The organism is Nocardioides flavescens (genome assembly GCF_009823805.1).
Classification (GTDB): Bacteria; Actinomycetota; Actinomycetes; order Propionibacteriales; family Nocardioidaceae; genus Nocardioides; species Nocardioides flavescens.
The window spans coordinates 57386-258486 of record NZ_WUEK01000007.1; the positions used below are offsets into that span (position 1 = coordinate 57386).

192 protein-coding genes and 1 riboswitch (1 of these 193 cut by a window edge) are annotated in these 201101 nt (G+C 72.8%); of the genes, 124 read left to right on the forward strand and 68 right to left on the reverse strand.

Features of this window, described 5'->3' with window-relative positions; translation table 11 throughout:
* A protein-coding gene (locus tag GRQ65_RS12460; protein WP_160878303.1) for a hypothetical protein crosses the window boundary here: on the reverse strand, window positions 1–282 show its 5' end (the start). Its footprint begins 336 nt before the window's first position; the window shows 282 of its 618 coding nt (coding positions 1–282); it begins with the start codon at window positions 280–282; its stop codon lies beyond the left edge, outside the window.
* Between the two features lie 152 nt (window positions 283–434).
* Window positions 435–1424 carry a Gfo/Idh/MocA family protein gene (locus GRQ65_RS12465; RefSeq protein WP_160878304.1) on the reverse strand — a complete coding sequence of 330 codons (990 nt, stop codon included), beginning with the start codon at window positions 1422–1424 and terminating at the stop codon, window positions 435–437.
* Window positions 1425–1501: 77 nt separating this feature from the next.
* Between GRQ65_RS12465 and napA the strand changes: the two genes are divergently transcribed.
* From napA to GRQ65_RS12490, 5 genes are all read left to right on the forward strand, one after another.
* Window positions 1502–1807, forward strand: coding sequence for a nucleoid-associated protein NapA (gene napA, locus GRQ65_RS12470; RefSeq protein WP_160878305.1), 306 nt, complete (start codon window positions 1502–1504; stop codon window positions 1805–1807).
* Between the two features lie 14 nt (window positions 1808–1821).
* On the forward strand, window positions 1822–2337 hold the full coding sequence (locus GRQ65_RS12475; RefSeq protein ID WP_160878306.1) for a LytR C-terminal domain-containing protein: 516 nt from the start codon (window positions 1822–1824) through the stop codon (window positions 2335–2337).
* A gap of 29 nt (window positions 2338–2366) precedes the next feature.
* Window positions 2367–3212, forward strand: a complete 846-nt coding sequence (otsB, locus tag GRQ65_RS12480) for a trehalose-phosphatase (RefSeq protein ID WP_160878307.1) — start codon at window positions 2367–2369, stop codon at window positions 3210–3212.
* A 203-nt stretch (window positions 3213–3415) separates the two neighbouring features.
* Window positions 3416–5725: an endopeptidase La gene (lon, locus tag GRQ65_RS12485; protein ID WP_439331863.1), complete on the forward strand. Its 2310-nt coding sequence runs from the start codon at window positions 3416–3418 to the stop codon at window positions 5723–5725.
* Window positions 5726–5765: 40 nt separating this feature from the next.
* Window positions 5766–6254, forward strand: a complete 489-nt coding sequence (locus GRQ65_RS12490; protein WP_160878309.1) for a hypothetical protein — start codon at window positions 5766–5768, stop codon at window positions 6252–6254.
* A 15-nt stretch (window positions 6255–6269) separates the two neighbouring features.
* Here GRQ65_RS12490 and GRQ65_RS12495 read toward each other — a convergent pair whose 3' ends face one another.
* On the reverse strand, window positions 6270–6854 hold the full coding sequence (locus tag GRQ65_RS12495) for a hypothetical protein (protein ID WP_160878310.1): 585 nt from the start codon (window positions 6852–6854) through the stop codon (window positions 6270–6272).
* On the reverse strand, window positions 6851–8677 hold the full coding sequence (locus tag GRQ65_RS12500; protein ID WP_160878311.1) for a PHP domain-containing protein: 1827 nt from the start codon (window positions 8675–8677) through the stop codon (window positions 6851–6853). Before GRQ65_RS12500 ends, GRQ65_RS12495 begins: the two co-directional genes overlap by 4 nt.
* A gap of 173 nt (window positions 8678–8850) precedes the next feature.
* Window positions 8851–8969, forward strand: a riboswitch (SAM riboswitch).
* Window positions 8970–8976: 7 nt separating this feature from the next.
* On the opposite strand from GRQ65_RS12500, the gene thrC reads away from it, so the two are divergent.
* From thrC to GRQ65_RS12575, 15 genes are all read left to right on the forward strand, one after another.
* Window positions 8977–10248 carry a threonine synthase gene (gene thrC, locus GRQ65_RS12505; RefSeq protein ID WP_160878312.1) on the forward strand — a complete coding sequence of 424 codons (1272 nt, stop codon included), beginning with the start codon at window positions 8977–8979 and terminating at the stop codon, window positions 10246–10248.
* Window positions 10245–10520, forward strand: coding sequence for a MoaD/ThiS family protein (locus tag GRQ65_RS12510; protein WP_160878313.1), 276 nt, complete (start codon window positions 10245–10247; stop codon window positions 10518–10520). The genes thrC and GRQ65_RS12510 overlap by 4 nt, the downstream gene beginning before the upstream one ends.
* A gap of 245 nt (window positions 10521–10765) precedes the next feature.
* Window positions 10766–11575 (forward strand): GDSL-type esterase/lipase family protein, encoded by an 810-nt coding sequence (locus GRQ65_RS12515; protein ID WP_160878314.1) that lies wholly within the window; start codon window positions 10766–10768, stop codon window positions 11573–11575.
* A 21-nt stretch (window positions 11576–11596) separates the two neighbouring features.
* Window positions 11597–12421 carry an ATP-grasp domain-containing protein gene (locus tag GRQ65_RS12520; RefSeq protein ID WP_160878315.1) on the forward strand — a complete coding sequence of 275 codons (825 nt, stop codon included), beginning with the start codon at window positions 11597–11599 and terminating at the stop codon, window positions 12419–12421.
* A 116-nt stretch (window positions 12422–12537) separates the two neighbouring features.
* Window positions 12538–20658, forward strand: coding sequence for a carboxypeptidase regulatory-like domain-containing protein (locus tag GRQ65_RS12525; protein WP_160878316.1), 8121 nt, complete (start codon window positions 12538–12540; stop codon window positions 20656–20658).
* 333 nt (window positions 20659–20991) lie between these two features.
* Entirely contained in the window at window positions 20992–22293 is a 1302-nt protein-coding gene (locus GRQ65_RS12530) for an ABC transporter substrate-binding protein (protein ID WP_160878317.1), read from the forward strand.
* Complete coding sequence (locus GRQ65_RS12535; RefSeq protein ID WP_160878318.1) at window positions 22290–23231, forward strand: ABC transporter permease subunit; 942 nt, start codon at window positions 22290–22292, stop codon at window positions 23229–23231. The genes GRQ65_RS12530 and GRQ65_RS12535 overlap by 4 nt, the downstream gene beginning before the upstream one ends.
* Window positions 23231–24127 carry a carbohydrate ABC transporter permease gene (locus GRQ65_RS12540; RefSeq protein ID WP_160878319.1) on the forward strand — a complete coding sequence of 299 codons (897 nt, stop codon included), beginning with the start codon at window positions 23231–23233 and terminating at the stop codon, window positions 24125–24127. The genes GRQ65_RS12535 and GRQ65_RS12540 overlap by 1 nt, the downstream gene beginning before the upstream one ends.
* Window positions 24124–25533 (forward strand): GH1 family beta-glucosidase, encoded by a 1410-nt coding sequence (locus tag GRQ65_RS12545; RefSeq protein ID WP_337191688.1) that lies wholly within the window; start codon window positions 24124–24126, stop codon window positions 25531–25533. The genes GRQ65_RS12540 and GRQ65_RS12545 overlap by 4 nt, the downstream gene beginning before the upstream one ends.
* Complete coding sequence (locus tag GRQ65_RS12550; protein ID WP_160878320.1) at window positions 25530–26552, forward strand: LacI family DNA-binding transcriptional regulator; 1023 nt, start codon at window positions 25530–25532, stop codon at window positions 26550–26552. The genes GRQ65_RS12545 and GRQ65_RS12550 overlap by 4 nt, the downstream gene beginning before the upstream one ends.
* Before the next feature lie 229 nt (window positions 26553–26781).
* Window positions 26782–27411, forward strand: coding sequence for a hypothetical protein (locus GRQ65_RS12555; RefSeq protein WP_160878321.1), 630 nt, complete (start codon window positions 26782–26784; stop codon window positions 27409–27411).
* 113 nt (window positions 27412–27524) lie between these two features.
* A complete protein-coding gene (gene groL / locus GRQ65_RS12560) occupies window positions 27525–29150 on the forward strand; it encodes a chaperonin GroEL (protein ID WP_160878322.1) in 1626 nt (541 codons plus the stop codon).
* Window positions 29151–29246: 96 nt separating this feature from the next.
* Complete coding sequence (locus GRQ65_RS12565) at window positions 29247–29786, forward strand: sigma-70 family RNA polymerase sigma factor (RefSeq protein ID WP_160878323.1); 540 nt, start codon at window positions 29247–29249, stop codon at window positions 29784–29786.
* Window positions 29783–30511, forward strand: coding sequence for a hypothetical protein (locus GRQ65_RS12570; RefSeq protein WP_160878324.1), 729 nt, complete (start codon window positions 29783–29785; stop codon window positions 30509–30511). The genes GRQ65_RS12565 and GRQ65_RS12570 overlap by 4 nt, the downstream gene beginning before the upstream one ends.
* Window positions 30511–31089: a nucleotidyltransferase family protein gene (locus GRQ65_RS12575; RefSeq protein WP_160878325.1), complete on the forward strand. Its 579-nt coding sequence runs from the start codon at window positions 30511–30513 to the stop codon at window positions 31087–31089. The genes GRQ65_RS12570 and GRQ65_RS12575 overlap by 1 nt, the downstream gene beginning before the upstream one ends.
* A 155-nt stretch (window positions 31090–31244) precedes the next feature.
* On the opposite strand, the gene GRQ65_RS12580 is transcribed toward GRQ65_RS12575, so the two are convergent.
* Window positions 31245–31490 (reverse strand): DUF3253 domain-containing protein, encoded by a 246-nt coding sequence (locus GRQ65_RS12580; protein WP_337191691.1) that lies wholly within the window; start codon window positions 31488–31490, stop codon window positions 31245–31247.
* 35 nt (window positions 31491–31525) lie between these two features.
* Here GRQ65_RS12580 and GRQ65_RS12585 point away from each other — a divergent pair, with 35 nt between their 5' ends.
* From GRQ65_RS12585 to GRQ65_RS12640, 12 genes are all read left to right on the forward strand, one after another.
* Window positions 31526–31915 (forward strand): VOC family protein, encoded by a 390-nt coding sequence (locus tag GRQ65_RS12585; protein WP_160878327.1) that lies wholly within the window; start codon window positions 31526–31528, stop codon window positions 31913–31915.
* Window positions 31916–31980: 65 nt separating this feature from the next.
* Window positions 31981–32862, forward strand: coding sequence for an AAA family ATPase (locus tag GRQ65_RS12590; RefSeq protein ID WP_160878328.1), 882 nt, complete (start codon window positions 31981–31983; stop codon window positions 32860–32862).
* Window positions 32859–33986, forward strand: a complete 1128-nt coding sequence (locus tag GRQ65_RS12595; protein ID WP_160878329.1) for a VWA domain-containing protein — start codon at window positions 32859–32861, stop codon at window positions 33984–33986. The genes GRQ65_RS12590 and GRQ65_RS12595 overlap by 4 nt, the downstream gene beginning before the upstream one ends.
* On the forward strand, window positions 33979–35115 hold the full coding sequence (locus tag GRQ65_RS12600) for an XdhC family protein (RefSeq protein WP_160878330.1): 1137 nt from the start codon (window positions 33979–33981) through the stop codon (window positions 35113–35115). Before GRQ65_RS12595 ends, GRQ65_RS12600 begins: the two co-directional genes overlap by 8 nt.
* Before the next feature lie 120 nt (window positions 35116–35235).
* A complete protein-coding gene (locus GRQ65_RS12605; RefSeq protein ID WP_160878331.1) occupies window positions 35236–36282 on the forward strand; it encodes an alpha/beta fold hydrolase in 1047 nt (348 codons plus the stop codon).
* A gap of 56 nt (window positions 36283–36338) precedes the next feature.
* On the forward strand, window positions 36339–37571 hold the full coding sequence (locus GRQ65_RS12610) for a sigma-54-dependent transcriptional regulator family protein (protein WP_160878480.1): 1233 nt from the start codon (window positions 36339–36341) through the stop codon (window positions 37569–37571).
* A 106-nt stretch (window positions 37572–37677) separates the two neighbouring features.
* Window positions 37678–39189: a hypothetical protein gene (locus GRQ65_RS12615; protein ID WP_160878332.1), complete on the forward strand. Its 1512-nt coding sequence runs from the start codon at window positions 37678–37680 to the stop codon at window positions 39187–39189.
* A 98-nt stretch (window positions 39190–39287) separates the two neighbouring features.
* Entirely contained in the window at window positions 39288–39731 is a 444-nt protein-coding gene (locus GRQ65_RS12620; protein ID WP_160878333.1) for an SDR family NAD(P)-dependent oxidoreductase, read from the forward strand.
* 59 nt (window positions 39732–39790) lie between these two features.
* Window positions 39791–40327 carry a (2Fe-2S)-binding protein gene (locus GRQ65_RS12625; protein ID WP_160878334.1) on the forward strand — a complete coding sequence of 179 codons (537 nt, stop codon included), beginning with the start codon at window positions 39791–39793 and terminating at the stop codon, window positions 40325–40327.
* A complete protein-coding gene (locus GRQ65_RS12630) occupies window positions 40324–42804 on the forward strand; it encodes a xanthine dehydrogenase family protein molybdopterin-binding subunit (RefSeq protein WP_160878335.1) in 2481 nt (826 codons plus the stop codon). Before GRQ65_RS12625 ends, GRQ65_RS12630 begins: the two co-directional genes overlap by 4 nt.
* The gene (locus GRQ65_RS23440; protein WP_160878336.1) at window positions 42801–43655 is read left to right on the forward strand and encodes an FAD binding domain-containing protein; all 855 of its coding nucleotides are present in this window, start codon (window positions 42801–42803) and stop codon (window positions 43653–43655) included. The genes GRQ65_RS12630 and GRQ65_RS23440 overlap by 4 nt, the downstream gene beginning before the upstream one ends.
* A gap of 19 nt (window positions 43656–43674) precedes the next feature.
* Window positions 43675–44496: an SRPBCC family protein gene (locus GRQ65_RS12640; protein ID WP_160878337.1), complete on the forward strand. Its 822-nt coding sequence runs from the start codon at window positions 43675–43677 to the stop codon at window positions 44494–44496.
* A 156-nt stretch (window positions 44497–44652) separates the two neighbouring features.
* Here the strand turns inward: GRQ65_RS12640 and GRQ65_RS12645 are convergent, their stop codons facing one another.
* Window positions 44653–45960, reverse strand: a complete 1308-nt coding sequence (locus GRQ65_RS12645; protein WP_202388026.1) for an MFS transporter — start codon at window positions 45958–45960, stop codon at window positions 44653–44655.
* Window positions 45961–46086: 126 nt separating this feature from the next.
* On the opposite strand from GRQ65_RS12645, the gene GRQ65_RS12650 reads away from it, so the two are divergent.
* Window positions 46087–47862, forward strand: a complete 1776-nt coding sequence (locus GRQ65_RS12650; protein WP_160878338.1) for a DUF2207 family protein — start codon at window positions 46087–46089, stop codon at window positions 47860–47862.
* Between the two features lie 72 nt (window positions 47863–47934).
* Window positions 47935–48495, forward strand: coding sequence for a LemA family protein (locus GRQ65_RS12655; protein ID WP_160878339.1), 561 nt, complete (start codon window positions 47935–47937; stop codon window positions 48493–48495).
* Between the two features lie 106 nt (window positions 48496–48601).
* Here GRQ65_RS12655 and GRQ65_RS12660 read toward each other — a convergent pair whose 3' ends face one another.
* From GRQ65_RS12660 to GRQ65_RS12680, 5 genes are all read right to left on the reverse strand, one after another.
* A complete protein-coding gene (locus GRQ65_RS12660; protein WP_202388027.1) occupies window positions 48602–51100 on the reverse strand; it encodes a metallophosphoesterase family protein in 2499 nt (832 codons plus the stop codon).
* A 239-nt stretch (window positions 51101–51339) separates the two neighbouring features.
* Complete coding sequence (locus GRQ65_RS12665) at window positions 51340–52185, reverse strand: aldo/keto reductase (protein ID WP_160878340.1); 846 nt, start codon at window positions 52183–52185, stop codon at window positions 51340–51342.
* Window positions 52182–53633: an NADP-dependent phosphogluconate dehydrogenase gene (gnd, locus tag GRQ65_RS12670; protein WP_160878341.1), complete on the reverse strand. Its 1452-nt coding sequence runs from the start codon at window positions 53631–53633 to the stop codon at window positions 52182–52184. The genes GRQ65_RS12665 and gnd overlap by 4 nt, the downstream gene beginning before the upstream one ends.
* Window positions 53634–53703: 70 nt before the next feature.
* Window positions 53704–54171, reverse strand: coding sequence for a VanZ family protein (locus tag GRQ65_RS12675; protein WP_160878342.1), 468 nt, complete (start codon window positions 54169–54171; stop codon window positions 53704–53706).
* A gap of 35 nt (window positions 54172–54206) precedes the next feature.
* Window positions 54207–54830 carry a TetR family transcriptional regulator gene (locus tag GRQ65_RS12680; RefSeq protein ID WP_160878343.1) on the reverse strand — a complete coding sequence of 208 codons (624 nt, stop codon included), beginning with the start codon at window positions 54828–54830 and terminating at the stop codon, window positions 54207–54209.
* Window positions 54831–54923: 93 nt separating this feature from the next.
* Between GRQ65_RS12680 and GRQ65_RS12685 the strand changes: the two genes are divergently transcribed.
* The gene (locus tag GRQ65_RS12685; protein ID WP_160878344.1) at window positions 54924–56393 is read left to right on the forward strand and encodes an MDR family MFS transporter; all 1470 of its coding nucleotides are present in this window, start codon (window positions 54924–54926) and stop codon (window positions 56391–56393) included.
* A 3-nt stretch (window positions 56394–56396) separates the two neighbouring features.
* Here GRQ65_RS12685 and GRQ65_RS12690 read toward each other — a convergent pair whose 3' ends face one another.
* The 5 genes from GRQ65_RS12690 to GRQ65_RS12710 form a co-directional block, all read right to left on the reverse strand.
* Entirely contained in the window at window positions 56397–56945 is a 549-nt protein-coding gene (locus GRQ65_RS12690; RefSeq protein WP_160878345.1) for a hypothetical protein, read from the reverse strand.
* Window positions 56942–57349 (reverse strand): hypothetical protein, encoded by a 408-nt coding sequence (locus tag GRQ65_RS12695; protein WP_160878346.1) that lies wholly within the window; start codon window positions 57347–57349, stop codon window positions 56942–56944. Before GRQ65_RS12695 ends, GRQ65_RS12690 begins: the two co-directional genes overlap by 4 nt.
* 179 nt (window positions 57350–57528) lie before the next feature.
* Complete coding sequence (locus GRQ65_RS12700) at window positions 57529–58131, reverse strand: hypothetical protein (protein WP_160878347.1); 603 nt, start codon at window positions 58129–58131, stop codon at window positions 57529–57531.
* 352 nt (window positions 58132–58483) lie between these two features.
* Entirely contained in the window at window positions 58484–59101 is a 618-nt protein-coding gene (locus GRQ65_RS12705; protein WP_160878348.1) for an alpha-ketoglutarate-dependent dioxygenase AlkB, read from the reverse strand.
* Between the two features lie 72 nt (window positions 59102–59173).
* Window positions 59174–59602, reverse strand: a complete 429-nt coding sequence (locus GRQ65_RS12710; protein ID WP_160878349.1) for an SRPBCC family protein — start codon at window positions 59600–59602, stop codon at window positions 59174–59176.
* A gap of 126 nt (window positions 59603–59728) precedes the next feature.
* Between GRQ65_RS12710 and GRQ65_RS12715 the strand changes: the two genes are divergently transcribed.
* A complete protein-coding gene (locus GRQ65_RS12715) occupies window positions 59729–60448 on the forward strand; it encodes a GntR family transcriptional regulator (protein WP_202388029.1) in 720 nt (239 codons plus the stop codon).
* A gap of 96 nt (window positions 60449–60544) precedes the next feature.
* Here the strand turns inward: GRQ65_RS12715 and GRQ65_RS12720 are convergent, their stop codons facing one another.
* Window positions 60545–60883 (reverse strand): DUF8819 family protein, encoded by a 339-nt coding sequence (locus GRQ65_RS12720; protein WP_160878350.1) that lies wholly within the window; start codon window positions 60881–60883, stop codon window positions 60545–60547.
* 210 nt (window positions 60884–61093) lie between these two features.
* On the opposite strand from GRQ65_RS12720, the gene GRQ65_RS12725 reads away from it, so the two are divergent.
* From GRQ65_RS12725 to GRQ65_RS12735, 3 genes are read left to right on the forward strand one after another with little or no spacing between them, the layout of a single operon-like run.
* Complete coding sequence (locus tag GRQ65_RS12725; protein WP_160878351.1) at window positions 61094–61726, forward strand: copper homeostasis protein CutC; 633 nt, start codon at window positions 61094–61096, stop codon at window positions 61724–61726.
* 5 nt (window positions 61727–61731) lie between these two features.
* Complete coding sequence (locus tag GRQ65_RS12730) at window positions 61732–61983, forward strand: DUF4031 domain-containing protein (protein ID WP_202388057.1); 252 nt, start codon at window positions 61732–61734, stop codon at window positions 61981–61983.
* Between the two features lie 42 nt (window positions 61984–62025).
* Window positions 62026–62631, forward strand: coding sequence for an HD domain-containing protein (locus GRQ65_RS12735; protein ID WP_337191693.1), 606 nt, complete (start codon window positions 62026–62028; stop codon window positions 62629–62631).
* A 4-nt stretch (window positions 62632–62635) separates the two neighbouring features.
* Here GRQ65_RS12735 and GRQ65_RS12740 read toward each other — a convergent pair whose 3' ends face one another.
* On the reverse strand, window positions 62636–63526 hold the full coding sequence (locus tag GRQ65_RS12740; RefSeq protein ID WP_160878354.1) for an oxygenase MpaB family protein: 891 nt from the start codon (window positions 63524–63526) through the stop codon (window positions 62636–62638).
* A 97-nt stretch (window positions 63527–63623) separates the two neighbouring features.
* Here GRQ65_RS12740 and GRQ65_RS12745 point away from each other — a divergent pair, with 97 nt between their 5' ends.
* On the forward strand, window positions 63624–65231 hold the full coding sequence (locus GRQ65_RS12745; protein WP_160878355.1) for an alpha/beta fold hydrolase: 1608 nt from the start codon (window positions 63624–63626) through the stop codon (window positions 65229–65231).
* Window positions 65232–65370: 139 nt separating this feature from the next.
* A complete protein-coding gene (locus tag GRQ65_RS12750; protein WP_160878356.1) occupies window positions 65371–67002 on the forward strand; it encodes an alpha/beta fold hydrolase in 1632 nt (543 codons plus the stop codon).
* A gap of 281 nt (window positions 67003–67283) precedes the next feature.
* Here the strand turns inward: GRQ65_RS12750 and serA are convergent, their stop codons facing one another.
* Both serA and GRQ65_RS12760 read right to left on the reverse strand, forming a co-directional pair.
* A complete protein-coding gene (gene serA, locus GRQ65_RS12755; RefSeq protein ID WP_160878357.1) occupies window positions 67284–68483 on the reverse strand; it encodes a phosphoglycerate dehydrogenase in 1200 nt (399 codons plus the stop codon).
* Between the two features lie 9 nt (window positions 68484–68492).
* A complete protein-coding gene (locus GRQ65_RS12760) occupies window positions 68493–68732 on the reverse strand; it encodes a hypothetical protein (protein WP_160878358.1) in 240 nt (79 codons plus the stop codon).
* A 199-nt stretch (window positions 68733–68931) separates the two neighbouring features.
* Between GRQ65_RS12760 and GRQ65_RS12765 the strand changes: the two genes are divergently transcribed.
* Together GRQ65_RS12765 and GRQ65_RS12770 are read left to right on the forward strand one after the other, a co-directional pair.
* Window positions 68932–70137 carry a glycine cleavage T C-terminal barrel domain-containing protein gene (locus tag GRQ65_RS12765; protein WP_160878359.1) on the forward strand — a complete coding sequence of 402 codons (1206 nt, stop codon included), beginning with the start codon at window positions 68932–68934 and terminating at the stop codon, window positions 70135–70137.
* Window positions 70134–71744, forward strand: coding sequence for an FAD-dependent oxidoreductase (locus GRQ65_RS12770; protein WP_160878360.1), 1611 nt, complete (start codon window positions 70134–70136; stop codon window positions 71742–71744). The genes GRQ65_RS12765 and GRQ65_RS12770 overlap by 4 nt, the downstream gene beginning before the upstream one ends.
* A gap of 3 nt (window positions 71745–71747) precedes the next feature.
* Here GRQ65_RS12770 and GRQ65_RS12775 read toward each other — a convergent pair whose 3' ends face one another.
* From GRQ65_RS12775 to GRQ65_RS12805, 7 genes are all read right to left on the reverse strand, one after another.
* On the reverse strand, window positions 71748–72425 hold the full coding sequence (locus tag GRQ65_RS12775; RefSeq protein ID WP_202388031.1) for an SIMPL domain-containing protein: 678 nt from the start codon (window positions 72423–72425) through the stop codon (window positions 71748–71750).
* A gap of 36 nt (window positions 72426–72461) precedes the next feature.
* Window positions 72462–73634 carry an RtcB family protein gene (locus tag GRQ65_RS12780; protein WP_160878362.1) on the reverse strand — a complete coding sequence of 391 codons (1173 nt, stop codon included), beginning with the start codon at window positions 73632–73634 and terminating at the stop codon, window positions 72462–72464.
* 96 nt (window positions 73635–73730) lie between these two features.
* Window positions 73731–74264, reverse strand: a complete 534-nt coding sequence (locus tag GRQ65_RS12785; RefSeq protein ID WP_160878363.1) for a Uma2 family endonuclease — start codon at window positions 74262–74264, stop codon at window positions 73731–73733.
* Between the two features lie 93 nt (window positions 74265–74357).
* Window positions 74358–75998 carry a DNA repair helicase XPB gene (locus tag GRQ65_RS12790; protein WP_160878364.1) on the reverse strand — a complete coding sequence of 547 codons (1641 nt, stop codon included), beginning with the start codon at window positions 75996–75998 and terminating at the stop codon, window positions 74358–74360.
* A 32-nt stretch (window positions 75999–76030) separates the two neighbouring features.
* Complete coding sequence (locus GRQ65_RS12795) at window positions 76031–76291, reverse strand: hypothetical protein (RefSeq protein ID WP_160878365.1); 261 nt, start codon at window positions 76289–76291, stop codon at window positions 76031–76033.
* The gene (locus GRQ65_RS12800) at window positions 76288–76812 is read right to left on the reverse strand and encodes a CGNR zinc finger domain-containing protein (RefSeq protein ID WP_160878366.1); all 525 of its coding nucleotides are present in this window, start codon (window positions 76810–76812) and stop codon (window positions 76288–76290) included. The genes GRQ65_RS12795 and GRQ65_RS12800 overlap by 4 nt, the downstream gene beginning before the upstream one ends.
* A 157-nt stretch (window positions 76813–76969) precedes the next feature.
* On the reverse strand, window positions 76970–79243 hold the full coding sequence (locus GRQ65_RS12805; protein WP_160878367.1) for a helicase-associated domain-containing protein: 2274 nt from the start codon (window positions 79241–79243) through the stop codon (window positions 76970–76972).
* 97 nt (window positions 79244–79340) lie between these two features.
* Here GRQ65_RS12805 and GRQ65_RS12810 point away from each other — a divergent pair, with 97 nt between their 5' ends.
* From GRQ65_RS12810 to GRQ65_RS23445, 3 genes are read left to right on the forward strand one after another with little or no spacing between them, the layout of a single operon-like run.
* Window positions 79341–80123 carry a PP2C family protein-serine/threonine phosphatase gene (locus GRQ65_RS12810; RefSeq protein ID WP_160878368.1) on the forward strand — a complete coding sequence of 261 codons (783 nt, stop codon included), beginning with the start codon at window positions 79341–79343 and terminating at the stop codon, window positions 80121–80123.
* Window positions 80120–81376, forward strand: coding sequence for an FHA domain-containing protein (locus GRQ65_RS22165; RefSeq protein WP_202388032.1), 1257 nt, complete (start codon window positions 80120–80122; stop codon window positions 81374–81376). The genes GRQ65_RS12810 and GRQ65_RS22165 overlap by 4 nt, the downstream gene beginning before the upstream one ends.
* 27 nt (window positions 81377–81403) lie before the next feature.
* Window positions 81404–82558: an RDD family protein gene (locus GRQ65_RS23445; RefSeq protein ID WP_160878369.1), complete on the forward strand. Its 1155-nt coding sequence runs from the start codon at window positions 81404–81406 to the stop codon at window positions 82556–82558.
* A gap of 114 nt (window positions 82559–82672) precedes the next feature.
* Here GRQ65_RS23445 and lepB read toward each other — a convergent pair whose 3' ends face one another.
* Window positions 82673–83431 (reverse strand): signal peptidase I, encoded by a 759-nt coding sequence (lepB, locus tag GRQ65_RS12820; RefSeq protein WP_160878370.1) that lies wholly within the window; start codon window positions 83429–83431, stop codon window positions 82673–82675.
* Between the two features lie 46 nt (window positions 83432–83477).
* Here lepB and GRQ65_RS12825 point away from each other — a divergent pair, with 46 nt between their 5' ends.
* The 5 genes from GRQ65_RS12825 (at window position 83478) to GRQ65_RS12845 (ending at window position 88516) form a co-directional block, all read left to right on the forward strand.
* Window positions 83478–85109, forward strand: coding sequence for an AMP-binding protein (locus GRQ65_RS12825; RefSeq protein ID WP_160878371.1), 1632 nt, complete (start codon window positions 83478–83480; stop codon window positions 85107–85109).
* A 33-nt stretch (window positions 85110–85142) separates the two neighbouring features.
* A complete protein-coding gene (gene larE, locus GRQ65_RS24045) occupies window positions 85143–86570 on the forward strand; it encodes an ATP-dependent sacrificial sulfur transferase LarE (RefSeq protein WP_337191694.1) in 1428 nt (475 codons plus the stop codon).
* A complete protein-coding gene (locus tag GRQ65_RS12835) occupies window positions 86567–87319 on the forward strand; it encodes a GNAT family N-acetyltransferase (protein WP_160878372.1) in 753 nt (250 codons plus the stop codon). The genes larE and GRQ65_RS12835 overlap by 4 nt, the downstream gene beginning before the upstream one ends.
* Entirely contained in the window at window positions 87319–88041 is a 723-nt protein-coding gene (locus GRQ65_RS12840) for a M50 family metallopeptidase (RefSeq protein ID WP_160878373.1), read from the forward strand. The genes GRQ65_RS12835 and GRQ65_RS12840 overlap by 1 nt, the downstream gene beginning before the upstream one ends.
* Window positions 88042–88120: 79 nt before the next feature.
* Window positions 88121–88516 carry a cold shock domain-containing protein gene (locus GRQ65_RS12845; RefSeq protein ID WP_160878374.1) on the forward strand — a complete coding sequence of 132 codons (396 nt, stop codon included), beginning with the start codon at window positions 88121–88123 and terminating at the stop codon, window positions 88514–88516.
* An 18-nt stretch (window positions 88517–88534) separates the two neighbouring features.
* Here the strand turns inward: GRQ65_RS12845 and GRQ65_RS22170 are convergent, their stop codons facing one another.
* Window positions 88535–89956, reverse strand: a complete 1422-nt coding sequence (locus tag GRQ65_RS22170; RefSeq protein WP_202388033.1) for a hypothetical protein — start codon at window positions 89954–89956, stop codon at window positions 88535–88537.
* Window positions 89957–90037: 81 nt separating this feature from the next.
* Window positions 90038–91576 (reverse strand): MFS transporter, encoded by a 1539-nt coding sequence (locus GRQ65_RS12855; RefSeq protein ID WP_337191695.1) that lies wholly within the window; start codon window positions 91574–91576, stop codon window positions 90038–90040.
* A gap of 91 nt (window positions 91577–91667) precedes the next feature.
* Here GRQ65_RS12855 and GRQ65_RS12860 point away from each other — a divergent pair, with 91 nt between their 5' ends.
* Window positions 91668–92462, forward strand: coding sequence for a DUF3027 domain-containing protein (locus tag GRQ65_RS12860; RefSeq protein ID WP_337191696.1), 795 nt, complete (start codon window positions 91668–91670; stop codon window positions 92460–92462).
* 129 nt (window positions 92463–92591) lie between these two features.
* On the opposite strand, the gene GRQ65_RS12865 is transcribed toward GRQ65_RS12860, so the two are convergent.
* Window positions 92592–92876, reverse strand: coding sequence for a DUF2530 domain-containing protein (locus tag GRQ65_RS12865; protein ID WP_337191697.1), 285 nt, complete (start codon window positions 92874–92876; stop codon window positions 92592–92594).
* A 92-nt stretch (window positions 92877–92968) separates the two neighbouring features.
* Between GRQ65_RS12865 and GRQ65_RS12870 the strand changes: the two genes are divergently transcribed.
* The 9 genes from GRQ65_RS12870 to ilvA all read left to right on the forward strand — a co-directional run bounded on the left by GRQ65_RS12870 (window position 92969) and on the right by ilvA (window position 102929).
* On the forward strand, window positions 92969–94429 hold the full coding sequence (locus GRQ65_RS12870) for a solute carrier family 23 protein (protein ID WP_160878377.1): 1461 nt from the start codon (window positions 92969–92971) through the stop codon (window positions 94427–94429).
* Between the two features lie 220 nt (window positions 94430–94649).
* Window positions 94650–95099, forward strand: coding sequence for a MarR family winged helix-turn-helix transcriptional regulator (locus tag GRQ65_RS12875; protein WP_160878378.1), 450 nt, complete (start codon window positions 94650–94652; stop codon window positions 95097–95099).
* 50 nt (window positions 95100–95149) lie between these two features.
* Window positions 95150–96400, forward strand: a complete 1251-nt coding sequence (locus tag GRQ65_RS12880) for an MFS transporter (protein WP_160878379.1) — start codon at window positions 95150–95152, stop codon at window positions 96398–96400.
* Window positions 96401–96631: 231 nt separating this feature from the next.
* Window positions 96632–97006, forward strand: a complete 375-nt coding sequence (gene rpsL, locus GRQ65_RS12885) for a 30S ribosomal protein S12 (RefSeq protein WP_028636428.1) — start codon at window positions 96632–96634, stop codon at window positions 97004–97006.
* A complete protein-coding gene (gene rpsG, locus GRQ65_RS12890; RefSeq protein ID WP_160878380.1) occupies window positions 97006–97476 on the forward strand; it encodes a 30S ribosomal protein S7 in 471 nt (156 codons plus the stop codon). Before rpsL ends, rpsG begins: the two co-directional genes overlap by 1 nt.
* Before the next feature lie 170 nt (window positions 97477–97646).
* Window positions 97647–99758, forward strand: coding sequence for an elongation factor G (gene fusA / locus GRQ65_RS12895; protein WP_160878381.1), 2112 nt, complete (start codon window positions 97647–97649; stop codon window positions 99756–99758).
* A gap of 66 nt (window positions 99759–99824) precedes the next feature.
* A complete protein-coding gene (gene tuf / locus GRQ65_RS12900) occupies window positions 99825–101018 on the forward strand; it encodes an elongation factor Tu (protein ID WP_160878382.1) in 1194 nt (397 codons plus the stop codon).
* 119 nt (window positions 101019–101137) lie between these two features.
* Window positions 101138–101395 (forward strand): hypothetical protein, encoded by a 258-nt coding sequence (locus GRQ65_RS12905; RefSeq protein WP_160878383.1) that lies wholly within the window; start codon window positions 101138–101140, stop codon window positions 101393–101395.
* Between the two features lie 262 nt (window positions 101396–101657).
* The gene (gene ilvA / locus GRQ65_RS12910) at window positions 101658–102929 is read left to right on the forward strand and encodes a threonine ammonia-lyase IlvA (RefSeq protein ID WP_160878384.1); all 1272 of its coding nucleotides are present in this window, start codon (window positions 101658–101660) and stop codon (window positions 102927–102929) included.
* 42 nt (window positions 102930–102971) lie between these two features.
* Here ilvA and GRQ65_RS12915 read toward each other — a convergent pair whose 3' ends face one another.
* Window positions 102972–104165 (reverse strand): ROK family protein, encoded by a 1194-nt coding sequence (locus tag GRQ65_RS12915; RefSeq protein WP_160878385.1) that lies wholly within the window; start codon window positions 104163–104165, stop codon window positions 102972–102974.
* Between the two features lie 135 nt (window positions 104166–104300).
* Between GRQ65_RS12915 and GRQ65_RS12920 the strand changes: the two genes are divergently transcribed.
* Window positions 104301–109412 carry a glycoside hydrolase family 3 N-terminal domain-containing protein gene (locus tag GRQ65_RS12920; RefSeq protein ID WP_160878386.1) on the forward strand — a complete coding sequence of 1704 codons (5112 nt, stop codon included), beginning with the start codon at window positions 104301–104303 and terminating at the stop codon, window positions 109410–109412.
* 85 nt (window positions 109413–109497) lie between these two features.
* Here the strand turns inward: GRQ65_RS12920 and GRQ65_RS12925 are convergent, their stop codons facing one another.
* On the reverse strand, window positions 109498–110841 hold the full coding sequence (locus GRQ65_RS12925; protein ID WP_160878387.1) for a transaminase: 1344 nt from the start codon (window positions 110839–110841) through the stop codon (window positions 109498–109500).
* Between the two features lie 52 nt (window positions 110842–110893).
* Here GRQ65_RS12925 and GRQ65_RS12930 point away from each other — a divergent pair, with 52 nt between their 5' ends.
* Window positions 110894–111292, forward strand: a complete 399-nt coding sequence (locus GRQ65_RS12930; protein WP_202388034.1) for a hypothetical protein — start codon at window positions 110894–110896, stop codon at window positions 111290–111292.
* On the opposite strand, the gene GRQ65_RS12935 is transcribed toward GRQ65_RS12930, so the two are convergent.
* The 3 genes from GRQ65_RS12935 to GRQ65_RS12945 are packed head-to-tail and all read right to left on the reverse strand — an operon-like array spanning window position 111252 to window position 114039.
* Window positions 111252–112046, reverse strand: coding sequence for a protein kinase domain-containing protein (locus GRQ65_RS12935; RefSeq protein ID WP_160878388.1), 795 nt, complete (start codon window positions 112044–112046; stop codon window positions 111252–111254). The genes GRQ65_RS12930 and GRQ65_RS12935 overlap by 41 nt on opposite strands.
* The gene (locus GRQ65_RS12940) at window positions 112043–113875 is read right to left on the reverse strand and encodes an ABC transporter transmembrane domain-containing protein (RefSeq protein WP_160878389.1); all 1833 of its coding nucleotides are present in this window, start codon (window positions 113873–113875) and stop codon (window positions 112043–112045) included. The genes GRQ65_RS12935 and GRQ65_RS12940 overlap by 4 nt, the downstream gene beginning before the upstream one ends.
* A gap of 2 nt (window positions 113876–113877) precedes the next feature.
* Entirely contained in the window at window positions 113878–114039 is a 162-nt protein-coding gene (locus GRQ65_RS12945) for a hypothetical protein (RefSeq protein ID WP_160878390.1), read from the reverse strand.
* Window positions 114040–114235: 196 nt separating this feature from the next.
* On the opposite strand from GRQ65_RS12945, the gene GRQ65_RS12950 reads away from it, so the two are divergent.
* The 3 genes from GRQ65_RS12950 to trmB are packed head-to-tail and all read left to right on the forward strand — an operon-like array spanning window position 114236 to window position 116406.
* Window positions 114236–115141, forward strand: coding sequence for a hypothetical protein (locus tag GRQ65_RS12950; RefSeq protein WP_160878391.1), 906 nt, complete (start codon window positions 114236–114238; stop codon window positions 115139–115141).
* The gene (locus tag GRQ65_RS12955) at window positions 115138–115671 is read left to right on the forward strand and encodes a SigE family RNA polymerase sigma factor (RefSeq protein WP_160878392.1); all 534 of its coding nucleotides are present in this window, start codon (window positions 115138–115140) and stop codon (window positions 115669–115671) included. Before GRQ65_RS12950 ends, GRQ65_RS12955 begins: the two co-directional genes overlap by 4 nt.
* 12 nt (window positions 115672–115683) lie before the next feature.
* A complete protein-coding gene (gene trmB / locus GRQ65_RS12960; RefSeq protein WP_160878393.1) occupies window positions 115684–116406 on the forward strand; it encodes a tRNA (guanosine(46)-N7)-methyltransferase TrmB in 723 nt (240 codons plus the stop codon).
* A 9-nt stretch (window positions 116407–116415) separates the two neighbouring features.
* On the opposite strand, the gene GRQ65_RS12965 is transcribed toward trmB, so the two are convergent.
* From GRQ65_RS12965 to GRQ65_RS12975, 3 genes are read right to left on the reverse strand one after another with little or no spacing between them, the layout of a single operon-like run.
* Entirely contained in the window at window positions 116416–116826 is a 411-nt protein-coding gene (locus tag GRQ65_RS12965; RefSeq protein ID WP_160878394.1) for a hypothetical protein, read from the reverse strand.
* A 23-nt stretch (window positions 116827–116849) separates the two neighbouring features.
* Window positions 116850–117578, reverse strand: a complete 729-nt coding sequence (locus tag GRQ65_RS12970) for a fused MFS/spermidine synthase (protein WP_160878395.1) — start codon at window positions 117576–117578, stop codon at window positions 116850–116852.
* Complete coding sequence (locus GRQ65_RS12975) at window positions 117575–118381, reverse strand: RDD family protein (RefSeq protein ID WP_160878486.1); 807 nt, start codon at window positions 118379–118381, stop codon at window positions 117575–117577. Before GRQ65_RS12975 ends, GRQ65_RS12970 begins: the two co-directional genes overlap by 4 nt.
* A gap of 26 nt (window positions 118382–118407) precedes the next feature.
* On the opposite strand from GRQ65_RS12975, the gene GRQ65_RS12980 reads away from it, so the two are divergent.
* The 3 genes from GRQ65_RS12980 to GRQ65_RS12990 all read left to right on the forward strand — a co-directional run bounded on the left by GRQ65_RS12980 (window position 118408) and on the right by GRQ65_RS12990 (window position 120833).
* Window positions 118408–119403, forward strand: a complete 996-nt coding sequence (locus GRQ65_RS12980; protein ID WP_160878396.1) for a stage II sporulation protein M — start codon at window positions 118408–118410, stop codon at window positions 119401–119403.
* Window positions 119404–119481: 78 nt separating this feature from the next.
* A complete protein-coding gene (locus GRQ65_RS12985) occupies window positions 119482–119811 on the forward strand; it encodes a PadR family transcriptional regulator (protein WP_337191699.1) in 330 nt (109 codons plus the stop codon).
* On the forward strand, window positions 119808–120833 hold the full coding sequence (locus tag GRQ65_RS12990) for a hypothetical protein (RefSeq protein ID WP_160878398.1): 1026 nt from the start codon (window positions 119808–119810) through the stop codon (window positions 120831–120833). The genes GRQ65_RS12985 and GRQ65_RS12990 overlap by 4 nt, the downstream gene beginning before the upstream one ends.
* A gap of 182 nt (window positions 120834–121015) precedes the next feature.
* Here GRQ65_RS12990 and GRQ65_RS12995 read toward each other — a convergent pair whose 3' ends face one another.
* The gene (locus tag GRQ65_RS12995; RefSeq protein WP_160878399.1) at window positions 121016–121894 is read right to left on the reverse strand and encodes a DICT sensory domain-containing protein; all 879 of its coding nucleotides are present in this window, start codon (window positions 121892–121894) and stop codon (window positions 121016–121018) included.
* A gap of 212 nt (window positions 121895–122106) precedes the next feature.
* Between GRQ65_RS12995 and GRQ65_RS13000 the strand changes: the two genes are divergently transcribed.
* Entirely contained in the window at window positions 122107–122718 is a 612-nt protein-coding gene (locus GRQ65_RS13000) for a hypothetical protein (RefSeq protein WP_160878400.1), read from the forward strand.
* 70 nt (window positions 122719–122788) lie between these two features.
* On the opposite strand, the gene GRQ65_RS13005 is transcribed toward GRQ65_RS13000, so the two are convergent.
* The 5 genes from GRQ65_RS13005 to GRQ65_RS13025 all read right to left on the reverse strand — a co-directional run bounded on the left by GRQ65_RS13005 (window position 122789) and on the right by GRQ65_RS13025 (window position 128099).
* Window positions 122789–124081, reverse strand: coding sequence for a DUF58 domain-containing protein (locus tag GRQ65_RS13005; protein WP_160878401.1), 1293 nt, complete (start codon window positions 124079–124081; stop codon window positions 122789–122791).
* 1 nt (window position 124082) lies between these two features.
* On the reverse strand, window positions 124083–125096 hold the full coding sequence (locus tag GRQ65_RS24050; protein WP_160878402.1) for an AAA family ATPase: 1014 nt from the start codon (window positions 125094–125096) through the stop codon (window positions 124083–124085).
* On the reverse strand, window positions 125093–126229 hold the full coding sequence (locus GRQ65_RS22820; RefSeq protein ID WP_160878403.1) for a DUF4350 domain-containing protein: 1137 nt from the start codon (window positions 126227–126229) through the stop codon (window positions 125093–125095). The genes GRQ65_RS24050 and GRQ65_RS22820 overlap by 4 nt, the downstream gene beginning before the upstream one ends.
* A 182-nt stretch (window positions 126230–126411) precedes the next feature.
* Complete coding sequence (locus GRQ65_RS13020; protein ID WP_237448247.1) at window positions 126412–127014, reverse strand: DUF4129 domain-containing protein; 603 nt, start codon at window positions 127012–127014, stop codon at window positions 126412–126414.
* The gene (locus GRQ65_RS13025; RefSeq protein WP_160878405.1) at window positions 127014–128099 is read right to left on the reverse strand and encodes a hypothetical protein; all 1086 of its coding nucleotides are present in this window, start codon (window positions 128097–128099) and stop codon (window positions 127014–127016) included. The genes GRQ65_RS13020 and GRQ65_RS13025 overlap by 1 nt, the downstream gene beginning before the upstream one ends.
* A 485-nt stretch (window positions 128100–128584) precedes the next feature.
* Here GRQ65_RS13025 and rpsJ point away from each other — a divergent pair, with 485 nt between their 5' ends.
* The 34 genes from rpsJ (at window position 128585) to GRQ65_RS13195 (ending at window position 148540) form a co-directional block, all read left to right on the forward strand.
* On the forward strand, window positions 128585–128893 hold the full coding sequence (gene rpsJ / locus GRQ65_RS13030; protein WP_028650479.1) for a 30S ribosomal protein S10: 309 nt from the start codon (window positions 128585–128587) through the stop codon (window positions 128891–128893).
* 10 nt (window positions 128894–128903) lie between these two features.
* On the forward strand, window positions 128904–129569 hold the full coding sequence (gene rplC, locus GRQ65_RS13035; RefSeq protein ID WP_160878406.1) for a 50S ribosomal protein L3: 666 nt from the start codon (window positions 128904–128906) through the stop codon (window positions 129567–129569).
* Between the two features lie 2 nt (window positions 129570–129571).
* Window positions 129572–130222, forward strand: a complete 651-nt coding sequence (rplD, locus tag GRQ65_RS13040; RefSeq protein ID WP_160878407.1) for a 50S ribosomal protein L4 — start codon at window positions 129572–129574, stop codon at window positions 130220–130222.
* A complete protein-coding gene (gene rplW, locus GRQ65_RS13045; RefSeq protein ID WP_160878408.1) occupies window positions 130219–130524 on the forward strand; it encodes a 50S ribosomal protein L23 in 306 nt (101 codons plus the stop codon). The genes rplD and rplW overlap by 4 nt, the downstream gene beginning before the upstream one ends.
* On the forward strand, window positions 130524–131360 hold the full coding sequence (rplB, locus tag GRQ65_RS13050; protein ID WP_160878409.1) for a 50S ribosomal protein L2: 837 nt from the start codon (window positions 130524–130526) through the stop codon (window positions 131358–131360). Before rplW ends, rplB begins: the two co-directional genes overlap by 1 nt.
* Window positions 131361–131365: 5 nt before the next feature.
* On the forward strand, window positions 131366–131647 hold the full coding sequence (gene rpsS / locus GRQ65_RS13055; protein ID WP_160878410.1) for a 30S ribosomal protein S19: 282 nt from the start codon (window positions 131366–131368) through the stop codon (window positions 131645–131647).
* Window positions 131644–132120, forward strand: a complete 477-nt coding sequence (gene rplV / locus GRQ65_RS13060; protein ID WP_160878411.1) for a 50S ribosomal protein L22 — start codon at window positions 131644–131646, stop codon at window positions 132118–132120. Before rpsS ends, rplV begins: the two co-directional genes overlap by 4 nt.
* Window positions 132120–132956: a 30S ribosomal protein S3 gene (gene rpsC / locus GRQ65_RS13065; protein WP_160878412.1), complete on the forward strand. Its 837-nt coding sequence runs from the start codon at window positions 132120–132122 to the stop codon at window positions 132954–132956. Before rplV ends, rpsC begins: the two co-directional genes overlap by 1 nt.
* A 3-nt stretch (window positions 132957–132959) precedes the next feature.
* Window positions 132960–133379 (forward strand): 50S ribosomal protein L16, encoded by a 420-nt coding sequence (gene rplP / locus GRQ65_RS13070; protein ID WP_160878413.1) that lies wholly within the window; start codon window positions 132960–132962, stop codon window positions 133377–133379.
* On the forward strand, window positions 133379–133633 hold the full coding sequence (rpmC, locus tag GRQ65_RS13075; protein ID WP_160878414.1) for a 50S ribosomal protein L29: 255 nt from the start codon (window positions 133379–133381) through the stop codon (window positions 133631–133633). Before rplP ends, rpmC begins: the two co-directional genes overlap by 1 nt.
* The gene (rpsQ, locus tag GRQ65_RS13080) at window positions 133630–133914 is read left to right on the forward strand and encodes a 30S ribosomal protein S17 (RefSeq protein WP_160878415.1); all 285 of its coding nucleotides are present in this window, start codon (window positions 133630–133632) and stop codon (window positions 133912–133914) included. The genes rpmC and rpsQ overlap by 4 nt, the downstream gene beginning before the upstream one ends.
* The gene (rplN, locus tag GRQ65_RS13085) at window positions 133911–134279 is read left to right on the forward strand and encodes a 50S ribosomal protein L14 (protein WP_160878416.1); all 369 of its coding nucleotides are present in this window, start codon (window positions 133911–133913) and stop codon (window positions 134277–134279) included. The genes rpsQ and rplN overlap by 4 nt, the downstream gene beginning before the upstream one ends.
* Entirely contained in the window at window positions 134279–134641 is a 363-nt protein-coding gene (gene rplX / locus GRQ65_RS13090; protein ID WP_202388035.1) for a 50S ribosomal protein L24, read from the forward strand. The genes rplN and rplX overlap by 1 nt, the downstream gene beginning before the upstream one ends.
* Entirely contained in the window at window positions 134641–135246 is a 606-nt protein-coding gene (gene rplE, locus GRQ65_RS13095; protein WP_160878417.1) for a 50S ribosomal protein L5, read from the forward strand. The genes rplX and rplE overlap by 1 nt, the downstream gene beginning before the upstream one ends.
* 5 nt (window positions 135247–135251) lie before the next feature.
* Entirely contained in the window at window positions 135252–135437 is a 186-nt protein-coding gene (locus tag GRQ65_RS13100) for a type Z 30S ribosomal protein S14 (protein WP_010831721.1), read from the forward strand.
* 67 nt (window positions 135438–135504) lie between these two features.
* Window positions 135505–135912 (forward strand): 30S ribosomal protein S8, encoded by a 408-nt coding sequence (rpsH, locus tag GRQ65_RS13105; RefSeq protein WP_160878418.1) that lies wholly within the window; start codon window positions 135505–135507, stop codon window positions 135910–135912.
* Between the two features lie 25 nt (window positions 135913–135937).
* The gene (gene rplF, locus GRQ65_RS13110; RefSeq protein ID WP_160878419.1) at window positions 135938–136483 is read left to right on the forward strand and encodes a 50S ribosomal protein L6; all 546 of its coding nucleotides are present in this window, start codon (window positions 135938–135940) and stop codon (window positions 136481–136483) included.
* A gap of 1 nt (window position 136484) precedes the next feature.
* The gene (rplR, locus tag GRQ65_RS13115; protein WP_160878420.1) at window positions 136485–136868 is read left to right on the forward strand and encodes a 50S ribosomal protein L18; all 384 of its coding nucleotides are present in this window, start codon (window positions 136485–136487) and stop codon (window positions 136866–136868) included.
* A 46-nt stretch (window positions 136869–136914) separates the two neighbouring features.
* A complete protein-coding gene (rpsE, locus tag GRQ65_RS13120; protein WP_160878421.1) occupies window positions 136915–137550 on the forward strand; it encodes a 30S ribosomal protein S5 in 636 nt (211 codons plus the stop codon).
* Complete coding sequence (gene rpmD, locus GRQ65_RS13125; RefSeq protein WP_028650496.1) at window positions 137550–137732, forward strand: 50S ribosomal protein L30; 183 nt, start codon at window positions 137550–137552, stop codon at window positions 137730–137732. The genes rpsE and rpmD overlap by 1 nt, the downstream gene beginning before the upstream one ends.
* A gap of 1 nt (window position 137733) precedes the next feature.
* Window positions 137734–138174 (forward strand): 50S ribosomal protein L15, encoded by a 441-nt coding sequence (gene rplO, locus GRQ65_RS13130; RefSeq protein WP_160878422.1) that lies wholly within the window; start codon window positions 137734–137736, stop codon window positions 138172–138174.
* A gap of 129 nt (window positions 138175–138303) precedes the next feature.
* A complete protein-coding gene (gene secY / locus GRQ65_RS13135) occupies window positions 138304–139596 on the forward strand; it encodes a preprotein translocase subunit SecY (protein WP_160878423.1) in 1293 nt (430 codons plus the stop codon).
* A gap of 1 nt (window position 139597) precedes the next feature.
* On the forward strand, window positions 139598–140173 hold the full coding sequence (locus tag GRQ65_RS13140) for an adenylate kinase (RefSeq protein ID WP_160878424.1): 576 nt from the start codon (window positions 139598–139600) through the stop codon (window positions 140171–140173).
* A gap of 16 nt (window positions 140174–140189) precedes the next feature.
* Entirely contained in the window at window positions 140190–141008 is an 819-nt protein-coding gene (map, locus tag GRQ65_RS13145) for a type I methionyl aminopeptidase (protein WP_160878425.1), read from the forward strand.
* A gap of 248 nt (window positions 141009–141256) precedes the next feature.
* On the forward strand, window positions 141257–142282 hold the full coding sequence (locus GRQ65_RS13150; protein ID WP_160878426.1) for a TerC/Alx family metal homeostasis membrane protein: 1026 nt from the start codon (window positions 141257–141259) through the stop codon (window positions 142280–142282).
* Window positions 142283–142310: 28 nt separating this feature from the next.
* Complete coding sequence (locus tag GRQ65_RS13155; protein ID WP_337191703.1) at window positions 142311–143360, forward strand: LLM class flavin-dependent oxidoreductase; 1050 nt, start codon at window positions 142311–142313, stop codon at window positions 143358–143360.
* A 266-nt stretch (window positions 143361–143626) separates the two neighbouring features.
* Window positions 143627–143848 (forward strand): translation initiation factor IF-1, encoded by a 222-nt coding sequence (gene infA / locus GRQ65_RS13160; RefSeq protein ID WP_011757309.1) that lies wholly within the window; start codon window positions 143627–143629, stop codon window positions 143846–143848.
* Between the two features lie 34 nt (window positions 143849–143882).
* The gene (gene rpmJ, locus GRQ65_RS13165; RefSeq protein WP_004008316.1) at window positions 143883–143996 is read left to right on the forward strand and encodes a 50S ribosomal protein L36; all 114 of its coding nucleotides are present in this window, start codon (window positions 143883–143885) and stop codon (window positions 143994–143996) included.
* A 153-nt stretch (window positions 143997–144149) separates the two neighbouring features.
* The gene (gene rpsM, locus GRQ65_RS13170; protein ID WP_160878427.1) at window positions 144150–144524 is read left to right on the forward strand and encodes a 30S ribosomal protein S13; all 375 of its coding nucleotides are present in this window, start codon (window positions 144150–144152) and stop codon (window positions 144522–144524) included.
* A 4-nt stretch (window positions 144525–144528) separates the two neighbouring features.
* On the forward strand, window positions 144529–144930 hold the full coding sequence (gene rpsK, locus GRQ65_RS13175; RefSeq protein WP_160878428.1) for a 30S ribosomal protein S11: 402 nt from the start codon (window positions 144529–144531) through the stop codon (window positions 144928–144930).
* A 28-nt stretch (window positions 144931–144958) separates the two neighbouring features.
* Window positions 144959–145567: a 30S ribosomal protein S4 gene (gene rpsD, locus GRQ65_RS13180; protein WP_160878429.1), complete on the forward strand. Its 609-nt coding sequence runs from the start codon at window positions 144959–144961 to the stop codon at window positions 145565–145567.
* A 123-nt stretch (window positions 145568–145690) separates the two neighbouring features.
* Window positions 145691–146707, forward strand: coding sequence for a DNA-directed RNA polymerase subunit alpha (locus GRQ65_RS13185; RefSeq protein ID WP_160878430.1), 1017 nt, complete (start codon window positions 145691–145693; stop codon window positions 146705–146707).
* A gap of 175 nt (window positions 146708–146882) precedes the next feature.
* Window positions 146883–147521 (forward strand): 50S ribosomal protein L17, encoded by a 639-nt coding sequence (gene rplQ, locus GRQ65_RS13190; protein WP_160878431.1) that lies wholly within the window; start codon window positions 146883–146885, stop codon window positions 147519–147521.
* A gap of 83 nt (window positions 147522–147604) precedes the next feature.
* On the forward strand, window positions 147605–148540 hold the full coding sequence (locus GRQ65_RS13195) for a carbohydrate kinase family protein (protein ID WP_337191704.1): 936 nt from the start codon (window positions 147605–147607) through the stop codon (window positions 148538–148540).
* 16 nt (window positions 148541–148556) lie between these two features.
* Here the strand turns inward: GRQ65_RS13195 and GRQ65_RS13200 are convergent, their stop codons facing one another.
* A complete protein-coding gene (locus GRQ65_RS13200) occupies window positions 148557–150224 on the reverse strand; it encodes an FAD-dependent oxidoreductase (RefSeq protein WP_160878432.1) in 1668 nt (555 codons plus the stop codon).
* A gap of 50 nt (window positions 150225–150274) precedes the next feature.
* Here GRQ65_RS13200 and truA point away from each other — a divergent pair, with 50 nt between their 5' ends.
* Window positions 150275–151069 (forward strand): tRNA pseudouridine(38-40) synthase TruA, encoded by a 795-nt coding sequence (truA, locus tag GRQ65_RS13205; protein WP_160878433.1) that lies wholly within the window; start codon window positions 150275–150277, stop codon window positions 151067–151069.
* Window positions 151062–151679 carry a methyltransferase gene (locus GRQ65_RS13210; RefSeq protein ID WP_160878434.1) on the forward strand — a complete coding sequence of 206 codons (618 nt, stop codon included), beginning with the start codon at window positions 151062–151064 and terminating at the stop codon, window positions 151677–151679. Before truA ends, GRQ65_RS13210 begins: the two co-directional genes overlap by 8 nt.
* 193 nt (window positions 151680–151872) lie before the next feature.
* Here the strand turns inward: GRQ65_RS13210 and GRQ65_RS13215 are convergent, their stop codons facing one another.
* Genes GRQ65_RS13215 through GRQ65_RS13260 form a run of 10 tightly spaced genes read right to left on the reverse strand, consistent with a single transcriptional unit; the run spans window position 151873 to window position 161754 of the window.
* Window positions 151873–152829 carry an NAD(P)/FAD-dependent oxidoreductase gene (locus GRQ65_RS13215; protein ID WP_337191705.1) on the reverse strand — a complete coding sequence of 319 codons (957 nt, stop codon included), beginning with the start codon at window positions 152827–152829 and terminating at the stop codon, window positions 151873–151875.
* A gap of 25 nt (window positions 152830–152854) precedes the next feature.
* Window positions 152855–153127 (reverse strand): DUF7218 family protein, encoded by a 273-nt coding sequence (locus GRQ65_RS13220; protein WP_160878436.1) that lies wholly within the window; start codon window positions 153125–153127, stop codon window positions 152855–152857.
* Between the two features lie 44 nt (window positions 153128–153171).
* Window positions 153172–154107 carry an alpha/beta hydrolase fold domain-containing protein gene (locus GRQ65_RS13225; protein ID WP_160878437.1) on the reverse strand — a complete coding sequence of 312 codons (936 nt, stop codon included), beginning with the start codon at window positions 154105–154107 and terminating at the stop codon, window positions 153172–153174.
* Window positions 154108–154151: 44 nt separating this feature from the next.
* On the reverse strand, window positions 154152–155318 hold the full coding sequence (locus GRQ65_RS23470) for an acyl-CoA dehydrogenase family protein (RefSeq protein ID WP_160878438.1): 1167 nt from the start codon (window positions 155316–155318) through the stop codon (window positions 154152–154154).
* Window positions 155311–156564, reverse strand: a complete 1254-nt coding sequence (locus GRQ65_RS13235; RefSeq protein WP_160878439.1) for an acyl-CoA dehydrogenase family protein — start codon at window positions 156562–156564, stop codon at window positions 155311–155313. Before GRQ65_RS13235 ends, GRQ65_RS23470 begins: the two co-directional genes overlap by 8 nt.
* Before the next feature lie 3 nt (window positions 156565–156567).
* Window positions 156568–157596 (reverse strand): phosphotransferase family protein, encoded by a 1029-nt coding sequence (locus GRQ65_RS13240; protein WP_160878440.1) that lies wholly within the window; start codon window positions 157594–157596, stop codon window positions 156568–156570.
* A complete protein-coding gene (locus GRQ65_RS13245; protein ID WP_337191706.1) occupies window positions 157593–158411 on the reverse strand; it encodes an SDR family NAD(P)-dependent oxidoreductase in 819 nt (272 codons plus the stop codon). Before GRQ65_RS13245 ends, GRQ65_RS13240 begins: the two co-directional genes overlap by 4 nt.
* Window positions 158408–159379 carry a phosphatase PAP2 family protein gene (locus GRQ65_RS13250; protein ID WP_160878441.1) on the reverse strand — a complete coding sequence of 324 codons (972 nt, stop codon included), beginning with the start codon at window positions 159377–159379 and terminating at the stop codon, window positions 158408–158410. The genes GRQ65_RS13245 and GRQ65_RS13250 overlap by 4 nt, the downstream gene beginning before the upstream one ends.
* 49 nt (window positions 159380–159428) lie before the next feature.
* Complete coding sequence (locus GRQ65_RS13255; RefSeq protein ID WP_160878442.1) at window positions 159429–160580, reverse strand: acyl-CoA dehydrogenase family protein; 1152 nt, start codon at window positions 160578–160580, stop codon at window positions 159429–159431.
* A 13-nt stretch (window positions 160581–160593) separates the two neighbouring features.
* A complete protein-coding gene (locus GRQ65_RS13260) occupies window positions 160594–161754 on the reverse strand; it encodes an acyl-CoA dehydrogenase family protein (RefSeq protein ID WP_160878443.1) in 1161 nt (386 codons plus the stop codon).
* Window positions 161755–162190: 436 nt separating this feature from the next.
* Between GRQ65_RS13260 and GRQ65_RS13265 the strand changes: the two genes are divergently transcribed.
* On the forward strand, window positions 162191–163891 hold the full coding sequence (locus GRQ65_RS13265; RefSeq protein WP_160878444.1) for an ATP-binding cassette domain-containing protein: 1701 nt from the start codon (window positions 162191–162193) through the stop codon (window positions 163889–163891).
* Window positions 163888–164931: a GNAT family N-acetyltransferase gene (locus GRQ65_RS13270; protein ID WP_160878445.1), complete on the forward strand. Its 1044-nt coding sequence runs from the start codon at window positions 163888–163890 to the stop codon at window positions 164929–164931. Before GRQ65_RS13265 ends, GRQ65_RS13270 begins: the two co-directional genes overlap by 4 nt.
* A 102-nt stretch (window positions 164932–165033) precedes the next feature.
* Here GRQ65_RS13270 and GRQ65_RS13275 read toward each other — a convergent pair whose 3' ends face one another.
* Window positions 165034–166314, reverse strand: coding sequence for a S1C family serine protease (locus GRQ65_RS13275; protein ID WP_337191708.1), 1281 nt, complete (start codon window positions 166312–166314; stop codon window positions 165034–165036).
* Between the two features lie 97 nt (window positions 166315–166411).
* On the opposite strand from GRQ65_RS13275, the gene GRQ65_RS13280 reads away from it, so the two are divergent.
* A complete protein-coding gene (locus GRQ65_RS13280; protein ID WP_160878447.1) occupies window positions 166412–167677 on the forward strand; it encodes an MFS transporter in 1266 nt (421 codons plus the stop codon).
* Entirely contained in the window at window positions 167664–169244 is a 1581-nt protein-coding gene (locus GRQ65_RS13285) for a long-chain-fatty-acid--CoA ligase (protein ID WP_160878448.1), read from the forward strand. Before GRQ65_RS13280 ends, GRQ65_RS13285 begins: the two co-directional genes overlap by 14 nt.
* Here the strand turns inward: GRQ65_RS13285 and GRQ65_RS13290 are convergent.
* Both GRQ65_RS13290 and GRQ65_RS13295 read right to left on the reverse strand, forming a co-directional pair.
* Complete coding sequence (locus GRQ65_RS13290) at window positions 169189–170010, reverse strand: ceramidase domain-containing protein (RefSeq protein ID WP_337191709.1); 822 nt, start codon at window positions 170008–170010, stop codon at window positions 169189–169191. The two genes, GRQ65_RS13285 and GRQ65_RS13290, sit on opposite strands and share 56 nt — an antisense overlap.
* 112 nt (window positions 170011–170122) lie before the next feature.
* Window positions 170123–170383, reverse strand: coding sequence for a helix-turn-helix domain-containing protein (locus GRQ65_RS13295; RefSeq protein ID WP_160878449.1), 261 nt, complete (start codon window positions 170381–170383; stop codon window positions 170123–170125).
* 100 nt (window positions 170384–170483) lie between these two features.
* Here GRQ65_RS13295 and GRQ65_RS13300 point away from each other — a divergent pair, with 100 nt between their 5' ends.
* Window positions 170484–171233 (forward strand): CpaB family protein, encoded by a 750-nt coding sequence (locus tag GRQ65_RS13300; RefSeq protein WP_160878450.1) that lies wholly within the window; start codon window positions 170484–170486, stop codon window positions 171231–171233.
* A complete protein-coding gene (locus GRQ65_RS13305) occupies window positions 171233–172507 on the forward strand; it encodes a CpaE/TadZ family protein (protein ID WP_160878451.1) in 1275 nt (424 codons plus the stop codon). Before GRQ65_RS13300 ends, GRQ65_RS13305 begins: the two co-directional genes overlap by 1 nt.
* On the opposite strand, the gene GRQ65_RS13310 is transcribed toward GRQ65_RS13305, so the two are convergent.
* Both GRQ65_RS13310 and GRQ65_RS13315 read right to left on the reverse strand, forming a co-directional pair.
* Window positions 172470–173843, reverse strand: a complete 1374-nt coding sequence (locus GRQ65_RS13310; RefSeq protein WP_337191710.1) for a hypothetical protein — start codon at window positions 173841–173843, stop codon at window positions 172470–172472. The genes GRQ65_RS13305 and GRQ65_RS13310 overlap by 38 nt on opposite strands.
* A 3-nt stretch (window positions 173844–173846) precedes the next feature.
* A complete protein-coding gene (locus tag GRQ65_RS13315) occupies window positions 173847–174209 on the reverse strand; it encodes a hypothetical protein (protein ID WP_160878452.1) in 363 nt (120 codons plus the stop codon).
* Between the two features lie 157 nt (window positions 174210–174366).
* Between GRQ65_RS13315 and GRQ65_RS13320 the strand changes: the two genes are divergently transcribed.
* From GRQ65_RS13320 to GRQ65_RS13335, 4 genes are all read left to right on the forward strand, one after another.
* On the forward strand, window positions 174367–175842 hold the full coding sequence (locus GRQ65_RS13320) for a WS/DGAT/MGAT family O-acyltransferase (protein WP_160878453.1): 1476 nt from the start codon (window positions 174367–174369) through the stop codon (window positions 175840–175842).
* A gap of 3 nt (window positions 175843–175845) precedes the next feature.
* Window positions 175846–176196 carry a DUF6912 family protein gene (locus GRQ65_RS13325; RefSeq protein WP_160878454.1) on the forward strand — a complete coding sequence of 117 codons (351 nt, stop codon included), beginning with the start codon at window positions 175846–175848 and terminating at the stop codon, window positions 176194–176196.
* Between the two features lie 165 nt (window positions 176197–176361).
* A complete protein-coding gene (gene pruA, locus GRQ65_RS13330; RefSeq protein ID WP_160878455.1) occupies window positions 176362–177990 on the forward strand; it encodes an L-glutamate gamma-semialdehyde dehydrogenase in 1629 nt (542 codons plus the stop codon).
* A 10-nt stretch (window positions 177991–178000) separates the two neighbouring features.
* On the forward strand, window positions 178001–178204 hold the full coding sequence (locus GRQ65_RS13335) for a hypothetical protein (protein ID WP_160878456.1): 204 nt from the start codon (window positions 178001–178003) through the stop codon (window positions 178202–178204).
* Here the strand turns inward: GRQ65_RS13335 and GRQ65_RS13340 are convergent.
* Both GRQ65_RS13340 and GRQ65_RS13345 read right to left on the reverse strand, forming a co-directional pair.
* On the reverse strand, window positions 178194–178676 hold the full coding sequence (locus tag GRQ65_RS13340) for a DUF2505 family protein (RefSeq protein WP_160878457.1): 483 nt from the start codon (window positions 178674–178676) through the stop codon (window positions 178194–178196). The two genes, GRQ65_RS13335 and GRQ65_RS13340, sit on opposite strands and share 11 nt — an antisense overlap.
* Before the next feature lie 100 nt (window positions 178677–178776).
* Complete coding sequence (locus GRQ65_RS13345) at window positions 178777–179580, reverse strand: tryptophan 2,3-dioxygenase family protein (RefSeq protein ID WP_160878458.1); 804 nt, start codon at window positions 179578–179580, stop codon at window positions 178777–178779.
* 266 nt (window positions 179581–179846) lie between these two features.
* On the opposite strand from GRQ65_RS13345, the gene GRQ65_RS13350 reads away from it, so the two are divergent.
* Entirely contained in the window at window positions 179847–184766 is a 4920-nt protein-coding gene (locus GRQ65_RS13350; RefSeq protein ID WP_337191711.1) for an NAD-glutamate dehydrogenase, read from the forward strand.
* On the forward strand, window positions 184763–185677 hold the full coding sequence (locus GRQ65_RS13355) for an alpha/beta fold hydrolase (protein ID WP_160878459.1): 915 nt from the start codon (window positions 184763–184765) through the stop codon (window positions 185675–185677). Before GRQ65_RS13350 ends, GRQ65_RS13355 begins: the two co-directional genes overlap by 4 nt.
* A gap of 77 nt (window positions 185678–185754) precedes the next feature.
* On the opposite strand, the gene GRQ65_RS13360 is transcribed toward GRQ65_RS13355, so the two are convergent.
* Window positions 185755–186093, reverse strand: coding sequence for a winged helix-turn-helix transcriptional regulator (locus GRQ65_RS13360; RefSeq protein ID WP_160878460.1), 339 nt, complete (start codon window positions 186091–186093; stop codon window positions 185755–185757).
* 125 nt (window positions 186094–186218) lie between these two features.
* Between GRQ65_RS13360 and GRQ65_RS13365 the strand changes: the two genes are divergently transcribed.
* On the forward strand, window positions 186219–187076 hold the full coding sequence (locus tag GRQ65_RS13365) for an NAD(P)H-binding protein (protein WP_160878461.1): 858 nt from the start codon (window positions 186219–186221) through the stop codon (window positions 187074–187076).
* A gap of 2 nt (window positions 187077–187078) precedes the next feature.
* On the opposite strand, the gene ku is transcribed toward GRQ65_RS13365, so the two are convergent.
* The 4 genes from ku to GRQ65_RS13385 all read right to left on the reverse strand — a co-directional run bounded on the left by ku (window position 187079) and on the right by GRQ65_RS13385 (window position 196129).
* Window positions 187079–188065: a non-homologous end joining protein Ku gene (gene ku / locus GRQ65_RS13370; RefSeq protein WP_160878462.1), complete on the reverse strand. Its 987-nt coding sequence runs from the start codon at window positions 188063–188065 to the stop codon at window positions 187079–187081.
* An 18-nt stretch (window positions 188066–188083) separates the two neighbouring features.
* Entirely contained in the window at window positions 188084–189130 is a 1047-nt protein-coding gene (locus GRQ65_RS23480; protein WP_160878463.1) for a TIGR03032 family protein, read from the reverse strand.
* Window positions 189127–192573, reverse strand: a complete 3447-nt coding sequence (locus GRQ65_RS13380) for an ELWxxDGT repeat protein (protein ID WP_160878464.1) — start codon at window positions 192571–192573, stop codon at window positions 189127–189129. Before GRQ65_RS13380 ends, GRQ65_RS23480 begins: the two co-directional genes overlap by 4 nt.
* A 109-nt stretch (window positions 192574–192682) precedes the next feature.
* Window positions 192683–196129 carry an ELWxxDGT repeat protein gene (locus GRQ65_RS13385; protein WP_160878465.1) on the reverse strand — a complete coding sequence of 1149 codons (3447 nt, stop codon included), beginning with the start codon at window positions 196127–196129 and terminating at the stop codon, window positions 192683–192685.
* A 115-nt stretch (window positions 196130–196244) separates the two neighbouring features.
* On the opposite strand from GRQ65_RS13385, the gene ligD (GRQ65_RS13390) reads away from it, so the two are divergent.
* From ligD (GRQ65_RS13390) to GRQ65_RS13410, 5 genes are all read left to right on the forward strand, one after another.
* Window positions 196245–197159: a non-homologous end-joining DNA ligase gene (gene ligD / locus GRQ65_RS13390; RefSeq protein WP_160878494.1), complete on the forward strand. Its 915-nt coding sequence runs from the start codon at window positions 196245–196247 to the stop codon at window positions 197157–197159.
* A complete protein-coding gene (ligD, locus tag GRQ65_RS13395; protein ID WP_160878466.1) occupies window positions 197159–198073 on the forward strand; it encodes a non-homologous end-joining DNA ligase in 915 nt (304 codons plus the stop codon). The genes ligD (GRQ65_RS13390) and ligD (GRQ65_RS13395) overlap by 1 nt, the downstream gene beginning before the upstream one ends.
* A 152-nt stretch (window positions 198074–198225) precedes the next feature.
* A complete protein-coding gene (locus tag GRQ65_RS13400; RefSeq protein WP_160878467.1) occupies window positions 198226–198765 on the forward strand; it encodes a hypothetical protein in 540 nt (179 codons plus the stop codon).
* An 84-nt stretch (window positions 198766–198849) separates the two neighbouring features.
* The gene (locus GRQ65_RS13405; RefSeq protein WP_160878468.1) at window positions 198850–199545 is read left to right on the forward strand and encodes a response regulator transcription factor; all 696 of its coding nucleotides are present in this window, start codon (window positions 198850–198852) and stop codon (window positions 199543–199545) included.
* A 6-nt stretch (window positions 199546–199551) separates the two neighbouring features.
* The gene (locus GRQ65_RS13410) at window positions 199552–200748 is read left to right on the forward strand and encodes a sensor histidine kinase (protein WP_160878469.1); all 1197 of its coding nucleotides are present in this window, start codon (window positions 199552–199554) and stop codon (window positions 200746–200748) included.
* Window positions 200749–201101 lie beyond the last annotated feature (353 nt).

Here is a 201101-nt window from a genome sequence, read left to right on the forward strand (position 1 = left end):
GACGTTGGAGACGCCGGCGATGTCGATGCTGTAGCTCTGGGTGAGGTACGCCGCGGGCGCGCGGCCCCCGAGCGCCGCGGCGTTGCCGACGGTGAGCTTCGGCGCCTGCTTCCTGACGACCTTCTTGGCGACCTTCTTCGACACCTTCTTGACCGTCTTGACCAGCGACCGCTTCGCCGCGTCCGGACGGGCGGTCGCGATCCCGGAGGTCCCGGCGACCAGGGCCAAGGCGGTGAGGACCGCGACGACGGGCAGCAGGACGGTGAGCACGCGACGGCGCATGGGGTTCTCCGGGTTCTTCGGGTTCGCAGCGGCGCCCGGAGCCTCCGGAGCGGCAGCAGGGTCGCACACGGTGTGCCCCGGGGCCAGAGAGTGGTTTCGAGACGGCGCTGGCGCGCCTCCTCAACCATCGTGCGCCGAACCAGCGGCGACCGTCAGTCCTCGCCGGGGTAGCGGACGCCGACCTGGGCGCGCAGGTCGTCCATGTGCCGCAGCAGGGTGAGGGTCTGGGCGTGGGGGACGAGCGGGCTCTCGAGCAGGCCCTCGTCGAGGCACCGCGCGAACTCCACCGCCTCGTGGGAGTAGCCCCGACCGATCACCGGCTCGGAGCCCTCCACGGTCACGGGGGAGCCGTCGTGCGGGGTCCAGGTGACCGAGGTCGGGTGGTGGAAGTCCTCGACCACCAACCGGCCGGTGTCGGTCGCGAGCTCGGCGCGGCGCGAGGACCACGACGTCATCGAGGCTCCCAGGGTCGCGACGGCACCGCCGGGGTAGCGCCCGGCGACCACCACGTCGAGGTCGATGCCGGAGTCGGCGAGCACGGCGGTGCCGCGCAGCTCCTCGGCCTCACCGAGCAGCAGGTGGGCGAAGGTGAGGGGGTAGATGCCCATGTCGAGCAGGGCGCCCGCGCCCAGCGCGGGGTCCAGCAGGCGGTCGCTGTCGTCGCTGGCGCGGGTCGCGACGACGAAGCCCAGCTCGGCGTGGAGCTGCCGCGGGGCGCCGTACTCCCCGGCGGCGACGGCGCGGGCGAGCTCGCGCACGACCGGGTGGCACGCCGTCCACATCGCCTCCATGAGCAGCACCCCGCGCTCGCGGGCCTCGGCGAAGAGCGCCTCGGCATCAGTGGCGCGCAGCGTCAGCGGCTTCTCGCACAGCACGGGGCGACCGGCCTCGAGGGCGAGGCGTACGTGCTCGACGTGCACCCCGTGCGGCGAGGCGACGTAGAGCGCGTCGACACGCTCGTCGGCGACCAGCTCCTCGTAGGAGCCGTACGCCGCCCCGCCGTGCTCGGCGGCGAACGCCTCGGCCCGCTCGAGGGAGCGCGAGCCGGTCGCGACCAGCTCGGCGTCGGGCAGCAGCGCCAGGTCGGCGGCGAAGGTGTGGGCGATGCGTCCGGGACCGAGGATCCCCCAGCGGGTCGTCATGGACCCGATCATGCCCGGCCGGCTGAACCGGGCGCGTCGAATCACATCGCTGTCATTCCTCACCTACGATGACCGCCATGGACGCTGCGAACGTGGGACGTCAGGACGCCGTCGCGGCCTCCTCCGAGCAGCCGGCCCTCAGTGAGCGCGACCGCGACATCCTCGAGTTCGAGCGGCACTGGTGGAAGTACGCCGGCGCCAAGGAGACCGCGGTGCGCGAGCAGTTCGACATGTCGTCGACGCGCTACTACCAGGTGCTCAACGCCCTGATCGACCGTCCCGAGGCCCTCGAGGCCGACCCGCTCCTCGTGCGCCGGCTCCGCCGTCTGCGCGCCGCCCGCCAGCGCCAGCGCTCCGCGCGCCGCCTGGGCTTCGACGTCTGAGTCTGGAGAACGCCATGAGCCGTGCCCGGCACAGCCGCGACGAGCGCGGCGTCGTCTTCCCCTCCCCGGTCGTGATCCTCTCGGTCATCGCGGTCGCGATGGCCGGTGTCGCCTTCGTCTTCACGCGCGACAGCGCCCCGACCGAGCGCGAGATCACCACGGTCGCCGTACCCGAGGCGAGCGAGTCCCCGGCCGCCGCACCCACGACGCCGAGCGAGACCCCGAAGCCCGAGAAGCCGAAGAAGCCGAAGGTCGACCGCTCGAAGGTCTACGTCGTCGTCTTCAACAACTCCGGCATCACCGGCCTCGCCGGCCAGGTCGCCGACCAGGCCACCCAGATCGGCTGGCAGGTCGTCGGCTCCGACAACTGGTACGGCACGATCCCGGCCTCCACGGTCTACTACCCCGCGCGGCTCCAGCGCGCCGCCAAGCTGCTCGCCCTCGACCTCGGCATCCAGCGGGTGCAGCCCGCGGTCGACCCGATGCGCGAGGACCGCGTCACCGTCATCCTCACCGGCCCGCTCGACTGAGCCGAGCCCGCCCGTGATGGGGTAAGGCCGTGGAGTTCACCTCGGCGGACGGCGAACGCCGCTACGCCGCGCTGGTCCGAACCGCCCCCGAGACCGTCGTCGGCCTCGACTTCGACGGCGTCCTCGCGCCGATCGTCGACGACCCGGCGAAGGCCTTCATCCACCCGGAAGCCGCCGAGGTGCTCCAGCACCTGTCCGCCCAGGTGCTCGCGATCGCCGTCGTGACCGGACGCCCCGCCCGCCAGGCCCTCGACCTCGGCGGCCTCGAGGAGGTCGGCCGCGTGGTCGACGAGGCCGGCAAGGAGCTCTACCTCTTCGGGCAGTACGGCAACGAGCGGTGGAGCTCGACGAGCCGTCGCGTCGTCAGCCCCCGCCCGCCGCGCGGGCTCGCGTCGTTCACCGCCGACCTGCCGCGGCTGCTGCGCCGCCACGGCGCCGGCGAGGCGCACATCGAGGAGAAGGGGCTCGCGGTCGCGGTGCACACCCGACGTCTCGCCGACGCGGGCGCGAGCTTCGACGAGCTGCTGCCGGTGCTGCGCGACGAGGCCGCGCGCTACGACCTCGCGGTGGAGCCGGGCAAGCAGGTCATCGAGGTCCGTTCGCCCGGCATGCACAAGGGCGTCGCGGTCCGCACCCTCGTCGAGGAGCTCGGGGCGGGGGGCTTCTTCTACGCCGGCGACGACCTGGGTGACGTCGAGGCGTTCGAGGCGCTGAAGCACCTCGAGGGCGAGGGACTGTCGACCCTGCGTGTCTGCTCGGCCTCGGATGAGGAGAACGCCCTCGTCGAGCTCGCCGATGTCGTCGTCCCCGGCCCTGACGGTGTCCTCGCCCTGCTCCGCCAGCTCACCGACGACGCGGCCGCGCTGCGCGCCTGACCTCCGGTGGTTGAGGAAGGCCGCTAGGCCTGTCTCGAAACCACGGTCGAGGTCGGGTGGTTTCGAGACGGTCGCCAGCGCGACCTCCTCAACCAGCGGTGCGCCAGTTGGTTCCCACCTCTGCTCACAGCGAACAACGGCGTACGCCGGAACACCGCTTCGATCCTCGAAGTTGAGTGAGCATGACTCAAGCATCACTCCCCGTGCTGTTCCTCTCCGACCTCGTGGTCCTGCCCGGCATGGTCGTGCCGGTGCCCCTCGACGAGGCGGCCCAGGCCGCCGTCGACGCCGCCCGCTCCAGCAGCGACGGCGAGCTCCTCCTCGCGCCCCGCCTCGAGGACCGCTACGCCTCCTACGGCGTGGTGGCCAGCGTCGAGCGGGTCGGACGCCTCGTCGGCGGCGGCCCGGGTGCGGTGCTGCGCGCCGGACGGCGCGCTCGGATCGGCAGCGGGGTGACCGGTCCCGGCGCGGCGCTGTGGGTGGAGGTCGAGCCGGTCGACGAGACCGTCACGGAGCACGCCCGCGAGCTCGCCGAGGACTACAAGCGCCTCGTCGTCGCCGTCCTGCAGCGCCGCGAGGCCTGGCAGGTCATCGACACCGTGCACCAGATGAGCGACCCGTCGGCGATCGCCGACGCGGCCGGCTACGCGCCGTACCTCTCCGACGCCCAGAAGCGCGAGCTCCTCGAGACCCCCGACGTCGAGCAGCGCCTGGAGACGGTCATCGCCTGGACCCGCGAGCACCTCGCCGAGGCCGAGATCGCGGACAAGATCGGCGAGGAGGTGCGCGAGGGGATGGAGAAGACCCAGCGCGAGTACCTCCTGCGCCAGCAGCTCGCCGCGATCCGCAAGGAGCTCGGCGAGGGCGAGCCCGAGGGGGCCGAGGACTACCGCGGCCGCGTCGAGTCCGCCGACGTGCCCGACGAGGTGCGCGCGGCGATGCTCAAGGAGGTCGACAAGCTCGAGCGCTCCAGCGAGCAGAACCCCGAGGCCGCCTGGATCCGCACCTGGCTCGACACGGTGCTCGAGCTGCCGTGGGGCGTCACCACCGACGACGTGAACGACGTCGCGGCCGCGCGCGCCCGGCTCGACGCCGACCACCACGGGCTCGACGAGGTCAAGGAGCGCATCGTCGAGCACCTCGCCGTCCGCGCCCGCCGCGCCGAGCGCGGCCTGCAGGTCGTCGGCGGCCGTGGCTCCGGTGCGGTCGTGCTGCTCGCCGGCCCTCCCGGAGTCGGCAAGACCTCGCTCGGCGAGTCCGTCGCCCGCGCGATGGGCAGGAAGTTCGTCCGCGTCGCCCTCGGCGGCGTCCGCGACGAGGCGGAGATCCGTGGCCACCGGCGCACGTACGTCGGCGCCCTGCCCGGCCGCATCGTCCGCGCCGTCAGGGAGGCCGGCTCGATGAACCCGGTCGTGCTGCTCGACGAGGTCGACAAGGTCGGCAGCGACTACCGCGGTGACCCCGCCGCGGCGCTGCTCGAGGTGCTCGACCCGGCGCAGAACCACACCTTCCGCGACCACTACCTCGAGCTCGACCTCGACCTGTCCGACGTGCTGTTCATCGCGACCGCCAACGTCGTCGAGCAGATCTCGAGCGCCCTGCTCGACCGCATGGAGCTGGTGACGATCGACGGTTACACCGAGGACGACAAGGTCGCGATCGCCCGCGACTTCCTGCTGCCCCGCCAGCTCGAGCGGGCCGCGATCGACGCCGACGAGGTGACGATCACCGACGCCGCGCTGCGCGAGCTCGCGTCGAACTACACCCGCGAGGCCGGCGTACGACAGGTCGAGCGGCTGCTGGCCAAGGCGCTGCGCAAGGCGGCGACCCGGCTGGCCACCGGGGCCGAGCACGTCGACGTCGACGTGGCGGACCTGAAGGAGCTGCTCGGGCGCCCGCGGTTCACCCCGGAGTCGGCGGAGCGCACCTCGGTGCCGGGCGTCGCGACGGGGCTCGCGGTGACCGGTCTCGGCGGCGACGTGCTGTTCATCGAGGCTGGCGCCCACGAGGGGGAGAAGGGGCTCACGCTCACGGGCCAGCTCGGCGACGTCATGAAGGAGTCGGCGCGCATCGCGCTGTCGTTCGTCCGCTCCCACGCGGCCGAGCTCGGCGTCGACCCGGCGTTCTTCGACCGCTCGGTGCACGTGCACGTGCCCGCCGGGGCCGTGCCCAAGGACGGCCCGTCGGCCGGCGTCACGATGGTCACCGCCCTGACCTCGCTGGCGACCGGGCGGCCCGTGCGCTCCGAGGTCGGCATGACCGGCGAGGTCACGCTCAACGGCCGGGTGCTCCCGATCGGTGGGGTGAAGCAGAAGCTCCTCGCCGCCCAGCGGGCCGGGCTGACCGAGGTGTTCATCCCGCTGCGCAACGAGCCCGACCTCGACGACGTCCCGGCCGAGGTGCGCGAGGCCCTCACCGTGCACGTGGTCGGCGACGTCCTCGACGTGGTGCGGGGCGCGCTCGAGCCGGTCGCCGTCGACGAGACGGAGGGTTCCGCCTCCCAGGCCGCCTGACGGGTTGAGTCACTGCGCGGGGCGCGGGTAGGAAGGGTCCGTGACCCGGACTGCCCGCGCCCTGCTCGCGTTCCCGACCGCCCTGGCCCTGACGCTCTCGCTGCACGCTCCCGCAGAGGCGGCGGGCAAGCCGAAGAGCCCCGACGGCAGCTACGAGGGCAACGTCGTCCCCACACCTGACAACGCCCTCGACCAGGTCTCGATCTCCTTCGACGTCGCGCGCAAGGGTCGCAAGATCAAGGACTTCGCCTTCACGATGAACGTGATCTGCGTGTCCTACCCCTACAACGACATCGAGCTCGTCACCCAGCCGATGAACGACATGAAGATCAACCCGCGCACCGGCCGGTTCCGCGACGTCGTCGCGGGCGCCACCGACGACGGCTCGGACTACCGCATCGAGGTCACCGGCAAGCTCAAGGGCCGCAAGGTCGTCCAGGGCACGCTGTCCTACGAGGTAGGTGTCTGCGTGCGCGGCAACACCCCGGGCGACCCGCTCGACTGGGAGGCGCAGCGCACCGGGCGCTGAGCCAGACCCGGTGCGTCAGTGGTGGCTGCAGCAGGCGAGCTGCTGGGCCACCTCGAACGGGATGAGTCCGCTCGCGCCCGTCTGCACGAGCAGCGTGCACCGGCCGTCGGCCCACGTCGGACGGGCGAAGCCGGTCAGGTCCACGACGCTCTCGGGCGTCACGACCGTGCCGGCCAGCCCGACGACGTCCTCGACGCAGCTGCTCGCGACGACCTCCGCGACGCTCAGCCGTCGCTCGATGCCGGGCCGACCCGGGAACTCCACCAGCCGTCCCGAGGCCCGGTCCGCGTGACGCGCCGCCGCCTCGAGGGCGCCGTCGAGCAGGTCCGACGGCCCGGCCTCCCGCCGGTGGCCGTCGACGTCGGCGACCACCCCGCTCCCGACGTACGCCGAGACGAGGGTCCCTCCGAGCGCCGCGGGGTCGGGTGAGGTCTCCGCGGTCCAGGAGAGCGCGACGGCGTGGTGGCCCGCGACGACGTGCGTGCTGGCGACGGTGTCCGGCAGGCGGCCCACGACTTCGAGCAGGCGGTGGACCACGTGGTCGACACCGGCGAGGTCACCCGCGCCGGTGTCGACCGCGATCAGGACGGGGTGGCTCACGCTGCGGGGACGACCCAGATCGGGTTGGTGTAGAACCACAGGTCCTCCCACGGGTCGGCCGAGCCGACCACGTCGATGGCCGGGCCGGCCGGGTCGACCGCCGCGCCGAGGTAGCCGGGCTGGCTGCGCTTGCCGTCCGTCCCGCGCAGGCGCACGTAGAAGGCCTGCTCGACCACGCCGAGGTCGTAGGTGATCTCGACGGTGCCGGTGCGACCCGAGACGTCCCACTGCTCGACGACCTTGGTGTCGGGGGCGCGGAAGGTGTCGCGGTCGGTGGCCGACAGCGGGTCGACCTTGCCCCGGATGAGGTCGACGCGCGCCAGCTGCGGCACGAACTGCGACCAGTTGGGCCGGTCCTGCACGTCGACGCGCACCGTGAGCTGCGCCCGGCTGCCCTTGCGGGTGACGATCGTGCCGCCGAGGGTCTCGGTGTCGGTCCGGCCGCGGCCGGTGGTGCGCACCCGCACGTCGACCGCCTTGACCAGCGCGCCGTGGTCGACCCAGAGCCGGCCGTCGCGCATGCCGCGCATCACCGCGGTGTAGCTGCGGTCGCTGGCCCCGACGTGGGTGCGGCTGTAGTAGCCGGGCCAGAAGTCGCCGGCGCCGAGGTTGATCGCGCCGGCGTAGACCGGGTCGCCGTAGCGCCCGTCGGCCGCGAACTGGGCCGACGACGAGCCGTCGGGGCGCCGCGAGGTGTCGGCCCAGATGGTGTGGGAGTCGGAGTTGGCCGTGATCGACCACGGCTTGCCCTCGGCGAGCAGCGAGTCCCACAGGCCGCCGACCGTCGAGGTCATCCAGTCGAAGCCGCCCCAGGTGCGGTAGCTCTCGGGCGGGTACGCCGCGAACGAGTTCGCGCCGGCCGCGTTGCCGTAGTAGCCGCGCGCCGAGCCGGGACCGTAGCCCGCGGGCAGGCCGGCGGCCTGGTGGCCGGGCGCGCCCTCGAAGCCGATCGCCACGGTGGGGTCGGCGTCGCGCCAGGCCCGGATCTCGTGGGGGCTGTCGATGCCGTTGCGGGCGGGGTGGTTGGCGAGGAAGAGCGCGTCGGTGACGGCGCGGCTGCGGACCTGGCCGCCGAGCCACTGGATGCCGGCGACCGCGAGCGCCTCGTTGGCCGGGGAGCTGCTCGAGGCGCCCTTGACCGAGCCGTCGTAGTCGTTCTCAAACTGCTTGAGCACGGCCACCTCGTTGCGGCCGGGGGCCACGAAGACGGTGCCGTGCTCGGCGGCCGGGATGTTCCACTCCAGGCCCTGGAAGATCAGGGTGTCGGGCAGGGTCGCGCGCGCCGCGACGATGTCGGGGTTGACCTTGTCGACGCCGATCCGGGCGTGGGTCGCCCCGCCGTGGTCGGTGATGACCAGCCAGTCGAGGCCGTATGCCGCGGCGTGCTGCGCCTGGTCGATGACGCGGTACTGCGCGTCGGAGCTGTACTGCGTGTGGATGTGGTGGTCGCCGGCCAGCCACGTGCGCACGGCGCCAGGACCTCCCGGGCCGCCGGGGCGCGGGCCGGGACCGGGACCGGGACCCTTGCCGGGGCGCTTGCCCTCGGCGGCCATGGCAGGGGTGACGCCGACCATCGCGGCCGCGCCGGCTCCGGCGGCGCCGGTGAGGCCGGCGGCGCGCAGCAGGCTGCGGCGCGAGAGCTCGGTGGGGGTCAGGCGGTGGTCGGGCACCGAGGCGTCGAGGGCCGCGGCGTTGAGCTCGGCGGCCTCGGGGGTCTGCCCGGCGTGCTCGTGGGCGTGGTCGTGCGGGTGCGCGTGGTCGTGCGCGTGGTCGTCCGCGTGGTCGTGCTCGTGGGGGTGCTCGTGGGTGTGGTCGTGGGTCACCCGACGAACCTCCGCCCCGCGGGCGACCGAGTGCCCCTCGCGCGGGCGGCCGGTGGCCGTCGTGTCGGCGTACGGCGGGTGAACGCGGCGCTGGCGTCTCGCCCACTGGGACGGTTGTCCACATTCCGGTCCCCGCGTTCAGCGCCCGGGACGCAGCGCCGTACAGTCGACATCGCTCATCCAGAGGGACTGAGGGAACGGCCCTGCGAAGTCCCGGCAACCGCCACGCCGACCACGGCGCGGAAAGGTGCCAATTCCGCCCGGACCGAGAGTCGGCCCGGGAAGATGAGGGAGGTCCCATGAGCGCCGTCGTCACCGAGAAGCCCCAGCTGCGCGAGGGCGCCTTCGGGCACGCCACCGCCCTGTCGTGCCGCGAGTGCGGCCACCAGATCGACCTGGGTCCGTTCTACGCCTGTCCGGAGTGCTTCGGTCCGCTCGAGATCGCCTACGACTTCCCGCAGGTGACCCGCGAGGAGATCGAGGCCGGCCCCCGCAACATCTGGCGCTACAAGGCGCTGCTGCCGGTGCCCTCCGACATCGAGCTCAGCCCCAACACCGAGCCCGGCTTCACCCGGCTGCTCGACGCGGGCAACCTCGCCCGCGAGCTCGGTCTGGCCAAGCTCTGGGTCAAGGACGACTCCACCAACCCCACCAACTCCTTCAAGGACCGCGTCGTCGCGTGCGCGCTGAGCGCCGCCCGCGAGCTCGGCGCCAAGGTGTTCGCCTGTCCGAGCACCGGCAACCTCGCCAACGCCGTCGCCGCAGCGGGCGCTCGCGCCGGCATCAAGACCGTGGTGTTCATCCCGAGCAACCTCGAGCAGCCCAAGCAGGTCAACTCCGCGATCTTCACCGAGCAGCTCGTCGCCGTCGACGGCAACTACGACGACGTCAACAAGCTCGCCCAGGAGATCGCGGGCGAGGAGGACGGCTGGGCGTTCGTCAACGTCAACGTCCGCCCCTACTACGCCGAGGGCTCCAAGACGCTGGGCTACGAGATCGCCGAGCAGCTCGGCTGGCGCCTGCCCGACCAGGTCGTCATCCCGGTCGCCTCCGGCTCTCAGCTGACCAAGGTGCACAAGGCGTTCCAGGAGCTCATCAAGCTCGGGCTCGTCGAGGGCAAGCCCTACCGCATCTTCGGTGCGCAGGCGACCGGCTGCTCGCCGGTCTCGGTCGCCTACAAGGCCGGCGTCGACGCGATCCGCCCGGTCAAGCCCGACACCATCGCCAAGAGCCTCGCCATCGGCAACCCCGCCGACGGCATCTACGTGCTCGACATCTGCCGCGAGACCGGCGGGGCCGTCGAGGACGTCACCGACGACGAGGTCCGCGACGCGATCGTGCTCCTGGCCCGCACCGAGGGCGTCTTCACCGAGACCGCCGGCGGCACCACCGTCGCGGTGCTCAAGAAGCTCGTCGAGTCCGGTCAGCTCGACCCCTCGGCCGAGACCGTCGTCATCAACACCGGCCACGGCCTCAAGACCCTCGACGCCGTGTCGGGCCGCGTCGGCCCCGCCGCGACCATCGCCCCGTCGTACGCCGCGTTCGCGGAGACGGGGCTGGCCGAGGCGTGAGCGTCTCGGTCCGCGTGCCGACGATCCTGCGCACCTACACCGGCGGGGAGTCGGTGGTGGACGCCGACGGCGCCACGCTGCTCGAGGTGCTCGACGACCTCGACGCGCGCTACCCCGGCATCAGGGGCCGCGTGCTCGACGACACCGGCGCGCTTCGCCGCTTCGTCAACGTCTACGTCGGCAACGACGACGTGCGCTTCCTCGACGACCTCGCCACCCCCACGCCCGACGGGAGCCAGGTCTCGGTGATCCCGGCGGTCGCCGGCGGCTGATGGCTGCGGTGGTCGACGAAGGCCGCTGGGCCTGGCCCCACGGTGGTTGAGGAAGGCCGCTAGGCCTTCTCGAAACCACCCAGCCGCACCGGAAGTGGTTTCGAGACGGTTGCTAGCGCAACCTCCTCAACCAGCGGGGCGACAGGGACTGGCAAGACGTCCCCGCCACCGGGCCGGGCTGATCGTCACCTCGGGGTCGCCGCGGGGCCGCGCACGGTTCAGGTCGGTGTGGTGAGCATGGGGTCGTGCGCACCCCGGCGATCGTCACCGCGACCACCCTGGCCGTGGGGGTCCTCGCGACGCGGGAGCTGCTGCGGCGCCAGGCCGCGCACGCGAGGCGGCTGATCGGCAAGCCGCTCGGCGAGGTGCCGCCGCAGGCCGACCGCACCTGGAAGCCGTCGTACGGCGACCGGCTCGAGCTCCTGATGCTGGGTGACTCGATCGCGGCCGGGCTCGGCGCCGAGCGACCCAAGGACACCCTCGGCGCGCGGCTCGCCCGCCGCCTCGCCCGCGAGACCCGGCGCTCGGTGCGCCTGCGCACGGCGGCCCGGGTCGGCTCCGAGACCTCGATGCTGGCGGCGCAGCTCGAGACCCTGCCCCCGGCGTACCGCCCCGACCTGGCGGTGATCGTCGTCGGCGGCAACGACGTGACCCACCGGGTGCCGCTCGCGGAGTCGGTGCGCCACCTCGAGGAGGCCGTGGCCGCGCTCCGCGCGCGAGGCGCGGAGGTCGTCGTCGGCACCTGCCCCGACCTCGGCGCGCTGCGACCGGTGCCGCAGCCGCTGCGCGCGCTCGGCTCCCGTGCCTCGCGCCAGCTCGCCGCCGCCCAGGCCCAGGCCGCCGTGTGCGGCGGCGCCCACGCTGTGTCGCTGGCCGACGTGGTGGGCCCGTTCTTCGTGGCCAACCCGGAGGAGATGTTCAGCCTCGACCGGTTCCACCCCAGTGCCGCGGGCTACAAGCGCACCGCCAAGGCACTGCTGCCCTCGCTGCTCGCCGCGCTGGGTCACGGCGACGACGGGGTCGTGCCGTTCGGGCACCTGCGACCGGTGGGCTGAGCGCCTGACAGGATCGGTCCGGTGCCCCGGGTCCTGCTCGCGACGTTCGCCCTGATGCCCGACGGCGAGGGCGGTCCGCTTCTCGTCGACACCCTCGCTCGCCACGGGGTCGAGGCCGCCTGGGCGGTCTGGGACGACCCGGCCGTCGACTGGGCCGGCGCCGACCTGGTCGCCGCCCGCTCGGTGTGGGACTACCACCGCCGGCTGCCGGAGTTCCTGGCCTGGGCGCGCCGCGTCGAGGAGACGTCGACGCTGCTCAACGGCGCGGCGACGTTCGAGACCAACGCCGACAAGGCCTACCTCCTCGACCTCGGCTCTGTCCCGGTCGTGCCCACCGAGCTGTTGCACCACGAGGGGCTGCGCACGGGGCTGGCGGCCGCCCTGCAACGCTGGGGCACGGTCGTGGTCAAGCCGCGCACCGGCGCGAGCGGCGTCGGCGTCGTCGTGGCCGACCACGTGGACGACCTGCGGCTGGCCGGCCTGACCGCCGGACCGTGGCTCGTGCAGCCGCTCGTCGAGTCGGTGCGCACGGCGGGGGAGACGTCGGTCTACGTCTTCGACGGCCGGGCGCTCACCCAGGCCGACAAGCGGCCAGAGGGTCAGGAGATCCGCGTCCAGGAGGAGTACGGCGGCACGACGGTCGCGGCACCGCTCGACCCCGAGCGGGGCGAGCTCGCGGAGCGCGCGGTCGCGGCGGCCGGGGGCGCGGCGTACGCCCGGGTGGACCTGATGCACCTCGACGGGTGGTGCGTCAGCGAGGTCGAGCTCATCGAGCCGGGCCTCTACCTCGAGGTGCTGCCGGAGAACGCCGACCACCTGGCCGACGTGGTCGTGCGCCACCTGTGAGCGACGTCTGACCCCACGTCCCGGCCGTCCGGGACGCGCGCCTCGGGCCCTCGGGACACGGCGCCGGTGACGCTCGCGCGGTCACCCGGCTCCACCGTGCTCGAAAGGCCGTCGCCATGGCTGTGCCGTCCCTCCCGTCCGACCCCACCCGTCTCGGCGGGCCCGTGCTCCCGTGGCTCGTGCGGCTGCTGAGCCTGGCGCTCGTGCTGACGGCGGGCCTGCCCGTCCTGGCCGGGGTCGCCCAGGCCGCCGACCCGAGCGTCCCGCTCAGCGGGCGCGTCACGGACAGGACCGGCAAGGCCGTCGCCGGCACCGCGGTCGCGGTCCACGACCTCGACCAGGGCGGAGCGGTCGTGGCGACGGCGACGCCGAACGGCGAGGGCCGCTACTCCGTCGCCGACCTCCCGGCCGGCGAGTACGACGTCGTCGCGACCCCGCCGGTCGACGCCCCCGGGGCGCTGGCGACCGTGACCAGCCACCTCTCCCTCGGCCACGGCGACGAGGTCGTCGACCTCGTCCTGCCGCCCGCCACCGTCACCGGACGGGTGACCCACAGCGACGGCAGCCCTGCGCCCGGCGCCCTGCTGGTGGTCGACGCCTCCCCGCGCCACCGCGCGACGGCGTACGCCGACGGCACCTTCCGGCTCGCCCTCGGCGACGGGGAGTGGGAGGTCGAGGCACGACCCGCCACCGGCGACGCGTCGCTCGACGTGAGCGCCGTCCGTTCGTTCACGGTCGCGGGCTCCGGTCCGGTCGACGCCTCCGTGGCCCTCGCCCGGCCGACCGTCCGTGGCACGGTGCTCGCTCCCGACGGCACCACCGCCGTCGCCGGCGCGACCGTCAGCCTGGTGGCGACCAGCGGCCGCAACCAGGAGACGACGAGCCGCAGCGACGGCTCCTTCGGCTTCGCCGCCCAGCCCGGCGAGCACCGCCTCGAGGTCGAGCCCCCGGTCGTCAACCCGTTCGGCTGGGTGCGGGACCAGGGCCCGACGTTCACGGTGACGCGCGACCACTCGCCGGCCGCTCCGCTCGTCGTCGACGCCCGCCTGAGCGGTCCGACCCTCACCGGCGTCGTGCGCTCGCCGAGCGGTGCCCCGGTGCCCCGCGCCTCGCTGCAGGCGAAATCGCCGGCGGGCTGGACCTACGCCCGCGCCGATGCCGCCGGCCAATACGGCCTCGACGTGCCGGCCGGGACGGTCGAGGTGACCGTCGCCCCGCCGCGCGACTCCGCCGAGATGCTCGCCCGCACCGTCTCGCTCGACCTCGGCACGCTGCCGGCGGTGCGCGACCTCGAGCTCGCGCGCCCCAACGTCGCCGGCCGCGCCCTCACCCCCGAGGGGCTCCCGGTCCGCAACGCCGAGGTGGAGGCCTACGGGCCCGGGCACGCCGGCGAGCACACGACGTGGGTGCCCACCGACCGCGACGGTCGCTTCGGGCTCCTGCTCCCCGCCGCCACCGACCAGCGGATCGTCGTCTCGCCGGTGGCCGGCGACACCGGCGTCGTGCGCACCGCGCGGGTGGCGAGCGTCCCCGCCACCGGACACCTCGACGGCTTCGACGTGACGCTCGCGGCCGCTCCCGCGGCGGCCTACGACGTCGCGGCGATGCCGGTCTCGATCGACGGCCAGGCCGCGCGGGCCACCGAGCAGCCGGTGATCAGCGCCGACGGCAACGTCGTCGCGGTCGTCGCCGCGACCCAGGTCACGTGCGACTGCGACACGCGGCAGGACGTGCCGAGCGCGACGTCGACCGACGGGCCCTCCGCGACGGGCGTCGTGCTGCACGACCGCACCACGGGCGAGGACGAGCCGCTGCGCGCCGCCGGTCGGCTCGTGATCCCGGACGGCCGGATCGCGCTCTCCGGTGACGGCCGCACCGTGGCCTTCGTGACGCGGCAGGAGGGCCTGATCGAGGACGACGAGGACGGCGACCTCGACGCCTTCGTCCTCGACCGCCGCACCGGCACACTCACCCGCATCGCGCCGGTGACCGGCGCCGACTGGTCCCAGCGCACGGCGGTGCTGTCCGGCGACGGCCGACGGCTGGTGCTCGTGGCGGAGACGGCCCCGACCGAGCAGACGCCGCAGACCGACCAGGTGGTCGTCGTCGAGCTCGGTGCCACCGGCGCCGAGACCGGCCGCCGCGTCGTCGGGGACACGGGCGCCGCGGGCGTGCTCGCGGACCTCAGCCGTGACGGCCGCGTGCTCGCCTGGACGTCGTACGCCGCCGACGCGTGGACGCTGCAGGTGCTCGACCTCGTCACGGGCGAGCGCGACCAGCCGCGCCCGTTCAGCGCCGGCTTCCAGGTCTGGAACGGCACCTTCGCCGCCCCGTCGCTGAGCGACGACGGCTCGGTGGTCGCGTACGGCACGCTGCGCGACAGCGTCGACCACGGCCCCTCCGGGGCGGTGCGCACCGCCCGCCGCACCGCGGCCACCGACCGCGTCGTGGGCCTCTTCGCCGCCGACGGCGGGCCGCGCGGCAGCGGGGTCAGTGACTTCGTGCTCGCCGGCGACGGGGCGAGCCTGCTGGTCGCCAGCCCCGGCGCGCACCCGGAGGAGTGGGCCACCCAGGCGTGGGTCGTCGACCTCGCCGACGACTCGGCCGAGCTCGTCTCACGCACGGCGGCCGGGCGCCCCGCGGCGCAGGGGGTCTACCGGATCGCCGCGCCCTCGTCGTTCTCCACCCTCGCGCTGCAGACCTCGTCGAAGGACCTCAGCGGCACGAGCAACGCCTTCGTCGTGCTCGCCACCGGCGAGGTCGTGCCGCCCACGTGGCCGGCCGGCGCGGCGCTGACCAGCGTCGCCTCCGGACTCGGCGCGACCACCGCGACCCTGGAGTGGACCGAGGCGACCGACAACGTCGCCGTCACCGGCTACCGCGTCCTGAGCGGCGACACCGTCGTCGGGGCGACCCCGGCCGCCACCCGGCGCCTGCGCCTGACCGGGCTGCAGCCCGGCACGAGCCACACCTTCCGGGTCGAGGCCGTCGACGGCCGCGGCTCGGTCTCCACCGGCGGTCCGACCGTGACGGTGCGCACCCTCGCCGACGACTCCACCGAGCTGCGTCCTCTCGAGGCCACCGGCTCCACCGGTGGCGTCGCGACGCTCGCCTGGGAGGCGCCCCCCGGCGCCGAGGCGATCGTGCTGCGCCGCCTCGTCGGCGAGACCGTCGTCGCCGAGCGGACGCTGCCGGCCGACGCCACCACGGCGACCGAGCGGGGCCTGGCTGCGGCGACGACCCACACCTTCCAGCTCTTCGCCCGCACCGGTGGCGTGCTGAAGCCCTGGACCCGCACCGCCACGGTCGCTGTCCCGGCCCTGAGCCTGGGTGACGTCTCCTGGTCGGTCGACACCGTCCGCCCCGACGTCGCCCGCTACGGCTCCACCGCGTCGCTCTCCGTCGCGGCCGAGTCCGGCCGCCTCGTGACCGCGGCCGTGACCCACCTGTCGTGGTACGACGAGGCACACCGGCTCCTCGACACCCCGCGCGAGGTGACCTCCGTCGTACCCCTCACCGAGGCGGTCGACGCCCCCGGCACCTACCGTGGCGGGTTCGTGCTCGCCGACGGCATCGCCGGCATCCGATCGGTCCGCGGCACCGTCTCCGACGGTCAGGGTGGCTCGCTGGAGAAGGCCGCCACGCGGGCGCCCGTCACCGTCAGCAGCCACCTCGCCGTCACGGTCGACGCGCCGGCCGGGGCGCTGGTCTGGTCGAGCGTCCAGGTGTCCAGCGAGACAGCGAACCAGAGCAGGGTAGGCCGGGCCGACGGCGGCACGAGCATGGTCTTCGACGATCTGTTGGCCGCCGACGACTACGTCGTCCGCTTCGTCGACGACCGCGGCACGACGCGGGCCCGGGCCACCGGCCTGATGGTGCGAGGCGGCCTCGCCGCCGCGGCCACGCTCGAGCCGCCGCTCGATGCGACGCTCGAGATCTCCTTCCGCGACGAGCGCGGTGATGCCGTCACGGGGACCGAGGTGCTCCTCCGCGACGCGGGGACGAAGGAGTTCCTCGCCCTGCGCGAGACGGACCGCACCGGCGGCGTCAGCTTCGACGGACTGCTCGAGGGGACCGAGGTGTCGGCCGAGGTGCGCTTCGACGCCGACCAGCTGTTCGTCGCCGAGCAGGCCCGCGTGATCACCCTGACCCGCGGCACCAACCACCTCGACGTCACGGTCCGCGACCTCCCCCGCTCGACGCTCACCGGGGTCGTCCGCGACGAGGCCGGACAGCCCGTCGCCGGGGCGAGCGTCGAGCTGCGCCAGCTGCACAACGGCCAGGTGCGCTCTGAGCGGACCACCAGCGCCGTGGACGGCACCTACGAGGTCACCGGCCTGCGCCGCTCGGCCAGCTTGACGGTGCGCAAGGACGCGCTGGCGGCCGAGGTCGAGCTCGACCTCGGCGCGGCGCGGGTCTCGCGCGACGTGTCGCTGTTCGGTCCGCGCCTCTACCGGGTCGACCTGCGCATCTTCACCAGGGCGCCTGGCGCCGAGGAGATCGGACCGGCCCGGCTCGACCCCGCCACCTTCCTGGGCCTGGGTCTCGCCATCAGCATCGACGGCGAGACCCGCTACGCCGACATCCAGCCGTCCACGACGAGCGGCACGACCGCGCAGCTGACCGCTCGGCCGGGTCAGGTCGTCCGCCTGTGCCGCTACGGCTCGGCCTGCGCCCAGGCCACGCTGGGGACGGGCACCGAGCCGACCTCGATCGAGCTGCACACCAGCGACCCGGTCCGCATCAACGCCGAGGTCCGCGACGTCGCCACCGATGCGCGGGTCGCGCCGGTGTTCGCGACCCTCCACCGCGTCGGCGACGCAGGCCGCGAGCTGGTCTCGAGGTCGACGATGTGGTCGTCCACGCTGCGCCTCGACGCACCCGGGGCCGGGCGCTACGCGCTCGTCGTCTCGTCGTCCAGCGGGACCTCGGTCGAGAGGGCGCTCAGCATCGACCCAGGGCAGCCCGGCGTCGACCTCGGCGTGCTGCGGCTGTCGCACCGGGCACACTTCCGCAACACCGAGGACCGCGTCGTCGCGACCCGGCCGGAGGTGCTGCCGGGCGGTGACGTCGACCTGCGCGCCACGTGGACCAACGCCGCCACCGGCCTGTCGGACGTCGTCGCCCGGGTGAGCGTGCCGCAAGGCTCCACCCTCGTGCCGGGCAGCCTCCTGCTCGACGGACGACCGGTGCAGGGCACCGCTGGAGACGGCTACGTCGACGTGGCGCTCGGGGACGTCCCCACCTCAGGGACGGGCACGCTGCGCTACCGACTCGAGGCGGCCCCGTCGCTGGCCGGCACGGACGGCGCCGGCCTGTCGGCGGGCGTCGAGCTCCGCTGGCCCGGGGGAGCCGAGACGCTGGCGCCCGCGGTCGTGGGGATTGCAGGCGTGACCATCGGCGGCCCCGCGGTCTCCACGACCCTCCGTGTCCCCGTCAGCGGGCGCGCGCCCGCCGGCAGTCTGGTCTCGATCTCGGACGCCGGGGTCGTGATCGGTGAGACGCTCACCGGGCCCGGTGGCTACTGGAGCACGGCGGTCACGGTGACCGAGCGTCGGACGCAGCCGCGTCACAGCCTGGTCGCCGCGACGGTCGTCGCCGGCCAGCGGCTCGACGCCGAGCACGTCGTCGACGTGGACCCGAACCGTCCGGTCGTCGCCCGCCTGTCACTCTTCCAGGGCAGCGAGGCCGCTCCCGTGCGCAGGGTCGACCTCGACCCTCGCGAGGGCGTCGCGCGGTTCCCGTTCGTCTTCTCGCCGTACCAGTCGACCGGGGTGGTCGTCGGCTTCGACGCACCCGAGCTGGTGACCCGTGCCGAGACCATCATCGGCGACGAGCGGATCCCGATGACGCGCCGCGACGACGGGACCTGGCTCGCTGCCACGTCGAGCAGCACCCTGCAGGGCCCGATCCGGGTCGACTTCGACGCGGACCCGCGGCCGATGTCGCTCGAGGGCGACGACTCCGGCGAGCAGGAGGTCCGCGACTCCCTCCCGTCGCCGCTGAGCGACTTCGTCGTCAGCGACGTCGTCCAGCCCGACACCTCGGGCACGGGACCGCGCACGGGCTCGTTCACGATGTCGCTCCCGTCGCAGCCGGGCGGCTACGCCCGGGTCACGATGACGACGACCCGCGAGACCTACACCCCCACCGCCGCCGACCTGGAGACGGCCCGCGGCACCGGTGCACCGGTCTACGCCGCGAGTGCGACACGCAGCGGCAACACCCTCACCTTGAGCATGGTGGTGCCGGACCCGGCGGCGGGTCGACGCTCGGGAGGTCCGGGACTCAGCGCGGTCCGGGAGTCGCTGCAGTGGGCCTTCTTCGGGGCGACGTCGCTCGACTCGTTCGTCTCGGCGGTCACCTCCGGGGGCAAGTACAAGGACCTGCGCAAGGCGCTCGACGTCGCGGACGGCTGCTCGCCGGCCAAGCGTGCGGAGTACACCGACCGGGCCTCCGACATCGCCCTGGCCGCCCTGCTGGGCGACATCGGGGGCGCGGCGTTCTCCATCGCCTCGACCGTCTTCGCCCCCGCGACCTTCGGGCTCGGCTCGCTCGCGCTGGGACTGCTCGGCGTGGCGCTGGACAAGGCCCTGTCCTACGGGATCGAGAAGCTGACCTCGGACCTCGTCGAGGAGATGAAGGGCGACAAGGACTGCACACCGCCGGACGACCCGAAGCGCCCGAAGGACCCGCCGCCGCCGGCCGCCACGCCGGTCTGGATCTACGACCCCAGCGGCTACGTCTACGAGGGTGCCCGCACCGAGCGGGTCGGCGGCGTCACGGCGACCCTGCTGACCGCCCCCACGGCCGACGGTCCCTGGGAGCCGTGGGACGCGGAGTGGTACGGCCAGACCAACCCGCAGCAGACCGGCACCGACGGCCGCTACGGGTGGGACGTCCCCGAGGGGTGGTGGAAGGTCCGCTGGACCAAGTCCGGCTACCGCCCCGAGGAGAGCCGCGTGCTGCGCGTGCTGCCACCGCACTTCGACGTCGACGTGTCGATGACCAAGGAGGGGTTGCCGACGGTGACCTCGGCCCGCGTCGCCGAGAAGGGCGTCGTCGACCTCGGCTTCGACCGGCTCGTGCGCACCGCCTCGACCCGGGGTGACGGCGTGCTGAGCGTCGTCGACGCCGACGGCCGACTCGTGACCGGCACGTGGACGACGACCGACCCGGCGACCGGTGACGACGACCGCCTGCTGCAGCGCGGGGCACGGTTCACGCCGGCCTCCGCTCCGGCGGTCGGCACGGTGCTGACCGTGACGGTCGACGGGGTCGCCGACCACAGCGGCAACCTGATGCGTGAGCCCTACTCCGTCGAGCTCACGGTGCCCGCGGGCACGGAGGGCGCGGCCGGGGTCCCGGAGGCGCCGGGTCCGGTCACGGCCACCGCGGGGGAGCGGCGGGCCACCGTGGCCTGGGCCGCCCCCGACGACCACGGCTCACCCCTCGTCGACTACGTCGTCACGGCTCAGCCGGGCGGTGCCCAGGTGACGGTCCCCTCCAGCCAGCGTCAGACCGAGGTCGCCGGGCTGAGCGCGGGCACGGCGTACACGTTCACGGTGACGGCGCGCAACGGCGTCGGCACCGGGGCAGCGAGCGCGCCGACGGCGCCGGTCGTGCCGACCGCGGTGGCACCGGAGACGACGCTGACCGGCGGTCCCGCGGAGGGCGCGGTCGTCGCGAGCCGGTCCGCATCCCTCGCCTGGGCGACCACCGGGTCGTCGTACGCCTGCACGCTCGACGGGGCGCCGTTCGGCTGCTCGGGCACGTCGGTCGCCCTGACGAAGCTGCGGAGCGGGACGCACACCTTCTCGGTGGCGGCTCGCGACGCCGAGGGCGACGTCGACGCGACGCCCGCGACCCGGACCTGGGTCGTGCCGCGCGACGACCGCACCCTGGACCGGGGCCGCGGCTGGCGCACCTGGACCGACACGAAGTCCTTCGAGGGGACCTACCTCGAGGCCAGGCGTCGCGGGACGAGCCTGACGACCCGGGTGCAGGACGCGACCGGCCTCGCGCTCGTCGTCGGCGGTGGTCGTCACCACGGCCGGGTGCGCGTGTGGATCGGGCGGCACAGGATCGGCACCGTGAGCCTGTCCACCCGCTCCTACCAGAACGCCCGGGTGGTCGACCTCGGGTCGTTCGCCAAGGCCCGGTCCGGCGTCGTGCGGATCGAGGTCGTCTCGCGGGGGAAGGTGGTGCGCGTCGACGGGCTGGCGGTCCGACAGTGACCTGACACTCGACGGGGAGTCGGTGTGGTTTCGAGACAGGACTTCGTCCTTCCCCAACCACCGGTGGCCGGCCGTTGCGTCGGTGGTTGAGGAGGCCGGCTACGGCCGTCTCGAAACCACGCACGTCGAGCTGGTGTCGAGACAGGACTTCGGCCTCCCTGGACCACCGAGGACCCCGCACCCCGCGGCCGCTCCAGTAGCCGCGGGGTGCGGTTCGTCCGGGACCGGGACCAACGTCGTGGGAGCGATCCCATGCAACCTCTTGACGTCAAGGTGTGACTGCCGTCACTGTTCCGTGGGAACGCTCCCAAACCCACGAGACGGGACCTCGCCATGACCCTGCACCGACCCCGCCGACCGGCCCGCACCGCCGCCGCGATCGGCCTCATCCTGACCTCCGCGGCGGCGTTCGCCGGCTGCGGGGGAGCCGAGGGCGCCGACGGCGGCGACACCACGCTGCGCGTCGCGATCTTCGGCGACTTCGGCTACGAGAAGCTCTACGACCAGTTCGAGGCCGAGCACCCCGGCGTGAAGATCGTCGAGACCAGCGAGGGCGACCTCGGCAAGTACAACACCGCGCTCACCCAGAAGATCGCGGCCGGCAGCGCCCCGGGCGACGTCGTCGCGATCGAGGAGGGGCAGGTGGTCAACTTCCTCGCCAGTGCCGACAAGTTCGTGAACTTCCAGGACCACGGGTCGAACGACCGCAAGGACCAGTGGCTGCCGTGGAAGTACGAGCAGGCCACGACGGCCGACGGCACCGACACGATCGGTCTGGGGACCGATGTCGGCGGCATGGCGATGTGCTACCGCCGCGACCTGTTCGAGAGGGCCGGCCTGCCGACCGACCGCACCGAGGTCGCCGCCCTCTGGCCGACCTGGGAGGAGTTCACGAAGGTCGGCGAGCAGTTCCAGGAGGGCATCGGCACCGACGACGTGCACTTCATCGACTCGGCGACCAACACCTACAACTCGATCCTCATGCAGAGCGCCGACGAGACCTACTTCGACCCCGACGGCGAGCTGGTCATCGAGTCGAACCCGGCGGTCAAGGAGGCCTGGGACACCGCGCTCGGGATGTCGGAGGCCGGCATCAGCGCCCGGCTCAAGTCGTTCTCGACCGAGTGGACCGCCGGCTTCAAGAGCGGCAGCTTCGCCACCGTCGCCTGCCCGGCCTGGATGACCAACAACATCAAGGAGAACACCGGCGCCGAGGGCGAGGGGCTGTGGGACATCACCACCGTCCCGGGCGGTGGCGGCAACTGGGGCGGCTCGTTCCTGGCCGTGCCGACCTCCAGCGACCACCAGGACCTCGCGGTCGAGCTCGTCGACTTCCTGACCAGCGCCGAGGGCCAGCTCGGTGCGTTCGAGGCGACCGGCAACCTGCCGTCCAACCCGACGCTCTACGACACCCCCGAGCTGCAGCAGGCGACCAACCCCTACTTCAACGACGCACCGACCGGGCAGCTGTTCGTGGCCGGCGCGCGCAACCTCCAGCCGGTCTACCTCGGCGCCAAGAACCAGCCGGTCCGCGACGCGGTCGAGAACGCCATGCGCAGCGTCGAGAACGGCGACACCTCGCCGGCCGACGGCTGGGACGCCGCGGTCGAGGACGCCGAGAAGGCCGCCGGGTGACCACCGCCACTGCGCCGCCTGCCCGTCGCGGGTCGCGGGCCGGCGCCCGCGGCACCCGCGGCGAGCAGGTCGCGGGCTACGCCTTCATCTCGCCGTTCTTCCTCGTCTTCGCGGTCTTCGGTCTCTTCCCGCTGCTGTTCACCTTCTGGGTCTCCCTGCACGACTGGGACCTGCTCGGCACCCGCAGCTGGGTCGGGCTCGGCAACTACACCGCGCTGCTCGAGGACGAGGACTTCTGGAACGCCCTGGTCAACACCCTCGGCATCTTCGTGCTCTCGACGGTCCCGCAGCTGCTCGTCGCGCTCGCGCTGGCGCAGCTGCTCAACCAGCGGCTGCGGGCGCGGACACTGTGGCGGATGGGGGTGCTGCTGCCCAACATCACCTCGATCGCCGCGGTCGGCATCATCTTCACGCTGCTGTTCGCCCGCGACTTCGGGCTCGTCAACTGGCTGCTCGGCCACGTCGGGGTCGACCCGATCACCTGGCAGGAGCACCGCTGGTCGTCGTGGCTCGCGATCTCGACGATGGTCGACTGGCGCTGGACCGGCTACAACGCGCTGATCTTCCTCGCGGCGCTGCAGGCGGTGCCGCGCGAGCTCTACGAGGCCGCGCAGATCGACGGCGCCTCGCCGGTCAGCCAGTTCCGCCACATCACGGTGCCGATGCTGCGGCCCACGATCGTCTTCGCGACGCTCGTGGCGACGATCGGCGGCATCCAGCTCTTCACCGAGCCGTTGCTCTTCAACTCCGGCGCCAACGCCATCACCGGCGGCACGACCCGGCAGTTCCAGACGCTCACGATGTACCTCTACGAGCAGGCCTTCACCGGTCAGGAGTTCGGCTACGCCTCGACGGTCGCCTGGATGATGTTCCTGGTCATCCTCGTCGTCGCCGTGGTCAACGCCCTGCTGCTGCGCCGGCTGCGGGGGGTGGCCTGATGACGGCCCAGCTCGAGCGTGTCGAGCCCGCCGTCGTACGCCGGCCCGAGGCTCCGGCACCGGCCCGGCCGCGGCGCCGGCTCGGGGTGAGTCCCACCGTGGTGGTGCTCGCGCTCGTGACCGTCGTGTCGGCGTTCCCGCTCTACTTCATGCTCGTCATGGCCTCGCGGCCCAACGGCGACATCACCTCGGTGCCGCCGCCGCTCACGCCGGGCGGCGAGCTGTGGACCAACCTCGAGCGGGTCCTGTCCAACGCCGACGTCGGCTTCGGCCGCGCGGTGCTCAACTCGCTGCTCGTCAGCGGCGTGGCCACGGTCTGCGTGGTGCTGTTCTCGTGCCTGGCCGGGTTCGCCTTCGCCAAGCTGCGCTTCGTCGGGCGCCAGCCGCTGCTGGGGTTCGTGCTGCTCACGATGATGGTGCCGGTGCAGCTGGGGCTGATCCCGCTCTACATGCTGATGACCAAGCTGCACCTCGTCGGCACGCTGCCGGCGGTCACGCTGCCGTTCGTCGTCTCCGGCTTCGGGGTCTTCCTGATGCGCCAGTTCGTCGTCCAGGCCGTGCCCGACGAGCTGCTCGAGGCCGCCCGCCTCGACGGCGCCTCGATCCTGCAGACGTTCTGGTACGTCGTGCTGCCGGTCCTGCGTCCCGCGGCGGCCGTGCTCGCGCTGCTGACGTTCATGGAGCGCTGGAACGACTTCCTGTGGCCCTACCTCGTGCTCGACCTCGACCACCCGACCGTCCAGACGGCGCTCTCGCGCCTCGCGGGCGGCTACTACACCGACCAGGCCCTCGTCATGGCCGGGACGCTGCTCGGCGTCCTGCCCCTGCTCGCGGTGTTCCTGCTCTTCGGCCGCCAGATCGTCGGCGGCATCATGGAAGGCGGCATCAAGTCGTGACCACCACCGAGCCCCGCCCCACGAGCACCTCGCTGCTCGACCCGTTCGCGACCTCCGGGGTCTCGCCGCGCGAGTTCCCGCCCGACTTCGTCTGGGGCGCCGCGACCGCGGCGTACCAGATCGAGGGTGCGGTCGCCGAGGACGGCCGCACGCCGTCGATCTGGGACACCTTCGCCGCCCGGCCGGGCGCCGTACGACGCGGCGAGACGGGCGAGGTCGCCTGCGACCACTACCACCGCAGCACCGAGGACGTCGCGCTGGTGCGCGACCTCGGCGTCGGCGCCTACCGGTTCTCGATCTCGTGGCCGCGCGTGCTGTCGGGACGCGACGGGGCGCTCAACGCGCGCGGGGCGGCGTTCTACGACCGGCTCGTCGACGACCTGCTCGCGGCCGACGTCGACCCCTGGGTGACGCTCTACCACTGGGACCTGCCCCAGCACCTCGAGAACGCCGGCGGCTGGCCGGCCCGCGACACCGCGGAGCGGTTCGCCGACCTCGCGGCCGCGGTGGGCGACCTGCTCGGCGACCGGGTGGGGCACTTCATCACGCTCAACGAGCCGTGGTGCTCGGCGTTCCTGGGCTACGGCAGCGGCATCCACGCGCCGGGTGTCCGCGACGGTGCGGCCGCCGTGGCGGCGAGCCACCACCTGCTGCTCGGCCACGGCCTGGCCGTCGACGCGCTGCGGGCCACGGCGCCGGGCGCCCGGGTCGGGATCACGCTCAACCTCTACCCCGTCACCGGCGTCGACGAGGCCTCGGCCGACCTGGCGCGGCGCATCGACGGCCTGCAGAACCGGTGGTTCCTCGACCCCGTCCTGCTCGGCACCCACCCCGCCGACGTGGTGGCCGACCTCGGCCCGCTGCTGCCCGACGGCCTGGTGCGCGACGGCGACCTGGACGTGACGAGCCGACCCCTCGACTTCCTGGGCGTCAACTACTACACGCGTCACGTGGTGCGCCCCTCGGCGTACCCGGGCACCAACGCGGTCGAGTTCGGCCACCGCGACCTGCCGTCGGCCGCCAACGGCTGGGAGGTCGACCCCGACGGGCTGACCGAGATCCTGGTCCGCGTCGCGCGGGACTACCCCTCTCTCCCGCTCGTCGTGACCGAGAACGGCTCCGCCTGGGCCGACCGGGTGGCGGCCGACGGCACGGTGGACGACCCCGACCGGCTCGCCTACCTCGCCACGCACCTCGCGGCCTGCGCGCGGGCCCGCGAGCAGGGCGCGGACGTCGCGGGCTACTTCGCCTGGTCGCTGCTCGACAACTTCGAGTGGGCCGAGGGCTACGACATGCGCTTCGGTCTGGTGCACGTCGACTTCGCGACCCAGCGGCGCACGGTCAAGACGAGTGGGGAGTGGTACGCCCGCTTCGTGGGTGCCGCCCGCGAGATACTCACCCCATGAGCCGTACGGCGCGCACGCGGCCGACCCTGGAGGAGGTGGCAGCCGCCGCCGGGGTCGGCCGCGGCACCGCGTCGCGGGTCATCAACGGCAGCGCCCAGGTGTCGGAGCGGGCGCGGCAGGCGGTCGAGGACGCCATCGCCGAGCTCGGCTACGTGCCCAACCCCGCCGCCCGCACGCTCAAGACCCAGCGCACCGACGCCGTCGCCCTGGTCATCGCGGAGTCGGAGGAGCGCGTCTTCGGCGAGCCGTTCTTCGCCGGCGTCATCCGCGGCATCGGCACCGCCCTGTCGCAGGCGCGGCTCCAGCTCGTGCTGCTGCTCGCCCACACCGCCCAGCGCGGAGGGCAGCTCGACGACTACCTCACCCGCCAGCACGTCGACGGCGTCCTGCTCCTCTCCCTCCACGACGACGACACGCTGCCCGAGCGCATCCGCGCCCGTGGTCTGCCGGTCGTCCTGGGCGGCCGGGCGACCGAGCACCAGCAGGGCGCCTTCGTCGACGCCGACAACGCCATGGGCGCGCGCCTCGCCGTCGACCACCTCGTCGCCCGGGGCCGCTCCCGCATCGCCACCATCGCCGGCCCCGCCGACATGGTCGTGGGGCGCACCCGGCACCAGGGCTACCTCGACGGCCTGCGCGCCGCCGGGCTCGCGGCCGACGCCTCGCTCGTCGAGCACGGCGACTTCAGCCTCGACAGCGGCGAGGCGGCGATGCACCAGCTCCTCGCCCGCCGCCCCGACCTCGACGCCGTCTTCGCCGCCAACGACCTGATGGCCGCCGGCGCCCTGCACGTCCTGCGCGAGGCCGGCCGCGCGGTGCCGGGCGACGTCTCGGTCGTCGGCTTCGACGACGCCCCGCTCGCCGCCTCCACGCACCCGCCGCTCACCACCGTCCACCAGTCGCCCGACCTGATGGGCCGCGAGATGGTCGCCCTCCTCCTCGACTCCATGGCCCACCCCGACGCGCCCGCCACCCCCCGCCTGCTCGAGACCCGGCTCGTCGTACGCGCGAGCAGCTGAGGCCGGCTCCGCGCCAGTTTCACCGGGTACCCGGTGGAACTGGTGCTTCCCGCACGAAACTTCGTACGACAAGCATGAGTTCTGCACGGTCAGTCCGCCCCGACTCGATCGTCCGCACGGAACCCACGCTTCCCGTGCGGATCTGGTCGAGGGAGCCCCAGCTTCACCGGGTGACTGACACCGGCGCCGGTTCGCCGCGACCAGCCGCAGCTCCCGCGATGATGGTGCGGTGACGGCGGAGCGGGGGAGGGTCGACCGGCTGCTGGCGCTCACGGCCCTGTCGTACGCCGCGTGCCACCACCTCGGCGCCCTGCCCGAGGGCCTGGGTCAGGCCGGGCGGGGCACGCACGTGACCGACTGGATCGACCTGCTGCTGCCCTTCCTCGTGCTCGGACCGGCCCTGGCGACGCTCGCCGCCGCTCGTGCGAGCCGCGCGACCTGGGCCGCCGCCGCTGTGGGGTCGATGCTCTACGCCAGCGGCCACGGGATCCACCTCGCCGCCAACTCGATCGGCAACGTCGCCCCCGGCGAGACCGCTCACCTGTGGGACGAGCAGGTCGGCCACTGGATCTGGTACGCCGGAGTCGCGGTCGTGGCAGGGGCCCTCGCCGCCGCCACCCGCGACCGGCCGCTGCCCGGGACCCGGCGCGGCCTCGTGGTGGCAGTGCTGCTCGCCGTGGCCGTCGGCTCGACGTGGGCCACCAACGCCACCGGCGGGGAGTTCAGCTGGCCCGGCCTCGGGCTCGCCGCGCTCGCCAGCACCTGGGGAGTGCGTCACCGGCACGGGCCGGGGCTGCTCCTGGCCGTCGCCGGAGCCGCGGCTCTGGTCGTCGTACCAGTCTCCCTGGCCGTGGTCTGAGCCGCCCGACGCCGCTTGCACTCACCAGGGTCGAGTGCTAAACATGAGGCTGGCACTCTCCTCATGAGAGTGACAACACCCTGAACTCTTGAGCGTGAGGAACCGCACCAGTCATGCCGAAGCTGATTGCATTCAACGAGGAGGCCCGCCGCGGTCTCGAGCGGGGTATGAACACCCTCGCCGACGCCGTGAAGGTCACCCTCGGCCCCAAGGGCCGCAACGTCGTCCTCGAGAAGAAGTGGGGCGCCCCCACGATCACCAACGACGGTGTGAGCATCGCCAAGGAGATCGAGCTCGAGGACCCCTACGAGAAGATCGGTGCCGAGCTCGTCAAGGAGGTCGCGAAGAAGACCGACGACGTCGCGGGTGACGGCACCACCACCGCGACCGTGCTCGCCCAGGCCATGGTCCGCGAGGGGCTGCGCAACGTCGCCGCCGGCGCGAACCCGATGGGTCTCAAGCGCGGCATCGAGAAGGCCGTCGAGGCCGTCAGCGAGCAGCTGCTCAGCATGGCGACCGAGATCGAGACCAAGGAGCAGATCGCCGCGACCGCGTCGATCTCCGCCGCCGACCCGACCGTGGGCGACATCATCGCCGAGGCGATGGACAAGGTCGGCAAGGAAGGCGTCATCACCGTCGAGGAGTCCAACACCTTCGGGCTGGACCTCGAGCTCACCGAGGGCATGCGCTTCGACAAGGGCTACATCTCGGCGTACTTCGTCACCGACCCCGAGCGCATGGAGACCGTGCTCGAGGACCCCTACGTCCTCATCGCCAACCAGAAGATCAGCTCGGTCAAGGACCTGCTGCCGCTGCTGGAGAAGGTCATGCAGTCCGGCAAGCCGCTGCTGATCCTGGCCGAGGACGTCGACGGCGAGGCGCTGTCGACGCTGGTCGTCAACAAGATCCGCGGCACCTTCAAGTCCGTCGCCGTCAAGGCCCCGGGCTTCGGTGACCGCCGCAAGGCCATGCTCCAGGACATCGCGATCCTCACCGGTGGCCAGGTCATCTCCGAGGAGGTCGGCCTCAAGCTCGAGTCGACCGGTGTCGAGCTGCTGGGCCAGGCCCGCAAGGTCGTCATCACCAAGGACGAGACCACCATCGTCGAGGGTGCGGGCGACGCCGGCCAGATCGAGGGCCGCGTCAACCAGATCCGCGCCGAGATCGAGAAGTCGGACTCCGACTACGACCGCGAGAAGCTCCAGGAGCGCCTCGCCAAGCTGGCCGGCGGCGTGGCCGTCATCAAGGTCGGCGCGGCCACCGAGGTCGAGCTCAAGGAGCGCAAGCACCGCATCGAGGACGCCGTCCGCAACGCGAAGGCGGCCGTCGAGGAGGGCATCGTCGCCGGCGGTGGCGTCGCCCTGGTGCAGGCGTCGGCCACGGCGTTCGACAAGCTGGACCTCTCCGGCGACGAGGCCGTCGGCGCCAACATCGTGCGCGTCGCGACCGAGGCCCCGCTCAAGCAGATCGCGGTCAACGCCGGTCTCGAGGGTGGCGTCGTCTCCGAGAAGGTCAAGGGCCTCACCCCCGGTCAGGGCCTCAACGCCGCGACCGGCGAGTACGTCGACATGCTCGCCGAGGGCATCATCGACCCCGCCAAGGTGACCCGCAGCGCCCTGCAGAACGCCGCCTCCATCGCGGCGCTCTTCCTCACCACCGAGGCCGTCGTCGCGGACAAGCCCGAGAAGGCTGCCCCGATGCCCGGTGGCGACGGTGGCATGGGCGGCATGGACTTCTGAGTCCAGCCCCACCCGCAGCACCCAGCAGCACCCCAGCACGGCCCCGGTCCTCGGACCGGGGCCGTGTGCCGTCCCCGGACCTGTCAGGCTGGCGCCGTGCCCGCGACCGATGCCGAACGCCGCGAGCGGTTCGAGGCGCTGGCTGCCGAGGTCGTCGAGCCGGTCCGGCGCTACCTCGTCCGGCGCACGGATCCCGACACCGCCGAGGACGTGCTCGCCGACACCCTGCTCGTGTGCTGGCGTCGCCTCGACGAGGTGCCCGAGCCGTCCCTGCCGTGGGTCTACGGCGTCGCGAAGAACTCCCTCGCCAACGCCCAGCGCGGAGAACGCCGCCAACGCCGCGTCACCGCCCGCATCGCGGTGGTCGACCCGCCGCCCGAGGCCACCCGTGAGGCCGACGAGCCCGACCCGCGCGTCAGCCTGGCCCTCGCCGCGCTGCGCAAGGAGGAGGCGGAGCTGCTGCGGCTGTGGGCCTTCGAGCAGCTCGGGCCCTCCGAGATCGCCCAGGCCCTCGAGATCACGCCCAACGCCGCCAGCATCCGGCTGCACCGGGCCCGTCAGAAATTCGTCGACGAGATGCGAAAGATCGACGCTGCAGGCGGACATGGACAGGTGGAAGGAGGGAGCGACCGATGACCGAGCACCACGACGACGACACTCACACCGACCGTCACGGGTTCGACACCGACGACGAGCTGCGCGCGCTGCTGCGCACCGCCGACCCGGCACGCACCCTCGCCCCGGCCGACCAGGCCGCCGTCTCCGAGCTGTTGGAGGACATCATGAGCACCGATCTCGACGCCCGTCCCGACACCGCCGAGGCCACTCCCCGCCGCGGCCGCACCACCTGGCTCGTCGCCGCTGCAGCCGCCACCGTGATCGCCGGCGCCGCCGGCCTCGCCCTCTCCGCTCTCGACTCCGGTTCCGACCCGGCGCCCAGCGCCGGGCCCTCCGTCGAGAGCAGCGCCACCGCCCCCAGTGCCGACGCCGGTGGGGCCACGAACGGCGCCACTGCCGGCACCACCGAGCTCACCGCCCCGACGACCACCCCGGGCCGCTGCGCCGCCCCGTCCGCGCCGTTCATCGCCGCCCAGCAGCAGGCCTTCGAGGGCACCGTCACCGCGATCGAGGGTGACCGCGTCACGCTGCAGACCAGCGAGGTCTTCACCGGCGAGGTCGGTCAGACCGTCGTGGTCGACGCCCCCGCCGCCGCGATGCAGTCGCTCATCCAGTCCACGCAGTTCGAGGTGGGCGGCACCTACCTCGTCTCCGCCACCGACGGCCAGGTCGCGGTCTGCGGCTTCTCCGGTCGCGCGGACGGCGAGCTGCAGGGCATCTACGACCAGGCGTTCCCCCGCTGATGGGCGCGCACGGGATGGTCCTCGCCGCCGGCGCCGGTTCCCGCATGGGCCGGCCCAAGGCCCTGGTGCACGACTCCGACGGGACGTCGTGGGTCCAGCACAGCGTGGACGTCCTGCGCGCCGGTGGGTGCGACGCGGTGACGGTGGTGCTCGGCGCCGGAGCCGACGAGGCGGTCAGCCTCCTCGACGGTCTCGGAGTCGACGTCGTGGTCGCCCACGACTGGTCCTCGGGCATGTCGGCCTCTCTGCGAGCCGGTCTCGCATCGCTGCGCAGCAGCGGTGCGGACCAGGCCGTGGTGAGCCTGGTCGACCTGCCCGACCTGAACGCGGCCGTGGTACGACGCGTGCTCATCGAGCACGAGCGCGAGGGAGACGAGGCCCTCGCCCGAGCGTCGTACCACGGCCGCCCCGGCCACCCCGTCGTGATCGGACGCGCCCACTGGGCCCCGATCGTCGACGAGGTCTCCGGGGACACGGGGGCGAAGAGCTATCTCGTCACCCACCGCGCCGCGCTCGTGGAGTGCGGTGACCTCGCCACCGGCGCCGACGTCGACAGTTTCGAGCCCGCCGCCAGCTGACCCTCGGTGTCGGTGGTTGAGGAGGCGCGCCAGCGCCGTCTCGAAACCACTGGCGGAGGCGGGAGTGGTTTCGAGACAGGACTTCGTCCTTCCTCAACCACCGGTGACGATGGTCGAGGAGGCGCGCCAGCGCCGTCTCGGAACCACTCCGGACCTCAGCGCCCGAGCGGGCGACGGATCCGGATCGGGCCCTTGACGGTCGCGAGGTCGACGACCTCGCCGCGCTGGGTGATCTCGACCTCGCCCGCCGCGACCAGCCGCCGGGCGGCGGCGCGGACGGGGTCCATCAGGTCTCGCCAGCCGTCGGCGGGACCGATCCGACGGGCGACGTCGGAGGGGCAGATCGTCTTGGGGGCGCGCTCGTCCAGCAGGTCGAGGATGGCCCGCTCCAGGTCCGCCACGAGGCCCAGCCTAGGCACGCCCTAGGCTGCCGGACGTGCGGTTGGACCTGGTGACGCTGCTGGTGCTCGACCAGGACGAGGCGATCTCGTTCTTCACCGGAGCCCTCGGCTTCGAGGTCGCGGAGGACCGCGCCGACGTCGGCGGCGACGGCCGCACGAAGCGGTGGGTGGAGGTACGCCCGCCCGGCGGCGGCACCGGGCTGCTGCTCGCCCTGCCGAACGGCGCCAAGCAGCTCTCGCAGGTCGGCCGGCAGGCCGACGGGCGTGTGGGGTTCTTCCTGCGGGTCGAGGAGTTCGCGCCGGTCCACGAGAGGATGGTGGAGGCCGGGGTGGAGTTCCTCGAGCAGCCTCGCCACGAGGAGTACGGCACGGTCGCGGTCTTCCGCGACTGCTCGGGCAACCGCTGGGACCTGCTCGGCAGCTGAGCGCCGCCGGCCGTCGTACGAGCACCCAACGCTCCACCAACGAGCGCGACCGTAGCCTGACTGGTGTGACCGACCTCGCTCCCGACTCCGCCGACGCGATCGCCGCGCGCCTGCGGGAGACCGGCTACCTGTGCGACGACGCGTTGGCGACGGTGACGTTCCTGTCGTTGCGGATGCAGCGCCCGCTCCTGCTCGAGGGTGAGCCCGGCACCGGCAAGACGGCACTGGCCGAGGCGATCGCCCAGACGCTGGGGCTGCCGCTGGTGCGGCTGCAGTGCTACGAGGGCATCGACGCCACGCAGGCGCTCTACGACTGGGACTTCCCGCGTCAGATCCTGCACCTGCGCGCGCTCGAGGCGGCGGGCCGCGAGACCGACGTCGAGGAGGCCGAGAAGAGCCTCTACGACGAGCGGTTCCTGCTCGCCCGCCCGGTGCTGGCCGCTCTGCAGCAGAGCCCGGCGGTGCTGCTCGTGGACGAGGTGGACCGCGCCGACGACGAGTTCGAGGCGTTCCTGCTGGAGGTGCTGTCGACCTACCAGGTGAGCATCCCCGAGCTCGGCACGGTCGCGGCCACCACTCCGCCGGTCGTGGTGCTGACCTCCAACCGCACCCGCGAGCTGCACGACGCGCTCAAGCGGCGCTGCCTCTACCACTGGATCGACCACCCGGGCCTCGAGCGCGAGGTCCAGATCGTGCGCTCGCGGGCCCCCGAGGTCTCCGAGGCGCTCACCCGCCAGGTCGTCGGGGTCGTGCAGCAGCTGCGCGGGCTGGACCTGCAGAAGCCCCCGGGCGTCGCCGAGACCCTCGACTGGGCCCGCGCGCTTGCGCACCTCGGCTCCACCACGCTCGACCTCGAGGCCAGCGCGCGCACGCTCGGCGCGCTGGTGAAGTACCGCGAGGACGCGCTCAAGGTGCAGCAGGCCCTCGACCAGCTCCTGCGCCCGTGACCTCGGCGCCGCTCCACCAGGCCGACGAGATCCTGCTCGGATTCACGCGGGCGCTGCGTGCCGCCGGGGTGCCGGTCACCTCCGACCGGGCCCAGACCTACCTCGCGGCGGCGGTGATCGTCGGCCTCGACGACGCGCGCGCGACGTACGACGCCGGTCGGGCGACGCTGTGCGCCTCGCCCGACGACCTGGTGCGCTACGACCAGGTGCACGAGGCCTACTTCAACTCCCGCGACGGGCTCCCGCGCCCGAGCGCGCCCGACGCCGCCGTGCCGACGTTCTCGGGGCTGCCGATGGGCGAGGACGACGGTGGCGCCGGCGACGACGCCGAACGCGAGACGATCCGGGCCGCCGCCAGCGACACCGAGGTGCTGCGCCACCGCGACGTGGCGTCGATGTCGGCCGCCGAGCGGCACCGGCTCGCCTCGATGCTGGCGACTCTGCGCCCGCGGCCCCCGCGCCGGCGCACCGCCCGGCATCGGCGCTGGCACCGCGGCCAGGTCGACGCCGCCCGCACCCTGCGGGCGTCGCTGCGCCAGATGGGCGAGCCCGCGACCGTCGCCTGGCGCCGCCGCGCGACCAAGCCACGCCGGGTCGTGCTGCTGCTCGACGTGTCCGGCTCGATGAGCGGCTACGCCGACGCGCTGCTGCGCCTCGCTCACCGCCTCACCCAGGGCCTCGCAGCCGAGGGCGGGACGGTCGAGACGTTCACCGTCGGCACCCGGCTCACCCACCTCACCCGCGCGATGCGCGGGCGCGACGCCGAGCGCGCGATGGTCGCCGCGGGTGAGACCGTGCCCGACTGGTCCGGCGGCACCCGCCTGGGCGAGACGCTGCGCATCTTCCTCGACCGGTGGGGCCAGCGCGGCACGGCCCGGGGCGCGGTCGTCGTGGTGTTCAGCGACGGTTGGGAGCGCGGCGACGCGGCCCTGCTCGGCGAGCAGATGGCGCGGCTCCACCGGGTCGCGCACCGCGTCGTGTGGGTCAACCCGCACCGCGGCAAGGTGGGCTACGAGCCCGTGCAGCAGGGCGTGCTCGCCGCGCTGCCGCACGTCGACGACTTCGTCGCGGGGCACTCGCTCGCGACCTACGCCGAGCTGGTGGAGGTGATCGCCCGTGCGTGACGTGCTGCCCGAGCTGATGAGGTGGTGGGAGGCCGGCGAGACCGTCGGCGTCGGCACCGTGGTGGCGACCTTCCAGTCCGCACCCCGCCCCGCCGGAGCTTCGATGCTGGTCGGACCCGACGAGACCGCCGTCGGCTCGGTGTCGGGCGGCTGCGTCGAGGGCGCGGTCTACACCCTCGCCCAGGAGGTCGTGGCATCCGGGGAGCCGGTCCTGCAGCGCTACGGCGTGTCCGACGACGACGCGTTCGCGGTCGGGCTGACCTGCGGCGGCATCCTCGACGTCTACGTCGAGAAGGTCTCGCGCGAGACCTTCCCCGAGCTCGGCGAGGTCGCCGCCGACGTCGAGGCCGGGCGCCCGGTCGCGCTCGCCACCGTCATCGAGCACCCCGACCCGGCGTGGCTGGGACGGCGGGTCGTCGTACGCCCCGACGACGAGGTCGCGGGCTCCATCGGCTCGCCGCGCGCCGACGACGCCGTCCGCGACGACGCGCTCGGGCTCCTCGCCGCCGGCCACAACGCGACGCTGACCTACGGCCCCGACGGCGAACGCCGCGGCGAAGGCATGCGGGTCTTCGTCTGGGCCTTCGCACCCAAGCCGCGGCTGCTGGTCTTCGGCGCGATCGACTTCGCGGCCGCGGTGGCCCGGGTCGGCGCCTTCCTGGGCTACCACGTCACGGTCTGTGACGCCCGCCCCGTCTTCGCCACCGCCAGCCGCTTCCCCGAGGCCGACGAGGTGGTCGTCGACTGGCCCCACCGCTACCTCACCGCCGAGGCCGAGGCCGGGCGCATCGACCCCCGCACGGTCGTCACCGTGCTGACGCACGACCCCAAGTTCGACGTACCCCTGCTCGAGGTCGCGCTGCGGATGCCCGAGATCGCGTACGTCGGGGCGATGGGCTCGCGGCGCACCCACGAGGACCGGCTCGAGCGGCTGCGCGAGGTGGGGCTCAGCGACGAGGAGATCGCCCGGCTCTCCAGCCCCATCGGCCTCGATCTCGGTGCTCGCACGCCCGAGGAGACCGCGATCTCCATCGCCGCCGAGATCATCGCCGGTCGCTGGGGCGGCTCCGGGCGACGGCTCGCCGCCACCGACGGGCGCATCCACGGCGAGACGAACCCGCTGGCGTAGTCCGGCCGGGAGTGGTTTCGAGACAGGACTTCGTCCTTCCTCAACCACCGCTGGTCGAGGAGGTCGTGCAACGACCGGCTGGAACCATCGGCCCTTGCACCGGTGGCGGAGACTGACGAGGTGAGAGAGGTCGGACGCCGCGCGCTGCTCGGGGCGGTGCCGGCGGTGGCGCTGGTCGGGTGCACCGGCGACGCGGACTCGCCGGACGCCGTACGCACGCCGAGCGGATCGCCCACGGCGACCTCGGCGGCGCCGTCGGCGACACCCGCGCCCACCCCGACCGAGACACCGCTGCCGGAGGTGCGCGACCCGCTGTCGCTCCCGGCGCTGATGCGTCAGCCCCCGGACGGAGGTCGGGTGCGGGTGCTGCGCACCGAGGTCGAGACCGACGACTACACGCGAGAGCAGGTGACCTACCGCAGCGACGACCTCACCGTGTCCGGGGTGCTGCTGCGCCCGCGGGGGAGGGGGCCGTTCCCGGCGGTGGTGCTCAACCACGGCTACATCGAGCCGTCGGTCTACGTCACCGGCCAAGGGCTGGCCCGCGAGCAGGACGCGCTGGCCCGCGCGGGGTTCGTCGTGCTGCACACCGACTACCGCGGCCACGCTGCCTCCGACCCGGTGCGCCCGCTCGAGCGCGAGACGCGGCTGGGCTACACGCGTGACGCGATCAACGCCGTGGCCGCGCTGCGGTCCCTGCCGTACGTCGACGGGTCCCGCGTCGCGATGCTCGGCCGCTCGATGGGTGGCGGGGTCACGATGAACGCCCTGGTCACCCAGCCCGGCCTGGTGCGGGCCGCGGTGATCTACGCGTCGGTGAGCTCGCGCTTCCTCGACAACGTCGAGCAGTTCACCCGTCCGGGACGGCCCGAGGCGGTGGACGCTCTCTACGACCGGTTCGGCACCCCGGCCCGCGCTCCGCAGGCCTACCGCGACCTGTCGGCCCGCGCGTACTTCGACCGCATCACCGAGCCGGTGCTCGCCCACCACGGCACCGTCGACGGCACCTGCCCGCCGGAGTGGGCGCGCACCACCCAGCGGCTGATGCGCCGCGCCGGGGTCGACGCCCGGCTGCGCTGGTGGCCGGGGGAGGACCACGCCTTCTACGCGCGCTGGCAGGATTCCATGGACCAGACGATCCGGTTCCTGCGCCGACGGATGGCCTGACCCCGCGGGTGTGACCCGGGTCACCTGGACCGGGTTAGGCTCGGGCCGTGGCCCGGATGCAGCTCAGCGCGAAGCGGCAGGACACCGTCAAGGCCTGGACCAGTTTCGTCGAGCACGGCGACGCCGTCGAGGACGTCGTGCGCCCGGAGATCCTGTCGAGCTGGACGCGCAGCGAGGCGGCGGTGACCGCCGACGTGAAGGAGGCGCCGCTCGTCGACGAGTCCGAGATCGCTTCCATCTGGCGCGACTCGCCCCTGCAGACCGCCGTCGAGCGGGTCGAGTCGGAGCTGCGCGAGACCGCCCTCGACGGCGACCTCGTCATCGCCGTCACCGACGCCGACACCCGGATCCTCTGGACCTACGGCGGACGAGTGATGCGGCGCAAGGCCGAGACGGTCAACTTCGTCGCGGGCGGCCGCTGGGACGACGAGTCGGTCGGCACCAACGCGCTCGACCTCGCCAACCGGCTCGAGCAGCCGGCGATGGTCTTCAGCGCCGAGCACTACGCCGCGATCGTGCACAACTGGGTCTGCTGGGCCGCACCCGTGCACGACCCCGTGACCGGCGCCAAGCTCGGCGTCATCGACCTCTCGACCACCTGGGACCGCACCCACCCCATCGGCCTCGCGACCGCCCGCGTCATGGCGCGCCTCATCGAGTCCGCGATGCCGCGCTCGGCCCACCACCCCTCGGCCCTCGTCGAGGAGACCCGCACCCCGGGGCTGGTCATGACCCTGCTCGGCACCGCCGAGACCTGGCTCGACGGGCAGCGGCTGCTGCTCAACCGCCGCCAGACCGAGGTGCTCGCCCTCCTCGCGCTGCACCCCGGCGGCCTCTCGCTGGAGCAGCTGCACGCGATGGTCTACGGCGACCAGGCGATCACGTTCTCCACGCTGAAGGCCGAGGTGTCCCACCTGCGCCACGCCCTCGGCGGCCAGCTCGGCTCGCGGCCCTACCGCCTCCTCATGCCGGTCGAGACCGACGTGGAGCACGTCCTCGCGCTGCTGCGTCGCGGTGAGGTGGGCGCGGCCGTCGACGCCTACGGCGGCGACCTGCTGCCGGGCACCAACTCGCCCGCGCTCAACGAGCTCGCGGAGTACGTCGCCGTCGCCCTGCGCGAGGCGCTGCTCGCCTCGCCCCAGCCCGACGCGGTGGTGCGCTACAGCGAGCTCGCGCCGTACGACTCCGAGGTGCTCGAGGTCTGCCTCGCCTCCCTGGAGCGGATCGGCGGCCGCCCGCACCCCGCGGTCCCGCTGCTCAAGGGACGCCTCGCGGTCGCGCAGCGCTGAAGGCGGGTCATCGCACCCGCAGGTCAGGACCGTCGTCCGTGGGGGACAGGACGGCGGGCTCCCTAGCGTCGCGGCGTCCACCTGACGCAGACCACGGGAGAACCCCATGTCCACCGCCCCTCGCCGCACCGTCGCGGCGCTCGCACCTCTGACCCTGGGGCTGACCGCGCTCGCCCTGCCGCTGACCGCAGCACCGGCCCACGCCGAGGTCGTCGACACCGCCCCGCCGGTCGTGACGGTCAAGGTGCCCGACGTCGACGGCAGCAACGGGTGGTACAGGACCCACCCCACCGTGAAGATCTCGTCGCGCGACCTGAGCGGCATCGACGCCGAGGCCTCCAGCATCACCGTGAGCGGCGCCGTCGAGCGCAGCCTCGGCGTCGACGGCATCGGTGCCGCGTCGGTCGTGCTCGACGCGGACGGTGCCAGCACGGTCTCCTGGGAGATCCACGACCGGGAGGGCAACGTCGCGCAGGGCTCTCGGGTGCTCTCCGTCGACACCACCGCGCCGATCCCGACCCTGAACGTCGTGGGAGGCACGACGGTGGCCCGCGTCGGCGACCAGGTCGCGTTCACCCTGCGGTGCGACGAGGCGACCTCCGGGGTGGCGGAGTGCGTCACCGGCGGAGACCTGCACGGCGGCAGCGCCGAAGGCGTCCTGATCGACACCCGCACCCCCGGTGACAAGACGGTCTACGTCAGGGCGACGGACAACGCCGGCAACACCGCAACGACCACCCGGACCGTCCACGTCGTGGCCACCGGGGACCGACCCGTCGTCACCTTCGACGCACTGGCGCCCAACGGCAGCAACGGGTGGTACCGCACGCCGGCGAGCGTCACCGCCCGCGCCACCCCCACCGACGCCAAGGCGACGATCGACACCACGTCGATCGGCTACGCCGGCGAGGGCGCCATGACCGCCAAGGGCAGCAGCGCCAACATCCTGGTCCGGCGCGAGGGCACCACGCCCGTGACCGGCTCGACCGTCGACGTCCTGGGCCAGACCGGCACCGCGACCGTCACCGTCAAGGTCGACACCGTCGCTCCGTCCATCACGGCGCCCGCCCTGCCCGCCTCCGTCGTCCAGGGCACCCGGGTCTCCGTCGCCCCGTCCTGCGCCGACGCGACCTCGGGTGTCGCCGAGTGCGTGCTCACGGACGGCGTGGCCAGCGGCCTGCTGGACACCGCGCAGGCAGGCACCCGGTCGGTCAAGGGCTACGCCCTCGACGCCGCCGGCAACCGCACCGCCTTCGAAGGGTCGTACGTCGTCACCCCGGCCAGCCAGAGCGGCACCGGCACCGGCACCGGCACCGGGACCGGCACGGGCACCGGCACCGGGACCGGCGCGGTGAAGACCGCGACCGTGTCGGGCTCGGCGAAGGTCACGGGCAGGAAGGCCACGCTCACGCTCGCCACCGTCAACGCTCCAGCCGGCGCCCAGGTCGTCGTCCGGGACGGGTCCAAGGTCGTCGCCACCGGTGTGGTGGGGGCCGGCGGCAAGGTCAAGCTCGTCGCCAAGGGCCTGAAGCGCGGGAAGCACAAGCTCGCGGTGACGGTCTCCGCCACCGCCACGAGCACCGCCGCCACCACCGTGGTCAAGGTCCGCATCCGCTGATCCCCTCTCCACCCCCGAGACCCGCCCGGTCGCGCACCTCCCAGCGCGACCGGGCGGTGCCACGTCCGGGCCAGAACACCCTCGGTAGCCTCGCGACGGTGGAGCTGCGCTACGCCCTCGCGGTCGTCACCGGCGCCGGGGACGGGCTGGGCCGCGAGCTGGCGGTGGCGCTGTCGCGGCGCGGGGCGGCGGTGCTCGCGGTCGACCCCGACCTCGGTGCCGCCGAGAAGACGGTGTCGCTCGTGCGCCGGGCCCGGGTGACCGGCTGGGCCCACCAGGGCGGCACCGACGACGAGACCGACGTCCACCTGCTCGCCGCCCGCGCGCTCGACCTGGGCGGCGCCGACGTGCTCGTCGACGCCCGGCCCGGGGCGGCCTCCGACCTGCTCGAGACCCTCGTGCGCGACGCGCTCGACCTGCGTCGTGGCGTACGCCGGCACCCCGGTGGCGTCGTACGGATCGGGCGGGACGTGCCCGCGGCAGGGGGCTCCTCCGACACGTGTCGACGGGTCCTCGACGCACTGACCTCGACGACAACCTAGGACCAACCCGGCGCACCTACCGTGACCCGCACCACACCGTCACACGCAAGGGAGCGCCCATGACGCGGATCAGCCTCACCGTCGACGGACGGAAGGTCGTCGACGACGTCGAACCCCGCATGCTGCTCGTGCAGTACCTGCGCGAGAAGCTCGGCAAGACCGGCACGGTCGTCGGCTGCGACACCAGCAACTGCGGTGCGTGCACCGTCCACCTCGACGGCACCAGCGTGAAGTCGTGCAACGTGCTCGCGGTGCAGGCCGAGGGCAGCGAGGTCACGACGATCGAGGGCCTCGCGCAGGACGGCCAGCTGCACCCGGTGCAGGAGGCGTTCCGCGAGTGCCACGGCCTGCAGTGCGGCTACTGCACGCCCGGGATGATCATGCAGAGCGTCGACCTGCTCAAGGAGAACCCGTCGCCGACCGAGGAGGAGATCCGCCTCGGGCTCGAGGGCAACCTGTGCCGCTGCACGGGCTACCACAACATCGTCAAGGCCGTGCAGTACGCCGCGGAGCACGGCGGCTCGACCGGCGTCTCCGCCGCCACCCCGGCCGACGTCGAGGCGAGCGAGCCCCAGGAGACGGGAGCTCACGTATGACCGCCACCCAGGAGCGGCCCACCGCCGAGATCGGCAAGGACCGCCGCCGCAAGGAGGACCAGCGCCTCATCACCGGTCGCACGCGCTGGACCGACAACCTCACGCTGCCCGGGATGCTGCACCTCGCGATGGTCCGCAGCCCCTTCGCGCACGCCGAGATCACCTCGATCGACGTCAGCGCGGCCAAGGACGCCCCCAACGTCGTCGACGTGCTGACCGGCGCCGACTTCGGCGAGGAGCTCGGCGTCTGCATCAACGCCTGGCCGATCACCCCCGACCAGGTCACCCCCGTGCACTCGCCGATGCCGGCCGACCGGGTCGCCTTCGCCGGCGAGATCGTCGCCGTCGTCATCGCCCGCAGCCAGGCCGAGGCGCGTGACGCGGCCGAGCTCGTCGACGTGGAGTACGACGAGCTGCCGGCCGCGCTCGACCTGCGCGCGGCGGTCGAGGACGGCGCCCCGCTGGCCCACCCCGACCTCGGCACCAACAAGTCGGCGCTGTGGGTCTTCGACTCCAAGGAGGCCGGCACCGGCGGCGACGTGGAGGAGGCGATCGCCAAGGCGCGCACCGACGGCGTCGTCATCGAGCGCGAGTTCCGTCAGCAGCGCCTCATCCCGGCGTTCATGGAGCCCCGCTCGGTCGTCGTCGACCCCACCGGCGAGCAGCTGACGATGTGGTCGGCCACCCAGATCCCGCACATCCTGCGCTTCGCGCTGGCGGCGACGACCGGGGTGCCGGAGTCCAAGATCCGCGTGATCGCCCCCGACGTGGGCGGCGGCTTCGGCGGCAAGCTGCAGGCCGCGCCCGAGGAGTGGATCACCTGGGCCGTCGGTCGGCGTCTGGGCAAGCCGGTGAAGTACACCGAGACCCGCAGCGAGTCGCTCATGTCGGCCCACCACGGCCGCGACCAGTGGCAGAAGCTGACGCTGTCGGCCGACAAGGACGGCACGGTCACGGGCTTCAAGGTCGACCTGCTCGCCGACCTCGGCGCGTACGTCGCGATCGTGGGCGGCGGGGTGCCGGTGCTCGGTGCGTTCATGTTCAACGCGATCTACAAGTTCCCGACCTACCGCTTCTCCTGCCAGACGGTGCTGACCAACAAGACCTGGACCGACGCCTACCGCGGCGCCGGGCGCCCCGAGGCGACGTTCGCGATCGAGCGGATGATGGACGAGCTCGCCGCCGAGCTCGGGCGCGACCCGCTCGAGGTGCGCGAGCAGAACTGGATCAAGCACGAGGAGTTCCCGTTCACCACGGTGGCGGGGCTGGAGTACGACTCGGGCAACTACGAGGCCGCGACCGCCAAGGCCCGCGAGATGTTCGGCTACGACGAGCTGCGCGCGGAGCAGAAGCGGCGGCGCGAGTCCGGTGACCGGGTGCAGCTCGGCATCGGCGTCTCGACGTTCACCGAGATGTGCGGCCTGGCGCCCTCGCGGGTGCTCGGCAGCCTCGACTACGGCGCCGGCGGCTGGGAGCACGCGAGCGTGCGGATGCTGGCCACCGGCAAGGTCGAGGTCATCACCGGAGCCTCCGCACACGGCCAGGGCCACGAGACGGCGTTCAGCCAGATCGTCGCCGACCGGCTCGGCGTGGCCTTCGAGGACGTCGAGGTGCTGCACGGCGACACCCAGGTCGCGGCCAAGGGGCTCGACACCTACGGCTCGCGCTCGCTGGTCGTCGGCGGCGAGGCGCTCGTGCGCGCGGCCGACAAGGTGGTCGAGAAGGCCAAGCCGGTCGCGGCGCACATGCTCGAGGCGTCGGTGGACGACATCGAGTTCAGCTCGGGGCGCTTCTCGGTGCGCGGCACCGACCAGGGCGTCGCGATCGGCGAGATCGCCACCGCGGTCTTCACCGCCCACGACCTGCCCGACGGCATGGAGCCCTCGCTCGACTCCGACGCGACGTACGACCCGGTCAACTTCAACTACCCGCACGGCACCCACCTGTGCGCGATGGAGGTCGACACCGAGACCGGCGGCGTGAAGATGCGCAAGTACGCCTGCGTCGACGACATCGGCACCGTCATCAACCCGCTCATCGTCTCCGGCCAGGTGCACGGCGGGCTCGTGCAGGGCATCGCCCAGGCGCTGTGGGAGGAGGCGGTCTACGACGACTCCGGCACGCTGGTGTCCGGGTCGTTCGTCGACTACCTGCTGCCGACCGCGGCCGACACGATCAGCTTCGACGTCGACCACACCTCCACCCCGGCCACCACCAACTCGCTGGGCACCAAGGGCGTCGGCGAGGCCGGCACCATCGCCTCGACCCCGGCCGTCGTCAACGCCGTCGTCGACGCGGTGCGCCACCTCGGCGTGGCCGACGTGCAGATGCCGTGCACGCCCGAGCGGGTGTGGAAGGCCATCAACGGCGCCGCCGGTGCCGGCGCTGCGCCGACCGAGGGGGCGGCGATGCCGCACTTCGACGACGGAGTCCCCAACCAAGCGCCCGGCGCGACCGGGGAAGGAGACACGCTGTGATCCCCGCCCAGTTCGACTACCTCGCACCGACCTCGGTCGAGGAGGCCGTCGCCGCGCTCGGCGAGCACGGCGACGACGCGAAGATCCTCGCCGGCGGGCAGAGCCTGCTGCCGGTGCTGCGGATGCGGCTCAACGCGCCCGAGGTCGTCATCGACCTCGGCCGCATCGAGTCGCTGCGCGGGGTCCGCGAGGAGGGCGACGTGCTCGTCATCGGCGCGATGACCCAGCACTCCGTGGTCGCCAGCGACCCGCTCGTGGAGGAGCACGCGCTGCTCATCCACAAGGCCGTCCAGCACCTCGCCGACGCCCAGATCCGTCACCGCGGCACCTTCGGCGGCGCGCTCGCGCACGCCGACCCCGCCGGCGACATGGGTGCCCCGGCCCTGGCGCTCGGGGCGGAGTTCGTCATCGCCGGTCCCGGCGGCACCCGCACGGTCGCGGCCGACGACTTCTTCGTCGACCTGTTCGAGACCGCGATCGGCGAGGACGAGATCCTCACCGAGATCCGGGTGCCCAAGCACACGGGCTGGGGCGCGCACTACGAGAAGTTCGTGCGCGTCGCTCACCAGTGGCCGATCGTGGCCGTCGCGGCCGCCGTACGCACCTCAGGCGGCACCATCGAGGAGGCCCGCGTCGGGCTCACCAACATGGGCTCGACCCCGCTGCGCGCCCGCGGCGTCGAGGCGGCGCTCGCCGGCCAGCCGGCGACCGACGAGGCGGTGCGCGAGGCCGCGTCCGGCGCCGCGGAGGGCACCAACCCGCCCTCGGACCTCAACGGCGACGCCGACTACCGCCGCCACCTCGCCGGCGTGCTGACCCGGCGGGCCGTGCTCGCCGCGGCCGGGGCCTGAGAGGGGGTACGGCGTCAGCATGGATCTCACCCACCGGTTCACCGTGCCCACCGACGTCGCCTCGACGTGGGAGCACTTCCAGGACATCGCGTCCGTCGCGCAGTGCTTCCCCGGCGCCCAGGTCACCTCGGCGGAGGGCGACACCTTCAGCGGCACGGTGAAGGTCAAGCTCGGTCCGATCGCCCTGGTCTACAACGGCTCGGGCACCTTCGTGGAGAAGGACGAGGCGGCCCACCGCTTCGTCGTCGACGCGAAGGGCAAGGACAAGCGGGGCAACGGCACGGCCGGGGCCAAGGTGCGGCTCACCATGACCGAGGGTGCCGGTGGCGGCACCGACGTCGAGGTGGTCACCGACCTGGCCATCACCGGCAAGCCGGCGCAGTTCGGGCGCGGGGTCATGCAGGACGTCTCCGACAAGCTGCTCGGGCAGTTCGTCACCTGCCTCGAGCAGCGGCTCGACGGCACGGGTGGGGCCGACGCGACCGGGGCGACCGGGGCGGCCGGGGCAGGCGGCGCGCACGCGGCGTCGGCCGCGGCCACCGCCGCGCCGGGCAGCGACAGCCCCGAGGAGGCCGTGCCGCCGGCCTCGGCCGGTCCGCAGGCCGTCGCGGCCCCGGAGCCGGAGGCGGCCGACCCAGCCCCCGCCGCGCCCCGGCACGCCGCGTCGACGCCGATCAGCTCGGCGCCGTCGTACTCCTCGGCGGGTCCGGCTCCGCAGCAGGACGACGCCCTGGACCTGGGGGCGACCGTGCTGCCGGTGCTGATCAAGGGCTACTGGAAGGAGGCGCTGGGCGGTCTCGGGCTCGTGGCCCTGCTCGTCTGGCTCCTGCGCCGTCGCTGAGCTCTCCTCACCCCCGCCGCCCCGGTCGCGACCCGTCGCGACCGGGGCGGTGGTGCGCGGAATCCCAGCATCTGCTGGGAATGCCAACGTTCTGGGGTGTTGCAACACCCCAGAACGTCAGGGATCCCAGCAGATGCTGGGATTCCGACACTGGGCTCAGTGCGCGGCCGGCTCCGAATCGGGGACACGGACGCCGTTGACCTCCGGGCTCAGCTGCGGCTCGAGACGCGCGACGGCGAGCGCCCCGCAGACCAGGCAGCCGACGATGAGCAGTCCGATGTAGACCGAGCCGAGGGCGTGGCCGATGAGGAAACCCGAGGTGGGCGGCGCGATCACCGCCGCGCCCTGGAACGCCGCGGAGCTGACGGCGTTGAACCGGCCGCGAAGGTGGTCGGGGGCGAGGTCGTTGACCAAGGCAGGGATCGTCGGCTGCAGCAGCGTCTCGCCCAGGGCGAAGACCGACGCGCAGGCGGCGACCAGGAGCGTCGCCCCGAGGGTGCCAGGGATGACCCCGGCGAAGCCGAGGGCCACCCAGGCGAACGCCCAGATCACCCCCATCACCGCGATGACCCGGGTGCGGCGTCGGCCCTCGATGCGCTGGAGGACGACCAGCTGCAGCACCACGATCACGGCGGTGTTGGCGGCGAAGGCGAAGCCGAGCCCCCGCGTCGAGACCTCGCCGACCTGGCGGGCGAACGCCGGCATCCCGGCGTTGAGCTGGGAGTAGCCGACGAAGGAGGAGACGAAGCTGAGCACGGTCAGGCTCGCCATCGCCGGGCTGCGCAGGACGGCGAGGTAGCTCACCTGGCCCGTCGCCTCGCCGGCCTCGTGCACCACGCGGCCGGCGACGTGGCGCAGCGGGCCGAGCAGGAGCAGCAGCGCGGGGAGGTAGCTGGCTGCGTCGACCAGGTAGACCGCCTGGAACGTCGCCAGGTCGGCGACGTCGACGAACAGCCCGCCGACGACGCCACCGATCCCGATGCCGAGGTTGAGCAGCGTGAAGTTGACCCCGAAGTAGCGCTGGCGCAGGTGGGTCGGGATCACCGAGGCGACCAGGCTCTGCCACGCGGGCCACGACATCCCGAACGCGATCCCGGTGAGCACCAGCGCCAGCCCGGCCACCAGCTCCGTCGTGGCGAAGGCGAGCAGCGCGTTGCCGACGACCAGCAGAGAGAGCACGCCCAGCTGGATCCGGCGGGCGCCGACACGATCGATCGCCAGGCCTCCGGGACCGACGACGAGCAGCCCCATCAGCGGCGGCAGCCCGAGCAGGAGACCGACGTCGCCGAGCGCGAAGCCGCGGACCTCGTGGAGGTAGACGACGTTGAAGGGCAGGACCAGCCCGGTGCCGAGGAACTCCAGCACGACGATCGAGAGCATCAGCCGGCCCTCGCGCGGCAGGTCGTGCCAGAAGCCGGTGAGCCCGGACGAGGCAGGGGAGGGGGAGGGGGACGCCGTCGTCACCTCAGCAGGGTGTCAGGACCCACCGACACCGCGCGAGCGGGTATCCGACGTCGCGGCGGAGGGCGGGACACCTGACCTGGTCGAACTGCAGACGCACGCCCGCGATCAGCCCTAGGGTTGCCGCCTGTGAAGCGGGTCGCCTGGACAGTCCTCGGCCTGCTCGTCGTGGTGGCGCTGCTCTGCTTCCCCGCCGTCGGGTACGGCGGCACGGAGGGCGGCGACGAGGCCGACGAGGACACCACGATCACGAGCTACCTCGCCGACTTCACGCTCGACGCCGACGGCACGCTCCACGTGGTGGAGACCCTGACGGTCGACTTCCCGAACCCGGGCAAGCACGGCATCTTCCGCTACTGGGACCGCACGGACCCCCGCGACCCGCACGTGCGGCGCACGCCGTACGTCACGCGGGTCACCCGCGACGGCGCCGCGGAGCCCTTCGACGTCAACGAGTTGGACGGCCGCAAATTCGTCGTCGCGCAGATCGGCGACGCCGACACGACCCTGAGCACGGGCGCGCACACCTACGTCATCGACTACAGCGTCTCCAACGCCGTCGACACCAACGACCCGAGCGTCACCTCCACGTCGCCTGACGCAGCGGCGTCGATGTTCTACTGGCAGCTCGTTCCGCGCGGCTGGCAGCAGCGCATCGGGCAGGCGACCCTCACCGTCCACCTCCCCGTGCCCGCCCAGGCCGACGTCGCCTGCGCGGTCGGCGACGAGGCCAGCAGTGGCTGCCAGGTGCAGGGTGGCGGCACCACCGAGCTCACCGTGACGACCGGTCCGATCGAGCCCCGCACCCCGGTCACCGTCGCCACGGCCCTGGCGATGCCGGTCCCGGAGCCGTCGTTCACGGTGCCGTGGTCGCCGCGCTGGGACAGCGTGCTCGGCACCGACGTGCCGCTCCTGCTCGTGGTGCTGGCCCTCGCGGCCCTGGCCACCGGGCTCGGGGCGCTGCTCGGGGCCCGATCGCGCGAGCGGCCGCCGGGGTTCGGGCTGCAGTACGCCCCACCGCCGGGCATCGGCCCCGCGCAGGCGGTCTACGTGATGGACGAGGACGTCGACCGCACGACCTGGGTCGCGACGATGATGTACGCCGCCGAGCGGGGCGCCATCACCCTCACCCGCGACGGTGACGACTGGACGATCACCGACAAGGCCGGCCCGGAGGGCTGGTCGGGGCTCGACTCGGAGACCCGGGGCCTGGCCAGCCTGCTCAGCGGTCCGGGCACGTCGTTCACCGCGCAGCGCAAGAGCGTCACCGCGGGGGAGCGGCTCGGCGAGGAGGTCAAGCGGTTCGAGAAGAGCGTCGAGGAGTGGGGCACCTCCTCGGGCAACCTCGCTCGGACCGGCGCAGGCTGCGGCGGCGGGCTGCTGGTGCTCGGCGGGTTCGCCCTGATGGTCGTGTGCCTCGTCTTCTCGCCCGGTGGTCTCAGCATCGCCGGCCTGATCCCCGGGGGCTTCGCGGTCGCCGGGCTCTCGCTCATCTCGACCGGCGCCTCGACCCGGCGCACGCCCCAGGGGCGGCAGCTGTGGTCGCAGGTCGGCGGCTTCAAGCGGGTGCTGTCGACCGAGTCGAGCGAGGACCGTTTCGACTTCTCAGGCCGTCAGGAGCTCTACACCGCCTACGTCCCCTGGGCCGTCGCGTTCGGCTGCGCCGACACCTGGGCCCGCAAGTACCGCGTCGAGACCGGCGCCGAGCCCCCCGCGCCGTCGTACCTCCCCGCGGCCTACGGCGCGAGCGCCGGCTCGTACGTCGACTCCGTGGTCGACAGCTTCGACTCGGCCGTCGGTTCCGCCATCTCCTCCTACAACGCCACCCAGAGCTCCTCGTCGTCCTCGGGCGGCGGGTTCTCCGGGGGCGGTGGTGGCGGCGGCGGAGGCGGCGGCTCGTGGTGAGCGCCCTCGCCCCACCCGCCCCCGGTCCCGCACACTGATCCGCAGCACCCCGACCAGAGAGAAGTCCTCAAGATGCTGATCGCCCTCGTCGTGATCGTCGTGATCGTGGCCCTCGCCGGCTTCGCGGTCGTCGGCTTCAACAAGCTCCGCACCCGTGACATCGAGGCGCAGGAGGCGCTGGGCGGCATCGACGTGCAGCTCACCCGCCGCGCCGAGCTGATCCCCAACCTCGTCGAGACCGTCAAGGGCTACGCCACCCACGAGCGCGAGGTCTTCGAGCAGGTCACCGCGGCGCGCGCCGGGGTGCAGGCCGCCGCCGCGGGCGACGATGTCCCGGCCAAGGCGGCCGCCGACGCGGCGCTCCAGCAGGCGCTCGTGCGCGTCAACGCCGTCGCCGAGAACTACCCCGAGCTCAAGGCCAGTCAGAACTTCCTGCAGCTGCAGGGCCAGCTCGCCGAGACGGAGAACCAGATCGCCTTCGCCCGGCAGTACTACAACGACGCCGTCGCCACCCTCAACAAGCTCGTCGCGACGATCCCGTGGATGTTCTTCTCCGGCATCGCCAACGTGCACCGCCGCGAGTTCTACGACGCCCCCGAAGGCCAGCAGGTCGCTCCGAAGGTCGAGTTCTGACGACCGGTGGTTGAGGAGGTCGCGCTGGCGACCGTCTCGAAACCACTCTCCTCGGTGGGAGTGGTTTCGAGAGAGGACTTCGTCCTTCCTCAACCAGCGGGCGGGGTCAGCGGCGCGGCACCCGGAAGGTGACGGTGCCGACGGCGGGGGCGGTGGTGGCGTCGCCGGTGTAGGAGACCCGCAGGGTGGTGCGACCCGGCGTCAGGTCGCGCCGGCGTACGGCGGTCCGCAGGCGTCCGCGGCGCAGCGCGCCGCGTCGGAGCACGGTCCCGTCGGCGCCGCGCACCTCGACGGTGCCGGACGCGTCGCCGCGACCGGGCACGCCGACCTGGATCGACAGCCGCACCCGGGCCGGGCCGACCCGACCGGCCTTGGCGGTCACGACGGCCGCGGCGAGGGCGATGGGGGTCGAGGGCTGCGTCGGCGTCGTGGTGCCGGTGCCGGTCGAGGGTTTCGCCACGCTGACCGCGAGGCTCGCCCGAGCGGCGAGGTAGGTCCTCGTGCGGGGCATCTCGAGCGTCAGCGTGTGGGCGCCGACGTCGAGGGTGCCGGCGGGCAGCGTGGTCGTGAATGCGCCGGCGGTGACGGCCGTGCGGCGCAGCTCGTCGCGACCGAGGCGGACGACGAGCGTGCCGTCGAGCGAGCCGAGGCCGCTGGTCGCGCCGGCGACGGTGCCGACGATGCGGACCCCGCCGGTCTCGGTGAGCGTGGCGGTCGCGGTGATCGCCGTCGAGCCGCGCCCGACGGTGAACCGGTCGAAGACGACGGGTGCGTTGTCGGGCTGCTTGACGTCGTAGACCCAGCTGGTGACGGTGCGCGCCGCGGTGTCGAGGGCGGTGAAGACGCACAGGTCGTTGCTCTGCACGAAGGGCAGCGGCTCGCCGTCGGGGTTCAGGAACGGCTTGACCGACGGCAGGATCGCGTCGAGCCCGCCGGGGTTGCCGAGCGAGAGGTAGTTGTCGGAGTTCCACGGCGCGGGCGGCAGCGGACGGGTGCGGTTGGACAGCCCGTCGTAGGCGCCGTAGGTGTTGCCGGTGTTGGACGTCTCGAGCCAGTGGGTGCCGCTCTCGGAGCGGAACCGGTTCCACAGGTGGCTGTGACCGTTGAGCACCAGGTCGGTGCCGGCCTGCTCGAGCAGCGGCTGCACGTCGTGGAGGAGCACGTTGTCCTCGGGGTGGTACTCGTAGCGCACCGAGGTCAGCGCGCCCGAGGAGTCGCGGGTCTCGATCCGCTCGGGCTGCGCGAAGACCGGCATGACGTTGTCACCCAGGCCCTGCGGGCCCTCGTGGAGGATGACGACCTTGATCGGGGCGCTCTGGAACGCCTCGCTCGCGACCTCCTGGGCGAGCCACTCGTACTGCTCGCTCCCCACCCCGAGCTCCTCGAAGTGGAACTCGCCGTAGCCCTGCTTCATCGGGTCGCCGAGGTCGGCGAGGGCCTCCTGGTAGCGGGTCTTCGCGGTGCGCAGCGTCGGGTCGGCGGTCGCGGTCGCGCTGCGCCAGATGCGGGTCGAGAACAGGCTGACCAGGCGCACGTCGCCGACGGTCGTGGCGTAGTAGCGCTTGCCGCCGGGGGAGTCGGTCGGCAGCGAGAAGATCTCCTCGTAGGTCGTGGTGCTGAAGGAGTTGTCCTCGATCCACTGCGCCTTGCGGGCGGCGTCGCCGGTGGGGTTCACCGTCGCCGCGACCTGGGCGTAGCGGCGCTCGGCGATCTCGCGCGGCACGGGGTTGTTGAGGTCGAGCGCGGTGAGGCCGTCGACGCGGCCCTGCACCTCGTGGTTGCCGATCGCGGGGTAGAGCACCGCGGACTGCACGATGGGGCCGCCGGCGTAGACCCGGCCGCCGGTCGACGTGCGCCCGCCGCGGCCCTGCAGGCACGGGAAGAAGCCGCTGCCGCGGGTGTCGTCGAACCACTCCGACGCGCGGTCGGGCACGTTGACGAGGTCGCCGGCCAGGAAGACGGCGTCGATGGTGCCGATGGTCTTGGCGGCCATCTCGAGGTTGGCGGGGGTGTTGACCATCGCCTGGTGGTCGCTGGTGAGCAGGATCGTCTGGCCCTGGCCGCGCTTGGCCGCCGGGGCGAGCTCGAAGGTGCCGGAGGCGACGAACGAGCTGCCGTCGGTGCTGACGACGCGGTACGCCGTGCGCCCGGTCAGCCCGCTGGCCTTCGCCTCGTGGCGGTGCACCTCGCGCGGGGTCATGGTCGCCGGCTTGACCGGCACCTGCGAGTTGGCGTCCTCGACGACACGGGACAGGCGGGAGGACGTCGCGGGGAAGGCGCGCACACCGCTCACCGCGGTGCCGGTGGCGGCCGCGACCAGCTGGGCGTCGGTCAGGCTCGCGACCGCCGAGCCCACGAGGAGCGTGTGCCGCGCGCCGGCGTACTCGGTCATCCAGACGACGCAGACGCCGTCGCTCGTGGGGAGCTGCAGGAACGGGTCGGTCAGCAGCCCCAGCGTGCCGGCGCGCGCGGCAGCAAGGCTCGGGCCGGTGCTGGACGCGGCAGAGGCGGACGCACCCGAGGTGAGGGCGAGGGCGGCGCCGGTCGCGGCGCTGGCGGTGACGACGGCGCGACGCGAGAACGCCGGGCCGGTGGGCGGGGTCATAGGTTCCTCCGAGGCAGGGGTGCCGGGGAGGGCTCCGAGACCCGGCGAGCCGCAGTCGACCGGTCTCAGCCCAACGGGATGAGGCGGGCGTGCCAACGCTCCGGGTCACCCGGGTGCACGGCGTGTCTCGCGAGGGCGAGCCGGTGGTTGAGGAGGCCGGCTACGGCCGTCTCGAAACCACTCTCACCAGGAGCGTGGTTTCGAGACAGGACTTCGTCCCTCCTCAACCACCGTGGATCTCAGAGCTCGCCGAGGCGCGCCATCTCGTCGTCGGTGAGCGTGAGCTCGGCGGCGGCGACGTTCTCCTCGAGGTGGGCGACCGAGGAGGTGCCGGGGATCGGCACGATCACCGCGGAGAGCTGGAGCAGCCAGGCGAGCGCGACCTGGGTGCGGGTCGCGTCGTGGGCCTCGGCGATCTCCTTCAGCGCCTCGGCGCCGTCGACGTGGTCGGCGACGGGGCGCCAGGGGATGAAGGCGATGCCCTCCTCGGTGCAGACGTCGAGCAGCTCTTGCGAGCCGCGGTCGCCGAGGCTGAACCGGTTCTGCACCGAGGCGATCGGCGCGACGGCCTGGGCGGCGCGCAGCTGCTCGACCGAGACCTCGGAGAGCCCGATGTGGCGCACCTTGCCCTCGTCCTGCAGCTTCTTGAACTCCCCGACCTGGTCCTCGAGCGGGAACGCCTCGTCGATGCGGTGCAGCTGGAAGAGGTCGATCCGCTCGACGCCGAGCCGGCGCAGCGACAGCTCCGCCTGCTGGCGCAGGTAGGCCGGGTTGCCGAGCGGGACCCACTGCTCTGGGCCGGTGCGCAGCAGGCCGGCCTTGGTCGCGATGGTCAGGCCGTCGGCGTAGGGGTGCAGCGCCTCGTGGATGAGCTCCTCCGAGACGGTGGGCCCGTAGGAGTCGGCGGTGTCGATGAAGTCGACGCCGAGCTCGGTGGCGCGGCGCAGGACGCGCAGCGCCTCGTCGCGGTCGGCCGGCTCGCCCCAGATGCCCTGGCCGGTGATGCGCATGGCGCCGTACCCGAGGCGGTGGACCTCGAGGTCGCCGCCGATGCTGAACGTGCTGGCCGTGGTGCTGCTGGTCATGACATCTCCTGTTCCGAGCGGTCGCCCGCCCACAGCGTGTGGAAGGTGCCCTCGCGGTCGACCCGCTCGTAGGTGTGGGCACCGAAGTTGTCCCGCAGCGCCTGGATCAGCGCGGCGGGGAGGCGTTCGCGGCGCAGGCCGTCGAAGTAGGCCAACGAGGACGAGAACGCCGGGGTCGGGACGCCGGTGCGGGCGGACGTCGCGACGACCTCGCGCCACGCGTCGACGCCGTCCTTGACGGCCTCGGCGAAGTAGCGCGTGGTGAGCAGGGTGGTGAGGTCGGGCTCCTCGGCGTACGCCTCGCGGATGCGGTCGAGGAACTGCGCGCGGATGATGCAGCCGCCGCGCCAGATGGTGGCCATCATGCCGAGGTCGACGTCCCAGTCGTGCTCCTCGGCCCCGGCGGCGATCTGGTCGAAGCCCTGGGCGTAGGCGACCACCTTCGAGGCGTAGAGCGCCGCGCGGACCTGGTCGACGAAGGTGTCGCGGTCGGGCTGCTCGCGCTCGCCCTCCGGCGAGGTCGAGAACACCTTCCGGGCGGCCTCGCGCTGGCTGGTGTGGCCCGAGAGCGAGCGCGCGAACGTCGCCTCGGCGATCCCCGTGACCGGCACGCCGAGGTCGAGGGCGCTCTGGACGGTCCAGCGACCGGTGCCCTTCTGCTCGGCGGCGTCGCGCACCACGTCGACGAACGGCTCGCCCGAGGCGTCGTCGTGGGCCAGCACGTCGGCCGTCATCTCGATGAGGAAGGACTCGAGGTCGCCGCCGTTCCACTCCTCGAAGACCTCGCCGATCTCCTTGGGCGAGAGCCCCAGGGTCGAGCGGAGCAGGTCGTAGGACTCGGCGATGAGCTGCATGTCGGCGTACTCGATGCCGTTGTGGACCATCTTGACGAAGTGGCCCGCACCGTCGGGTCCGACGTGGGTGCAGCACGGCGTGCCGTCGACCTGCGCGGCGATCGACTCCATGATCGGCCCGAGGTGCTCGTAGGCGTGGTCGGAGCCGCCGACCATGATCGAGGGGCCGTTGAGCGCGCCCTCCTCGCCGCCGGAGACGCCCATGCCGACGAAGTGCAGCCCCTTCTCCGACAGCGCCTTCTCGCGGCGGATGGTGTCGGTGAAGTGGGCGTTGCCGCCGTCGACCACGATGTCGCCCTCGTCGAGCAGCGGGACGAGCTCGTCGATCACCGCGTCGGTCGGGTCCCCGGCCTTGACCATGATGACGATCGTGCGCGGCTGCGCGATGGCGCCGACGAACTCCTCCATCGACTCGGTCGCCACGAAGTCGCCCTCGTCGCCGAACTGCTCGACCAGGTCGGTGGTCTTCTGCGTCGTGCGGTTGTGCACCGCGATGGTGTGGCCGTGACGGGCGATGTTGCGGGCGAGGTTGCGCCCCATCGTCGCGAGGCCGGTGAGGCCGATCGTCGCGCGGGCTTCGCTCTGCTCTGACATCTTCGGGGCAACCTCCGGGAACGGTGTGGACATTCCCCTGGGCGGTACCCGAGGTATCGCGTGGCTCGACTCAGCGGCGCGCGTACGCCGCCTCGGGGCGGCGCTCGCGCTTGCGCCGGGCCCGCCGCAGCGTGGCCGGCAGCGTCAGCACGATGCCGACCGCGACGCCGATCGCCGTGCCGAGGGTGTTGGCGACGAGATCGCGCTCGTCAGGCACCCGGCCCGGGATGGAGCGCTGGGCGGTCTCGATGGCGGAGGTGAGGACGAAGCCCGCCATCAGGGCGAGCCACCAGAAGCGCGTGCCGAACAGCAGCAGCAGGAACAGCCCCACCGGCACGAAGAGCGCGATGTTGGCGAGGTGCTCGGCCCGGTCGAAGGTCAGCCACGACAGCTCCTCGTAGCGCTGCAGCCGCGCCAGCACCCGCAGCACCAGCTCGCTCGACGTCGGTGCCACCGATCCCGGGGTCAGCGTGATCCAGCCGACGAAGCCGAGGTAGGCCAGCGTCACCAGGCTGAGGAACGGGTGTCGGTGCAGCATCCGTCCAGTGTGACGGGGCTTCCTGAGGCCGGTGCTCAGGTGCGAGCGGCGCGCTGCGGGTCGTGCTGGAGGTCACGGCAGCGGGCGTACGTCGCGACCAGGTCGACCTCGCCGCCCGTCTCCACGGCCTCGGCCCACGCGTCGAGCGCCACCCGCACCGCGGCGGCGGCCGTCTCCACGAGCACGCGGGCCCGCAGGTCGTCGAGGTCGCCGAGCAGGTCGCGCAGGTGGGCGACGAGGACGAGGGTGCGCTCCTCGTCGAGGCTGGCCGCGGCCAGGCGCAGGGAGGGCTCGGTGCGCATGAGCCGACGCACGCGCAGGACCTGCTCGCCCGCCTCGCTCCGCCCGTCATCGAACGCCGTCAGCACCTCGACCCAGATCTCCTCGAGCTGGGGGAGGACCGGTCGGTCCGGGCTGAGGGCGTCGACCATCGCGGCGACCCGGTCCTCCAGGTCGCGGTGGGGCACGAGGGCCGCGCGCTCCTTGGTGGGGAAGTAGCGGAAGAACGTGCGCGGCGAGATGCCCGCCTGCCGGGCGATCTCGTCGACGGTGGTGGCGTCGATGCCGTGCGCCTCGAACAGCGCGAGGGCGACCTCGCCCACCTCGCGCTCGGTCTGGGCGCGCCGTCGGTCGCGCAGCGACACCGGTTCCTCCGACACGCGGTCGAGTCTAGGGAATGTCGCGGGTTGGTGTCGTGTTGGCACTCACTGCCAGGATGGCTCACAGCGACAGACCGACCCGCGAGGAGAACAATGACCACCGAGGTGGCAGCCCCCACGACGTACGACGGCCCGCCGGCGGGCGGGACTCCCGGCGCCGGCGTGCCGGGCGCCGGTCGACTGATCGCGCTGCTCGTGAGCGCGGCGTTCGTGGTGATCCTCAACGAGACGATCATGGGCGTCGCCCTGCCCGACCTGATGGCGGAGTTCGGCGTGCCGGCCACCACCGCGCAGTGGCTCACGACGGCGTTCCTGCTGACCATGGCCGTGGTGATCCCGGTCAGCGGGTGGCTGCTGACGCGGCTCCCGCTGCGCACGGTCTTCGTCATCGCGATGACGAGCTTCACCGTCGGCACGCTCCTGGCCGCGCTCGCGCCGGCGTTCGGGGTGCTCGTCGCCGCCCGCGTCGTGCAGGCCGTCGGCACGGCGCTGATGATGCCGCTGCTGATGACCACGATCCTCACGATCGTCCCGGCCGAGCGTCGGGGTCGGATGATGGGGACGATCTCGATCGTGATCTCGGTGGCGCCGGCGGTCGGCCCGACCATCTCCGGGATCGTGCTCGACCAGCTCAGCTGGCGCTGGATGTTCTGGCTGGTCCTGCCCATCGCGGTGCTCGCCCTGGTGGCCGGCACGGCCTGGATCCGCAACGTGACCGAGCCGCGCCGCGCGCCCCTCGACGTCGTCTCGGTGGTGCTGTCCGCGCTCGCCTTCGGCGGCCTGATCTACGGCCTCAGCAGCATCGGCGAGTCGGCCTCGGGCCACACCCCGGTGCCGGTCTGGCTGCCGCTGGTCGTCGGCGGCGCCGCGCTGGCGGCGTTCGTCTGGCGTCAGCTGTCGCTGAAGGACCGAGCGCTGCTCGACCTGCGCGCGTTCGGCACCGGCACCTTCACCGTCGCGGTGCTGCTCGTCGCGGTGAGCATGATGGCGCTCTTCGGGACCCTGATCCTGCTGCCGATCTACCTGCAGAACGCCCTCGGTCTCTCCACCCTCACCACCGGGCTGATGCTGCTGCCCGGCGGGCTCACGATGGGGCTGCTCGCCCCGGTCGTCGGTCGCCTCTTCGACCGCGTCGGTCCGCGCCCGCTGGTCGCGCCGGGGGCGTTGGTCGCCAGCGGGGCGCTGTGGGGCATGACCTCCCTCGACGCCGGGTCGGGGCAGGCCCACGTCGTCGCGCTGCACGTCGTGCTCAGCGCCGGACTGGCCTTCATGTTCACGCCGCTGCTCACCAGCGCGCTTGGGTCGCTGCCGCAGCAGCTCTACTCCCACGGCAGCGCCATCGTCGGCACCGTCCAGCAGGTCGCCGGAGCCGCGGGCACCGCGCTGTTCGTCACCGTCATGACTCGCGCCTCGACCGCCTCGGCCTCCGACGGGGTCCCCGCCGCCGAGGCCGTCGCCGACGGCGTCCACGCCGCACTGATGTGGGGCGGCGTGATCTCCGCAGCCGCCGTCCTCGTCGCCCTCGCCGTACGCCGCCCCCGGGCGGTCACCGTCGGGGCGTGAGGCTCAGCGCACGTCGGTGACTGGCACGTCGCTGAAGCGGCGTACGGCGGTCAGGACCTCGTCGAGGGTGGGCTCGACGAAACGGATCGGGATGACGAGGTCGGCGTCGTAGTAACGCCGCAGGAGCGGGCGCGCCCACGGCAGTCGGGGCCGCTGGGCCTGGCTGATGGAAGGTAGACGTTGTCCGCCGCGGGCGACGAAGGCCACCATCGGCGACCGTCGACCGCCGGCGAGCGCCCAGCGCGGCTTCGCCCCCGTCACGCGGACCTCGGCGACTTCGTCCCACGCCACCGTCCGCTGACCACGGACCGTCACGCCCTGTGAGCCGATGATGAGGACCGGCTCACGTCGGTGTTCCCGCCCGATCTCGACAAAGGCGAACGCCAGCGCCGCGGCAGCCAGGGACAGGAAGGCTGCCCCGAGCGGCCGGATCTGCCCGCCGAAGAGCAGCCCGAGGTTGGACACCAGTCCGATAGTCACGACGAGTCCGAGGAGCAGGAGCTGCGAGCGGGTGCTCAGCCGGACGTCGAGCGCCGAACCGGTGGTGGTCATGAGGACCGCCGGACCAGGACCAGGCGGTTCTGCGCCTGGGTCGACGTCCAGGCGATCCGGCGAGCGCCCGCTCTGCTCCAGACCGCCAGAGCGTGCTCGGCCTCCCAGCTCCGGAGGTCCCGGCGGTGCAGGGCGCTCCACACGGCCAAGCCGAGGAAGATGCCGAGCATCAGGCCCGGCGTGCTCTCGTCACCCCAGCCGACGAGACGGAAGAAGCCCACCACCAGCAGCAGGCCGAGGGCCACGGTCGCGGAGGTGATGAGGCCACGGGCGCGGCCGCGTCTCTTCCCGCCCGGCCTCGTCGCGTCCGCCACCGGTGAGTCAGCGCAGTACCGCTGCCATCGGCGTCGGAACGACAGCCACATCATTCCTCCCCAGAACAGCGCGACCAGGGGCACCGTCACGAGGGTCCCTACGTCGGCTCGGCCCACCGCGTAATCCATGGCGACAGCTGCCGCGGCCAGGATCACGGTTGCCCATGACGTCGCACCCAGTTCCGACTCGATAGACCTGTCCGCCACGAGTCGACCCGTCGGATCCTCTTCGCCTCCTCCGGGCCCGGCATGCCCAGCACTCCCGCCGCTCATCGACCGCCTCGCGGACCGGGCGCGAGCCCGTCTGTCGTACGTACAGGTCGCAACACCAGTCGTCTCTCGTTCTGCCCCTTGGCGAAGACCCACCGAGGAGCGCCGCGCCGGATCGCGAGCTCGGACCCGGTGGCCCGCCCGGCGCGCTTCAGCTCGTGCACCGACAGCGCGCTCCCCAGCGCGACGCCGAGGAGAAGTCCCAGGCCGAACGAGGTGGCCCACCCCTCGTCCATCCAGCCGACGCGGGTCAGCACCCCGTAGAGAGCGATCAGGAAGACGAGGCCGAGCGCCCCGGAGGAGATGCCGGTTCGTGTCACCCGTCGCAAGTCGTGATCCGTCGCGTCGTCGGTCGTGGGCAGGCCCCGGTAGAGCGACCCGAGGCGAGACTGGTTGCTCAGCCACGTCGCCACGCCGCAGGCGACCGCGATCAGCAGGGTGAGCGTCACGAGGCGCTCCGAGGAGGCGTCCGTGAGCAACGGCACTGCGACGAGTCCTAGGACGCCCGAGAGGCCCGAGGCGGCCGCGAAAGCCGCCTGTTCGCTGGCGAGCGGGCCGTCCGTGGCGATGGCCGGCCCGCCCTGGCCCTCGCACGGGCTCACCGTGCCTCGCTCGGGAAGAGGACGGTGCCGGAAGCGCGGACCGCGTCGAGCAACTCCTCGAGCGGGACCGTGCACGGATGGAACGGCGCGACACCTGCGGGACTGCGGGTCGACAGCGCGGACTGCCGAGTGTCTTCGTTCATCGCCGGCCCCCCAGCCAAGTCGTACGACGTAGCGCCCGGGTCGTACCCAGTTGCCAGATGGGTCAATCGCCTGGATTGCCAGTCGTGTGGTGGGCCCAGCCCGCCGAGGAGGGGACGGTCGTGTGCCCAGCGACGGGGCACGGCTCGCTCAGGTACACGACTCGCGACCCGTAGCAGCGGCCCCGTCCTGGACCGGCGTCCGGTCGGCGTCAGAACACGTTGAACGGGCGGAACTGCACCGAGATGCGGGGCCCGGCGTGGGCGACCTTGGGGACGGCGTGTTCCCAGGTGCGCTGGCAGCTGCCGCCCATGGTGACCAGGTCGCCGTGGCCCATCTCGAGGACGACGGGCTCGGCCCCGCCGAGCCTCGGGCGCAGGTGGAGTCGGCGCGGATCACCCACGGAGACGATCGCGACCATCGTGTCGGTCGTCTTGCCACGACCGATGGTGTCGCCGTGCCAGGCGACCGAGTCGCGCCCGTCGCGGTAGTAGCAGCAGCCGGCGGTGCGGAACGGCTCGCCGAGCTCCTCGGCGTAGTGGGCGCTCAGCGCGTCGCGGGCCTCGGTGAGGCGGGCGTGGGGGAGCTCCTCACCGATCATGTAGGTGTGCAGCAGGCGCGGCACGTCGACGATCCGGTCGTACATCTGGCGCCGGTCGGCCCGCCACGGCACGTCGCGCACGAGGGTCTCGAAGACGTCGTCGGGCTCGGGCAGCCAGCCGCGGGCCACGTCGACCCACGCCCCGCGAGTCAGCTCGTGGCGCTCGACGCCGGCGAAGGAGAGCGCCGCCGACGCCGACGGCGCGAAGAGGGTCGACTGGAAGTCCATGCCCCCGATCGTACGCCGCGGTCGAACATGCGTTCGACCGCCATTCCGGGTGAGTCGCGCCGGGCGCCGGCCTCAGGGCAGCGAGCGCTTGATCTGCTCGACGGTCTCGTCGGCGAGCTTCTTGAGCTTCGGCCCGACGACGAGCGGTGCGACGACGTTGATGATGGCACCGAAGTCGAAGTCGGCGCGGTAGTGGATCTCCGTGCCGCCGCCGGCGGCGGGGGAGAAGGTCATCGTGTCCTGGGTCGTCGCGCTCTTGTTCTCGCCGCGGAACTGCACCCGGCGAGGGCGGTCGTGCTCGGTGGTGGTGTAGGTCAGGTCGACCTTGCGACCCATGAACTCCGAGGTGTTGGCGTACGTCGTACCGACTCCGCCGTCGCCCGAGGTGCGCCGCGTCTCGACCGTGCCGGGGTCCCACTCGTCGGTGTGGGAGAAGTCGGAGAGGTAGTCGAAGACGACCTCGGGGGACTGCGGGACGGTGAAGGTGCGCTCGACGTGCATGTCGGTCAGGTACCCGAACAGCCGCCCGGCTGGCCCCGGGTGACTAGCCAACCATGACCGTTTGACTGCCCCCCGGGGTATCCGATTCGCCAGACGGGTGCCCCTCGCCGCGCATAACCTCGGAGCATGACCGAGCTCCTCATCAAGGATGGACGTGCACTGAAGCACGTCCAGGTGCGCGAGTACGTGCGCACCCTCGTCTCCGGCATGGCCCCGGGCTCGCCGGCCCCCTCCGAGCGGGAGCTGGTCTCGCAGTTCGGCGTCGCGCGGATGACCGTGCGCCAGGCGATGGACGCCCTGGTCGTCGAGGGGCTGCTCGAGCGGATCCCGGGCAAGGGGACCTTCGTGGCTCGCCCGCGCCGTACGGCGAGCGCGATCACGAGCTACACCGAGGAGATGGCGCGGCGCGGCATGCTCGCCGAGTCCGTCACGCTCCTCGCCCGCCGCGAGCAGGCCGGTCCCGGCGTGGCCCGCGCGCTGGCGATCAGCGAGGGCGAGCCGATCGTCCACTGGCGCCGCCTGCGCCGGGCCGACGGTGCCCCCATGTGCCTCGAGGACGCCTACCTCACCGAGTCGCTGCTGCCGGGCTTCCTGCACGCACAGCTCCCGACCAGCCTCTACGACGCGCTCGAGCAGCGCGGTCTGCGCCCCACCTGGGCCGAGGACTCGATCAACGCCGACCTGTGCCACGGCGACGAGGCGGGTCACCTGGACATCGACGCCGGCGCCGCCGTGCTCCGCCACTCGCGCCGCGCCCTCAGCGGCGACAAGGTCGTGATGGTCTCGCGCAGCGTCTACCGCGCCGACCGGTTCACCCTCTGGGTCCAGATCGGCCGCGACGCCTGAGCCGAGGCACTTCCTGACGTTCTGGGGTGTTGCAACACCCGAGAACGTCAGGGATCCCAGCAGATGCTGGGATTCCGCGCCCTGTCAGAGCCCGCCTCAGAGCCCGCCCAGCGGCGCGACGACGTCGCCGGACTCCTCGCAGACCCACACGGGGTCGGGGCCGCCGAGGTCGGGGGAGATGTAGAGCGAGTGCTCGGGGCCGGAGCAGCCGAGGCAGAGGGGCCAGCGTCCGGCGACCTCGAACAGGCCGTCCTGCACGTCCTGGGCGACGAGGCCGGCGACGAAGACCGCCCCCTCGGGCCACTGGTCGGCCCACCACTCGCGGTTGGCCACGGCGTCCTCGAGCAGCGACACCGCCTGGGGGGTCGCGCGGTCGCGGGCCTGGAGGTCGGAGAGCACCCGGGCTCGGGCGTCGAACAACGGCACGGTGTCCACCCGGCCATTGTGTGACCCCCCTGGTGACGCCACGCTCAGGCCGTGTCCCCCGAGTCCTCGTAGTCGCCCGCGCGGCGTCGCATCGGACCTGGACTGCGTTGTCGTCGCCCGCCGTGACTCCGCCACGGCGGGCTCCTCCGCCTTGCCAGCTCCGCGCGACCCCACGCCTGCTCCCACGCAGACTCGGGGGACACGGCCTACTGTCGTCCCGTGCGGCTGCTGCTGGAGGTCACGGTGACCCAGGAGCGCGACGTGCCCGGAGCACTCGAGGGCGGCGCCGACCGGCTGCTCACCACCGCCACCGAGACGGCTGTCGTCTCCGCCACGTGCCGCGAGGCCGGCGACGTCCCGGTGTTCGTTGCGGTCGACTCCCTCGAGACCGCCCGCCCGCTGCTCGACGTCGGCGCGGCCGGGGTGGCGGTGGGCTTCCTCGACGAGGACCTCGAGGTCGACGTGGCCGCCTGCGCGTCGCTCGCGGAGGTGCCGTGGCTGTTCACCGCGCTCGACGACACCCTCGACCCGCGCCGCTCGTGGCGGCGCCTGGTCGGGCCGCCGCGCCTGCCCGGCCTGGTCGGCGTACGGTCCGCCGGCGACCCGCGAGGCATGGGGGAGGGCTACGACGCGCTGCTCGCCACCGCCGAGTCCGACCCCGCGGTCGCGGCGCTGCTGGTGCCGGCCGGGGGGCTGCTGGCCGAGCACGTGCCCTGGCTCGTGCGCACGGGCGTGCGCGCCTTCGCCGTCGACGCCCAGGTCCGGCCGGGCGGCTCGGCCAGGGCCTACGTCGCCGCCGACCTGGTCCGCTCGTGGCGCCTGCTCCTCGACGCCGCCGGGGAGCGGCTGTGACGCTCATGATCGACCCGCCGCTGGTGCCCTCCCGCGGCCGGATGTGGTCGCACCTCGCGAGCGACACCTCCTACGACGAGCTGCACGTCTTCGCGCGCGAGCTCGGCATCCCCGAGCGCGGCTTCGACCGCGACCACTACGACGTGCCGGCCGAGTGGTACGACCAGGTCGTGGCCCTCGGCGCCGAGCCCGTCAGCTCGCGCGAGCTCGTCTTCCGCCTGCGGGCCGCCGGGCTGCGACGGCCCAAGCGCGGCTGAGCGGCCTTGTCCGGCGCTGACCGACCGGGTTCCATGGGCGTGGTGGACCTGTCCGACAGATGGCCCCTGCCCGGCGCCGAGGACGTGCGCGACGCGGTCCTGGCGGCGTACGCCGATCCCAGCCGCGGCTACCACGACACCCGCCACCTCTCCGAGGTGCTCGACCGCCTCGACGAGCTGGCTGCCCACGGCGCGGCGTACGACGCGACCCCGGTGCTGCTGGCGGCGTGGTTCCACGACGGGGTCTACGACGGCGAGCGCGACGCCGAGGAGCGCTCGGCGGTGTGGGCCGAGGAGGCCCTCGCCGCCCACGCGCCCGCCGAGGTGGTGGCCGAGGCCGCGCGCCTGGTGCGGTTGACCGAGACCCACGAGCCGGCTGACGACGACGCCGGCGGCTGCGCCCTCTCCGACGCCGACCTCGCGATCCTGGCCGCCCCGCGCGAGCGCTACGACGACTACGTCGCGGCGGTCCGCCGGGAGTACGCCCACCTCGACGACGCCGTCTTCGCGCAGGGCCGGGCGGCCGTGCTGCGGGCGCTGGCCGACAAGCCGCACCTGTTCCACACCGCCCACGCCCGGGAGCGCTGGGAGGCCCCGGCGCGCGCCAACCTCGACCGTGAGCTCGCCGAGCTCCTGGTCCGCTCCTGAGGTCCTAGGAAGCCTGCGAGCGCACCGGTCCCGGGCCCATCGCCCACCGGATCGTGCCGGTCGCGAGCGTGCCGAGCACCCGCACGACGGTGCGCTCGGAGACCGGCAGCCACGGCAGCCGCAGCGGCCACCGGGTCCACGCCGGCATCAGCCCGACCGAGGCCGCTGCGATCACGGCGTACGCCGGCCGCGCGACGAGCGGCAGCGGCGGGGTGAGGAGCACGTAGCGGATCGCGGCGCGGGCCTCGGGGGTGCCCCGCAGCTCGGGCCGGAACTCCTCGAACGCCGCCTCCAGCTCCGCCTCCGTGCGGGGCGGGTCGACCACGCCGAGGCGCTCACCGACCTCGGCGAGCTGGGCGACGTAGGTGTCGCGGTCGGCCTGGTCGAGCGGCGCCGCGCCGTAGACCTGGTGCGCCTGGAGGAACGACAGCGCCTCCGCGACGTGCACCCAGCGCAGCAGGTGCGGGTCGGAGGCGGCGTACGGCGTGCCGTCGGGCATGACGCCGACGACCCGCTCGTGGATGCTGCGCACGACGTCGACCGCGCGCTGCGCGTCGTCGGCCGCGCCGAACGTCGTCACGGCCAGGAAGCGGCTGGTGCGGTGCAGCCGGCCCCACATGTCGCCGCGGAAACCGGAGTGCTCGTGCACGGCGAGCATCGCGGCCGGGTGCATCGTCTGCAGCAGCAGAGCGCGCAGGCCGCCGACGAACATCGAGGCGTCGGCGTGGACGCGGGTGATCGGGCTGCCGGGCTCGAACCAGCGCGGACCCTCGCGCAGGTGGATGCGGTCGCGGTGGCTGGCGCCGTCCGGGCCCGCCACCCGCGCGAACAACGCCTCGCCCAGCCAGCCGCGCACGTCGGGGACCCTGGAGGCCGACCCAGCTGACTCAGTCATGCTCCGAGCCTACGAGCGGGGCGGGTGTCCTCAGAGTGCTCTCAGGTCTAGGCTCCGACTCCTCCCTCCGTCACCACCTCGTCCGTCAGGAGCATGCATGACCAGGAGATCCCTCGTGGGCGCCCTCACCGGGCTGCTCGCAGCCGGGCTGGCGCTCGCGCCGCTGAGCCTCACCGCCGAGGCCGCCCCCGCGGCGCCCGTCGCCGCTCCGGCCGCTGTCGCGGTCGCGGCGGTGCCGACCCCGCCGCCGCTGTCGTGGGGCCGCTGCGACGACAAGGGGCTGCGTCGGGCGGGTGCGGAGTGCTCGTTGCTCACCGTCCCGCTGGACTACGCCAACCCGTCCGCGGGCACGATCCAGATCGCGGTCTCGAGGATCGAGGCCAGTCGCAAGCCCTACCGCGGCGCGGTCTTCACCAACCCCGGCGGCCCCGGCGGGTCCGGTATCACCCTCTCCGTCCTCGGGCAGTACGTCCCGGACAAGGTCGGCCTGACCTACGACTGGTACGGGATCGACCCGCGCGGCGTGGGCGGCTCCAAGCCCGCACTCAGCTGCATCCCCTCCTTCGACGGCTACGACCGCGAGCCCTACGTCCCCAAGACCCAGTCGATCCTCGACTACTGGCTGACTCGTTCGCGCGCGTACAGCGCGGCCTGTGCTGCATCCTCGGCCAAGGCGCTGCTGCCGCACATGAAGACGACCGACCTCGTCAACGACTTCGAGTCGCTGCGCGTGGCCATCGCTCAGGCGCAGATCACCTGGTACGGCTTCTCCTACGGCACCTACCTCGGGCAGGTCTACTCCACGCTCTACCCGGGTTCGCTGAAGGCGATGGTGCTCGACGGAGTGGTGGACCCGACGACCTGGGGCTACGAGGGTGGCTTCGCCCAGACGATCGCCTTCAACAAGAACTACAAGCCGTTCTTCCGGTGGGTGGCGAGGTACGACAAGGTCTTCGGTCTCGGCCGCTCCGTGAAGCAGGTGGCACGGACCTACAAGAAGACGCTGAAGGCGCTGACCCGCAAGCCGCTGTTCAAGAAGCGGGTCGGGCCGTCCGAGTTCGACGACGCGCTCACCCAGGCGGCCTACTACAACCTCACGTGGATCGACGTCGCCGGCGCGTGGTCGAAGGCCGTGCTGAAGCGCAACGGCCGACCGCTGTCCGAACTGCAGGGCTACGAGCCGAACAACCCGCAGGCCGACAACGGCCATGCGGCGTTCCTGGCGACGTTCTGCACGGACGCGCCGTACCCCCGTGACGACGCGCGCGTCATCGCGGACTCCCGAGCGCTGTTCCAGAAGGCGCCCTACTCCACGTGGAGCAGCACGTGGTTCAGCCAGCCCTGCACGTCGTGGCCGGTCCCCAGCCAGACCGCGACGACCGTCACCGGGGCGTTCACCGGGCCGGTCCTGCTCACCAATGAGAGCCGGGACGCCGCCACGCCCGTGGCCGGTGCCTACGTGGTGCGCTCGCTCTTCCCGACCGCCTCCTTGGTGGTGGCCAAGGGCACGTCACACGCGGTCTCGCTCTTCGGGACCGCATGCATCGACAACGCTGTCGCGGCTCTGCTGAAGAAGGGCACGCTCCCGAAGCGGAAGTCCGGTGACCGGGCCGACGTGAAGTGCCAGGGGCTGCGGCCGCCGAACCCGCTAGCCGACGAGGCCGGTCGGGTCGCCGCGCTGCGGCCGCTGCCTGCCCTGCCCTGATCCACCCTGCTCCACCCGACGAGCCCGTCGCACCCCGGTGCGGCGGGCTCGTCGCCGTCCTGAGAGCGGGTCGGGTGTTCTCAGTCGGTCCTCAGGAATATGGTGCGAAGGCTCCACTTCCTCGTCCCCAGGAGAACGCATGATCAGGAGAACCCTCGTGGGTGGCCTCGCCGGGCTGCTCGCAGCCGGGCTGGCGGTCGCCCCGCTGACCCTGAGCGCTGAGGCGGCCCCCGCGGCCGCGCCGGCGCTCGCCCCCGCGGCGCAGGCGGCCCCCGCCGCGCTGCCCGCCGTACCCACCCCGCCGCCGCTGGCGTGGGGCAAGTGCGACGACGAGCGGCTGCGCCAGGCCAAGGCCCAGTGCACGATGCTCACCGTCCCGCTCGACTACGCCAACCCCTCGGCCGGCACGATCAAGCTCGCCGTGTCCCGGGTGCTGGCGACCAAGAAGCCCTACCGCGGCGCGCTCTTCACCAACCCGGGCGGCCCCGGCGGCGCCGGCCTCCAGCTCTCGCGCTACGCGCCCCTCGTGCCGAAGAAGGCCGGTCTCAACTACGACTGGTACGGCGTCGACCCGCGCGGCGTCGGCGACTCCGAGCCGGCCCTGAGCTGCGACCCGTCGTTCGCCGGCTGGAACCGCAAGCCCTACACGCCGACCTCGCAGTCGATCCTCGACTACTGGGTGAACAAGGTCCAGAACTACGTCACCGCGTGCGCCAACTCGCCCGCCAAGGCGCTGCTGCCGCACATGAAGACCACCGACAACGTCCAGGACTTCGAGTCGCTGCGCCTCGCGATCGGCCAGTCCCAGGTCACCTGGTTCGGGTTCTCCTACGGCACCTACATCGGCCAGGTCTACGCCACGCTCTACCCGACCTCGCTCAAGCAGATGATCCTCGACGGCGTCGTCGACCCCAACCGGGTGTGGTACCAGGCCAACTTCGACCAGGACTACGCCTTCGACAAGACGATCAACCGCTTCTTCGCCTGGGTCGCGAAGTACGACGACGTCTACGGTCTCGGCAACACCAAGAAGAAGGTGCAGAAGCAGTACTTCCGCACTGAGCGCAAGCTGACCAAGCGCCCCGCGTGGAAGAAGCGCCTCGGCCCCGCCGAGTTCAACGACGTCATCGTCCAGGCCGGCTACTACAACGTCACCTGGCTCGACGTGGCCTCCGGCTGGTCCAAGCTGGTCAAGAAGGGCAACGGCAAGCCGCTGGGCCAGTACTACGGCTACGACCCCAAGGACGACCAGGCCGACAACGGCTTCGCGGTCTACCTCGCCACCCAGTGCACCGACGCGCCGTGGCCGACCACGCTCGAGCAGTGGCTCGGTGACGCCAACGCGGTCGCGCAGAACGCGAAGTACCTCACCTGGAACAACACCTGGTTCAACCTCGGCTGCCGCACCTGGCCCGCCGCGTCCAGCACCCCGACCACGATCACGGGTGCGTTCACGGGTCCGGTGCTGCTGACGAGCGAGACCTACGACGCCGCGACCCCGATCTCGGGTGCGCGCGCCGTCCGGGCGATCTTCCCGAACTCCGTGCTCGTCGAGGGCAAGGGCGGGACCACCCACGCCGCGTCGTTCTACGGCGTGAAGTGCATCGACAACTCGATCGCCAACCTGCTCAAGAAGGGCACGCTCCCCAAGCGCAAGGCCGGCAACAAGTCCGACCTGCGCTGCCAGGGGCTCCAGCCGCCGGACCCGACGGCCACCGAGGACAGCGGCCGCGTGGCGGCGCCTCTGCGGCTCCCGTTCGACCTGCGCTGACGCACCACCCGCTCCACCCGGCGAGCCCGTCGCACCCCGGTGCGGCGGGCTCGTCCGTGTCTGCACGCCGGTGGTGGTTTCGAGACGGCCGTAGCCGGCCTCCTCAACCACCGTGGCCGGTGGTCGAGGAGGGCCGCTAGGGCTTCGCGTTCGGTGGTCGATGAAAGCCGCCAGGGCTTCGCGTTCGGTGGTTGAGGAAAGCCGCCAGGGCTTCGCGTTCGGTGGTTGAGGAGGGCCGCTGGGCCCGTCTCGAAACCACTCCCGCTTCGCGCAGGCTGAACTCAGGCGTCGTAGGTGCGCAGCCAGATGGTCTGGGGCGAGGAGGACAGCTTGTCGAGGGCGGCCTCACTGACGGCGGCGGTGGCGTCGGTGACGACGTAGCCCTGCTCGCCGCGGGTGGCGAGGTACTGCCCGACGACGTTGGCGCCGGCCTCGGCGAGGTAGTTGTTGACCTCGGCGAGCACGCCCGGGACGTTGACGTGGAGGTAGGCGAGACGCACGCCCTCGGCGAGCGGCGGCGGCTGCACGGCGGGCAGGTTGACCGACAGGGCGGTGCTGCCGCTCTGCACGAAGCCGGCGAGCTTGCCGGCGACGAACCAGCCGATCTCCTCCTGTGCCTCCTGCGTCGAGCCGCCGACGTGGGGCGTGAGGATGACGTTGTCGAGACCGCGGAGCACCGAGACGAACTCGTCGCCCTGCGCCTTCGGCTCGACCGGGAACACGTCGAGGGCGGCGCCGGCGATGTGACCGGACTCGATGTGCTCGCGCAGGGCGACGTCGTCGACGACCATGCCGCGCGAGGCGTTGATGAACATCGAGCGCGGCTTCATCTTCGCGAACTGCTCGCGGCCGAAGAGGCCGGCGTTGCCGGGGCGGCCGTCGACGTGGATGCTCACGACGTCGGCGACCTCGAGGAGCGCGTCGAGGCTGCCCACCCGCTGGGCGTTGCCGTGGGCGAGGCGGTCGGAGGTGTCGTAGAAGACGACCCGCATGCCCATCGCCTCGGCGAGGTTGGACAGCTGGGTGCCGATGTTGCCGTAGCCCACGATGCCGAGCACGCGGCCGCGGATCTCGTGGCTGCCCTTGGCGGACTTGTCCCACACGCCGTCGTGCATCCGCTGGATCTTCTCGGGCAGGCGGCGGGCCAGCGCGATGATCTCGCCGATGACGAGCTCGACGACGCTGCGCGAGTTGGAGTACGGCGCGTTGAAGACCGCCACGCCGCGCTCGGCGGCGGCGGCGAGGTCGACCTGGTTGGTGCCGATGCAGAAGCAGCCGATGGCGAGCAGGTCGCTCGCGGCGTCGAGCACGCGCTGCGTGACGGTGGTGTTGGAGCGGATGCCCAGCACGTGCACACCGGGCAGGCTGGCGATCAGCTCGTCCTCGCTGAGCGAGCTCGACCGCAGCTCGACCTCGAAGCCTCGGGCCTCGAGGGTCTCGACGGCGACGGGGTGGATGTTCTCCAGCAGCAGCACCTTCACGGCCCCAGCCTAGAAGCGCCGCGGACCCCCGACCGAACCCTCGTCAGGTCGTGGACTGCTGGGCGGGCCGTCCACGAGGTCGCGCCAGTGGGTCACCGGACCCTCGCGGGCCGGCAGGTCCACGTCGCACTGCGAGCAGATCATGCGGCGGCGGCCCTCGCGCTCGACCACCCGGAACAGGCCCGGGCGAGCGCAGCGCGGGCACTCCGCGGTCTGCAGCCTGGTCGGCGAGGTGTGGCGCTCAGCCACGGGCGCCGGCGATCGCGGCGAGCAGCACGAGGAGCGCGAAGGCCAGGCTCAGGCCGACGACGGTCACGAGGCGTTCGGTGGTCACGGGTCAGGTCCCTCCTGTCGAGGACGACGGTATCCAGGATGAAGGGTTCTGCGTGGCAACAGATGAAGAATTCTTCAAGTGCTGCTGGTCACGGCCTGGCCCTACGCTGACGCCGTGCGCACGACCCCGTTCCACCCGCGGCTCAGCGAGCTGAACGACCAGGGGCTCTACACCCACTGGCAGGGCACGCTCTCGGCGCTGCGCTACTCCCACGCCCCCAAACACGAGTACTTCGCCGTCCGCAACGGCGTCGGCGTCTTCGACAGCAGCCCCCTGTGCAAGTACGCCGTCCGCGGTCCGGACGCCGAGCGGCTCCTCACCGGCGCGCTCGTGCGCGACGTGCGGACGGTGCGCGACGGCCAGGCGGCGTACACGCTGTGGTGCGACGACCGCGGCGGCGTGATGCAGGACGGCGTCCTGCTGCGACGCACGGGCGAGGACTTCCTGCTGACCGCCGCCCGCCCGGCGCTGGGCTGGTTCGAGGAGCTCGCGACGGGTCTCGAGGTCGAGCTCGAGGACGTCACCGACGCGTTCGCGATGCTGGCCGTGCAGGGGCCGCGCAGCCGCACCGTCCTCGCCGAGGTCGCCGGCCTCGCGGGAGCGGTCGAGGGGCTGGCGTGGTCGGAGCACCGGTCGGCGACCGTCGCGGGCACGCCGGTGACGCTGAGCCGCACCGGCTACACCGGCGACCTCGGCTACGAGCTCGTCGTGCCCGAGGCGGCCGCCCTCGACGTGCTCGACGCGGTGCTCGAAGCCGGGCGCCCGCACAGCATCCGGCCCTTCGGCGAGGAGGCGCTGATGACGCTGCGCATCGAGGCCGGGCTGCCCCTGGTCGACGTCGAGTGGCACGACAGCCGCCTCGCGTTCACGGACGCCGACCGCGTCACGCCGAGCGAGCTCGGCTTCGGCTGGATGCTCGGCGGCGTGCGCGAGGGGCGCCGCTTCGTCGGCGCCGAGGCGATCCGGCGCGAGCTGAGCGGGCGCACCAGCCGCTGGGCGACGACGGGGATCGTCGTGGACTGGGCCGACTGGGACCGCCTGCACCGCGACGCCGGGCTCCTCCCGCCCAAGTCCGAGCACCCCCTGCCCTACGAGTCGATGCTCCGCTCGGGCGACGGGGAGAGCGAGGTCGGCTACTGCACGAGCTTCGTCTACTCACCCGTCCTGCAGCGTCACATCGGCATCGCCCGGGTGCGCCCCGACCTCGCCGCCCGCGGCACCGAGCTGCGCCTCGAGCTGACCATCGCCCACCGCACCACCACGGTCCGCGTCGCCACGACGCGGATGCCGTTCTTCGACCCCGAGAGGAAGAAGTCGTGACCACGACCCCGGGAGCCGGCGCGGACGCCCACTACGACGCCATCGTCGTCGGCGGCGGCCACAACGGGCTCACCCACGCGGCGTACCTCGCCAAGGCGGGACTGCGGACCGTCGTGCTGGAGAAGAACGACCTCGTCGGCGGCGCGGCGATCACCGAGGAGCTGCTGCCCGGCTTCTCGTTCACGACGTTCAGCTACGCGCTCAGCCTGCTGCGCCCCGAGATCATCCACGAGCTCGACCTGGTGCGCCACGGGTTCCTGCCGCTGATGATGCCCTCGTCGTTCCACCCGACCGGCGACGGCGGGCACCTGCTCTTCGGTGACGACCACGCCCAGAACCTCCAGGAGATCCGGCGCCACTCGCCGCGGGACGCCGACGCCTACGAGCGCTACCACCACGACCTCGACCGGGTCTGCCAGGCGGTGCGCCCGCTCTTCGACAACCCGCCACCGGACCTGTGGGGCGACGGCCCGCAGGACGCCGCCGACGTGCGCTGGCTGCTCGAGCACCTCGGCGGCCTCGACCGGTCCACCGTCCACGACGTGGTGCGCCTGCTCACCGGCAGCGCGGCCGACTGGATCCAGGACTACTTCACCCACCCCGCGGTCGCCGGCTACCACGCCTCGTCGTCGGTCATCGGCTCCAAGGTCGGCCCGATGTCACCCGGTTCCGGGCTCGTGCTGCTCTTCCACAAGCTCGGCGAGCACGACGGTCACCTCGGCTCGTGGGCCTTCCACAAGGGCGGCAACGGCGGGTTCACGCAGGTGCTGGCCCGCGCGGCGTCGGCGTACGGCGCGGAGATCCGGCTCGGGGCCGACGTCACGGACCTGATCACCCACGACGGTCGCGCCGTCGGCGTCGCCCTGGCCGACGGCACCGAGCTGCGCGCGCCGGTCGTCGTCTCGGCCCTCGACCCGCGACGCACGTTCCTCGAGCTGTGCGACCCGCGCGAGCTGCCGCTCGACCTCGTCGACAACGTCCGACGGATGAAGTTCCGAGGCGTCTCGGCCAAGGTCAACTTCGCCCTCGACGACCTGCCGACGTTCCCCGGCCTGCCGGACACGCGCGACCACTTCGGCGGCTTCCTCAACATCGGCCCGACGATCGAGTACGTCGAGCGCGCCTTCGACGCCTCGAAGTACGGCTGGTACTCCGACGAGCCCTACATCGACGCGGCCGTGCAGTCGGTGGTCGACCCCGACATGGCTCCGCCCGGCAAGCACGTCATGTCGTGCTTCGTGCAGTACGCGCCCTACGAGCTGCGCACCTCCTCCTGGGACGCCGAGCGCGAGCGGTTCGGCGACCGGGCCCAGGCGGTGCTGGAGTCGCACTTCCCCGGGTTCGGCGAGCTGGTGCTGCACCGCGAGGTCGTCACGCCCGTCGACATCGAGGCCCGCACCGGGCTCAGCGAGGGCAACATCTTCGCCGGGGAGTTCCTGGCGCCGCAGATGTACTTCTTCCGGCCAGCGCCGGGCTGGTCGCAGTACGCCACCCCGCTCGACGGCTACTACCAGTGCGGCTCCGGCACCCACCCCGGCGGCTGCGTCATCGGATCGCCCGGTCGTCTCGCCGCCCAGCGGGTCCTGCGGGACCGTCGCGACGGGTGAGCCTCAGCTCGCGACGAAGCGGGCGTCGACGACGGCGCTGACAGTGATGTCCTCGGGGGTGAACGACAGCCCACCCTGGTGACCGCCGCCGGCCCGCGCCGACGCGGCCATCGCCGGGCTGGGGTGCGCGCTGCCGGACTCGTCGCCGAGCATCCCTTCGTCGGCGACCGCCGTGCACCGCAGGTCGCTCAGCCCCAGCGCACCGGCGTACGTCGCCGCCTTGGCTCGGGCGTCGGCGACGGCTCGGGTGCGGACCTCGCCGACGAGCCCTGCGCGGGTGGCGTCGGTGAGCAGCCACTCGATCCGGTCGACCCGCACGCCCCGGTGGCGCGACGCGGCCTCGACCCACCGGGCCATGTCGTCCGCGCCCTGGTCGACCCGGAACTTCACCCGGGTCGCGGTGCTCGCGTGGTGCACCAGCGGCTTCTGCTCCCCCTTGTCGTTGAAGGGCCGGTCCGCCCACACCCGCAGCCGGTCGGAGGCGAACCAGGTGACCGGCCCGGCCTCCCGCAGCCCCCGGACCCCGGCGACCAGGGCCGCGGTGCCCTCGGTGGTGGCGGTGACGACGGCGGAGCGCTCGGGCCCCTCGAGCCCCACCTGCACGTGCACCACGGCCCGCTCGGCCGGGTGGAAGTGCTCCGCCCGGCCCCGGACGGTCACGACGGTCTCGTAGTCGTTCACGGAGTCCATCGTGCCCGCCCGGGTACCCGCGGTGGGTCAGTCGCCCTTCACGTTGACGATCTGACGCAGCGTGTGGCGGATCTCGACCAGGTCGGCGGCGTCCGCCATCACCTGGTCGATCTCCTTGTACGCCGCGGGGATCTCGTCGATGAACGCGTCGGTGTCGCGGTACTCGATGCCGACCATCGCCTCCCGCAGCTGCTCACGGGTGAAGGTCTTGCGGGCCTTCGTCCGTGAGAACGCCCGCCCGGCGCCGTGCGGCGCCGACCGCAGCGCCTCGGTCGAGCCCCTGCCCGTCACGACGTAGGAAGCGGTGCCCATCGAGCCCGGGATCAGCCCCGGCCGCCCGGCCTCGGCGTTGATCGCGCCCTTGCGGGACAGCCACACGTCGCGCCCGCCGTGGTGCTCGGGCTCGGTGTAGTTGTGGTGGCAGTTGATCTCCTCCTGCCGCTCCACCGCGCCCGCGTCGGCGCCGACCCAGTCGGCGAAGCACGCCTCGACCCGGTCCATCATCTCCTCGCGGTTGAGCAGGGCGTAGTGCTGCGCCCACCGCATCTGGCCGATGTAGGCGTCGAACTCCGCCGTCCCCTCGACGAGGTAGGCCAGGTCGCGGTGCGGCAGCTCCTCGCCGGCACACCGCCCGCGGGCCACCGCGATGTGGGCCTGGGCGATCTTGTTGCCCACGCCCCGCGACCCCGAGTGCAGGAAGAGCCAGACCCGGCCCAGCTCGTCGACCGTCACCTCGATGAAGTGGTTCCCGGACCCGAGCGTGCCGAGCTGGAGCTCCCAGCGACGGTGGTAGGTGCCCGGGTCGAACCCCGTCTCCTCGGCGAGGCGGCTCAGCTCGTCGAGCCGCCGTTGCGTGTGCTCGCGCTCGATCCCGCGGTTGGCGGCGCCGGCCGACAGCGGCACGGCCCGCTCGATGGCCTCGCGCAGCGGTCGCCGGTCGGCCGGCAGCTGCGTGACGTCGTACGGCGTGCGGACGGCGATCATGCCGCAGCCGATGTCGACGCCGACGGCGGCGGGGATGATCGCGCCGAGGGTCGGGATGACCGACCCGACGGTCGCCCCCAGCCCGAGGTGCGCGTCGGGCATCAGCGCGAGGTGGGGGTGGATGAACGGCATGCTCGCCGTCGTCACCGCCTGCTCGCGTACGCCCTCGTCGAGGATCGAAGCCCAGCTGAGGAGCTTCGGGGTGATGGTCTCCATCGTCCTTCCCTGTCTCTGGTGACGCCGGCCGATCGGCCGGCGGTCGTCGAGGCTAGGTGGGCGGAAACGGGTTGTGCCCGGCTTTTCCGGGTGCTCTCAGACGAGGTCGGCGGGGCGCACGGTCGCGGCGTACGGCGCGTCGGCGGTGAACTCGTCGGTGCCGCGGACGTCGGCGACCTCGACGTACTCCCCGTCGCGCAGGGCCCAGACCCGCAGGCGCGGGTCGACCGGGTCGACGACCCAGTACGACGGCACCCCGGCGTCGCGGTAGGCCGTGAGCTTGTCGCCGACGTCTCGTCGGCGCGAGCTGGGGGAGAGCACCTCGACCGCCAGCAGGGGGACCCCGCGCACCTTGTCGTCGACGACGATGCGGGGGTCGATGACGAGCACGTCGGGCTCGAGGATGTCACCGGTCGGGAGGTAGGTGTCGAGCGGTGACAGGCACGCGTGGAGGTGCGCGGGCGCGGCGTCGGCCAGGAGCCGGAACAGGCTGCCGATGGCCACCTGGTGGCGAAAGCCCGGCGACGGCGTCACGACGATCGCCCCGTCGAGCAGCTCGTAGCGCCGCCCGTCATCGGGCAGCGCCTCGAAGTCCGCCTCGGTGAACCGTCCCACCTCGGTCGCGGTCATGACTGCCATCGTGCCCCACATCCCCTCCGCTGGTCACGACCCGAGCCTGCCGCGCTTCCCCGTCAGGCGTCGGTCGTCATCCACAGGGGACCCTCAGGCGGGCAGGTCCTCCGCGTCGACGATGCGGTAGGCGTAGCCCTGCTCGGCGAGGAAGCGCTGGCGGTTCTGGGCGAACTCCGCGTCGACGGTGTCGCGCGAGACCACGGTGTAGAAGTGCGCGGTCTTGCCCTCCGACTTGGGCCGCAGCAGGCGCCCGAGGCGCTGGGCCTCCTCCTGGCGCGAGCCGAAGGAGCCGGAGACCTGGATGGCGACCTCGGCCGAGGGCAGGTCGATGGAGAAGTTCGCGACCTTCGAGACCACGAGCAGCCCGATCTCGCCGGAGCGGAAGGCGTCGAAGAGGCGCTGGCGCTCCTTGACCGGGGTCTCGCCCTTGATGACGGGTGCGTCGAGGGCGGCGGCGAGCTCGTCGAGCTGCTCGATGTACTGCCCGATCACCAGGGTCGGCTGGCCCGGGTGCGCGGCGACGAGGTCGCGCACCACCTGCAGCTTCTGGTGGGTGCACGAGGCGAGGCGGTAGCGCTCCTCGGGCTCGGCGGTGGCGTAGACGAGCCGCTCGTCGGTGGGCAGGGTGACCCGCACCTCGACGCAGTCGGCGGGCGCGATCCAGCCCTGCGACTCGATGTCCTTCCACGGGGCGTCGTACCTCTTGGGCCCGATGAGCGAGAACACGTCGCCCTCGCGGCCGTCCTCGCGCACGAGCGTCGCGGTGAGGCCGATGCGGCGCCGGGCCTGCAGGTCGGCGGTCATCCGGAAGATCGGCGCCGGCAGCAGGTGGACCTCGTCGTAGACGATGAGGCCCCAGTCGCGCGCGTCGAGCAGCTCGAGGTGCTTGTAGACGCCGCCGCGCCGCGTCGTCAGCACCTGGTACGTCGCGATGGTGACCGGGCGGATCTCCTTGACCGAGCCGGAGTACTCGCCGATCTCGTCCTCGGTCAGCGTCGTGCGCCGCACCAGCTCGTCCTTCCACTGCCGCGCGGAGACGGTGTTGGTGACGAGGATGAGCGTCGTGGCCTGGGCGTGGGCCATGGCGGCCGCGCCGACCAGCGTCTTGCCGGCGCCGCAGGGGAGCACGACCACCCCGGAGCCGCCGTGCCAGAACGACTCGGCGGCCTCACGCTGGTAGGAGCGCAGCTCCCAGTCGGAGTTGTCGAGGCTGATCGCGTGGGCCTCGCCGTCGACGTAGCCCGCGAAGTCCTCGGCCGGCCAGCCGAGCTTGAGCAGCGCCTGCTTGAGGTTGCCGCGCTCGGAGCCGTGCACCGCGACGGTGTCGTCGTCGATGCGCTCGCCGAGCATCCCCTTGATCTTCTTCGCGCGCAGCACCTCCTCGAGCACGGGGCGGTCGGTGCTGACCAGCACCAGCCCGTGCACGGGGTGCTTCTCCAGCCGCAGCCGGCCGTAGCGCGCCATCGTCTCCGCCACGTCGACCAGCAGCGAGTGCGGCACGGCGTAGCGGCTGTAGTCGAGCAGCGTGTCGACGACCTGCTCGGCGTCGTGTCCCGCGGCGCGGGCGTTCCACAGCCCGAGCGGCGTCAGCCGGTAGGTGTGGACGTGCTCCGGCGAGCGCTCGAGCTCGGCGAACGGTGCGATCGCCTTGCGGCAGTCGGCCGCGCGTTCGTGGTCCACCTCCAACAACAGGGTCTTGTCGGACTGGACGATCAGGGGTCCGTCGTTCATCAACGTCCCAGCCTACGGAGGGCCACGAACGCTCAGCCCTGCGACAGGTCGTCGGCCTCGGCCCGGTCCCGTGCCTGGTCGGCGAGGATCTGCTGGTTGACCCGCGACAGCAGGGCGAGCCCGAAGGCGGAGGAGGGGATCGCGACCGCTCCGGCGAGCACTCCGAACCCGACGACGAGGACGGCGTAACGGTCGCCGTAGTCATCGCCGTCGAGGATCACCGCGGCGGCGACCAGGTAGGCGACGAGCACCCAGCCGACGACGCAGCACCAGCTCAGCAGTCGGGTGCTCATGCGGACGCGACCGCCCGCCGCCGGGCGCGGTACGCCGCGACGTTGGCGCGCGACGAGCAGCGCTCGGAGCAGTAGCGGCGCGAGGCGTTGGGCGAGGTGTCGACGAAGACGTCGTCGCAGCGGGCCTCGGCACACACGCCGAGGCGGGTGGGGCCGAGGTCGCAGACGAGGTTGGCCAGCCCGAGCAGCGCCTCGCCGGTGAGGAGCTCGGCGACCGACTGGGTCTTGGACGCGGCGTGGATGTGCAGGTCACCGTCGTGGCCGGAGATGCGCGGGGTGACGGGGTGGCGCACCATCAGCTCGTTGAGCCCCTCGACCACCGCCGCGTCGTCGCCGCGGGCGGAGGCCTCGAACACCGGGCGCAGGTCGCGCTGCAGCCGGCGCAGCAGCATGCAGTCGCGGTCGGTGCAGTGCTCGAGCAGCCAGGGCCGGTCGGCGAGCAGCGCGCGCAGCGCGTCGACGTCGCTCAGGTCGGCGTTGAGGAGCCCGGCCGACCGCTCGGCGTACCGGTTGAAGTCCACGCTACGAGCCTAGGGCGCGGACCCTGAGCCTCCGCGGTCGCCCGCGCGGCGTCGCATCGGACCTGGACGGCGTTGTCGTCGCCCGCCGTGACTCCGCCACGGCGGGCTCCTCCGCCTTGCCAGCTCCGCGCGACCCCACGCCTGCTCACACGCAGGCTCAGGGGCCGCCCCCTACGGGCCCGCCTGCGGGCCCGACGGTCGTGATCCGGTGCACGGCGAAGGTGCGGACGTCGTCGCTGCGGTGGTCGTGGGCGGTGAGCACGCCGCCCTCGACCGAGACCGGGTCGACGATGCGCTCGGTGCGGGTGCCGTGGTTGTCGACGTAGGCGATGAGGACCGGGGTGCCGGTCTCGGCGGCCTCGCGCAGCGCGGCCAGCGAGCCCGACGGCGAGAGCGCGCCGGTGCCGGCGGGCCGGGAGGACGCCGCGCGGTCTCCGGAGCGGATCGCGGTGACGACCGACGCCGTGGCGAGTACGCGCCGGGTCTCGGCGGCGCGGCCCCGGTGCTCGCGCGGGGTCCGGGCCCGGCGCTGGTCGGGGCGCACGACGTGGACGGTGCCGTCGGCGGCCTCGACGACGGGGGCGGCGCCCAGCTCGCGCAGCCGCGGCAGCAGCACGTCGAGCGGGACCGTCGAGATGAGCACGGTCGGGGCCAGCCGGCGCAGACCGAGCGAGCCGGCCTTGGGGTGGTGGAGGAGCTCGGTCAGCGCGGCCTCGTCGTCGGCGCGCAGGAACGCCTCGGCCGCCCCGACCCGCACCGAGCCGAACGTGCGGGCGGTGTCGTCCACCAGGTAGCTCAGCGGCTGCGGCACCGGCGTGCGCGAGACCTCGCCGAGGAAGTCGTGCAGCTCCACCGCGGTCCAGCCCGTGTCGAGCGCGCGGCGCACGGAGGCCGGGGTGAAGCGGTACGTCGTGGCCGCGCCGCGCGACTCGACCTCGGCCACGACCTGCAGGCGCCGGGCCAGCTGCGACTCGAGCGGTCCGGGTGCGACGGCCGTGAGGTCGGCCTGGAGCAGCACGTGGTCGACCGGCTCGGGCAGCAGGGCGGCGAGGGCCTTCGTCGCGCGCTCGTCGTCGCCGTCGAGCAGCAGCCGTGCGTACGACGCCAGCCCGTCGAGACCGGTGACGCCGAGCGCCGCGGCCTCGGTCAGGGTCCAGGCGACCTGCTCGGCCCGGGTGCGCGGTCGGCGGGGTCGTTGCCACCGCAGCAGGGTGACGACCGACGGCAGGCCGGTGCCGCTCGCGAGGCACTCGCCGGGTGTGAGCCCGGCGAGCGCGGCCAGGGTCATGGCCCGCGTCTCGACCATGTGGACACCGCTGAGGTCGGGGGAGAGGGCGTTCCAGACCTTGCCGGCCGGGTCGCGCCCGCCGACCAGGCCGGGCATCCGCGGGGAGCCGAGCCACGCGCGGATGAGGCCGACCCACCGCTCCGCGGGGCTGCGCAGCACCCAGCTGTCGAGCAGGTCGGTGGGCAGCCACGCCGGGTCGCCCGCCTCGTCGGCGGCGGTGGAGAGCAGTCCGGCCGCCTGGGCGGTCTCGACCAGGAGCGCCAGCGTCGGCTCGTCGACCTGCAGCCAGGCGGCGCTCGCCCGCAGGTCGCGCACGCCGAGCCCGCCGCTGCGCAGAGCCGAGGGCGGCTGCGCGCCCCAGTGGTCGAGCAGCAGCTCGAGGCGGCGCACCGTCTCGAACGCCGTGCCGGCCGCGACGCCGTCGACGCGGTCCTCGCCGCGCTCGGTCGTCGCCAGCGCCGGGACGTCGTCCGCCGGCTCGCGGGTGGTGTGCCCGCCCCGCAGCGCGATCCCGACCTCCCCGGGGACGACGACCGTGCCGCTGCCGCGCGGGGTGAGGAGACGTCGTGAGAGGAGCTCCTCGGCCGGGGTGGCGGCGTCGGCGGGCAGCACGGTGTGACGCCCCCCGGTGGTGGCCTCGCCGCCGTGGGCCTCGACGTGGTCGAGCATCGCGCGGGCGGGGGCGGAGAGCTCGGCGAGCCGCGCCTCGACCTCGCGCCGGGTGGGCTCGGGCGACGAGCACGGGCGCAGCCCGCTCACCCCGGCCTCCGGGCCGCCGACGAGCGCCTCCGCGACACCGGTCAGCGGGCGCAGCCCGGCGCTCGACTCCCACACCAGCGCCATCGACACCAGCCGCTCCAGGGCCGCCGCGACGACGGACGGTTCGGCCTTCACACGGGTGGTCAGCACCTCGGGGCTGGTGTGTCCGGAGACGACGACCGCGTCGAGCACGGTCAGCTCGAGCCGGCTGAGCTGGTCGAGGGCCCGCTGCAGCGACGCCCGGGTCGCGGCCCGCGAGGCCAGCTGCCCGGAGTCGTGGGGTGCGGGGGAGGCGAGGTCGGGCCGCTCGGTGAGCAGCAGGGACAGGCGTTCGTCCGGCCAGCTGCGCAGCTGGTCGGCGAGCGAGCGGAACCCCTCGGCCATCCTCACGATCCTACGGACCGTCCCCGTGAGAGTCTGGCGTCCGGCCCTCCGGTCCCTCCAGCCCCGCCCAGCCCCGCCCAGTCCCGAAGGTGCGCCCATGCGACAGGTCGAGCTCCTCCACGGCGCCGCCACCGACGTCGGTCGGGTGCGACAGGTCAACGAGGACGCCTACCTCGTGGCCGCGCCCGTCTTCGTCGTGGCCGACGGCATGGGCGGGCACGCCGACGGCAGCGTCGCCAGCCGGATCGTGGTCGAGGAGTTCGGGCGCCTCGCGACCACCGGGTACGACGCCACCCGCGGCCCCGACACCGTCGCCGAGGTGCTCCGGGTCTGCCAGGACCGGATCACCTCGCACCCGGTCGACCCGTCGGTGCCGCTCGGGCGCACGCCCGGCACCACGGTGGTCGCCGCCCTGCTCGTGGAGGACGCCGGCGCCCCGGCCTGGCTGCTCGTCAACCTCGGCGACTCGCGCATCTACCGCGTCTCGCGGGGCCGTCTGCAGCAGGTCAGCTCCGACCACAGCGTGGTGCAGGAGCTGATCGACGCCGGACAGCTGCGTCCGGAGGACGCGGCGCAGCACCCCGACCGCCACGTGATCACCCGGGCCCTCGGCGGCCCGCGGCTGGAGGAGGCCGACTACTTCGTGCTGCCGCTCGCCGGTGCCGACCGGCTGCTGCTGTGCTCCGACGGCGTCAGCGGCCTGGTCGACGACGAGGGGATCGCTCAGGTGCTCGGCGCGCACCCCGATCCGCAGGAGGCCGCCGGCGCCCTGGTGGCCGCGGCGCTGGCCGCCGGGGGTGACGACAACGCCACCGCGGTGGTCGTCGATGTGGTGGGATGGGAGCCCGAGCAGAGGACGAGCGGAGACGGGGGAGCGTGAGCGTGCAACGACCGGGCGAGCCGGGCTCCGACCGTCGCTCCTACCGCCCCGGGTCCTGGTTCGCGGTCATCGGCCGCCGCGTCGTCGTCCTCCTCCCCGCGACCGAGAAGGCACGCGTCGCCGCGCTCTGGGAGCTGGTCGACGGAGGCGACGAGGAGTTCGACGTCGTGCTCGACGCCCTCATCGCGACCGGCCTGCGCGAGCTGCCGGGCTTCGTCCTGGTCAGCGGCGGGCAGCGGCTCACCGGCGGGGAGACCAAGGTCGTGCTGCGCGGTGCGGCCCGCATCGAGCTCGAGGCGGGCGGCGAGACCCTGAGCCTCGACGGGGCCAGCGCCACCACCTGGGTCGAGCGTTCCTTCGCCGCCACCACCCGCGTGCGCGTGGAGCTCGGTGGTGACGACCCGCTCACCGACGACCTCCCCGGCACCGACGGGCCGTCGTACGTCGTGGACACCGGGCTGGTGCGCGTCGCCAGCCTCGAGATCGGCACGTCCGCCCCCGCGGTCGATCCCCTGGGCATCGCCACCGAGCCCGACGGGGTCCTCGCCGCGGACGAGGCCGAGGCGGAGCCCGAGCTCGAGCGTGCCGACCCCGGTGAGCCGGAGCCGCCCGCGCGCTCGCCGGAGCCCCCGAGCTGGACCCCGGCGCCTCCTGGCCCCGTCGGTCCGCCGCCCCCGCCCCCGGTGCTCGCCGCCGTGCCGCCGCCGCCCGCGTCCCCTCCCGTGCCGGCCCCCGAGGCGCCGACCGAGGCGTTCTTCGGCTTCGGCGCACCCGGCCCGGACGAGCAGCCCGAGCCGACCGACGTCGACCACGACGGTGAGACCGTGACCGGCGCCTGGCAGCCGCCGGAGGAGGCCCGCCCGGGCATCCCCGGTCAGGAGCCCGCGCCCGACGTCACGGTCCCGGTGGCGCGGCTGGTGCTGGCGACCGGAGAGACCGTCGACGTCGACCGCGCCGTGGTCATCGGCCGCGCGCCGTCCGCGCGCCGGTTCACCGAGGGCGAGCAGCCCCGCCTGGTGACGGTGCACAGCCCCCACCTCGAGGTCTCCTCGACCCACGTCGAGGTGCGGCCCGGCTCGGGTGCCGACCACGGAAGCGCCGTCGTGACCGACCTCGGCTCCACCAACGGCACGCTCCTGGTGCAGCCCGGCCTCGGCCCCGAGGAGCTCACCCCCGGTGTCGCCGTACAGCTCATCCCCGGTGCCCTCATCGACCTCGGCGACGGGGTGACCATCCAGGTCACCCGCCCCTGACCGCACCACCGACCGACGACCAGTGCCGTGACCGACACCGAGACCGACGCGCAGCCCGACGAGGTCGCCCCGGAGCCCGAGGACCTGGTGGCGAGCCCCGACCGCCGCTTCTACGCCTTCGTCGTCGACCGGTTGATCGCCTGGACGCTGTACGCCGTCGCCGCGTGGGCCTCCTACCGGTGGCTGATCGAGCCCGGCCGGCTCTGGCTGGGCGTCGGCGCGATCGTCGGCGCCGTCCTGCTCGTGTCGCTGCTCTTCGCCCTCGGGACCGGGCTGCGGGGGGTCACCCCCGGCAAGGCCGCGCTCGGGCTGCGCGTCGTCGCCGCGGACGGCGGTCGGCCGATCGGCGTCGGGCGGGCGCTGCTGCGCACGACGGTGCTCGGCGTCGCGACCCTGCCGACCGTCGGGTTCGGCGCCGGTGCGCTCGCCTGGACGGCCCTGGTCGACCCGACGGGGTGGCGCCGGGGCTGGCACGACCAGCGCGCGGGCTCCGTGGTGGTCGACGTGCGCCCCGTGGTCGTGGAGGAGGAGGTCGAGGAGGAGGCGCCGCGCCAGGTCGTCAACCTCACCGCCCTGCGGCTCGTCCCGGCGTCCCCGACCCCGCCCCAGCGCATCCCCACCCGCCGCGGCGCGCCGACGCGCCCGGGCGAGCCCGAGCCCGTCCTCTCACCCGCCACCCCGGCCAAGCCGCCGACCTCGCCAACGCCGCGCCAGGGCCTCGGCTGGCCGCTGGTGGGTGACGCACCGCCGGCCGGCGCCGAGCCGCCGGCCGGTCGCCGCATCGCCGCCCCCTCCGCCGCCGGTCCCGCCGCCCCCGCCGCCCCGCCCGCGGCTCCGAGGCGAGCCCGGGCTCGCTGGCAGGTGTCGTTCGACACCGGCGAGACCTTCGAGGTCGCCGGGCTGACCCTGGTCGGCCGCCGCCCCGAGTCGCGTCAGGGCGAGCCCGTGAAGCGGCTGGTGACCCTGGCGTCGGACGACATGAGCCTGTCCAAGACCCATGCGCAGTTCCAGGTCGTGCCTGACGGAGCGCTGGTCGTGATGGACCGCGGGTCGACCAACGGCTCGCTGCTCATCCGCGACGGCGTGACCAAGCGCCTGGCCGGCGCCCAGCCGGCCACCCTGCGCGACGGCGACCGGGTGCGGTTCGGCGACCGTGAGATGACGGTGGCCAAGCTCGGCTGAGCGCCCCGTCGCTCAGGTGGTTCCGAGACAGGACTTCGTCCTTCCTCGACCACCGTCGACGGCGGTCGAGGAGGTCCGCCAGGACCGTCTCGAGACCACGCAGGCCCGCGGAGCTCAGCTCGCGTCGGGCACGTCGTCGAACGCGTCGGGACGCCCGACGAGCTCGGCGCGACCGAGCGGCCAGGCCAGGGCGAAGACCTTGCCGACCACGTCGGAGATCGGCACGTACGGCTTGTTCTCGTCACAGCCCTCGGCGTCCGGGCGGCACAGGCGGGCGGAGGAGTCGGCCGAGTCGTCGCGGTTGTCGCCCATGACGAACAGCGAGCCCGACGGCACCGGCCCGACGGTCCAGTTGCAGTGCTGCGCGCCGCTCGGCATGGGGCCGTCGCAGGCGTCGCGACCGCGTTGCGGCTCGATGAAGGCGTCCTCGTCGACGGGCTGGCCGTTGATGGAGAGCCGGCCCTGGGCGTCGCAGCACACGATGGTGTCGCCGGCGACGCCGATGACGCGCTTCACGAGGTGACCGCCGGTCGGGTAGAGGCCGATCTTGGCCAGCGCCCGGGCCAGGAACGACATCGGCTGCTCGGCCTCGAGGCCGTTCAGCCAGTTCCCGGGGTCGTCGAAGACGATGACGTCGCCGCGCTGCGGCCCGCCGCTGCCCCAGTACGACGGCTTCTCGACCAGGATCCGGTCGTTGACGATGAGGCCCGGCTCCATCGACTCCGAGGGGATGTAGAAGGACTGGACGAAGAACGTCTTGACGACGAGCGCCAGCGCGATCGCGAAGACCAGCAGGAGCACGGTCTCGCGCAGCGCCTTGAAGGGCCTCGGCTTGCGCTCAGCCTCGCTCGAGTCGGCTTCCGTCCTCGTCACGCAGTGACCCTACCCACTGCCCGGCAACCCGGCGTACGTTGCTGAGATGGTCGAGGAGACGAGTCGCTCGTACGCGCGCGGCGAGACCGAGCCGGCCCTGCGGGACGGCACCATCGGGCAGGACCTCGAGGCGACGGTCGCCGCCCACCCCGACGGCGAGGCGCTCGTCGAGTGCGCGACGGGGCGGCGCTGGACGTGGTCGGAGCTCGACCGCGACGTCGACGCGCTGGCCCGAGGGCTGCTCGCCGCGGGGCTCGCGGCCGGTGACCGGGTCGGCATCTGGGCGCCCAACTGCGCCGAGTGGACGCTGGTGCAGTACGCCACCGCCAAGCTCGGCGTGGTGCTGGTCAACCTCAACCCGGCCTACCGCACCCACGAGTTCTCCTACGCCGTGAACCAGTCCGGGCTGCGGCTGCTCGTGGCGGCGACCGACTTCAAGACCAGCGACTACCGCGCGATGGTCGAGCAGAGCCGCCCGGACTGCCCGACGCTCGAGCGGGTCGTCTTCATCGGCACCGACGACTGGACCGCGCTGGTCGCGGCCGGCGAGGCGGTGCCGGCGGACGCCGTCGCCGAGCGGATGGCGACGCTCTCGCCCGACGACCCGGTCAACATCCAGTACACCTCCGGCACGACGGGCTTCCCCAAGGGCGCCACGCTCAGCCACCGCAACATCCTCAACAACGGCTTCTTCACCACCGAGCTGATCGGGTTCACCCACGAGGACCGGCTGTGCATCCCGGTGCCCTTCTACCACTGCTTCGGGATGGTGATGGCCAACCTCGGCTGCACCACCCACGGCGCCACCATGGTGATCCCGGCACCCGGCTTCGAACCGGAGGCGACGCTGCGGGCGATCGCGCAGGAGCGCTGCACCGCGGTGTACGGCGTACCGACGATGTTCATCGCCGTGCAGCACCACCCGGGCTTCGCCGAGCACGACCTCAGCTCGCTGCGCACCGGGATCATGGCCGGGTCGACCTGCCCGGTCGAGACCATGCAGCGCTGCATCGACGACATGCACATGCCCGAGGTCGCCATCGCCTACGGCATGACCGAGACCAGCCCGGTCAGCTGCCAGACCCGCTCCGACGACGACCTCGAGCGGCGTACGGCGACCATCGGCCGGGTCGGTCCGCACCTGGAGATCAAGGTCGTCGACCCGGTCACCGGCGAGACCGTCCCGCGCGGCACGGCGGGGGAGTTCTGCACCCGCGGCTACTCGGTGATGCTCGGCTACTGGGCCGAGGAGGAGAAGACCCGCGAGGCGGTCGACGACGACGGCTGGATGCACACCGGCGACCTCGCCGTGATGCGCGAGGACGGCTACTGCACGATCGTCGGCCGGATCAAGGACATGGTCATCCGCGGCGGTGAGAACGTCTACCCGCGCGAGGTCGAGGAGTTCCTGCACACCCACCCCGACGTCGTGGACGTCCAGGTCGTCGGCGTGCCCGACGAGCGCTACGGCGAGGAGCTGTGCGCCTGGATCCAGCTGCGCGAGGGCGCCGAGCCGCTCGACGCCGCGGCGGTGCGGGAGTTCTGCGCCGGGCGGCTCAGCCACCACAAGATCCCGCGCTACGTGCTCGTCGTCGACGGGTTCCCGATGACCGTGACCGGCAAGGTCCGCAAGGTGGAGATGCGCGCCGAGAGCGCCGAGCGGCTCGGGCTGGGTTGAGGGCTCACCGCCCACCGGACCTACCCTGGGCGGGTGGTCAGCACGGAGGTCGGTCAGCTCGCGATCGGCTTCGACCTCGACATGACCCTCATCGACACGGTGCCGGGGTTCCGGGCGACACTCGAGGCGCTCGGCGCCGAGCTCGGTGTCGACTTCCCGGTCGAGGAGATGACCCGGCGCCTCGGGCCGCCGCTGGAGCAGCTGCTCGAGCCGCACCTCGCGCCCGAGGCCGTGGGGCCGGCGGGTGACCGGTTCCGCGAGCTCTACCCCGACCTCGCGATCGACTCGGTGCCCGCGCTGCCGGGCGCCCGCGACGCACTGTCCGCCGTACGCCGCCACCGCGGGCGGGTCGTCGTCGTGACCGGCAAGTTCCCCGCCAACGCCCGCCGCCACCTCGACCACCTCGACCTCGAGGTCGACCACCTCGAAGGCTGGGTGTGGGGCGTCGGCAAGGCCGAGGCGCTGCGTCGCGAGGGGTGCTCGGTCTACGTCGGCGACCACGTCCACGACGTCGAGGGCGCCCGCGCCGCCGGGGTGCTGAGCGTCAGCGTGCTGACCGGCGGGTGCACCCGCGCCGAGCTCGAGGCGGCCGGCACCGACGTCGTGCTGGAGTCGCTGGCGGAGTTCCCGGCCTGGCTCGACGAGCACCTGCTCACCACCCGGCTCGCCGCGCTCGAGCGCGACCTGACCGCGCGCGGCAGCGTCATGGTGGCCTACAGCGGCGGCGCCGACAGTGCGCTGCTGCTCGCCGCCGCGGTGCGTGCGCTCGGGCCCGAACGGGTCGTGGCCGCGACCGGCTACTCCGACTCCCTGCCCGCGGTCGAGCGCGATCCCGCCCGGGCCTTCGCCGAGCGGCTCGGCGTCGAGGTGCTCACCCCTGCGACCCACGAGATGGAGCGCGAGGGCTACCGCGCCAACGCCGGTGACCGCTGCTTCTTCTGCAAGGCCGAGCTGATCGACGTGCTGACCCCGCTCGCGGCGCGCCACGGGCTCGCGGTGGTCGCGACCGGCACCAACGCCGACGACGCGGTCGCGGGCTTCCGCCCCGGCATCCGCGCCGCCCACGAGCGCGGCGCGGTCGCCCCGTTGCGCGACGCCGGGCTCACCAAGGCCCAGGTGCGCGAGGCGTCGCGGCGCTGGGGGCTCCCGACCTGGGACAAGCCGGCCGCCGCGTGCCTGTCCTCGCGCGTGGCCTACGGCATCGAGGTCACGCCGCACCGGCTCGCGCGCGTGGAGCGGGCCGAGACCGTCGTACGCCGCCTGCTCGGCGACGACCGCCACCTCGACCTGCGCGTGCGCGACCTCGGCGAGCGCGCCTCGGTCGAGATCGGCCGTGACCGGCTGCCGCTGGATCCGTCGCTGGCCGCCGACGTCGAGCGCGCGGTCGCCGCCGAGGGGTTCGACGCCGTGCAGATCGACCCGCGAGGCTTCCGCTCGGGGTCGATGAACGAGGCGCTGTGACGCCGCTCGACCCCGAGCTGGATCCGGCACTCGTCCACCGCGAGGCGACCCAGTGGATCTGGGTGCCCGAGGACGCGCGGGTCCTCGAGCGGCCCGGCTTCCTCCTCGTCGCCTACCCCGAGCACTTCGCCACCCCGACGGTCGCGACCCGCTGGGCGCCCGGCTTCGACGACGTCGACGCGGTGCTGGCCGGCGCCCGCCTCCTGCGCCGACCGCACGTCGACTTCTCCGAGATCTCCGGTGGTCCGCTCGAAGAGGCGCTGGTGGCCCGGGGCGCCGAGCTCACCGAGACGCTCACCGTCCTCGCCACGCCCCTCGACCCGCTGCCCGCGCTCGACCCACCGATCGACGTCGAGGTCGGCCCGGCCGTCTCGCTGGCCGAGCGCCGGGCCGCCGAGGCGATCTCGGTGGCGGCGTTCGGCGGCACGGCCCGCGACGACGAGACGCTGGCGTCCGACGACTGGTCGGGCCACGTGGTCGCCCGCCGCGACGGCGCGGTCGTCGGGGTGGCCGGGCTGACGCTCACGAGCGTCTCCGCCCGGCTGTGGGGAGCGGCCGTGGCACCCGAGGCGCGGCACACCGGTGTCTACCGCGCGCTGCTCGGCCACCGCCTGCGCACCGGCGCCGAGGCGGGTCGCGCCCTCGCCCTGGTGAAGGGCCGTGTCGAGACCTCGGCGCCGGTCCTCGCCCGTGCCGGGTTCGCGTCGTACGGCGAGGTCCGGGCCTACCGTCTGGCCTCCGGCGGCTGATGGACCGGCTCGCGGAGCTGTGGTCGACGGTCTGGGCGCGGGCCACCGCGACCCAGCCGGTCCCCGACCTCTCCCTGGTGGCCGCGACCGGCGTCGTGGCCCTGCTGCTGGTGTGGGCACCGGCGACCTGGCCGCGGGTGCGCCTGGGCGTGACGGTCGTGCACGAGGCCGGTCACGCGATCGTGGCGGTGCTCGTCGGTCGTCGGCTGCGCTCGGTCCACCTGCACTCCGACACCTCGGGGCTGACCGTCTCGAGCGGCAAGCCGCGCGGCCCCGGGATGGTCGCGATGCTGGCTGCGGGCTACCTCGCGCCCGCCGCGCTCGGGCTGCTCGCCGCGCTGATGCTCGCGGCCGGTCACTCGATGGGGCTGCTCTGGCTCCTGATGGCGCTCATGGCGGCGCTCATCGTCTGGGTGCGCAACGGCTACGGCTTCCTCGTGCTGCTCCTCGGCGCCGGAGCCGTCGTGCTCCTGACGACGTACGCCGACCCGCAGGTGCAGTCCGTCGTGGCGTACCTGCTCACCTGGGTCCTGCTGCTCGCCGCTCCCCGGCCGCTGCTCGAGCTGCTGGCGCGGGGTCGGAGCCGCGGTCCGCGCACCGACCCCGGCCAGCTCGCGCGCCTCACCCCGCTGCCCGCGCTGGCGTGGACGCTGCTGCTCCTGCTCGCCAACCTCGCCGGGCTCGTGGTCGGCGCGGCCACCCTCGCCCCGAGCCTCGTCTGACCACCTCGGTATCCGGGTACGGGACGGCTCGGACTGCCATTAGGGTGGGCCGTCCGCGCACGGGAGAGAGGGTCAGACGGTGCCGACTGGCAAGGTGAAGTGGTACGACGCCGGCAAGGGTTTCGGCTTCCTGTCGCAGGACGACGGCCCCGACGTCTACGTCCGCGCCGATGCCCTCCCCGAGGGCGTCACGACGGTCAAGGCGGGCACCCGCGTCGAGTTCGGCATCGCCCAGGGACGCCGCGGCGACCAGGCCCTGCAGGTGCGCATCCTCGACAAGCCGGCCTCGGTGCAGCGCAACCAGTCGAGCGCGAAGCGCAAGAAGCCCGACGAGATGGCGACCATCGTCGAGGACCTCATCCGGCTGCTCGACGGCGTCGGCGAGGCCTACCGCCACGGCCGGCACCCCGACCGCTCCACCGCGGCACCGACCGCCAAGCTGCTGCGCGCGCTCGCCGACGAGCTCGAGCTCTGAGAACGGCGACCCGCAGGGTCAGCGCCGCACCACGACGCTGACCGGGCGGCTCGCCGCACCGGCGCCCGCGGACCCGACCGCGGCCACCCGGAACCACCAGCGCCCCGGCGCGAGCGCGGCCATCGTGAGCCGCGTCGTCGCGGCGTCGAGGGCCGGCAGCGTCGTCCAGCGCTTCGCCCCGGGCCGGCGCACCTCGACGAGGTAGTCGGTCACCACCGCTCCCGCCGGCGCGGCCCAGCGCAGCACCACGCCGCCGGCGCGACCCCTCGCGCGCAGCCGTGCGGGTGTGCCCGGCGGCGCGGGGGTGGTCACCATCGGCGCCGGGGGAGCGGGCGTGCTCGGCGTCGCAGGGGTGACCGGCGTCGAGGGGGTGAGCGGCGTCGCGGGGGTGACCGGCTCCTGGACCCGGGGACGGTGCAGCCCGACGGCCACGTCGCCCACCGTCGAGGTGTACGTCGCGACCACGACCGGCCCCGTCGTCACCGTCCAGCCGGTCGGGGCGCTGACGGCGAACGTGTCGGCCGGCAGCTCGCCGACCACGAAGCCACCGCTCGCGTCGACCGCTGCGTCCCACGTGCCGCCGGTGGCGGTGCCGGCGAGCCCCAGGTGGAGGCCGCTCAGCGTCTCCTCGCCCGCGTCGCGCACGCCGTCGCCGTCGAGGTCGTCGAAGACCGTGCCCGCGACCTCGGCCCGTCCGGGCGCGAGCACGGTGAAGGTGCGCGTCGCCGGGCTGGACCCGCCCGCCACCAGCAACGCGTCGTGGGCCGGCGGGGTGCGGGCGTGGTCCTGCTCGTCGTGCGAGACGAGGTGCACGCCGTACGACACCCCGGTGAGGGTCCACGTCCCGCCGCTGCCGGTCGTGGTGCGCCGGTCGGGGTCCGAGGTCAGGTCGCTCACGACCACCCCCGCGAGTCCGTGACCGTCGGCATCGACCACCGTGCCGCTGAGCGTCGCGTCGGCCGGGGTGGCCGCCGTCGGGTCCACCCCGAAGTCGACGTCGTCCCAGCCGCGGGTCTCGGACTCGTCCGTCCCGATCGTGAGCCGGTAGGGCTGCTGGGCCGCGGGCAGCGTCTGGCCGGTGCGGGGCTGGTAGACGAGCCAGATGCCCGCGGTGAGCCCGGTCAGGCTCCACCGCCCCTGCTCGACCGTCGCCACCAGGTCGCCGCTCTCCCGGGTGCCGTCGGCGCTGACCCGCGTGGCCACCACGAGGTCGCCGTCGGGTGCCGCCGTGTCGCCGGCGCTCCACCGGCCGTCGCCGTCCGCGTCGGTGAACGCCGCACCGCTCAGCCGGCCCGGCGCACCCGCCACCGGGCCGATCGGAGCGGCCGGAGCGGTCGGGACCGCCGGCTCGTCAGCCGACGCGGGCGCAGCGGCGAGCCCACAGAGCAGCAGCGAGGCTGCGCAGGTCAGGCCGGCGACGTGGCGCGTCCGAGACGTCACCGCACGAGGGTAGGTCGACCACCGGGGCTCGCGCCCTGGCCCGCACGGGTCATTCGCGGGCCAGAGCCACGGTCGGCCGGGTCAGGGCTGGCGGCGCACCGGCAGCGGCTGGGTGTCCTCACGGGTGGTGTCACGACGTTGGGCGGGGCGCGGGGGCGCGCTCGCGCGGACGGTGGCGACGACGGGCCCGCGGCGGCGGCCCGGCGAGGACCACAGGACGTACGCCGTCCAGGCGGTGAGGAGCACGAAGGCCACCGTGAGCCCCAGCCGCGGCGGGTCGAGGGGGAGCGCGATGCCGATGAACCCGCCGACCACCCAGGCGAGCTGACACACGGTGTCGCTGCGGCCGAAGGCGCTCGCCTGCACCTGAGCCGGCACGTCGCGCTGGATGGTGGCGTCGAGGGAGAACTTCGCGAGCGCCTGCGCGAGCCCGGCGACCAGGCCGAGCAGCGCGAGCGCCCACACGCCGTAGAACAGCGCAGCGAGGAGCGCGACCGCGGCGTCGCCGACGAGGGCGAGCACGACGGCGAGGGCCGGGGTGATCCTCGACAGCAGCGAGGCGGCGAGCGTCCCGAGGGTGCGCCCGAGGCCGACGGCCCCGACCACGACGCCGATCACCACGCCCGCGCCGAAGCTGCTGTCGGGGCGCAGGTCGGGGTCGCGCAGCAGGAACGCGAGGTACATCAGCAGGAAGCCGGAGAGGAACCACGGCCCGGCGTTGGCCCGCAGCGCGAACGCCATGGCCGGCGTGGCCCGGGTGCGGCGCCGCCCGCGGGAGGTCGTGCTGCCCTCGACGCCGCGCCAGGAGAGCTCGCCCTCGCCGGCGCTCGAGTCGACGGCCGCCGGCAGCCGGATCGCGCAGACGGTGGCGACGACGAACAGCACGAAGGCGTAGCGCAGCGACCACTGCGGCCCCACGAGCGAGGCCAGGCCGGCGATCGGGGCGGACACGCTCGCGCCCACGATGCCCGACAGCGAGACCCTCCCGTTGGCCTTGACCAGGGTGAAGTCACGCGGCAGCAGGCGGGGTACGGCGGCCGCCCGGGTCACGCCGTAGGCCTTGGACGAGACGAGCACGCCGAGCGCGGCGGCGAAGACCAGCGGCGACTCGCTCGTCACCGACGAGGCCAGCGCCCAGCACAAGAAGGCCCGCACCGCCATCGTCGCGCCGATCGCCCAGCGTCGCCCGTGCGCGAACCGGTCGAGGAAGGGGCCGATCAGCGGCGCCACGATCGCGAACGGCAGCATCGTCAGGCCGAGGAACAGCGCGACCTGGTCGCGGGCCTCGCCCGAGGGCACCTGGAAGAACAGCGAGCCCGCCAGCGAGATCGCCACCGCCGCGTCGCCCGCGGTGTTGAACACGTGCATCTGGATCAGCCGGGAGAGCCCGGACTCGCCGGCGCCCTGCGCCTCGCTCGCCCGGCGGGCCTGCACCGCGGTGTAGCGGCTCGCGCGGGCGGTGCTGCGCCCGGCCGCGGCCAGTCCGCGGGCCGTCGCGCGCGCCCCACCCGCGACCCCGCGGCCGACCCGGCGGGCCCGCTCGCCGCGGGGGGCCCGCGAGCGCCCGGTCGGAGGCACGTCCGGGTGCGGGTCGCGCCAGCGCTGCTCGTCCTCCTCCACGGGTCCATCCTGCCCGCTCCCACCCCCCGAGCAGGGGTGCGGCACCCGCCCGACCTGACATCGTCCGCGGGCATCGGTCATGCTTGCTCGCGTGAGCTCCCTCGCCACCCTCGCTCCCACGCGCGGCAAGCCCGACGCGGCCGCCGCGGCCGCGGTCGACCTCGCCCGCACGGCGCTGCTCGAGGAGGTCGACGACGCCGGCGACATCGGCGAGCACCTCGCCGCGATCGGCGAGGGCGACCGGGTCGTCACCCACCTCTTCGCCTGCACCCGCCGCGGCTACGTCGGATGGCGCTGGTCCGTCACCGTCGTGCGCGCGAGCCGCCAGCGCACCGTGACCGTCGACGAGATCGTGCTCGTCCCCGGCGAGGAGGCCATCGTCGCCCCCGCCTGGGTGCCCTACCGCGAGCGCCTGCAGCCCGGCGACCTCTCGCCCGGCGACCTGCTGCCGGTGACCGACGACGACCCGCGCCTCGTGCCGACGTACTCCTTCGGCGACGACCCCCTCGACGCCGACGACAAGGCGCAGGTCCGCGCGGTGGCCGCCGACCTCGGCCTCGGCCGGGTCCGCACGCTCTCGGTCGAGGGCCGCGACCTCGCCGCCCAGCGGTGGTACGACGGCGACGGCGGCCCCGCCTCGCCGCTCGCGCAGGCCGCGCCCCACCACTGCTTCTCCTGCGGCTTCCTGCTCCGGCTCTCGGGCCCGCTGGCCGACACCTTCGGCGTCTGCGCCAACGGCGACGCCAACGACGACGGCCGCGTCGTCACCTTCGACCACGGCTGCGGCGCCCACTCCGAGGTCCGCCTCGCCCAGAAGTACGACCCGCAGCCGCTGCCCGACCACGTCGTCGACACGCTGACCCCGACCGACGTCGAGTCGTTCTAGTCGTGAGCCCCGCTGGTTGAGGAGGCCCGCCAGGGCCGTCTCGAAACCACTGGCCGGACGTGGTTTCGAGACAGGACTCCGTCCTTCCTCAACCACCGAGTCCGTCTCGGGGGCACCCTCGGTGGGTGCTCAGTCCGCGTCGAGCTCGCGACGCGCCTGACGGCGCCGGCGGCAGTACTCCAGCCCGAGCAGGCCGAGGCCGAAGCCGCACAGGCAGGTCCACAGCCACCAGGTGCGGCCGTCGTCCTGCAGGCTGCCGTAGAACGGCAGCAGGGCGAGGAAGCCGATGAGCCAGGCCGCGGTGCCGACCTCGACGGTGCGCACGCCGTCGACGTCCAGGGGCTCGACGTCGGCGACGATGTAGGTGCGGTTGCCGAACTCGTGCTGGGACGGCTGGTCGTCGCGGAGCTCCACGGCTCCAGACTATCCGCGCCGGCCGTCGTACGCCGTCTCACGCAACACGGCCGAAACCCATCGGCGCCCGCCGTGTGATGGGGTGACCCCCTGTGAGCACGCAGACCACCGGCACGTCCGGCCTCGACGGTTTCTTCAAGATCAGCGAGCGCGGCTCGACGCTCGGGCGCGAGGTGCGCGGCGGCGTCGTCACCTTCGTGACGATGGCCTACATCGTCGTGCTGAACCCGCTCATCCTCGGCTACGCCCAGGACGTCGACGGCCGCTTCCTCGGCGGGGGCGACGCCCCCAACCTGCCGGCGATCGCGGCCGGCACCGCCCTGGTCGCGGGGCTGCTGACCATCGCGATGGGCGTCTTCGCCAACTTCCCGCTGGCGCTGGCCAGCGGCCTCGGGCTCAACGCCTTCGTGGCGTTCTCGATCGCCGGTCAGATGACCTGGGCCGACGCGATGGGGCTCGTGGTCATCGAGGGCGTCGTGATCCTGGTGCTGGTGCTGACCGGCTTCCGAACGGCGGTCTTCCACGCCGTCCCGGCCCAGCTCAAGATCGCCATCTCGGTCGGCATCGGGCTGTTCATCGCCCTCATCGGTTTCGTCGACGCCGGCTTCGTGGGCCGCATCCCCGACGTCGCCAACTCGACCGTGCCCGTCCAGCTCGGCCGCACCGGCCAGCTCACCGGCTGGCCCGTCGTGGTCTTCGCGCTCGGGCTCGTGCTGCTCATCGCGCTGTGGGTGCGCAAGGTGCGCGGCGCCATCCTGATCGCGATCCTCTCAACCACCGTGGTCGCGATCGTCGTCGAGGCGATCGGCCACCTCGGCTCCTCGGCCGACGCCCCGAGCGGCTGGTCGCTCACCGTCCCCGCGCTGCCGGGGCTCGGCGACATCGTGCAGACCCCCGACTTCGGCACGCTCGGTGATTTCTCGCTGCTCGGCTCGTTCCAGTCCGTCGGCGTCGTCACCGCGGTGCTGCTGATCTTCACGCTGATGCTCGCGGACTTCTTCGACACCATGGGCACGATGACGGCGATCGGCGCCGAGGCCGACCTGCTCGACGCCGAGGGCGTCCCGCCGCACGCCGAGCGCATCCTCGTCGTCGACTCGGTCGCCGCCGCCGCGGGCGGTCTGGCCGGCGTCTCGTCCAACACCAGCTACATCGAGTCGGCCTCCGGCGTGGGGGAGGGTGCCCGCACCGGGCTCGCCTCCGTCGTGACCGGCGTGCTGTTCCTCGTCACGATCCTCTTCGCCCCGCTCGTCGCGGTGATCCCCTCCGAGGCGGCCGTCCCGGCTCTCGTGCTCGTCGGCTTCCTGATGATGCAGCAGGTGCGCGAGATCTCGTGGGACGACGTCGAGATCGCCATCCCGGCGTTCCTCACCATCGTGCTGATGCCGTTCACCTACTCCATCAGCGTCGGCATCGGCGCGGGCTTCCTCGCCTACGTCCTGATCAAGCTCGTCGTCGGCAAGGCCGCCCAGCTCCACCCGCTCCTGTGGGTCGTCGCCGGCCTGTTCGTCGTCTACTTCGCGATCAACCCGATCACCGAGCTGCTCACCTGACGCTCCGGGCGCCCCGCCCGCCCCTCGCGTCCCAGGAACCCCAGCAACTGCTGGGGTTCCTGACGTTCTGGGGGGTTGCAACACCCCAGAACGTCAGGAATTGCCCCGGCAGCGAGGGTGGATGTCGGAATCCCAGCATCTGCTGGGATTCCTGACGTTCTGGGGTTCTTCCGACAGCGCCGGGAATGCTTAGCAAGGGTAATGAGTTAGGCTCAGTGTCATGCCCACCGTCGAGAAGGTCGCCCGCTCCGACGCCGGACTCGCCTCCGAGCTCCGGGTCGCCGTGATGCGGCTGCGCCGCCGCTTGGCCAACGAGCGCGACCCCGACAACGAGCTGAGCATCGCCACGATGGCGGTGCTGGCCAACCTGTTCCGCCACGGCGACCTCACGGTCGGGGCGCTGGCCGCGCTCGAGCGGGTCCAGCCGCCGACCATGACGCGCAAGGTCAGCGCCCTCGAGGACGGGGGGTACGTCGAGCGGCGGCCCCACGAGACCGACGGGCGCGTGGTGGTCGTGGCCATCACCGAGCGCGGGCGCGAGACCGTGCTCGCCGACCGGCGCCGCCGCGACGAGTGGCTGGCCCGCCAGCTGCGCGGGCTGAGCGCCGAGGACCGGGCGGTCCTGCGCGCCGCGGCGCCAATCCTGCACCACCTGTCCGAGCGCGACTGACCAGCGCGACTGACCCCCACCAGACCCAGGCGAGAGCGAGACGAGATCGAGTGAGCCCCACCTTCCGAGCCCTGCGCAACCACAACTACCGGCTCTACCTCGCCGGCAGTGTCGTGTCGAACACCGGCACCTGGATGCAGCGCGTCGCGCAGGACTGGCTGGTGCTCACCCTCCCGGGCACGGGCGGCACCGAGCTCGGGATCACGACGGGCCTGCAGTTCCTGCCCGTCCTGCTGCTCTCGCCGTACGCCGGGGTGGTCGCCGACCGCTTCCCCAAGCGGGCCATGCTCCAGGTCACCCAGGCCTGCATGGCGCTGAGCTCGCTGCTGCTCGGCATCATCGCGGTGACCGGGCACGTCCAGGTCTGGCACGTCTACGTGCTCGCGTTCGTCTTCGGGGTCGGCTCGGCGTTCGACGCCCCGGCGCGCCAGTCGTTCGTCTCCGAGATGGTCGGCCGCGACGACCTCACCAACGCGGTCGGGCTCAACTCCGCGGCGTTCAACATCGCCCGCCTCGCCGGGCCCGCCGCGGCCGGGTTGATGATCGGGGCGCTCGGCGACGGCGCCCGGGCCTCGGGCTGGGTGATCCTGCTCAACGCCGTCTCCTACGTCGCGGTCATCTGGCAGCTGCGGCGCATGGACCCGCGCGAGCTGCACTCGCCCGAGCTGCGCGGCCGCAGCCCGGGGATGCTGCTGGAGGGCGTGCGCTACGTGCGCAGCCAGCCGAAGATGATGCTGATCCTCGTGCTGGTCTTCTTCGCCGGCACCTTCGGCATGAACTTCCAGATCACCTCGGCGCTCATGGCCACCCAGGTCTACGGCAAGGGCGCGGGGGAGTTCGGGCTGCTGGGCTCCGCGCTCGCGCTCGGCTCCCTGAGCGCGGCCCTGCTCAACGCCCGCCGGGTGCGGATCCGGCTGCGGCTGCTGGTGGTCGCGGCCACCGGCTTCGGGGTGGCCGAGATCGTGGCCGGCCTGCTGCCGACGTACTGGACCTTCATGGCCTTCGCGCCCGTCATCGGCTTCGCGACGCTGACCCTGCTCAACTCCGCCAACGCGACCATGCAGCTCGAGGCCGACCCGGCCCTGCGCGGGCGGGTGATGGCGCTCTACATGACCGTCGTCATGGGCGGCACCCCGCTCGGCAGCCCCGTCATCGGTACGATCGGCGAGCAGCTCGGTGCGCGGTGGACGCTCATCATCGGCGGCGCGCTCACGCTCCTCGGCGTGGTCGTGGCGCTGGCGGTCTTCGAGCGGGTCCGCGCGCAGGTCGGCGCAGCCCGACCCGAGCCGCTGCCCGTCTGAGGCCCGCCCGGGGCGAGGCCGCGGGCCCCCTCGTGCGCTTTTGACCCCCTCCGGGGCGGCCGGTACGCTCGATCCTCGGTGTCTGGTCCTCCCAGACCCTCCTGCGTGCCCAGGTCCTGCCGATCCGGTGGGGGCGCACGGCCGCGGCAGAGGCACGAGCAGCAACGCAGTACACCCGTGCCCGGCAAGGTGCCGGGCCGTGATGAGCAAACGAGGAGAGGGAACCACCAGGTGCCCACCATCAACCAGCTGGTCCGCAAGGGCCGCCAGGACAAGGTGTCGAAGAACAAGACGCCTGCCCTGAAGGGTTCGCCCCAGCGACGCGGCGTGTGCACGCGCGTCTACACGACCACCCCGAAGAAGCCGAACTCCGCCCTCCGCAAGGTCGCCCGCGTGCGCCTGTCGAGCGGCGTCGAGGTCACGGCGTACATCCCGGGTGTGGGCCACAACCTGCAGGAGCACTCCATCGTGCTCGTCCGCGGCGGCCGGGTGAAGGACCTCCCCGGTGTCCGCTACAAGATCATCCGCGGCACGCTCGACACCCAGGGCGTGAAGAACCGCAAGCAGGCTCGCAGCCGCTACGGCGCGAAGAAGGAGAAGAGCTGATGCCTCGCAAGGGCCCGGCCCCGAAGCGGCCGCTCGACGTCGACCCGGTCTACGGGTCGCAGCTGGTCACCCAGCTCGTCTCCAAGGTGCTGCAGGACGGCAAGAAGCAGGTCGCCCAGCGCATCGTCTACAGCGCCCTCGAGGGCTGCCGCGAGAAGACCGGCACCGACCCCGTCGTCACGCTGAAGCGTGCGATGGACAACGTCAAGCCGGCCATCGAGGTCAAGTCGCGCCGCGTCGGTGGCGCCACCTACCAGGTCCCGATCGAGGTCAAGGGCACCCGGGGCACCACCCTGGGGCTGCGCTGGCTCGTCGGCTACGCGCAGGACCGTCGCGAGAAGACGATGTCCGAGCGCCTGATGAACGAGATCCTCGACGCCTCCAACGGCCTCGGTGCCGCGGTGAAGAAGCGCGAGGACACCCACAAGATGGCCGAGTCGAACAAGGCCTTCGCGCACTACCGCTGGTGATCGCCGCGGCCGGGCCCGGGGGAACACTGCGCACGTCGCACTCGTTCTCCTGTGGCCCGGCCCGCAGCGGCCCGGGCACACTGCGGCGCTGCACGCCGCACCGCACGCCGCACCACCCAGGGCTGACCACGCCCGGGCTCGCAACAACCCAGAGGGACTGAGACAAGACAGTGGCTGTCGACATCACCACCGACCTGAACAAGGTCCGCAACATCGGCATCATGGCCCACATCGACGCGGGCAAGACCACCACGACCGAGCGCATCCTCTTCTACACCGGCATCAACTACAAGATCGGTGAGGTCCACGAGGGTGGGGCCACGATGGACTGGATGGAGCAGGAGCAGGAGCGCGGCATCACCATCACGTCCGCCGCGACGACCTGCTGGTGGAAGAACCACCAGATCAACATCATCGACACCCCCGGTCACGTCGACTTCACCGCCGAGGTCGAGCGCTCGCTGCGCGTCCTCGACGGCGCGGTCGCGGTCTTCGACGGTGTCGCCGGTGTCGAGCCGCAGACCATGACGGTGTGGCGCCAGGCCAACAAGTACTCCGTGCCCCGCATGTGCTTCGTCAACAAGCTCGACCGCACCGGTGCGGACTTCTTCCACTGCGTCGACATGATGGTCGACCGCCTCAACTCCACCCCGCTGGTCCTCCAGCTGCCGATCGGCGCCGAGTCCGACTTCCTCGGTGTCGTCGACCTGGTCGGGATGCGCGCCCTCACCTGGCGCGGCGAGACCAAGATCGGTGAGGACTACGACGTCGAGGAGATCCCGGCGGAGCTCGCCGAGCAGGCCGCGGAGTACCGCGAGAAGCTGCTCGAGACGCTCTCCGAGGCCGACGACGAGATCATGGAGAAGTACCTCGAGGAGGGTGAGTTCACCGTCGAGGAGCTCGAGGCCGCGATCCGTCGCGCCACGCTCGCCGACAAGCTCAACCCGGTCCTGTGCGGCACGGCGTTCAAGAACAAGGGCGTCCAGCCCCTGCTCGACGCGGTCGTGAAGTACCTCCCCTCGCCGCTCGACATCGACGCGATCATCGGTCACTCCCCGCGCAACGAGGAGGAGGAGATCAAGCGCCGTCCCTCCGACGACGAGCCGTTCTCCGGTCTGGCCTACAAGATCGCCACCGACCCGCACCTCGGCAAGCTGATCTACGTCCGGGTCTACTCGGGCAAGCTCGAGGCCGGCTCGACCGTGGTCAACTCGGTCAACGGCCGCAAGGAGCGGATCGGCAAGGTCTACCAGATGCACGCCAACAAGCGTGAGGAGATCGCGTCGGTCGGCGCCGGCCAGATCGTCGCCGTGATGGGTCTGAAGGACACCAAGACCGGTCACACGCTGAGCGACCCGCAGAACCAGGTCATCCTCGAGTCGATGACGTTCCCGACCCCGGTGATCGAGGTCGCGATCGAGCCCAAGACCAAGGGCGACCAGGAGAAGCTCGGCACCGCGATCCAGCGCCTCTCCGACGAGGACCCGACCTTCACGGTCAAGTCCGACGAGGAGACCGGCCAGACGATCATCGCGGGCATGGGTGAGCTCCACCTGGAGATCCTCGTCGACCGCATGAAGCGCGAGTTCCGCGTCGAGGCGACCGTCGGCAAGCCGCAGGTGGCCTACCGCGAGACCCTGCGCCGCGAGGTCACCAACCACAGCTACACCCACAAGAAGCAGACCGGTGGGTCCGGCCAGTTCGCGAAGGTCGTCATCTCGCTCGGCCCCAACGTCGACCCGGAGACCGGGCTCGGCGCGGGCTACGAGTTCGCCAACAACGTGAGCGGTGGCCGCGTGCCGCGGGAGTACATCCCGTCGGTCGACCAGGGTGGCCAGGAGGCCATGGAGTTCGGTGTCCTCGCCGGCTACCCGATGGTCGACGTGAAGTTCACGCTCGAGGACGGCGCCTACCACGACGTCGACTCGTCCGAGCTCGCGTTCAAGATCGCCGGCAACCAGGCCTTCAAGGAGGCCGCCCGCATGGCCCAGCCGGTCCTGCTCGAGCCGATGTTCGCGGTCGAGGTGACCACCCCCGAGAACTTCCTCGGGACGGTCATCGGTGACCTCAACAGCCGGCGAGGTCAGATCCAGGCGCAGGAGGAGCGGCACGGTGACATGGTCATCAACGCCCTCGTCCCGCTGTCCGAGATGTTCGGGTACGTTGGCGACCTGAGGTCCAAGACCTCTGGTCAGGCTTCGTACTCGATGGAGTTCGACTCGTACGCCGAGGTTCCGAAGAACATCGCCGACGAGATCATCAAGAAGGTCCGCGGCGAGTAGTCCGCCCCTTCGGCACCACCCCAGCAAGTACGAGTCAGCAAGTACACAACCCAGGAGGAGCCCACAGTGGCTAAGGCGAAGTTCGAGCGGACCAAGCCGCACGTCAACATCGGCACGATCGGTCACATCGACCACGGCAAGACGACGCTGACCGCAGCGATCACCAAGGTCCTGCACGACAAGTACCCCGACCTCAACGCGGCCTCGGCCTTCGACGAGATCGACAAGGCTCCCGAGGAGCGTCAGCGCGGCATCACGATCTCGATCGCGCACGTCGAGTACCAGACCGAGAACCGTCACTACGCGCACGTCGACTGCCCCGGTCACGCCGACTACATCAAGAACATGATCACCGGCGCGGCTCAGATGGACGGCGCGATCCTCGTGGTCGCCGCCACCGACGGCCCGATGCCGCAGACCCGCGAGCACGTGCTGCTCGCGCGCCAGGTCGGCGTGCCGGCCCTGGTCGTCGCGCTCAACAAGTGCGACATGGTCGACGACGAGGAGCTCATCGAGCTCGTCGAGATGGAGGTGCGCGAGCTCCTCTCGGAGTACGAGTTCCCCGGTGACGACATCCCCGTCGTCCGCGTTGCCGCCTTCCCCGCCCTCCAGGGCGACGAGAAGTGGGGCGACTCGATCATGGAGCTGATGGACGCGGTCGACACCGCGATCCCGACGCCCGAGCGCGAGACCGACAAGCCCTTCCTCATGCCCGTCGAGGACGTCTTCACGATCACCGGTCGTGGCACCGTCATCACCGGTCGCATCGAGCGCGGCATCGTCAAGGTCAACGAGGAGGTCGAGATCATCGGCATCCGCGAGAAGGCCCAGAAGTCGACCGTCACCGGTGTCGAGATGTTCCGCAAGCTGCTCGACGAGGGTCAGGCCGGCGAGAACGTCGGGCTGCTGCTCCGTGGCACCAAGCGCGAGGACATCGAGCGCGGCATGGTCGTCATCAAGCCGGGCACCACGACCCCGCACACCAACTTCGACGCCAGCGTCTACATCCTGTCGAAGGAGGAGGGCGGCCGCCACACGCCGTTCTTCAACAACTACCGTCCGCAGTTCTACTTCCGCACCACGGACGTGACGGGCGTCGTGACGTTGCCCGAGGGCACCGAGATGGTCATGCCGGGTGACAACACCGAGATGTCGGTCGAGCTCATCCAGCCCATCGCGATGGACGAGGGTCTCCGCTTCGCGATCCGCGAGGGTGGCCGCACCGTCGGCGCCGGTCGGGTCACCAAGATCACCAAGTGATCTGATCTCAGTTCTGCCCAGCAGCCCCCCGATCGCTCCCGCGGTCGGGGGGCTGCTGCGTTTCCGGCCCGCTCGGGACGCGACCCGTGGTCAGGAGGGGGTGACGTAGCCTCCAACGCGTGGAGGTCTCCTTGAAGCGGTGGGGCGCGGGGCTGCTGGCTTCCTTCGCCGTGGGCGTCGCGGCGATCCTCGTGCAGATGGTCGGGCTCGTGCGCGGCGAGCGTGCCGTGTGGGTTCCCGCGATGGTGGTCGGGCTCGCCGCCATCACAGTCGTCGTCGGGTGCTCGCTCGGCCTCGCCGTGGAGGTCTGGCGGGCGTGGCGCGCGACGCGAGATTCGACGCGACCACAGAGTCCGCGACCACCGCGCGTGGGGTGATGGTGAGAACACGCGACGCCAGGGCCCACTGTGGCCCTTCGTCTCGGGCCTGCAGGTGCGGGGGTCGAATCCGACGGAGCCCACTCACAGCGCCGACCAGCACCGCGTCCGATGATCGGGTCACTGGTCCAGGGGACCCGGCGTGCCGAGAAGAGTCGCCCAGTTTCCCACCGGCCGATCTTCGGTAGGGGTCGTCGTGGGCGGCGGCCTCCGAGGTGCGGGCGACTACGACGAGCCGGGAGACACGGCCTAACCTCGTCGGGTGGCTCAGCAGCAGACGATCGAGCACCGGGTGGACGCGGCGGCCGTCGAGGCGGCGGCTGAGCTCCTGCGGCCCGTCGTACGCCGCACCGAGCTGGAGCACAGCGACCGGCTGAGCCGGCTCGTCGGCGCCGAGGTCCTCCTCAAGCGCGAGAACCGGCAGATCGCGCGGTCCTACAAGGTCCGCGGCGCCTTCCACCTCATCAGCGGGCTGAGCGACGCCGAGCGCGCCCGCGGCGTGGTCTGCGCGAGCGCGGGCAACCACGGCCAGGGCCTGGCCTGGAGCTGCGCCCGGCTCGGCGTTCGGGGACGGGTCTTCGTGCCCGGCAACACCCCGCGGCAGAAGCGGCAGCGCATCGTCGCCCTCGGTCAGGGGCTCGTCGAGCTGGTCGTGGAGGGCAGCACCTACGACGCCGCCGGCGCGGCGGCGCTCACCGACTCCCTCGAGACCGGCGCGGTCTACGTCCCGCCGTTCGACGACCCCCGCACGATCGCGGGCCAGGGCACGGTGGCCGTCGAGCTGCTCGAGCAGGCTCCCGGCCCGCTGCACACGGTCGTCGCCCCGATCGGTGGGGGCGGCCTGGTCGCCGGGATGGCCGCCTGGCTCCGCGAGCGGCACCCCGAGGTGCGCATCGTCGGCGTCGAGCCCGACGGCGCGGCGAGCATGACCGTGGCGCTGGCCGCCGGCCACCCGGTGGCGATCGGCGCGGTCGACACGTTCGTCGACGGTGCCGCCGTGGGCCGGGTCGGCGAGCTGACCTTCCCGCTCGTGCGCGACCTCGTCGACGAGGTCGTGACCGTCGAGGCCGGAGCGGTGTGCACCGAGATGCTCGACCTCTACCAGGTCGAGGGGATCATCGCGGAGCCCGCCGGCGCGCTCGCCTCGACCGCCGTGCGCGAGCTGGCCGGCTCCTTCCCGGAGGGAGCGCGCGTCGCCGCCATCGTGTCGGGCGGCAACAACGACGTCAGCCGCTACGGCGAGATCCTCGAGCGCTCGCTGCTGCACCAGGGGCTGCGGCACTACTTCCTGGTGTCGTTCCCCCAGGAGCCGGGCGCGCTGCGCCACTTCCTCGACGACGTGCTGGGCGAGGGCGAGGACATCGTGGTCTTCGACTACGTCAAGAAGAACAACCGCGAGACCGGCCCGGCGCTGGTCGGCATCGAGCTGGACGCGCCGGGCGGGCTCGCTGCCCTGCTGGAGCGGATGGGGGCGAGCCCGCTCACGATCGAGCAGGTGCCGCCAGGCTCGCCGCTCTTCACGTTCGTGATGTGACGCAGGGGTCGCGAGACGTCACAGCGCGGGTCACAGCGCGGGTCACATCGCGGTGAGCTCGGCCCGGTGGCGAGCCGTCATCTCCTCGCCCGCCAGGGCCAGGGCACCCATCACCTCGGCGCGCGCGCCGAGGGCGCTGGCCCGGACCTCCACCCGGGCGGCCGCGGCGGGCTGGGCCCACCAGCCGACCGCCGCGCGCACGTGCTCGGCGAGCAGCTCGGTGAGCGGTCGGACGTGGCCGCCCACCACGAGCAGGCCGGGGTTGAGGACCGTGACCAGGCTGGCCAGGACCTGCCCGACCGTGCGCCCCGCGTCGGCCACCACCCGGATCGCCCCGGAGTGCCCGTCCGCGACGAGCGCGCCGAGCCCGTCCGCGTCGAGGGGGCCGTCGGTCACGGCGCCGACGGCGTGCAGCAGGTGCGGCAGCGAGACCACCGTCTCCAGGCAGCCGCGGGAGCCGCACCGGCAGAGCACGCCCGCCGGGTCCACCTGGACGTGGCCGAGCTCGCCCGCGGTGCCCCCGTCACCGCGGAACAGTCGCCCGCCCAGCACCAGGCCGGCCCCGATGCCGGTCGCCAGCTTGAGGTAGACGAGCGAGCCGTCCGGGCGGTCCGCCCCGGCGCCGGTGCGCTGCTCGCCGAGCGCGCCGAGGTTGGCGTCGTTGTCCATGAGCACCTCCACTCCGAGCCGCTCCCCGAGCTCCTCGCCGGGCCGTCGACCCACCCACAGCGGGAGGATGTTGTTGGCCGCCACCGCGTGGCCCTGCTCGGTCAGGGGAGCGGGCACACCCAGCACCGCCAGGCGCAGGTCGTCGAGGTCGTGGCCGGCCTCGGCCACCACGCGACTCGTCAGGCTCCCCGCACGGTCGAGGGCCGTCTCGGGGTGCGCGGCGTCGTCGAGCGCGACGGCCCCCTCGGCCAGGACCCGGCCGGTCACGTCGCCCACGGCGACCCGGACGTGGGTGTTGCCGATGTCGACCCCGAGCAGCGGCCCCGAGGGCGGCACCAGGCTCACGCGGTACGCCGGCCGACCCCGGCCCCGCCGCGTGCCGACGGACTCGTCGGGTTCGTCGCGTACCAGCCCCGCCAGGAGGAGGTCGCTGCACGCCGCCGAGACCGCCGAGGCTGAGAGCCCGGTGCGCCCCGCGAGCTCGAGCCGGGTCTGCGCCCCGTGGTCGCCGAGCACCGCGAGGACCTGGCGGCGCCCGGCCCCACGGGGGCGATTTCCTGCGGTCACAGGCAGAAAGGTGTCACACGGAACTCCCTTCCGACAGGTGTGGTCCTCATTCCTGCGGTCGTGCTTGGATCGCGCCGTGACGGCCGTCACTCGGCTGACGCACAGCACCCTCTCGGCGAAAGAAGACCCCTCCAGATGACACCACTGACCCGGCGGAGGGCGACAGCATCGTCGCTGGCCCTCGCCACCGCGGCCGCGCTCGTCGCGACGCTGCCATCCGCACCGGCCTCCGCCGCCGCACCCGACCTCGCCCAGCAGGGCACGGCCACCGCCTCGGCGTTCCAGGACGACAAGGACGGCCGGTTCCCGGCCGAGAACGCCATCGACGGCAACATCAAGACCCGGTGGGCGAGCGGCAACGGCCCCGACGACGCCGCGGCGGTCTTCACCGCCGACCTCACCTCCGACCTGGGTGCCGTCGCGGACGTCTCCTCGGTCGAGCTGGCGTGGGAGGCGTCCTACGCCACGGCGTACGACGTGCAGGTCGCGACCACCGACCCGGCCGACCCGGCGAGCTGGACCACGGCGTACAGCACCACCACCGGTGACGGCGAGACAGACGTGGTCCCCCTGCCGGCCGGGACCACCGCGCGCTACGTGCGCATCGCCATGAAGCAGCGGTCGGCGGCCACCTGGGACCAGTCGCGGCTGCACTACTACGGCTACTCGCTCTACACCCTCGCCGTGCAGGGCGCCTTCACGACGCCGCGCGTCGCGCTGGCCGCACCCGTGAGCGTCGGGGCGGGCCAGACCGCCAGCGTCCCGGTGCGGCTGTCCAACCCGGCCACCACCGAGCAGACCGTCCGCGTCACCACCGGCGGGGGTACGGCGAGCGCGGGTGACGACTACACCGCGGTCGACCAGACCGTCACCTTCGCCCCCGGTGACACCGAGGAGGTCGTCGAGGTCGCGACCAAGAGCCGCGGTGCGCTCGCGCCCCGGCGCACGGTCGACCTGACGCTGAGCGATCCGAGCGCGGGCATCGCGCTGGGCGGTCGGCCGACCACCACGGTGACCATCACGCCGACCGGCGAGCTCCCCGAGTCGGGGGCCTCGACGCCGGTCCACGACTTCGAGAACGGCGTCCCGGCCGGCTTCTTCGCCTGGGGGGCCAACGACACCGTCAAGCCGGTGCTGGCCACCGCCGTCGACGACACCGTCCCCGGGGCGGCAGCGGGCAATCACGTCTTGACCGCGACCGTCGGCGGCGCCCCCGGTGCCAACGACTGGTTCGGCTTCAGCAACGACACCGCCGCCGACTGGAGCGACGCCGACGGCTTCAGCTTCTGGTTCGAGGGCCAGGGCACCGGCAAGCAGCTGAGCTTCGAGCTCAAGAGCGACGGCAAGATGTTCGCCCGCGACGTCACCGACGACACGACCGGCTGGCGCCGCATCAAGGTCCTCTTCGCCGACCTGCGCGACAAGGCCGACCCGACCAGCAGCGCGCGCTTCACGCCGTCGGCGGCCACGGGCTTCGCGGTGACCCTCACCGGTCTCGGGGCCGGCACGTGGAGCTTCGACGACGTGTCGGTCTACGAGCGGGCCGTCGTCATCGACGACTACGAGACCCCGGTGACCATCTCGACCACCGACCCGGTGAACTACTTCACCTGGAAGGGCCCGGCCGCCGGCAACACCATCACCCTGGGCCAGAGCGACCTCGAGCGCGCGGGCGACCCCGCCAACGGCGTCCTGAGTGGGACCTACCAGATCGAGGGCGACAGCTACGGCGGCTTCAGCGACAACCTGCCGAACTCCCAGGACTGGAGCAGCTTCCGCGGCATCCGCTTCTGGTGGTACGCCTCCCAGGCCAGCAACCCCGCCTCACCCACCGCCGGAGCCGACATCCCGGTCGAGATCAAGGACGGCGGCCCCGACGGCGAGCACTCCGAACTGTGGCGCGCGTCGTTCAAGGACAACTGGGGCTCCTCCACCAGCCGGTGGAAGCTGGTCGAGCTGCCGTTCTCGGCGTTCACCCCGAGCGGCTACCAGCCCGGTGACGCCGAGACGAAGAACGGCACGTTCGACCTGACCTCCGCGTGGGGCTTCGCCTTCACCTTCGCCCCCGGCACGCCCACCCCGGTCGGCTGGGCGGTCGACCAGGTCGAGCTGTACGGCACGCCCACGGTGGGCGGTGCGGTCTCCGTCGCCCCCACCCAGGACGTCACCCTCGTCGACGCCGGCGACTCCGCCACCGTCGACTACACGTTGCGGACCACCAGCGGCGACCCGATCGCCCAGCCGGTGACCCTCACCTGGGCCACCGGGGCCGGCACGGCCAAGGCCGGCGTCGACTACACCGCCGGCAGCGGCACGCTGACCTTCCCGGCCGGCACGGAGTCGGGCGCGACCCGCTCGGTGACCGTGCAGACGACGGCGGGCACGCCCGCCTCCGAGGCCCTGGAGATCCCGCTGGAGCTGACCGGCTCCGGCGTCACCCTGCCGTCCACGCGCACCCGCGTCGTCGTCAACGCCCACGGGCTGCCGTACCTCGACGCCTCCCTGCCGACCGCTCAGCGGGTCCAGGACCTGCTCGGTCGGATGAGCCTGGCCGAGAAGGCCGGCCAGATGGCGCAGGCCGAGCGGCTCGGGCTCAAGAGCCCCGACCAGATCGCGACGCTGGGCCTCGGCTCGGTGCTCTCGGGCGGTGGCTCGACGCCGGCCGGCAACACGCCGGCGGCGTGGGCCGCGATGGTCGACGGGTTCCAGCGCCAGGCGCTGTCGACGCGCCTCCAGGTGCCGCTGCTGTACGGCGCCGACGCGGTGCACGGGCACAGCAACGTCAAGGACGCCGTGATCTTCCCGCACAACACCGGTCTGGGCGCCACGCGCGACCCGGCGCTGGTGGAGCAGGTCGCGCGGGCCACCGCCTCGGAGACGCGCACGACCGGCGTCAACTGGGCCTTCTCGCCGTGCCTGTGCGTCAGCCGCGACGAGCGCTGGGGTCGCAGCTACGAGTCGATGGGGGAGGACCCCGCCCTGGTGCGGGCCTTCGCCCGCTCGACCGTCGTCGGCCTGCAGGGCGAGGACCCGAGCGACATCACCGCCGCCGACGAGGTGCTGGCCTCGGCCAAGCACTGGGCCGGTGACGGCGGCACGACCTACGACGAGACCAAGGTCGGCAACTACCCGATCGACCAGGGCGTCACCCGCGTGTCGTCTCTGGCGGAGTTCGAGCGCCTCTACGTCGAGCCCTACGAGCCGGCCATCGAGGCCGGAGCGGGCTCGATCATGCCGTCGTACTCCGGTGTCTCGGTCGCCGGTGGGCCGGTGGTGCGCATGCACGAGAACACCGAGCTCAACACCGGCCTGCTGAAGGACCGGATGAAGTACCAGGGCTTCCTCATCAGCGACTGGGAGGGCATCGACAAGCTGCCCGGCTCGGTGTACGCCGACAAGGCGGTCCGCTCGGTCAACTCCGGCATGGACATGGCGATGGCGCCGTTCAACTTCGACGCCTTCATCGCCGCCATGACCGCCGGGGTCGGCGCGGGCACCGTCACGCAGGCCCGCATCGACGACGCGGTCTCGCGCATCCTGACCGAGAAGTTCGACCTCGGTCTCTTCGAGGAGCCGTTCACCGACGACTCCCAGCGCGCCGAGTTCGGCGGCGCGGCCCACCGCGCCGTCGCGCGGAAGGCCGCGGCCGAGTCGCAGGTGCTGCTGCGCAACGACGGTGCGCTGCCGCTCGCGAAGACCGGCAGGCTCTACGTCGCCGGGTCCAACGCCGACGACCTGGGCAACCAGATGGGCGGCTGGACGATCTCGTGGCAGGGCAGCTCCGGCAAGGGCATGACGAAGGGCACGACCATCCTCGAGGGCATCGAGGCGGCCCAGCCGGGCCTGGACGTGGAGTACTCCAAGACCGCCAGCGCGGCGACCGCGGGCTTCGACGCCGGCCTCGTCGTGGTCGGCGAGACGCCGTACGCCGAGGGCCAGGGCGACGTGGGCAGCAACGGCAAGTCGCTGTCGCTGTCGGCGGCCGACCGTCAGGCCATCGACACCGTGTGCGGTGCGATGGAGTGCACGGTGCTGGTGGTCTCCGGGCGCCCGCAGGTCCTCACCGGAGCGGCTGCGCAGGCCGACGCCGTCGTGGCGTCGTTCCTGCCCGGCAGCGAGGGCGAGGGCGTGGCCGACGTGCTGTTCGGCGACACGCCGTTCACCGGCGCGCTGCCGGTGACCTGGCCGGCCTCGGCCGACCAGGTGCCGATCAACGTCGGCGACGCGACCTACGCGCCGGCCTACGCCTACGGCTGGGGACTGCGCACCGACGTCCCGCGCCAGCGGCTCAGCACGCTGGCCGGACAGTTGACCGGGGCCTCGGCCACGGCCGCCTCGGCCCTGCTGCAGGCACCGGTGTGGTCGGGCCAGGGCGCGATCAGCGACCCGGCGCAGGCCTGGCCGCTGGTCCGCAGCCTGGCCGGCACGCTGACCGGTCGCGACGACGCGGTGCTGCCGCAGGCGGCCGTGGTCGCCTCGCTGGCCCGCGACGTGGCCCAGGCGACGGTCGCCGGCGGGGGAGGCGGGGCCTCGGCCCAGGCCGCGATCGCCGACGCCGAGCACCTGCTCTGGTCCGGTGACCCGGTCGGCGCCGTCGACCGCCTCGGCGGGGTCGTCGGTCTCGCGAGCGGCACGACGCCCGCGACCCCGAGCACGCCTCAGCAGCCGGGTGCGCCGGTCGCCACCGCCGCCCCGGCGGTGTCGGGCCGGCCGGTGGTCGGCGAGGTGCTGACCGCGACGGCCGGCACCTGGTCGGTCGCGGGGTCGGCCGCGGGCATCAGCACGACGCTGCAGTGGCTGCGCGACGGGCAGCCCGTCGCCGGAGCCACGGGGTCGTCGTACACCTTGGGTGCGGCCGACATCGGGCACGGCCTGTCCGTCGCGGTCACCGCGACGAGCGCCGGAGCGGCCCCCGGTCAGGCGAGCTCGTCGGTCGTGGGCCCGGTCCGCCGGGCCGAGCCCCGGGTCGCGGTCCGGGTCGGAGCGGCGAAGGCCGGTCGGGCGCCGCGGCTGCGGCTGCGGTTCACGAGCCCGGCGGTCGACGTGGTCACCGGCGTGGTGAAGGTGGAGTACGCCGGGCGGCTGCGGGTCGTGCGGCTGCGCGCCGACGACGCCGGACGGCTGGTGCTGCGCCTCCCCGCGATGGCGAAGGGGAAGCGCTCGCTGCTCGTCGGCTTCGCTCCTCGGGGCTCGTCGCGGGAGGTGCTGAGCGCCGTCCGCGAGCGGGTGGTGGTGCGGGTCCGCTGAGGTGATGCGCTGACCTGACGCGCTGACCTGATGACGAGACCCCCGTCGGCTCCGGCCGGCGGGGGTCTCGTCGCGACCGGGCGACTCAGGTGAGAGCGGCGACCGCCTCCGCGAAGACCTCGGTGTGGCGGTCGACGTCGGCCTCGGTGTGGGCGGGGCAGAGCAGCGCCATGTTGTGGAACGGCGTCAGCAGCACGCCGCGGTTGAGGCACCACAGGTGCAGCAGCCCCTCGAGGTCCTCGTCGACCGCGGCCGCCGCGGCGGCGCCGTCGCGCGGCGGCGGGCAGAACCAGTACTCCGCCCGGCAGCCGAGGCGCTGCACGTGCCAGGGCAGGCCGTGCTCGGCGATGACCTCCGCCACCCCGTCGGCGAACCGCTCGGCGAGCGGGACCGCGACCTCGAAGTCCTCGGGACGCAGCGCGTGGGTCAGGGTCGACCGGATCGCGGTGAGCGCGAGCGCGCTGCCGGTGAGGGTGCCGCCGACCCCGGCGACGTCGATCTCGTGACCGAGCATCGGCCCGTTCAGCCGCTCCGCGATCTCCACCGAGACGCCGTACGCCGCGCAGGGGATGCCGCCGCCGATGGCCTTGCCGACCACGAGCAGGTCCGGCTCGAGCCCCCACGCCGCCGTGGCGCCGCCGGGTCCGGCGCACATGGTGTGGGTCTCGTCGACGACGAGCAGCACACCGTGGCGTCGGGTGACCTCGCGGACGCCGTCGAGGTAGCCCGGCTCGGGCAGCACGATGCCGATGTTGGTGAGCGCGGGCTCCATGAGCAGGCAGGCGACGTCGCCCTCGGCGAGTCGCCGCTCGAGTGCGTCGAGGTCGTTGAAGGGCACGACCGCGGTGGTCTCGGCGACGTCCACCTGAGGACCGAGGGCGCCCGGCCGGGGCACGACGCGGCCGTCGGCGTCGAGCACGGCGAGCGACTCGTCGACGGTGCCGTGGTAGCACCAGTCCATCACCGCGACCCGGGGTCGCCCGGTGAGGTGGCGGGCGAAGCGCAGCACGAAGCGGTTGGCGTCGGTCGCGGAGATCGCGAGCTGCCAGGCGGGCAGGCCGAAGCGCCGGGTGAGCTCCTCGCCGACCCAGGCGGCGTCCTCGCTCGGCAGCATCGCGGTCGCGCCCGCGGCGATGCGCTCGGCGACCGCGGTGGTGACGGCCGGCAGCGCGTGCCCGGTCATGGCGCCGGTGTCGCCCAGGCACAGGTCGACGAACTCGTGGCCGTCGACGTCGACCAGGCGCCCGCCGCTCGCCGAGGCCACCGACACCGGGAAGGCGCCGGGCCACCGCGTCATCCACGGCATGGGCACCCCGGCGAGGAGCCCGCCCCTCGCCCGGGCCGCCAGTGCGGCCGAGCGCGGGTGCTGCTCGACGAACCTGTCCTCCTCGCTCGCGCGCAGCCGCGCGAGACGGTCGCGATCGATCACAGCCGCAAGATAGCGGTCCGCGCGCGACCTCGCCCCTGGCAGGATGACGCCCGTGACCGAGACTCCGCCGCCGTACGGCGACCAGCCTCAGCAGCCCCAGCAGCCGCAGAACCCCTACGGCGCGCAGCCGCCGTACGGCGGACCGCCGGCGCAGCCGGGCTACGGCTACGGCGGCTACGCGCCGGTGGACCACCCGCAGGCGACGACCGTGCTCGTCCTCGGCATCGTCAGCCTGGTGGTCTGCGGGCTCGCCGGACCGTTCGCCTGGATCATGGGCAACCGGGTCGTCCGCGAGATCGACGCCAGCGGCGGTCGCTGGGGTGGTCGCTCGACGGCCAACATCGGGCGGATCCTCGGGATCATCGCCTCGGTGCTGCTCGGGCTCGTCGTGCTGTTCTTCGTCGGCATCTTCATCTTCGCCATCGCCGTCGGGACGACCACCAGCCCCTGAGGCGGTCGGGCGCAGCAAGCACCGCGTCCAGACGGCCGGCGACCTCCCGCACCGAGGGCCGCAGCGAGGGGTCGGGTCGCAGGCAGTCGGCCACCAGGTCGCCCAGGGGTCCCCGTCCGCGCAGGACGTCGAGGTCGGGTGCGTCACCGGGCGCCTCGCGGGTCAGGCACTCCCACAGCGTGGCTCCGAGCCCCCGGACGTCGGCGGCCGGGCCGACCGTGCCGCCGGCCGCCTGCTCGGGTGCGGCGTAGCCCTCGGTGCCGACGGCCCGCTCGAGCCGACCGGGGCGGCTCGCGACGCCGAGGTCGATGAGCACGACCCGACCCTCCTGCACCACGACGTTCTCGGGCTTGACGTCGAGGTGCAGCCAGCCGTGGCGGTGGAGGTAGCCCAGCACGGAGGCGAGCTGGCGCCCGACCAGCGCGGTGTCGCGCGACGACATTGCGCCGTCGTCGACGAGCGCCGCCAGGGTCGAGCCGGGCACGGTCTCGAGCACCACCGCGGGGCGCGGCTCCTCGAGCAGGTCGTAGCCGCGGACCAGGTGCGGGTGGCTCAGCGTCGTCAGCAGCGTGCCCTCGACGCGCAGGGCGTCGACGACCCGCTCCTCGTGCGCGCGGTCGGGGCGGACGACCTTGAGCACCGCGCGGCAGTCGCGGGCCAGGTCGACCACGTCGTAGGTGTCGACGCGCGAGCCGTGCGCCAGCAGCGACACGACGTGGAAGCCGGGCGCAACCTCGGCACCGAGCTGGCTCACCGGACCGCCGCCGTCCGCAGCGGCTGGGTCTCGGCCAGCAGAGGCTCGGGCCGGGGGTCGCTCTCGAGCCGCACGACGCGGTCGACGTGCTCGAGGACCACAGGGTCGTGGGTGGCGATGACGACGGTGCGTCCGCCGCGGTGCCGCGCGAGCGTGGCGAGCAGGCGCCGCGAGGTCTCGGCGTCCAGGCCGCTCGTCGGCTCGTCGAGGAACAGCACCGGTGCGTCGCGCAACAGCGCGCGGGCCAGGGCGATGCGCTGGCGCTGACCGCCCGAGAGCGTGCGGCCGCGCTGCCCCACCCGGGTGTCGTACGCCGCGGGCAGGGCGCGCACGAAGGCGTCGGCGTCGGCCTGCCGGGCGGCCTCCTCGACGGCGAGGCGGGAGGCGCCGGGCCGGGCGAAGGCGATGTTCTCGGCGACGGTGGCGTCCATGAGGGCGATCTCCTGGGGGACGAGGGTGACGGCCTCGCGCACGGAGTGGGCGGTGAGGTCGCGCAGGTCGTGGCCGTCGAGGCGCACGGCGCCGGCGTACGGCTCGACGTGGCGGGTCAGCAGCCGGGCGATCGTGGACTTGCCGGCACCGCTCGGGCCGACGAGGGCGACGAGCTCGCCCGCGGCGATCGAGAGGCTCGTGCCGACGAGGGCGTCGCGGGCGGCGCCGGGGTAGCGCACGCGCACCCCGTCGAGCTCGACCGAGCCCCGGACCAGGGTGAGGTCCCGGGCCCCGGAGGCGTCGCGGGGCAGCTCCTCGTCGAGGAGCTCGGTGATCCGCTCGACGCCGGCGGTGGCGGAGTGCAGGGCGGGGATCAGGTTGCCGAGCGTGCGCAGGGGTGAGTAGCACTGCACCATCAGCGCCAGGAAGGCCATGAGGCCGCCGAGCGTGAGGCGGTCGGTGGCCAGCGCCCAGGTGCCGCCGGCGATGACGGCCAGGGTGCCGACCAGCTCGGCGAGGTCGGCGAGCGGCAGGAAGACCGCGCGGATCCGGGCGCCGACGAGCTCGGCGGCGGCGATGGCGAGGTTCTGCTGGTGGTAGTCGCGCACGGCGTCGGACTGCCGGTTGCAGGTCTGCACGAGCGCCGCGTTGGAGAGGCGCTCCTCGGTCACGGCACTCAGCGAGCCCGCGCGCCGACGGCGCTCGCGCGAGACGTCCTTGACCAGTCGCGAGAAGTGCCGAGCGATCCACCACAGCATCGGCGCGACGACCATCGCCACCAGCGCGAGCTGCCACTGCAGCCAGAACAGGGCGGTGGCGTAGACGCCGAGGCGCAGCAGCGCGCCGGCCCCGGTGGCGGACTGGCCGATCATGAACGACTCGACCGCTGCGGTGTCGGAGGTGAGCCGCGACATGGTGTCGCCGAGGCGGGTGCGGTCGTGGACGTGGCCGGGGTGGTCGAGCACGTGGGCGAAGACCTGGGTGCGCAGCCGCACCAGGAACCGCTGGGACACCCACGTCGAGAGCAGGTCGTCGAGCCCGGAGAGAACGGCGCTGAGCAGGTTGAGCCCGACGTACAGCAGACCGATCCACACGAGCGGGGCCAGGTCGGCCGGCACCAGCACGTCGTCCACCAGCCGCTGGAACAGCACCACCTCGAGCACCGAGACCACCGGCGTCGCGGCGAGCAGCGCGACGAGCGCGACGAGCCACCAGCGCAGCGGGCGCAGGTCGGGCCAGTAGCGGCGCACCACGTCGACCACGGTCATCGGCTTGGCCGCCTCGACCAGGGGAGCGGGGTCGGCCGGCGGTCGCAGCGAGGCCAGCAGGGGTGAGAGCAGTGACGCCAGGAGGCGGGCCGGGCGGCCCGCCTCCTGGGTGTCGATCGGTCGGGCCACGATCAGCCGTGGGTGCGGGTGCGCGTCTGCGTGCCGGTGCCGCGGCCACCACGGCCCCCGCGACCGCCGCGGCCCTTCCCGCCGCCGGTGCGGGTCCGGGTGCGGCGGCCGCGACCGAGGGAGCGGGCGGGCTCGAGAGCGGAGAGGAGCGAGGAACGGGCCATGGTGGTGCCTCCTGTGAGTGGTGTTCCGAGTGGGAGTGGAGCGCCGGGTCCGTGCCCGACGAGGACGACTCTGGCCGCCCACCGTGAGGCCACCGTGAGGTCGCGGTGAGAGGCCTCTCATGCCACGGCCCGCCTGTCGAGTGACGACGTCGGGTTGCCGTGACAACGCCGGTGGCCCGAGCCTCGTCTTCGGACCATGACGACCCCACCTGATCTCGGCCCCGCGCTCGACGAGCGGCTCGCGGGCCTGCCTGCCGTCCCCGCCGAGCACTACCTCGGCGCCGGGCGGGCCGCCGTACGCCGTCGCAGGCGCGTCCGTGCCGGAGCTCTCGTCGCGGTGGCCGCGGTCGTGGTCGGGGCCGGGCTCGTGACCGTCCGTCCGACGACCGTCGCCGACGGCGGTCGGGTGGCGGTCGAGCCGGGTGCCGCGGAGGGACGGACGCTGTTCCTGGTGCCGACGTCGGTCCCCGGGCTCGAAGGGGTGCGGACCGTCACCTCCTCGACCATCCCGTCGTGGGCCGAGGAGTACGGCAACCACGGCCCGGCTGCCCTCGCCCCCGACGGTGCGCTCTGGATCGCGCCGGAGGTGACCGTGGTCCGCGGCGTGGTCGAGCGTGCCGACGGGGTCGTGCATTCGTACGGCCTCGAGGTGCGCGGCTACACCACAGCCGACGGTGCCCTCGGGGGACCTGACGCTCTCGTCTGGTCGTTCCTCGCGGTCGACGGCAGTGGCACTCTCGACGAACCGGGACGCTGGACCGTCGACTTCGACGTCTGGGTCGAGGACAAGGCCGAGAAGACGCACGGCGAGCCTGGCTTCGCCGATCGGCTCACGCAGTTCGCCGACGACCGCTCCACCGATCTCGTCCCCGGCCCAGGGGTCGAGATGGTGGCGCAGCGGCTCGCCGACGCCGGGTACGACGCCGAGTACGTGCGCCAGAGCGTCGCCGAGGTGCGCCTCGACGGCCGGACCTGGTTCGTGCTGGCCAGCGGCGAGCGGGTGGGCGGCGCGTTCTACGAGGCCTGGGACCCCGAGTCGGCTGGTGTCACGGACCTCGCCGGCTTCGTCACCTGGGTCGAGTCCGGCCGGGGGACCCCGTGAAGCGCGACGAGGAGTCCTACGTCGAGTTCGTCGCGGCCTCCCAGGACCGGCTGCGCCGGATCGCCTACGCCGTGTGCGCCGACGACAGCCGGGCCGAGGACGTGCTCCAGGAGGCTCTGGTCAAGCTCTACCTCGCCTGGCCGAGGATCCGCGAGCAGGGCCGCGAGGAGGCCTTCGCGCGCCGGGTCATCGTCAACGCCGATCTCGACGACCGGCGCCGGCCCTGGCACCGCCGCCGTGCCCGGGTCGAGGAGGAGGAGCTGGCGGCGCTGCCGGCCCCGCTCGGGCTGTCCCGCGGGGAGCGACTCGACCTGCTGGCCGCCGTACGCCGCCTCCCGGCGATGCAGCGCCGCACGGTGGTGCTGCGGCACTGGCTGGGGTTGTCGGTCGAGGAGACCGCCTCCGAGCTCGGCATCTCGACAGGCACCGTCAAGAGCCACACCTCGCGGGGTCTCGCCGCGCTGTCGGACGCGCTGTCCGGGGAGCTCGACGAGGAGTGCGGATTGCCCGGGGCCCCGACGTCTCGGTGACAATCGGGAGCGATGAACGAGCGCACCGCCCCGGCCCGACCGCACCTCAAGCTCACCCCCGACGGGCGGCGGATGCGCGAGGTGCTGAGCTACTCGCGCCGCGGGAGCCGGTTCACCCCGACCCAGGCCGCGGCGTGGGCCGCGCACCAGGCCGACTGGGTGATCCCCGACGAGGCGGTCGACCGGCCCGACTTCTCGCTGGCGCGGTGGTTCGGGCGCGAGGCGCCGCTGATCGTCGAGATCGGCTCGGGCGTGGGGGAGGCGACGGCGGCGCTGGCCGCCTCTCGGCCCGACCACGACGTGCTGGCCTTCGAGGTGTGGCGACCGGGTGTCGCGGACTCGCTGTGGCGGGTCGCCGAGGCGGGGGCCGACAACGTCCGCTTCGTCTCGGTCGACGCGGTCTGGTCGCTCGAGCACCTGGTCGCGCCGGACTCGCTGGCCGGGCTGTGGACCTTCTTCCCCGACCCGTGGCCCAAGACCCGTCACCACAAGCGGCGCATCGTCGACCCGGCGTTCGCCGCGCTGGCGGCCAGCCGACTCGCGCCGGGCGCCACGTGGCGCCTGGCCACCGACTGGGCCGACTACGCCGAGCAGATGCAGACCGTGCTCGACGCCGAGCCCGCCCTCGAGGGCGGCGTGGTGCCGCGCTGGGACGAGCGGCCCGTGACCCGGTTCGAGCGCAAGGGCGTCGAGGCCGGGCGGGCCATCACCGACCTGGCCTACACCCGGAGCTGAGCCGGCAGTTCACGCCGCGAAGGGCAGGCGCACGCCGGCCTCGCCCAGCAGCGCCTCCACCCGGCGCCGCTCCGCGTCGAGCGGCGCGCCCGGGGGCAGCACGCCCAGCAGATGGGTGATGCCGAGCGTCGCGCAGCACTGCGCCAGCGCCCGGTCGTACGCCGCCCTCACGGCCTCGACCTTGGCGTACGACGCGTGCGGGCCGAGGGCGTGGAACCGCGTCCCGAGCCGACGCACCTCGGCCACGACGTCCTCGAACGGCCGGGCCTCGGCGGGGGCGGTGGGCCGCCGGTGCCGGGTGCGCATCGAGACCCAGTCGCGGGCGCGCTCGCCGCGCTTGCCGAGCAGCGCCCCGAGCCCCCAGGCCGCGGCGCAGGCCAGCGCCAGCACGACCACGATCGCGGCGGCCGTGGGGGACATGCCCCGACGCTACGCGCGGGGCCTCAGCCGGTCGAGCCGCCGCCGAAGACGCTGAGCACCTGCGGACCGCGCCACCAGCTGTAGCCCGCGTCAGCGGCGGGGGCCGGGCGCCCGCCGGCGACGAGCAGCACGTTGCCCTCGCGGCGTCCGCGCCGGGTCGCGGTCTCGAGACCGGCGGCGAGCCGGTCGACGTCGTCCCACGCCGCCAGCGCTCCGGCGACGGCGGCGCGGACCCGGGGGAACGGCGCGCGGTCGCGCAGGTTGACGGCCAGCAGCCCGCCCGGCTCGAGCACCCGGGCGTACTCCTGCCAGGCGCCGGCGTCGACCAGGTCCGTCGGCACCTCGGCGCCGTCGAAGGCGTCGACGACCACCGCCTGCGCCCACCCGTTGCGCACCTCGCCCAGCCCGGTGCGACCGTCGACCGGGCGCACGCTGATGCCGCTGCGCCTCGGCAGCGGCAGCCGCTCGCGCACCAGCGCCGTGAGCTCCTCGTCGGGCTCGAGGACGACCTGGCGCGAGCCCGGTCGGGTCGCCGCGACGAAGCGCGGCAGCGTGAGGCCGGCGCCGCCGACGTGCAGCACGCGCAGGGCCTCGCCCGCCGGGGCGGCGGCGTCGAGCAGCGAGCCGATCCGGCGCACGTAGTCGAAGTGCAGGGCGGTCGGGTCGTCGAGGTCGACGCAGGACTGGTCCATGCCGTCTCGGCGCACCACCCACGCGCCGGGGACGTCCGCGGGCTCGACGCTCGCGTTCACCGCCGCGTGAGCCGCGCGCGCAGCGACTCCTCGCGCCCGAGCCGGGCCAGGTCGCGCTCGCGGCGGCTCGCGACGACGGCGGCGAGGAACGCCTCGGGGCCCGTGCCGGGCGGTGGCGGGGGAGCGACGTGGGCGCTCACCTGCGCGGCGAGCCGGGCGCCGACGTCCGCGCGCGAGGCGGCGTCGAGGCCGGCGGCCCGTCCGAGGAACTGGCGCACGGCCAGCGCCAGGCCGGTCGGCAGGGCGGTCATGTCGGCGACGCGCGCCCAGCCCGCGAGCTCCGGCGGCATGGGGGTGGGGTGGGCGAGGCGCAGCCGCACCCGGTCGCGCACGACGTAGGTGCCGGCGGCGTAGTCGCCGAGCCGCTTGCCGCGCGAGCTCAGCAGCGCGGAGAAGAACACCGGCGCCCCGCTGAACGCGTAGATCTCCACGACCCCGATCAGGGCGCGCACCAGCGCGTGCTGGAAGGTGATCGGGCCGGCGTCGTCGCGCACCGTCCGCAGGCCGCAGACCAGCTTGCCGAGCGAGCGGCCCGACGTCAGCGTCTCCAGCGTCGCCGGCACGAGGAGCAGCACGACGACGAGGGTCGCGATGAACGCCGCCCGGACGAGCGCCGCGTCGGTCTGCAGCACGGCCACCAGGAAGACGAAGACCACGACCACGAGCAGGGTCAGCGTGGCCACCAGGTCGATGACGCCCGAGACGATGCGCGAGCCGAGGCCGGCCGGCGGCAGGTCCAGCGCCACCGCCTCACCGGTCACGAGGTCGTCGCTGGTGAGCGTCGCGAACTCGTGGGCACTCATGGTGGCCACCACTTTAGGCTGGCCGCGTGGACCTCGACGCCTACGTGCTGACCCACGTGCACACGTGGCAGCGGCTCGAGACGCTGGTCCACACCCGCCGCCTGAGCGGCGCGGAGAGCGACGAGCTCGTCGACCTCTACCAGCTCGTCGCGACCCACCTGTCCGTCGTACGCACCTCGGCGCCGGACCCGGCCCTCGTCGCCTACCTCTCCTCGCTGCTCGCCAAGGCGCGCACCAAGGCCGTCGGCACCCGGACCGGGTCGTGGCGGGGGTTCACGGGGTTCTTCACCGAGCGGTTCCCGGCGGCGCTCTACCGGCTGCGCTGGTGGTGGCTCGGCTGCCTGGCGGGCAACGTCGTCGTCACCGCGGTGATGATGCTGTGGCTGCTCGACCACCCCGACGTCGAGCAGAGCCTGCTGACGCCCGCGGAGGTGCAGCAGCTGGTGGACCAGGACTTCGAGGGCTACTACTCGGAGTACGCCGCGAGCCACTTCGCGACGCAGGTGTGGGTCAACAACGCCTGGGTGGCCGCGCTCTGCATCGCGCTGGGCATCCTGGGGCTGCCGGTGATCTGGCTGCTCTTCCAGAACATCGCCAACCTGGCGATCATCGGCTCGATCATGCACAGGCACGACGCGGGCCAGCGGTTCTGGGGACTGATCCTGCCGCACGGCCTGCTCGAGCTCACCGCCGTCTTCGTGGCCGGCGGGATCGGGCTGCGGCTGTTCTGGTCGTGGATCGAGCCCGGTGGTCTCACCCGTGCCCAGTCGATCGCCCGCGAGGGCCGCACCGCTGCGACCGTCGCGATGGGACTCGTCGCCGTGCTGGCCGTGAGCGGCGTCATCGAGGGGTTCGTGACGCCCTCGGGACTCCCGACCTGGGCACGGGTCGGCATCGGCATCGTCGCCGAGCTCGCCTTCCTGGCCTACGTCTTCGTCCTCGGACGCCAGGCCCACGCCCGCGGCGTCACCGGTGACGTGGACGCGCGCTACCTCGAGGACCGGGTGGCCAGCCGGGCCTGAGCCGGGACACGCCGTCGTACGGGCGACACGCTGGCGCGCTGCACGCAGTACTCCGCACCGCACAGTAGTGTGCGGTGCGTGGACACCACCCAGCTGCTCAGAGGGGTGCTCGACGCCGCCGTGCTCGCGGTCGTCGGCGCCGAGGACGGCTACGGCTACGACGTGCTGCGCCGGCTCCGCGCCGGCGGGCTCACCGAGGTGGGCGACGCCTCGGTCTACGGCACGCTCCGGCGGTTGTACGCCGCCGGCGCGCTGACGTCGTACGTCGTGCCCTCCGAGGAGGGCCCCCACCGCAAGTACTACGGCATCACCCCGGCCGGGCGCGCCCAGCTGGAGACCCAGACCAAGGACTGGGGCACGTTCGCCGACACGGTGACGGCCCTGCTCGAGACAGGAGCCCGCCCGTGAGCGACCCGGTCAGCACGACCAGCACCGAGATCCTGCACCGCCCCGAGGTGAGCGCCTTCGTCGCGCAGGTGCGCTCGCACCTCGTCGATCTCGACGTCGACGCCCGCGACGAGCTCACCGAGGGGCTCGAGGCCGACCTCGCCGAGCAGCACGCCTCGGGCGAGCCGCTACCCGACCCCGCGGCGTACGCCGCCGAGCTGCGCGCTGCTGCCGGTCTGCCGTCGGCGGTCGGTCACCGCAGTCGCGTCGCGCAGCTGACGGCGGATCTCGACACCCTGCGCACGCAGTTCCTCGCCTGGGTCGAGAGCGACACCGTCTTCACCCGCACCGGCTGGTCGGTCGTGTCCGCGGCCCGGCCCGCCTGGTGGGTCCTGCGCGCCTGGATCGCGGTCACCCTGCTCGACCAGCTGGTGGGTCCCTGGGAGTACGTCACCCTGTGGCCCACGCTCGGGGCCTCCCTCGTCGGCCCACTGCTGCTGGTCGTCGCCGTGGTCATGAGCGTGCTGATCGGACAGGGGCGGCTGTGGCCGGGCTCCGGGCCGGACCGCCCGTTCCTGGCGCGTGCCGTGCTCGTCGTGCTGAACGCCGTGGCGGTCCTCGCGCCCTTCACCTTCAACGGCGACGCCACGGGATCGGGCCACGCCTACGCCGTCGCCGTGCCGGCGACGGCCGATCGCAAGGCCCTGGTCGCCGAGGGCCGGGTCGTCAGCAACATCTACGCCTACGACGACTCGGGTCAGCCCGTCACGGGCATCCAGCTCTTCGACCAGGTCGGCCGGCCCCTGACCGTCTCGCCGCGCGGGGAGAGCGGGATGGGCCGCGACCGTGAGGTCGTGTGCCCGTGGTTCAACGGCACGACGCCGCTGTGGAACGTCTTCCCCCTGCAGCAGCGCGCGCAGCGCTCCGGCACCTGCGCGAAGGCCCCTGCGAACGCAGCAGCCCCGGCCTACGACCAGCCGCCGCTCGACTCGGTGCCGCCGGTCGGTGTGGCGCCGCTGGGGGCGGCGACCGCGTCACCGTGAGGTGAGGGCGTCCACCGCCGCAACGCTACCCCCGAAGGTCACGGCGGTGGACGCAACGTGCTCGGCTGCCGGCCCGCGTTGCCGCGGGGGCGCCGTACGCACACCAAGAGCCTAGGCATACCTGGACGTGTTGTCGAACCCCGTGTTCAACAACACGTCGAGTTCTCGACACTCGGACCGGCTCAGAGGACGGTCGCGGGCCCGGCGGTGACCCGGTCGAGGTAGGCGACGGCCCGGCCGAAGAGTGCCGCGGACGCCGCGTCGTCGGAGGGCTGCGCCGGGGCCTCGGCCGCCATCGCCCGTTGCACGGCGACGGCGCCCGGAGCGCCCGCCTCGAGCGCGACCTGGGCACAGACCCGGGCGCAGTCGCGCACCGCCGGCGGCTCCAGGGTCCAGATGACCTCGAAGGTGCGGGCCCGGTCGGGCACCCCGACCTGGCCCGGCAGCTCCCAGGCGACCAGCGCCACCGCGAAGCCGGGCGCGTCGCACACCACGACCCACTCGCGCAGCATCGGGGTGTCCTCACCCAGGCGCACCGCGACCGGGCCGCCCGCGCTCGGTTCGGCACCTTCGGCGAAGACGTAGGCCGCCTGCGCGACCCGCGAGAGCTCGGTCCAGCGGGGGAGCGCGGTCGTGAGGAACTCTTGGCGCTGGAAGCCTCCGAAGAGGTAGGCCTTCTCGGCGCGGGCCCCGAACTCGTCCTCGAAGGCCCACGACAGCGCGGACAGCGTCGACTTGCGCAGCCGTCGTACGGCGAGGTGCGGGTGGCGCCGCCGCAGCCCGGCGAACGCCGACTGCACGTCGACCTGGGGTCCCTCGCCCGCCTGGCGCACGGCCTGCTCGACCGCCGCGTCCAGCCGGGTGCCGGCGTCGCGGCGGCGCAGCACGTCGAGCACGGTGTCGACGTCGGCGACGGTGTAGCGGCGGTGACCGCTCTCGAGGCGCAGCGGGACCGGGAAGCCGTAGCGCTGCTCCCACACCCGCAGGGTCGCCTGGGGGACACCGGTGCGGCGCGCGACGTCCCCGATCGTCAGCGCGGTGCCGGGCACGGGTGCGTCCACTGGGCCAACCCTAGGAGAGTGCTGATCGATGGCAAGGGGCGGCGTCAGCCCCGCCCCAGCACGCACCCGAGCGGCTTCTCCTCAGTCGCCGTGCCTCCGGCACGGCTCCCTCGTCGGCACCGCCCGTGCACGCACCGCGACGACGCTGACATCCACCCCCATCGATCAGCACTCTCCTAGGCGTCGACACCGACCGCGGGTACCGCCCGCCGGTGAAGCTCTACGCCGACCCCGTCCCGCGCCGGGTGCTGCAGGTCGCCGGCGACCTCGCGCTCGTGCTCTGGGTGGTGGTGTGCGTCTGGCTCGGCCGCGTCGTGCACGAGGCGGTCATGGGGCTCGCGGCTCCGGGACGGCGCCTGGAGTCGGCCGGCACCTCGCTCGCCGACCGGCTGCGCGACGCCGGCTCGACGGTGGGGGGCATCCCCTACGTCGGCGACGACGTCGAGCGGCCCTTCGAGGGGGCCGGCAGCTCGGCCGACCAGCTCGCCGCGGCCGGTCGCAACCAGGTCGAGGCCGTCGAGACGCTCGCCTTCTGGCTGGCGCTGGCTGTCGTGCTGGTGCCGGTCGTCATCGCGCTCGCCGTCTACCTCCCGCCCCGCATCCGCTTCGTGCGCCGCGCCACGGCGGGCCAGGCGCTCGTCGACTCCGGTGCCGACCTGGATCTCTTCGCGCTGCGCGCCATGACCCACCAGCCCCTGCACGTGCTCGCCCGCATCTCGCCCGACCCGGCCGGCGCCTGGCGCGCCCGCGACCCCGACGTCGTACGCCGCCTCGCCGTCCTCGAGCTGCGCGACGTCGGCCTCGCCCCACCGCCGACCCGGTAGTCCGCGACGTTCCGTGCGCTCGCGCTTCGCCAGTTTCACCGCCGAGGAGGTGGAACTCCCGCCGCGCACCTCAGAGCAGCCCGCGCGCCTTGAGCGACAGGTAGTGGTCCGCGAGGGCCGGGGGGAGGCGTTCGGCGTCGGCGTCGACGACGTCGACGCCGAGGGCGCGCAGGAGCTCGGCGGTGTGGCGACGGCGCACCATCGCCTGCTCGGCTGCGGCGGCGTCGTAGACCTCGTCGATGGTGGTGCGGGCCGCGGCCAGGCGGGCGAGCTCGGGGTCCCGCACGGACGCCACGACCACGCGGTGGTGCCGGGTGAGCGTGGGCAGCACCGGCAGCAGCCCCTGCTCGACCGCCGACGGCTCGAGCGGGGTGAGCAGCACGACGAGGGCCCGCTGGCGACCGAGCTGACCGACAGCGCCGGCCAGCGTGGTCCAGTCGGCCTCGGCGATGACCGGCTCGACGTCCGCGAGCAGGTCGAGCATCCGGGCCGTGACGTCGCGCGCCCCGGAGGAGCGCAGGCGCGCGCGGACCCGGCGGTCGCCGACCACCAGGTCGACGCGGTCGCCGGCCCGCGCGGCGAGGGCGGCCAGCAGCAGGGCCGCGTCCATGGCCGAGTCGAGGCGCGGGACGTCGTCGACCCGGCCGGCCGAGGTGCGCGAGGTGTCGAGGACCAGCACGACGCGCCGGTCGCGCTCGGGGCGCCAGGTGCGCACCACGACGGTGCGGTTGCGCGCACTGGCCCGCCAGTCGATGGAGCGCACGTCGTCGCCGCGGACGTACTCGCGCAGCGAGTCGAACTCCGTGCCCTGCCCCCGCACGCGTACGGCGGCCCGCCCGTCGAGCTCGCGCAGCCGCGCGAGCCGCGAGGGCAGGTGGCGGCGGGAGTCGAACGACGGCAGGGCGCGCACCGTGCCCGGCACGTCGAGGGTGCGCTGGCGCTCGAGCACCCCGAGCGGACCGCGCAGGCGCACGCTCACCCCGGCCGCCCGCAGGTCGCCGCGCCGGGTCGGGCGCAGCGGGGTCGAGAGCCGGGCGCGGGCCCCGGGCGCGAGGTCGAGCCGGTGCCGATCGTCCTCGGAGCCGGCGGAGGGCTGCCAGGCGTCGCGCAGCCGGCCGCGCACCCGCCGGCCCGTGCGGTGGTCGACCGCGAGCTCGGAGCGCGCCTCCTCGCCGAGCCGCACCGACCCGACCGGGGCGCGGACGACGGTCAGGGCGGCGGGGGAGGGGGCCAGGAGCAGGTCGAGCCCGGCCACGACGGCGACGACGAGCAGCCACAGCGCGACGGTCGAGCCCTGGGGGCGCACGACGACCGGCACCAGCCCCAGCAGGAGCAGGAGGGGGAGCCGACCGGTCGGGCGCATCTCAGCGCGGCACCGGCACCGCGTGCAGCGCGGCCGCGAGCACCTCGGAGACCTGCACGCCCTCGAGCTCGGCCTCGGGGCGCAGCCCGAGCCGGTGCGCGAGCGTCGCGTGGGCGAGCGCCTTGACGTCGTCGGGGGTGACGAAGTCGCGCCCGGTGAGCCACGCCCAGGCCCGCGCGGTGCGCAGCAGCGCGGTGGTGCCCCGGGGGCTCACGCCGAGCGAGAGCGACGGCGACTCCCGGGTCGCGCGGGCGATGTCGACGACGTAGCCGACCACCTCGTCCGAGACCTGCACGCGGCGCACGGCGTCCTGCCCGGCGGCGATGTCGGCGGGGCCGGCGACCGCGACGACCCCGGCCGCGCGGACGTCGCGGGGGTCGAAGCCCGTCGCGTGGCGGCGCAGGATCTCGAGCTCCTCGGCGCGGTCCGGCACGGGCAGCACCACCTTGAGCAGGAACCGGTCGAGCTGCGCCTCGGGCAGGGGGTAGGTGCCCTCGAACTCGACGGGGTTCTGCGTCGCCGCCACGAGGAACGGCGAGGGCACGGGCCGCGAGACGCCGTCGACGGAGACCTGGCCCTCCTCCATGGCCTCGAGCAGCGCGGACTGGGTCTTGGGCGGTGTCCGGTTGATCTCGTCGGCCAGCAGCAGCTGCGTGAAGACCGGGCCCTCGCGGAACGTCAGCTCGCCCGCACCGCGCCCGTCGACCACCATCGAGCCCGTGATGTCTCCGGGCATCAGGTCGGGGGTGAACTGCACGCGTCGCGTGCCGACGTCGAGCGCCGCGGCCAGGGTGCGCACGAGCAGGGTCTTGGCCGTGCCGGGCACCCCCTCCATCAGCACGTGCCCACCGCACAGCAGTGCGACGAGGAGCCCCGACACGGCGGCGTCCTGACCGACGACGGCCTTGCCGACCTCGGCGCGCACGGCGGCGAGGCGCTCGCGGGCTGCGTCGCCCGAGGGGCCGCCGGAGGGGCTGCCGGAGGCAGGACCGGGGTGGTGGGGGTTCTCGGTCACGGGGTGCGCACCTCTTCTTCGAGCTCGGCCAGGTCGTGGGCCAGGGCGATCAGGTCGTGGTCGGTGGACGGTACGTCGGCCGCCGGGTCGAGCAGGGCCCGGACGGCCGGCAGGGGGTGGCCGGTGCGGCGGGCGACCTCGCGCACGACGGTCTCGGGTGAGGCCGCCGACCCGATCCGGAGCCGCTCGGCGCAGCGGGCCCGGGAGGCCCGGCGCAGAGCCTGGGCGGCGTGCTGCCGGTCGCCGGAGCGACGGTAGAGACGACCCAGGCTGCGGGTGGTCTCGACGGCGCGCACGACCACCGGCAGCGGCTCGGTCGCGAGCGGGCCGAAGCGGCGACCGCGCCACAGGGCGAGGGCGAGCGCCGCGAAGAACGCGAGCACGAGGCCCGGCACGACCCAGCGGGGCAGGAGTGAGCCGAGGCTGGCCCGGTCGTCGCCGAGGCGGTCGGCGGCGTCGGGGACGTACCAGACCAGCCGCGGGCTCTGCCCCAGCAGCCGCAGCGCGACCGCGGCGTTGTCGGCGCGCAGCACCTGGTCGTTGGTGAGCGCCTCCTCGGCGCCGAAGAGCAGCAGTCCTGAGTCCGGTCGCGCGGTGACGGCCCCCTCGCGTCCGTCGAAGCAGCCGTCGCCGGGGTAGACGGTCGCGGTGTCGGTCTCGAGCGCGAGCCCGGCGAACACCGGGTCGTCGCAGTCGGCCTCGCGCCCCGGGGTCAGCGAGACCCGGGCGCCTCCGCCGAGCGAGCCCCACTCGTCGGCCACGCCGGGACCGGCGCCCACGACCACCAGCGTCGCGGCGTCGGCGGCGTGCTCGCGCAACCGGTCGGCCGTGCTCTCACCCAGCTCGAAGGGGTTGACGACCACGACGGTGGTCGAGGCGTCGACCGGGACCCGCTCGAGCTCGGCGGCGCTGCGGGCGACCTCGACGTCGATGCCCTGGTCGGCGAGCACCCGGGCGAGCGCGCGGGCGCCGTCGGCCCCGGCGTTGTCCGGGTCGAACGGCGTGGCCGATCCGGCACCGCTGCCGAGCAGGGCGGCCACGACCACGGCGAGCAGCGCCCCCGCGCCGATGAGCAGCGACGTCCGGTGACGTCGGACGCTCGTGCTCACCGGGGCGGCGGTCGTCGCGCTCACGGCGTGCCCGCGCGCTGGCGGGCCGTCCTGAGGGAAGCGCTGATCAATGACAAGGGCGGCGTCAGCCCCGCCCCAGCACGCACCCGAGCGGCTTCTCCTCGGTCGCCGTGCCTCCGGCACGGCTCCCTCGTCGGCACCACTCGTGCACGCACTGGGACGACGCTGACATCCACCCCCATTGATCAGCACTTCCCCAGCTCGTCGTCGAGGTCCAGCACGGCCCGCGCCTGGTCGGTGCTCGCCGGTCGGTCGCCGTACAGCACTGCGTCGAAGGCGGCCGCGGCGGTGGTGAGTGGGGTCGCCGCGGCGGTGAACTGGGCGGCGAGCTGGGTCGCGACCTCGTGGGCGGTGGCCCCGGGGTCCTCGGCCAGCCGGCCGCGCTCGACCTGGCGCACCGTGAGGCACCGGAACCCCTCGACCACCGCCTCCTCCGCGCGACCCGCGGCCAGCGCCCGCTCGGCGCGCTCGCGCAGCTGCGCCGCCGTCACGACCTCGTCGGTGAGCACGGCTCGGGGCCCGGCGGCGGTCCGTGCGGTCCGCCGGGCCTGCGAGACGAGCCAGGCCAGCACCGCCACGAGCGCGACGAGCAGGACCATCGCCGCGAGCGTCGAGAGCGGCGGAGCCGTGGACGCGGCGTCGAGCCCCGACTGCACGACCCGGTCCAGCCAGGTGAGCACCTGCTGCACGACGTCGCGCTCGCGGTACTCCGGGCGCAGCAGCTCGCGGCGCAGCGCCGAGCGGGCGTCCGAGCCGGAGGGGTCGAGCGGTGCGTCGAGCGGCAGCATCACGAAGGCGTGATCCCCGCCTGCCGCATCAGCTCGATGTCGTAGCCCTCCTTGCGCATCCGCTGGTCGAGGTACTGCAGCGAGGTCACGGCCGTCGTGAACGGCGTGACGAAGGCGGCCGAGACCACCTGCGAGACGGCCTGGGTCAGCACGAGCGCCAGCACGGCGTACTGCTCACCGGCCAGCGGTCCGACGAGGTTGCCGGCCAGGCTGATCGGCGCTGTGAGCACGCTGCCGGCGATCCCGGTGACCAGGGCGGTGAGCAGCCCGATGCCGAGCGTCCGCCAGAACTGCGACCGGGTGAGGCGGTAGCCGCGCCCGATCGCGCCGAGGACGCCGACGTCCTCGAGCATCAGGGCCGGGACGGGCAGGTAGTAGACGCGCACCCAGAACCACACCAGCGCGCAGACGAAGAGCGGCACCGAGATGAGGCCCCACACCACGATCGGCACGGCCGAGCCGTCGCTCACGACGACGACGGCGACCCACAGCAGCACGTAGGCGCCGACCAGCGCGGTGAACAGCACCGCCAGCAGCAGGGCGAGCCCGATCAGTCGCCACCGCTTGCCGTGGGTGGCCGCCCACGCCTCGCCCAGGGTGAGTCGCCGGCCCACGGCGGCCGCGGCCGTGACGTGCGCGATCATCCCCGTCACCAGGATGGTGCCGAGCGCGCCGAGGACCAGGCCGAGCAGCAGCGCACCCAGGGAGCCGACGAGGCCGAGCACGGCCTCGGTGTCGAGGTCGGAGCCGTCGTCGAACGCCGACAGGTCGAGGCTCGCCGTCACCGCGGCGGTGACCACGACCGGGACCAGCATCGCCACCGCCGCCACGAGCACCGACGAGCCCACCGTGGCCTTGGGGTTGAACCGGATGATGCGGAACGCCGCGTCGTAGATGTCGCCGAGCCCCAGCGGTCGCAGGGCGACGGCGCCGGGCTTGTGGGCGGCCCCGAGCATCCCCGGCGCGGGCGCCCACCCGGGCGGCGGGCTCGGCCGGCCGGGCGGCGGGGCCTGGTAGCCGGGCGGCGGGGGTGGCGGCGGCTGCCAGCCCGGGGGCGGGGGAGTGGGGGAGCCCGGGTCCGACATGCCCGCCATCCTGTCAGCAGCCACGGACGCTCCGGGGCCCGATCGGGGGTCCTGGTGTGGTCTGATGGTCTCGAGCCACCAGCCCGCGCGGAGCCTTCCCGCCCGCGCGTGGGGACCCCGTCGAGCGCGGTCCCGGTCCGATTTGGACCCGCTGCCCGGTCTCTGTCAGACTGTTCCGGTTGCTCTGGCGGGTTGCCGGGGTGCTGCGCACAGATTGACTCCTGAATCGCGTCTCCAGCGTTCGATGGTGTCGGCGTGCGTCCGCACCGCACCTGGAGACCCGATCAGCCCGGACCTCGGTCCGGACGCAACCGACACAGAGCTCAGGATCCAGGTCCTGGGCGTGTTTGCACGTGCCTGGCCAGCAGGGTCACCACGGCGACACGCCCGACCGCGGGGGTCGGAGCCGAGAGGTCGGGCGGAGCAGCCGGGCAACACCCCAGACATGTACGCGGCAGAAGCAGACCAGTGAGGACGAGCTACCTATGGCGGGACAGAAGATCCGCATCAGGCTCAAGGCCTATGACCACGAGGTGATCGACACCTCGGCGCGCAAGATCGTGGACACCGTCACCCGGACGGGTGCTCGCGTCGCCGGCCCCGTGCCGCTGCCGACGGAGAAGAACGTCTACTGCGTCATCCGCTCGCCGCACAAGTACAAGGACTCGCGCGAGCACTTCGAGATGCGCACCCACAAGCGCCTCATCGACATCCTCGACCCCACGCCGAAGACGGTCGACTCGCTCATGCGACTCGACCTCCCGGCCGGTGTCGACATCGAGATCAAGCTCTGAGGTTCGAGACATGACCACCGAACGCAACGTCAAGGGACTGCTGGGCACCAAGCTCGGCATGACCCAGGTGTGGGACGAGAACAACCGCATCGTCCCCGTGACCGTGATCGCGGCCGGCACGAACGTCGTCACGCAGGTCCGCACGCCCGAGAAGGACGGCTACAACGCCATCCAGGTCGGCTACGGCGAGATCGACGGACGCAAGGTGACCAAGCCGAAGGCCGGGCACTTCCGTGAGGCCGGCGTGACCCCGCGCCGCCACCTCGTCGAGATCCGCACCGCCTCCGCCGGCACCTTCACCGCCGGCCAGGAGCTGTCCGCCGACACCTTCGCCGCGGGCGAGGAGATCGACGTGACCGGCACCAGCAAGGGCAAGGGCTTCGCGGGCACGATGAAGCGCCACGGCTTCGCCGGTGTCTCGGCCTCGCACGGTGCCCACCGCAACCACCGCAAGCCGGGCTCCATCGGCGCCTGCGCGACCCCCGGTCGCGTGTTCAAGGGCGTGCGGATGGCCGGCCGGATGGGCTCGGACACCGTCACCACCCAGAACCTCACCGTGCACGCCGTGGACGCCGAGAGGGGCCTGATCCTCGTGAAGGGCGCCGTCCCCGGCCCCAAGGGTGGCCTGCTCGTGATCCGCTCGGCGTCCAAGAAGACCGAAGCTGCGGAGGCCTGAGCATGGCGACCAAGAACACCAGCGGCAAGGTCGACGTCGACCTGCCCGCCGAGATCTTCGACGTGGCGCTCAACGTGCCGCTCATCCACCAGGTCGTCGTGGCCCAGCAGGCTGCGGCCCGCCAGGGCACCGCGGCGACCAAGACCCGCGGCGACGTCCGCGGCGGTGGCAAGAAGCCCTACAAGCAGAAGGGCACCGGCCGCGCCCGCCAGGGCTCGACCCGTGCGCCGCAGTTCGCCGGCGGTGGCGTCGTCCACGGCCCGCAGCCGCGCAGCTACGACCAGCGCACCCCCAAGAAGATGAAGGCCGCCGCGCTGCGCGGTGCCCTCTCCGACCGGGCCCGCAACGGACGCATCCACGTGCTCGACGGCTTCGGCCTCGAGGACGCCCCGTCCACGCGCACCGCGCTGGGCGCCCTCGCCGCGCTGACCGACCGGGTCAAGTTCCTGGTCGTGCTCGAGCGCAACGACACCGTCACCTGGCTCTCGCTGCGCAACGCGCCGCAGGTCCACATCGTGGCCGTCGACCAGCTCAACACCTACGACGTCCTCGCCTCCGACGACGTGGTCTTCAGCCAGGGCGCGTACGACGCGTTCGTGGCCGGGCCCGCCGCGGCCGGCTCGTCGAGCGCCCAGAAGGAGGAGTCCGCGTGAGCACGCTGCACAAGGACCACCGCGACGTCCTGATCGCACCCGTCGTCTCGGAGAAGAGCTACAGCCTCCTCGACGCCAACAAGTACACCTTCGTCGTGCACCCCGACGCCAACAAGACCGAGATCAAGATCGCGGTCGAGAAGATCTTCGGCGTCAAGGTCACCGCGGTGAACACCCTCAACCGCACCGGCAAGACGCGGCGCACCCGCACCGGGCTCGGCAAGCGCAAGGACACCAAGCGCGCGATCGTCAGCCTGGCCGAGGGCCACCGCATCGACATCTTCGGAGGACCGGTTTCCTGATGGCCATTCGCAAGTACAAGCCGACCACCCCGGGCCGTCGCGGCTCGTCGGTCGCCGACTTCGTCGAGATCACCCGGACCACGCCGGAGAAGTCCCTCGTCAAGCCGCTGCCCAAGAAGGGCGGTCGCAACAACCAGGGCCGGATCACCACCCGTCACCAGGGTGGCGGCCACAAGCGTGCCTACCGCATCATCGACTTCCGTCGCTACGACAAGGACGGCATCCCGGCCAAGGTCGCGCACATCGAGTACGACCCCAACCGCACCGCGCGCATCGCGCTGCTGCACTACGCCGACGGCGAGAAGCGCTACATCATCGCGCCGCGCGGCCTGGCGCAGGGCACGGTCGTCGAGTCGGGTGCCGCTGCCGACATCAAGACCGGCAACAACCTCCCGCTGCGCAACATCCCGGTCGGTTCGACGGTCCACGCGGTCGAGCTCCGCCCCGGTGGCGGCGCCAAGATCGCCCGCTCCGCCGGCATCAGCGCCCAGCTGGTCGCTCGTGAGGGCTCGCGCGCCACGCTGCGCATGCCCTCGGGCGAGATGCGCTTCGTCGACGTGCGCTGCCGCGCCACGATCGGCGAGGTCGGCAACGCCGAGCAGTCCAACATCAACTGGGGCAAGGCCGGCCGCATGCGCTGGAAGGGCAAGCGCCCGACCGTCCGCGGTGTCGTCATGAACCCGGTCGACCACCCGCACGGTGGTGGCGAGGGCAAGACCTCCGGTGGTCGTCACCCGGTGTCGCCGTGGGGCAAGCCCGAGGGTCGCACGCGCAAGCGCAAGGCCTCCGACTCGCAGATCATCCGTCGCCGCAAGACCGGCAAGGGTAGGAAGTAACTGACATGCCTCGCAGCCTGAAGAAGGGCCCCTTCGTCGACGGCCACCTCGAGAAGAAGGTGGACGCCGAGAACGAGAAGGGCAGCCACAACGTCATCAAGACGTGGTCGCGCCGCTCGATGATCATCCCCTCGATGATCGGCCACACCATCGCGGTGCACGACGGTCGCAAGCACGTGCCGGTGTTCGTCACCGACTCGATGGTCGGGCACAAGCTCGGCGAGTTCGCGCCGACCCGCACCTACCGCGGTCACGTGAAGGACGACAGGAAGGGACGCCGCCGATGAGCACCACCGAGCGCACCCGCTCCAGCGCCCGTCGCGACTCGCTGCTCGGCGACCGCCCCGGCGCGTTCGCCAGCGCCCGCTACGTGCGGATCACCCCGCTCAAGGCGCGCCGCGTCGTCGAGCTGGTCCGCGGTCTGCCGGTCGACCAGGCCCTCTCGATCCTCGAGTTCGCCCCCCAGGCGGCGGCCGAGACGGTCCACAAGGTCCTGCGCAGCGCGATCGCCAACGCCCAGACCACCGAGGGTCTCGACGCCGGCGACCTGGTCGTCTCCGGCGCGCTGGTCGACGAGGGTCCGACGATGAAGCGCTGGCGCCCCCGGGCCCAGGGCCGGGCGACCCGCATCAACAAGCGGACCAGCCACATCACCCTGGTCGTCGAGCCGGCGGCTGCCGTCGCGCCGGCCGCGAAGAAGACCACCACCACGAAGGCGTCCTCCAAGAAGGCCGCCCAGACGAACGGAGAGGATGCCTGATGGGCCAGAAGATCAACCCGAACGGGTTCCGGCTCGGCATCTCCACCGACCACAAGTCGCGCTGGTACGCCGACAAGCTCTACAAGAGCTACGTCGGCGAGGACGTCGCCATCCGCAAGCTGCTCTCGAAGGGCATGGAGCGGGCCGGCATCGCCAAGGTCGAGATCGAGCGCACCCGTGACCGCGTCCGTGTGGACATCCACACCGCGCGTCCCGGCATCGTGATCGGTCGCCGCGGCGCCGAGGCCGACCGCATCCGCGGCGAGCTCGAGAAGCTCACCGGCAAGCAGGTGCAGCTCAACATCCTCGAGGTCAAGAACCCCGAGGTCGACGCGCAGCTGGTCGCCCAGGGCGTCGCCGAGCAGCTCTCCGGCCGCGTGCAGTTCCGTCGCGCCATGCGCAAGGCGATGCAGACCACCATGCGCTCCGGGGCCAAGGGCATCCGCATCCAGTGCTCCGGCCGCCTCAACGGCGCCGAGATGTCGCGCACGGAGTTCTACCGCGAGGGCCGCGTGCCCCTGCACACCCTGCGTGCCGACATCGACTACGGCTTCTACGAGGCCCGCACGACCTTCGGCCGCATCGGCGTGAAGGTCTGGATCTACAAGGGCGAGGTCGCCGGCTCCCGTGCCGAGCGCCAGGCTCAGGCTGCTGCCCGCGCCGGTGTCCCCGGCCGTGGCGGCCGTCCGACCCGTGGCGGCGACCGTCCCACCCGCGGCGACCGTCCCGGCCGCAGCGACCGCCCGACCCGCGCCGACCGCGAGGGTGCAGCGACTGAGGCTCCGGCCTCGGAGGCTGCTGCTCCCGCGGCGACCGAGACTCCTTCGGAGGGCTGACCCATGCTGATGCCCCGCAGGCTCAAGCACCGCAAGCAGCACCACCCCAAGCGGACCGGTGCCGCCAAGGGCGGCACGCGCCTGGCGTTCGGTGAGTTCGGCATCCAGGCCATCGAGGGTCACTACGTGACCAACCGCCAGATCGAGTCCGCTCGTATCGCCATGACCCGCCACATCAAGCGTGGCGGCAAGGTCTGGATCAACATCTACCCCGACCGTCCGCTCACCAAGAAGCCGGCCGAGACCCGTATGGGTTCCGGCAAGGGCTCGCCCGAGTGGTGGATCGCCAACGTCAAGCCCGGCCGCGTGATGTTCGAGCTGTCCGGTGTCGACGAGACCGTGGCTCGCGAGGCGATGCGCCGCGCGATGCACAAGCTGCCGATGAAGTGCCGCTTCATCACCCGAGAGGCTGGTGAGTTCTGATGGCGTCCGGGACCAAGGCGCACGAGCTCGACGAGATGAACGACGTCGACCTCGAGGCGCGACTGCGCGAGGCCAAGGAGGAGCTGTTCAACCTCCGCTTCCAGGCCGCGACCGGCCAGCTCGAGAGCCACGGCCGGCTCCGCACGGTCAAGAAGGACATCGCCCGGATCTACACCGTGGTGCGTGAGCGCGAGCTCGGCATCCGCGTGGCTCCCGGCGGCAGCAACGACAACGACGAGGACGGTGCCGCATGAGCGAGCAGAACGCCGCTCCGGCCACCGAGGCGCGCAACGCGCGCAAGGTCCGCGAGGGCCTGGTGGTCAGCGACAAGATGGACAAGACCGTGGTCGTGGCCGTCGAGGACCGCGTCAAGCACGGTCTCTACGGCAAGGTGCTGCGCCAGACCTCGCGGCTCAAGGCCCACGACGAGACCAACGAGTGCGGCACCGGTGACCGGGTCCTGATCATGGAGACCCGGCCGCTGTCCGCCACGAAGCGCTGGCGCGTCATTCAGGTTGTGGAGAAGGCCAAGTGATCCAGCAAGAGTCCCGTCTCAAGGTCGCCGACAACACCGGCGCCAAGGAGATCCTGTGCATCCGGGTGCTCGGTGGCTCCGGTCGGCGCTACGCCGGCATCGGTGACACCATCGTCGCCACGGTCAAGGACGCGATCCCCGGCGGCAACGTCAAGAAGGGCGACGTCGTCAAGGCGGTCATCGTGCGCACCGTCAAGGAGCGCCGCCGTCCCGACGGCTCCTACATCCGCTTCGACGAGAACGCCGCCGTCATCCTCAAGGGCGACGGCGAGCCCCGCGGCACCCGCATCTTCGGCCCCGTGGGCCGCGAGCTGCGCGACAAGCGGTTCATGAAGATCATCTCGCTGGCCCCGGAGGTGCTGTGATGGCCAAGGGCGTGAACATCAAGAAGGGCGACACCGTCAAGGTGATCGCCGGGCGTGACAAGGGTGCCGAAGGCAAGGTCATCTCGGTGCTCCGCGAGGAGCAGCGGGTGATCGTCGAGGGCGTCAACCTCATCAAGCGCCACACCAAGGTCGTCAACCAGGGCGGTCGCGCCGGCAACACCGGCGGCATCATCACCGCCGAGGCGCCGATCCACATCTCCAACGTGATCCTGGTCGAGGGCGACGGCGTCACCCGCGTCGGCTTCCGCCGCGACGAGGTGACCAAGCGTCGTCCCGACGGCTCGACGTACGCCGCGGAGCGCAGCGTCCGCATCTCCCGCAAGACCGGCAAGGACATCTGATGACCGAGACCTCCACCGAGGCCACTGAGGCCACCGAGACCACCACGGCCTCGGCCGCGGTGACCCCGCGGCTGAAGACGCGCTACCGGGAGGAGATCCTCCCGGCGCTGAAGTCCGAGTTCGACATCGCGAACGTGATGCAGGTCCCCGGCCTGGTCAAGATCGTCGTGAACATGGGTGTGGGCGAGGCCGCTCGCGACTCCAAGCTCATCGACGGCGCGGTGCGCGACCTGACCGCGATCACCGGCCAGAAGCCGCTGGTCACCAAGGCCCGCAAGTCGATCGCGCAGTTCAAGCTGCGCGAGGGCATGCCGATCGGTGCGCACACCACGCTGCGCGGCGACCGGATGTGGGAGTTCCTCGACCGCCTGCTGTCGATCGCGCTGCCCCGCATCCGCGACTTCCGCGGTCTCTCGCCGCGCCAGTTCGACGGCCGCGGCAACTACACCTTCGGTCTCACCGAGCAGGTCATGTTCCACGAGATCGACCAGGACCGCATCGACCGCAGCCGCGGCATGGACATCACTCTGGTGACCACGGCCACCACCGACGACCAGGGTCGCGCGCTGCTCAAGCAGCTCGGCTTCCCCTTCCAGGAGCGCTGAGAGACATGGCGAAGACTTCCCTCAAGGTCAAGGCGGCCCGCAAGCCCAAGTTCGCGGTCCGTGGCTACACCCGCTGCCAGCGCTGCGGCCGGCCCAAGGCCGTCTACCGCAAGTTCGGCCTCTGCCGGATCTGCCTGCGCGAGATGGCCCACCGCGGCGAGCTGCCCGGCGTGACCAAGTCCTCCTGGTAGCCCACCCCTCCACAGCGATGAAGGTCCGCCGCAGCCCGGCGGAAACCACACCGAGAAAGACACACTCATGACGATGACCGACCCGATCGCAGACATGCTGACCCGTCTGCGCAACGCCAACCAGGCCTTCCACGACGACGTGACGATGCCGCACTCCAAGATCAAGGAGGGCGTCGCGGAGATCCTCCAGCAGGAGGGTTACATCAGCTCCTTCACCGTGGCCGACCCCGAGGAGGGCAAGGTCCAGAAGACGCTGACCATCACCCTCAAGTACGGCCGCAACCGCGAGCGCTCGCTCGCCGGTGTCCGCCGCGTCAGCAAGCCCGGCCTGCGCGTCTACGCCAAGAGCACCGGTCTCCCCAAGGTGCTCGGCGGCCTCGGCGTCGCGATCATCTCGACCAGCCAGGGCCTGCTCACCGACCGCCAGGCCAACCAGAAGGGCGTGGGTGGGGAAGTCCTCGCCTACGTCTGGTGACGAGAGACCAGGAGGAAGAACAGCAATGTCGCGCATCGGCAAGCTCCCCGTCCCGGTCCCCTCGGGCGTGGACATCACCATCGACGGCCCCGTCGTGACGGTCAAGGGCCCCAAGGGCACCCTGTCCCACACCGTGGCTGCCCCCATCACCGTCGAGAAGGGCGAGACCGAGGGCTTCCTCGACGTCAAGCGCCCCGACGACGAGCGGACCAGCAAGTCCCTGCACGGACTCACCCGCACCCTGGTCAACAACATGGTCGTCGGCGTGACCGACGGCTACGAGAAGCGCCTCGAGATCGTGGGCGTCGGCTACCGCGTGCTGTCCAAGGGCCCCACGCAGCTCGAGTTCCAGCTCGGCTACAGCCACCCCATCGTCTTCAACGCCCCCGAGGGCATCACCTTCGCGGTCGAGAACCCCACCCGGTTCGGCGTCCAGGGCATCGACAAGCAGCTCGTCGGCGAGGTCGCTGCCAACATCCGCAAGCTCCGCAAGCCCGAGCCCTACAAGGGCAAGGGTGTCCGGTACTCCGGCGAACACGTCCGCCGCAAGGTCGGAAAGGCTGGTAAGTGACATGGCGATCTCGCTCAAGCAGCACAAGCACACCGCCGACCGCGTCCGCTCGCGGCTGCGCCGCCAGTCGCGTGGTCGCAAGAAGGTCGCCGGCACCGCCGAGCGTCCGCGCCTGGTCGTGACCCGTTCCTCCAAGCACATCACCGTGCAGGTCGTGGACGACGCGCTGGGCAAGACCATCGCGTCCGCCTCGACGATGGAGGCCGACCTGCGCGCCCAGTCGGGCGACAAGACCGACAAGGCCAAGCTGGTCGGCGGCCTCGTCGCCGAGCGCGCCAAGGCCGCCGGTGTCGAGGGCGTGGTCTTCGACCGCGCCGGCAACAAGTACCACGGCCGGATCGCCGCGCTGGCGGACGCCGCTCGCGAGGGTGGGCTGAGCTTCTGATGCGCACCTCGAGCACTGACACGACGTACGAGATGGAGAACCAGGCATGAGCGGACCCCAGCGCGGAAACCGCAGCGGCGGTGGCGACCGCCGCGGCGGTCGCGACGACCGTCGTGGCGGCCAGGGCGCCGACAAGAACGCCTACGTCGAGCGCGTCGTCGCCATCAACCGCGTCGCCAAGGTCGTGAAGGGTGGTCGTCGCTTCAGCTTCACCGCCCTCGTGATCGTCGGCGACGGCGACGGCATGGTCGGCGTCGGCTACGGCAAGGCCAAGGAGGTGCCGGCCGCCATCGCCAAGGGCGTGGAGGAGGCCAAGAAGCACTTCTTCCGGGTGCCCCGCGTCCAGGGCACGATCCCGCACCCCGTCCAGGGTGAGAAGGCCGCCGGCGTGGTCATGCTGCGTCCGGCCGCGCCCGGTACCGGTGTCATCGCCGGTGGCCCGGTCCGCGCCGTCCTGGAGTGCGCCGGCATCCACGACATCCTGAGCAAGTCGCTCGGGTCGTCCAACCAGATCAACATCGTCCACGCGACCGTCGAGGCGCTGCGCATGCTCGAGCAGCCCGAGGCCGTTGCCGCCCGTCGTGGCCTGCCCGTCGAGGACGTCGCTCCGGCGGCGCTGCTCAAGGCGCGCGCCGAGCAGCCGGCCGCCGCGGCCGCCGGCACCGGGGAGGCCTCGTCCTGATGGCTCAGCTCAAGGTCCAGCAGAAGCGCTCGACGATCGGCTGCAAGGCCAACCAGCGCGAGACCCTCCGCACGCTCGGTCTCAAGCGGATCGGCGACGTGGTCGTCAAGGAGGACCGCCCGGAGATCCGGGGCATGGTCCACACCGTCCGTCACCTGGTGACGGTCGAGGAGGTCGACTGACATGACGCTCAAGCTCCACCACCTGCGCCCGGCTCCGGGTGCCAAGACCGCCAAGACCCGTGTGGGTCGCGGTGAGGCCTCCAAGGGCAAGACCGCCGGTCGCGGCACCAAGGGCACCGGCGCCCGCAAGAACACCCCGGCCGGCTTCGAGGGTGGGCAGATGCCCATCCACATGCGCCTGCCGAAGCTCAAGGGGTTCAAGAACCCGTTCAAGGTCGAGTTCCAGGTGATCAACCTGGACCGCCTGGGCGAGTCCTTCCCCGACGGCGGCACCGTGGGTGTCGACGAGCTCGTGGCCAAGGGCCTCGTGCGCGGCGGCCACCCGGTCAAGGTGCTCGGCCAGGGTGAGATCTCGGTCAAGGTCGACGTCACGGCCCAGGCCTTCTCGGCCTCGGCCAAGGAGAAGATCGAGGCCGCCGGCGGAACCACCACCGTCGCCTGATTCGTTGCCCATGACGGGGCCCGGTCCCAGTGAGGGACTGGGCCCCGTTTGGGTTAGGCTGCCAGCCGCGCGCTCCACGTGCGCTGCTCGTGCTCGGGTGACCGGGCTGAAGAGGAACAGAGGTAAACGGTGCTGACCGCGTTCGCGAACGCCTTCCGGACCCCGGACCTGCGGCGCAAGCTGCTCTTCGTCCTGCTGATCATCGTGGTCTTCCGGGCCGGTTCGCAGATCCCCGCTCCCGGCGTCGACGTCGGCAACGTCCAGACGTGCCTCAACGACGCCGACAACGGGTTGTACAACCTGATCAACCTGTTCTCGGGCGGGGCGCTGCTCCAGCTGACGATCTTCGCGCTGGGGATCATGCCCTACATCACCGCGAGCATCATCCTGCAGCTGCTGGTGGTCGTGATCCCGCGCCTGGAGGCCCTCAAGAAGGAGGGCCAGTCCGGCCAGACCAAGATCACGCAGTACACCCGCTACCTCACGCTCGGTCTCGCGCTGCTCCAGGCGACCGGCATCGTGGCGCTGGCCCGTTCGGGCAACCTGCTGCAGAACTGCAACCAGCCGCTGCTGGTCGACAACGGCACCCAGACCTTCCTGGTCATGGTCATCACGATGACCGCCGGCACCGCCGTCATCATGTGGCTCGGCGAGCTCATCACCGAGCGCGGCATCGGCAACGGCATGTCGATCCTGATCTTCACCCAGGTCGTCGCGACCTTCCCGGGCACCCTCTGGGCGGTCGGCAAGGACCAGGGGTGGTGGACCTTCGGCGTCGTGATCCTGGTCGGTCTCGTCATCGTCGCGGCCGTCATCTTCATCGAGCAGGCCCAGCGCCGCATCCCGGTGCAGTACGCCCGCCGCATGGTCGGGCGCAAGATGTTCGGCGGCAGCTCGACCTACATCCCGCTGAAGGTCAACCAGGCCGGTGTCATCCCGGTCATCTTCGCCTCCTCGCTGCTCTACCTGCCGGCGATGGCGGCACAGTTCAACCAGAACAGCGACACCGCGTGGGTCCGCTTCATCAACGACTACCTCGTGCGCGGCAACCACCCGCTGTACATGCTCACGTTCTTCCTGCTCATCGTCTTCTTCACCTACTTCTACGTCTCGATCACCTTCAACCCGCAAGAGGTGGCCGACAACATGAAGAAGTACGGCGGCTTCATCCCCGGGATCCGGGCGGGCAAGCCGACCGAGGACTACCTGTCCTACGTCCTGTCCCGCATCACGCTGCCGGGCGCGCTGTACCTCGGTCTGATCGCTCTGATCCCGCTGATCGCCCTCGTGCTGGTCAACGCGAACCAGAACTTCCCCTTCGGTGGCACGTCGATCCTCATCATGGTCGGCGTCGCCCTCGACACCGTGAAGCAGATCGAGAGCCAGCTCCAGCAGCGCAACTACGAAGGATTCCTGCGCTGACATGCGTCTTCTGATCATGGGCCCGCCCGGAGCGGGCAAGGGCACCCAGGCCACCTTCATCGCCGAGCACTTCAAGATCCCGGCGATCTCCACCGGCGACATCTTCCGGGCCAACGTCTCGGAGGGCACGCCGCTCGGCGTCGAGGCCAAGCGCTACATGGACGCCGGCGAGTACGTCCCCGACGAGGTCACCAACCTCATGGTGCGCAACCGGATCGACGAGCCGGACGCCACCAACGGGTTCCTGCTCGACGGCTACCCGCGCACCCTGGCGCAGGTCGAGGAGCTCGACGGGATGATCGAGTTCACCGGCCACCAGCTCGACGCCGTCGTCGTGCTCACCGTCGACCAGGACGAGATCGTCGGTCGTCTCGTGCGCCGCGCCCAGATCGAGGGCCGCGCCGACGACACCGAGGACGTCGTGCGTCGGCGCCAGGAGGTCTACACGGCCGAGACCGAGCCCCTCATCGAGATCTACCGCGGGCGCGGGATCCTCGTCGAGGTCGACGGTCTGGGCGAGGTCGGCGAGGTCACCCAGCGGATCTTCGCCGCGCTCGACGTCATCCCCGAGTCCTAGGACTCGGGGGCCGGTCGTGGGCTGGCGCAGCAGGGGCGTCGAGATCAAGACGCCCGAGCAGGTCGACGTCATGCGTCGCGCCGGGCTCGTCGTGGCCGCAGCGCTCGAGGCGCTGCGGGCCGCCGTACGACCCGGCGTGACCACCGGCGAGCTCGACGCGATCGCCGAGGACGTCATCCGCACCGCCGGGGCGACTCCGTCGTTCCTGGGCTACCAGGGCTTCCCGGCCTCGATCTGCGCCTCGGTCGACGACGAGGTCGTCCACGGCATCCCGGGCGACCGGGTGCTGCGCGACGGCGACGTCGTCTCGCTCGACTGCGGGGCGATCGTCGACGGCTGGCACGGCGACGCCGCCGTGACCGTGCCCGTCGGCACGGCCCCGCCCGAGCTGCTCACGCTCGCGCGCGACACCGAGGACGCCATGTGGGCCGGCATCGCCGCCGCGCGGCCCGGTCGCCGGGTCGGTGACCTGTCGGCCGCGGTGGAGGAGCACCTGCGCTCCGTCGGCGACTACGGCATCCTCGAGGACTACACCGGCCACGGCATCGGCTCGCAGATGCACCAGCCGCCGGACGTGCCCAACGTCGGGCGCCGCGGCCGCGGCACCCGCCTGGTCGAGGGCATCGCCCTCGCCGTCGAGCCGATGGTCACCCTCGGCACCGCCGACACGGTGCTGCTCGAGGACGACTGGACGGTCGTGACCGCAGACGGGTCCTGGTCGGCCCACTGCGAGCACACCTTCGCCCTCACCGACCGCGGCATCTGGGTGCTCACCGCCCACGACGGCGGCGAGGAGCGGCTCACGGCCCTCGGCGCGCCGTACGGCGGGCGCTGAGCGGACCTAAGCGCACCCAGGCGCACCCAAGCGCACCCGGGCGCACCTGAACGCTCGCTGAGAGCGCAGGTTCGCCGCGGGGCCGCCGTGCGTGCCAGACTGCGGGGCGCGGAAGGGGAGTATTCCTTCGCCACGGGATCGTCAGCACGAGCGCGAGCGCTCCGGGCCCGTGGGCCGCATCGGGGCACCGGTGTCGGTGGGAGAGACCTTCGGTGGTCCTGCCATCCCTATCCCCAGGAGTCGAACCCTTGGACATCTCCCCGCTGCAGTGGGTCGTCACGATCGGCGTGACCGCCGCCGTCCTGCTCTTCGACGTCGTCGTCATCGCCCGCAAGCCCCACGAGCCGTCGATCCGCGAGTGCGCGATCGCCCTGGCCGTCTACATCGGCGCGGCCCTCGCCTTCGCCGGCTTCATCTTCGCCACGGCCGGGCGTGACGCCGACGGCGACCTCTACGGCACGCAGTTCATCACCGGCTGGCTGGTGGAGTACAGCCTGTCGGTCGACAACCTGTTCGTCTTCATCATCTTGATGGCGGCGCTCAAGGTGCCGCGCAAGTACCAGCAGGAAGCCCTGATGGTGGGCATCATCCTCGCGCTCATCTTCCGCGGCATCTTCATCGCGCTGGGCTACCAGCTGATCAGCAACTTCTCGTGGGTCTTCTACCTCTTCGGCGCGTTCCTGGTCTACACGGCCGCCAACCTGGTGAAGAGCTACCGCGACGACGACCACAGCGACGACGCCGACGACAACCGGGTCGTGGCGTTCGCCCGCCGCAAGCTCAACGTCGGCGAGGAGTTCCGCGGCCTCAAGCTCTCCTGGCACGAGCACGGCGTCCGCGTGATCTCGCCGATGCTGATCGTCATCATCGCGCTCGGCACCACCGACCTGCTGTTCGCGCTGGACTCCATCCCCGCGATCTTCGGCATCACCCAGGAGCCCTACCTGGTCTTCACGGCCAACGTGTTCGCCCTGATGGGGCTGCGCCAGCTCTACTTCCTCCTGGGTGGGCTGCTCAAGCGCCTGATCTACCTCTCGCTCGGCCTGTCGTTCATCCTGGCCTTCATCGGTGTCAAGCTGGTGATCCACGCCCTGCACGAGGACCAGCCGTTCGGCATCAACGGCGGCGAGCCGATCGTGGGCTTCGAGGTCCCGACGTTGCTCAGCCTCGGCGTGATCATCGTGACGCTGGCCGTCACCGCGGTCGCCAGCCTGTACGTCGACCGCAAGCGCGAGGCGGCCGGTGTGTCCAGCCAGGGATCGGGACTGGAATAGCGGTCCCCGTCGGCGGGGTTGACCTGACGTGACCTCGACCCCGTCGACGACCCTGTCCGTGCTCGACCTCGTGCCGGTGCGTACCGACCAGAGCAGCGGTGAGGCCATCTCCGCCTCGCTCTCGCTCGCCCGCCGGGCCGACGAGCTCGGCTACCACCGCTACTGGGTGGCCGAGCACCACAACATGCCGGCCGTCGCCGCCACCAACCCGCCGGTGCTCATCGGGCTCATAGCCGCCGCGACGCAGCGCATCCGTGTCGGCTCGGGTGGCGTGATGCTCCCCAACCACGCCCCGCTCGTCGTGGCCGAGCAGTTCGGCCTGCTCGAGGCGGCCTTCCCCGGGCGCATCGACCTCGGCATCGGCCGCGCACCGGGCACGGACCCCGTGACGTCGTACGCCCTGCGCCACGGCGCCGGGGGAGTGAGCGACGAGGCCGTCACCCGCTTCCCGGAGTACGTCGAGAACGTGCTCGCGATGATGGAGCCCGAGGGCGTCGGGCTCACCGTGGCGGGGCGCACCCACGCGCTCAAGGCGACCCCGGTCGCGCGCAGCGTGCCGACGATCTGGCTGCTCGGCTCCAGCGACTACTCCGCCCGGCTCGCCGCGGAGAAGGGGATGCCGTACGTCTTCGCGCACCACTTCTCCGGTCAGGGCACCGCGGAGGCGCTCGAGCTCTACCGCTCGTCGTTCCGCCCCAGCCCCGAGCTCGCCGAGCCGCGGACCTTCCTGACCGTCAACGCGGTGGTCGCGGAGTCCGACGAGGAGGCCGAGCGCCAAGCGCTGCCCAACCTGATGATGATGCTGGCGCTGCGCACCGGCTCGCCGCTCGGCCCGCAGCTGCTGGTCGAGGAGGCCGAGAAGCTCGAGGTGCCGGCCGCACACGCCCCGCTGGTCGAGGCGATGCGCTCGCGCTGGGTGGTGGGCGGCCCGGCCTCGGCGCGCGCCCAGCTCGACGAGCTGGCCGCGACGTACGGCGTCGACGAGGTGATGGTTCACCCGGTCGCCGGCGCCCACGTCGGCACCGAGCCCGATCGCAGCCCGCAGCGCGAGGAGACGCTGCGGCTCCTCGCCGCCTGAGGCGCGCCTACCACAATTCGTGTTCGGGGGCCGGTAGCACCTAGACTGGTGCGTCGGCCCAACACGGGTCTGCTCTGTGGCGCCTCACGGCTGCCCGGGCCACCGCCGGTGGACTCTCGATCGGGAGCCTACTGGCACGGCCCCGGGGACGAGGCGTCCGGACAGCCTGCTGAGGTCCACTCGCCACCGGTGCGTCCGGAGCGGGAGGTTCGCGGGCCGACGGTAGACGAGGCGCCGGAGACGGCCAACAACGGATTGTGGAGGACATGCCGAAGAAAGAAGGCGTGATCGAGATCGAGGGCACCGTCGTGGAGGCCCTTCCCAACGCCATGTTCCGCGTCGAGCTGAGCAACGGCCACAAGGTTCTCGCCCACATCAGCGGCAAGATGCGCCAGCACTACATCCGGATCCTCCCCGAGGACCGGGTCGTGGTGGAGCTCTCGCCGTACGACCTCACCCGGGGTCGCATCGTCTACCGGTACAAGTAGCCAGCCGACCGCGCAAAGAGAGTGGGGTACGACCGTGAAGGTCAACCCGAGCGTCAAGCCGATCTGTGACAAGTGCAAGGTGATCCGTCGCCACGGCCGCGTCATGGTGATCTGCGAGAACCCGCGTCACAAGCAGCGCCAGGGCTGAGTCCCTCGCCGCAGCACAACTGAACACCACATCGTGATCGCTAGCCCGGCGCAGCGCGCCGGGTGAAGCCACCTCCGGAGCAGTGGGCCGGAGCCTCGCACCGCGGGGATGCGTCACGACCGACACCTCTGCAGCAACACGAAGGAACAGCACATGGCACGCCTCGTCGGTGTCGACCTCCCGCGCGACAAGCGCATCGAGATCGCACTCACCTACATCTACGGCATCGGCCGTACCACCGCCCAGAAGCTCCTCGCCGAGACCGGGGTCGACCCCAACTCGCGCGTCCACGAGCTGGGCGACCCCGAGCTGGTCAAGCTCCGCGACGCCATCGAGTCGCAGTACAAGATCGAGGGTGACCTCCGTCGTGAGGTCCAGGCCGACATCCGTCGCAAGATCGAGATCGGCAGCTACCAGGGACGCCGTCACCGCCAGGGCCTGCCGGTCCGCGGTCAGCGCACCAAGACCAACGCGCGCACCCGCAAGGGTCCGAAGCGCACCGTTGCCGGCAAGAAGAAGGCGAAGTGATCTGATGCCCCCCAAGACTCGTGCGACCGCCAAGAAGGTCCGCCGCAAGGAGAAGAAGAACGTCGCTCAGGGCGAGGCCCACATCAAGAGCACGTTCAACAACACCATCGTCACCATCACCGACCCGACCGGCGCGGTGATCTCGTGGGCCTCTGCCGGCACCGTCGGCTTCAAGGGCTCGCGCAAGTCCACCCCGTTCGCCGCGCAGATGGCCGCCGAGGCCGCCGGGCGCCGGGCGATGGACCACGGCATGAAGAAGATCGACGTCTTCGTGAAGGGCCCGGGCTCGGGTCGCGAGACGGCGATCCGCTCCCTGGGTGCGATCGGCCTCGAGGTCGGCACCATCCAGGACGTCACGCCCACCCCGCACAACGGCTGCCGCCCGCCCAAGCGCCGGCGCGTCTGAGCCACCGAGAGCAGAAGGAGAGACTGACATGGCCCGCTACACCGGCCCCATGACCAAGAAGTCGCGCCGCCTCGGTGTCGACCTCGTCGGCGGAGACGCCGCGTACGAGCGCCGCCCCTACCCGCCCGGCCAGCACGGCCGTGCGCGGATCAAGGAGAGCGAGTACCGCGCGCAGCTGCAGGAGAAGCAGAAGGCCCGCTTCACCTACGGCGTGCTCGAGCGCCAGTTCCACAACTACTACGTCGAGGCCTCGCGCCGCTCCGGCAAGACCGGCGACAACCTGCTCCAGCTCCTGGAGTGCCGCCTCGACAACGTGGTCTACCGTGCCGGCTTCGCCCGCACCCGCCGCCACGCCCGCCAGCTGGTGACCCACGGCCACTTCAAGGTCAACGGCAAGAAGGTCAACATCCCCTCCTTCCAGGTCACCGCCCACGACGTCATCGACGTGCGTGAGAAGTCCCTGGAGATGACCCCGTTCATCGTGGCTCGCGAGACCCACGGCGAGCGCGTCGTCCCGGCGTGGCTGGAGGCGCTGCCCACCCGCATGCGCGTCCTCGTGCACTCGGTCCCGGTCCGGGCCCAGATCGACATCCCGGTCCAGGAGCAGCTCATCGTCGAGTACTACTCGAAGAAGTAGCACCTCAGAGCACCGCCCCCGTGTCCGGCACGGGGGCGGTGGCTCTCCCAGATCTCTTCCATTCTCCGCCGCACGATGTTCGGGACCCTCAAATAGCGGTCGGTCCCGGAAAGGAAAGAACCAGTGCTCATCGCACAGCGCCCCACCCTCTCGGAAGAGTCCGTCGACGAGTTCCGCTCGCGGTTCGTCATCGAGCCCCTGGAGCCGGGCTTCGGCTACACGCTCGGCAACTCCCTCCGCCGCACGCTGCTCTCCTCGATCCCGGGTGCCTCGGTCACGAGCATCCGCATCGACTCGGTGCTCCACGAGTTCTCGACCGTCGAGGGGGTCAAGGAGGACGTCACCGAGCTGATCCTCAACCTCAAGGGCCTGGTCGTCTCCTCCGAGCACGACGAGCCGGTCACGATGTACCTGCGCAAGTCCGGTGCCGGTGACGTCACCGGCGCCGACATCACCCCGCCGGCCGGCGTCGAGGTGCACAACCCCGACCTGAAGATCGCGACCCTGTCCGACAAGGGCAAGCTCGAGATGGAGCTGGTCGTCGAGCGCGGTCGCGGCTACGTCTCCGCCGTCCAGAACAAGGGCGCCGACAACGAGATCGGCCGGATGCCGGTCGACTCGATCTACTCGCCGGTGCTCAAGGTGACCTACAAGGTCGAGGCGACCCGTGTCGAGCAGCGCACCGACTTCGACAAGCTCGTCATCGACGTCGAGACCAAGCCGTCGATCCGTCCCCGCGACGCGATCGCCTCGGCCGGCAAGACCCTCGTCGAGCTGTTCGGCCTCGCCCGCGAGCTGAACGTCGAGGCCGAGGGCATCGACATCGGCCCGTCGCCGGTCGACGAGCAGCTCGCCGCCGACCTCGCCCTCCCGGTCGAGGACCTGCAGCTCACCGTCCGCTCGTACAACTGCCTCAAGCGCGAGGGCATCCACACCGTGGGTGAGCTCATCAGCCGCTCGGAGCAGGACCTGCTCGACATCCGCAACTTCGGTGCGAAGTCGATCGACGAGGTCAAGGCCAAGCTGGTCGAGATGGGTCTGTCCCTCAAGGACAGCGCCCCCGGCTTCGACCCGCAGGCGGCGCTCGCCGCCTACGGCGACGACGACGACGACGCGTTCGTCGAGGACGAGCAGTACTGACACGCACGGGGGCTCCGCCCCCGTGTACCCACTCACGGGGGGCTCCGCCCCCCGTGTGCCCCCCGGTGGTGGTCACCCGCCGCTACCGACTGAAGAACGACAGACAAAAACCGCTCCGAACTTCGTTCGGAGCGTCTACCCCGGTACCTGACACGGCCGGAGAGAAGAGCACGAGATGCCCAAGCCCAAGAAGGGTGCCCGCCTCGGCGGCAGCCCGGCCCACCAGCGCCTGATCGTCTCGAACCTCGCCACGGCGCTGTTCGAGCACGGCCGGATCACCACCACCGAGGCCCGTGCGCGCGTCCTGCGCCCGGTCGCGGAGAAGCTGATCACCAAGGCCAAGCGCGGTGACCTGCACAACCGTCGCGAGGTCCTCAAGACCGTCCGCGACAAGTCGGTCGTGCACACGCTGTTCACCGAGATCGCGCCGAGCTTCGAGGAGCGCCCGGGTGGCTACACCCGGATCACCAAGATCGGCCCCCGCAAGGGCGACAACGCCCCCATGGCGGTCATCGAGCTGGTGACCGAAAAGTTCGAGCCGAAGCAGGCCCGTCCCGCGAAGCAGTCCACGGCCGCCGCTCCGGCTGCGACCGAGGCCCCGACCGAGATGACCGACGAGGCATCGCCCGAGGAGAGCGTCATCGCCGAGGCCCAGCCGACCGAGGACGAGACCGGCGCGGACACCGCCGGCGAGGCCGCCGACGGCCAGGAGGGCAACGAGGTGGAGGCTGCGCCCACCACCGAGGACCCCGCCACCGCGGCTGCCGAGGAGGACGCTGCTCCGGTCGAGGACGAGACCGAGAAGAAGGCCTGAGCCTCAGCACCACCCCGCACCACCACCGACCCGGCAGGCCCGCGCCTGCCGGGTCGGTGTCATTTCGTGGTAGAGACTGCGCTGTGAGCGAGCCTGGGAGCGAGACCCCGCTGCGCGGGGTGCTGGTGGTGGGGGAGTCCCTCGTCGACGTCGTGCGGACCCACAGCGGTCACCGGCACGAGTACGCCGGCGGCAGCGCCGCCAACGTGGCCGTGGCGCTCGCCCGGCTCGGCCGACCGACCCGGCTCGCCACGAGCTTCGCCGACGACGCCTTCGGCACGATGCTCGCCGAGCACCTCGGGTCGGCCGGTGTCGCGCTCGCGACCGACCCGGGCGCGGTGGAGCGCACTTCCTCGGCGCAGGCGACGATCGGGACGACCGGCGCCGCGGAGTACGTCTTCGACCTGGACTGGCGTCTCGGTCCCGTCGCCGACGACGAAGACCCGCTCGTGGTGCACACCTGCTCGCTCGGCGCCGTCCTCGCTCCGGGTCGCGACGACGTCGTGCGGCTGCTGGAGCGGCTGCGCGAGCGCTCGACCGTCAGCTACGACGTCAACGCCCGTCCCGCCGTCACCGGCACCGGAGCCGACGTCGTCGAGCGCGTCGAGCGGGTGGTGGCGCTCGCCGACGTCGTCAAGGCGAGCGACGAGGACCTTGAGGCGCTCTACCCGGCGCTCACCCACGCCGAGGCGGCCGCCGCGCTGCTCGCCCGGGGGCCTGCCGTGGTGGTGGTGACCCGGGGTGGCGACGGGGCGCTGTGGCTCGACGCCGAGGGTCCGGTCGAGGTCGCCTCACGCCCGGTCGAGGTCGCCGACACCATCGGTGCCGGCGACACCTTCGGTGCGGCGCTGCTCGACGCCCTGTGGGAGCGCGGACGCCTCGGTGCCGAGCACCGGGCCGGGCTGGGCGCCCTGCCGCGCGACGAGGTCGCCGCCGTCCTCGACCACGCGGCCCGCGCCGCCGCGATCACGGTGTCGCGCCCCGGCGCCGATCCGCCGTACCGCTCCGAGCTCGACTGAGCTCGACCGGCGAAGCTCAGTCCTCGGGGGCCGGGGCGAGGTAGGCGTGCACCAGCGGCACGACGGAGGCGCCCTCGCCGCTCGCGGCCGCGACCCGCTTCATCGAGCCGGAGCGGATGTCGCCCGCGGCGAAGATGCCCGGCACCGTGGTCGCGAGGTTGGCCGGCGGCAGGTCGTCGACCCACAGCTCGCGCGGCACGTCGCGCCCGGTGAGCACGAAGTCGGACCGGTCGCGGACGAGCTCCTCGGGCAGCCAGTCGCACCGCGGCTCCGCGCCGAGCAGGAGGAACAGGCCCCGGGCCTGCTTCGTCGTCCGCTCACCGGTGTCGACGTCCTCCAGGCACAGCCACTCCAGGGCGCCGTCGCCGCCGCCGTCGACCACCCGCGTCCGCGGCACCACCGTGATCCGGTCGTTGTAGGCGATCTCGTCGACGAGGTACTGCGACATGGTCTCGCCGAGCCCGGAGCGGCGCACGACGATGCTCACCGAGCGTGCGAACCGCGACAGGTGCACCGCGGCCTGCCCGGCGGAGTTGCCGCCGCCGACCACGACGACGTCGTAGCCCTCCATCTCGCGCGCCGCGGTGAGCGCGGCGCCGTAGTTGACGCCGCGGCCGACGAGGTCCTCGATGCTGGGGACGCCGAGCTTGCGGTAGGCGACGCCGGTCGAGATGACGACGGTGCGGGCGCGCACCTCGCCGCCCTCGGTGCGCACCACGTGCGGGGCGCCGTCGCGGCCGACCTCCAGGGTGTCGACGTCCCAGCCGGTGAGGAACGTCGTGCCGAAGCGCAGGGCCTGGTTGCGGGCCCGCTGGGCCAGCCGCATCCCGGAGATGCCGCGGGGGAAGCCGAGGTAGTTGCGGATCATCGAGCTGGTGCCGGCCTGGCCGCCCACGGCCTCGGCCTCGAGGAGGACGACGCTCAGCCCCTCCGAGGCGCCGTAGACCGCTGCCGCGAGACCGGCCGGACCGCCGCCGACGACGGCCATGTCGATCACGTCGTCGATCTTGAAGTCGCTGGGGCGGCCCCAGATGTGGTGGGCGACGTCGCGCACGGACGTCGCGCTCAGCCCGGAGCGCTGGGGGGAGTAGACGAACGGGTAGGTGCGGTCGGGGAACTGGGTCAGGAACTGCTGGATGTGGGGGTCCTCGGGGTGCCAGACCCGGTTGGGCATGCCCATCCGGTCGAGGAAGTCGCGGATGGCCAGCGTCAGCGGGTCGTGCGACGGCGAGATGATCTTGACCGAGACGACCTCCGGGTCGGGGACGCTCGCGCCCCAGTCGGAGAGCAGGTCGGTGACGGCGTGGTGGAACTCCTCGTCGCGAGCGCCGCGCGGCATCAGCAGGTAGGCGTCGTACTTGCCCTTGGCCATGCCGGCGCGCAGGGACGGCGCATCGTCGAGGAAGTGGTCCCAGTGCGCGGCCACGAGCCGGCGGGCCTGGGGAACGACGGAGCGCCACGCCGCGAACGCGTGCAGGACGCTGGGCTGGTCGACCGGGCGGGAGTCGGTCACGAACATCGCGACCAGGCCGCCGGCGTCGCAGATCTCCCGGGCGATCTGCTCGGCCTCGGCGCAGGTGGTCGCGCAGCGCAGGTCGTAGTCGTGGGCGTAGCGGTGGGTGAACTCGGCCTCGAGGACGTCGAGGTGGTCGGCGGAGACCAGGATGATCGCGGGTGCGGGCACGGCTCCCAGCCTAGGTCGGGCTCGTGGCACACACCCCCTATCCTCGACGGGTGCGGATCCGTCTCGACGTCGCCTACGACGGCGCCGGGTTCCACGGCTGGGCCGCCCAACCGGGACTCCGCACGGTCGAGGGCGAGCTGTCTCTCGCCGCGGCGACCGTGCTGCGGGTGCCCGAGGTCTCGCTGACCTGCGCGGGCCGCACCGACAGCGGTGTGCACGCCCGTGGCCAGGTCGTCCACACCGATCTCGACGCCCTGCCCGAGGGGACCCAGCGGCTGGCCCGCCGGCTCAACGGCGTCCTCGCCCCCGACCTGCGGATCCTGCGGGCCCAGGAGGCGCCCGAGGGTTTCGACGCCCGTTTCTCGGCGCTGTGGCGGCGCTACGCCTACCGGGTCGCCGACCGCCCCGAGCTGGTCGACCCGCTGCGTCGCGGCCACGTGCTCGCCTGGCCGCGACCGCTCGACGAGGTCGCGATGGACGTCGCGTCGCTGGGCCTGGTCGGCCAGCACGACTTCGCGTCGTTCTGCAAGCAGCGCGAGGGCGCGACCACCATCCGCACGCTGCTCGACCTGCACTGGGAGCGCGAGGCCGACGGCCTGCTCGTCGCGCACGTGCGGGCCGACGCGTTCTGCCACTCCATGGTGCGTGCGCTCGTCGGCGCGCTGCTCGCGGTCGGCGAGGGCCGCCGACCGGCGTCGTGGGCCGCCGAGGTGCTGGCCGCCGCCCACCGCGACCCGTCGGTGGCCGTGGCGCCCGCCCACGGTCTCACCCTCGAGGAGGTCGGCTACCCGGTCGACGCCGAGCTGGGCGCGCGGGTCGAGATCACGAGGGCGCGCCGTGCCTGAGCCCGTTCCCGAGTCCGAGCACTACTTCACCGCCGACCCGAGCGTGGCCTTCCAGCGATCGGCGTTCACCGCGAGCATCTGGGGCCACGACCTCACGCTGACGACCGGCTCGGGGGTCTTCGCCCAGGGCCGCCTCGACAGCGGCACGGCGGTGCTGTTCCGCGAGACCGAGCCGCCGGCGCCCGGGCGGGTGCTCGACCTCGGCTGCGGCTACGGCGTCATCGGGCTGGCGGTCGCCACGGCGGTGCCCGGCGCTCGCGTGACCGGGGTCGACGTCAACGAGCGCGCCCTGCTGCTCGCCCGCGAGAACGCCGCGGCGCTGGGGCTCGACGACCGGTTCAGCGCCCACCTGCCGGCCGAGGTGCCCGCGGACGTGACGTACGACGAGATCTGGTCGAACCCGCCCATCCGGATCGGCAAGGACGCGCTGCACGAGCTGCTGCTGACCTGGCTCCCGCGGCTCGCGCCGGGCGGGCGCGCCGTCATGGTCGTCGGCAAGAACCTCGGCGCCGACTCGCTCCAGCGCTGGCTGGGCGACCAGGGCTGGCCCACCGCGCGGCTCGCGAGCGCCAAGGGGTTCCGCGTGCTCGAGACACGCTACGCCGGTTGAGGAGGCTGCCGCCTCGGTGGTTGAGGAGGTTGCGCAGCAACCGTCTCGAAACCACCTGATGTGAGTGGTTTCGAGACAGGACTTCGTCCTTCCCCCAACCACCGGTGCGGCTCTGGTGGTTGAGGAGGGCCGCTAGGCCCGTCTCGAAACCACGCGACCTGACAGTGGTTTCGAGACAGGACTTCGTCCTTCCTCAACCACCGTTCGACTGCAGCCAGCTGACGAGCGCCCGTCCGAGCTCGTGACCCGACTTCCAGGCGGTCTCGACCTTGGGGCTCTTTCCCCAGCCGTCGCCGCAGACGCCGAGGAGCCCGGTCGGGGTGTCCTCGAGCAGGTGTGTGTCCTCGCGCTCGCCGGTGGGTCGGGCGAGGCTCCAGCGGTGCACGTGGGTCGAGGCCGGCTCGCCGAGCCCCAGGACGCTACGCAGCGCCTCGGTCATCGCGGGTCCTGCTGCCTGTGGGTCCTCGAGGTGGCCGGCGGCGAACTCCGGGGTGGAGTGGGTGACGAGCACGGGGGCGTCGTCGCCGCGTCGGCGGCCGTCGTCGGCGATCCACGCCAGCACGTCGTCGCCGTTGACGAAGGCCCCGTCGAAGCGGCCGCCGGGGGAGACGACGTCCCACGTGCGCTCGTCGTACGACGCGGCGAGGGCGAGCACCGGCTCGAACTCCCGGTCGAGACGGGCCGCCACCGGGTGGTCAGCGGGCAGCAGTCGACGGGCCTGGGCGTCGGGCATCGCCAGCACCACGGCAGGCGGCTCGAGCGCGTCGAGCTCGTCGAGGGAGGCGACCTCGCGCGACTCGACGTGCACACCGTCGAGCAGGTCCTCGACGAGCGAGCGCAACCCGCCGGCCGCGCCCCAGCGCAGCGGACCGTCCTTGTCCTCGGGCCCCGCGTCGTCGCTCAGCACGGTGAAGGTCTCGGTCCACGGACGCGCCAGGCCACGGCTCTCCCAGTCGCGGACGACGGCCGTGAAGTCGTCGCCCGAGGCGGTGAGGTACGACGCGCCGAGGTCCACCGGGCGGTCGTCCAGGCGCCGCGAGGCCATCCGCCCGCCGACGCGACGCCCGCGGTCGAGGACCCGGACGTCGAGGCCGGCGGCGAGCAGCGCGCGGGCGCAGGCGGCGCCGGAGATCCCGGCGCCGACCACCACGACAGGTGACGGTGTGGCAGCCACCTCAGTGGTTGCGCAGGGCGTCGACGAGCTCGGACTTGTTCATCTTCGAGCGTCCCTCGACGTCGAGCTCGGCGGCCCGCTTGCGCAGGTCGTCCACCGTCCACTCCTCGTAGGACTCGCTCTTGCCGCCCTTGCGGCCGACCTCCTTGCGGGAGGTGTTGGCGGCGGCGTTGGCGATCCGCGCCGCCTTCTCCTTGCTGGCGCCGTCGTCGCGCAGCGCCTCGTAGAGCTCGGGGTCCTTGACGCTCGGGCCCGGTGACTTCTTCGCTGGCATGCGCGTCCGGTAACCATTCCCCGACCATCGGCTCAGGAGCCGGCTCAGCGGTGCAGCACCTCGCGGAACAGCCCGCACAGCTCGTCGATCGCGGTCTGGGCTGCCGGGGCGTGACGGCCCATGTCGGCGAAGCCGTGGATGAGGCCGGGGTAGGTGCGGACCGTGACCGGGGTGCCCGCCGCCTCGAGAGCCGCGGCGTAGGCGAGGCCGTCGTCGCGCAGCGGGTCGTACTCCGCGACCGCGACGACCGCCGGGGCCAGACCGTGAAGGTCTCCGTGGAACGGCGAGAGCCGCGGGTCGGTCGGGTCGAGCTCCCGCGTGCCGACGTACTGCGCACCGAACCAGAGCATGGTGTCGAGGTCGAGGAAGTAGCCGACGGCGTTCTCCTGCTGCGAGGGGTACTGGCCGCCGAGGTCGGTCGCGGGGTAGAGCAGCAGCTGCCCGGCGACCGCGACCCCCTCGTCGCGCAGGGTCTGCGCGACCACGGCGGACAGGTTGCCGCCGGCGCTGTCGCCGGCGACCCCGAGCGCGGTCCCGCCGCCGAGCTCGGACAGGTGGGCCGCCGCCCAGCGGGCGGCCGCCTCCGCGTCGTCGACCGCGGCGGGGAACGGGTGCTCGGGAGCCAGACGGTAGTCGACCGAGACGACGACGGCGTCGCACTGCACCGCGATGGTGCGCGCGAGCAGGTCGTGGGTGTCGAGGTCGCCGATCACGAACCCGCCGCCGTGGAACAGCAGGACCGTGGGGAGGTCGCCGGAGGTCCCGGGGCGGTAGACGCGCGCGGGTCGCTTGCCGTCGCCACCGGGCACGGTGGTGTCCTCGACCGAGGCCACGTCGGGCAGCGAGGCGGGGTCGCGCAGGTCGACGCTGAGCGCCCGGAAGCCCGCGCGAGCCTGCTCCGGGGTGCCCGCCGACATCGGTGGGGCACCGGCGGCTGCGAGGAAGTCGAGCAGTCCCTGGATGGCGGGGTCGACGGGCACGGTGGTCTCCTGGTCGTGGGCGGGGTGGTGAGCGGACGGTGGGGTCAGACGAACGCGCTGATGCCGGTCTCGTGGCGGCCGATGAGCAGCTTCTGCACCTGGCTGGTGCCCTCGTAGAGGGTCAGGACGCGCGCGTCGCGCAGGTACTTCTCGGCCGGGTGGTCGTCGACGTAGCCGGCGCCGCCGTAGACCTGGATGCAGGTGTTGGCGGCCCGGACGGCGGCCTCGGAGGCGAAGAGCTTGGCCTTGGAGGCCGCGATGCGGAACTCCGCGGTGTCGGCGAGTCCGCGGTCGAGCAGGTCGGCGCAGCGCCAGACGAGCAACCGTGCGGCGTCGGCGTCGAGCGAGATGTCGGCGATCATGTCCTGCACCAGCTGGAAGCCCGCGATGGGGCGGCCGAACTGGGTGCGCTCGGTGGCGTAGGAGACGGCCGACTCCAGGCACGCCTGCACCAGCCCGACGCAGCCCGCGGCGACGGAGACCCGGCCCTTGTCGAGCGTCGTCATCGCGATGGTGAACCCCCGGCCCTCGTCGCCGAGCCGCGCCGAGGCGGGCACGCGCACGTGGTCGAGGAACAGCTCGGCCGTGGCCTGGCCGCGCAGCCCTAGCTTGCCCTTGATCTCCCGCGCCTCGAACCCCTCGCTGTCGGTGGGCACCAGGAACGCCGTCACGCCGCGCGGCCCGGGGCCGCCGGTGCGGGCGAAGACGAGCGCGACGTCGGCCCAGGTGCCGTTGGTGATCCACAGCTTCTGACCGGTGATGAGGTAGTCGTCGCCGTCGCGCTCGGCGCGGGTCTCGAGGTTGCCGGCGTCGGAGCCCGTGCCGGGCTCGGTCAACCCGAAGCAGCCGAGCTTGGTCGCCGAGGCGAGCGCCGGGAGCCACTCCTGCTTCTGCTCCTCGGTGCCGAAGCCCAGGATCGACTTGCCGACCAGGCCGTTGGAGACCGAGACGATGCCGCGCAGCGCGGTGTCGGCCCGGCCGAGCTCCTCCATCGCCAGCACGTAGGTCTGGTAGTCCCCGCCGAGACCGCCGTACTCCTCCGGGATGGTGAGCCCGAAGAAGCCGATCTCGGCCATCTTGGCGACGATCGAGAGGTCGACCGACTCGGCGCGGTCCCACGCCTGGCGGTGGGGCACGGCCTCGCGCTCGAGGAAGTCGCGGGCGACCTGGCGGAACGCCTGCTGCTCCTCGGTGAGCGAGAGGTCAACCACGGCTGCCCTCGCGGCGTGCGGCCTGGCGCGCGAGCTCGGTCTTGGCCAGGGAGTTCTTGTGGACCTCGTCGGGGCCGTCGGCGAAGCGCAGCGTGCGGATGCCGGCGAACGACGAGGCGAGGGGGAAGTCCTGCGACAGCCCGCCGGCGCCGTGGGCCTGGATGGCCCGGTCGACGATCTCCTGGACGACCTTGGGGGTGGCGATCTTGATCGCCTGGATCTCGCTGTGCGCCGCGCGGTTGCCCGAGGTGTCCATCAGCCACGCGGTCTTGAGCACCAGCAGGCGCAGCTGCTCGACGGCGATGCGCGACTCGGCGATCCACTCGCGGATCACGCCCTGGCGCGAGAGCGGGCGGCCGAAGGCCACCCGGTCCTCGACGCGCTCGCACATCAGCGCGATGGCCCGCTCGGCCACCCCGATGGCGCGCATGCAGTGGTGGATGCGACCGGGGCCGAGGCGCGCCTGGGCGATCGCGAACCCGCCGCCCTCCTCGCCGATGAGGTTCGACGCGGGCACCCGGACGTCGGTGAAGCGCAGCTCGGCGTGGCCGCCGTGCTCGTGGTCGTCGTAGCCGAGCACGTGCATCGGCCGCACGACCGTCAGCCCGGGGGTGTCGCGGGGCACGAGCAGCATCGACTGCTGGCGGTGGCGGTCGGCCTCCGGATCGGTCTTGCCCATCACGATGAAGATCTCGCACTCGGGGTTCATCGCCCCGGTGATCCACCACTTGCGCCCGTTGACGACGTACTCGTCGCCGTCGCGGCGGATCGAGGTCTCGATGTTGGTGGCGTCGGAGGAGGCGACGTCGGGCTCGGTCATCGCGAACGCCGAGCGGATGCGCCCGTCGAGCAGCGGCTCGAGCCAGCGCTCCTTCTGCTCCGCGGTGCCGAACATCGTCAGCACCTCCATGTTGCCGGTGTCGGGCGCGGCGCAGTTGAGCGCCGGGGGAGCCAGGTGGCCGTAGGCGCCGGTGATCTCGGCGAGCGGGGCGTACTGCAGGTTGGTGAGGCCGGCACCGAGGCCCGGGTGCTCGTCGGAGGCGGGGAGGAAGAGGTTCCACAGACCGCGGCTGCGGGCCTCGGCGCGCAGCTCGCCGAGCACCGGCGCCTGGGTCCAGGCGAAGCGGTCCTCCAGCGCCTCCAGCTCGTCGTGGAAGCGCGCCTCGGCCGGCGCGACGTGGGTGTCGACGAAGTCGAGGAGCTCGGTGCGGAGCTCGGTGGTGCGCGCGTCGAGTGCGAAGTCCATGGGTCAGCCCTTCCGGAGCGCGTCGTGCCCCGCGTCGATGATGGTGTCGAATCCCTGGCCGATCCGGTCGAACCCCTCGCCGACCGTCTGGCCCTGCAGGAAGCGGTAGTGGATGCCCTCGAGGATCACGGCGAGCTTGAAGTACGCCAGGCCGAGGTGCCAGCCCATGTCGCCGAGGTCGCGGCCGCTCGCCTCGGCGTAGCGCGCGAGCTGCTCGTCGGCGCTCGGGTAGCCCGGGGCGCGCGCCACGTCGGACACGACGTCGCCGCCCGCGATCTCGCTGAGCCGGTCGTAGACGAGCAGGAGGGCGAGATCGGTGCGGGTGTCGCCGAGGGTGGCCATCTCCCAGTCGACGACGGCGTGGACGCGGTCGTCGGAGCCGACCAGGCAGTTGTCGAGGCGGTAGTCGCCGTGCACGATCCCGCGCACCGACGGGTCGTCCTCGGGCAGCCGCTCGGTGAGCAGGCGGTGCAGCTCCTCGGCGCGGGGGCGCTCCTGGGTCTTCGACCCCTCGAGCTGGCGGCCCCACCGGCGCACCTGCCGCTCCAGGAACCCCTCGGGTCGCCCGAACTCCCCGAGCCCCACGGCGGCCGGGTCGACGGCGTGGAGGGCGGCGAGCACCTCCACCATGTGCTGGGCGATCGCGGAGGTGCGCTCGGGGCCGAGGGCGGCCAGCTCGTCCTTGGAGCGGTACGCCGCTCCGTCGACGCGCGACATGACGTAGAACTCCGCCCCGATCACGTCGGGGTCGGTGCAGTGGGCGAACATCCGGGGCACCGGCACGGCCGTGTCGGCGAGCGCCGACATCGCGGTGTACTCGCGACCCATGTCGTGGGCGGTGGCCTGCACGTGCCCCAGCGGCGGGCGCCGCACGATCCACTCGCGCTGGCCGTCCGTGACGGCGTAGGTCAGGTTGGACCGCCCGCCCGCGATCAGCGAGGCGCTCAGCTCGCCCTCGATCTCGCCGGGCCGCTCGGCGTCGTACCACCGGCGGTAGGCGCCCAGGTCGAGCCCCGGGGTCTCCTGCGTCATCGCTGCTCCTCCATCGAGTCGTTCACCGCTCGGTCGACCTTGGACTGCAGGCGCCGCATCCCCGTCAGCCAGGCGTCGGTGTCGGCGGCGCGGGCGCGGTAGTAGTCGGCCACCTCGGGGTGCGGGAGCACCAGGAACCGGTCGTCGGCCAGGCTCGCGACCCACGCGTCGGCGACCTGCTCGGGGGTGAGCGCGGCGTCGCGGCTCAGCAGCGCCTGCAGGGGTCCGGCCTGCTCGAGCATCCGCGTCTGCACCCCCTGGGGGCAGATGGCCTGCACTGCGACCCCGCGGGCGCCGTACGTCACCGAGAGCCACTCGGCGAAGGCGACGGCGCCGTGCTTGGTGACGGAGTAGGGCGCGCTGCCGATCATCGTGAGCAGGCCGGCGGCGCTGGCCGTCACCACGAACCGGCCGCCGCGGCCGTCGGCCAGCCACCCCGGGACGAGCGCCCGGGCCGCGCGGACGTGGCTCATCACGTTGGTCTCGAGCATCCGGGCCCAGGCGTCGTCGCCGGTCTCCAGCCCGCCGAAGCCGTCGTCGATGCCGGCGTTGGCGCAGAAGACGTCGACGCGACCCAGGGCCCCGGTCGCGGTGGCGAGCAGCTGCTGGACGCCGGCCTCGCTGGCGCAGTCGCCCGGTGCCGCCGTCGCGCCCAGCTCGTCGGCGACCCGGCGGCACGCCTCGGCGTCGAGGTCGTTGACGACCACGCGCGCTCCCTCGGCGACCAGGCGGGTGGCGAGGGCCCGGCCGATGCCGTGCCCGGCCCCGGTGACCACCGCCCCCGCGTCGTGCAGGGACTGCGTGGGCGTCGTCACAGGGCCACCGTCCCACGAGCGCTCCGGCGACGCTCCCACCACCCGCACCCGAGCATCACCAGCCCCGCGAGCACGGCCCCGGCGAGGACGTCGACGACGTAGTGCTCGGCGTAGTAGACGAGCGCGACGCACATCGAGAGGGGGTAGAGCACGAGCAGCCAGCGCAGCGACGAGCGCAGCCGCCAGATGCCGTACATCGCCACCAGGAAGGTGATGCCCGCGTGCAGCGAGGGCATCGCCGCCACCGGGTTGCCGACGCCCTGCAGGACCAGGTCGAAGCGGCCGATGCCCAGGTCGGCCCAGCCGCGCCCGGTGATGCGGGTCAGGGGGGCGTCGGTGAACCCCTCCTGCGCAGCCATCCACGGGGGCGCCATCGGGTAGAGCAGGTAGACGACGAGCGCCCCGAAGTTGATCGCGAGGTAGCGCCGCATCCAGCGCAGCCACTCGGCCCGGTTGCGGACCCACAGCACCGCGGCGATGGTGAGCCCGGTCAGGAAGTGGCTCGCGTAGACGGTCGTGAAGTACGCGTCGTACCACCGGGGCGGGCTGTCGCGCAGGCACGGGTCGCCGCACAGGTGACGCTGCAGGAGCTCGGTCGGCAGGGTGCCCCCGCCGCCGAACAGCGAGGAGAGCCACTCGTCGACGCGGATCGGCATCCGCACGTGGACCGGCAGGCCGAGCTCGTCGGTGAGACCGCGGCTGAAGAAGTAGACGACCAGCCCCGCGACCGGCAGCCACCAGTCGCGCAGGAACTGCAGGTGCTGGCGCCACGGCGCCTCGGCGTTCCACGCGATGGTGCCGAGCCACAGCCACAGGAAGACCTGGACGGTGTCGTTGGGGATGCCGAGCAGCTCCGACCAGGTCGCCAGCGCCACGGCGTACGCCGCCATCGCGACGACGCGCACCCAGCGGCGGGTGGTCGGCGGCGGCTCGAGGAGGAGCTGGTCCTCCTCGAGCCGCTGCGTCATGGACCGATGCTAAAGGGCTGTCTCAGGCCTCGGCCGTCGACCCGCGCCGTCAGCCCAGCGGGTCGATGTCGGCGTGCCCGGTGACCGCGCCCGCCAGCTCGGAGAGGTGGTGGGTGCCGTCGCCGAGCAGGTGGTCGAGCACGGTGAGGTGCGCGACGACGTTGCCGACGGAGTACTCCGCCGTCATCGCGATGCCGCCGTGCAGCTGGATCGCCTCCTGGCCGATGTGCCGGCTGGACCGGCTCACCTGCAACGACGCGCGCCGAGCGGCGTCGATCAGCGCTTCCTGGTCGCCGCGCGAGCCCGCCTGCTCGACGACCATGGTCGCCCAGTCGACGATGGACTGCGCGAGCTCCTGGGAGACGTACATGTCGGCGGCGCGGAAGTTCAACGCCTGGAAGGTGTTGAGCGGGACGCCGAACTGCTTGCGGCTCTTGAGGTACTCCGTCGTCGCGCGCAGGCAGAACTGCATCGCCCCGAGCGCCTGGTTGGCCGCCATGACCCGGGTGATCGCCTGGACCGTCGCGATGCTCGCCGTGACGTCGAGACCGGGCTCGCCGAGCGGCGTCGCGGTCGTGCCGTCGAACGCGACGCGGGCCGCACGGGTGCCGTCGTAGGCGGCGTAGCCGGTGCGCTCGGCGTCGCCGCCGGCCACCAGGAACAGGCCCGTGCCGCCCGCGGGCAGCGCGGCGCTCACCACGAGCACGTCGGCGCGGGCGCCGTGCGGCACCGGCTCCTTCACGCCGCTCAGGGTCCAGGCGTCGCCGTCCTGCGTCGCCGTCACGGCCTCGGCGGTCGCGCTCCAGGTGCGGCCGGGCTCGTCGTGGGCGAAGGCCAGCACGCTCTCGCCGGCCGACAGGGCGCCGAGCACCTCCTGACGCTGCTCGGCCGTGCCGACCGCGGAGACCAGCCCGCCGGCGTACACCACGGAGGTGAGGTAGGGCTCGGGAGCGATGACGCGGCCGAGCTCCTGGCACACGATGCCGATCTCGACCGGGCCGGCGCCCACGCCGCCGTCGTCCTCGGCGAAGGGCAGTCCGAGCAGACCCATCTCCGCCATCCGCTGCCACTGGGCCTCGTCGAAGCCCGGGTCGTCCTCGACGGCCTGGCGCCGCTTCTCGAAGTCGCTGTAGGCCTTGCCCACGAGGCCGCGCACGGCCTCGCGCAGGGCGTCCTGCTCGTCGTCGTAGCTGAAGTCCATGTCGCGGTGCCTCTCAGAGTCCCAGGATCGTGCGGCTGATGATCTGGCGCTGGATCTCGTTGGACCCGCCGTAGATCGACGCCTTGCGCATGTTGAGGTACGTCGGGGCGGCATGCTGCTGCCAGCCCTCGAGCCCGCTGGTGGGCTCGCCGACCGCGCCGCTCGCGAGGCCGCCGGGGCCCGCGAGGTCGAGCACCAGCTCGGTGACGGCCTGCTGCAGCTCCGTGCCCTTGAGCTTGAGCACCGACGAGGCCGGGTGCGGCTCGCCGTCGGCGGAGTGGGCGACCACGCGCAGCGCGGTCAGCTCGAGGGCGAGCAGCTCGTTCTCGAGCTCGGCGACGCGGGCGCGCACCAGAGGGTCGCCCTCGATGCGCGCCTTTGCGCGCTCCTTGACCAGGGCCAGCGAGCGCTTGGTCGAGCCCACCGGGGCCACGCCGACGCGCTCGTTGCCGAGCAGGAACTTCGCGATCGTCCAGCCGCCGTTGAGGTCGCCGACCAGGTTGGCCCCCGGCACGCGGACGTCGTCGAACCACACCTCGTTGACCTCGTGGCCGCCGTCGATCAGCTGGATCGGACGGACCTCGAGACCCTCGGAGCGCATGTCGATCAGCAGCATCGAGATGCCGGCCTGCTTCTTCACGTCGGGGTCGGTGCGCACCAGCGTGAAGATCCAGTCGCCGTACTGCCCGAGCGTGGTCCAGGTCTTCTGGCCGTTGACGATCCAGTCGTCGCCGTCGCGCACCGCGCTGCAGCGCAGTCCCGCGAGGTCGGAGCCGGCGTCGGGCTCGGAGAAGCCCTGGCTCCACCAGATGTCGAGGTTGGCGGTCTTGGGCAGGAACTCCGCCTTCTGCTCCTCGGTGCCGAAGTGCGCGATGACGGGGCCGATCATCGAGGCGTTGAAGGCCAGCGGCGCCGGGACGAACGCGCGCTGCATCTCCTCGTTCCAGATGTGGCGCTGCAGCTCGGTCCAGTCCTTGCCGCCCCACTCGACGGGCCAGTGCGGCACGGCCAGGCCGGCGGCGTTCAGTGCGCGCTGCGCGGTGCGGATCTCGTCGGCCGTGAGCTCGCGACCCTCGCGGACCGCGTCGCGGACCTCCTGGGGGACCTGGGTGGTGAAGAACTCCCGCATCTCCTCGCGGAACCTGCGGTCCTCCTCGGACAGCTCGAGCTGCATGCGCGCTCCTTCGGGTCTGGGTTGGCTACCCGCCAGTACACACCATCGGCCCAGGTCGCCGGAGGCCTGTGACGTTCCTCGCAATGGAGCCACCGAAGCCTGCTGCTCGACCACTGCTGGTCGAGCAGGGAGGCGCCCCGGCGCCGACCGTGGTCGAGACCGCCGCAGCGTCAGTGCGAACCCAGCGGGAGCGTGTGGGGTCCCGACGACGCTCGCTGGTGCTCGCTGCTCGACCACCGAGCAGCACAGGCTCTTGTCGTGCGCCGCCCGCGCGCACCACACTCACCCCGTGGTCGTCGTACGACGCGTGGTGCCTGCCCTGCTGGTCGTCGGACTGGTCGTGGCGGCCGCCGTCGGCTGGTGGCTGCTCACCACGGACGCCTAGCAGCGATAGTCAGGTGCGCCCGGGACACCCGGTCCCGCACAATCGTCGTCCGTGGGACACGTCGACGTCGCTGGAGTGCGCTACGAGCTGCCGGACGGGCGGGTGCTGCTCGACGACGTGTCGTTCCGGGTCGGTGAGGGCGCCAAGGTCGCGCTGGTCGGGGCCAACGGTGCCGGCAAGACGACGCTGCTGCGCATCGTCACCGGCGACCTGGTCCCGCACGCCGGGTCGGTGACCCGCAGTGGGGGCCTCGGCGTGATGCGGCAGATGGTGGGCGCGGGGCTGGGGGAGCGGGCGACCGTCACCGACCTGCTCCGCAGCGTCGCGCCGGCGCGTGTACGAGCCGCCGCGGAGGCGGTAGACCGCTGCGAGCTCGCGCTGATGGAGGCCGACGACGAGCCCACCCAGATGGCCTACGCCGAGGCGCTCTCGGAGTACGCCGATGCGGGCGGCTACGACGTCGAGGTCACCTGGGACGTGTGCACGGTCGCGGGTCTCGGGGTGCCCTACGAGCGGGCCAAGCACCGCGAGCTGCGCACGCTGTCGGGCGGTGAGCAGAAGCGGCTGGTGCTGGAGTTCCTGCTCCGCGGACCCGACGAGGTCCTGCTGCTCGACGAGCCCGACAACTTCCTCGACGTGCCCGGCAAGATCTGGCTCGAGCAGCGCATCCGCGAGTCCGACAAGACGATCCTGTTCATCAGCCACGACCGCGAGCTGCTCGACAACACCGCGACGCGCGTCGTCGCGATCGAGCTGTCGAGCGCCGGCACCGGCAACACCGCGTGGGTCCACCCGGGCGGCTTCTCGTCCTACCACGAGGCGCGCCAGGACCGGTTCGCCCGCTTCGAGGAGCTGCGCAAGCGCTGGGACGAGGAGCACGCCAAGATCAAGGCGCTGGTGCTCCGGCTCAAGATCAAGTCGGAGTACAACGACGGCATGTCGAGCCAGTACCGCGCCGCGCAGACCCGGCTGCGCAAGTTCGAGGAGGCGGGTCCGCCGACCGAGCAGCCGCGCGAGCAGCAGGTCACGATGCGGCTGAAGGGCGGTCGCACCGGCAAGCGCGCGGTCGTGTGCGAGCAGCTCGAGCTGAGCGGGCTGATGCGCCCGTTCGACCTCGAGGTCTGGTACGGCGAGCGCGTCGCCGTGCTCGGCTCCAACGGCTCGGGCAAGTCCCACTTCCTGCGGCTGCTCGCCGCCGGCGGGAGCGACCCCGACGTCGAGCACCGTCCGGTGGAGGACGTCGAGATCGAGCCGGTCCGCCACGTCGGCAAGGCCAAGCTCGGCGCCCGCGTGCGCCCGGGCTGGTTCGTGCAGACCCACGAGCACCCCGAGCTGCGCGGGCGGACACTGGTCGAGATCCTGCACCGCGGCGACGGCCGGCCCGACGGGCGCACCGGCATGGGTCGCGAGCAGGCGGCGCGGGTGCTCGACCGCTACGAGCTCGCGCACGCCGCCGAGCAGCGCTTCGAGTCGCTCTCGGGCGGGCAACAGGCGCGCTTCCAGATCCTCCTGCTCGAGCTCTCGGGCGCGACGCTGCTGCTGCTCGACGAGCCCACCGACAACCTCGACGTCCAGTCGGCCGAGGCGCTCGAGGCGGGCCTGGCGTCGTTCGACGGCACCGTGCTGGCGGTGACGCACGACCGCTGGTTCGCCCGCGGCTTCGACCGGTTCCTGGTCTACGGCGCCGACGGTGAGGTCTACGAGGCGCCCGAGCCGGTGTGGGACGAGTCCCGGGTGGTGCGGTCGCGGTGACCGGGCCCGAGGTCGTCCGGGTCCACCCACGCGACGACCTCTTCGACGCCTGGCACGCGACGTACGCCGAGGCGGTGGGTCACCGTGACGGCCCGTGGGCCGCGGCGTGGCAGCGCGAGGAGATGCGGGTGTCGGTCGCCGACAGCGTCGGCGCCGTGACCGAGGTGTACGCCGCCACGGCCGGCGGGCGCGTCCTCGCGACCGGCTGGCTCCGGGCGTCCACGGTCGACAACCCGACGACCGCGGAGGTCGAGGTGACGACGGCGGTGGCCGAGCGCGGCCGCGGCCACGCGGCGCTGGTGCTGGCGCGGCTGGAGGAGCGGGCCCGCGAGCTGGGCCGCACCACGCTCACCGCCGAGCTCGCCTGGCCCGACGACGATCCCGACGGTGCGCGCTCGCCCGATCTGCGCTGGGCGCGTCGGCACGGGTTCGAGGTGGGGCTGGTCGACGTGCAGCGACGGCTCGCGCTGCCCGTGGCCGACGCTGCGCTCGACGCCCTGGCGCGCGAGGCGGCCGAGCACCACCGCGGCTACGAGCTCCGCTCGTTCACCGGGCCGGTGCCGGACGACCTGGCGCAGGGCTGGGCCGACCTCGCGGCCACGCTGATGACCGAGGCGCCGACCGGCGACATCGCCCGCGAGATCGAGTCGGCCGACGTCGGCGTGCTCCGCGAGCGAGAGGCGACGATCGAGCGCCAGGGGCGCATCAAGGTAAGCACCGCGGCGCTGACGGCCGGCGGCGAGGTGGTGGCCTACACCGACCTCGCCGTCACGCGCCACGAGCCGGACCGGGCCTACCAGTGGGGCACGCTGGTGCGAGCCGACCACCGCGGTCACCGGCTCGGGCTGGCGCTCAAGGTGGCCAACCTGCGGCTGCTGCAGCAGGCGCACCCGCAGGTGCGCACGCTCCTGACCTACAACGCCGAGGTCAACGCGCCGATGGTCGCAGTCAACGAGCGGCTCGGCTTCCGGCCGGTGCTGCGCCTCGGCGAGCTCCACAAGAAGGTGGAGACACAGCGGGACCCCGCGACACGCGAGTGACGGACCCGGGTGCGTGTCGCGGGGTCCCACCTCCTCGGAGAACCCACCGTCGTCGCTCGGTGGGCGTTCAGGGACCCCCTCTGTCGTCAGAGGAGGAGGACCTCAGCTCGTGGCGGTCGCCGCGTCGGAGTCGAGGGTCATCTGGGCGGTCTCGGTCTGGCCGTCACGGGTGTAGGTGACGGTGACCTGGTCGCCGGGGCGGTACGAGCGGATCGTGGCGACCAGCGCGTCGGGGTCGGTGATGAGCGTGTCGTCGACCTTGGTGATGACGTCACCGGCCTGGAGCCCGGCACCCGCGGCGGCCGAGCCGTCGCCCACCTTCTGGATCTGTGCGCCGTCGCTGACCTGGGCGCCCGGTTGCTGCTGCCCGTCGGTGCTCACTCCGACCTGCGAGACCTGGACGCCGAGCTGGGCGTGGGTCGGGGTCTCGCCCTTCGCCATCTGCTCGACGATCGGGAGCACCTCGTCCATCGGGATGGCGAAGCCGAGACCGATCGAGCCGCTCTCGCCGCCCGAGCTCGACCCGGCGGTCGCGATGGAGGCGTTGATGCCGACGACGTGGCCGTTCAGGTCGACCAGCGCGCCGCCGCTGTTGCCGGGGTTGATGGCCGCGTCGGTCTGGATCGCGGGGTAGACCGCGGTCGCGTCGCTCTGCTCCGAGGTCGCGCCCACGTCGACCGGGCGGTTGAGGGCGCTGACGATGCCGCTGGTCACGGTGGACTCGAGGCCCAGGGGCGAGCCGATGGCCACGACGCCCTCGCCGACCTTGAGGTCGCTGGACTTGCCGAGCGTGGCGGGGGTGAGGCCCGAGACGCCCTGCGCCTGGATGAGGGCGGTGTCGGTCAGCGGGTCGGTGCCGAGCACCGTCGCGCTCGCCTTCGTGCCGTCGTTGAACGACACGGTGAGGCTGCCGCCGTCACCGGCCAGGGCGACGACGTGGTTGTTGGTCAGGATCTGACCGTCGGAGCTCATGATGATGCCGGAGCCCGAACCGGAGCCCTGGCTGCCGCTGACGTCGATCTTGACGACCGAGGGCAGCACCTCCTGCGCGACGGCCTCGACGCTGCCGTCCGCGGCGGTCGTCGACGGGGTGTCGACGACCTTGGCGGTCTGCACGGAGCTGCTGCCGGACGTGCCGGCCGGGCCGTCGTCGAGCGCGGAGAAGACCGCGGCGCCTCCGACACCGGCGGCACCGCCCACGAGCAGCGAGGCGGCGACGACCGAGCCGGCGAAGGCCAGGCGCCGCTTCGGCTTGCGGGCCGGCGGCGGGGTGGGGAAGAGCTGGGGGCCGGCGGTGTACGGACGCCAGGCCGGCGGGCCCTGCGGTTCGGAGGGCCGCGGCTCCGGGGACTGCTGCGGGAAGTTCGGGTCGTCGTTCGTCACGTCCACCAGAGTGCGCACCGGGCCTGTGATCTGCCTGAGACCGACCTGGGACCTGGAGAAGAGTCCGTGCCCGGTTCCGACGGCGTAGGTTGCGCCGGTGCGTGACGAGCAGCTGGCCCCCCTGCGCCACCGCGACTTCCGCCTCCTCGTGGGCGGTACGACGATCAGCGCCCTCGGCAACGCCATCACCCCGGTCGCGCTCGCGTTCGCCGTCCTCGACCTCGGCGGCTCCGCCACCGACCTCGGCCTCGTGGTCGCGGCGTACGCCGCCGCGGAGGTCGTGACGGCGTTGTTCGGAGGGGTGCTGGGCGACCGGGTGCCGCGCCAGCTGATGCTCGAGGGCTCCTCGGCCGCGTGCGCGGTCAGCCAGGCGGTGCTCGCGGTGCTGCTCGTCGGCGGCTGGGCGACCCTGCCGCTGCTGGCCGTGGTCGGGGTCGTCAACGGTTGCCTCGGCGCCCTGGCCCAGCCGTCGTCGTCGGCCCTGACCCGCCAGACCGTGCCGGAGGGCCTCCTCGCCCCGGCGGTGGCGCTGCGCGGGCTGATGCAGACGTCGGCGATGGTGGTGGGCTACGCCGTCGGCGGCGTGCTGGTGGCCGCGGTCGGCGCCGGCTGGGCGATCGCGGTGGACGCGGCGACGTTCGCCCTCGCCGCGGTCTGCTTCGCCGGGCTGCGCGTGCCCCCGCTCCGCACGGACGGCCCGCGCGGGTCGATGCTCGCCGACCTCGGCGACGGCTGGCGCGAGGTCGCGCGGCACTCGTGGCTGGTGCTGCTGATCGGCCAGGCGCTGCTCTACCACCTCTTCTACGGCGGCGCCCAGGGCGTGCTCGGCCCCATCGTCGTGGGGGAGGAGTTCGGGCGCACCGCCTGGGGCGTGGCGCTCGGCTCGCTGATGGCGGGGTTCGTCGTGGGCGGAATGGTCTGCCTGCGGTGGCGACCGCGCCGGATGCTGCTCGTCGGCACGCTCCTGCTGTCGCTGACGGCGGCGTTCCCGCTGTCGATGGCGCTGAGCCCGACCCTGCCCCTCGTGCTGCTGGGCGCCTTCGCCCACGGGTTCGGCCTGCAGGTCTTCGACGTCTTCTGGCAGCTCGCCATCCAGGAGAACGTCGCGGAGGACAAGCTCGCCCGCGTCTACTCATTCGACCTCGTCGGCTCCTTCGTGGCCCGGCCGGTCGGTCTCGCGCTGACCGGCCCGGTCGCCGCGGCGGTGGGGCTCGACGCCTGGCTGCTGGTGGTCGCCGCCGTGATCTGGTGCTCCTCGCTGCTCACGCTCCTGGCTCCCGGCGTACGCCGGCTCGAGCGGCGTGGACCGACCCTTGTCGCCGGGAGTGAGCCAGGACACACTGCGGGGCATGCCAGCCCCTGAGCCCACCTTCGTCGACGACCGTCTGGCCCACTGGGCGCAGCAGACCCCCGACGCCCTCGCCTTCACCTACGGGGAGCGGAGCTGGACGTGGGCGGAGTGGGAGGACCGCGTGCGGCGGTGCGCCGGTGGCCTCCAGGACCTCGGCATCGGCCGCGGCGACGTCGTGGCGTTCCTCGACAAGAACCACCCCGCCTGCGTGGAGCTGTCGCTCGCCGCCGGCTCGCTCGGTGCGGCCAACGCGATCGTCAACTGGCGCTCGGCCGGCGACGAGGTCGACTACGCCGTCAACGACTCCGGCGCCCGGGTGCTGCTCGTCGGCTCCGAGCTGATGCCGCTCGTCGAGGGCATCCGCGACCGGCTGACCCACGTCGAGCACGTCATCGAGGTGACGCCCGGCGGGGCCGACGGCGACGCCTACGAGGCGTTCCTGGCCGCCTCGCCACGCGTGGGTCGCGCCGACGACGTGGACCCCGACGACACCTGCCTGGTGATGTACTCCTCCGGCACGACGGGGCGGCCCAAGGGCGTCATGCTGAGCCACCGCAACATGGTCCGCCACACCGTCAACGCCCACGACGGCTGGGAGTTCGAGCCCGGCGACGTCAACCTCGTCGCCATGCCGCTGTTCCACGTCGGCGGGTCGTCCTACGTCCTGTTCGGCATCCACGACGGCATCGCGTCGTACATGACCCGCGACCCGGACGGCGCGTCCCTCGCGGCGGGCATCCTCGCCGGCGCCAACCGCACCTTCCTGGTGCCGGCCGTGCTGGCCCAGGTGCTGCAGGCCGGCGGGGACGCCGTGAAGCTCTTCGGCGCGCTGCGCACCTACACCTACGGCGCCGCGCCGATGCCGCCGCCGCTGCTGCGCGCGGCGATGGAGGCCTGGCCCGACACCGACTTCATCCAGGTCTACGGGCTCACCGAGGTCGCGGGCGTCGCGACCCATCTCATGCCCGAGGAGCACCGCACCGCCGTCGCCTCCGGCCACCCGGAGTGGCTGGTCTCCGCCGGGCGGGCGCTGCCCGAGGTCGAGGTGCGCGTGGTCGATCCCGGCACGCTCGAGGACGTCGGCGTCGGCGAGCACGGCGAGCTGTGGCTGCGCACGCCCCAGCTGTTCCGCGGCTACCTCGGCAAGCCCGAGGAGACCGCTCAGGTCATCACCGAGGACGGCTGGTTCCGCACCGGCGACATGGGCAAGGTCGACGCCGACGGCTTCGTCTACGTCGAGGACCGGCTCAAGGACATGATCATCACCGGCGGGGAGAACGTGTACTCGCCCGAGGTCGAGCGGGTCCTCGCCGAGCACCCGGCCGTCATGGAGGTCGCCATCATCGGCATCCCCGACGAGGTCTGGGGCGAGTCGGTCAAGGCGGTCGTCTCGCTCCACCCGGGGGCCTCGGCGACCTCGGAGGAGCTCATCGAGTTCTGCCGGGCCTCGCTCGCGAGGTTCAAGTGCCCGCGCACCGTCGACGTCCTCGAGGCGCTGCCGCGCAACCCCACCGGCAAGATTCTCAAGCGAGAGCTGCGACGTCCCTACTGGGAGGGGCGCTCACGCGCGGTGAACTGACGGCGGACCGCTCGCTTGCCCACAGCCGGAACAGGCACCACGCGGCGAGGGCGCAGAGCAGGTGCCACACGCCGTGGCCCTGGTAGACCGAGTCGGGGAAGCACCACGCCGAGCCGGTCGACCCCGTCGTCCAGATCGCGAACGCCGCGACCAGGCTGCTGAGCGCCGCCGCCAGCCAAAGGCGGTCGCGGTCGGTGCGCGTGCGGGCCTCGACGACGACCGCGGCGAGCAGCACGGCCCCGAAGGCGAGGTTGCCTGCGGTGTGCACCACCGGCGCCGACCACCCGCCGACGTCGGCGGCCACCTGCACGCCCAGCGCCGCCACCGCGGTGACCGCCATCGTCGCGGGCCCGCCAGCACTGCGGCGCAGCACGGCGAAGCCCAGGGCGAACGCCGCCACGGCGTACATGCTGAGCACGTCGATGCCGCCGCCCAGCGCGGTGCCCGTCGCGTGCAGGGCCGCGCTGCCCGGGCCGAGCAGCACCACCAGCACGGCGTACGCCGTGGCGAGGGCGGGCCAGCGACCCAGCGCGCCCGTGCCGAGCGCCCCGCGGCGGGTCCGCACCGCGACGGCCAGCCCGGCGACGACGAAGCCGGCGTTGGTCAGTGAGTTGACCGGCTGGCGCACGTGGGCGTGGGCGGCCTCGCAGAACTGCGCGCCGGCGCCGATGTCGGCTCCGAGCCAGCCGCCGGCGACCGCGGCGGTCAACGCGGCGGTGGAGACGACGGCGGCTCCTGCGGTGAGACGCACGGGGTCCGGGCGCACGGGTCGCCTCCCGGTCGTCGTGGGTTCACCTGCTGTTCACCTTCGAGCGACGATGGTGCCCCAGCGGGGCTGCCGATGGGAAGCCGGAGGGAGCCGTGAGGCCCCGGACCGATCAGCGCTCGAGGTCGGCCTCGACCGGGTCGGCCGCGCTCTCCTCGTCGAAGGGGTGGTCGGCCACGAACTGCCGGGTCTGGGCGTAGAGGCGCTGGATGTACTCCTCCAGCTTGGTCCCCTCGACCCGCCACTGGCCACGTCCGCCGATCTTGATCGCCTCGATCTCGTTGCGACGGACGAGGGCGTAGACCTGCGCGCTGGAGGTGTTGAGGATCTCGGCGACGTCCGCGAGGGTCAGGAAGCGCGGGCTGTCGGCCATGACCCCATCGTCGCAGACCACGCTGGGCACACGGGTCACACCACTCACGACCTGTGGATGAGCACTTCACCCGAGCGCGTGCTCCTTGCACCATGTGGACGTGGCCAGACTCGGGGGAGCCACGACCGCCGGCGCGCGGTCGGGCGCAGCACAGCCAGACGACCGCACCGGCGCCCGGGCGGGCGCCGCCGTCGACGCGGTGCCGCCCGCCCAGCGCAGCCAGCGTCCGGTGTGGCGCGACCCCCGGCTGTGGATCGGCGTCGTGCTGGTCGCCGCCAGCGTGGTGGCCGGAGCGCGACTGTTCGCCTCCGCCGACGACACCGTCCAGGTCTGGACCGCGGGCTCCGACCTCGGGGCCGGGCAGCGGCTCGACCCCGGCGACCTGGTGGCTCAGCGGGTGCGTTTCGCCGATGCCGCCGCGCTCGGTGACTACTTCACCGTCGACGACGAGCTGCCGGCCGACAGCGAGGTGACCCGTGTGGTCGGCGCCGGCGAGCTGCTGCCGCGCTCGGCCGTCGGCGCGGCGAGCAGCTCCGGGCTGGTCGAGGTGCCGATCGCGGTCGACGCCGAGCTGGTGCCCCCGGGCGTCGGGCCCGGCGACACGGTCGACGTCTACCTCGTGGCGCCCCTCGACGGCGGCGGGGGTGCTCAGCCCAGCGCGCCTGCCGCCGCGGCCGGTCCCGCGCTCGCGGGGGTCAGCGTGGTGGCGGCACCCGCTGCTGCGTCGTCGTTCGGCACGAGCGGCAAGCGCCAGCTCGTGCTGGCCGTGCCCGAGGCGGAGGCGCCGGGCTTCTTCGCGCAGCTCGCGCAGTACGACCTGCCGACCTTCACCGTGGTGCGGCGCGGCTGATGCGCGTCGTCCTCCTGGTCGCAGCCGGGGCCGCCTGGGAGAGTGCGGCGCTGACGCTGCTCTCCGAGCGCCGCGACGTGGTCGTCCTCAAGCGCTGCGTCGACGTCGACGACCTGCTCGCGAGCGCCACGTCGGGCCAGGCCGACACCGCGGTCGTCGCGCTGGAGGCGCCGGGGCTCGACCTCGCCGCCGTCGACCACCTGCGCCGCCACGGCGTGCGGCCCGTCGGCGTCGCCCCCGGCGGCCCCCACCTCGACCCGGCCCGCGTGCGCGCGACCCGCATCGGGCTGCGCGCCGTCGTGGCCGAGGACGACCTGGCCTCGCTCGCCGCGGCCGTCACCTCCGACGAGCCCGAGCCGGCCCCGGTCGACGCGTGGGCCGACGCGCCGGTCGGCGCGCCCGACCCCGACCTGCCGGCGTACGACGAGCCGCGAGCGCGCGGTCGGGTGATCGCGGTGTGGGGACCCGCCGGCGCCCCGGGGCGCACGACCGTCGCGACCGCGCTGGCCGCGGTGCTGGGCCGCCACCACCGCACGACGCTCGTCGACGCCGACCCGGCCGGCGGCAGCGTCGCGCAGGTCCTGGGTGTCCTCGACGAGGTGTCCGGCCTGCTCTCGGCGGCCCGGCTGGCGGGCGCGGGGATGCTCGAGGAGCGCTTCTCCAGCGTGCAGCGCGCCCTCGACGGCCGCCTCACCGTCGTGACCGGGCTCCCGCGACCGGACCGGTGGAGCGAGGTGCGGGCGGGCACCGTCGAGCTGATCGCCGACCTCGCCGCCGCAGCCGGCCACGTCGTGCTCGACACCGGCTCGAGCCTGGAGGGGGCCGAGGGCGACCAGGCCGGCCGGGCGGGGCGCCACCAGCTGACCTTGTCCGCCCTCGACGTCGCCGACGAGATCGTGCTCGTCGGCACCCCCGACCCGGTCGGGCTCTCGCGGCTCGCCCGCGCCGCCGTCGAGCTCGGCGAGCTCCACCCGCACACCCCGGTGCGCGTCGTCGTCAACCGGATGCGGACCAGCATCGGCTGGTCCGAGCGCGACGTCACCCAGATGATCTCCGGCTTCGCCGACCCGGCCGGGCTCCACTTCCTGCCCGAGGACCAGGCCGTCGTCGACCGGGCCCTCGTCACCGGGCGCAGCCTGGTCGACACCGCTCCCGACTCGGCCCTCGTGGCCGGGGTCCGCACCCTCGCCCACGAGCTGGTCGGTGCCGTCGGTGAGCCGCCGCGCCGGGGCCGCCTCAGGCGGCGAACAGCAGGTACAACCCGCCCACGGTGAAGGCGATCATCGCGACGAGCAGCGAGAGCTGACCGGTGAGCTGGTGCCGCTTCGGCAGCAGCGCCAGCGCGCGGTCGTGGGCCGCGACGACCCCGACGACGTGGCCGAGCACGACCGCGAGCACCTTGACGCACGCCAGCAGCGTCGGGTGGTAGGAGAAGTAGTACGACGGGCTCAGGTCCGCGGTGCCGAACCAGTTCGCGCCGGTGCTGAACGGGTCGCTCATCTGGATCAGCGTCTGCTCGCCCACCTCCAGGAGGTAGGTGAGGTAGTGCGCGACGACGTAGCCGATGACGATCGGGACGATGGAGTGCGCGAACGCCGTGGGCAGGGCGCGACGGGGCTGGTCCGGACCGACGCCGGTGAGCATGGTGCCGATCGCGAAGACGAGCGCGACGAGCAGCACGAAGCCCAGCAGGGCGACGTTGGTGACGAGGTCGGGGCCCCACGAGTGGGAGCCGACGAAGCCGTTGGTCTGGATGAACTTCACCCAGACGGTCGAGTCCTTGAAGGAGTCGAAGGCCGTGCTGCCGAACAGCACCGAGGTGACGGCCACGAGCCCGGGGAGAGCCGGCACGGTGGCGAGGTTGGCGAGCGGGCTGCGCACGACCAGCCGCCCGTCGGGCCGGTCGCTCTCGCGCGCCCAGACCGACATCTTGGCCGCGAGCGAGGAGTAGACCTCGAACGGGTCGGCCCGGGCGTAGAACCCGTTGCCGAACAGCGCGCCGCCGATCAGCATGATCCCGACGTACGCCGCGCACCAGAGGCGCACGGGGCCGAGCTCGGTCGCGTAGGGGTAGACGAGCTCCATCCACACGAAGGCGTAGAGGCCGAGGGCGGCGGGCCACAGCCCCAGGCGCGCGGGGTAGTCGAGGACGCCGCGGTCGGGGTCGCCGCCGGTGAGCCGGGCGAAGAGCAGGTTGATGGTGCGCACCGGGCTGACCGCGCGGTAGACCGGACCGAGGAGCAGTGACAGCGGCACGAAGCCGACCCACAGCAGCACGTAGAAGATGCCGAAGAACGGGTTGATGAGGCTGTCGAGGCCGAACATCGCGACCATCGCGGTGTAGAGGAACCCCACCATGCCCACGACCCGGAGGACGACGCGGAACCATCTCGCGTCGACGAGGTGGGCGAGCCAGGCCGGCGCCGGTCGGCCGTCAGCGGGCTGGGCGTAGCGCGGCGAGCGCCACGCCACCGCGAGCACCGTGAAGCTCACGGTGAGGGCGGCGACCGCCCCCGCGATGGTCAGCTCGAGCGGGATCGGCAGGTCCTTCGAGCCGCCGATCCCGTGGGCCAGGACGTCCCACGGGCCGTCCCAGGATCCGTCCGGCACCGGTCAGGACACCTCGAGCTGGACGATGGTCTTGTCGAGGGCGTGCGACTCGACCTCGACGATCCCGGGCTTGTCGATCGTCAGCGGCAGCGTCGTCGTGCCCGCGTCGTAGGCGAACTCCTTCTCCGGGCTGGAGTGCACGTGGATCTCGCCGCTCGCGTCGGCCTTGACGACGAGCTCGATCGGTTGGCCGACGCCGACCTCGACGCGGTCGCCGTTGGGCGTGACCGAGTCGCCCTCGATCGTGATGTCGATCGTCTTGGTCTCCTGCTCGGAGCTGCCGGTCTGCGGGGTGTCGGCGTCGCCGCAGGCCACGAGGGTGGACGAGCAGGCCAGCAGCGTGAGGACGGCGAGCGCGCGGCGCATCGGTGCGGCTCCTTCGAGGAGGTCGAGGAAGGTCTGGGCAGGAGGCCCCGGTCGGACACCATGATCGTCGCGGACGCGGTCGTGGTCCGCCTGAGACCTCTGTAAGAATCGCACGGTGGCCCAACCGCGGCCGCCGGGACACGGGGGAGGCTCGCTGATGATCGAACGGCTGAGGCCGCGCGACCGGGCCTTCCTGGACGCCGAGTCGCCGACCGTCCCGCGCCACAACGCGACGGTCGAGGTCTTCGACGCCGACGGCACCGGCTTCGACTACGACCGCTTCGTCACGCTGATCCTCGACCGCATCTCCTTCGTCCCGCGCTACCGCCAGCGCGTGCAGTGGGTGCCCGGGCAGCTGGCCCAGCCGGTCTGGGTCGACGACGACCTCTTCGACATCGGCTACCACGTACGCCGCTCCGCGCTGCCGCGACCGGGCAGCACCGAGCAGCTGCGCGAGCTCGTCGCGCGCATCGTCTCGCGACCGCTCGACCGTCAGCGCCCGCTGTGGGAGATCTACTTCGTCGAGGGTCTCGCCGACGGCCGGGTGGCGCTGCTCTACAAGACCCACCAGGCGCTCGTCGACGGCGTGGAGACCGTCGACCTCGGCCAGGTGCTCCTCGACACCGACCCCGAGGTGCGGGTGCTCGGCGGCGACGAGTGGCGCCCCCGGCGCCGGCCCTCACCGACGGCGCTCGTCGCCGGAGCGCTGCGCGACAACCTCACCGACCCGGTCTCCGCGCTCGGCGCCGTGCGCCACGCGGGCGGTGCGGTGCTGCGCACCGCCGACCACGCGGCCTCCGGCGTCGCGACGGTGCTGTCCGGTCTCGCGGGCCGTCGTCCCGCGCGGGGTACGGCGCTGAGTGGCGAGCTGTCACAGCAGCGACGCGTCGTCGGCGTCGAGACCACCCTCGCCGACCACCGCACGGTCCGCGACGCCCACGGCGGCACCGTCAACGACGTCGTGCTCGCCACCCTCGCCGGCGGCCTGCGCGCCTGGCTGATGACCCGATCGAGCTCGATGGGCGGGCTGCGGCAGGTCCAGGCGCTCGTGCCGGTCTCGGTCATCGACCGCGAGCTCGAGGCCACCTCGCTGGGCAGTCAGATCGCCCCGCACCACGTGACCCTGCCCATCGCCGAGCCGAGCCCGGTCGTGCGCCTGCACCAGGTCTCCTACTCCTTCCAGGCCCACAAGGAGACCGGGCGCGCGGTGGCCGCCAACCGGCTCGCGGGGATCGCGGGGTTCGCTCCCACGACGTTCCACGCGATCGGCTCGCGGGTCGCCGCGACCGAGAGCCGCGACTTCCAGCTCTCGATCACCAACGTGCCCGGCCCGCAGTCGCCGCTCTACGCCGCCGGCGCGCGCATGGTCAGCACCTACCCCGTCCCGCCGCTGCTGCCCGGCCACGCGCTGTCGATGGGGGTCACCTCCTACGACGGCAAGGTGTTCTACGGCATCACCGCCGACCGCGACCTCGTGCCCGACGTCGACGTGCTCGCCCAGTGCGTGAGCGACGCCCTCGCCGAGCTCGTCGACACCGCGACCGGCGCCCGCCCGGCGGCCCGTCGCGGTCGTCGCCGCAAGGCCTCCTCGCAGAAGCCCGCACCGGCACCGACACCCGGACCGAAGGGCTGAGCCGTGACCCGCGTCTACGTCCCCACCACCATCGACGGTCTCACCGCGCTGGCCGCCGACGGCGAGCTGCCGGCCTCGGCCGAGCGCTACGTGGCCGACAGCGACACCGAGGAGGCGGAGTACGCCGCGCTCGTGGCGGCCGCGGTCGACTCGGCCGCCCTGCTCGAGGGTCCGGGGCGACGGGTGGTCGTGGTCGCCGACCTCGCCGACCCCGACGGCGCCGTGCCCCTGCGGCTGGTCGACGCGGTGCACGCCGATCCCGCCGACCGACCGGCCGACGCGGACCCCGAGGACGACCTGGGCTGGTACGCCACCCAGGAGATCGGCGCACTGCTCGGGAACGCTCAGGCGTGACTCTCGAACCCCCGTGGGAGCAGGCGTGGGGTCGCGCGGAGCTGGCAAGGCGGAGGAGCCCGCCGTGGCGGAGTCACGGCGGGCGACGACAACGCAGTCCAGGTCCGATGCGACGCCGCGCGGGCGACCGCGTGGGTTCGAGAGCCACGCCTTAGTGTCGGGGGCATGGACGCCATCTCGTTCCCCCCGGCTCCCACCAACGAGCCGAACCTGACCTACGCCCCCGGCAGCCCCGAACGGGCCGCCCTCCAGGCGGAGCTCGAGCACCTCGAGAGCACCTCCCACGCCCTGCAGGCCCACATCGGTGGTCGCTGGGTCGACGGCGGCGGCGAGGAGTTCACGGTCGTGCAGCCGCACGACCACCAGCACGTGCTCGGCACCTTCACGGGGGCGACCGCCGACGACACCCGCGCCGCGATCGACGCCGCCGCCGCGGCCGCACCGGGCTGGCGGGCGCTGTCGATGGACGAGCGGTGCGCCGTCCTGCTGAAGGCGGCCGACCTCCTGGCCGGTCCCTGGCGTCAGCGGCTCAACGCCGCGACCATGCTGGGGCAGTCGAAGACGGCGTTCCAGGCCGAGATCGACGCGGCCTGCGAGCTGATCGACTTCTGGCGCTTCAACGTGCACTACGCCAAGCAGATCCTCACCGACCAGCCGATCGCCAACTCCCCGGGCGTGTGGAACCGCACCGACCACCGTCCGCTGGAGGGTTTCGTCTACGCGATCACGCCGTTCAACTTCACCGCGATCGCGGGCAACCTGCCGACCGCGCCGGCCCTGATGGGCGGCACCGTCCTCTGGAAGCCCTCACCCACCCAGCAGCTCGCCGCCTCGCTCACGATGGAGCTGCTCGAGGAGGCCGGGATGCCCCCGGGCGTCATCAACATGCTGCCCGGCGACGGCCTGGCGGTCTCCGAGGTCGCGCTGGCCCACCCCGACCTGGCCGGCATCCACTTCACCGGCTCCACCCCGACGTTCCAGCGGCTGTGGTCCACGGTGGGCCAGAACATCGCCTCCTACCGCTCCTACCCGCGCATCGTCGGCGAGACGGGCGGCAAGGACTTCGTGCTCGCCCACCCCTCCGCCGACCCGGCCGTGGTGACCACGGCGCTGATCCGCGGTGCCTTCGAGTTCCAGGGCCAGAAGTGCTCGGCCGCCTCGCGTGCGTACGTCGCCCGCTCGGTCTGGGAGCGGATGAAGGACGACTTCCTCGGCCAGGTCGAGGCCATCACGATGGGCGACGTCACCGACTTCTCGAACTTCATGGGCGCGGTCATCGACGCCCGTGCGTTCGCCAAGCACCAAGCGGCGGTCGAGCGGGCGAAGTCCGCCGACGGCCTCGACGTGCTGGTCGGCGGCGAGCTCGACGACTCGGTGGGCTGGTTCGTGCGCCCCACGGTCGTCGAGGGCGGCGACCCCACCGACGAGATGTTCTCCACCGAGTACTTCGGCCCGATCCTCGTGGTCCACGTCTACGACGACGGCGACTTCGAGAAGGTCACCCGCCAGCTCGAGTCGGTCGCGCCGTACGCCCTGACCGGCGCGGTGATCGCCCGCGACCGCTCCGCGATCGCCTGGGCGCAGGAGGAGCTGCGGTTCGCGGCCGGCAACTTCTACGTCAACGACAAGCCGACCGGGGCCGTCGTGGGCCAGCAGCCGTTCGGCGGCGGGCGCGCGTCGGGCACCAACGACAAGGCCGGCGCCGCGGTCAACCTGCTCCGCTGGACCTCGCCGCGCTCGATCAAGGAGACGCTCGTGCCCCCGACCGACTACCGCTACCCCTACATGGGCTGACGGTCGGCTCATGGATCCCGACCTGTTCGCGCTGCAGCTGGTCGCGCTGCACCTCGGCGCGCTCCACCCCGCCGAGAAGGCGCTCACCCTCGCGCTGGCATTCGGGCCGTTCGCGATCCTCGGCCTCGTGATCGCGCTGCGGCGCCGTCACGAGGACGAGGAGCCGGACGAGCACGAGCCGGGGGTCGAGCCGGGGGAGCCGCTCAGCCGCTGAGGTGCTCGCGGCCGGTGGCCTCCTCGGTCTCGAGGGCGCGCACGAGCATGTCGGCGATCAGGCCCTCGATCTTGCCGCCGACCAGCGGCACCTTGACCTTGATGTCCATCTCGACCGTCTCGGTCGTGACGCCGTCCTTCTCGACCAGGTCGGCGGTGCCGCTCATCTCACCCGGCTTGCCGGGGATGGTGACCTCGATGTCGCCGTGGGAGCCGCCGGTCCAGCGCTCGCGCTGCACGATCTGCATCGTGTCGCCCACGAACTTCGCGGCGAACGACGGCAGCCCCCTCGAGCGCTGCACCTGGTCGATCTCGACCGCGTGGCCGGAGCCCTCGTCCGAGACGGTCGCGGTCACCGACTCCACCTTGGTGCGGCGCGCCACCTCCTCGCGGAACGACGGCGTCGTCAGCATCGCGTAGACCTCGGAGGCCGGCGCGTCGTAGGTCATCGTGTGCGTCACGTGCTTGGTCACGGGACCGAACGTACCCGCGACACGGTGTCGGCGTACATGTCGCATCCACCACCCGTCGACGACCGTGACCGGTGCCCGGCCGGCTCGTTGCCCGCGCGTCTCAGAGCTCGGAGCGCAGCTCCCACAGCAGGGGGTAGTAGCGCAGCGGCAGCCGGCTGCGGAGGTACGTCGAGCCGCTGGAGCCACCGGTGCCGGAGCGGCTGCCGATCATCCGCTCGACCATCGTGACGTGCCGCGCCCGCCACTGGGCGGCGAGCTCGTCGTGCTGCAGCAGGGCCTCGGCGAGCGCCCAGACCTCCGCGTGGCTGCCGCGGTCGTGGGCGGCGGTGCGCAGCGAGGCCGAGATCTCGGCGTCGTCGCCGGCGGCCAGGCCGCGAGCGGTGAGCACCTCGAGGAAGGCGTCCCACAGCGTCGGCTCGGCGAGGCGGCGACCGAGCCGCTCCTGCTCCTCGGCGGTGAGACCGCGGAACCGCTCGACGTAGCGCGGGTCCTTGGCGCCGGAGAGGAACTCCAGCTCGCGGAACTGCACCGACTGGAACCCGCTCGCCGGCGCGAGCCGCTGGCGGAACTCCAGGAAGTCCTGCGGGGTCATCGTCTCGAGCACGTCGACCTGCTGCACCAGCACCCGCTCGATCACGTGCACCCGGGCCAGCAGGTGCTGGGCCCACCAGACCCGCCCGTCGCTCATCGCGTCGCGCGCCGCCACCACCTCGTGCAGCAGCTGCTTGAACCACAGCTCGTAGACCTGGTGGATCGTGATGAACAGCAGCTCGTCGTGCGCCGGCGGGTCGGACTCGAGGTGCTGGGAGTCCAGCAGCTGCGGCAGCCGCAGGTAGCTGCCGTAGGTCAGCTGCGCCCCCTGCTCCCCGAACGAGACGAACCGCTCCTCGGACTCCGCACCCATGCGCCGCACCGTACGCCGTGGCAGCCGTGCCGACCCCGGTGGTCGGGGAGGTCGCGCGGTGTCGACCACCCGGTGATCGAGGAGGTCGAGCGGTGTCGACCCCCGGTGGTTGAGGAGGTCGCTCTGGCGACCGTCTCGAAACCACGTCACCGAGAGTCGTGGTCTCGAGTCAGCACTTCGTCCTTCCTCGACCACCGGGGGTCGTCTTGACTCGCCGGTAGCCCGGCCGGCTGCGGAGCGCCGCCAGGGTTGGCTACCGTGCAGGGGTGTCAACGGCGACGCACTCCTCAGCCCTGCCCACCCCCTCCGACCAGGCCAAGGCCGACCTCGTCGACCAGGCCGTCGAGCTCGCCCGCGCGGCGCGCGGGTCCGGTGGTCCGCCGCCCGACGAGGTGGCCGAGCTGCTGCGGGCCTACTACCGCCACGTGGCCGCCGAGGACCTCGTCGACCGCACCGACGTCGACCTCTACGGCGCCTTCGCCTCCCACTGGAAGCTCGCGGCCGAGCGGCCGCAGGGGACGGCCCGGGTGCGGGTGCTGACCCCGACGCTGGCCGACGGGGGCTGGTCCGCCGGCGGGCACAGCGTCGTCGAGGTCGTCCTCGACGACATGCCGTTCCTGGTCGACTCGCTGACGATGGAGCTGAGCCGCCAGCTGCGCGCGGTGCACGTGGTGGTCCACCCCAACGTCGACGTCGTGCGCGACATCACCGGGGCGCTGCAGTCGGTCTCCCCGGTCAACGACGGCGCCCGGGAGCCGGCCGAGGGCTCCGTGCGCGAGTCGTGGATGCACGTCGAGATCGACCGGCTCCCCGAGGGCGACGACCCGGCCGCGGTGGTCGAGGACGTCCAGCGCGTGCTGCGCGACGTGCGCGAGTCGGTCGAGGACTGGCCCAGGATGCACGCCCAGGTCGAGGACGTCGTGCGCGGCCTGACCGAGGACCCGCCCGACCTCGACGAGGACGAGGTCCGCCAGTCCGTCGAGCTCCTGCAGTGGCTCGCCGAGGAGCACTTCCTCTTCCTCGGCTACCGCGAGTACCACCTCGAGGAGCGCGACGGCGACGACTACCTCGTCGCCGTCCCCGGCACCGGGCTCGGCATCCTGCGGGCCGACCAGCTGGTCTCGGAGTCCTTCGAGCGCCTCCCGGACGCGGTCAAGGCCAAGGCCCGCGAGCGCACCCTGCTGGTGCTCGCGAAGGCCAACTCCCGCGCAACCGTCCACCGCCCCGCCTACCTCGACTACGTCGGCGTCAAGACCTTCGGCCCCGGCGGCGAGGTCGTCGGCGAGCGCCGCTTCCTGGGGCTCTTCTCGAGCGCGGCCTACACCGAGTCGCTCAAGCGCATCCCGCTGGTGCGGGAGAAGGCGCAGGCGGTGCTGCGCCGCAGCGGCTTCGACCCCAACAGCCACGCCGGCAAGGCCCTGTGGGACACCCTCGAGACCTACCCGCGCGACGAGCTCCTGCACACGCCGGTCGACGAGCTCGCGCCGATGGCCGAGGCCGCAATGGCCGCCCGGGAGCGGCGTTCGGTGCGGATGCTGGTGCGCCGCGACACCTACGGCCGCTACGTCTCGGTGCTCGTCTACCTCCCGCGCGACCGCTACAACACCGCCGTGCGCGAGAAGTTCGAGCGCATCCTGATGGACCGCCTCGACGGCGACTCGGTGGAGTTCACGGTCCGCATCAACGAGTCGACCACGGCCCGCGTGCACTTCGTCGTGCACCTGCGCGAGAGCGGCCACGCGAACCCGATCGACACCGCCGACCTCGAGCGGCGCCTGACCGAGGCCTCGCGCTCGTGGCGCGACGACTTCTCCCAGGCCGTCCTGACCGAGTACGGCGAGGAGGTCGGCACCCAGCTCGGCCGGCGCTACGTCGAGTCGTTCCCCGAGGCCTACAAGGAGGACTTCAGCGCCCGCACCGCCGCGGTCGACCTCGGTCGCCTCGAGTCGATCCGCACCGGGGGCGACGACAGCACCGATCGGGGCAGCGGCCTCGACCTGTTCCTCTACGAGCGCCTCGACGCCGGCCCGGGGGAGGCGCGGCTCAAGGTCTACCGCATCGGCGACCCGCTCTCGCTCTCCCAGGTGCTGCCCATGCTGTCCTCGATGGGCGTGGAGGTCGTCGACGAGCGGCCCTACGAGCTCGAGGGGCTCGAACGCCGCTCGATGGTCTACGAGTTCGGCCTGCGCTACGGCCGGGCGCTGCCCGAGGGCTCGCGCGAACTGTTCCAGGACGCCGTGCGCGCGGTGTGGGACGGCTACAACGAGATCGACGGGTTCAACGCACTGGTGCTGGCCGCGGGCCTGTCGTGGCGCCAGGCGACGGTGCTGCGCGCCTACGCGAAGTACATGCGTCAGGGCGGCAGCCCGTTCGCGCAGGACTACATCGAGGGCGCGCTGCGCGGCAACGTCGACATCACCCGGCTGCTGGTGCGGGTCTTCGAGGCCCGTTTCGACCCGACCCTGCCCCGCGAGGAGGCCGACGCGACCGAGGCCGCACTGGTCGAGAAGGTCATCGGCGCCCTCGAGGACGTCGCCAGCCTCGACCACGACCGCATCCTGCGCTCCTACCTCACCCACGTCCGGGCGACGCTGCGCACCAACTTCTTCCAGCGCGCCGCCGACGGCGGCCCGTACCCCTACCTCGCGCTCAAGCTCGACCCGTCGTCGATCCCCGACCTGCCGCAGCCGCGCCCGGAGTTCGAGATCTTCGTCTACTCCCCGCGCGTCGAGGGCAGCCACCTGCGCTTCGGGCCGGTGGCCCGTGGCGGGCTGCGCTGGTCGGACCGGCGCGACGACTTCCGCACCGAGGTGCTCGGTCTGGTCAAGGCCCAGATGGTCAAGAACACCGTCATCGTCCCCGTCGGGGCGAAGGGCGCCTTCTTCTGCAAGCAGCTGCCCGACCCCGGCGACCGCGACGCGTGGCTGGCCGAGGGCGTCGCCTCCTACAAGACCTTCATCTCGGGGCTCCTCGACGTCACCGACAACCTCGTCGACGGCGAGACCGTCCCGCCGCGCGACGTACGCCGCCACGACGGTGACGACTCCTACCTCGTCGTCGCCGCCGACAAGGGCACGGCGACCTTCTCCGACATCGCCAACGGCGTGGCGAAGGACTACGGCTTCTGGCTGGGCGACGCGTTCGCCTCGGGCGGGTCGGTCGGCTACGACCACAAGGCGATGGGCATCACCGCCCGCGGCGCCTGGGTCTCGGTCCAGCGCCACTTCCGCGAGCGCGGCGTCGACTGCCAGCGCGAGGAGTTCACGGCGGTCGGCATCGGCGACATGAGCGGCGACGTCTTCGGCAACGGGATGCTCTGCTCCGAGACGACCCGCCTCGTGGCCGCCTTCGACCACCGCGACATCTTCCTCGACCCCTCGCCCGACCCGGCGACGTCGTACGCCGAGCGCCGGCGGCTCTTCGACCTGCCGCGCTCGAGCTGGCAGGACTACGACACCTCGCTCATCTCCGAGGGCGGCGGCGTGCACTCGCGCTCGCGCAAGTCGATCCGGCTCACCCCGGCCGTGCGCACCAGCCTCGGCATCGACGACGCCGTCGAGACCATGACGCCCGCCGAGCTGATGAAGGCGATCCTGCAGGCGCCGGTCGACCTGCTGTGGAACGGCGGCATCGGCACCTACGTCAAGGGCGAGACCGAGTCGCACGCCGCCGTCGGCGACAAGGCCAACGACGCGATCCGCGTCAACGGCGAGGACGTGCGCGCCCGCTGCATCGGCGAGGGCGGCAACCTCGGGCTCACCCAGGCCGGCCGGGTCGAGTACGCCCTGCACGGCGGCTCGCCCGACACCGAGGAGGGCGGTCGGGTCAACACGGACTTCATCGACAACTCCGCCGGGGTCGACACCTCCGACCACGAGGTCAACATCAAGATCCTGCTCGACCGGGTCGTCAAGGACGGCGACCTGACCGAGAAGCAGCGCAACGCGCTGCTGGCGGAGATGACCGACGAGGTCGCCGACCTGGTGCTGCGCGACAACTACGAGCAGAACCTCGCTCTCGCCAACGCCGCCGCGCACGCGCCGTCGCTGCTGCACGTGCACGAGGACGTCATGCGCCGCCTCGAGCAGGCCGGCACGCTCGACCGTGAGATCGAGGGGCTGCCCTCGCGGCGCGTCGTGCGCCGGCGCCTCGACCGGGGCCAAGGACTGACGACGCCCGAGCTCTCGGTGCTGATGGCCTGGACCAAGATCGTGCTCGCCGACGAGCTGCTCGCCGGCGACCTGCCGGACGACCCCTACCTCGCGGGCGACCTGCTGGCCTACTTCCCCTCCGCGATGCGCGAGCGGTTCCGCGAGCAGATCGAGGCCCACCCGCTGCGCCGCGAGATCATCACGACCCAGGTCGTCAACGACCTGGTCAACGGCGCCGGCATGACCTACTGGCCGCGGCTGGCCGACGAGACGGGTGCCTCGGTCGCCGACCTCACCCGGGCCAACTTCGTCGCCCGCGAGATCTTCGGCTCCCTGCCGCTGCGCCAGGAGCTCGCGACCTACGACAACCGGGTCGACGCCGCCGTGCAGACCCGGATGCGCATCGAGATGCGCACGCTCGTCGAGCGCGCCTCCCGCTGGCTGGTCTCCCACCGCCGCCCGCCGCTGGCGAGCCAGGAGACGGTCGAGGAGTTCGCCGGTCCGGTGCAGGAGACGCTCGCCGTGCTGCCGCAGCTGATGTCCGGGCGCGAGCTCGAGGGCTACCAGTCGCGGCTGTCGAGGTACGTCGAGCGCGGGGTGCCCGAGGAGCTCGCGGCGCGGGTCGCCGCTCTCGACCCGGCGTTCATGCTGCTCGGCGTCGTCGAGATCGCGCAGCGCGACGGGCTCGACCCGCGCGACGTCGCGCGGGTGCACTTCGCGCTCGGCGAGCGGCTCGGGCTGCCGCGGCTGCTGCAGCGCATCGTCGCGCTCCCGCGCGAAGACAAGTGGCAGACGATGGCCCGCGCCGCGATCCGCGACGACCTCCACGGCGTCCACACCGACCTCACCGCGCAGGTGCTCCGCACGACGTCGGCCGACGAGTCCGCCCCGGCGCGCATCGCCGCCTGGGAGGAGGGCGAGTCCGACGTCGTGGCCCGCGCGGCCGAGACGCTCGAGGCGATCTGCGCCGAGGAGCAGGCCGACCTGGCCCGGATGTCGGTCGGGCTCCGGGTCGTGCGGAGCCTGCTGTCGTGAGCGTGTCGTTCCCGGGGTTCGAGGCCCGTGACGTCGAGGTCGGCTCGCCCGACGGGTCGGTCCGGCTGCGCGTGCGCACCGGGGGAGCGGGCCCGGCCGTGCTGCTCGTGCACGGCTACCCCGAGACCGGCGCGATGTGGCACCGCGTCGCCCCCGCGCTGGCCGAGACGCACACCGTCGTCGTCCCCGACCTGCGCGGCTACGGCGCCAGCGACCGGCCTCCGGGAGACGCCTCGCACGCGGCGTACTCCAAGCGGGCGATGGGCGCCGACCTCGCCGCCCTGATGGCGCAGCTCGGCCACGCGTCGTACGCCGTGGTGGGTCACGACCGCGGCGCCCGGGTCGCCCACCGCATGGCCCTCGACCACGCCGGCGCCGTCGAGCGGGTCGCGGTCCTCGACATCGTGCCGACCCGCCACGTGTTCGAGACCCTCGACGCCCGGGTGGCGCTGGCCTACGACCACTGGTTCTTCCTGGCCTCCGAGTCCGACCTGCCCGAGGTGCTCGTCGGCGCGGCGCCCGAGCACTGGCTGCGCACCAAGCTCGCGCAGTGGTCGGGGGCCGGCGACCGCTTCGACGAGGTGTTCGCCCCCGAGGCCGTCGCGGAGTACGTCGCGTCCTTCGACGCCGCGTCGGTGCACGCCACCGCCGAGGACTACCGCGCCGGCGCGACGGTCGACCTCGAGCACGACGAGGCCTCGTGGACCGCCGGCGAGCGCGTCCGCGTGCCGCTGCTCGCCCTGTGGGGCGAGGCCGGGCTGGTCGGTCGCGGCTACGACCCGCTCGAGGTCTGGCGCGCCTACGCCGACGACGTGCGCGGCCACGGCGTGCCGGGTGGCCACTTCCTGCCCGAGGAGGCCCCCGCCGAGACCCTTGCGGCGCTGCGGGGGTTCTTGACCCACGGTGGTTGAGGAAGGACGACGTCCTGTCTCGGAACCGCTGTCGTTGCCGGTGGTTGAGGAAGGACGAAGTCCTGTCTCGAAACCACTCAGCCGACGATCTCCTCCGCGTGCTCGACCGCGAACCGCAGCAGCGGTCCGAGCGCCTCGGCGGCCTCCCGACCCAGCGCGGTGAGGGAGTACTCCACCCGCGGCGGGATCTCGGGGTAGGCCTCGCGGTGCACCAGCCCGTCGGCCTCGAAGGTCCGCAGCGTGGCCGCGAGCATCTTCTCGCTGATCCCGTCGACCTCTCGCCGCAGCTCGCCCCACCGCAGGGTCCCGTCGGCGAGGGCGCTCAGCACGAGCACGCCCCACTTGCTGGTCAGGTGGTCGAGGACGACCCGGCTGGGGCAGTTGCTCGTCAGCACGCCGTCCTGCGCCAGCCTCATGGCCTGGAGACTCACCATCACGCCACCAACTTACCAGAAGGTGGGTACTCTCCGATGGGAAGAATAAGCCGATCTGCGGGGTTCGAGCCGGTGACCGTCCGTTCTCACCACCCCAGGAGCCTCCCGTGACCGTTCTCGTCACCGCCGCCACCGGCCAGCTCGGCCGTCTCGTCCTCGACCACCTGCTCGCCCGCGGCGTCGAGCCCACCAGCATCCGCGCCGGTGCGCGTCGCGACCCTGAGCGTCTCTCGGCGTACGCCGCGAAGGGCGTCGAGGTCGTCCACCTCGACTACGACGACGCCGAGACCGTGACCGCTGCGATGCAGGGGGTCGACCGCGTCCTGCTCGTGAGCGGCAGCGAGCCCGGCATCCGCGTGCCGCAGCACCAGAACGTCGTCGACGCGGCGGCCGCCGCCGGCGTCCAGCAGCTCGTCTACACGAGCGCGCCGAAGGCCGACGACACCACGCTCGTCCTCGCTCCCGAGCACAAGGCCACCGAGGAGCTCATCGAGGCCTCGGGCGTGCCCGCCACGATCCTGCGCAACAACTGGTACACCGAGAACTACGCCTCCGACCTCGAGGCCGCCCGCGCCACGGGCACCCTGGTGAGCAGCGCCGGCGACGGCAAGGTCGCGAGCGCCCCGCGCGCCGACTTCGCCGAGGCCGCCGCCGTCGTCCTCACCGAGGACGGGCACGTCGGCCAGGTCTACGAGCTCGGCGGCGACGAGCCGTGGACCCCCGCCGAGCTGGCCGCAGCCCTGGGCGAGGTGCTCGGGCGCGACGTCGAGCTGCGCGAGGTCAGCACCGAGGAGCACGTCGCGATCCTGCAGCAGGCCGGGCTCGACGAGGGCACGGCCGGCTTCGTCGCCGCTCTGCAGACCAACACCCGCGAGGGCACCCTGGCCGACTCCGACGGCACGCTCTCGCGCCTGCTCGGCCGCCCGACCGTCGGCCTGGTCGACGGACTGCGCCCGCTGGCCTGACCTCAGCTCGCCTTGCGGGCCGCCTTCTTCGCGGCGGTCTTCTTGGTGGCGGTCTTCTTCGCCGCGGTCTTCTTGGCGGCGGTCTTCTTCGCAGCCGTCTTCTTCGCAGCCGTCTTCTTCGCCGCGGCCGTCTTCGTCGTACGCCGGCGCGTCGGCTTCTCCTCGGCGGCCCCGTCCTCGTCGTCGTCCGTCGACGCGTCGGTGGACGGGGTCTCGCCGCGACCCTTCTGTGCCGCCTCGACCGAGCGCTGCAGAGCGGCGAGCAGGTCGACGACCTCGCCGGAGGTCTTGGTCGAGGTGGGGGTGCGCTTGATCTCGCCGCCCTCGATCTTGGTGCGCACCAGGGTCTCGACGGCGCCGGCGTAGTCGTCCTCGAACTCGCTCGGGTCGAAGTCGCCCGCGAGGGTCTCGACGAGCATGTGCGCCATCTTGACCTCGGCGTCCTTGACCTCGCCGACCTCGACGGAGAAGTCCGGGGTGCGGATCTCGTCGGGCCACATCATCGTCTGCAGCACGATCACGTCGTCCTTGACCCGTAGCACCGCGATCGTGGTGCGGTTGCGCAGCGCGACCGTCACCACCGCCATCCGGTCGGCGTCGAGCAGCGCCTGCCGCAGCAGGCCGTAGGGCTTGGCCCCGGACTTCTCGGGCTCGAGGTAGTAGGACTTCTCGAGCAGCATCGGGTCGATCTGGTCGCTCGGCACGAACTTCTCGACCGCGATCTCACGCGACGACGTCGACGGCAGCTCGGCCAGGTCGTCGTCGGAGAGCACGACCATCTCGCCGTCCTCGGTCTCGTAGCCCTTGGCGATGTCGGAGTAGGGCACCTCCTCGCCGTCCAGCGAGCAGACGCGCTGGTAGCGGATCCGCCCGCCGTCCTTGGCGTGCACCTGACGGAACGACACGTCGTGCGACTCGGTCGCGGCGTACAGCTTGACCGGCACGCTGACCAGCCCGAAGGACACCGCGCCCTTCCAGATCGCCCTCATCGCTCCAGACTAGGGCCCTCAGGCTGGCAGCACCCAGGTGTCTTCGCCGCCCGAAGGGGTGCTGCCGAGGGCGACGCAGCGCGTGCCTGGCACCGCTTGGACGTCGAAGATCTCCTCGAGCGCCGAGGTGAACTCGAGGGTGGCGACGGTGTGACCGGTCGCGAGGTCGACCACCCCGACGCCGCACTTGAGCTGGTCGTGGAACTCCGCGATGGGCGCGCCGCCGAAGATGGCGGTCTCGCGTATCCGCGAGAGCCCGACGAAGGCGAGCCCGGCGTGGATGGCCAGACCGCGGGCGTAGCCCGGCAGGGCGGCCACCACCACGCGCTGCCCGGTGCCGAGATCGACGCGCTGGAGCTGACCCATCCCGGAGTCCAGCACGTAGAGCGAGCCGTCGTGCCAGCGGGGAGAGTGCGGCATCGACAACCCGGTGGTGACGACCTCGCCCGAGGGCACGTGCAGCACGGTGCCGCTGGTGATCCGGTCCTCGCGCCACCCGCCCGCCGTGTCGGTGCGCGCCATCACGGTGACGAAGGCCGGAAGCCCCTCGCGCATGGCCATCCCGTTGAGGTGGCACCGGTCCTCGGGCGCGAGCGCACTGACGAACGGCGGGCGCCAGCGCGGCACGAAGCTGAACGCCGGGTCCAGCCCCGCGAGGCACGAGAACGCCGTGTTGACGACCCACAGGTCCGGCGCGCCGTCCTGGTCGCGACCCCACGCCACCTCGTGGCACTGCATCGCACCGGTGACCACCGACGTGCGCGGCAGCAGGCACCGGTCGTAGCGTCCGGCCGGCTCGATGCGGGGCGCGACGTCGGGCTGGTCATGCAGCATCCACACCTGGTCGTGCGCGCCCACAGCGGTCCGCTGCGGCCCGACAGCGATGCCCATCGCCTGGTCGAAACGCTGGAACCCGAAGACGACGTCGCCGTCCGCCACGCCGATCGAGACCAGCTGTCCCGCCTGGTACGTCGAGATCAGCAGCGCGCACCCCGCCCGCTCCAGCACCTCGGGCAGCGAGGCGCTGTGCCTGTAGTCGGCGGCCGTCGTCTTCGCGTTGCTCACTTCCGCACGATGACGTAGGTCTTGACCACGGTGCGGGCCGTCCCACCGGTGGGCGTGAACGTGAGCGAGACCTTGACCTTCAGCTTGCCGTTGCGCGAGGCCTTGATGGCCTTCTGCCCGGCCGACGACAGCTTGAGCACGATGTTCGCAGTCCCGGCCTTCGAGACGCTGGCCTTGCCGGGCTTGAGCAGCGCCTTGCCGGCCGACTGCACCGAGAGCGTGCCGGGCCCGGGCAGGGCGACGCTCAACGTGAGCGTGCCTTTCTTGGTGTCGGGCTTCCCGGACCCGGGTGCGGCGAACGAGTTGGACGCAGGCGTGGCGGACGGCGTCGCGGGGACGGTGGCTGGGGGCGTGGTCGTGCCGCCTCCGCCCGCCTGCTGCGGCGCGACCACGGTGACGCTGCGGGTGACCGGCGTCGGGTCGATGTTGCCGGCCGCATCGACGGCACGGAACGACACGGTGTGCCGACCGTCGGCCAGGCCCGTGAACGACGCCGGCGAGGTGCAGTCGGCGTACGCCGAGCCGTCGAGGCTGCACTGCAGCCGCGCGGTGTCCCCGGCCGTGCCCTCCACGACGTAGGTCACGCTTCCCGTCGCGACGCTGGCTCCATCGCCCGGCCCGCTCACAACGGTCGTGTCGGGCGGGGTGGTGTCCTGCACTGGCACGTCGCCACTGCCGGTGAGCTGCACTGTGCCCGCGGCGGTGCCGTCGGAGCGCCAGAGGTACGAGCGGCCGCCACGCCAGACCGTGAAGTAGACGGCTCCGCTCGCCGCCGTGAGGTAAGCGGGGTAGCTGGACTCGGCGCCGGGTTCGATGTCCGCGACCATGACGGTGCCTGCCGCAGTCCCGTTCGAGCGCCACAGCTCGCTGCCGTGTGCGACGCCGTCATCGGCGGCGAAGAAGGCGACGCCCCCGACGTCCACGATCCGGTAGGGCCGGCTGCCGTTGCTCCCGGACATGATGTCCCGCACGCGTGAGGTGCCCGCGGCGGTGCCGTCGGACTTCCAGAGCTCGCGACCTGTCGCGCCGTCGTCCGCCGCGAAGAAGAGTGTCGACCCCACCGCAGCGAGTCCGCCGGCGCCGTAGTAGTTGTTCCCCGGCGTGACGTCAGCGACCCGGGCCGTCCCCGCCTCGGTCCCGTCGCTCTTCCACAGCTCGCGGCCGGTGCTGCCGTCGCTCGCGGTGAAGAACAGGCTCGACCCGAGCGCGGTCAGCTCCCGCGGATAGCCGCTGCCGGAGCCCGACCGGATGTCCTTCACCATGACGGTCCCGGCAGTGGTGCCGTCGCTCGACCACAGCTCGTAGCCGCCGCTGCTCGTCCCTGCTCTGAAGTAGACCCGACCGCCGACCGCCGTGAGCTCGTCGATGTCGCGCGGTGCTCCGAAACCGTCTCCGCTCACCCTGAGAGTCCCGGAGGACGTGCCGTCAGAGCGCCAGAGCTGGTCACCATAGGTGAAGAACACCAGCCTGCCCACCGGGACGAGGGCGTCTGGCTGCCAGTCGTTGGACGCTGGCCCGAAGCTCTTCACGGGCACGGTGCCGGCGCTGGTGCCGTCGGTCTTCCAGAGCTGGTAGGGCGCGCTGCCGTCGGTCGCGGTGAAGAACGTCGCGCCGGAGGTCGTCGTCGCGAAGTCGGCTGGGTAGCTTCCGGCGGCACCGCTGCGGAGCTCGGCGAGCTGCGACGTACCAGCACCGGTGCCGTCGGAGGTCCAGAGCTCGTCGCCGTGGACGCCGTCGGAGGCGGCGAACAGCACCCTCCCGCCGTCGACGGCGGCGAACTCGTCCGGCCAACCACCGTCGGCACCGGGGTCGAGGTCCCGAGTGAGACCGGTGGTGGCTGCCGTGCCCCCGCTGTGCCACAGCTCACGGCCGGTTGTGGCCGTCTTGTCGCTGAAGAACAGTCCGGTGCCGCTGGCGGTCATCGCGAGCGGGTAGTGGTCGGACGGCAGTGCGGTGCCTCTGATCGGAATGGTGCCGGCCGGCGTCCCGTCCGAGCTCCACAGTCGCCCGTCGTCGGAGGCTCGGAAGACCAGGCGCCCGCCGACCACCAGCGGGTCCTGGATCGGGGTCGGACCGACGCCAGGGGTCAGATCGGCGACGAGGGTGGGTGCAGAGGCCCCGGAGACGCGCCACAGCTCGCGACCGTGCACACCGTCGCGCGCCGAGAAGAACAGGCTGCTGCCGACCGCCGTGAGCCAGACGGGCTCGCTGCCCGGCGCACCCGGGTCGAGATCGGCGACCAGTGCAAGCGAGCCGGCGGTGCCGTCGGAGCTCCAGAGTTCCGTGCCGGACGCCGTTCGGGTGTCGGTGAAGAAGACGCGGGAGCCGGCGGCAGTCAGCGACCGCGGGCCGAGCCCGCCCCCGGCCGGGACCGCGGCTCCCTGTCGGATGACTCGCGTGCCTGCTGTCGTGCCGTCGGATGCCCACAGCTCCGGGGTGGTCGTGTCGGAGGCTGCAGTGAAGAACAAGGTGCCGCCGGCTGCCGTCAGCTGAGTGGGCTCGCCGGCGTAGGAACCAGGCCTGACGTCCTTGACCATCGCGGTCCCGCCGGCCGTGCCGTCGGATCGCCACAGCGTCGGTCCGGCGGCATCGGTGGCGGTGAAGTAGACGGCGCCGCCCATGGTGGTCAGGTCGGTCGGGAAGCTGCTGTCGGCGCCTTCCCGGACGTCCTTCACCAGCGTGGTGCCGCCTCCCGTGCCGTCGGAGCGCCACAGCTCGCGTCCGGACGAGCCGTCGTAGGCGCTGAAGAGCAGGGTGCTGCCCAGCGAGGTCAGGTCGGACGGTCCGGTCCCGAAACCACTGGAGGTCCCCGGGTCCACGTCCTTGACCAGGACCGTGCCAGCCGCGGTGCCGTCACTCGTCCACAGGGCAGTGCCGTGGGTTCTGTCATCGGCCGTGAAGAACAGTCGCGATCCTGCCGCCGTCAGTTGACCGGCGCTGTAGCGCGAGTCGGTCGTGCGCGGGTCAACGTCTTTCACGAGCACCGTGCCCGATGAGGTCCCGTCGGTCTTCCACAAGGCACGTCCGTGGACGCCGTCGTCGGCGGTGAAGAAAACGGTGCTTCCGACTGTCGTGAGATCGCTGGGGTAGCTGTACCCGCCGCCGGGGTTCACGTCCTTGACCAGCACGGTCCCGGCGGCTGTGCCATCGGTCCGCCACAGCTCTACCCCCGTGCCGCCGTCGTACGCTGCGAAGAAGGTCGTCGAGCCGAGGCTCGCGGAGTCGGTGGTGGCAGAGCTCCGCCGAGGCGAGTCCGTGCTCACGGTGATCGGCTCCGCGCTCGCAGCAGGTCCCAGGGCGACGACGTTGGCGGCGATGGCGCTGGCCGCGAGGGCCACGGCCGGCCCGACGGCGCGCCGCCGTGCGCGCCGACGCAGACCCTTGCAGTGCAGGCGCTGCTGGCGGGTCACGGTCCGCGCCTGACGGCGCGCTCGGGTGCTCACGGCGCGACACTAGGTCGGTCTGGTCAGGTCCTCATGACGCAACTGGGCCGTTCGAGGCGCCCTTTGTGACTAGATGTTCACTGAATGCCGATGGGGGTACGGGCATCGGTCACTCTCGCACGATGCCGTAGGTCTTGACCACGGTGCGGGCCGTCCCACCGGTGGGCGTGAACGTGAGCGAGACCTTGACCCTCAGCTTGCCGTTGCGCGAGGCCTTGATGGCCTTCTGCCCGGCCGACGACAGCTTGAGCACGATGTTCGCAGTCCCGGCCTTCGAGACGCTGGCCTTGCCGGGCTTGAGCAGCGCCTTGCCGGCCGACTGCACCGAGAGCGTGCCGGGCCCGGGCAGGGCGACGCTCAGCGTGAGCGTGCCTTTCTTGGTGTCGGGCTTCCCGGACCCGGGTGCGGCGAACGAGTTGGACGCAGGCGTGGCGGACGAGGTGGCGGCAGGTGGCGCAGGTGCGGTGGTCCCCGTCGGCGGCGCGGTGCTCGCCGGCACGACGGTGAAGACCCGGCGAGCGGGAGTCCGGTCGGCGAACCCCTCCGCGTCGACGGCGCGGAACAGCACCGTGTGCCGACCGGTGGCGAGCCCGGCGAAGGTCACCGGCGAGGCGCACTCGACGTACGTCGCGCCGTCGAGGCTGCACTCGAGCCTGGCGGCGAGCCCCCTCGTGCCCTGCACCGCGAAGGTGACCGACGACCCGGAGACCGTCGCACCATCGGCCGGGCCGTCGAGCACCTCGGTGTTGGGCGCCGGTGACCAGGACTTGTCGACACCGGGCCCGATGAGCTCGACCGTGCCCGCCGAGGTGCCGTCCGAGCGCCACAGCCGGACGCCGTGCACGGACCAGCTGGTGAACCAGACCAGACCACCGGCGGCGGTGAGGTAGGAGATGTCCGTCGACCGCGGACCCGGGGTCAGGTCGGTGACCATGGTCGTGCCGGCGACGCTGCCGTCGCTGCGCCACAGCTCGATCCCGTCATCCAAGGTCTCCGCCGAGAAGAAGACGGTGCCGCCGACCGGGACGAGACCGCTCGGGTCGCTCGAGCTGACCCCAGAGCTGATGTCCTCGACCATCCTGGTGCCTGCCGCGGTCCCGTCGGACCTCCACAGCTCACGGCCGGCCACGCCGTCGTTCGCGGTGAAGAACAACGTCGAGCCCACCGCCGTCAGGGAGTAGGGCTGCCCGTACAGGCCGTCCAGGGGGCCGGTGTCGGCGACCATCACCGTCCCGGTGCTCGTGCCGTCGCTGCGCCAGAGCGCGCTGCCCTGTCCGCCGTCGCCGGCGGCGAAGAACAAGGTGGGGCCGACCGCTGTGAGCGACGACGGACCCGGGTCGTACCAGGTGGCTCCGAGCTTGCGGACGAGCGTGGTGCCGGTCGCTGTCCCGTCGCTGCTCGCCAGGTAGGAGCTGCCGTCCCGCTTCGAGGCGCGGAAGAAGAGACGGGCGCCGAGCACAGTCAGCTCGCTCACGCCGTCCAGATCGAGGGAGCCGTCGACGCGGACGGTGCCGGTCGGCGTCCCGTCCGTGCGCCAGAGGTGGTTGTCGACGACGAGGAACACGAGATCGCCGACCGGCACCAGGGTCCGGGGCCCCGACGAGTACCAGGTCGGCGGCAGGTCGGTCACGACCCGCGTCCCGGCGCTGGTGCCGTCGCTCCGCCACAGCTGCCGCGGTGCGGTGCCGTCACTGGCCACGAAGAACGAGGTCCCCGACCCTGTCGTCACGATGTCGCTGGGATAGCTGCCTTGCGGCCCCGGGCGGACGTCGGCGACCTGCAGGGTCCCCGCGGTGGTGCCGTCGGTGCTCCACGGCTCGGTGCCGTGCACCCTGTCGGAGGCGGCGAACACCACTCGTCCCCGGCCACCGTTCGCGAGCTCGCCCGCCTGGCTCCCTGCCGCACCCGGGTCGATGTCGCGCAGCAGGCCGGTGCCCGCGCGGGTGCCGTCGGAGTGCCACAGCTCGCGTCCCCGCGCAGCGTCCTGGTCGCTGAAGACGAGACCGTTGCCCAGAGGCGTCAGCGACCTGGGCTCCGCGCCGACGGGTGCGCCCGCTCCGCGGATCTGCACCGTTCCGGATGCGGTGCCGTCGGAGCGCCAGAGCTGCCTGCGGCCGGTGCTGAAGACCACCGCCCCGTTCGCCGCGAAGGCATCGGAGATCCCACCCCCCGCGACCCCGGGGTCGAGGTCCGCGACCATGCGAGGAGCGCCGCCGGAGGGCAACCACCACAGCTCTCGCCCGTGCACGCCGTCGACGGCGGTGAAGAAGAGGCCCCGGTCCGTGCTGACCAGCTCCCACGGGTCGCTGCTCGGCGCACCGGGATTGATGTCCGCGACCCGGGACAGCCGTCCGGCGGAGGGGTCGAAGCTCCAGAGCTCCCGACCGGCCGTGTCCGACAGGGTGAGGTAGAGCCGGGCCCCCACCGCGGTCATCCACTGGGGAGCCGGGTAGTCAGCACTCCCCGGCGCGAGTCGTGCCACCACGCGCGTGCCTGGCTGCGTGCCGTCGCTGGCCCACAGTTCGAGCGCCGTGTCCCCGGAGTGGGTGAAGTAGACGGCATCGCCGACGACCACGGGGTTGCCCGGCCCGGGGGAGAACGGCTGCGACGCCGTGTCGGTCAGCCTGAACGTGCCGGCGGCGGTGCCGTCGGAGCGCCACACGTCGGTCCGGCGACTGCGGTCGGTCGCGGTGAAGAACGCCGTACCGCCCGCCGTGACGATCGACGACGGGTCGCTGCCCGCGGCACCCGGCACGAGGTCGGCGACCCGAACGGTTCCGGACGCGGTCCCGTCCGATCGCCAGAGCTCCTGGCCGGTGATCCCGTCGGAGGCCCGGAAGAGGACGGCGGAGCCGAGCCCGGTGACCGTGAACCCCCCGAACGGGTAGACACCCGACTCCGTGCCGGGCGCGATGTCGCGCACGAGCGCCGTCCCGGCGGCGGTGCCGTCGCTCGTCCACAGCTCCATCCCGTGGGCGCGGTCGTCCACCGTGAAGAACAGCCGTGATCCGGCAGCGGTGAGGTTGCCGATCGAGGAGCCTTCCTGGACCCGCCGGGGGTCGGGATCCGCGACCACCACGGTCCCTGCCGTGGTGCCGTCGGTCTTCCAGAGGACCCGGCCGTTCACGCCGTCGGCCGCGGTGAAGAAGACGGTGCTCCCGACCGTCGTGAACCCGCTCGGCGCGCCGTACCCCTGCTCGTCGTCGCCCGGGTCAAAGGACTTGACCATGGCGGTCCCGCCGGGGGTGCCGTCCGTCCTCCACATCTCGATGCTGTCGCCGTCGTTCTGCGCGAAGAACGTCGTCGAGCCGAGCGTGGCCCGCCCCCAGCGGAGGGCGCTCGGCGAGCTCGCGGACGGCTCCGACGGCTGGAAGACCGGCACCGGGTCGGCACCCGATGCCGGCCCGAGGCCCGCGACGTTGACGGCGAGCGCGGCCGCGGCGCCGACGACGGCCGGGCGGACGCCGAGGTTGCGCGCGCGGCGTCGCAGTCCCTTGCGCTGAGCGCGCCGCAGACGGGCGACGGTCCTGGCCTGGCGGCGCGCACGGGTGCTCACGGGTGTGACCTTAGGGACTGCTGAGAACGTTCACATGACACCGATGTGTCACCCGTGGACACGCGCGTGACTACGACCGAGGCGGGGGAGCCCCCAAGATGGAGCGGTGCGCCCCATGCTCGCGACGCCCGGACGGCACGTCCCGACCGACCCCGGCTGGAGCCACGAGGTCAAGTGGGACGGCGTCCGGGTGCTCGCCGACACCCCGCGCGGCGAGGCGACGCGGTTGACGAGCCGCAACGAGAACGCCGTGACCGTGGCCTGGCCCGAGCTCAACCGCAGCCCGCTGGGCGAGCGCGACCTGCTCGTCGACGGCGAGGTCATCGCCCTCAACGACCGCGGGCTGCCCGACTTCCGGGTGCTGCAGGACCGCATGCACGTCCGCAAGGCGGCGACGGCGGCGGCGCTGGCCGACCGGCTGCCGGCGACCTACATGGTCTTCGACCTCCTGCGCCTCGACGGTCGCGACCTCACGTCACTGCCCCTCGGCGAGCGCCGCCGGATGCTGGGCGAGCTCGGCCTCGAGCACACGACCTGGCAGGTGCCGGCGGCGTACGACGACGGGGCGATGCTGCACGAGGCGACGCTGGCCCAGGGTCTCGAGGGGATCGTCAGCAAGCGCCACACGTCGCGCTACGCGCCGGGGGAGCGCAGCCCGCACTGGCTGAAGTTCGCCCACCGCCACCGCGGCACCTTCGTCGTGGGTGGCTGGCGGCCCCAGGAGGGCACGAGCGACCGGCTGGCGGCCCTCCTCGTCGGAGAGATGACCGAGGACGGTCTGATGTACCGCGGCCGGGTCGGCAGCGGCATCAGCGGTGCGGTGAGCCGCCGGCTGACCGAGCTCGTCACCCCGCTCGCCCGCACCACGAGCCCGTTCGCCGACGAGGTGCCGCGCGTCGACGCTCGGGGGACCTCGTGGGTCGAGCCGGTGCTGGTCGTCGACGTGGACACGCACGGCCTCGGCTACGACCGCCTCCGTCAGCCGTCCTTCCAGGGCGTGCGCACCGACGTCAGCCCCGAGGAGCTGTGATGGCCAAGCGCCCGGAGGAGCGCCAGGAGGTGCTGGTCGACGTCGAGGGACGCACGCTCAAGGTCAGCAGCCTCGACAAGGTGCTCTACCCGCGCACCGGCACCACCAAGGGTGAGGTCCTGAGCTACTACGCCCAGATCGCCCCCGTGCTCCTGCCGCACCTCGCCGACCGGGCGGTCACGCGCATCCGCTGGCCCCACGGGGTCGACGACGCCAGCTTCTTCGAGAAGAACGTCCCCTCCGGCACCCCCTCTTGGGTGCGCACGGTGACGGTGCCGACGACCGGGTCGCGCACGGCGTCGAAGGAGGACGGCACGCTCATCTTCCCGGTCGTCGACGACCTCGCCACCCTGACCTGGCTGGTCAACCTCGCCGCCCTCGAGCTCCACGTCCATCAGTGGACCGTCGGTCGCGACGGCCGCCCCCGCGGTGCGGACCGTCTGGTCGTCGACCTCGACCCCGGCGAACCGGCCGGCCTCCACGAGTGCTGCCGGGTCGCGCTGCTCGTCGCCGACGTGCTCGAGGCCCGCGACCTCGTCCCGAAGCCGGTGACCAGCGGCAGCAAGGGGCTGCACCTCTACGCCGACCTGCCCCGGCGGCTGCCGCCCGAGGAGTCGACGGCACTGGCCAAGGAGGTCGCCGAGACGTTGGAGAAGGCGCACCCGAGCCTGGTGACCTCGACGATGACCAAGGCCAAGCGACCCGGCAAGGTCTTCCTCGACTGGTCGCAGAACAGCGGCTCCAAGACCACCGTGTCGCCGTACTCGCTGCGCGGTCGGGACCGGCCCTACGTCGCGACGCCGCTGGGATGGGACGAGGTGGAGGCGGGGGCCGACGACCCGGACGCCCTGGAGCAGTTCCGCTTCGACGAGGTGCTGCGCCGCGTGGAGGAGTACGGCGACCTGTTCGCCTGACCGCACGCCCTTCTCACGGGCGCCGGTGGCCGCGCTGCGGTGTTACCCAACGATGGACCGGGTGTGGACCGACCGTGACTCCGGGTGGTCACCGCTCGCCTAGCGTGGGCGGGGACGCCCGTCGCGGGTCGTCGAGTCGCGAGGGAGTGACTGTGGAGATCGCACCGGTGCCGCACCGGTCCGGGCGGGGCGAGTGGCGGCGCCTCACGCTCGGACTGCTCGTGCTGGTCCCGGTCGTGCTCCTCGTGCTCCTCCCGGCCGTGCTCGGCCTCGACCGCTACGTCGTCACCGACACCGCCGCACCCGGCACCGGGCGGGGCTCCGTCGTCCTGGCGCGCGAGACCCCGCGCGGCGACCTGCGCAGCGGCGACGTGGTCACCGTCTCGACCGCTCGCGGCAGCCAGGACCCCTCCGACGAGCGGCTGACCCGTCGCATCACCTCGATCGACGGTGACCTGGCCCAGCTCAACGGCGGCCTGCAGGTGCGCCTCGAGCAGGACACCTACGCACGGGTCTGGCTGACGATCCCGTGGATCGGCTACCCGTTCGTGGTCGACGGGGGATGGGTGCTGCTCGTGATGATCGCGGTCGCCGCTCTGCCGCTGGCCTTGCGCGGAGGACGCCGTCGGCGTCGCCGCACCCGGCGGTCGATGCCCTCGGGGCTGCCCCGGCCCACCCTGCCGGTCGGCTGAGACGCCGCACGTCTCGAGGGTGCGCGTCCCTCTGTCGGAGCGTTGCCGTCACCGCCCGGCGGCCGGCGGCCTATCATCAGCCTCATGCCGCAGAGAGTCCTCGTCGTCGAGGACGAAGAGGACATCGCCTTTCCTCTCGTCCGCACCCTCGAGCGTGAGGGTTACGACGTGGACTGGGTCGACTCCGGGCAGAAGGCGCTCGACGACGTCAGCTCCCGCCACGCCGACGTGGTCATCCTCGACCTCGGCCTTCCGGACATGGACGGCCTCGAGGTCTGCCGCAAGGCGCGCGACACCGGTTACGAGGGCGCGATCATGATCGTGACGGCTCGCGCCGGCGAGCTCGACCGCGTGGTCGGGCTCGACTACGGCGCCGACGACTACATGGCCAAGCCGTTCGGCCTCGCCGAGCTGCAGGCCCGGGTCCGGGCGCTGCTGCGGCGCACCAACAACCAGTCCAGCTCGGCCGACAGCGGCAACGACGGGGGCCTGCGCATCGACGTCGCCGCCCGGCGGGTCTTCTCGGGCGACGACGAGGTCCCGCTCACCGGCAAGGAGTTCGAGGTCCTCAACGTCCTCGTCGCCAACAAGGACAAGGTCGTCTCGCGCACCCGCCTGATGGCCGACGTGTGGGACGAGAACTGGTACGGCTCGACCAAGACGCTCGACGTCACGATCGGCCGGCTGCGTCAGAAGCTCGAGAGCGTCGGGGTGCAGGAGAAGGTCGTCGCGGTGCGCGGCGTCGGCTTCCGCCTCGAGGGCAGCCCCTCCGACGGCTGAGCGCCGGTGCGGCCACGACTGACGGTCTCCTTCGTCGTCCTGAGCGTCGTCCTCCTGCTGCTCGCCATCGGGATCCGCGGTTGGTCCGCCCGTGCGGACATCCGCACCCACGAGAGCCGCGAACTGGCCCGGGAGGCCGCGACACTCGCCTTGGTCATCGAGCAGCGCGAGACGCTGGGACGACCGGTCGACCGGGCCTTCCTGCAGGGGCTCGTCGACCCGTCGTACGCCCTGACCTACACCCCGCCGAGTGCGACGACTCCGGTGGCCGTCACGGGCGGCGCCTACGTCGAGCAGGACGCGCTCTCCGCGCGCAGCGACGTCGACGGGGGAGGAGAGCTCGTCGTCCGTGAGTCCGCGGAGGTGGTCGACGAGCTCGCCGACGACACCTCGTCGGCGGGCTTCCTGCTCCTGCTCGTGGTGCTCCTCGCCGCTCTGGTCGGCTACGTCATGTCGTGGCTGCTGTCCGCGCCGTTCCGCCAGCTCGCCGTCGCGGCCGAGCAGCTGGGCCGGGGCCGCTTCGACCTCGACCTGCCACGCAGCCGGATGCCGGAGGTCCAGGCGATCGGCCAGGCCCTGCTGACCTCGGCCGGTCAGCTCCAGGAGCGGCTGGCCTCGGAGCAGGCGTTCGCCGAGCACGCCTCCCACGTCCTGCGCACCCCGCTCACCGGGCTGCGCCTCGAGCTCGAGGACCTCGCCCAGCGCGACGACGTCCCCGAGGACGTACGCCGCTCCGCGACCAGGTCGGTCGGCCGGATCGAGGCCATGGACCAGGTGACCGGCGACCTGGTCGCGCTGTCGAAGCAGGGAGCGCTGGTCGCCGGGGCGGAGATCCCGTTGCGCGACCTGGCGACCCAGTGCGCCCAGACCTGGGCGGATGCGCTGGCCGAACAGGGACGCGAGCTGACCGCCGCGGTGGAGGGCAGCCTCGACACGACGTACACCCCCGGCCCGGTCGAGCACGTCCTCGACCTGTTGCGCACCGACGTCCTGCGCCGCAGTGCCGGCGCGGTCCGCCTGGTCTTCGACGCCGACGACGACGGCCACCTCACGATCACGGTGGCGGCGGCCGAGCCGAAGTCCGCACCAGGACCCAGCGCGGGGCTCGCCCTGACCCAGGCTCGAGCCGTCGTGACTGCGCTCGGAGGGCGCGTCAACGGCGACGATCCGCGGTCCCTGACGGTGCTCCTGCCTCGTCGCTGACCGCGCCGCCGGCACCCTCCGGACACCACGTGGCCCGGGTCACGTCACCTCGAGTTGGTGTCCGGCGGGGGAGTCTGTAATGTTCCTTCTCGCCGCAGGAACGCGGAGAACGGCCCGGAGCAATCGCTCCGCAGGACGGACTCCCCACCCGCTGCGGTCGGATCGGCTCACAGCAGGACTCGTGTGCCCGGATCGGCTCAGGCCGGCCGAGTTGACGAGAGTGAAGCCGGCAGGTAAGTTTCTGCAGGTTGCCCCAGAGGCGGTCGAAAGGCCGCGGATGGTGTGCGTCTGATCTTTGAGAACTCAACAGTGTGTCATAGTCGACGAATTAGTTTGTTATGCCCCGTGTCGGC

What these genes read in the sequence shown, in the direction of transcription:
- GRQ65_RS12475 (WP_160878306.1), top strand. Translation starts at nt 1,822, where the DNA reads ATGAGCCGTGCCCGGCACAGCCGCGACGAGCGCGGCGTCGTCTTCCCC.
- GRQ65_RS12780 (WP_160878362.1), bottom strand. Translation starts at nt 73,634, where the DNA reads ATGGAGACCATCACCCCGAAGCTCCTCAGCTGGGCTTCGATCCTCGAC.
- GRQ65_RS12805 (WP_160878367.1), bottom strand. Translation starts at nt 79,243, where the DNA reads ATGGCCGAGGGGTTCCGCTCGCTCGCCGACCAGCTGCGCAGCTGGCCG.
- rpmC (WP_160878414.1), top strand. Translation starts at nt 133,379, where the DNA reads ATGGCGTCCGGGACCAAGGCGCACGAGCTCGACGAGATGAACGACGTC.
- GRQ65_RS13025 (WP_160878405.1), bottom strand. Translation starts at nt 128,099, where the DNA reads ATGTCGGACCCGGGCTCCCCCACTCCCCCGCCCCCGGGCTGGCAGCCG.
- groL (WP_160878322.1), top strand. Translation starts at nt 27,525, where the DNA reads ATGCCGAAGCTGATTGCATTCAACGAGGAGGCCCGCCGCGGTCTCGAG.
- GRQ65_RS13220 (WP_160878436.1), bottom strand. Translation starts at nt 153,127, where the DNA reads ATGCCAGCGAAGAAGTCACCGGGCCCGAGCGTCAAGGACCCCGAGCTC.
- pruA (WP_160878455.1), top strand. Translation starts at nt 176,362, where the DNA reads ATGGACGCCATCTCGTTCCCCCCGGCTCCCACCAACGAGCCGAACCTG.
- GRQ65_RS12655 (WP_160878339.1), top strand. Translation starts at nt 47,935, where the DNA reads ATGCTGATCGCCCTCGTCGTGATCGTCGTGATCGTGGCCCTCGCCGGC.
- rplB (WP_160878409.1), top strand. Translation starts at nt 130,524, where the DNA reads ATGGCCATTCGCAAGTACAAGCCGACCACCCCGGGCCGTCGCGGCTCG.
- GRQ65_RS12965 (WP_160878394.1), bottom strand. Translation starts at nt 116,826, where the DNA reads ATGTCCCCCACGGCCGCCGCGATCGTGGTCGTGCTGGCGCTGGCCTGC.
- GRQ65_RS13335 (WP_160878456.1), top strand. Translation starts at nt 178,001, where the DNA reads ATGGATCCCGACCTGTTCGCGCTGCAGCTGGTCGCGCTGCACCTCGGC.
- GRQ65_RS12790 (WP_160878364.1), bottom strand. Translation starts at nt 75,998, where the DNA reads ATGAACGACGGACCCCTGATCGTCCAGTCCGACAAGACCCTGTTGTTG.
- GRQ65_RS12740 (WP_160878354.1), bottom strand. Translation starts at nt 63,526, where the DNA reads ATGACTGAGTCAGCTGGGTCGGCCTCCAGGGTCCCCGACGTGCGCGGC.
- GRQ65_RS13140 (WP_160878424.1), top strand. Translation starts at nt 139,598, where the DNA reads ATGCGTCTTCTGATCATGGGCCCGCCCGGAGCGGGCAAGGGCACCCAG.
- rpsJ (WP_028650479.1), top strand. Translation starts at nt 128,585, where the DNA reads ATGGCGGGACAGAAGATCCGCATCAGGCTCAAGGCCTATGACCACGAG.
- GRQ65_RS12660 (WP_202388027.1), bottom strand. Translation starts at nt 51,100, where the DNA reads ATGACCCCGCCCACCGGCCCGGCGTTCTCGCGTCGCGCCGTCGTCACC.
- GRQ65_RS12615 (WP_160878332.1), top strand. Translation starts at nt 37,678, where the DNA reads ATGTCCACCGCCCCTCGCCGCACCGTCGCGGCGCTCGCACCTCTGACC.
- ku (WP_160878462.1), bottom strand. Translation starts at nt 188,065, where the DNA reads ATGAGGGCGATCTGGAAGGGCGCGGTGTCCTTCGGGCTGGTCAGCGTG.
- GRQ65_RS12530 (WP_160878317.1), top strand. Translation starts at nt 20,992, where the DNA reads ATGACCCTGCACCGACCCCGCCGACCGGCCCGCACCGCCGCCGCGATC.
- GRQ65_RS12675 (WP_160878342.1), bottom strand. Translation starts at nt 54,171, where the DNA reads ATGCTGCACCGACACCCGTTCCTCAGCCTGGTGACGCTGGCCTACCTC.
- GRQ65_RS13100 (WP_010831721.1), top strand. Translation starts at nt 135,252, where the DNA reads ATGGCGAAGACTTCCCTCAAGGTCAAGGCGGCCCGCAAGCCCAAGTTC.
- GRQ65_RS12745 (WP_160878355.1), top strand. Translation starts at nt 63,624, where the DNA reads ATGACCAGGAGATCCCTCGTGGGCGCCCTCACCGGGCTGCTCGCAGCC.
- rplF (WP_160878419.1), top strand. Translation starts at nt 135,938, where the DNA reads ATGTCGCGCATCGGCAAGCTCCCCGTCCCGGTCCCCTCGGGCGTGGAC.
- GRQ65_RS12920 (WP_160878386.1), top strand. Translation starts at nt 104,301, where the DNA reads ATGACACCACTGACCCGGCGGAGGGCGACAGCATCGTCGCTGGCCCTC.
- rpsC (WP_160878412.1), top strand. Translation starts at nt 132,120, where the DNA reads ATGGGCCAGAAGATCAACCCGAACGGGTTCCGGCTCGGCATCTCCACC.
- rpsQ (WP_160878415.1), top strand. Translation starts at nt 133,630, where the DNA reads ATGAGCGAGCAGAACGCCGCTCCGGCCACCGAGGCGCGCAACGCGCGC.
- GRQ65_RS13360 (WP_160878460.1), bottom strand. Translation starts at nt 186,093, where the DNA reads ATGAGGCTGGCGCAGGACGGCGTGCTGACGAGCAACTGCCCCAGCCGG.
- GRQ65_RS13255 (WP_160878442.1), bottom strand. Translation starts at nt 160,580, where the DNA reads ATGGACTTCAGCTACGACGACGAGCAGGACGCCCTGCGCGAGGCCGTG.
- GRQ65_RS13005 (WP_160878401.1), bottom strand. Translation starts at nt 124,081, where the DNA reads ATGCGCCCGACCGGTCGGCTCCCCCTCCTGCTCCTGCTGGGGCTGGTG.
- GRQ65_RS13240 (WP_160878440.1), bottom strand. Translation starts at nt 157,596, where the DNA reads ATGACGCAGGAGACCCCGGGGCTCGACCTGGGCGCCTACCGCCGGTGG.
- GRQ65_RS13285 (WP_160878448.1), top strand. Translation starts at nt 167,664, where the DNA reads ATGCCAGCCCCTGAGCCCACCTTCGTCGACGACCGTCTGGCCCACTGG.
- rpsD (WP_160878429.1), top strand. Translation starts at nt 144,959, where the DNA reads ATGGCCCGCTACACCGGCCCCATGACCAAGAAGTCGCGCCGCCTCGGT.
- GRQ65_RS12690 (WP_160878345.1), bottom strand. Translation starts at nt 56,945, where the DNA reads ATGACCACCACCGGTTCGGCGCTCGACGTCCGGCTGAGCACCCGCTCG.
- GRQ65_RS12950 (WP_160878391.1), top strand. Translation starts at nt 114,236, where the DNA reads ATGACGACCCCACCTGATCTCGGCCCCGCGCTCGACGAGCGGCTCGCG.
- GRQ65_RS12705 (WP_160878348.1), bottom strand. Translation starts at nt 59,101, where the DNA reads ATGGACTTCCAGTCGACCCTCTTCGCGCCGTCGGCGTCGGCGGCGCTC.
- GRQ65_RS12550 (WP_160878320.1), top strand. Translation starts at nt 25,530, where the DNA reads ATGAGCCGTACGGCGCGCACGCGGCCGACCCTGGAGGAGGTGGCAGCC.
- GRQ65_RS12795 (WP_160878365.1), bottom strand. Translation starts at nt 76,291, where the DNA reads ATGAGCACCCGACTGCTGAGCTGGTGCTGCGTCGTCGGCTGGGTGCTC.
- ligD (WP_160878466.1), top strand. Translation starts at nt 197,159, where the DNA reads ATGGCCAAGCGCCCGGAGGAGCGCCAGGAGGTGCTGGTCGACGTCGAG.
- GRQ65_RS12465 (WP_160878304.1), bottom strand. Translation starts at nt 1,424, where the DNA reads ATGACGACCCGCTGGGGGATCCTCGGTCCCGGACGCATCGCCCACACC.
- GRQ65_RS12945 (WP_160878390.1), bottom strand. Translation starts at nt 114,039, where the DNA reads ATGGCCCGTTCCTCGCTCCTCTCCGCTCTCGAGCCCGCCCGCTCCCTC.
- infA (WP_011757309.1), top strand. Translation starts at nt 143,627, where the DNA reads ATGCCGAAGAAAGAAGGCGTGATCGAGATCGAGGGCACCGTCGTGGAG.
- GRQ65_RS12730 (WP_202388057.1), top strand. Translation starts at nt 61,732, where the DNA reads ATGATCGACCCGCCGCTGGTGCCCTCCCGCGGCCGGATGTGGTCGCAC.
- rpsH (WP_160878418.1), top strand. Translation starts at nt 135,505, where the DNA reads ATGACGATGACCGACCCGATCGCAGACATGCTGACCCGTCTGCGCAAC.
- napA (WP_160878305.1), top strand. Translation starts at nt 1,502, where the DNA reads ATGGACGCTGCGAACGTGGGACGTCAGGACGCCGTCGCGGCCTCCTCC.
- rpsE (WP_160878421.1), top strand. Translation starts at nt 136,915, where the DNA reads ATGAGCGGACCCCAGCGCGGAAACCGCAGCGGCGGTGGCGACCGCCGC.
- rplP (WP_160878413.1), top strand. Translation starts at nt 132,960, where the DNA reads ATGCTGATGCCCCGCAGGCTCAAGCACCGCAAGCAGCACCACCCCAAG.
- GRQ65_RS12610 (WP_160878480.1), top strand. Translation starts at nt 36,339, where the DNA reads ATGCAGCTCAGCGCGAAGCGGCAGGACACCGTCAAGGCCTGGACCAGT.
- GRQ65_RS13020 (WP_237448247.1), bottom strand. Translation starts at nt 127,014, where the DNA reads ATGCTGCCGCTCGACGCACCGCTCGACCCCTCCGGCTCGGACGCCCGC.
- GRQ65_RS12625 (WP_160878334.1), top strand. Translation starts at nt 39,791, where the DNA reads ATGACGCGGATCAGCCTCACCGTCGACGGACGGAAGGTCGTCGACGAC.
- GRQ65_RS12710 (WP_160878349.1), bottom strand. Translation starts at nt 59,602, where the DNA reads ATGCACGTCGAGCGCACCTTCACCGTCCCGCAGTCCCCCGAGGTCGTC.
- gnd (WP_160878341.1), bottom strand. Translation starts at nt 53,633, where the DNA reads ATGTCAGAGCAGAGCGAAGCCCGCGCGACGATCGGCCTCACCGGCCTC.
- rplV (WP_160878411.1), top strand. Translation starts at nt 131,644, where the DNA reads ATGAGCACCACCGAGCGCACCCGCTCCAGCGCCCGTCGCGACTCGCTG.
- GRQ65_RS12875 (WP_160878378.1), top strand. Translation starts at nt 94,650, where the DNA reads ATGCCCACCGTCGAGAAGGTCGCCCGCTCCGACGCCGGACTCGCCTCC.
- GRQ65_RS13250 (WP_160878441.1), bottom strand. Translation starts at nt 159,379, where the DNA reads ATGACGCAGCGGCTCGAGGAGGACCAGCTCCTCCTCGAGCCGCCGCCG.
- ligD (WP_160878494.1), top strand. Translation starts at nt 196,245, where the DNA reads ATGCTCGCGACGCCCGGACGGCACGTCCCGACCGACCCCGGCTGGAGC.
- GRQ65_RS12575 (WP_160878325.1), top strand. Translation starts at nt 30,511, where the DNA reads ATGGGCGCGCACGGGATGGTCCTCGCCGCCGGCGCCGGTTCCCGCATG.
- GRQ65_RS12810 (WP_160878368.1), top strand. Translation starts at nt 79,341, where the DNA reads ATGCGACAGGTCGAGCTCCTCCACGGCGCCGCCACCGACGTCGGTCGG.
- GRQ65_RS12570 (WP_160878324.1), top strand. Translation starts at nt 29,783, where the DNA reads ATGACCGAGCACCACGACGACGACACTCACACCGACCGTCACGGGTTC.
- GRQ65_RS13345 (WP_160878458.1), bottom strand. Translation starts at nt 179,580, where the DNA reads ATGGGTGCGGAGTCCGAGGAGCGGTTCGTCTCGTTCGGGGAGCAGGGG.
- rplR (WP_160878420.1), top strand. Translation starts at nt 136,485, where the DNA reads ATGGCGATCTCGCTCAAGCAGCACAAGCACACCGCCGACCGCGTCCGC.
- GRQ65_RS12540 (WP_160878319.1), top strand. Translation starts at nt 23,231, where the DNA reads ATGACGGCCCAGCTCGAGCGTGTCGAGCCCGCCGTCGTACGCCGGCCC.
- trmB (WP_160878393.1), top strand. Translation starts at nt 115,684, where the DNA reads ATGAACGAGCGCACCGCCCCGGCCCGACCGCACCTCAAGCTCACCCCC.
- rplD (WP_160878407.1), top strand. Translation starts at nt 129,572, where the DNA reads ATGGCGACCAAGAACACCAGCGGCAAGGTCGACGTCGACCTGCCCGCC.
- thrC (WP_160878312.1), top strand. Translation starts at nt 8,977, where the DNA reads ATGAGCGCCGTCGTCACCGAGAAGCCCCAGCTGCGCGAGGGCGCCTTC.
- rpsK (WP_160878428.1), top strand. Translation starts at nt 144,529, where the DNA reads ATGCCCCCCAAGACTCGTGCGACCGCCAAGAAGGTCCGCCGCAAGGAG.
- GRQ65_RS13235 (WP_160878439.1), bottom strand. Translation starts at nt 156,564, where the DNA reads ATGGACTTCGCACTCGACGCGCGCACCACCGAGCTCCGCACCGAGCTC.
- rpsS (WP_160878410.1), top strand. Translation starts at nt 131,366, where the DNA reads ATGCCTCGCAGCCTGAAGAAGGGCCCCTTCGTCGACGGCCACCTCGAG.
- GRQ65_RS12665 (WP_160878340.1), bottom strand. Translation starts at nt 52,185, where the DNA reads ATGACCAGCAGCACCACGGCCAGCACGTTCAGCATCGGCGGCGACCTC.
- GRQ65_RS12975 (WP_160878486.1), bottom strand. Translation starts at nt 118,381, where the DNA reads ATGAGTGCCCACGAGTTCGCGACGCTCACCAGCGACGACCTCGTGACC.
- rpmD (WP_028650496.1), top strand. Translation starts at nt 137,550, where the DNA reads ATGGCTCAGCTCAAGGTCCAGCAGAAGCGCTCGACGATCGGCTGCAAG.
- GRQ65_RS13405 (WP_160878468.1), top strand. Translation starts at nt 198,850, where the DNA reads ATGCCGCAGAGAGTCCTCGTCGTCGAGGACGAAGAGGACATCGCCTTT.
- rplE (WP_160878417.1), top strand. Translation starts at nt 134,641, where the DNA reads ATGACCGAGACCTCCACCGAGGCCACTGAGGCCACCGAGACCACCACG.
- GRQ65_RS12640 (WP_160878337.1), top strand. Translation starts at nt 43,675, where the DNA reads ATGGATCTCACCCACCGGTTCACCGTGCCCACCGACGTCGCCTCGACG.
- GRQ65_RS12630 (WP_160878335.1), top strand. Translation starts at nt 40,324, where the DNA reads ATGACCGCCACCCAGGAGCGGCCCACCGCCGAGATCGGCAAGGACCGC.
- rplO (WP_160878422.1), top strand. Translation starts at nt 137,734, where the DNA reads ATGACGCTCAAGCTCCACCACCTGCGCCCGGCTCCGGGTGCCAAGACC.
- GRQ65_RS12715 (WP_202388029.1), top strand. Translation starts at nt 59,729, where the DNA reads ATGACCGAGCTCCTCATCAAGGATGGACGTGCACTGAAGCACGTCCAG.
- GRQ65_RS12750 (WP_160878356.1), top strand. Translation starts at nt 65,371, where the DNA reads ATGATCAGGAGAACCCTCGTGGGTGGCCTCGCCGGGCTGCTCGCAGCC.
- GRQ65_RS13260 (WP_160878443.1), bottom strand. Translation starts at nt 161,754, where the DNA reads ATGCAGCTCGAGCTGTCCGAGGAGGACCGCAGGTTCCGCGAGGAGATG.
- GRQ65_RS13295 (WP_160878449.1), bottom strand. Translation starts at nt 170,383, where the DNA reads ATGGCCGACAGCCCGCGCTTCCTGACCCTCGCGGACGTCGCCGAGATC.
- GRQ65_RS12685 (WP_160878344.1), top strand. Translation starts at nt 54,924, where the DNA reads ATGACCACCGAGGTGGCAGCCCCCACGACGTACGACGGCCCGCCGGCG.
- rpsG (WP_160878380.1), top strand. Translation starts at nt 97,006, where the DNA reads ATGCCTCGCAAGGGCCCGGCCCCGAAGCGGCCGCTCGACGTCGACCCG.
- rpsM (WP_160878427.1), top strand. Translation starts at nt 144,150, where the DNA reads ATGGCACGCCTCGTCGGTGTCGACCTCCCGCGCGACAAGCGCATCGAG.
- rplQ (WP_160878431.1), top strand. Translation starts at nt 146,883, where the DNA reads ATGCCCAAGCCCAAGAAGGGTGCCCGCCTCGGCGGCAGCCCGGCCCAC.
- GRQ65_RS12840 (WP_160878373.1), top strand. Translation starts at nt 87,319, where the DNA reads ATGGACCGGCTCGCGGAGCTGTGGTCGACGGTCTGGGCGCGGGCCACC.
- GRQ65_RS12825 (WP_160878371.1), top strand. Translation starts at nt 83,478, where the DNA reads ATGGTCGAGGAGACGAGTCGCTCGTACGCGCGCGGCGAGACCGAGCCG.
- rplC (WP_160878406.1), top strand. Translation starts at nt 128,904, where the DNA reads ATGACCACCGAACGCAACGTCAAGGGACTGCTGGGCACCAAGCTCGGC.
- GRQ65_RS12525 (WP_160878316.1), top strand. Translation starts at nt 12,538, where the DNA reads ATGGCTGTGCCGTCCCTCCCGTCCGACCCCACCCGTCTCGGCGGGCCC.
- GRQ65_RS13320 (WP_160878453.1), top strand. Translation starts at nt 174,367, where the DNA reads ATGATCGAACGGCTGAGGCCGCGCGACCGGGCCTTCCTGGACGCCGAG.
- GRQ65_RS13305 (WP_160878451.1), top strand. Translation starts at nt 171,233, where the DNA reads ATGCGCGTCGTCCTCCTGGTCGCAGCCGGGGCCGCCTGGGAGAGTGCG.
- GRQ65_RS13315 (WP_160878452.1), bottom strand. Translation starts at nt 174,209, where the DNA reads ATGCGCCGCGCGCTCGCCGTCCTCACGCTGCTGGCCTGCTCGTCCACC.
- GRQ65_RS12785 (WP_160878363.1), bottom strand. Translation starts at nt 74,264, where the DNA reads ATGACCGCGACCGAGGTGGGACGGTTCACCGAGGCGGACTTCGAGGCG.
- rplX (WP_202388035.1), top strand. Translation starts at nt 134,279, where the DNA reads ATGGCCAAGGGCGTGAACATCAAGAAGGGCGACACCGTCAAGGTGATC.